Source organism: Actinomadura sp. WMMA1423 (genome assembly GCF_006547145.1).
GTDB lineage: Bacteria > Actinomycetota > Actinomycetes > Streptosporangiales > Streptosporangiaceae > Spirillospora.
This window is the reverse complement of sequence record NZ_CP041244.1, coordinates 2,807,584-3,031,770: the sequence shown is the minus strand read 5'-3', so window position 1 is coordinate 3,031,770 and position 224,187 is coordinate 2,807,584. Positions and strand designations below refer to the sequence as shown.

The following is a 224,187-nucleotide window of genomic DNA, read 5'->3' as shown; positions in this document are numbered from 1 at the left end:
CAGGAACGCGTCGTCAGGCCCGAGCGCCTCGTCCAGCCGCTCGCGGAGCAGCCGGTGCCCGGTGCGCCAGGGCAGCAGCCCCCGCTCCGCCAGGCCGAGGGCGGGCGCCGCGGCGCACAGGTGCAGCGTGATCGTGACGAAGACGCGGGCGAGGGCCTCGGGGTCGGACGTCGTCATCCGGCGGTCGACGAGGTCGCGGGGGTCCGTGCCAGCGGAGGGCGGGACGCGCTCCCGCAACCGGGACGGGTCGATGAGCGCGCCGTCGTTGTCCTTCACGAGGAGGCGAAGCGGGGCCTCGTCCAAGACGAGCGCCACGTTCTGCTGGTGCGCCTCAAGCGCGATGCCGTACCGGAACAGCGTGACGTTCCAGGAGAGCAGCGCCGACAGGTAGGCGCTGAAAAGCTCTTCGACGTCCCAGCGTTCGATGACGTAACCACCGTCCGGTGCCGCGGCGAGCAGGGCCGCTACGGGGACGACGTGCGCGCGCGCCACCTCCGGAGGGAAACGCCGCACCAGATAGCCGAGGAGCGGGTCGTCGGCGTGGCCGTAGGTCTGCTCGTCGGCGAGAAGGACCGGAAGCCCCGGCTCGTTCAAGAGCACCTGGCGCAGGATCCGTTCGACGAGCGCGCCGTCCGGAAGCGTGCCGGGCATGATGGTGCGCCGGTTGCGGAGGCCGAGGGTGCTCGTCGGCAGCGGCATCTTCAGATGGGCGAGGGGCGCCGCCGTGACCGTCCGCATGGAGAGGGTCGGTGCGACCTGGAGGTAGGGGTCGGGCGCGAGGAGGGCGCCGGGCTGGGACCGCACCTCCCGCACCGCCAGCGGGTGGACGGGGAACAGCGCCTCCGCCGGGGCCGCCTCCGTCACGCGCAGGCCCACGTCGGACGGAGCGGGCCACCACTCGGGAAGGGGCCCGGCCAGCGTCGCGTTCCGTACGGCCGCCCAGCGCAGCGGGAACGACGGAGCGAACTCGGGCGCGTAGCGGCTCAGGTCCGCCTGGGACAGCCCGGAGCGGCTCCGCCCGGTCGGGTGCACGGGATGGTCGTTGTAGGCCGCCAGCGCCTCGTAGAACGTGCCTGGGCCCGTTCGCAGCCCGGCCGGCAGGCGTCCCAGCCGCCGGTGGACGGCCGGGCGCGCGTCGTCGTGCAGCTTGATGGTCGCCAGGGCTTCACGGCACTCGCGCTCGAACGCCGCCGTGTCGTCGCGCGGGTCCGCCACCACATGGACGGCATGGAAGACGTCGCTCAACCGCAAACTCTGCCCAGGGTCCACGACGAGTTCTGAGAGAAAAGCGGGCCGGGCTTCCACGAGACGCACGGATCGGCCAGGAAGCTTCAGCGCGTGGCCGCGGATGAATCGCCTCAGGCCGCCGTAGTCCTCTCTCAGCAAAGCGTCCAGGACACGGGCCGCGAGCGGGCCTTCGACGTCGTCCCCCGTCACGCGATCGTCCAGTCGTGGGCCGCCCGGAACCGCGCCAGGGCGGCGTCCACCTCCTCGGGCCCGGGGCCGATGGCCCGCACGGTGCCCAGGTAGTCGCGGTTGGTGCGGGTGAGCGCGACGGTGTCGCCCACCTCCCGCTGCGGACGGTACGCCAGCCGCACGTCGCCGTCGTCCAGGCGCAGGGGGCCGGGAGCCGCCCTGAGCGTGCCTGAGCGCTCGGCGATGACCGGCTCGGCGACGGCATGGCGCGGACGGGGGACCTCCCACCCCGGCAGGGCCGCGCCGAGGTGGACCCGCAGGATCTCCTCGAAGAGCGGGAGGCCGAGCAGGTCGGCCAGCAGGAAGTCGCAGTGGTCGCCGATCAGCCGGTAGTTGACCTCGATGACCCGGGCGCGCCCCTCGTGGACCACGAACTCGGTGTGGCAGGCCCCGAAGCCGACGCCCAGCGCCTCCAGCTGGGCCAGGACCTGCGCCGTCTCCGGCGGCGGAGGCGCCCACTCGAGGCGCTCCTCGACGAAGAACGGCGGCGGCGAGAGCGTCGTGCGGAACGACCCCAGCACGCGCAGCTCCCTCCCGTCGCCCAGCGTCTCCAGCGTGTGGAGGCGCCCCGGCAGGTACTCCTCGGCCACCAGCGGATCGCCGCGGCGGGCTCCGACCTCCTCGACCCGGGCGGCGAGCTCCCCGGCGTCGCGGACCAGGAAGACGTCCTCGCTCGCCACGCCCTCGCGCGGCTTGAGGACGAGCGGGTACGGCGCGTCCGCCGGGACCCGCGCGGCGTCCGCCGAGAAGACCGGGTCGAGGGGCGCCAGGTGCCGCCGCATGAGCGCCTTGTTCTTCGCGCGGGTCGCCGCCCGCCAGTCCTTGGCGGGCAGCCCGAAGTACTCGGCCGCCAGCGCGGCGGGCGCCTGGAGGAAGTCGCTGTTGGAGAAGACGGCGGCGGGCCCGCGTCCCGTCCGTGCGGAGATGTCCGCGATGCACGCGATGACGTCGCGGAAGTCGGAGACGTCGCACTCGGCCACCGGCACGCCGGCGTCGTGGGCGGCGGGACGGTCGGTGAGGAGCACGACGTCGAGGCCCAGGCGCGCGGCGGCGGGCAGGAACCCGTGCGTCACCGAGTCGGTCGCCTTCCCGGCGATCAGGTAGACAGAGGCGGCCACGACCGGCCCTTCCAGTGAGTGAGGTAAGCCTTGCCTAACTCGCAGTGATCACCATAGTGGCCGGGGCGCCCTCCGCGCGCAAGAACGATGGCATCGCGTGTCCCGGTCCGTCCGCCGATCCGCCAGGATGGGTCCATGGACCTTGTCGACCGGTGGGTGGCTCTGGCGGGGCCCCACACCCGGCACATCGGGACCGAGCTCGACCAGCGCTACGGGGAGCCGCACCGCCGCTACCACACCCGCGCGCACCTGGTCGCGGTGCTCGACCTCGTGGACGAGCTGGCCGGGCACGCCGGCGACCCCGACGCCGTCCGCCTCGCCGCCTGGTTCCACGACGCCGTCTACGACCCCGAGCGCGCCGACAACGAGGAGCGCAGCGCCCGCCTGGCCGCGCGCATGCTCGCCGACACCGACCTCCCGGAGGCCGTCGTCGCGCGGGTCGTCCGGCTCGTCGAGCTGACCGCCGCGCACGCGCCGCAGGAGGACGACCTCGACGGGCAGGTCCTCTGCGACGCCGACCTCGCCGTCCTCGGCTCCGAGCCCGAGGAGTACGCCGCCTACGCCGCCGCCGTCCGCGAGGAGTACGCGTTCGTCCCCGACGAGTTCTTCCACGCCGGACGGGCCGAGGTCCTCAACGGGCTGCTGGCCCTGCCCAGCCTCTTCCACACGCCCCCCGCACGCGAGCGCTTCGAGGAGCGCGCCCGCAACAACATCCGGACGGAACTCCTGCTCCTCAACGCCTGACCGGACGTGAGCCCCCGGTCACCCGACCGTGCGGGGCTGGTACTCCTTGCGCCGGCGCAGCCCCGCCCTGGTGAGCCGCAGGAGCAGCTCCTGGCAGCCCACCGCCTCGGCGCCGTGCAGCAGCGCCGCCTCGTACAGCTCGGACGGGACGTCGTAGTGGTCGCGCTCGAACGCCCGCGGCGGCATCCCGAGCTCGGCGGCGAACGCGTGCAGCTCGTCGTACGACACGTCACTGACCATGTGCGACCACACGCGGCCCCGCGCGGGCCACAGCGGCGGGTCGATGAGGATCAAGGCCACTCCCGCGATCGAGGCAAGGGGATCCCTTACTGTGAGTCTCCCGTCTCGGAAGCCGAGGGGACCGGACGTCCGGAGACCCCGGACCACAGGACACTCGGCCCGACACTACGACATGCGAAGGGGCATGCAGGTGAACGACGTAGTCGCCTACATCCAGGCGGACCGCGACCGGTTCGTCGCCGACCTCAAGGAGTGGCTGGCGATCCCGTCCATCTCCGGGGACCCGGCCCACGCCGAGGATGTGCGCACCTCCGCCGGATGGCTCGCCGAGTACCTGCGCGGGCAGGGCTTCCCGACCGTCGAGGTCTGGGACACCCCCGGCCTGCCGGCGGTGTTCGCCGAATGGCCCGCCGAGGACCCGGACGCCCCCTCCGTCGTCGTCTACGGCCACCACGACGTCCAGCCGGTCGAGCCGCTGGAGGAGTGGGAGACCGACCCGTTCAAGCCCGTCGAGAAGGGCGACCGGCTCATCGGGCGCGGCGCGTCCGACGACAAGGGCCAGGTCTTCTTCCACACCCTCGGGATCCGCGCGGCGCTCGCCGCCTCCGGGCGGCAGGCCCCGCCCGTCACGATCAAGCTGCTGGTCGAGGGCGAGGAGGAGTCCGGCTCGGTGCACTTCGCCGACCTGCTCCGCACCCACCGCGACCGGCTCGCCTGCGACGCCGTCGTCATCAGCGACACCACGATGTGGTCGGCGGACGTGCCGTCCATGTGCACCGGCATGCGCGGCCTCGCCGAGGCGGAGGTCACGCTGCGCGGCCCGGACGGCGACCTGCACTCCGGCTCGTTCGGCGGCGCCGTCCCCAACCCGCTCCACGCGATGGCCTCGCTGCTCGCCGCCCTGCACGACGAGGACGGCCGCGTCGCCGTCCCCGGCTTCTACGACGACGTCGTCCCGCTGACCGACGAGGAGCGGGAGCTGTTCGCCCGGCTGCCCTTCGACGAGGGCGAGTGGCTGCGGACCGCCGGGAACAGCCGCGCCGCCCACGGCGAGAAGGGCTACACGACCCTCGAGCGCGTCTGGGCCCGGCCGACCGCCGAGATCAACGGCATGTGGGGCGGGCACACCGGGCCGGGCGGCAAGACGATCGTGCCCCGCGAGGCGCACGCCAAGATCTCGTTCAGGCTCGCCGCCGGCCAGGACCCCCGCAAGGTCCAGGAGCAGTTCAGGGCGTGGGTCGCCGAGCAGGCGCCGGCCGGCGTCGAGGCCGAGGTCCGCGTCCCGGGCGGCGGCGTCCGGCCCTGCTTCTCGCCGATCGACTCGCCGGGCGTCAAGGCCGCGCGGCGCGCCATGGAGCGGGCCTTCGGCGGCGACGTCCTGTTCACCCGCGAGGGCGGCAGCGGCCCCGAGGCCGACCTCGCCGACATCCTCGACGCGCCGCTGGTCTTCGTCGCGGTCGGCCTGGACGGCGACCGCATCCACGCCCCCAACGAGAAGGTCGAGATCCCACTGCTGCTCAAGGGCGCCGAGGCCGCCGCGTACCTGTGGGAAGAACTCGCCACCGCGCTGCGCTGAACACGCCGGAGAGGAGCACGATGACCGACGCCCCCCTGGAGACGCCGCGGGCCGCGCCCGAGGCGGCGCACGCCCCGCTGGAGTGGCTCGCGCTCGCGCGCGGCACGCTCGACCGCGTCGCGCTGAACCGCCGCGACGACGCCTGGCTCGACGCCGCCTGGGCGGACCCGAGGACGCGCGTCCTGGTCGTCCAGGAGGGGCGGTCGCTCGTGACCTACGAGCCCGTTCCCGCGCTCGTCCTCGTCCCGCCGGGCCGGGCTCCGGAGGGCGACCGGTGGCTCCTCGGCGTCGACGGCGACGGCGCCGCCTACTTCGGGGTGTCCGGCCCGCTTCCCGCCGTCGAGGGCGCGGAGCAGGCCGGGCTCCGCCGCGTCGGCGCGCTCCTCGGCGACCGCGACTCCGGGCTCCTCACCCACGCGGTCGCCCTGGAGCACTGGCACGCCACCCACCGGCACTGCCCGCGCTGCGGCGCCGAGACGCGCGTGGCCTCCGCCGGGCACGTGCGCGTCTGCCCCGAGGACGGCTCGCAGCACTTCCCGCGCGTCGACCCCGCCGTGATCATGCTGGTGACCGACGAGGCCGACCGCGTCCTGCTGGCCCGCGGCCCGCAGTGGCCCGCCGACCGCCGCTCGATCCTCGCCGGGTTCGTCGAGCCGGGCGAGTCCCTGGAGCAGGCCGTCGCGCGCGAGGTGGAGGAGGAGGTCGGGCTGCCCGTCCGGGACGTGCGCTACCTCGGCAGCCAGCCGTGGCCGCTCCCGCAGAGCCTCATGCTGGGGTTCACCGCGCGGGCGGACGGCGGCCTGCCGCTGCGCCCCGACCCGGAGGAGATCCTGGACGCCGCCTGGTACACCCGCGCCGAGCTGCGCGCCGCCATCGACGCGGGCGAGATCGTCGCCCCGGGCCCGCTGTCGATAGCCGCCCAGCTCATCATGCGCTGGTACGGCGCCGAACTCCCCAAGATGCCGTCGTTCTAGCCTGCAGTGCCCTCCTCCTTCGGGCCTGGCGGCCCTGCTGTGCCTATGGCAGTGCTCTCCTCCTTCGGGCCTTGGCGGCCCTCCATCGTCGGGCACTGCGGGCGATCGCTGGCATCGCTCCGTCTCGCCTTGACGGCTCGCTGCGCGATCAGATTCTTACTTCGCTCGAATCTGCCTTCGGACGCGATCGCAACCGTTGGGGTCGTCGCGTGGTTGCGGTGCGGGCTGGGGGGGGCGGCCTTCAGGCCCGGAGGGGGAGGGAAGCGCTAGGGGGCATCTGCGATTTCCGCTAGGCGGCGCTTTACTTCTTTGGCGCTGGGGTTGGTGGCGGCGGTGCCGTCGGGGAACACCAGCGTCGGCACCGTCTGGTTGCCTCCGTTGACGCTCATCACGAACTCGGCGGCCTCGGGGTCGCGCTCGATGTCGACCTCCACCATGTGGATGCCGTCGCGGGCCAGCTGGCTCTTCAGCCGCCGGCAGAACCCGCACCAGGACGTCGTGTACATGGTGAGCTGGCCGGCCGTGCCCTTGGTCCGGTCGGTCGTCGGCGTCGCCATCGGTTCCGCGTCTCCTCGCGCTCGGGGGTTTGTCCCCGCAAGAACATTCGGCGGCGCGATCTCATTCCGCTTTGTCCACAGGCGGCGGGGACGGCTGATACAGGTGGGGCGGGCTGCGAGTATGGGGGGATGTCAGCTGAGTCGGTGCTGGAGGGGCTCGACCCCGAGCAGCGGGCGGTCGCCGAGGCGGTGAAAGGCCCGGTGTGCGTGCTCGCGGGCGCCGGGACGGGCAAGACCAGGGCCATCACCCACCGGATCGCCTACGCCACCCTCACCGGCGTCGTGACGCCGCAGCGGGTCCTCGCCGTGACGTTCACCACACGCGCGGCGGGGGAGCTGCGCAGCCGGCTGCGCCAGCTCGGCGCGCCCGGCGTGCAGGCCCGCACCTTCCACGCGGCGGCGCTGCGGCAGCTCGGCTACTTCTGGCCGCGCGTCGTCGGCGGCGAGGCGCCCAAGATCGTCGACTCGAAGATCGGGCTGGTCGCCGACGCGGCGCGGGCGTGCCGGCTGTCCCTCGGCCGCACGGAGCTGCGCGACGTCGCGAGCGAGATCGAATGGGCGAAGGTCACCCAGAACCGCCCCGAGGACTACCCCGCCGCCGTCGTGAAGGCGGGCCGCCGGCCGCCCGCCGAGATCGTCGACGTGGCCCGCGTGTACGCGATGTACGAGCAGCTCAGGCGCGAGCGCAACCTGCTCGACTTCGAGGGCATGCTGGAGCTGACCGCCGCCGTCATCACCGAGCACCGCGAGGTCGCCAACCAGGTCCGCGAGCAGTACCGGTACTTCGTCGTCGACGAGTTCCAGGACGTCAACCCCCTGCAGAAGATGCTGCTCGACGCCTGGGTCGGCGACCGCGACGACCTGTGCGTCGTCGGCGACCCCAACCAGACGATCTACTCCTTCACCGGCGCGTCCCCCTCCCACCTGCTCGACTTCACCCGCGAGCACCCGGACGCCAAGGTCGTCAGGCTCGTGCGCGACTACCGCTCGACGCCGCAGGTCGTCCGGCTGGCCAACGGGGTGATCGGGCAGGCGCGGGGCGCGCGGCACAGGCTGGAGCTGGTCGCGCAGCGCGAGAACGGGCCCGAGCCCGTGTTCAACGAGTACGACGACGAGGTCGCCGAGGCCGACGACGCGGCGCGCCGCGCCCGCAAGCTCATCGAGGAGGGCGTCCCCGCGCGGGAGATCGCGATCCTGTACCGGATCAACGCGCAGTCCGAGACCTACGAGTCGGCCCTCGCGGCCGTGGGCGTCCCCTACGTCCTGCGCGGCGCGGAGCGCTTCTTCGAGCGGCCCGAGGTGCGCGAGGCCGTGGTCCGGCTGCGCGGCGCGGCGCGGGCGGGCGCCGACGCCGAGACCGAGGGGATGGGGCTGATCCAGACCGTCCGGCACGTCCTGAGCGGGGCGGGGTTCTCCGACCGGCCCCCCGAGGGCGCGGGCGCGGCCCGCGCGCGCTGGGAGTCCCTCGCCGCGCTGGCCCAGCTCGCCGAGGACATGGCCGCCGACAACCCCAGGGCCGGGCTCCCCGACTTCGTCGCCGAACTGGAGGAGCGCGCCGCCGCGCAGCACGCGCCCCCGCTGGAGGGCGTCACGCTCGCCTCGCTGCACGCCGCCAAGGGCCTGGAGTGGGACGCGGTCTTCCTCGTCGGGCTGGCCGAGGGCACGCTGCCCATCGTCTACGCCAAGACCCCCGAGCAGATCGAGGAGGAGCGCCGCCTCCTGTACGTCGGCGTGACGCGGGCGCGCGTCCACCTGAACCTGTCATGGGCGCTGGCGCGGTCGCCCGGCGGAACGCAGGCGCGCCGCCCGTCCCGCTTCCTGGACGGCCTGACCGGCAAGACCACCACGCACACCCCCGCGCGCGTCGACCGGTCGAAGCGGCGCCCCGCCAAGGGGCCGCAGCCGTGCCGGGTGTGCGGGCGCCCCCTGACCGCCGCCGTCGAACGCAAGCTCGGCCGCTGCGAAGACTGCCCCTCAGAGCTGAACGAGGAGCTCCTCCTCGCGCTCAAGGAGTGGCGCGCCCAGGTGTCGGCCGAGCAGAAGGTGCCCGCCTACGTGGTGTTCACCGACGCGACGCTCCAGGCGATCGCCGAGCACGCCCCAGACTCCATGGAGGACCTGGCCCGCATCCCGGGCGTCGGCAAGGTGAAGCTCGACCGGTACGGCGACGCCGTCCTCGGCCTCTGCCGACACTGACGGGCCCGGTGGGAGAGCCGCGGTCGCCAGGGAGAGCCCACGGCCGCGTGGGTGAGCCCGCCTGCGAAGGGTGAGAGCCGGCTCACTCGCCCCCATAGGGAACACTGGCCACCGTGAAGGAATCGCTGAAGGAACTGCTGGACCTGCTCGACCTGGAGCAGATCGAGAACGACATCTTCCGCGGCCGCAGCCCCGAGGAGCGGCGGCAGCGCGTCTTCGGGGGGCAGGTGGCGGGGCAGGCGCTCGTCGCCGCCGGGCGCACCGTCCCCGCGAACCGGCCCGTGCACTCGCTGCACGCCTACTTCATCCGGCCCGGTGATCCGCTCGTCCCGCTCGTCTACACCGTCGACCGGGTCCGCGACGGGCGGTCCTTCACCACCCGCCGCGTCACCGCCGTCCAGCACGGCAAGGCGATCTTCACGCTGTCGGCGTCGTTCCAGATCGTCGAGGACGGCCCGTCCCACCAGGCCCCGATGCCCGAGGCCCCCGCCCCCGAGTCGCTGCCGGACGGCCTGACCCGCCTCACGCCGCTGTTCGGCGAGGTCGGCGCCCGCGAGTTCGTCGACCGCCGCCCGTTCGACATCCGGCACGCGACCCCGCTGTCCTGGGAGGCGGCCAAGGACCCCTCCCTCGCCACCCCCGAGTCGAAGGTGTGGCTGAAGGTGGACGGCGAGCTGCCGCACGACCCCCTGCTCCACGTGTGCCTCATGACCTACGCCTCGGACATGACGCTGCTCGACACCGTCCTGCTCAACCACGGCCTGGCCTGGGGCGACAAGCGCACGATGGGCGCCAGCCTCGACCACGCGATGTGGTTCCACCGGCCGTTCCGCGCCGACGAATGGCTGCTGTACTACCAGGACACGCCGTTCGCCGGCGGCGCCCGCGGGCTCGCCCGCGGCCAGGTGTTCACCCGCGAGGGCGAGCTGGTCGTGTCCGTCATGCAGGAGGGGCTCATCCGCGTCTCCGGCACCGAACGCGGGCGGTCGGGCGAGCGCTCGTGAGATGATCGTTCCGTACGCGGCTCCCGGGAGTTTCGACGCTCGCGAGGCGCGCGGAGTTCTGCGGGACGCGGGTGAATTCGCCCACGAAACCGCAGGTCAAAAATATCTTGCTTGATTCGGCGCGATCCCCGTACGCTCGATGCGAGCAAACAACCGGCCGCCCGGTGTGGATCTTGGATCCGCCGGACCCGGCCCGAGGAGCCAGAGAGGTGGTGTGCAGTCCGGTGAGCAACACGTTGATCAAATCCGCGTCGTCCTGGACTGCGGCCTGCCCCGGCACCTCCGTGTCCCGCGCCCCGATGACCCGCCTCCGCAAGCCCGGCGAGCCCGCCGCGTATTCCGAGGCGTCCGTCTTCGAGGCGTCGGCCACGCGACAGCGTGAGCGCGGCATGCAGCGGCGCGACCTGCGCTGGCTGCGCGGCACGAATCTGTGCGATCTGCGCTTCGAGCAGCGAATCCAGGACGACCAGGGGCGCATTGTCTTCGAACACCTTCTCGAGGACATGAGCGCTCCGGCTCCGGCCACGGCCCACGTGGGCGTCACCTTCACGGGTGGCGTGTCGGGTCCGTACCCCTGGAGGCGACGACCGGTCTAGCACGAAGACCGGCAAGCCCCCAGGCCGCGGATCCAGAACCGGATCCGCGGCCTTCTTCTTTGTCCAGACCCACCGACACGCCCGTTGAGATCCAACGAGAGGAACAAGGGTGACTGTGATGCAGGGGGCTCTCGCAGTAAGCGAGGAGGACCTCACGCTTCCGTGCCGGACCGACCCGGAGCTGTTCTTCGCCGAGGCTCCCGCCGACGTCGAGCTCGCCAAGGCCCTGTGCCTTGAGTGCCCGCTCCGCAAGGAGTGCCTCGCCGGGGCGCTGGAGCGCAAGGAGCCCTGGGGCGTCTGGGGCGGCGAACTGTTCGTCCGCGGTGTGATCGTTCCGCGCAAGCGGCCCCGCGGCCGCCCGCGCAAGCACCCGCGGCCCGACGAAGTGGCGGTGTGAGGGCCGATGCCCACCACACCGGTGATCGGCCGAATCCACCCCGGAGGCGCGGCCCCCGCGAGGGGACCGCGCCTCCGGGCGACCGGGGAGAACGAGATGGCACCGCTCAGCGAGATGACGTTGCTCAGCCAGGACCTGTCGAGGGAGCGAATACCCGCGACCGTCCCCGACGAGCTGGCCGCCCGCGTGCTCGCGCTCCGGCGCGCCCGCCGCGAGGCGCGGACCAGGGCGTCGCGGGTGCGCCGCGTCCTGCTCGCACCCACCGGGACGGGCGAGACGTACGCCCACCCGCCCCAGCCGCGGCACTGACGACCGACGCACCCCGACGGGCGCGATCGGAGAAGGCCGTGACCGACGGCGGTCGCGATCGAAGGGGGCCGCGACCGAGGGAGGTCACGGCCGTGGGACGAAGGGCTCGCCGGTGGCAGGCCGCCGTCCGTTCTTTCTTGGATGGTTTGGCGGACGGCACGCCTCCCGGCGGGCGCGTGGAGCGCGTCCGGTGGCCCACTCACCGGGCGCGCGAACAGCGGGGCCCCGCGCACCTCATCAGCGCGCGGGGCCCCCGAGCCTGTCCGAGCGGGCGTCAGCCGGTGACCAGTTCGCCGTCCGCGTCGTCGGCGAAGCCGGGCACCCACTTCAGCGACTCGGCGCGGGCCGGGATCTCGCACTCCAGCTGGCACAGCACGCCGGTGCCCGCCGACAGCACCCGGTGGATGATCACGTACTCCGGCGGCAGGTTCAGCTGCCGGACGACGTTGGAGGGCCGCAGGTCGGTGACCTTCGCGGCCATGTCGCGCAGCCACTCGCGGTTGAACTTGAACGTCTCGGTGACGAACGGCTCGGTGATCGGAGCGAGGAACGCCTGGAGCGACTCGGCGTCGATCTCCACGCCCTCGCGGATGAAGTCCTCCCGGCGCAGGGCGTCCTCGACCTCGTCGATGTCGGCCATGGTGCCGATCCGCAGCAGCAGCCCGAGCCGCTTCTGGAACCCGCCGGGGATGCGGTCGACGGCGCCGAAGTCCAGGACGCCGAGCCGGCCGTCGGCCAGCAGCCGGAAGTTGCCGGGGTGCGGGTCGCCGTGCAGCATCCCCGAACGCTTCGGCCCCGACAGCAGGAACCGGCAGTACAGCAGGGCCGCGTGGTCGCGGGTCTCCTGGTCGCCCTCACTGATGATCTTCGAGAGGGCCGTGCCGTCCATCCACTCGGTGATCAGGATGTTCCCGGACTGCGCGATGACCTCGGGGATGTAGAAGTCGGGGTCGTCCAGGTAGGCCTCGCGGAACAGCGCCTGCGACTCCGCCTCGATCGTGTAGTCGAGCTCCTCGACCACCCGCTCCTTGAGCTCGGCCAGCATCGACTTGACGTCCAGGCCGGGCATCAGGACCCCGAACAGCCGGCCCAGCCGGGCGAGCTGGTTGAAGTCGCTGATCAGCGCCTTGCCCGCGCCCGGGTACTGCACCTTGACCGCGACGGCCCGGCCGTCGTGCCACACGGCGCGGTGCACCTGGCCGATCGACGCGGCGGCGGCCGGCCGGTCGTCGAACGACTCGAAGTAGTCCCGCCAGTCCTCGCCGAGGAACTCCTCCAGCACCTTGTGGACGGTCGCGACCGGCAGCGGGGGAGCGGCCTCCTGCAGCTTGGTCAGCGTGGCCCGGTACGGGCCGGCGATCTCCGGCGGGAGCGCCGCCTCGAAGATCGACAGCATCTGGCCGAGCTTCATCGCGCCGCCCTTGAGCTCGCCGAGCACCTTGAACAGCTGCTCGGCGGTCCGGGTCTGGATCTCCATCGCGACCGTCTCGGCCGGGCGGCCGATGGTCCGCTTTCCCACCCCGAGGGCGGTGCGTCCCGCGAAGCCGATGGGGAGGGACGCCAGCTTTGCTGACCGCGTCACCGCGCGGCGGGGGAGGTCGCTCACGCCGACCATTGTCGGTGATCGACTGTCGTTCACGCCACAACCATCCCGAACTCTCCCCGATGCCGGAACCGGTGCACCGGTCTGACCTGGGAAAACGCCGTAAGTGTGCGCTTTCTCACGCGGCGGAGGGGGCGGGCGGCGGGCGGTGCGGGCGGGCGCGGTACGGTGCCGGACATGTCCGCGGAGCCTGCCGATGTGCTGCTGATCGACCGCCGTCCGGGCGGTGTCGCCGTCCTCACCCTCAACGACCCCGGCCGCCGCAACGCGATGGCGGACGACCTCACGGCCGCGTGGAAGCGGGCGATCGAGGACCTGCGGGGCGACGCGGGGCTGCGCTGCGTCGTCGTGACCGGCGCGGGCACCGCGTTCAGCTCCGGCGGCGAGCTGTCCTGGCTGGCCGAGGCCGGCGACGTGGCCGTCCCGCCGCTGCGCGACCGGATGCTGGAGTTCTACCGGACGTGGCTCGCGATCCGCGACCTCGAGGTCCCGACGATCGCCGCGGTCAACGGGCACGCCGTCGGCGCGGGACTCTGCCTGGCGCTGGCCTGCGACCTGCGGTACGCGGCGGACGACGCCAAGCTCCTCGCCCCGTTCACCGCGCTCGGCCTGCATCCCGGCATGGCCGCCACCTGGCTGTTCCCCGAGGTCGCCGGGCTGCCGCTGGCCCGCGAGATGCTGCTGGCCGGACGGGTCCTCACCGGCGCCGAGGCCGCCGAGAACGGCCTGGTCAACCGGGCCTTGCCGCGTCCGGAAGTGCTGGAGGAGTCCCTCGCCGTCGCCGCGCGGATCGCCGCGCAGGCACCGATCGCGACCCGGCTCACCAAGGTCGCCCTGGCGAACGGAGGCCACCCCGACATGGAGTCGGCGCTGCGCTGGGAGTCGCTCGCCCAGCCGGTGACGATGGCGTCCGGGGACATGCGCGAGGGCCTCGCCGCTCAGCGCGAGAAGCGCAGCCCGCAATTCTCCGGCGAGTAAAGGGCGCGGGCGCACCGCCGAGACCTTCGCCCAGATTGGCGAAAGCATGGGAGAACCCTTCAAAACGTAGGGGTTGACCTGCGGTAACGTCAAACACCCCCTGTGGATTTCGCAAAAATTCGAGTACGGTTCTGACCGTGCCCCCTAACGTTGAGGTCCGCCGCAGCCCGAGGCGCAGGCGCACCGTGTCCGCCTACCGCGAGGGCGACAAGGTGGTGGTGATGGTTCCGTCCAGGCTGAGCAAGGCCGAAGAGGAACAGTGGATCGCCACCATCCTGGAACGGCTCGCGGAGAGGGAGCGCCGGCGGCGGCCCACCGACGCCGACCTCCAGACCCGCGCGCGCGAGCTGTCGCGCCGCTACCTGGCCGGCCGCGCCGACCCGGTCAGCGTCCGCTGGGTCGCCAACCAGCGCGCCCGCTGGGGATCGTGCACCCCCGACGACGGCACGATCCGGCTCTCCACGCGGCTGCGCGGCATGCCCGGCTGGGTCGTCGACTACGTCCTCGTCCACGAGCTGGCCCACCTGCTCATCCCGGGGCACGGCTCCGACTTCTGGGAGCTGGTCGGCAACTACCCGAAGGCCGACCGCGCCCGCGGCTACCTGGAGGGCGTCGCGGCCGCCGCGCACCTGCCGCTCGAAGCCGACGCCCCGGGCGAGGTGGCCGACATCCACCACGGCGACGGCCTGCACCCGAGCGAGGAGTTCCCGCACGAGGCCGCCGGGTGACCGACGCTTCGACCGACGGGACGACCGACCGCCCGGCGCGCTGCGCCGCCGTGCTCGCGTGGCCGCCCCGCGCCGCCGGCGCGCCGCCCGGCACCGACCCGGAGGACTTCCGGCTCGCGCTGCTCGAAGACACCTACGAGGTCGTCGCCGGACTCGAACTGGTGACGCCCGCGCTCGTCCTGGACCCGCCCGACCAGCCGGACGCCGAGGCCGTCACCTGGCCCGGCACGCCCATCGTCCGGGAACCCACCCTCGCCGGCGCCTTCGCCGCCCTGCACGCCCTCGGCGCCGAGACCGCCGCGCTCATCGCGCCGGACGCCCCCGACCTGCCGCCGCTGCTGATCGGCAAGCTCTTCCGCGCCCTCGGCACGGCCCCGGCCGCCGCCTGCCAGGCCGAGGGCGCCGCCGCCCACGGCAACGGCCTGGTCGCGCTCGCCGCCCGCCTCCCGCTGCCGGGCTGGCTGGCCGGCGCCCTGCGCGAGGTCGACCTCGACACCCCGGACGCCCTCGCCCGCCTCCGCGCCGCGGCGCCGCGCCCCGGGCTCGTGCCGCAGGGCCCCGGCTGGCACCGCCTGCGCACCCCGGACGACCTGCGGTTCCTCGACCCCGGCCTCGAAGGCTGGGAGAACACGCGCGCCCTGCTGGAGGGCCACCCGCTCGGCCGCTGACGGCCCCCCTCGGCGGCCCGCCCGCCGGGAGTCACGCGCTCGCGCCGACCGCCCGGGCCACCAGCCGCCGGACCGCGGCGTCGGCCGACTCCGGAAGATCGTCCACCGGGAACCAGCGGAGGTCGTCCGACTCGTCCGACACGGCGTGCCGTGCGCCCTCCGGGGCGATCGCGACGTACTGCACGTCGAGGTGCCAGCTGCCCTCCGGGTGGCAGCGGACCTCGTGCCGGTCGAGCTGGACGGGCTCGGGCACCAGCCGCAGGCCCGTGATGCCCGACTCCTCCGTCGCCTCCCGGAGCGCGGCGCCGGCGAGCGTGAGATCACCCGGCTCGCAGTGGCCGCCGAGCTGGAGCCATGCCTTGACCTTCGAGTGCAGCGTCAGCAGGACCCGGGTGCGGGACGCGTCGAGCACGGCGGTGCTCGCCGTGATGTGGCCGTCCGCGCACTCGCGCCACATGCCGTCCGCCGGGTGCGCCTCCAGGTGCCGCAGAAACTCCGTGCGCAGCCTGTCCTGCCTGGGATCGGGGGGCTGCCACGCCGACAGGACCCGCACCGCGTCCCCGTACAGGAACCCGGGCGTCAGCGATCGCGCGCCCGGCGGCCGTGCCCCCGGAGGCGCGCTGCCCGGCGTGACCGTGTCGGGCGGGACGCGGACGGCGCCCGCGCCGGGCCCGGAGGCATGGGACGGCGATTCCGCTTCAGGCTCCCCGGCCGCGGCGCCCACAGCGCCCGGCTCACCGGTCCGTCCGCGCGCATCGCGCGAGGAACCTCTCATGTACGGCCGACACGCGGGTAGCGGGAGTTGTCGAGGCGGCGGCGCCGCCGCTCCTGGTCGAGCGGCCGCTGCCAGCACAGGCCCGCCCGCGCGATCCGCCTGCGGATCACGTTGGTGGACGAACCGGGCTCGTACACGCAGCCGTTCACCCGCGACGGGCGCGCCCGGCTCATCCGCGCGGCCCCTCGTCGCCCGGCCCCCGCTCACCGCCGGGATCGCCGCCGGGCCCCTCGCCGTCAGGCTCCTCCCCGGAGCCCTTCGCGTCGCCGGACCCCTGGGCGTCAGCGTCCTCCCCGGCGTCGCCGGTGTCCTTCTCGTCGCCGGTGTCCTTCTCGTCGGGCTTCTCGCCCTCGTCAAGGCCCTTGGTCAGCTTGGACAGGTCGATGTCGGAGAGGCCCTCGATCTCGTCGCGGCCGTGGACGAAGCCGTGCGGGTCGTCGAGGTCGTCGGAGGTCGGCAGCAGGTCGGGGTGGTCCCAGACCGCGTCCCGGCCCTGGGTGCCGCGCGCCTCGGTCAGCGACCGCCACAGCGCCGCCGCCTCCCGCAGCCGGCGGGGCCGCAGCTCCAGGCCGACGAGCGTCGCGAACGTCCGCTCCGCCGGGCCGCCCGTCGCGCGGCGCCGCCGCACCGCCTCCGCCAGCTTCACCGAGCCGGGCAGGCGCCCCTCGGCGGCCTCATTGACGACGGTGTCGACCCAGCCCTCGACCAGGGCGAGCGCCGTCTCCAGCCGGGCCAGCGCCGCCTTCTGCCGCGGCGTCTCCTCGGGCTGGAGCTGGATCTCCCCGCCGAGCGCCTCCTGGATCGCCTCCGGGTTGCTCATGTCGAGCCCCTGCACGGCCTGCTCGATGCCCGACAGGTCGACGGTGATGCCGCGCGCGTACTCCTCGACGGCGCCCAGCAGATGCGAGCGCAGCCACGGCACGTGCGTGAACAGCCGCTGGTGCGCGGCCTCCCGCAGCGCCAGGTAGAGCCGGACCTCGTCGGAGGAGACCTCCAGGCCCTCACCGAACGCCTCGACGCCCGCGGGCAGCAGCGCGCCGACGCCGTCCGGCGCGAGCGGCAGCCCCACGTCGGCGGAGCCCGTCACCTCGCGGGCCAGCGCGCCGAGCGCCTGCCCGGCCTGGCCGCCGACCATCGCCCCGGCCATCTGCTTGACCATCCCGATCAGCGGACCCGCCATCGCCTGCACGTCGGCGGGGATCTCGCCGCCGCCGAGGGCCCCGCCCATGGAGTCGACCATGCGGGACGCGATCGGGTCGCACACCTTCGCCCACACCGGGAGCGTCTGCTCGATCCACTCCGACCGGCTCCACGCCTGCGGCGTCCGGATCCCGGCGGGCAGCGTCGTCCGCTCGTCGAGCCACAGCTCCGCCAGGCGCAGCGCCTCCTCGACCTGGCGGCGCTCGGTGTCGACGACCGAGGGATCGCCCTGCTCCACCACCGTGTGCCGGGCGATGTTCTTGGCCAGGTCCCAGTTCAGGGGGCCGCCGCCCCCGCCGCCCGCGCCCTGCGCACCGATCATGTCCGCGAACCGGTGCAGCATGTCGGCGAACTGGGCCATGTCGCCGCCCATGCCCTTGAACGGATCCTGGGGCCGGTCGTCGTCGTCGCCGTCCCCGGGACGGTTGAAGCCGAACGGAGTGTCACTCATCGGTTTGCCCCTGGGATGCATGATGGGCTCATATCCGCAACGTTAGCCGGTCCCGGCAAGGTCGCGTACTCAAGGAAGGGGGCACCCCCGTGGCAACGGGCAAGGTTCGCCCTCGGCGTAGCAAGGGCCCGGTCGTCGCCGTCACCGGCGCGGCCACCGGCGCGGGGCGGCTGCTGGCCGCCCGGCTCGCCGAACGGGAAGAGATCCGCAAGATCGTCGCCATCGACGGGCACCGCGGCGACGTGCCCGGGGTCACCTGGCGCGTGTTCGACATCAGGGACCCGCTCCTGTCGGGCCGGCTCTCCGACGTCGACGTGATCGTCAACCTGGACCTCGAACGGTCCCCGGACGTGGACCACCGCGAGCGCCGCACCCACAACGTCCGCGGCGCCCAGACCGTGGTCACCGCCGCCGCCGCGGCCCGCGTCCGGCGCGTGGTCCTCGTCACGTCCGCGATGGTGTACGGCGCCGGGCCCGGCAACGAGGTCCCGCTGAGCGAGGACGCCCCGCTGCTCGCCGAGGCCAGCACCTCCATCGCCGGCGACTTCCTGGAGATCGAGGACCTGGCCGCGACCGCGCACCTCACCCACCCCGGGGTCGAGGTCACCGTCGTCCGCCCCGCCGCGCTCGCCGGGCCCGGCGTGGACACCGTCGTCACCCGGCACTTCGAGGCGCCGCGGCTGCTGTCGGTCAAGGGCAGCACGCCCGGCTGGCAGTTCTGCCACATCGAGGACCTCGCGTCCGCCCTCGACGTCGTCGTCACCGAGAACGTGCCCGGGCCCGTCGCGGTCGGCTGCGAGGGGTGGCTCGGCCCCGAGGAGGTGGCCGAGATCACCGGCAAGCGCGCCTTCGAACTGCCCGCCTCCCTGACCTTCGGGATGGCGCAGCGCCTGCACCGGCTCGGCATGACCCCCGCGCCCGCCACCGACCTGCACTACGTCGCCTACCCGTGGGTCGTCGACTGCGCGCGGCTGCGCGCCGCGGGCTGGAAGCCGCTCTACGACAACGCCGCCGCCCTGCGGTCCGTGATGGAGGAGACCGCGGGACGGCACGCCGTCGTCGGCCGGCGCGTCGGCGGCAAGGAGGCCACCATAGCGACCGCCGCGGGCGCCACCGTCGCCGCGATCGGCGCCGCGGCCGCGATCCGCCGCGCCCGCAAGCGCCGTCGCTGAGCCCGCCCCCGTCAGCTCGACGGGGGCGTGGCGCTCGGTGAGGCGGACGGCGACGGGCTCGGCGAGGCCTTCGGCTCCTGCTTGCCCGCGGCGGACAGGGCCGTCTGCGCGTCCTTGATCCGCTTCCAGGCCTCGCCCATGCCCGGGTAGTCGCCCTTCTTCTGGGCGCTCTCGTAGTCGGCCACGGCGGCCTTCAGATCCTCGATCGCCTTCTTCGCCGGCGCGCTCAACTGCTCGCCCGGCGTGTCAGGCGGAGCCGGCGACCCCGGCTGCGCCGTCGCGCCCGATCCGCCCAGCACCTGCGTCAACGCCTGCTCGAGCGTGTCGGCCGCGGCGATGCTCTCGCCGAACCGCACCAGGATCTTGCCGCGGATCGGGTAGGGCTGCTGCTCCGAGCCGCCCGCCGCCTTCGTGTACATCGGCTCCACGTACAGCAGGCCGCCACCGAACGGGATCGTCAGCAGGTTGCCGGGGACGGTCTTCGTCCCGCCCTGCCGCAGCGCGAAGAGGTCGCCCTTCACCTTCGGATCGGTCTCGAACGAGTTCTGGACCTGGCCCGGCCCCGCCGGCTGCGCGTTGCGCGGCATCTGCAGGATCTGGATCTGCCCGTAGTCGCGGCCCGGCGTCGAGCCCACCGACATGAACGCGGCGAGCTGCGGGTTGCCGCGCGGGTTGAACACCGTGGTCAGCGAGAAGGACTGGCTGTCCTGGCCCGGCATCCGCAGGCTCTGGTAGTAGGGAGGCTGCCGCCTGCCCTTCGCGGACGGGTCCTCCGGCACCTCCCAGAAGCCCTCGCCGTTGTAGAAGGCCGAGGGGTCCGTCACGTGGTACTTCGTGAGGATCTTCCGCTGCACCTTGAACAGGTCCTGCGGGTAGCGGAAGTGCGACTCCAGCTCTGGGGGGATCGACGACCGCGGCTGGACCGTGCCGTCGAACACCTTCATCCACGTCTTGGTGATCGGGTCGTTCTCGTCCCACTGGTACAGGTGGACGGTGCCGTCGTAGGCGTCGACCGTCGCCTTCACCGAGTTGCGCAGGTAGTTGATGTGGTCGTTGGCCTGCCGCGCCACCGCCGACCGCGTGTCGGTGATCGTGTCGCGGGTGGCCTCCCCGAGGCTCGTCTGCTCCGAGTACGGGTAGCTGCCGGACGTCGTGTAGCCGTCGACGACCCACAGGATGCGGCCGTTCACCACCACCGGGTAGGGGTCGCCGTCCAGCGTCAGCCAGGGCGCCGCCTTCTGCACCATCTGCCGCGGCGACCGGTCGTACAGGATCTTCGCGTTCTTGTCGATCGCGCCGGACAGCAGGAGGTTCTTGTCCTGGAACTTCGCCGAGTACAGCAGCCGGTGCGCGAACGAGTCGACCGGCACGCCGCCCTGGCCGTCGTAGGTGCTGCTCTTCTGCCCGGAGGGGCTGTTGTCCGGGTAGTTCAGCTCCTGCTGGCCCCGCCCGCCGACCACCGAGTAGCGCGGCGAGCGCTCCCCGAAGTAGATCTCCGGCTGCGCCACCTTGATCTGCTGGGTCGGGGACGCCGGCATGTCCGGGGTGATGAAGGCCGGCTCCGTCGAGTCGAAGCGGTCGCCGTAGGCGGACACGAACCCGTAGCCGTGCGTGTAGACCATGTGGTCCTTCACCCAGCTGCGCTGCCCCACCGGCGCGCCGGACAGCTCGCGCAGCGCCACCACCGTGTCGGTGAGCTTGCCGTCCACCTGGTAGCGGTCCACGTCCAGCGTGTCGGGGAAGCGGTAGAACGGCCGGATGCGCTGCAACTGCTGGAACGTCTCGCCCACCACGTTCGGGTCGAGGACGCGCACCCCGCCCTGTTCGAGCTTGGCCGCCTCGTCCTGGAGCGCCTTCTTGTCGGCCACCGGCTGCGACCCGTACGGCGCGACCTTGGCCCCGTCCACGCCGTAGGCCTGGCGCGTGAACTGGATGTTGCGCTGGATGTACTGGCGCTCCTTGGCCAGCTCGTCGGGCTTCACCTGGAACTGCTGGATCAGCAGCGGGTACACCCCGCCCAGCAGGATCGCCGACAGCACCAGCAGCGTGAACCCGACGCCCGGCAGCATCATGCCGCGCCGCAGCAGGTTGCCGAAGAACATGGCGGCGCACAGCAGGGCGATCACGGCCAGGATCGTCTTCGCCGGGAGCAGCGCGTTCACGTCCGTGTAGGACGCGCCCGTCGCCGCCCCGCGCTCCGAATGCACCAGCCCGTACCGGTCGAACCAGTACGCGACCGCCTTCAGCAGGATGAACAGGCCGAACAGCACCGACAGGTGCGCCCGCGCGGGCGGGCTCGCCTTGTCGCCCGGCCCCTGCAGCCGCAGCCCGCCGTACAGGTAGTGCACCATCACCGCGGTCAGGATCGACAGGATCACCGTCGCGAAGATCACACCGATGACGAGGCGCAGGAACGGGTACGTGAAGACGTAGAACGACACGTCCTTGTGGAACTGCGGGTCGCGCACGCCGAACGGCGTCCGGTGCAGGAACGCCAGCCAGACGGGCCACTGGCCCGCCACCGACGACCCCGTCAGCACCCCCAGCACCCCGAGCATCGCCCACAGGATCAGGCGCCGCCGCGGATCGACCACCGCGCGGTACCGCTCCAGGCCCTGCTGCTCCACCGACAGCGGCCGGTACGCCGGGCGCAGCCGGTACGCCACCACGACGTTCGCGCCCACCACCAGCGCCATCAGCAGCCCCGCCCCGAAGAACAGGACCGCCTTCGCCTGCAGCTGCGTCGTGAAGACCGACGAGAAACCGATCGAGCGGTACCAGAGCAGGTCCGTGTACACGGCCGTGAAGACAAGGAACGCGACCAGCAGCGCGGCGAGCGCCACCAGCACCGGCAGCAGCAGCCGTGTCCGTCCGGTACCGAGCCGGCGCCCGAAACCGGGAGTCCGGAAGGTCAAGTGGCCCCTCCGATCGAGATCTCACCCACCGGCCGCCCGCCGGTGCTGTAGATGCAACTTACCGACTGGCAGCGGGGTTCCCGCATTTCCCCGTGCTGAATGGGGGAAAGATGGGCCCGTGAGTCTTCTGGAAGAAGTCGTGCTGGACCTCGAACGTCACTCGGCCCAGGAGGGCTGGGACAGCGCGCCCCGCATCTACGCCCTCGTCCGCAGCTCCGAACTGCGCCGCGCCGAGCCCGAACTCGCCGAGCAGCTCGGCCTGGACCCCGCCACCGACACCCTCGCCGCCCTCGAACAGCCCGCCCTGCCCGATCGGGCGGGCGTCGAGGACGCCCTCGCCACCATCGCCTGGCCTGACACCGTCGAGGGCTGCGCCCTGGTCATGGAGCGGATCGTCCTGCCCCCCGAGGCCGAGGACGAGCTCCCCGAGGACGAGGCCGCCGCCGCCGAGTACGCCGCCTCCCACCCCGGGTGCGAGGACGTCCGCATGATCGTCGGCGTCCTGCGCGACGGCGCCCGGCACTCCGCCCTCCGGCTGCGCCGCCACGACGCCGACGACGAGGTCCTCTCCGGGCCCGACCTCGTCCCCGCCCTCGCCGAGGCGCTCGCCGCCACCCTCGAACCCGACGAGCCCGGCACACCGGAGTAAAGGTGATCGCCCGGGCGAGGTAGCCTGCGGAACGTGAGCCACAGCGTTGCCGGCGAGGGCGTCATCCGGCTGATCGGCGTCCGCGACACGCCCCTGTCCGTCGACGAGGTGTACGCCGCCGTCGGCGCCCCCGGCGCCGGCGGCACCGCCGTCTTCGTCGGCACCGTCCGCGACACCGACCACGCCCGCGCCGTCACCGCCCTGTCCTACAGCGCCCACCCCACCGCCGAACGCGAGCTCCGCGCCGTCATGGAGAAGGTCGCCGCCGACCTCCCCGTCCTCGGCCTCGCCGCCCTCCACCGCGTCGGCGACCTGCGCATCGGCGACATCGCCGTCGTCGTCGCCGCGTCCTGCCCCCACCGCGACGAGGCCTTCACCGCCTGCCGCCGCCTCATCGACGACCTCAAGGCCACCGTCCCCATCTGGAAGCACCAGGCCTTCGCCGACGGAGGCGACGAGTGGGTCGGAGCCTGCTGAGCGCCCGAACCGCATAGAGTTTCGGGCATGTCTCGTCGTGCCGCCACGCTCAGTCTCGCGAGCGTGCTCGTCCTCGTGCTCGCCCTCGTCGGCTCCGTCATGCGCGTCCCCTACGTCGCGCTGATGCCCGGGCCCACGAGCAACACACTCGGCACGAACGACAAGGGCCAGCCCCTCATCCGGATCGACGGGCGCCAGACCTACCCCGACCAGGGCCACCTCAACTTCACCACCGTCACCTACCGCGGCGGCCCCGGCGGACGCATCGACCTGTTCACCGCCCTGCGCGGCTGGCTCGCCGGCGACACCGCCGTCGTCCCCGAAGAGACGATCTTCCCGAAGAACGAGTCGCCCAAGCAGGTCGACCAGGAGAACACCCGGGCGATGCAGGACTCCCAGCAGAACGCCGAGGCCGCCGCCCTCCACGAACTCGGCATCCCCGTCACGACCCGCGTCATCGTCGACGGCGTCCAGAAGGGCCGCCCCGCCGACGGCGTCCTGCGCCCCGGCGACGAGATCACCGCCCTCGACGGCGCCGCCGTCACCAGCGTCTCCCAGGTCACCGGCACCATGGCCAAGCGCGGGATCGGCGACCCCGTCGTCCTCACCTACAAGCGCGGCGGCAAGGAGAGCAAGGCCACCCTCAAGACCGTCGCCGATCCCGAGGGCAAGCGCGCCGTCGTCGGCATCGTGCTCTCCGACCAGTACAAGTTCCCCTTCAAGATCGACATCAGCATCGGCGACGTCGGCGGCCCCTCCGCCGGCCTCATGTTCTCCCTCGCCATCGTCGACAAGCTCACTCCGGGCCCCCTGACCCAGGGCAAGTTCATCGCCGGCACCGGCACCATCACCCCCGACGGCCAGGTCGGCCCCATCGGCGGCATCCAGCAGAAGATGATCGCCGCCCGCAACGCCGGCGCCACCGTCTTCATCACCCCCAAGGACAACTGCGCCGACGCCGCCGGCTCCCGCCCCGACGGCCTCCGCCTCATCCGCGCCGACACCCTCCACAGCACCGTCCAGGCGCTCGACGCCCTCGCGAGCGGCAAGGGCACCGTCCCCGCCTGCACCCGCTGACCCCGCCCGTACGAACCACTCCCTCCCATGCCATAGACTTGAGACACCACCGCGGGGTGGAGCAGTTCGGTAGCTCGCTGGGCTCATAACCCAGAGGTCGCAGGTTCAAATCCTGCCCCCGCTACGAATCCGGGATCCCCTGGTCGCCGCTTGCGGCTTCCGGGGGATTCTTCGCTTTTCGCCCGGGGGACGATCCCCCGGAGCCCCCTGGGTGCCTCCGCCATCCCCCACCCGCCCGCCCCTGGGGCTTCGCCCCTATCCCCCCTCGGGCTTCGCCCTTTGTTTCTCCTGTGGTTCTGGGGCTCGGTCTCCCCTCGGGGCTTCTTCCGCCCCTCGCCCTCGGGCTTCGCCCTCCGGCTCCTCTACTCATTTCGATTCGTGGGTTACCAGGCGTAGGCCTCGGGGGCGGGCTTCGGGCCGTTGGGGGCGGGGGGTGGGAAGATCTCGTTCAGGCTTGCCAGGGTGTCGGCTTCTAGGGTTGTCTCCAGGGCGTTTAGCGTGCCGTCCAGTTGGGCCACCGTTCGTGGGCCGGGTCCTCGCCCAGGTCGGCGCACAGCTTCTCGTACTCCTCGACGGAGGCTCGCCGCTCCTTCAACGCGGCCGCCCAGAGGCCCGTTCCGCTGCGGGTGGCGGTGCCCTCTTGCTGCTTGCGCAGGACGCCGCTCAGGACTCCGCCGTGCAGAGGGGACCACGGGATCACGCCCAGGCCGTAGTGCCGCACGGCGGGGAGCACCTCCAGTTCCGCCCAGCGCGACATCAGGTTGTAGATCGACTGCTCGCTGACCAGCCCCAGGAAGTGGCGGTTCCGTGCGGCCTCCTGCGCCTGCGCGATGTGCCAGCCGGCGAAGTTGGACGAGCCGAAGTACAGCACCTTGCCCTGCCGGTGCAGGACGCTGAACGCTTCCCAGATCTCGTCCCACGGCGTCTCACGGTCGATGTGATGCATCTGGTAGAGGTCGACGTAGTCGGTCTGCAAACGCTTCAGGGAGGCCTCGACCGCGCGCCGGATGTGCAGTGCGGACAGGCCCCTGTCGTTGGGGCCGTCGCCCATCGGGCCGTAGACCTTCGTCGCCAGGACGGTCCTGTCGCGGCGGCCGCCGCCGGTCGCGAACCAGCGGCCGATGATCTGCTCGGTGCGGCCCGCGCCGCCCGCGCCGTCCTCGCCGCCGTAGATGTCGGCGGTGTCGAAGAAGTTGATGGAGGCGGGCGTCCTCCGCGCCGACGTCGACATCCCCTGGACGCGCGGCGTCTACTACACGCTGATCCACGAGGCGGCCAAGAACCGGGACGGGGAGAACGCCGGCGCCCTCGCGACCCTCGTCGTCGACACCCTGCTCCGCGGCGCGGGCACCCCCCACCCCGACCGTCTGTGACCACCCGCTGCCCCCTTCCGGGGGTGGTGGGAGGCCGGGTTCGTGTGGTTATGATCGCCACTCTTGCTCTCACCTGGGGTTTTGTGGGGAAGGTGGCCTTGTGTCTGTTGTGGGGCGGGCTCGTCGGCACTCGGTGGGGGACCTGCTGCATCGGACGGCTCGGCGGGATCCGCGGAAGCTGGCCGTCGTCAACGGGGATCTGCGGGTCACGTACGCGGAGTTCGACGTCGCGGTGAACCGGGCCGCGCACGCGCTGGCGGCGCGGGGGCTCGGCAAGGGCGACCGGCTCGCGCTGCTCAGCCACAACTGCTGGCAGTACGCGTTGACGGTGTTCGCCGCGGCCCGGCTCGGCGTGGTGCTCGTGCCGATCAACTTCATGCTGAACGCCGAGGAGATCGCCTACATCCTCGGGCACTCGGGGGCGTCCGGGATCATCGCTGAGGACGCGCTCGCCGCGACCGCCGAGAAGGCGCTCGCCGCGGCCGGGGTCCAGGGCGGTGTGCGCGGGTGGATCCCGCTGTCGGGCGCCGCCCCCGGGGAGGGGTGGGAGGACGTCGACGCCTGGTGGCGCGAAGGGCCCGCGGCCGCGCCGGACGTGCCGGTGGAGGACGACGACCCGCTGCGCATCATGTACACCTCGGGGACCGAGTCGCGGCCCAAGGGAGTGGTGCTGACCAGCCGGTCCCTGATCAGCCAGTACGTGAGCTGCGTGATCGACGGCGAGATGGGCGGCGACGACGTCGAGGCGCACACGCTGCCGATGTACCACTGCGCCCAGCTCGACTGCTTCTTCTCCGTCGACGTCTACCTGGGCGCCACCAGCATCATCCTGCCGGGGCCCGACCCCGCGGCGCTGCTGGAGACGATCGAGCGGGAACGGGTGACCAAGCTCTTCTGCCCGCCCACCGTCTGGATCTCCCTGCTGCGCCACCCCGACTTCGACCGGCGCGACCTGTCCAGCCTGAAGAAGGGCTACTACGGAGCCTCGCCCATGCCCGTGGAGGTGCTGCGCGAGCTCATGCGGCGGCTGCCCGGCGTGCGGCTGTGGAACTTCTACGGGCAGACGGAGATGGCGCCGCTCGCCACCATCCTGAAGCCGCACGAGCAGCTCGACCGGGCCGGCAGCGCGGGGCGCGCGGCGATCAACGTCGAGACCATGCTCGTCGACGACGAGGGTGCGCCGGTGGGGCCCGGGGAGGTGGGGGAGATCGTCCACCGCAGCCCCCACGCCGCGCTCGGGTACTACCGCGACGAGGAGAAGACCGCCGAGGCGTTCCGGGACGGCTGGTTCCACTCCGGCGACCTCGGGATCATGACCGAGGACGGCTACCTGTCGGTGGTCGACCGCAAGAAGGACATGATCAAGACCGGTGGCGAGAACGTCGCCAGCCGCGAGGTCGAGGAGGCCGTCTACGAGCTGGACGGAGTCGCCGAGGTCGCCGTCTTCGGGATCAGCCACCCGCACTGGATCGAGGCGGTCACGGCGGTGGTCGTGCCGAAGCCGGGCGCCGCACTGACCGAGGACGACGTCCACGCGCACGCCCGCGAGCGCCTCGCCCCCTACAAGCGCCCCAAGTACGTCGTCCTCGCCGACGCCCTCCCCAAGAACCCCAGCGGCAAGATCCTCAAGCGAGACCTGCGGAACCGGCACGCCGGGCTTGCGGGGGCCTGAGGCGTCTTTCGTCAGCCCAGGTGGGGGGCGAGGGTCAGGGCCAGGTGGAGGGTCAGGCGGTCTTGGCCGTTGGTGAGGGTCAGGGCCGTCAGTTCTTCTATGCGGCGCAGGCGGTGGTAGAGGGTCTGGCGGTGGATGTTCAGGGTCTTCGCCGTCTGCTGGACGTTTCCTGCCAGGTCCAGGTAGGTGCGGGCCGTTCTTGCCAGGTCCTCGTGTTCCAGGAGGCGTTCGGTGCCTGGGGTCTGGGTCGTCTGGGCCAGGGCCTCGTCGCCTGCTGTGCGCAGTAGGCGCAGGACGCCCAGGGACGTCCAGTCGCGGGTTTCGCCTGGGGCGGCGGTGCGGGCCGCCACGCGGGCGCGGAGCCAGCCCTCGTGGACGTCGTCCAGGGTGGGGCAGGGGGAGTACACGCCCGTCTGGACAGGGGCGTTGCGTTCTTCCAGTAGGCGGCGCGCGCGGGCCAGGGCGGTGGGGGCGCTGCCCACGGGGAGGAGTAGGACGTGGTCGCGCTGCCACACCGTCGCCAGGACGGAGTGGGGGAGCAGCCACGGGTTGAGGGGCTCGGGGCTGGGGGTGCGCAGGACGGCCACCGTCAGGGGCGGGTCGGCCGCTCCGGCGTCGGTGAGGTCGTCGGCGGCCTGGGTCCGGACGTCGGGGTGCGTGGACAGGAGATCGGCGACCTTCCAGCCCAGGTCGTCGCGCTCGCGGGCCTGGCGTGCCATGAGCAGGCCGGCCCGCTCGCACAGGGGCATGGCCCTGGCCGCCTGGGCGTCCGTTATGTGCCCCTTGTCGTCCAGCAGCCAGAGGTAGCCGTAGGTGACGTTGTTCCAGCGGACGGGCAGGCACAGGCGGGCCAGCTGGCCGAGGGCGGCGTCGGCCGGGATGCGGACGGGGCCCGTCGCGCGGGCGATGCCGTGGCGCTCGAAGCGGGCGCGGACGGCCTCGGTGGCGCGGCGGTGCAGGATCGAGTTCATCCGTACCGGGTCGATCGTGTCGCCGTGCGCGGCGTAGGCGACCAGATGGAAGTCGCGGTCCTCCAGCGTCGCGGGAGCGCGCAGGAGGTCGGCCGCCTGTTCCACGATTTCCTGCAGATCGGGTGCCATCGCGATTCCTTCGTACATCTGTATGAGGACGGGCCGCCCTGAAAGTGGCGTTTGACTATAGGGGCCGGGAGGCGGTGCTCCTAACGTGCGAGGTGTTCCTTGACGTTGGAGGGTTCCATGCTCAGCCCGCTTCTTCTCGCCGCCGCGCGCAGCGGACGGATGCGCGACGTCATCACCTCCGTGCCGCTGACCAGGGGAGTCGTCGACCGGTTCGTGGCCGGGGACGATCTCGACGCCGCCCTTGGGGCCGTCGGCGAACTGCGGGGCGGCGGGCTGGAGGTCACCCTCGACCACCTCGGGGAGTACACCCGCGAACCCGCCCAGGCGCGGGCCACCCGGGACGCCTACCTGCGGCTGTTCGAGGCGCTGGAGGGGCGGGCGCTCGCCGCCGGCTCCGACGCCTCGGTGAAGCTGTCCGCGCTCGGGCAGGCGCTGCCCGGCGACCTCGCGCTCGACCACGCGCGGGAGATCTGCGCGGCGGCCGGGCGGGTCGGCATGACCGTGACCCTCGACATGGAGGACCACACGACCGTCGACTCCACGCTTGAGATCCTCGGGAAGCTGCGGGTCGACTTCCCGTGGGTCGGGGTCGCCGTCCAGGCCATGCTGCGGCGCACGGAGGCCGACCTCGACGGCCTCGTGGGCGAGGGGTCGCGCGTGCGGCTGGTCAAGGGCGCCTACGCCGAGCCCGCTTCGGTCGCCCACCAGGGCAGGCACGAGGTGGACCGCGCCTACGTGCGGGCGCTGCGGCGGCTCATGCGGGGCGACGGGTACCCGATGGTCGCCAGCCACGACCCGCGGATCATCGAGATCGCGCTCTCCCTGGCCGCCGACCGCTCGCCCGCCTCCTACGAGTTCCAGATGCTCTACGGGATCCGGGCCGCCGAGCAGCGGCGGCTCGCCGAGGCCCACCGGATGCGCGTCTACGTCCCGTACGGGGCCGACTGGTACGGCTACTTCATGCGGCGGCTCGCCGAGCGGCCCGCCAACCTCGCCTTCTTCCTCCGTTCGTTCGTCTCGCGCTAAGGAGTTCTCATGGACGCCGTCACCAACGTTCCGACGCCGGCGAACGAGCCGGTGCGCGGCTATGCGCCGGGCAGCCCCGAGCGGGTCCGGCTGGAGGCGAGGCTCGCCGAGCTGACCGCCGAGGCGCCGATCGACCTGCCCATGACCATCGGCGGGGAGCGGCGGCTCGGGGCGGGCGCCAAGGTCGCCGTCGTCCAGCCGCACCGGCACGCGTCGGTGCTCGGGACGTTCGGCACCGCCACCGAGGAGGACGCGCGGGACGCCATCGCCGCCGCCCTGGAGGCCGCCCCCGCCTGGCGGGCGATGGCCTTCGACGACCGGGCCGCGATCTTCCTGCGCGCCGCCGACCTGCTCGCCGGGCCGTGGCGCGAGACGCTGCTGGCCGCGACGATGCTCGGGCAGTCCAAGACCGTCCAGCAGGCGGAGATCGACAGCCCCTGCGAGCTCGTCGACTTCTGGCGCTTCAACGTGCACTTCGCCCGGCGGATCCTCGCCGAGCAGCCGATCAGCAGCCCCGGCGTGTGGAACCGGTCCGACCACCGGCCGCTCGAGGGCTTCGTCTACGCGATCACCCCGTTCAACTTCACCGCGATCGCCGCGAACCTGCCGACGGCGCCCGCCCTGATGGGCAACGTCGTGGTGTGGAAGCCGTCGCCCACCCAGACCTACTCCGCGGTCCTGCTCATGAGGCTCCTCGAGGAGGCCGGGCTCCCGGCCGGCGTCATCAACCTCGTGACCGGCGACGGGCTCGCCGTGTCGGACGTGGCGCTCCAGCACCCGGGCCTCGCCGGGATCCACTTCACCGGCTCCACCGCGACGTTCAAGCACCTGTGGAAGACGGTCGGCGCCAACATCGACAAGTACCGCGGCTACCCGCGGATCGTGGGGGAGACGGGCGGCAAGGACTTCGTCGTCGCGCACCCGTCCGCCGACCGGGCCGTCCTGCGGACCGCGCTCGTGCGCGGCGCCTTCGAGTACCAGGGGCAGAAGTGCTCCGCCGCCTCCCGCGCCTACGTCCCCCGCTCCATCTGGGAGGACGGGTTCAAGGAGGAGCTGGCCGCGGAGGTCGACGGGCTCACCATGGGCGACGTCGCCGACCTGTCCAACTTCATGGGCGCCGTGATCGACGAGCGGGCCTTCGCCAAGAGCAGGGCGGCGATCGAGCGCGCCGAGGCCGACCCCGAGGTCGAGATCGTCGCCGGCGGGACCTGCGACGACTCCGTCGGGTACTTCGTGCGGCCCACCGTGCTCGCGTCCGGCGACCCCGAGAACGAGATCTTCCGGACCGAGTACTTCGGGCCGATCCTCGGCGTCCACGTGTACGAGGACGAGCGGTACGACGAGATGCTCGCCCAGATGGAGTCGGTCGCCGACTACGCGCTCACCGGCGCCGTCATCGCCACCGACCGGGCCGCCGCGGCGCACACCGCCGAGGTGCTCCGGTACGCGGCCGGAAACTTCTACGTCAACGACAAGCCCACCGGCGCCGTCGTCGGCCAGCAGCCGTTCGGCGGCGCGCGGGCGTCCGGCACCAACGACAAGGCCGGCTCGGTGTTCAACCTCCTGCGCTGGACGTCCCCGCGCTCGATCAAGGAGACGTTCGTCCCGCCGACCGACTACCGGTACCCGCACATGCGGTAGGCGCCCGGTCAGTCCCGGAGACCCGTGGCCGGGAGCGACACCCAGCCACGGGTGAACGGTGACTGGATACGTTCCGCGCTCTCCAGGTCCACCCCGATGCGCGGGTGGGCCCGGAGGAGCTCCTCCAGCGCTACGCGGGCCTGGAGTTTGGCCAGGTGCGACCCGATGCAGAAGTGCACGCCGCTGGAGAAGCCCAGGTGGCGCGGGATCTCACGGGTGACGTCCAGCCCGCCCGCGGACGGGCCGAACTCGCGCTCGTCCCGGTTCGCCGACCCGAACAGCATCATCACCTTCTCGCCCTCGGGGATCTCCGTCCCGTGCAGGGTCACCGGGCGGGTGGTCGTCCGGGCCAGCGCCTGGACCGAGCTCTCCAGGCGCAGGAACTCCAGCAGCGCGTTCGGGATCAGCGACGGGTCGGCCGCCAGCCGCTCGCGCTGCCCGTGGTCGCCGTCCAGCAGCGCCACGCCGTGCGAGACGAGGTTCCCGGTCGTGTCGTTGCCGCCCGCCACCATGACGAAGCAGAAGCCGAGGACGTCCCAGTCGGTGAGGCGCTCCCCGTCCACCTCGGCCGCCGCCAGTGCGCTGATCAGATCCTCGGACGGATCGGCGCGGCGCGTGGCGATCACGTCGGTGAAGTAGCCGAACATCTCCGCGACCGCCTGCACCGCGCCGTCCCGCGCCGAGCTCAGGCCGAACCCCTCGTCCTGCAAGGTCGTGAGCGCGGACACCCACGGATCGAACTTCGCGCGGTCGGCCTCCGGGACGCCGAGCAGATGCGCGAGCGCGAACGTGGGCAGCGGTGAGGAGAAGTCCCGGTGCAGGTCGGGGGTCTCGCCGTCGGCCGCCCTGCGCTCCATCAGAGCTATCCGGGAGCGGGCGAACTCGCGCAGAAGCCCTTCCAGCGCCGCCGTCCTGCGCGGGGTGAAGCCGTGGCTGACCAGGCGCCGCAGGACGGTGTGGCGCGGCGGATCCAGCATGACGATCGTCGGGGCCAGGCCCAGCGTGCCGATCTCGTCCGGGTAGAACGTCAGGCCCTGCGCGGAGGAGAACGCGTCGGCGTTCCGCGTCGCCGCCCAGACGTCGCCGAAGCGGGACAGCGCCCAGAACGGGGGTTGCTCGTGGCGGTGCACCGGCTCCTCGTCCCGGAGCCGCCGGTACGCGGGGTAGGGGTCGGCCTGGAACCCGGGGTCGAAGGGGTCGTAGACGTCCGCCATGGCCGGCCTCCGGTAATAACAGGCGCCGTTATTAACGCCTCCTGTTAGTATCACCGGCGTGCCGAAGGACGCAAGCGCCACCCGCGACGCCCTCATCCGCGCCGGCGCCCGCCTCTTCGCCGCCCACGGCATCGACGCCGCCCGCACCCGCGACATCGTCGCCCTCGCCGGACAGGCCAACGACTCCGCCGTCACCTACCACTACGGCTCCCGCGACGGCCTCCTCGACGCCATCCTCCGCGCCGGCGTCGCCCGCATGGAACCCGCCCGCGCCGCCACCCTCCCCGGCCTCCGGCCAGACGACCTCCACGCCGTCGTCGGCGCCGTCGTCCACCCCACCGCCGCCGAACTCCGCACCCCCCACGGCCGCGACTTCCTCCGCATCACGGCCCAACTCGCCGGACGCGCCGGAATCCGCGACCACCGCCCCCCGCCCCTCCTGCACGGCACCGCCCTCCAGCAGCAGCTCCACCTCCTCGAAACCGCCTGCCGCGCCACCCTCCCCGAACCCCTCGCCCTCGAACGCATCTCGCTGTTCATCGCCTTCCTCACCGCCGCCCTCGCCGACCGCGCCACCCGCACCCACACGCCCGACACGCCCCCACCCGTCCCCGGCCACGACACCTTCACCACCGACCTCACCGCCATGCTGACGGCCGCCCTTCAGGCCCCCGCAACAATCCGTTTGCCTAAGCAACCCCCACCCCATACAGTTGACCCATCACCGCGGGGTGGAGCAGTTCGGTAGCTCGCTGGGCTCATAACCCAGAGGTCGCAGGTTCAAATCCTGCCCCCGCTACGAATCCGGGATCCCCTGGTCGCCGCTTGCGGCTTCCAGGGGATTCTTCGCTTTTCGCCCGGGGGACGATCCCCCGGAGCCCCCTGGGTGCCTCCGCCATCCCCCACCCGCCCGCCCCTGGGGCTTCGCCCCTATCCCCCCTCGGGCTCCGACCCTCGCCCCCTCGGGGTTCGCCTTTGCTTTTCTCGGTTTCCTGCTCTGGGGCTTCTCGCCTGTGTAGGTGGGCGAAACCGGCCACGCGCGGCACGCGCCGGGGTGACTCGGTGGACCGGGTTTATGGCGTTTCCTGCATGGTTCTCACTGGGCTGAGAACAAGATCACAATCGCTCGTTCGGCGCCGCTGGGACGCTCTCCCCGCGAAATGATCGGACGCAAGAAAGCGGGACAAACCACAGTTCCAAGGAGGACCGTCATGAAGGAATGCAACGTCTCGCAGGGGACCCACACGTGGGGTCCGGCTGACGCCAGCGGGGTGCAGCGGTGCACCAACACCAGCGCCACCGGCGCCTGGAAGTCGTGCCCTGCCACCAAGAGTTGAGCTTGCTCGCTCTCAACCACCGGTCCTCCGCGACATGCGGAGGACCGGTCCATCGAGGACCTCACCGTTGGAGTGTCCTGGTCAAACCCGCCTACGGGGATGGCCGAGACGACGCCTCCTCTTCCATGACGGCGCGGATCCGGCTCCACGCTTGCTCGGGGTCGGTGTCGGGGGCGGGTTCGAAGACGAGCACGCCGTCTCCCAGGTCGAGGGTCAGGACCGGGGTGCCCGTCTCGGTGAGCATCGGCTCGCTCGTCTCCACGCCGTACGGTGCCTCCAGGACGCTCATCTCGGCGTCTCCGTGCGGATCGAACATCAGCAGCCCCGGTGCCGCCCACAGGGCGCCGCGGAGCAGGGCCTTCTCGGGTACGGCGACTCGGTCGTACGGCAGGGGACCGCAGAATCGGCCGATCAGGCAGAGCCTGGGGCGGCGGCCCGCGGTCAGTTCGGCCACGATCTCGTCGGTGTCGCCGAGGGCGGGCGGGATCACGTAGAACGCCAGCCCGGGCCGTGGACCGTCCAGCTGGCGACGGTACGAGCGCAGCGACGGCCGGCGCCGGAACCTTCGATCGACGGCAGGGCGCAGGAACAGACCCGCGGTGAAGCCCAGCGCGCACGCGACGGCAACGGACAAGGCAAGAGACATTTCGGAATCCTAGCCATCTGCCTGGCACGCGCGCCGGTGCCGCAACCAGCGCGAGACCCGGGCCCAGGGAGTGCCGGCTCCTTGCACGCGTCTCGGCGTGATCACGATCGACTCCGGGTCCATCGGCCACCCGGCGGTGGTGAGGCTCAGCCGGTCGTCGAAGGGGACGCGCCCGCCCTCGTTCCGGGGGAGCGCGCTTCGGACGAAGCAGCGGTGCAGAAGTAGTTCGCGGCGCTGGTCCAGTGGATATTCCTCGTCTGGTGGGTCCCAGGCTTGCGGGGGGTCCTCGCCGATGTCCACTTCGCCGTCCCAGTTGAAGTGCAGGCCGTCCTCGTCGGCGTAGAAGCGCTGGAACGTCGTATGCCATTGTGAGTTCGAACCCCAGCCGTGTGAGAGGTCGAAAGTCGGCCGCGGTTCCCGGCAGTAGGTGAAGTACAGGGTCGAGGTCGTGGCCACCTCGGCGCCGATCAGGTGCCGTGGGGCCCGCACCCGGACCCCGGCTCGGCTGAACAGCAGGTCACCGAACCAGAAGCCCGGCCACAGCACCTCCTCGACGGTCACCTGCGTCGCGGTCTCGTCCTGCACCACGGCGAAGATCTCGTGGTGGAAGGGGGAGAACGCCTCGGCTCGCTCGAACGGGGTCAGGCCGATCTCGGTGAAGAACTCCGTGTGGACTGCCAGGGCGGACTCGTCCAGCCTGCGGGGGCCGTGCACGCCGGGGGTGGTGCTCGTCCGCCAGCCCCGGAGTTCGTCCCTGTGGGTGATGCTGCCCTCGATGACGGGGCGGCCCCCAGTGATCCCGAAACCGGGCGGCGGGTCCCCCTCGGGGCAGGAGAGTTCGAGCAGGTAGTCGCTGGTCCTGCTCAGCGCGTACAGCTTCGCGAGCCGCCACCACTGGTCGTCATCGATGGTGTACCCGCGGGCGGGAATCGGTTCCCGTTTGCGCAGTGGAGCCAGTTCGGCCAGATGGGCGGCCGCCGTCCGCCGGTGGCCCGCCAGGTACGCCCGGCGGGCGCCGGGGTCGTCGAGGTCCTCCAGATTTCGGAAGAGCTTGCGAAGGTAACCCAGGTCGCGGTCCATAGTGCGATTGTGACGCGGGCGATCACAGCGGGGCGACGGCTTATCCGGGGGCCCTTAGCCTGGGGGTGTGCGGAAACTCTTGGGTGGGGTCGTCGACTTCTGTTGCGTGCTCGTCTTCGTCGCCATCGGGCGGGCCTCGCATGAGGAGGCGGCCACTGTCAGTGGGTTCCTGTCCACCGCCTGGCCGTTCCTCGTGGGGCTCGGGGCCGGGTGGGCCCTTCTGCGGGCTTGGCGGCGGCCTGAGGAGGTCTGGCCGGTCGGTGTCGGGGTCTGGGTGTCGACCGTCGTCTTGGGGATGGTGCTCCGGGTCGTCGCGGGGCAGGGGACGGCGCTCGCGTTCGTGATCGTGGCCTCCGTCTTCCTCGGGGCGGCCCTGCTCGGGTGGCGCGCGGGGGCCCGGGTCGTCGCGGCTCGGAAGGTCTCCGCCGGGCATTGAGGCCGCTTGTGGGGCGCCTCCAAATGACCGGCCGGTCTCTTTGCTGATCGAACCGGTTGACGGGGTCGCGCCGCCCTGGTGAAGTTACCCGCGAGTTTATGTACGGGCGCGAGCCTTGCCTGTGAAGGGGACACGATGCCATCTGCGCTGCGCGACTGGCTGGACAAGCCGAACACCGGACGCGGCGTTCACCTTGCCGCCGACGACGGGGGCTGGGAGTTCCGCGACTACGGTGGGCTGGCGTCGGCCGCGCGACGCACCGCGGGGGCGATGATCGAGGAGGGCGTCCGGCCGGGCGACGTCGTGTGCCTCATCCTGCCCACCGACTTCACCTGCGTCGAGACGTACTACGCGGTCTGGGCCGCGGGGGCCACGGTGTGCCTGATCACTCCGCCGCTGTTCCAGGACGGAGACGACTACGTCGCCCATGTGGCGGCGATCCTGCGGCAGGCTTCGCCGGCGCTGGTCGTCGCGTCCGACGGGCTGGCCGACCACGCGCGGCGCGCCATGGCCGAGGCCGGGGTGGAGGGCGAGCCCTGGCTGCCGCGGCAGGCCGAGGAGGAGGCCGAGGTCCAGCCCGCGGGCGAGCTCGCACTGCTGCAGTTCACCTCCGGGTCCAGCGGCTCCCCGCGCGGGGTCATGGTCACCTGGGAGAACCTGGAGGCCAACAGCGAGCTGATCGCGCGGATGGCCGGCTACGAGGACGGCGACGTCGTGGCCTCCTGGCTGCCGCTCTACCACGACATGGGGCTGATCGGCTGCTTCCTCACGCCCATCGCGCGGCAGGGGACGCTCAAGCTGATGCGGCCCGACCACTTCATCCGCGACCCGGCACGGTGGCTGCGGTGCTTCGCGGAGGCGGCGCACACGGCGGCGCCGCCGTTCGCCTACGCCTACTGCGCGCGGCGGGTCAAGCCGGAGCAGCTCGAAGGGCTCGACGTGTCCGGCTGGAAGATGGCGCTGATCGGGGCCGAGCCCATCGACCCGCACGCGCTGGAGGTGTTCGCGCAGCTCCTGGAGCCGTTCGGGTTCTCCCGGACGATGTTCAAGCCGGCCTACGGGATGGCCGAGACGACGCTGCTCGTCACCATGGACGACGCCCCGCGCAACCCCCTGGCCGTCCGGCCCGACCCGGAGGCGCTGGCGTTCGGGCAGCCCGTCCGGATCCTCGACCAGCACCCGCTCGGGGCCGAGTCGCTCGGCGCCAAGGCCGGGTGGGTCGTCGGCTGCGGGACGCCCGAGGACGACGTGCCCGTCTCCATCGTCGACGACGACGGCAACGAGCTGGGGAGCGGGCTCCTCGGCGAGATCGTCGTGGGCGGTCCGTCGGCGTGCCCCGGCTACTACGCGGGGGCCGAGGCCAAGTCGACCCGGTTCATGGACGGGAAGGTCTACACCGGCGACGCCGGGTTCTTCCACGAGGGGCAGCTCTTCGTCCTCGGGCGGATGGGCGACAGCATCAAGGTGCGCGGCCGCTCGGTCTACGTCGAGGACCTCGAATCCAAGATCGCCGAGGTGAGCGGGCTCGGGAAGGGCCGCATCGTCGTGGTCGGCGTCCCCGGCGCCGGGCGCAAGGGCCTCGCGCTGTTCGCCGAGACGCAGGACGAGTCCTGGATCGGCGGGGTGCGCGAGATGCTGCGGCGGCGGCTCGGGGACGACGTGGAACTGACGATCGTCGTCGGCGCCGGGCTGATCCAGCGCACCTCCAGCGGCAAGCCCCGCCGCCGTTACATGTGGGAGAGGCTCCAGGGCGGCCACCTGGAGGGCGCGCGGACCATCGCCTGACTACGGCCCCGGGCGTAGCGGCGAAGCCTCCTCCCATACGACGACGCTGAGCACGGCCCTCTCTCACGATGGTGTCTCCCTTCACCCGTGAGAGAGGACCCCCATGTACGTACGTCCTGGCGCTGGCGCGGCGCGCCTTCGCCACGTGATTGCTAAAGCCGGTGATAACAGGACAACATGGCGTTGACGCTCTGAAAGGTCGACGATGCCGGCTGTTGCCAAGACGCTCCTGAAGTTGGGCTCCCGCCTGGGGTCAACCGCCCAGAATGCCCTAGAAGTCGCCCGTTTCGGAGGTTTCGATACCGACGAGGACGCCTCGCCGTGCGAGGTGGTGACCGAGCAGCGCGTCTACCGGCTGCGGCGCTACTTCCCGGACGCGGGCGGCGGGCCCGTCGTGCTGCTCGTCCCGCCGCTGATGATCACCGCGGAGGTCTACGACATCTCCTCGCGGGTCAGCGCCGTCCGGGTGCTGCGCGACCTCGGCGTCGACCCGTGGGTGGTGGACTTCGGGGCGCCCGAGCGCGAGCCCGGCGGGCTTGAGCGGACGGTCAGCGACCACGTCCTCGCGGTCAGCGACGCGGTCGACCGGATCCGCGACATGACCGGCCGGAACGTCCACCTCGCCGGGTACTCGCAGGGCGGCATGTTCGTCTACCAGGCCGCCGCGTACCGGCGCAGCGAGGGCATCGAGTCCGTGGTGACGTTCGGGAGCCCGGCCGACACCAGCGTCGGGCTCCCCTTCGGGCTGCCGAGCTGGCTCGCGTCCGAAGGGGTCGAGCGGATACCGGACGCCCTGCTCGGCGGGTTCGCGGTGCCGGGCTGGGTCACGCGCCTCGGGTTCCAGCTGCTCAGCCCCGTGAAGTCGGTGCGCTCGCGGGTCGACTTCATCATGCAGCTGCACGACCGGGAGCGGCTCGCGCCCCGGGAGCGGCAGCGCCGCTTCCTGGAGCGGGAGGGCTGGGTCTCGTGGCCCGGCCCCGCGCTGGCGGAGTTCATCCGCCAGTTCATCCAGCACAACCGCATGCTGACCGGCGGGTTCCTCATCGGGGACCGGCTCGTCACGCTCGCCGACATCACCTGCCCCGTCCTGACGTTCGTCGGGGAGGTGGACGAGATCGCGGCGCCGCCGATGGTGCGCGGGATCCGGCGGGCCGCGCCCCGCGCCCAGGTGTACGAGGCGTCCCTGCGCGCCGGGCACTTCGGGCTCGTCGTCGGCAGCCTCGCGATCGCCCGGACGTGGCCGGCCGTCGCCGGGTGGGCGCGGTGGCGGGAGGGCGAGCAGGAGCTGCCGGAGATCGTCGCACCCGTCGCCGGGGACGAGGAGGCCGCGTCCGCCGGGCTGCCGGGAGGCCCCGCCGGGTACGGGCTCCAGCTCGCCGTGGACATCGGGGCGAGCGCCGCGCGGTCGGCGTACCGGACCGCGTCGCGGGCCGTGCACGGGACGCGGCAGATCGGCGGGGAGGCCGCGCAGAACCTGCCGCGGCTGGCGCGGATGGAGCGCATCCAGTCCGACACCCGCATGTCCATGGGGCTCCTGCTGGACGAGCAGGCCCGCCGGATGCCGGACGAGGTCTTCTTCCTGTACCAGGGGCGCGGGCACACCCACGACGCCGCCAAGCGCCGCGTCGACGCCGTGGTCCGCGGCCTGGTCCACATCGGGGTGCGGCGCGGCGACGCCGTCGGGGTGCTGATGGGCACCCGGCCGACCGCGCTCGCGCTCGTCGCCGCGCTCAACCGGCTCGGCGCCGTCGCGGTGCTGCTGCGGCCGGACGGCGACCCGGCCGCCGAGGCGCGGCTCGGCCAGGTGACGCGGGTCATCGCCGACCCCGAGCACGCCGCGGCCGCCGCGAAGCTGGAGGACGTCTCCGGCTTCCTGCTGGGCGGCGCGGGCCGCGGCGAACGCGGTCCGCTGATGGACATGGAGGACATCGACCCCGACCAGGTCGAGCTCCCCGGCTGGTACCGGCCCAACCCGGGCCGCGCCGGCGACCTCGCGTTCGTGGTCTTCCGCGGCGACGGCGAGCAGCTGCGCGCCAGCCGCATCACCAACCGGCGGTGGGCCCTGTCGGCGTTCGGGACGGCGTCCTCGGCCTCCCTGTCCTCGTCCGACACGGTCTACAGCCTGACCCCGCTCCAGCATCCGTCCGGGCTGCTGATGAGCCTCGGAGGCGCCGTCGCGGGCGGGGCTCGCCTGGCGCTGGCCGGCGCCCACATGTACTCCGGGGGGCGTGGGGGGTCGGCCCCCCACAAGGAGTACGACCCGGAGACGTTCTGGGACGAGGCGCGCCGCTACGGCGTGACCGTCGCCTCCTACACCTGGACGCTGCTGCGCGACCTCGTGAACGCGCCGCCGAACCCGGCCGAGCGGCACCACGCCGTCCGGCTGTTCATCGGGTCGGGCATGCCCCGCAACCTGTGGCGGCGGGTGGAGGAGCGGTTCGCGCCCGCCCGGGTCCTGGAGTTCTACGCCTCGACCGAGGGCGAGTCGGTGCTGGTCAACCTCAGCGGCAAGAAGCCGGGGTCGCTCGGCCGGCCGCTGCCGGGCGGCGCCGAGGTGCGCCTGGCCCGCTACGACCTGGAGAGCGGCCGCCTGGCCGAGGGGCCGGACGGGTTCGCGATCGAGTGCGGGCCCGGCGAGATCGGCATGCTCCTCGCCCGGGTGCGGCTGTCGGCGATCGGGTCGGCGGCCCGCCCCGTGCGGGGCGTGTTCCGCCCCGAGGACGCCTGGACGATCACCGGGGACCTGTTCCGGCGGGACGCGGACGGCGACTTCTGGCTCGTCGGCCGGGAGACCGAGCTGATACGCACGGCCGACGGGATCGTCCCGCCCGGCCCGATCCGGGACGCGCTCGGCGACCTGCCCTACGTCGACGCCGTGGCCGTCTACGGGATCCCGGTGGGGGAGGCGGAGCTGGCCGCGGCGGCCGTGAGCCTGCGGACCGCGCCGGCGGTCGCGCGGGGAGGCTCCGCGGAGAACGCGGTCAAGCCGGTGGACCTGTCGGAGGCGCTGCTGCGGGTGGAGCCGGGGCTGCGTCCCGCGATCGTGCGGATCGTGGACCAGGTGCCCGTCACGGCGGGCCACCGGCTGTGGACGGCGCCGCTGCGCGACGAGGGCCTCCCCGCGGCGGGCGACGGGCGCGCCTTCTACCGGGACAAGGCGGGCGCGTACCGGCCGCTGACGGACGCGGCGCGGCGGCGGCTGCTCAAGGCGGCGCCCGCCCGCGAGGCCCGCTGACGCCCAAGTCACCGCGGATAAGTCTGGACTTACAGGCGGCCGTTGCGTTAGAACAAAGCGACAGATTTCGCTTATTTGTTGCATGTGTCCGGAGAGGTCATGACGAGCGTTCTCGCGCCGCCGCCGCAGGGCAGCGGGCTGAAACCGGTGCCCGGCGTGCCCGGCGTCCCCTATGTCGGCAACACGCTCGCGGTGATGCGCGACCCGATCGGGATGGCCCGAAAGCGGTACGCCGAGTACGGGCCGGTCTCCTGGGGATGGCTGCTCGGCCAGCGGATGGTCACCGTCCACGGCCCCGAGGCCGCCGAGGTCGTCCTCGTCAACCGGGACAAGGCGTTCGCGAACGGGCCCGCCTGGAGCTACTTCATCGGCCCGTTCTTCAATCGCGGCATCATGCTCCTGGACTTCGAGGAGCACCTGCACCACCGCCGCATCATGCAGCAGGCGTTCACCCGCCCCCGGCTGCACTCCTACATGGACGCCATGGCGCCCGGGATCATCAAGGGCGTCGAGTCGTGGGAGCCGGGGCAGGGCTTCAAGTTCTACGACCACATCAAGAAGCTCACGCTCGACCTCGCGGTGGACGTCTTCATGGGCGTCGAACTGGACGACGCCGAGCGCGCGCGGGTCAACGGCGCGTTCATCGACGCCGTCCGGGCGGGGACGGCCTACGTCCGCTTCCCGGTCCCCGGGCTGCGCTGGCAGAAGGGCCTCCAGGCCCGCAAGGTGCTGGAGGAGTTCTTCTACCGGCACCTGCCCGCCAAGCGGGAGGGCGGCGGGAGCGACCTTTTCGCCGCGCTCTGCCAGGCCGAGACCGACGAAGGCGAGCGGTTCAGCGACGCGGACGTGGTCAACCACATGATCTTCGCGCTGATGGCGGCGCACGACACCACCACCATCACGATGACGACCATGGCCTACTACCTGGCCAAGTACCCCGAGTGGCAGGAGCGGCTCCGCGAGCAGTCGCTGGGCCTCGGCAAGCCCCAGCCAGGCTTCGACGACCTGGACGACTTCACCGGCATCGACATGGTGATGAAGGAGTCGATGCGGCTGGTCACGCCCGTCCCCGCGCTGCCGCGCAAGGTCGTCAAGGACACCTCGATCCTCGGCTTCCACATCCCCGAGGGGACGACCGTCGTGGTGCCGATGCTCAGCAACCACCACATGGCCGACTGGTGGAGCGACCCCGACCGGTTCGACCCCGAGCGGTTCTCCCCGGAGCGCCGCGAGGACAAGGTCCACAAGTACGCGTGGGCGCCGTTCGGAGGCGGCGCGCACAAGTGCATCGGGCTGCACTTCGCCGGGATGCAGGTCAAGACGATCCTGCACCAGGTGCTCCAGCGGTACCGCTGGAGCGTTCCCGCCCGCTACGAATGGCCCCTGGACACCACGTCCCTCCCCTCGCCCAAGGACGGCCTGCCCGTCCGCCTCGACCCACTGGAGCAGTGAACATGAGCAAGGTCGTCGCCATCACCGGCGCCGCGCGGGGGATCGGTCTCGCCACCGCCCGCGCCCTGAAGGCCAAGGGCGCCACCGTCGTCATCGGCGACATCGACGAGACCGCCGTCAAGGAGGCCGCCGAGTCGCTCGGCGTCACCGGCCTCGTCGTCGACGTCACCTCCCGCGAGTCGTTCACCGCGTTCCTCGACCGGGCCGAGGAGGCCGCCGGGCCGCTCGACGTCGTCGTCAACAACGCGGGGATCATGCCGATCGGGCCGGTGACCGACGAGAGCGACGCCGACGCCCGCCGCTGCATCGACATCAACGTGCACGGCGTGATGCTCGGCACCAAGCTCGCCCTAGGCCGGATGCTGCCGCGCGGCGAGGGACACGTCATCAACATCGCCTCGCTCGCCGGCGTCATGTTCACCCCCGGCCTCGCGCTCTACAACGCCAGCAAGGCCGCCGTCGTCGGGTTCACCGAGGCCACCCGCCTGGAGGTGCAGGACCGCGGCGTGCACGTCAGCGCCGTCCTGCCCACCTTCACCAACACCGAGCTGACGGCCGGGACGCGCAGCCCGAAGGGGCAGAAGAACTGCGAGCCCGAGGACATCGCCGCCGCCGTCGTCGAGCTGATCGGCAAGCCGCGCCCGCAGGTCGCCGTGCCGAAGAAGCTCGGCACGCAGGTCCGGCTCGGCGCGCTGCTGCCCGAGCGGGTCCGGCAGGCGACCTCCCGGCGCCTCGGCCTGGACAAGATCTTCCTGGAGTACGACCCCGACGCCCGCAAGGGCTACGACGCGCGCATCCGCTCGGGGTCCTAGGCCGCGCGGGCCCGCCGCGCCCCGCGGAGGGCGCGGCGGGCCTGCGGCAGGTAGCGGACGGCCTCGGGCAGCAGCGGCCACACCCGCCCCGCCGCGCGGACCGCCGCCGCGAACCGCCGGTGGCGGCGCTCGTCGGCGGCGCTCCACGGCAGGTCGAGCAGCTCGCGCATCCGGGGGTGCAGGCCGCCGACCGTGATGAACCGGGCGACCGCGTTCAGCGGCGGCGACACCGCGCGCCACACCGGCGCCGGCACCTTCGGCGGCGCGGGCAGCCCCTTCTTCACGTAGCCGACGCCGTACCGGGCCGTCCTGTGCGGGACGATCTCCTCGTCCAGCATCCGCTTCCAGTAGGCCTGGAACGCCTCCCAGTCCTCCGGCACGGCCCGGTCGCTGACCCCGTACATCCGGAACCAGGTCTTGGACTCCTCGTAGATCCGGCGCTTCTCGTCCTCGCCAAGGGGCCGGATGAAGGTCTCGACGCCGTAGAGCATGGTGTCGAGGAAGGTGGCGTGCGCCCAGTAGTAGGTCTCGGGATCGAGGGCGTGGTAGCGGGAGCCGTCCGGCATCGTGCCCTTGATCCCGCGGTGGTAGTCGCGGACCTCGCGGCCCGTCTCGGCCGACCGCTCGCCGCCGTACACGGTGTCCAGGATGGGGCCGGCGGACCGCTTCAGCCGCGCGAACGTCTCGGAGAAGAACACCGAGTGGTCGAGGACGCCCTGGCCGAGCGCGGGGAGCATGTTCTGGAGCACCGCGGCCCGGGGGCCGACGAGGAGCATCCGGGTGTCGCCGAAGTAGCGCCAGGTCAGCGAGCCGGGCCCGAGGGGGGCCGGGGCCTGCGCGTCGGCCTCGTCCGTCATGTGCACCGCCGGGGGTCGGAACAGAAGTACAGAACGACGATTATTGTAACTGTGTCGCACCCGGCGACCGGGAGCCGGGTGCCCGGCGGTTAGGGTTTCGGTCATGACCACGGACGCGAGCATCGGGGAGGGGCTGCGGGCGCGGCTGGCGGCTCCGGAGACCGGGGCCGACGACCTCGACACCCGCATCCTGGACGCCGCGCTCGCGGAGTTCGAGACCTACGGGCTGCGCCGCGTCAGCGTCGAGGACGTCGCCAAGCGGGCCGGGGTCGCGCGCACCACCATCTACCGGCGCTTCACCAACAAGGAGCAGCTGCTCCAGGCCGTGATCCTGCGCGAGTGCCGCCGTTTCCTCACCGCGATAGCCGAGGCCACCGAGGACCTCGACTCCCCGGAGGACGCCGTCGTCGAGGGCTTCGTGGTCGGCCTGCGCAGCGCCCGCACGCACCCGCTGATGACACGCGTCCTGCAGAGCGAGCCCGAGGCGTTCCTGCCCCAGCTCAGCATGAACGGCGGCGCGGTGATGCTCGCCGCCCGCGACATCCTCGCCGACCGCCTGCGCCGCGCCCGCCCCGGCGACGCCGAGGACCACGACACCGTGGCCGAGGTGCTCCTGAGACTCGCGGTCTCTCTGCTCCTTATACCCGGCGGCGGCCTGGCACTCGGCGACGAAGACGCCATCCGCAAGTTCGCCCGCGACTACCTGACCCGCATGCTGCACCCGGGCAGGGGCTGAGCGTTCCCCGAGGCGGCCTCCTCCCGTACGCTCTGGCTGTCGAATCGTGTTCTAGAACCGGAGGCGCGGGATGGCGGTCGTTCAGACGTCCTACGGGAAGGTCCGAGGCAGGGTGCGGGACGGTGTCACCGCCTTTCTCGGGATCCCCTACGCGGCGCCGCCTTTCGGGGCCCACCGGTTCAAGGAGCCCCGCCCTCCGGAGCCCTGGGACGGTGTCCGCGACGCCTTCGAGTTCGGGCCGACCGCGCCCAAGCCCGGTTACCCGCGGGTGTTCGCCTCGCTCCTGCCCGACCCCGACATCCCGGGCGACGACTGCCTCAACCTGAACGTGTGGACCCCCCGCGTCCCGGACGCCTCGCCGGACGGTGAGGGCCTGCCGGTGATGGTGTGGATCCACGGCGGGGCGTTCCGGAACGGGTCGGGCGCCGTGCCCCTCTACAGCGGCCACACCTTCGCCCGGGACGGCGTCGTCTGCGTGACGATCAACTACCGGCTCGGCGTCGAGGGGTTCGCGAACCTGCCCGGCGCGCCCCTCAACCGGGGGCTCCTCGACCAGATCGCCGCGCTGGAGTGGGTCCGCGACAACATCGCGGCGTTCGGCGGCGATCCCGGGCGGGTCACCGTGTTCGGCGAGTCGGCCGGCGCGATGAGCGTCACCACCCTGCTCTCCCTCGACCTCGGCCTCTTCCACCGCGCCGTCGCCCAGAGCGGGGCGGGCAGCATCGCCCAGGACCCGGACGACGCCCTGCTGGTCACCAAGGAGATCGCCGCCCGGCTCGGTGCGGCGCCCACGGCCGAGGCGTTCGCCGCGCTCGACCCGGCCGCGATCATTCCCGTCCAGAACGCCGTCGCCGCCGAGGTCGCGGCGCTGCCCGACCCCGGCCGCTGGGGCGCCACCACCGCCGCGGGCGGCATGGCGCTGACGCCCGTCCTGGACGGCGAGCTGATCGCCCGGCGCCCCGAGGACGCGATCGCCGCCGGGGCCGGGCGGGACGTGGACCTGCTCATCGGCTACACCACCGAGGAGTTCCGGCTCTTCCTGATGCCGACCGGGATCGCCGACGCCCTCACGGACGAGCTGGTCGGCGCCGTCACCGCGGGCATGGGCGTCCCGGCGGACCTGCCCGCCGCCTACCGGGCCCACCACCCGGACATGGCGCCCGGCGAGCTGATGGCGGCGATCATCACCGACAGCCTGTTCCGCATCCCCGTCCACCGCACCGCCGCCGGGCACGCCGCGTCCGGCGGGCGCACCTGGATGTACGAGTTCGCGTGGCGCTCGCCGAACCAGGACCTCGGCGCCTGCCACGCCCTGGAGCTCGGCTTCGTGTTCGACAACCTCGTCGCGGAGGGGGAGGGGCTCACCGGGCCGAACCCGCCGCAGGGCCTCGCCGACCGGATGCACCGCGCCTGGACCCGCTTCGCCGTCGACGGCGACCCAGGCTGGGAGCGCTTCGACCCGGCGGCCCGCGCGGTGATGGTCTTCGACGACCCCGCCGACGAGATCGTCCGCGACCCCCACAGCCTCGACCGCAAACTCTGGGACTAGAGCACCCTGTCTGCGACGTACTCGGCTATGGCCAGTGAGGACGTGGCCGCCGGGGACGGGGCGTTGCGGATGGTCGTGACCGGGCCCAGCCGGCCGATGCGGAAGTCGTCCACGAGGGAGCCGTCGGGGTCCACCGCCTGCGCGCGGACCCCGGCGGGCGCCGGGACGACGTCCGCCGCCGCCAGCTCGGGGACGAAGCCGCGCGCCTCGGCGACGAACGCCCGCCTGACCGCCGACCCGTACAGCTCCCGCGCGCCCGTCCGCCAGTGGCGCCGGGCGAGGCGGCGGAAGCCGGGCCAGCGGACCGTCTCCCACAGATCCGCCGGACGGAGGTCCCGCCACCGGTAGCCCTCCCTGGCGAGGGCCAGGACGGCGTTCGGGCCGATGTCCACGCCGCCGTCGACGCGCCGGGTGAAGTGCACGCCGAGGAACGGGTAGCGCGGGTCGGGCACGGGGTAGATGAGGCCGCGGACGAGATCGGTCCGGGATGGGACGAGCCGGTAGTACTCCCCGCGGAACGGGATGATCGCCGGGGCCGGGGTGTCGCCCGCCAGGCGCGCCACCCGGTCGGACTGGAGGCCCGCGCAGACCACGAGCCGGTCGAAGGCCAGCTCCTCGTGCGGGGAGGCGACGGTGACGCGCTCGCCCGCCCTGCCGATGCGCACGACCTCGAAGCCGAGCCTGACCTCGCCGCCGCCCCGCGCCACGTCCGCGGCGAAGGCGCGGGCCACCGCGGGGAAGTCGACGATCGCCGTGGTGGGGGAGTGCAGGGCCGCCGCGCCCGCCGCGTGCGGCTCGACCTCGGCCAGCTCACCGCCGGCCAGCCGCCGCAGCCCGGGGACGCCGTTGGCCCTCGCCCGCCGCTCGATCTCCTCCAGCGCGGCCAGTTCCGAGGCGTCGCGCGCCACGACGAGCTTGCCGCACTCCTCGTAGGGCAGGCCCCGGTCCGCGCAGTACTCCTTGAGCAGGCCGATGCCGCGCCTGCACAGGGTCGCCTTCAGCGACCCCGGCGCGTAGTAGAGGCCCGCGTGGGCGACGCCGCTGTTGTGGCCCGTCTGGTGGGCCGCGACGCGGTCCTCCTTGTCCAGGACCGTCACCTTCAGCCCTGGACGCTCCCGCACCAGCCGGCGCGCGATCGCCAGCCCGAGAATGCCCGCGCCGACGACGCCGACCCGTGTCTCCGCCACACCCGCACCCTAACGGGGGCGGGCTCCGGCGCCTCCCGGCCCGTCAGCTCCCGAGGCGCTTGCGCCCCTGCGCCCGCACCCGCTTGCGCTGGGACGGGTCGAGCATCATGTACCCGACGAGCGGCGCGCCGAGGACGCCGAGGATGATCAGCGCGCTCAGCCACCACGGGAAGACGAACAGGGTCAGGAAGCCGACGACGACGCCGCCGATCACTAGCTTGGTCTGGGTCGACATCTGGTACCTCCGTTGACGGGCCGCCCTCATAGGTATGAACGGCCGTCCGGCGACCGCTGTTCCACGATATGTCGCGAGTCCGCCGGAACGCCATGGCCGGACGGCCCCGTCAGCCCCGGGGCGGTCAGATACGGAGGGTCGGATACGGGGGTCAGATGCGGAGGGAGAGCTGGCCGCCGCCCAGGGTGCGCAGGACCTCGGCGTGCAGCTTGCCGTTCGTGCAGACGACGCTGCCGCCGTCGGGGCCCGGCACGCCGGACAGGTCGGTGAACATGCCGCCGGCCTCCTCCACGATGACCTGGAGGGCGGCGAGGTCCCACAGCGAGACCTCGGGCTCGGTGGAGATGTCGACCGCGCCCTCGGCGACCATCATGTGCGACCAGAAGTCGCCGAACGCCCGCGTCCGCCACACCGAGCGGGTCAGCTCCAGGAACCGGGGGAGCCTGTCCTGCTCCTCCCAGCCGCTGAGGCTGGAGAACGACAGCGACGCGTCGGACAGCTCGCCCACCGACGAGACGCTCATGCGGGTCGCGCGGGTGAGGCTGCGGCCCGTCCAGGCGCCGCCGCCGCGGGCCGCCCACCAGCGGCGGTTCAGCGCGGGCGCCGACACCACCCCGACGACGACCTCGTCGTTCTCCATCAGCGCGATCAGCGTCGCCCACACCGGGACGCCCCGTACGAAGTTCTTCGTCGCGTCGATCGGGTCGATGATCCAGCAGCGGTTGCCGTACCCGGTCCTGCCGTACTCCTCGCCGATCACCGCGTCGCGCGGGCGGGCCCGCTTCAGCGTGCCGCGGATCTGCTCCTCCACGCTGCGGTCGGCGTCGCTGACCGGCGTCAGGTCCGGCTTGGTCTCGATGTCGAGATCGAGGGCGCGGAAACGCCTGGTCGTGATGTCGTCGGCCCCGTCCGCCAGCACGTGCGCGAGACGCAGGTCATCGGAATAGCCCGCCACGGCGTGCAACGCTACCCTGATCAACGCCTCTCCAGACACATCCACCCGGGCCGTTCCGGCATTTCGGGCGGCCAGGTGCGGCACACCGGGCGCGATGGCCCGCATGGCCCGGCGGGGACTGGCAGCATGGGGGCATGGCGCACGATCTTCCCCCGTGGGTGGCCGAGCTGACCGACCCGCGCAGGGCCGAGACGCTCGACGGGCTCGCCGACCGCCTCGTCCCCCTGGCCGAGCACGCCATCGACGTGTCCCGTCGGTTGCAGGCGCAGCTCAACGAGCTCAACGACCCGTTCAAGCGCGAGGCGCTCTACGGGCGGGTCGAACGCCTCAAGGCCCGCGTGGGCGAGGCCCTGGAGGAGATCACCGCGGAGATCGCCGCCTCCGGGGAGGAGCGCATCGAGCGGGTCTGGGCCGACTGGACCGGCCGCGCGGGCTCCGGCGGCGACGGCGCCCGGGAGCTCGAGATGCGGCGCCGGCTCGACCGCGACGTCGTCCCGGCGCTGTCCCGGCAGCAGCGGGACGTCGCCGAGCGGGTCGCCGCGCGCTCCTCCGAGGCCCTGGAGGAGGCGACGCAGCTGCTGCTCACGCGGGTCGAGGAGCTCGCCAGGGCGGTCACCGACCTGATCCACGAGGTGCTTCCGCTGGCCCGCGAGGGCCTGGAGCTCGCCGGCCGGATCTCGGCCCTGTCGGGCCAGGCGCGCAAGGCGGGGCGCGGTCCGATCCCCGGCGAGCTGAAGGACGCCGGGGCCGAGACGTCCCGGGCGTTCGACGAGGCCGTGGCGCGTCTCGAGCTGGAGTGGTCGGCTCTCGGCGCCCGGTCCGCGACCGTCCGGGCGGCGCTGCGGGGCGCGGAGGAGAGCGCGTTCAGCCAGGTGACCGAGGAGATGACCCGGTGCGTCGAGGAGCTCGCGCCCCGGCACGTCCAGGCGCTGAACGAGGCCGAGGCCAAGGCGCGCAGCCTCTTCGAGGAGACGCGCGGCTAGACGGCCTGCGGGAAGCGGAACAGCCGCCCCGGGTCGTGGGCGGCCTTCACCTTCCTGAGCCGGTCGAGGTTGGGGCCGTAGTAGGCGTGCGCCCAGTCCTTGAGGCCGGCGTCGACGTAGTTCACGTAGGCGGCGCCGCCCAGGTAGGGCTCCATGGCGCCGTGCGTGGCGGACAGCCAGTCCGCGTCGGGCGCGAGGTACTGGACGCAGAACAGCCCCTTCCGGTGCGGGAAGGCGGTGTCGCCCGGCCCCGTCCGCGCGATAGCGCCGCCCATCGCGTCCATGAGTACCGACCGGTTCCGGACGTCGTTGCCCTTGTCGAACCGGTCCAGCAGGGCACTGATCGCATCATCCGGAAGCGGCTTGTAGGCGATGTGGGACTTCCCCGCGTACTCGGTGCGGGGGAAGGCGCCGCCGGGGCGCTGCCCGGGAAGGTCGCCCTCCCCGTGGCACTGCTCGACCGTCTGCCCTGAGCAGCCGCCCATGAACTTCATCGCGTCCATGTAGGAGCGGCTCTGGGCGGTGGAGGAGACGGGGTCCACCCCGACCGCGGCCGTCAGCCGCTCCATGTGGCCGTCCGCGCCGGCGAGCGCGAGGCCCGCCACCTCGACGGCCGGGGTGCCGTCGTCGGGGCCGGTGTCGAGGTGCAGGCTCGTCCAGACCTTGCCGGGCGCCGCCGGTGCCCAGCGCTGCCAGCCGCGGAGCACGTCGGCGGCCTTCCGCCAGGGCCAGCGCATGCTGAACGGCGTCACGTCGCCGACCTCGTGCGTTCGGAACGTGAACGACACCGCCACGCCGAAGTTGCCGCCGCCCCCGCCTCGGCAGGCCCAGTAGAGGTCGGGATTCTGCCGCGCGTCGCAGGTGAGGACCCGCCCGTCCGCCGTGACGAGCCGGACTGCCTCCAGGACGTCGCATGACAGGCCGTACGCGCGGGACGTCACACCCAGCCCGCCGCCCAGCGTCAGCCCGGCCACGCCGACCGTGGGGCAGGTCCCGGACGGGACGCTCACGCCCTTCCCGGCGAGCTCGTCGTAGAGGTCGATCAGCCGTGTCCCGGCCCCCACGTCCGCGCGGTCGCCGTCGCGCTTGACGGCGTCCATGGGGGAGACGTCGATGACGAGGCCCGTGCCCGTCGACCAGCCCGCGTAGCTGTGCCCGCCGCATCGCACCGCGACCGGCATCCGTTTCACCGTGGCGAACGCCAAGCACTCCGAGACGTCCTGCGGGGTCTCGCAGTAGGCGATGCCCGCCGGGCGCACGCGGTCGTAACGCGGGATGTAGAGGCGCCTCGCCTCCTTGTAGGAGCCGTCGGACGGGCGGACGAGCCTGCCGTCCAAGCCGCGTTCCAGGGCGTTCCAGTCGGCGGGCCCGGTCGGCTGGGGCGCCGGGGGCGGTGCCGGACGCCTCGGCGGGGACGGCCGCTCCTCGGAGCACCCGGCGATGCCGAGTCCGCCGAGGGCCGCCGCCTTGAGCATCGCGCGCCGCTCCATGCCCCCATTGTGGCGCTTCACCCCACCCCCGCGGGCCGGGATCCGCAGCGCAGCGTGCGAGAGGGCCTGCCTCAAATTGGCCTCGGCCACGCACGCGAACGCGTGACCTGCCCGGTGGAGCGAAGCCGAAGGCGAGCGGAACCGGGCAGATCGCGAAGCGATGCCGCGTTCGCCCAGGCACGGTCACGCAGCGAGCCGCCAGGCGAGCGAAGTGGGCCGGGACTGTGTGAACACAGCCTACTCGGGCTCGCCCTCGCGGGCCGCGAGGAGGCGGCGCAGGGAGTCGAGGCGGGTCCGGCTGGCGTGGCCCTCCTCGACCCAGGAGTCGAGGCCGCAGTCCTCCTGGAGGTGGTCGCAGCGGGGCGGGCAGCGCTCCGCGGCGCCCTCGGCGAGGTCCTCGAACGCGCCGAGGACGTTCGCCGGGTCGACGTGCGCGAGGCCGAAGCTGCGCACGCCCGGGGTGTCGATGATCCAGCCGTCGCCGCCGGGCAGCTCCAGCGCGATCGCCGAGGAGGAGGTGTGGCGGCCCCGGCCGGTGACGGCGTTGACGTGGCTCACCGCGCGTTCGGCGTCCGGGACCAGCGCGTTCACCAGCGTCGACTTGCCGACGCCCGAGTGGCCGACGAGGACGCTGGTGCTGCCGGACAGGTACGCGCGCAGCTCGCCGATGTCGGCGCCGCGCTCGGTCACCACGTAGGGGACGCCGAGCGGCGCGTACTCGGCGACCAGGCCGTCCGGGGAGGCGAGGTCGGCCTTGGTGAGGCAGAGCAGGGGCGCCATGCCGGCGTCGTAGGCGGCGACGAGCTGCCGGTCGATCATGCGGGGGCGCGGCTCGGGGTCGGCCAGCGCCGTCACGATGACGAGGCGGTCGGCGTTCGCGACGATGATCCGCTCGAACGGGTCGGTGTCGTCGGCGGTGCGGCGCAGCGAGGAGGTGCGCGGCTCGACCCGCACGATCCGGGCCAGGGTGTCCGGCGCGCCGGACACGTCCCCGACCAGTGCCACGCGGTCGCCCACGACGACGCCCTTGCGGCCGAGCTCGCGGGCCCGCATCGCGATGACGGCGCGCTCGTCGCCGGTGCCGGGGTCGGCCAGGACCCGGTACCGGCCGCGGTCGACCGCGGTCACGAAACCGGCCGAGGCGTCCTCGTGCGCGGGGCGGCGGCGGGTGCGCGGGCGCGACCCGCGGCGCCCGGGCCGCACCCGGACGTCGTCCTCGTCGTAGTCGCTCGTTCGTCGTGCCAGTGGTCCGGTCCCTGCTGTCAGGCGGGCGCCAGCATCGACGCCCACTGCCGGGTGAAGTTCGGAAGAGTCTTGCCCACGGTGTCTGGATTCTCCACTTCTATGCCGGGAACGGCCAGCCCGAGGAGCGCCGCCGCCATCACCATCCGGTGGTCGTCGTAGGTGCGGAAGACGCCGCCGCGCAGCGGGCGCGGACGGATCTCCAGCCCGTCGGGCAGCTCCCGGACGTCGCCGCCCAGCCCGTTGATCTCGGTGACCAGGGCGGCGAGCCGGTCGGTCTCGTGGCCGCGCAGGTGCGCGACGCCCGTCAGCCGGGACGGCGAGCCCGCCAGCGCCGCGAGGGCCGCGAGCACGGGCGTCAGCTCCCCGACCTCGTGCAGGTCGGCCTCCAGGCCGCCGAACCCGTCCCCGCCGCGCACGGTCAGGCCGTCGGGCCCGCGGGCCACCTCGGCGCCCATCGCGGCGAGCAGCCCGCGCAGCGCGTCGCCCGGCTGGGTCGTGTCGGCCGGCCAGTCGGGCACCGTGACCCGGCCCCCGGTGACCAGCGCCGCGCCGAGGAACTGCGCCGCGTTGGACAGGTCGGGCTCGATCGCCCACTCGCCGCCGCGCAGCGGGCCGGGCGCGACGCGCCACACGTCGGGCCCCGTCTCCACCTCGGCGCCCGCCTGCCGCAGCATCCGGACGGTCATCGCCAGGTGCGGCGCGGACGGCACCGGCGGCCCCTCGTGCCTGACCTCCACGCCCTTGTCGAACCTCGGCGCGGCCAGCAGCAGCCCCGACACCAGCTGGGACGACGCCGAGGCGTCGATCACCACCTGGCCGCCGGGCACCGAGCCCGAGCCGCGGACGGTGAACGGGAGCGCGCCGCGGCCCCCGTCGTCGACCTCGGCGCCGAGGGCGCGCAGCGCGGTGATGATCGGGCCCATCGGCCGCTCGCGGGCGCGCGGGTCGCCGTCGACCGACACCTCGCCCGACGCCAGCGCGGCCACCGGCGGCAGGAACCGCATCACCGTCCCGGCCAGCCCCACGTCGACGCGCGCCGGGCCCTCCAGGCGACGCGGCAGCACCTGCCAGTCGTCGCCGTCCTCCCCGATGCCGGCGCCCAGCGCGCGCAGGGCGCCCGCCATGAGCTCGGTGTCGCGGCTGTGCAGGGGGCGGGTGATGCGCGCGGGCTCCTCCGCGAGCGCGGCCAGGATCAGCGCCCGGTTGGTCATCGACTTCGAGCCGGGCAGCGGCACGGTGGCGTCGACCGGGGCATGGGCGACCGGGGCGGACCAGTGCGGAGAGGACATGCCCCAAGGTTATCGGGACGGTGACGGCGGGCGCGGGGGATCGAGGCGGGCTTGACGATCAGGGCGCGCGGTCAGAGGGGGATCTTCAGCAGCGTCCCGCCGTCGTCCAGCCTGACCTCGAAGTGGTCGATCTGCTGGCGGGCGAGCCCGGTGCCGCCCTGCATCACGAGGGGCTTCGGCTGGCCCGGAACGCCGTAGCCCTTGTCGGGGACGCTCCACCCCGCGACGACGCTGCGCTCGCCGTCCCTGGACACCGCCTCCAGGTGGCACTTCAACGGGCCCCGGATGCCGCTCAGCTCCAGGCCGACCTGGGTGCCCCAGCCCTTGTCGACCAGCCCGACGGTGCCGGACGCGCCGTTGCCTGCGTTGGCCGCGTGGAACTTCTCGCCGGTGATGGCCTGCGTCACGGGCGGCTTGGGAGCGGGGCCCTCCTCGTTCACGGCGGCGCCGATGCCGATGCCCGCGGCGAGCGCCGCGGCCGCGGCGGCCGAGCCGGCGACGTAGGCGCCGCGCCGGAACCGCCGGTCGTCGCGCCGCCGGCGCCGCATCATGTCGATCACCGGTGCCGGGGGCACGGACGGATCGCCGCCGCGGTCCGCCCAGCCGGGCTCGGGGACGGGCCCGGCCGCGGCGGGCGAGAGCCCGGAAAGGGCGCCGGCCGCCCCGGACAGCTCCCTCAGCTCGACCTGGCACGAACCGCATCCGCGCAGGTGGGCCTCGAACGCCCGCCGATCGCCCTCTTCGAGAAGGCCCAGCGCGTAAGCGCCGACATCGGTGTGCTCGACCTGGGAACTCATGACGTCACCCCCCTCTCCTCCAAGGAGATCCGCAAGGCGCGCAGCGCGTAGTACACGCGGGACTTGACCGTCCCCACCGGGATCCCGAGGTGCTCGGCGGCCTGGTTCACCGTCCGGTCGCGCAGCACCGTCTCCGTCAGCGCCTGCCGGTGCGCGGGAGAGAGCGACTCCAGCGCCTCGGTCACCACGACCTTGCGCAGCAGCGCGTCCATCTCGTCCGCCATCGGGAGGTTCTCCAGGGGGCCGTCGCCGACTTCCGGCGGCCGGACCTCGCGCATCCGCCGGTTGTCGATCACGATACGCCGGGAGACCGTGGCCAGCCACGGCATCAGCGAGGACGTCCGGTCGTCGAGCCGGTCCGCGCTGCGCCATGCCCGGATCATGGTCTCCTGCACCACGTCCTCGGCCCACGGGCGGTCGCCGCCCGTCAGCCGCAGGACGAACGCGAGGAGGGGCCGATGGTACTCGCGGTACAGCTCGGCCACCATCTGCTCGTCGGCCGCGTCCTGCGCGGCGCGCGCCGCGCCCGGGCGGCGGAGCAGGCTCCGCAACCCGCCGCTCTGGCGGCCGGTCGATCCGGGAACTGCCATGGCCGGGGCGTCTCCGTCGTGATGGAAGGGCGGTCATCTGGCAGTACGGAACCGCCCCGGGCCATGGTTCAACGTATTTGAGCCTCTTTTAAGGTTCTCTTCGGGAAGTCAGCGCTTGACCGCGTGGAGGGCCTTGCCCGCGTGCGCGGCGGTCTCCGCCTTGACGGTCCGCCCGGCCTTGGCGGCCTTCGCCGCCTGCGCCGCGGTCCCGGCCTTGATGGTCCGGCCCGCCCGCGCGGCCTTGCTCGGCTTCGGCCGCCGCCCGAACCTGAGCGCGCCGCCCGCCGCCTTGGCGGCCTTCACGGCACCGCCCGCCTTGGCGCCCGTCTTCGCGGTCTTGAGCGTGCCGCCGGCCTTGCCCGCCTTGACCGCGGCACCCGCGCCCGCGGTCTTGAGCGCGCCGCCCGCCTTGCTTGCCGTGACCGCGGCGCCCGCCCCGGCCGTCTTGAGCACGTCGCCGGCCTTGACGCCCGCCTTGCCCCCGGCCTTGCCGCCCGCCTTGGCGGACTTGAGCACGCCGCTCGCCTTGCCGAGCCGGAACGCGCCGCCCGAACGCGCGCCCTTGCCCCTCCGCGAGGCCTTGGCGGCCTGCTTGGCGGCCTTGCGCCCGCCCTCGGCGCGGGCCACGCGCACCTGCTTGGCCGCCTCCCGGCGCGCCTCGCGCAGGGTCGCGGCGGCCTCGCGGCGCATCGCCTTGGTCTCCGCGCCGCTCCGGATCTTCGTCTCGCGCGCGATGCGGCGCAGCTCGGCCGTGCGGGGCGCGCGGCGCGGCTCGGTCGCCACCATCAGCAGCGCGCCGAACATGCCGGCGTTCTTCAGCAGGTGGGAGCGCTCGTTGGCGCGGCGCTCGGGGTCGTCCTCGGTCCAGTAGCGGTGCTCGGTCGCCAGCGCGGGGACGAGCTGGGCCGCGAGCAGCAGCGTGGTGAGCCGCCGGAACTTCCCCGTCAGCAGCAGCGCGCCGGTGCCGACGCTGAGGGCTCCCTGCATGCGGACGAGGGTCTCGGGGTCCTTCGGCAGCCAGTCGATCCGGTCGGCGACCGGCTTGACGGCCGGGCCCACCCGCTCGGCGCGCTCGCGCGGATTCCGGAGGGCCTCCATGCCGGTCATGATGTACGGCGCCGCCACGAACGGGCGGGCCATGGTCGTGAAGGGTCGCATGACCCGCTACATGCCCAGCGCGTCGCGCCTCAAGCGCGGCAGGATGGTACCCATGTGCGGACGCTACGCCACCACCCGCGCGCGGCAGGAGCTACTGGACGAGTTCCAGGTGCAGCTCGACGCCGTCGACGGGGACATCCAGCCCGACTACAACGTCGCCCCCACGAAACAGGTCCCTGTCGTGCTCGACAGGCGGCCGAAGGACGAGCCCGACGAGGCGCCCGCGGTGCGCCAGCTGCGGACCGTGCGGTGGGGGCTCGTGCCGTCCTGGGCGAAGGACCTGTCCATCGGTTCCCGCATGATCAACGCGCGGGTCGAGACGGTGCACGAGAAGCCGTCCTACCGCCGGGCCTTCGCCAGGCGCCGCTGCCTGCTGCCCGCCGACGGCTACTTCGAGTGGTACACGCTCCAGGACCAGGACGGCTCGGCCGACCCGGCCGAAGGCGAGAAGAAGGCCAAGAAGAAGCCGCAGAAGCAGCCGTACTTCATCCGCCCCAAGGACGGCGCCGTCATGGCGATGGCCGGTCTGTACGAGTTGTGGAAGTCGCCCGAGGACGAGTGGGTCTGGACCTGCACCGTCATCACCACGAACGCGCCGGACGACCTGGGCCGGATCCACGACCGGATGCCGATGATCGTCGAGCCGGACCGGTGGGACGCCTGGCTCGACCCGGAGCTCACCGACCCCGAGCGGGTGCGCGGCCTCCTCGTTCCCGCCATGGCCGGGACAATGGACGCCTATCCGGTGTCGAAGGCCGTCAACAACGTGCGGAACAACGGCCCGGAACTCATAGAGGCGGCCAATTCCGGGGATGCCTCGGGAAACCATTCCGAGGGGCTCTTCTGACGCGAGGGCCTTCATCCGGGGAGCGCGGCAATCGCCCGCCCCGCGAGAACGGCCGCTCGGCCACGCGCGACGCGCGCCGGATCACCGCCGCCGGGCACTCGCCAGAAGGTGGATGCCGAGCGACTCGTCGGTCTGGCGCGCGCCCAGTTCCGTGCGGACGAGGCGCTCCAGCGCCCGGGGCGACTCGCCGAGGACGTGCTCGACCGTCGACGGCGACAGCACCGTCCGAGGCCTGATCCACTCGACCTCCAGCCCGGCGTCGGCCAGCAGCTCGCGGAGCTGGTGCGAGGAGAACGAGCGGGTGATCGTCCCGTCCGGCCAGGGCACGAGGACGACCTCGGCGCTTGGGACGTCCGACAGGTGCGCCCAGTAGTTGCGCTCGGCCAGCAGCGCCATGCCGAGCGTGAGGGAGTCGACGCAGAGCAGGACCCGGCCGCCGGGGCGCAGCACCCGGGCGATCTCGGCGATCGTGGCCTCGGTGGCGAGGTGCCGGGACAGCACCCGGTTCTCGGCGATCACGGCGTCCACGCAGGCGTCGGCGAGGTAGGAGAGCGTGCCCGAGTCGGCGACCAGCGGGACCGTGCGCGCGGCGGGGTGCCCGGTGCCGGCGCCGGGCCGGGCCGGCGCCGTGCCGCCCGGCGCCGGGCGGCGGTGGCGCTCGGGGTCGCGCACCTCCAGCACCGTGTGGCCCGCCGCGGCCGCCCGGGCCGCGCTGTGTCCCTGGCCTCCCGAGATGTCCAGCACCCGGGACGGCCTGCGCGGCAGCCACCGGGTGAGCTGTGCGTCCGCCACCGCCCCGTAGAACGTCCAGTAGCGCGCGAGGGAGTCCCCTGACCCGTCACCGGAGGTGTCCCGCAGGCTGGCGATGGTGGGCTCGGAAGGTCGCGCCGAAGGCACCGAGTGCACCAATTGCTCCTGTTCTAGCCGTGTATGTCACATCTTTCCCCGCCCGGGCCCGGTCATCACCCTGAGTGAGGGACGGGGCCCGGCGACCCGGATCCGGCGCACCGCCCCCGGCGGGGAATCGGCGGGGGCGTTCCGGTGTTGCACCCTCTCACAGAGCCCTGGAAATGGGAGGTGCGAGCCGGATGACCACAGCCGTCGCCGAAGAGCAGCGGAGAGCCGGCACGGCGGCGCCCCGCGGCGACGCGAGGGCCCCCGCCCGCGTCGGCAGGCCGCGCGGACCGATATCGTCTGGAGGGTCGATATCGTCTGAGAGGTACGGCGCCGCCCGGCCGGTCGAGGCCACGGGCGCCAGAGCCGAGGGGGTGGGTCAGGTACCGGGCACCGCGGAGACCGTGGAGCAGCGCCAGGAGCGCTTCCAGCGCGACGTGCTCCCGTTCTTGGACCAGATGTATTCGGCCGCGCTGCGCATGACGCGCAACCCGGCCGACGCCGAGGACCTCGTCCAGGAGACGTTCGCCAAGGCTTTCGCGTCCTTCCACCAGTTCAAGGAGGGGACGAACCTCAAGGCCTGGCTCTACCGCATCCTGACCAACACGTTCATCAACTCCTACCGCAAGCGCCAGCGGCAGCCGCAGCAGGCCGCCACCGACGACATCGAGGACTGGCAGATCGCGCGTGCCGAGTCGCACACCTCGAGCGGTCTGAAGTCGGCCGAGGCCGAGGCGCTTGAGCACCTGCCCGACTCCGACGTGAAGCGGGCGCTGCAGGAACTGCCGGAGGAGTTCCGCATCGCCGTCTACCTCGCCGACGTCGAGGGCTTCGCCTACAAGGAGATCGCCGAGATCATGGGCACGCCCATCGGCACGGTGATGTCCCGGTTGCACCGCGGCCGGCGCCAGCTGCGCGGCATGCTTGAGGACTACGCCGACGAGCGCGGTCTCACCCGCGCGAGCAGGGGGTCGACATGAGCTGCGGCAACCACCACGAGACGCCCTGCGACGAGGTTCTCGCCCGCGTCTACACCTACCTCGACGGCGAGCTCGACCAGGGCGGCTGCGGCGAGGTGCGCCAGCACCTCGACGAGTGCGGGCCGTGCCTGCGCGAGTACGGCCTCGAGGAGGCCGTCAAGAAGCTCGTGAACAAGTCGTGCGGGTGCGAGCAGGCCCCGACCGACCTGCGCGCCAAGGTGCTCGGCCGCATCGAGGAGATCTGCGGCGAGATCCAGGCGACGGGGGACGCCGGCAAGACCGAGAGCGTCTGAGCACCGGTATCTTGCGGGTGTGCGCACCCTCGTCACCGGCGCGGCCGGATTCATCGGATCCCATCTCGTCGACAGGCTCCTCGCCGACGGCCACGAGGTCGTCGGCGTGGACGACATGTCGTCGGGCGCGAACATCCGGCGCGGCGTCGAGATGTGGGAGATGGACGTCGCCGACCCGGCCCTCGCCGAGCGGGCGGCGGGCCATCGCCCAGAGGTGTTCTTCCACCTTGCCGCGCAGGTCAGCGTCCGGGTCAGCGTGGGCGACCCGCTGGGCGACGCCCGAGTCAACGCGCTCGGGACTGCCAACGTGCTGGAGGCCGCGCGCGCCGCGGGCGCGCGCAAGGTCGTGTTCACCTCCAGTTGCGCCGTCTACGGGGTGCCGGACGCGCTGCCCGTCCCGCCGGACGCCGAGCTGCGGCCCGCGTCCCCCTACGCGGCCTCGAAGGTCGCGGGCGAGGTGTACGCCGGGATGTACCGGCGGCTGCACGGGATCGACTTCACGACGCTGACGCTGGCGAACGTCTACGGGCCCCGGCAGACGCCGGAGGGCGAGGCGGGCGTCGTCTCGATCTTCACTGACGCGCTGCTGGCGGGCCGCCCGACCAAGGTCTTCGGCGACGGCACCCAGACCCGCGACTACGTCTACGTGGGGGACGTGGTGGACGCCTTCGCCCGTGCCGGCGGGACGGATGGCGGCGGGCTGCGCCTCAACGTGGGCACCGGCGAGCAGACGACCGACCGCGACCTGCACTCCCTCGTGGCGGAGGCGGCGGGCGCGCCCGACGAGCCGGATTTCGCGCCGCCCCGGCTGGGCGACCTGCCCGCCATGGCCGTCGACCCGGCGCGCACGCGCGAGGCGCTCGGCTGGGAGCCGGCGACGGGGCTGCGCGAAGGGCTGGCGGAGACGGTCGCCTGGGCGCGGGACCGTAACCCCGTGCGCCCCTGACCGCCCGCACGCCCAATCCCCGGGCGATTGCTTTCTCGACTTCGCCGTTTTATGTCGTGCATTCGCCGATGCACGTGCATTCAGATTGTGCACCGGCCTTGTGCGGCGTTGATTGCAATTTCAATCAGGAAAATGATCACCTAAGGTGACGATTGGTTCACGCTTTGCTCACGTTTTCCTGCACGCCTGTGTGACCTGGGCGGTTCGCGTTAGGCTTAGGCCGAAATCAGCGACTGAGCGCGTGCGGTCCGAGGAATTCGGGGTACGTGCTCGCCCGGGAGACGACCTGGACCGCTCCGGTCCCGGTGGCCGGCCGCGAGGCCGGCGGCCCGGTTCGGCTGGGGGGAGGCAAGGAGCCATGCTCAAGCGCGTGACACCGCACGGAGACGGGCGGGGCCCGGGCGCCCCGACGCCGTGGTCGCTGGTGATGACCAAGGGCGTGTCCTGGGTCTAGGTGCCGGCCGGCACGTGTGAGCCCGGTGGCGGCCCGCCATCTCGTCACTCCCCGAGGGGCGGCAATGCGTGGACTACCTCTCGCTGCCTGGGCGTACGTATGCGGTGTCGTCGCTCTCGCGGCGGGCCTCATCGCGACGTCGTCCTTCGCGGACCTCGACTGGTCGAAACTGGCCGTCCTGGCCCTGCTGTTCCTGATCTGCGACTCGGCGCCCGCGCGGCTCAACATCACGCGGGCCAGGGTGTCGCTGAGCTTCGCCGCGAGCCTGGCCTCGGTGGTGCTGCTCGGCCCGGTCGGCGCCGCGCTGCTCGGCCTGTGCGCCCTGGTCACCGGGCAGCGGTTCTTCGCCCCGGTCAAACGGCTCTTCAACGGCGCCCAGTTCGCGCTCAGCGGCTACATCGCGGGCACGGTCTTCAACCTCCTGGACGGTGACCGCTTCCATCCGGAGCAGGCCCGCTGGGTGGAGAACGTCATCGGGCCCTTCTTCGGCGCGCTGGTCGCGTTCGTCGTGGTCAACCTGGCGCTGATGGGCGGGGTGCTGCTCCTCAGCCGGCAGGCCACCGCGCGCGAGCTGCTGCGCGAGAGCGGCCAGGTCGCCGTCGGCTGCCTCGGCTACGGCATGGTCGGCCTGCTCATCGCCGGGCTGTGGCCGCGGGTCGGGATGATCGCGGCGATCCTCGTCCTGCTCCCGCTGTTCATCGCCCGCTGGGCGATGGACCAGGCCTACGCGCAGCAGCAGGCGCACGCCGCGACGCTCGCCGCGCTCTGCCAGGCGGTCGAGACCAAGGACTTCTACACCCGCGGCCACTCCGAGCGCGTCTCCCGCGGCTCGGTGATGATCGCCCAGGAGATCGGGATGCGCGCGGACCGGGTCGAGGCGATCCGGTACGCGGGGATGCTGCACGACGTCGGCAAGCTCGGCGTCCCGACCAAGGTGCTGCAGAAGTCCGGCTCGCTCACCGAGGAGGAGTTCGCCGCGATCCAGCTGCACCCGATGCGCGGCCTGGAGATCGTCCGGGAGATCGGCTTCCTGGACGAGGCGCTCGCCGGCATCATGCACCACCACGAGAAGATGAACGGCCGCGGCTACCCGATGGGCCTGGCGGGCGACGAGATCCCCGAGTTCGCCCGGGTCATCTCGGTCGCCGACGCGTTCGACTCCATGACCTCGAACCGCTCCTACCGCGCCGCGCGCACCAAGGAGGAGGCCGTCGAGGAGCTGCGCCGCGGGATGGACGACCACTTCGACCCCGCGATGGTGGAGGCGTTCCTGCGGGCGCTGGAGCGCGAGGGCTGGGAGCCCCCGCGGCCGGTCGTGCTGCCGGACGACGACGTCGTCGAGACCACCCAGCAGGACCACGACGACCCGAGCGCGCCCCTGCGGGTCGCCGGCGGCGACGGGGTGCGCCAGTGACGGGACGGCCATGAGCGGCGAGACGCGGGCCCGCGAGCGGGCGGCGTGGCAGACCATCGACTCCGGCCAGCTCCTGCTGATCGCCACGGCCGGGCTGTTCGTCATCGTCGCGGTCACCGAGGTCGCGGCGGTCGGGCTCCGCCAGCCCGACGTCGCGCTCGTCTTCGGCGTGCTGATCGCGCTGGGCGAGCTGTTCCGCATGGTGATGCCGGGCAACCGGGAGGTCGCGCCGATCGCCAGCGCCGGCGCGATGGGCTACGCGATGCTCGTCGGCGTCGGCCCGGAGGGCGCCCCGCCGGGCGCGCGGCTCGGCATCGTGGCCGCCGAGCACTCCGCGCTCCAGGTCGTGGCCGTCACCGCGGCCGGGATGCTGGTCGGCTCGCTGCCGCACATCGCGGTCGGCCGGTCGGCGCGGCCCGACGCGATGGCGCGGCGGCTCTTCACGGTCGCGGTCGTCGCGCTGTGCTTCCGGCCGCTGATGCCCCTCGACCTGCCCTGGCAGCTGCTGCTGGCCGTCATGTGCTTCGTCGTGGTGCTGGCCTGCTTCACCGACATGCTGATCGCCGCGATGATCCGCGCGGAGGCCGTGCGGGCGCGGTTCGGCATCGCGCTGCGCGACGAGATCGACGCGAAGATGGCGCTCTGCGCGGCGACCAGCGCGACCGCCATGCTGATCGCGGTCGCGACGACGGCGATGGGCGAGGCCGCGCTGCTGATCTTCACGGTGCCGATCCTGGTGACGCAGTTCGCGTTCCGCCGCTACGCCGGGATCCGCGCCACCTACCTGCAGACCGTCCGGGCGCTGTCGCGCGTCACCGAGGTCGGCGGCTACGTGGAGGCGGGGCACTCGCGCCGGGTGTCCAAGCTCGCGGTGGCGATGGGGCGCGAGCTCGGGATGTCGGAGGCGGAGCTCCTCGAACTGGAGTACGCCGCCCTCATGCACGACATCGGGCAGCTCTCGCTCGGCGACCCGATCCCGGGCGGAGCGACGGTGCTGGCGTCCCCGGCCGAGCAGCGCCGCATCGCCGAGCTCGGCGCCGAGGTGATCAAGCAGACCGGCGTGCTGGACCGGGTCGCGCACATCGTCCAGCTCTCGTCGCACCCCTACCGGACGGGGCGCGAGCCGTCCGGCGACCCGGGGGAGCGGCCGATCCCGCCGCCGCTCGCCGGCCGCATCATCAAGGTCGCCAACGCCTACGACGACCTGGTCGGCGACTCCGGCGACCGCGACCGGGGCGCGGCCGTGCTGGAGAGGCTGCGGCTCGACTCGGCCTCCGAGTACGACCCGACGGTGGTCGAGGCGCTCAGCCGCGTCGTGGACCGGGTGCCCCGCCCGTAGAGCCCGCGGGCCGCCGCGACGGCGAGCGTGACGGCGGCGGCCCCCGTCCACAGCAGCAGCGCGCCGAGGTGCTGGTCGTCGAGCGGTGACGCGCCCCAGCGGCGCTCCAGGTGCTCGTACCAGCCGCCGAGGACGGTGCCGCCCCGCATCAGGGCGATCCCGGCGATCGCGTGGAGCGGCAGGAGGGCGAACGGCATCAGCGTCCCGGCCGTCCCGTGGAAGTACGCCAGGCCGACGAGCAGGAAGACCAGCAGCGCCAGCGAGTGCAGGGCGTGGTTGGCGAGGGACGCCCCGAACAGCGGCGACAGGTAGAACGCGTAGAGGCTGAGCAGGAGCAGTGCGGACGAGACGGCCGGGTCCGTGAGCACCCGGGCGCCGCGGCTCCCCGCGGCTGCGGCGAGCAGCGCGCCGCCCTCGCCGCGCATCGCCGTCGAGGCCAGCCGGAGCGGCGCCCCGTACAGCAGCAGTACCGGCGCCACCGCGCCGACGAGGACGTGCTGGACGGCGTGGGCGCTGAACAGGACCATGCTGTACCGGGAGAACCCGCCGCAGGTCGCCACCAGCACGACGAGCAGCCCGGCGGCCCACGACAGGCTCCGCCGCCACGGCCAGTCGCGCACCCGCGCGGCGCCCGTCCCGTACAGGACGGCGCCCGCGGCGACGAGCACGAGGAACAGCGGGTCGATCCACCAGTCGAGCAGGAGCGGCCCGGCCCCGACCGGACCGGGCAGCGGGAAGCCGAGCCGCAGCGCGACGGCGTCCAGCGTGCCCGGCGCGACCTCCGGCGGCGGCGTGCGCGACAGCCCGGTCGCGAGCGCCATCGTCGCCGCCATCACGAGGATCTCGACGGCGCCGAGCCGCAGGAAGGGCCGCGCGCCCCTGCCGCCGCGCAGGGCGGGGAGGGTGGCGCGGCGGTGCCACCAGCCGATCGCGCCGAGGACGGCGAGCGCGGCGGCCTTCGCGACGACCAGGGCCCCGTACCGCGACCCGAGGTGGACGCCGCCGAGCCGCACCCAGGCGTTCACCGCGCCGCTGGCGCCGTCGACCGCGAACGAGACGAGCGCCAGCCCGCTGTACCGGCCGACGACGCGGGGGAGCCGGTCGCCGACGGCGGGGGCGGCGGTGACCAGGGCGACCAGCCCGCCGACCCACAGGGCGACGCCGAGGATGTGGGCGACGAGGCTGTAGACGGCGAGCGAGTGGTTCGCGCCGCTCGCGGCGTGCCCGGTGAACAGCGGCGGCAGCATCCCGGCGAGCGCGACCGCCAGCGGGTACCCGGCGCCGCTCCCGGCGCGGGGCAGGCCCGCCGCGACCGACACGGCGACCGCGGCGGCGAGGACGAGCAGCAGCGCCCGCCCCTGCGGCAGCTCGAGGAGGAACATCCGCATCATGTCGCCGGTGACCTTGGTGACGCCCACCCCGAACAGGTCGAGGACGGTGAAGACGATCAGCGCGAGCGTGCACGCCGCCCAGGCCGTCGCGGCGAGGGACGCGGCGCGCAGGCACCGGCGCCCGGCGGGGGTCCCCGGCACGAAGACGGCCGCGACCAGCAGCCACCCGACCGTGAGGACGGCGGCCGCGTCGCCGCCGAGCCGCGCGGCCGACAGCCCGGCCTTGGTCAGCGCCCCCGCCTGGGAGAGCCCCGGCGCCGCGGTCTCGCTGAACGCGCCGCCGAGCCGCACGGCGAGGGCGAGGACGACCAGCGCCACCGCCACGGCCCCGATCGCCAGCATCGGCGTGTCGGTCGCCGCCCCCGGCCGTTCTCTTTCGCGTGCCGCCGTCGCCTCGTGTGTCGCCACGCTTTACAAATACGCACGCATCCCAACAAAAGGTTCATTAATGTAGCGGCCACACCGATTTCCGGGGGAGCGAGATGAGCGCTTCAGGCCAGGGCAACAGTTATCTGGACCAGGTGGTCGCCCAGCAGGCGGTGCTGGAGGACGACCTGAAGGCCAGGCGCTCCCCGCCGCCGCCCCCAGGCGTGGCGGGCGCGGCCCCGCCACCGGGCCCGCTGGCCAAGCGCGACCGCGCCCTCGGCGGCGCGGGCCCCGCCGACCGTCCCGGCCCGGGGCCCGTGGACGTGCGGATCAGCGGGTTCTGGCGGTGGAAGAACGTGCTCGTCCCGCCGAACGCGTTCGTCGTGCACACCCGGCGCGGTCGCGCCGAGCCGCTGCACATCGGCCTCGGGGTGTCGTTCCGGTTCAACCCGGCCACCGACTCCTTCCTCGTGGTGCCGGGCGCGACGCAGACGATCCTGATCAACGCGTACTGCATCTGCCGCGAGCTGCAGGGCGTGCTCGTCCAGGGCTACGTGCAGTGGATCATCCAGGACTTCGGCACCGCCTACCGCAAGCTCGACTTCGGCGGCGACGACCCGATGCGGCTGGTGAACCTCCAGCTCCGCGAGCAGGCCGAGGCGGCGATCAAGGACAAGGTCGCCACGATGGGGGTGCGCGACGTCCTCAGCGACAAGCAGCCGATCATCGAGGAGCTGACGGCCCGGCTGCGCGCGGTCGCCGAGGGCGAGGACAACAGCGACCAGGGGCTCGGCCTGCGGATCGTCACGGTTCAGATCAAGGAGGCCGTGGTCAGCTCGTCCCGGCTCTGGGAGAACCTCCAGAAGCCCTACCGGGCCGAGCAGGGGCAGATCGCGCGGCTGGCCGAGCTGGAGGCCGAGGAGGCCGTCGCGCAGCGGGAGATGGCCGCCGCGCGGGTCAAGGAGACGCAGCGGCTGGAGCACGAGCGCGAGCTCGCCGAGCTGCGGGCCCGCAACGAGTCGCAGCTGTTCGACACCGAGGCGGGCGAGAGGCTGCGCCGCACCCGGCGCGAGCACGACGACTCCCGCGAGGTCGCCGAGCTCCAGACCGAGACGACGCGGCACGCGCTGCGGATGGAGCGCGAGCGGCACGAGGAGGAGGCCGAGACGGGACGGCTGCGCATCGAGCGCGACCAGGAGCTGGCCCGCATGCGCACCGAGGGCGAGCTGGCCCTCGCCGGCCTGCGCGCCCGGTCGCGGCACGAGCAGGAGCTGCTCGACCTGGAGCGGGACGCCGCCCGCGCCGCGCTGGAGAACGAGCGGACGCCCGCGGCCGTCCAGGCGCGGCTCATCGCGGCGCTGCCGGAGATCATGGCCAGGCTGCCCAAGCCCGACGAGCTGCGCACCGTCACCGTGGGCGGCGCCGACCAGACCAGCGTGGCCGGCCTTCTCACGCAGCTCGCCGCCATCATCGGCGCGTTGCGCGCCGCTACGGACGGACCTGATCGGGCGGGAAGCTGACCGGGAGGGCGGTGAGGGCCCGGTGGAACGGGCCCGGCCGCCACTCCAGGTGCTCCACCGGAACGGCCAGCTCGACGTCCGGCAGCCGGTCGAGGAGCTTCTCGATCGCGACGGACGCGATGAGCCGGGAGTGGCTCTTGGCCGGGCAGGTGTGCGGGCCGCCCGCGTAGGACAGGTGGGCGCGGTTGCCCTTGCGGTCGGCCGACGCCCGGGACGGGTCGGTGTTCGCGGCGGCGTAGCTGACCAGCACGGGCTGGTGGGCGGGCAGCCGGTACCCGTGGAAGTCGATGTCCTGGCGGGGGAAGGTGGTCCCGTAGTTGGCCATCGGGGGGTCGGTCCACAGGATCTCGTCGAGCGCGTCCTCGACGGGCAGGGCTCCGCCGGACAGGTCGCCGCCGAACCGGTCGTCGGAGAGCAGCAGCAGGATGCCGTTGGCGACGAGGTTCTGCTCGGGCTCGGTGCCGGCCCCGACCAGCAGGATGAGCTGGTGGGCCATCTCCAGGTCGTCGAGCCCGGCCGGGTGGCTCATCATCCAGGACGTCACGTCCGCGCCCGGCTTGGCGCGCTTGTACGCCACCAGCTCGCCGGTCGCCTCCGCTAGCAGCGCGTTGCCCTCCTCGGCGGAGACGGTGTCGAAGATGGCGCTCATGCCGCGCACGAGCTTGTCGCCGATCTCGCGGGGGCAGCCGAACATCGCGTTGAACACCAGCAGCGGCAGCGTGCGGGCGTACTGGCCGATGAGGTCGGCCTTGCCGTCGGCGGCGAACCGGTCGATGAGGCTGTCGGCGCCGCGCCCGACGTTCTCGCGCAGCGACACCGGGTCGACCCGGTCCAGGCTGTCGACGATCACCGATCGCAGCCGGGCGTGCACGCCGCCGTTGGTGAACAGCGCGTTGGGCCGCGACATCATCATCGGCAGCACCGGGCACTCGGGCCCGACCCGCTCCTCCCACACCTCGCTGCACCGCGGGAACGTGGCGGGGTCGCGGAGGATCTCCAGCGCGGCGTCGTAGCCGAGGACGAGCGTCGCGGGCACGCCCGGCGACAGCTCGACCGGCGCGAAGTCGCCGTGCTCGCGCATCCGGGCGTAGGCGCTCTGCGGGTCCTTGGCGAACTCCGGGCCGTACAGCGCGATGCGCTCCGGCTCGCCGTACGGACGTCCCGCGTGCTGCTGGTCGGTGGTCATGGCTTCTCCCCGTCCAGGGTGAGGAGGTGGTCGACGAGCGAGATGAGCGCCTCGGTGGAGGACGTGCGGTCGCGGGCGTCGCAGCTGACGAGCGGCGTCGCCGGCGTCAGGTCGAGGGCCTCGCGCACCTCGGCGTCGGGGAACCGCGGCGCGCCCTCGAAGTGGTTGACGGCCACCGCGTACGGCAGGCCCTGCTTCTCCACGATGTCCATGACGGCGAAGGACTCCTGGAGGCGGGCGGTGTCCACCAGGATCAGCGCGCCGAGTGCGCCGCGCGCCAGGTCGTCCCACAGCCGGGTGAAGCGCTGCTGCCCCGGCGCGCCGAACAGGTAGAGGACGAGGTCGTCGCTGAGGGTGAGGCGCCCGAAGTCCATCGCGACGGTCGTGGTCGTCTTGTCCCTGATGCCGGCGAGGTCGTCCACGGCCGCCCCGGCCTGCGTCATCCGCTCCTCGGTGCGCAGCGGGCGGATCTCCGAGAGCGTCCCGACGTAGGTGGTCTTGCCGACGGCGAAGTGCCCCACGACGAGGATCTTCACCGCGGTCCGGACGCTCTCGCGCAGGTAGGGGGTGTCAGAGGCGAGCGCGGAGTCCATCGAGCACCTCCTGAAGGAGCCGGGCCTTGGACTGCTGGGCGGCGGGCGCGGCGGCCCGGGTGGTGAGGTGCCCGCCGTCGACGAGGTCGGACAGCAGCACCTTGACGAGCCCGACGGGCAGGTTCAGATGGCCGGCGATCTCGACGACCGACAGGGCGCCGCCGCGGCACAGCTCGACGATGCGCGCCTTCTCGGGGGACAGCCCGGCGCGCGGCGGGTCGCCGACCGCGGTCACGAGGGTGACCAGGTCGAACACGTTGCGGGTGGGGTGCGCCCGGCCGCCGGTGACGACGTGCGGGCGGACCAGGGCCCGCCTGCTGCGGCGCGGGGTCATGCGGGACGGCCCGCGCCCGGCCGCGGCGGGGTGGTCATCTCCTTGCCCAGCCGCTGGACGAGTTCCTGGAGCCGGAACGACACGGTCTCCATGTCGACGTGCTGCGTCGCCGACACCGCCAGGTACGCGCCGGGGCCGGCGGCGACGAGGAACACGTACCCGTCGTCGAACTCGTTGACCGTCTGCCGCCAGGTCGTGCCCGCGTCCCCGCAGAACTCGGCGGTGCTGCGGGCGAGCGACTGCAGGCCCGCCATGCCCGCGGCCTGCCGCTCCGCCTCGTCCCTGCTGATCCGCGCGGAGTGCGCCATGAGCAGCCCGTCCGCCGACAGCAGGATCGCGTAGCGGGTCTCCGGCATCCGCAGCGCGTCGTCCAGCATCCAGCCGAGCCGGTTCGTACCGTCGTCCATCGCGCCGTTCCACCCCTCGTTCATGGCCGCAGGTCCTTGCTCTCGATGCCGGGGCCCTCGGCGTCGGACGGCGCCGAGGCGCGGCCGGACCGCGTGCCGCGCTGCCATGCGCCGAGGCCCGCGGCGGTCTCCCGGGCCGGCCTGGCGGGCGGCCGCGCCCCCGGGTCCGGCGCGGCGGGCGCCTCCTCGTCCCCGGCGTCCGCGGCGGCCCCGGCGGGGCGTTCGGCGACCGCGACGCGGGTGCGCTTGGGCAGCCCGCCCGGGGTGGCGGGGGCGCCGGCCTCGGCGGCGGGCGCGGGGCCCTGCGCGGCCGGGCGGGACGCGGCGGCCGGCTCGGGCGCCCGCTCGCCCGGGACGTCGGTGAGCAGCGCGGCCGGCACGAACACGACGGCGCGCACGCCCCCGTAGGGGGAGCGGGTGTCGACCGAGACCCGGAACCCGTACCGGGCGGCGAGGACGCCCGCCACCGCGAACCCGACGCGGGGCGGGTCGCCGAGCCGGTGGATGTCGACCGACGCGTCGCCCGACAGCAGGTCGGCGGCGCGCCCGAGCTCCTCGGCGTCCATCGCCACGCCCGCGTCGTCGATCATGATGGCGACGCCGTTGTGCGTGGACTGGAAGTTGACCTCGACGGTGGTGTCGGGGCGCGAGTGCCGCGCCGCGTTGTCGAGCAGCTCGGCCAGGGTCAGCACGATCGGCTCCACGGCCCGGCTGGTCACCGCGGTGTTCACCGGGCCCTGGATGTTGACGCGCAGGTAGTCGCGGATACGGGACGTCGCGCCGCGCACCACGTCGCTCATCGAGGAGGCCGAGCGCTGCTGGCCCGGCCACGACCCGCACAGCACGGCGGTGGCCTGGGCGCGCCGCCCGAGCTGGGCGTTCATGTGGTCGACGCGGAGCAGCCCCTCCAGCACGTCGGGGTCGTCGTGGCGCTCCTGCATCTCGGAGATGGCGAGCTGCTGCTCGTTGGCGAGGCTCTGCACGGCGCGCATCATCGCCCGCAGGGTCGACTTGGCCGACAGGTCGGCCCGCTCCCGCACGCGCGCGGCGGACCCGGCGAACAGCTCGGTGACGGTCCGCATCGCCTGCCCGTAGGCGGGCGCCTCCCGGTCGAGGTCGTGCAGCGGGTCGGTGACGCGCAGGCCGGGGTTGTGCAGGGACTCCATGAGCTCCGGCAGCCGGACGTCCGCGAGGTGCCGCAGCTCCTTCTCGCGCAGGTCGAGCCCGCGGGCCAGGGCGGCGTTCTGCGCGCGGAGTCCGGCCGTCTCCCGCCGCTGGCGGACCAGCAGGACGGCGGCCGCGATCCCGGCGCCCGCCACGACGACGAGCGCCGCCGCCAAGAGGAATAGCTCCATCAGATCCTCGGTGCAGGGGTTTTCGGCGAGGTGGGCCCGGCCGTGTCCACGGCGGACCGCCTCATGGCTGGTGGGGGACGGCGCGGTTACGCCGCGGTTTCGGCACCGTAGGACGGGTGCGCCGGGATGCGCTTGTGCTCGCGCGCAGAGAAGTTGCCACGGGGCGCATCGCGGGGTCACCCACCGTCTGAATAAGGTTACTTTCCGATGGATTCGACTGATTCTCTGGCGACGGCCGTACTACGCTCGCCCGCGAATGATCTACGGCGGCGGGGGTGGAGGGGCCTGCGGTGGAGGACGTGCTCGGCGGGCCGGTCCGGCAGAGCGGCGCCGAGTACCGGCTCGTGCTCTACCTGTCGGACCGGGCCGAGTACGTCCGGACCCCGGGGCAGGCGCGCCGCGACCGGGGCTACCGGTTCCTGCTGCCGCTGCACGGCGAGATGCTCATGGTGGAGGACGACCGGGAGGCGCGGCTCCGCCCGGGCACCGGCGGCCTCATCGCGCCCGCGGCCCCGTTCCGGGTCCTCCAGCCGCGTCCGGCCCGCGCGCTCGTCATGACGATCCCGGCCCCCGAGATGGACGGCCGGCTGAGCGGCCCGCCCCGCCCGGTGACCGGCCTGGACCTGTCCGCCGGCCTCGGCCGGGTCGTCGCCGACATGGTGCGGGCCGTCGGCGAGGAGCGCCGCAGCCTCACCGGGCGGCAGTTCGACGCCGCGTGCGAGCGGATCACCGAGCTGCTGTGCCTGCTGCTCGCCGGGGAGGAGCACCCGCCCGCGCCCGGCCACCTCGCCGAGGTGGAGGCGGTCGTGCGGCGCTACGTCCGCGAGCACGCCACCGACTCCGGGCTCACCGGCGCCGCGATGGCGCAGGACCTCGGCTGGTCGCTGCGGCAGGTGCAGCTCGCGCTCCAGCGCGCCGGGACCACGCCCCGCGAGCTGATCCGCGAGGAGCGGCTCCGGCTCGTCCGCGACCGGCTGCGCAACCCCCTCGACCGGCACGTCACCATCACCGACCTCGCGCACGCCACCGGGTTCTCCTCCGCCAGCGCGCTCAGCCACGCGTTCCGGCAGCGCTTCGGCGTGAGCCCGCGCGAGCTGCGCCGCCCGGGCGCACGCTGACCCGGGTCGCGGGCAGGGCTAGGAGCGGGCGGCGGATCTCGCGCGGGCGCCGCGTCCCGCCGGGAGGTCGCGCGGCGCGCTCGTGCGGGCGGCGGGCAGGGCGCCGGCGTGCTCCGGTTCCGCGGACGGCAGGGCGACGGTGACGGTGAGGCCGCCTCCGGAGCGGGGCACGGCCCTCACCGTTCCGTTGTGGGCCCGGACGATGGACTGGACGATCGACAGGCCGAGACCGGCGCCCTTCGCGGTGACGAGGCGGTCGTTGTCGAGGCGGCGGAACGGCTCGAACAGCGCGGGTATCTCGTAGGGCGGGACGGACGGGCCCGAGTTGGCGACCTCCAGGACGGCGTGCCCGTCCTCCGTCCGGCAGGAGACGGTGACCCAGCCGGACTCGGTGTTGTGGCGCAGCCCGTTCTCCAGCAGGTTCTGCACGACGCGTTCGAGCAGGAGCGCGTCGCCCGACGTCATGGCCTCGGCGGTGTCGGTCTCGACGGTGACGCCGGCGCCGCCGGCTTCGAGCGCCGTCTGGGCGCCGACGTGGGCGACGACGTCGGCGAGGTCGACCGGCGCCCGGGTGGTGACCTCGTTCTCCGAGCGGGCGAGCAGCAGCAGGCCGGTGATGAGGCGCTCGTGCCGCGAGTTGATCTGCAGGAGTGTCTCGCCGAGCTGCCGGACGTCCGGGGACGCCGACTCGCGGTGCATCGCCACCTCGACCAGCGCGCGGCCGAGGGCGAGCGGGGTGCGCAGCTCGTGGGAGGCGTTCGCGACGAAGCGGCGCTGGCCGTCGAACGAGCGGTCGAGGCGCTCGACCATCGTGTCGAAGGTGTCGGCGAGCTCCTTGACCTCGTCGCGGGGCCCCCGCAGGGCGATGCGCTCGTGCAGGCCGCGGTCGGCGGCGGGGGAGCCGGCGATGCGGCGGGCGGTCTCGGTGACGCGGTGCAGCGGCGACAGGACCTGGCCCGCGATGAGCCAGCCGAAGCCAGCCGCCGCGCCGCCGACGACCAGCAGCGCGATCGACCCCTGGGTGACCAGCGAGGTGACGGCGGCGTCGTGCAGCTCGTCGCGCTGGTCGCGCATCCACCGGTCGGTGTCGGCCGCCATCCGGGCCTCCGCCAGGGCCCTCGCCTCGACGGCCTGCCGCGAGTTCTGGGCCGGGGACGCCGGGCCGGGACCGGGGACGGGGCTCAGCCGCGTCGCGAGCACCTTCGTGCCGGACCGCGAGAGCTGCTGGTCGAACAGTGCGTAGGTCGCGCCGAGCAGCACCACGCCGGCGACGAGGAACAGCCCGCCGTAGGTGATGGTGAGCCGGGCGCGCAGCGACAGCCTCATGGGATCCGGTACCCCGCTCCCTTGACGGTCTCCACGACGGGCGGTTCGGCGAGCTTGCGGCGCAGCTTGAGGACGGTCAGCCGGACGGCGCCGGTGAACGGGTCGGCGTGCTCGTCCCACGCCTTCTCCAGGAGCTGCTCGGCGGACACCACGGCGCCGTCGGCGCGCAGCAGTTCGGCGAGGACGGCGAACTCCTTGCGGGCGAGGGGCACGTAGCGGCCGTCCCGGAACACCTCGCGCCGCGCCGGGTCCAGCGTGATGCCGGCGCGGTGCAGCCGCGGCGGCGCGGCCGGGCGGCTGCGGCGGCCGAGCGCGTGGACGCGGGCGGCGAGCTCGGGGAACGCGAACGGCTTGGTCAGGTAGTCGTCGGCGCCGAGGCCGAGCCCGTCGACCCGGTCGGTGACCTCGGCGGCGGCGGTGAGCATCAGGACGCGGGCAGCGGTCTCGCCCCGGACGATCTCGCGGCACACGTCGTCGCCGTGGACGAGCGGCAGGTCGCGGTCCAGCACGACCACGTCGTAGTCGTTGACGGTGACGCGCTCCAGGGCGGCCGCGCCGTCATAGGCCAGGTCGACGGCGTGCGCGTCGTCGCGCAGCCACTCGGCGATCGCGTCGGCCAGGAGCCGCTCGTCCTCTGCCACCAGCACTCTCATGAAGCCTCCTCCGGAGCAGATGGTGCCGGAGCCCGTGTTTCGTTTCCGTTAGGAACCGGCTCCCCGGCGCGGAAACGCGGGAGAAACGCTCCGCCGGGTTGCATCGCTCTCCGTCGGCCGGAACGGCTCCGGCCGAGAAGGAGGAGAAATGCGACTGCGGATCCTGGCCGCGCTGCCCCTCGCGGCGGCGCTGGTGCTGACCGGGTGCGGCTCGGACGACAAGGGCGACACCGTGGCCTCGGCGAACGGGGGCGCGAAGCAGGGCGACGCGAAGCCAGGCGGCGACCAGCTCAGCCCGGAGGAGCGCGGCGTCAAGTTCGCCCAGTGCATGCGCGAGCACGGCGTCGACATGGAGGACCCGAAGCCCGGCGAGGGCGCCCGGATCAAGGTCAAGGGCAACAAGGCCGTCGTGGACAAGGCCATGGAGGCGTGCCGGCAGTACAGCCCCATGGAGAACCGCACGGGCGCGCCCGATCCGAAGATGCAGGAGCGGGCCCGCGAGTTCGCCAAGTGCATGCGCGAGAACGGCGTGGAGAACTTCCCGGACCCCGACCCGAACCAGCCCGGCATCCGGATCGACAAGAAGACCGTCGGCGACGACCCGGACCTCGAGACCGCGCAGCAGAAGTGCGAGAAGGTCTTGCAGGGCGGCAGGAAGTGATGGGAGAGACCACCGCGGAGCGCGCGCCGGCGAAGCGGGAGGGGCGCCGCGGCCGCCGCCGCCGGCCGCGCTGGAAGATCGCCCTGGCCGTCGCCGCCGTGCTCGCGGCGGGCGGCGTCGCCACCGCGGCGGCGCTGCGGTCCGGCGGGGACGGGGGCGGCGGCCGGGCCGCGGGCCTGCCGCCCGGCACGGCGAAGGTGGCCAGGGAGACGCTGAGCGACACCCAGACCGAGGACGGGCGGCTCGGCTACGGCCCGACGATGACCGCGACGAACCAGACCAGGGGCACGATCACCTGGCTGCCCGAGAGCGGGGACCAGATCACCCGGGGCCACCGGCTCTACGAGGTCGACGGCGACCCGGTCGTGCTGATGTACGGGTCGAAGCCGTCCTACCGGCCCCTGCGGATCGGGACCGAGGGCTCCGACGTGGAGCGGTTCGAGAAGAACCTCAGCGCGCTCGGCTACGGCGGATTCACCGTGGACGACGAGTACACCTCGGGCACCGCCGAGGCCGTCCAGGAGTGGCAGGACGACATCGGGGCGCCGGAGACCGGGACCGTCGACGTCGGACGGGTCGCGTTCGCGGACGGGCCCGTCCGCGTGGAGACGGTCGCGGCGCACCCGGGCGAGCCCGCCGCTCCCGGCAAGAAGGTCCTCGACTACACCGGGACCACCCAGGCCGTCACGGTCGAGCTCGACACCGCCGACCAGCGGCTGGCCAAGAAGGGCGCCCGCGTCGAGGTGACGCTGCCGGAGGGCGCCCCGGTCGCGGCGAAGATCGACGAGGTCACCACGGTGATCGAGCCGGGCGCCCAGGGGGAGGAGCCGACGACGAAGGTGGAGGTCACCATCTGGCTGGCCTCGGCGAAGGCGAAGAAGGCCGCCGCCCGGTTCGCGCTGGCGTCGGCCGACGTCGAGTTCACCGCGGGGCAGCGCGAGAACGTCCTGACGGTGCCGGTGTCCGCGCTGGTCGCGCTGCGGGAGGGAGGCTTCGGCGTCGAGGTCGTCAAGGGCGCCGCGTCGTCCTACGTCCCGGTCGAGACCGGGATGTTCGCCGGCGGGAAGGTCGAGGTCTCCGGGCCGGGGATCGCCGAGGGCACGCTCGTGGGGGTTCCGAAATGATCACGCTGCGGGACGTGGTGAAGTCCTACCCGGGCGGCGTGCACGCCCTCGCCGGGGTGTCGCTGCACGTCGGGGCGGGCGAGCTGGTCGCGATCGTCGGCCCGTCCGGCTCGGGGAAGACGACCATGCTGAACATGCTCGGCACCCTGGACCGCCCCACCTCCGGCGACATCCTCATCGACGGGCACGACGTGGGGAGGCTCCCGGACGCGAAGCTGTCCGCGCTGCGCGCGAGCCGCATCGGGTTCGTCTTCCAGCACTTCCACCTGGCGGCCGGGACCCGGGCGATCGACAACGTCGCCGACGGCCTGCTGTACTCCGGGCTGCGCCCGGCGGCGCGGCGGCGGCTGGCGGCGGCGGCGCTGGAGCGGGTCGGGCTCGGCCACCGGCTGGACCACGAGCCGCACGAGCTGTCGGGCGGTGAGCGGCAGCGGGTCGCGATCGCACGGGCCGTGGCCGGGGAGCCCGCGCTGCTGCTCGCCGACGAGCCGACCGGCGCGCTCGACTCGGCGTCCGGCGAGGGGGTCATGGCGCTGCTGCGCGAGCTGCACGCCGCCGGCACCACCGTCGTGATCATCACGCACGACCGGGAGATCGCGGCGGGCCTGCCCCGGCGCGTCCGGATGCGCGACGGACTCGTGGTCGACGACTCCGCGGTGGACGACTCGGCGGACGGCTCGGCCCCGGCCGTCCCGGTGGCGGGCGGCTCGCGCCTCACGGGGGCGGAGCGATGACGGCCGGGACGCTCCAGCCGGCCCGGATGTGGCCGGGCGACGTGCTCAGGGTCGGCGCCGTCGGCCTGCGGACCCGGCCGCTGCGGGCGTTCCTGTCCGCGCTCGGCATCGCGATCGGGATCGCCGCGATGGTCGCGGTCGTCGGGGTGTCGTCCTCCTCCCGCGCCGACCTCGACCGGGCCCTCGCCGCGCTCGGCACCAACCTGCTGACCGTCTCGCCCGGCAACACCCTGACCGGGGACAAGGCGGAGCTGCCGCTCGAATCGGAGGCCATGGTGGCCCGGATCGCCCCCGTCCAGGAGGTGTCGGCGACCGGCCTGGTGGACGACGCGAAGGTCTACCGGACGGGCAAGGTCCCCGAGACCGAGACCAACGGGATCGCGGTCTACGCCGCCCGCACCGACCTGCGCGCCGCGACGGGGGCGAGGCTGCGCGCGGGCGTCTGGCTGAACACCGCGACCGGCGGGTTCCCCGCGACCGTCCTCGGGTCGACCGCCGCGCGGCGCCTCGGGATCGGGCACGCGGCGCCGGACGTCCAGGTGCTCGTCGGCGGGCGCTGGTTCACCGTGATCGGCATCCTGGAGCCGGCGGAGCTGGCCCCCGAGCTGGACAGCGCCGCGCTGGTCGGCTGGGGCGCCGCGCAGTCCCGGCTCGGGTTCGACGGCCATCCGACGACCATCTACACCCGGTCGGCGGAGGCGAGCGTCGAGGACGTCCGGGACGTGCTGGGCGCGACCGCGAACCCCGAGGCGCCGAACGAGGTGGAGGTGTCGCGGCCGTCGGACGCCCTGGCGGCGAAGAAGGCCGCGGGCGAGGCGTTCACCGGGCTGCTGCTCGGCCTCGGCGCGGTCGCGCTGCTGGTCGGCGGGGTGGGGGTCGCCAACACCATGGTCATCTCGGTGCTGGAGCGGCGGTCGGAGATCGGGCTGCGCCGCTCCCTCGGCGCGACCCGGGGCCAGATCCGCACGCAGTTCCTCTCCGAGTCGCTGCTGCTGTCGGCGCTCGGCGGCGTCGGCGGGGCGGTCATCGGCGCGCTCGTGACGGCCGTCTACGCCGTCTACCAGGGGTGGCCGGTCGTCATCCCCGCCTGGGCGGTGCTGGGCGGCGTCGCCGCGACCCTGCTCATCGGCGCGGTCGCGGGCCTCTACCCGGCGATCAGGGCGTCGCGCCTGAGCCCCACCGAGGCGCTCGCCACCACCTGATCCGCCCATGCGCGAATGGAACGGACAGGACGGGTGAGACCTCTGGCATGGCCGCAACCGACACCGAGCCTGTCACGAGCGTGTTCACCTGGGACGTCAAGCCCGGCCGGGAGCGCGACTTCGAGGAGTGGGCCGAGGGGCTCCACGAGGTCGCGACCCGGTTCCCCGGGCACCGGGGCGCGACCTGGCTGCGCGCGGAGGGCTCGCGGCACCGGTACTACACCGTCGTGAACTTCGCCGACCAGGAGCGGCTCGACCGCTGGCTGGCCTCCGACGAGCGTGCCGAGTGGATCGACCGGGTCAGCGGGATCGCCGATGAGCACCGCCAGGACACCACGGGGTTGGAGACCTGGTTCAGCCTGCCCGGCGAGTCCGTCCCGCCCCCCTCCAAGCTCAAGATGATCGTGGTCACGTTCTGCGCGGTGTACCCGATCGCCCTGCTGCTCCAGGCCTTCGTCACCCCGCTGACGCAGGCCTGGCCGCTGCCGGTCCGGGCGCTGACGTTCCCGGTCCTGGTGATCCCGGTGCTCACCCTGGTCGTCATGCCCGCGCTCAGCCGGGCGTTCCGGAACTGGCTCTACCCGGTCGGGCGGACCCACCGGCCCGCGAAGCCCGGCCGGTGATCAGGCGAGCAGCTCCCGCAGCTCCCGGACCGCCTCCCGGAGCCGGACCGCGAACTCCCGCATCGCGTCCTCGACGGGCCGCGGGGTGCTCAGGTAGAGGTTGAAGCGGTCCGGCAGCAGGACGTAGGCGACGCCGATGCACTGCTCGCTGGTCGACCCGAACCCGAAGTACCGGATGTTGACCGACGGCGCCGAGCTGGTGCTCAGGTAGTCGTCCCGCATGACGAGCCAGCCGGGGGAGTCGAACAGCGGGAGCGGCTCGGTGACGCCCAGCTCGGCGCCGCGCCGCTTCCGGATGAGCTGGAGCTCCCACAGGTGCTGCTCGGGAGCCTGCCCCGCCTGGCACTCCTTCGCCCGGCGGACGTGGGCGTCGGCGGCGGCGCGGAACGCGTCCCGGCGGAGCGCGGGCCCGGCGGACGGGTCGTCCATGGCCTCGACGAAGCGGAGCACCTCCGGGGTCACGACGCGCATCGCCTCGGTGCGCCCGTTCCGGTACTGGCGGGTGGCGATCGACTCGTACGTGGCGCCGATGCGACCCTTCGCGCGCTTGTGGGCGAGCTGGTAGGCCATCTGGACGAATGCGTCGGGGGACATCTTCAGCCGTTTAATATCATCTGTGCCGAAGTTGTCGAATGAAACGGCCGTCGTGGCCGTGGCCGCCGCGTAGCCGGCGAACGCCGACGCGGCGTCGCGGATGTCGCTCCGCAGGGCGTCGTCCAGGGTGAACTCGATCGCCTCGGTGACCGGGAGGCCCTGCGCCCGCGCACCCGAGCGCTCCGACAGCTTCTCCGGGGCCTCGCTCAGCAGCGCGTCGACGAAGCTGAGGATGGTCGTGCCGTCCAGGCCGCAGTGCTCCACGTTGATGCCCGCGGTGCCGTCGGCGAACACGATGAACGAGACGGCCTTGTCGAACCAGCGGTTCGCGCTGTCGCCATGGAGGAGGTGGTCGCAGGCGTCGAGATCGTCGGCGGGGACGAAGTCCTCCAGGCAGACGCAGAACAGCGCCGTCTCGATGTCGTCCAGCGCCTCGGCGTTGCCGAGGGCCAGTAGCGCCTCGCGGCTCGCCGCCCACTCCGCGCGGGCCTTGGTGGTCAGGTGCCCGGCGGACGGCTCCGGCGCGGACTCCGCCTTCATGACGGCGGCGAGGCCCGCTCGCAGCTCGTCCAGCGTGTGGGGGGCGCCGTCCGGCCCCAGCACGTCCATCCGGACCATGTTGCCGCGGTAGAACACCACGATGTGGCGGGCGCCGGACGGCCCCGGCCACTCGGCGCCGTAGGGGGCGCGGACCGTGTCCTGCTCGGCGCCCGGGATCCGCGTCGTGGAGAACAGGAACCGGTTCTGCGCCATCGACAGCGGCCGGCCGCGCTGCACGACCGGCGGGATCTCCTCCCGGTCCAGGCGGAGCTTGTAGTCCAGCGCCCCGGCGATGAGCCCGGCCGCGCGCTCGGCCTGCCCCTCCGGCGACTCCTTGAACAGGAAGAAGAAGTTGGCGTTCAGCGCGATCCGGTCGCGGCGGCCGAGGTAGCGGTAGGGCCAGAACGTGTCCAGCCAGCTCCGCACCCCCTCGCTCGCCTCGTAGCGCTCCAGTTCCGCGTGCAGGGCGCGGCCCGGGCCGTCCGGGCGGGCGAAGGAGGCCAGCGCCGACTCCGTCCCGGCCAGCTCGTCCGCGGTCAGCAGCGGCGCGCACCACTCCAGGAACCGCTCGCAGGTCGCGTCGAGCGCGGGCAGCGGCACCCGCGGCAGCCGCTCCTCATTGCCGAAGGTGCGGGACGAGAGTTCTTCGCCGGCGTTCACATCGATCCTCTTGTTCCATGGTCGGTCACTGGACGGGACGGTCAAGCGGGCGGGGGCGATCGACCGCGGGTCAGTCGCGGGGGCGGGAGACGTAGAGCTGCGCGTAGAACCAGCCGTCGGCCTCCAGGCCGCTCGGGTCGACCCCTGCCCCGGCGAGGCGGTCCAGGACGAGCGCCTGCTCCTGCGGCGTCGCGAACCGCCGCTGGCGGAACAGGCCGTCGTGGCGGACGGTCGCGTACCCGGCGGCGGCGAGGGTCTCGGCGATCGGGTCGAACGGGAACATCCGCAGGATGAAGTGCGCCATCCACGGCCTGCGGTCCCCGTGCGCCTCCACGACGCGGGAGACGGTGCGCTCGGTGACGTAGCCGAGGCAGCCGGTCGAGATCACCAGATCCGTCTCGGCGAGCTGGGCGCGCTGCTCGGCCGTAGGGTCGCCGCTCTCCAGGTCCGCGTGGACGGCGCCGTCGAGGAACCCGGTTTCGAGGGCGTAGGAGAGGGCGTTCGCGGAGGCGTCCAGGCCGAGGAAGCGCAGCCGGTCAGCGGCCCCCCGGGAGCGGATGAGCTCCCGGTCCCCGGCCAGCAGCGCGGCGCGGGTGAGCCCGGCTGCGCCTGGGCCGCCGTAGCGCTCGTACAGCTCGCCCATCGTCACGCCGTACTTCAGCAGGGCCGCGTTGATCCCGTAGGAGCAGCCGATGTCGAGGACGGTGGGGACCGGGACGCCGCGCGCCTCCCGGTACTCGGCGATCAGCCGCTGGAAGTGCGGTTTGGCCAGTTCCGGGATGTCGTAGCCGAGTCCGCGCAGCGTGCCGAAGTAGGCGCGGGGGTCGGGGCTGGTGTAGATGTGGTCGAGCGAGATCTTCCCTGTGGTGTCCGTGCGCACGGGCGGGTGCCTCCTAGTCCAGCAGCCGGTCGACCCGGACGGCGCGTCCCTCCGCCGCCAGGTGCTCGGGCAGGACGCGGCCGAAGAGCTGCCTCGTGCGCGCGACGCTGCCGATGACCCCCGGGCGCTCGCTGTAGGCGAAGATCGCCGTGTGCCGCGCCGTGTCCCCCCGGACCTCGGCCACCCGGTGCAGCGAGTACCGTCCCTTGAACAGCTGCAGGTCGCCCGGGCGGAGCGTGAGCCGGCGGACGAGGTCGCCGCCGTGCCCGGTCAGCACGCGGCGCACGTCCCCGAAGTTCTCCGCCGCCGCCGACCTGATGTTGGGGCAGTACTCGAACGCGCCCCCGTCCTCGGGCTCCTGCGTCAGCAGGCTGACCGTGAACTCGTTGGTGTCGAAGTGCCAGGGGTGCCCCATCCCCGGCTCGACGACGTTGAGGACCAGCCCCGACAGCGGGTCGGCCAGCTCGTGCACCCGCGGCAGCCCGAAGCAGGCCGCCACGAACCGCTGGAAGTGCCCGCTGCCGTAGAGCCGCTGGACGACGGAGCCGGCGGGGATGCGGTCGCGGGCGACGAACGCGTTGCCCCGGTCGACGGTGATCCGCCCGGGATGGCCCTCCGGCAATGGCGTGTTCACGTCGATGTTGTAGGCGTTCACCGTTTCGACGTCGTAATGCGCGTGCGGGGCGATCGCCGCGCATTCCGCGCGCAGCGCGTCCCGCAATGCGGGGCGAATGAAGTCGGGCAGCACGCAGCAGCCCGTTTTCGCCAGCTCGTCCCCGGTGCTGGAAACGAGGGCGTCCCACCCGGCGCCGCCCGGTGCGGCCAGCGGATAGCGCTCCGTGTCGACGACCTCTGCGAGAGCCTCCGCTGCGCCCATGAAGATCCTTTCGCGGTCGGCGAACCCAACCGGGGTTCTAGCACATTGCTTCCGCGAATTCATGGCCGCGCTTTTTCCTCGCGCTTTGTCACCAAATGATAAGCCCGGCCCGTGACCTGTGCCTTCGACCGTTCCCGGGCGCGCGGCCGCGGCGCGGGCGGTGTGTCCCATATCACCGGGCCCCGGTCCCGGCCCGGCTCCGGCCGTGGCGCCGGTGCCGACTTTCCGCGAACCTTTCCTCACGCGGTGGCGTCAACGGCCTGTGAAGCATGATCGGAAGAGCGGCGGGAGCGGCGATGGACTGGCGGCTGGCGGGGTTCACCGAGGACCGTGAACTCGGACGGGGGGCGCAGGGGCGGGTCGTCCTCGCCCGCCATGCCGGGTCCGGCACCCCGGTGGCGATCAAGTACCTGGAGGGCGCGGACCCCGCGGCGATCGCCGGGCTGCGCGCCGAGGCGCAGATGCTGGGCCGCCTGACCAGCCCTTACGTCGCCCGCCTCTACCAGTTCGTGGAGGGCGAGCAGGGCGCGGCGATCGTGATGGAGGCGGTGAACGGCGCGTCGCTGAAGGAGGTGCTGCGCGAGCACGGGGCGCTGGCCCCGGAGGCGGCGCTGCTCGTGCTGAAGGGCTCGCTGCTCGGGCTCGCGGCGGCCCACGCCGTCGGGGTCGTGCACCGCGACTACAAGCCGGCGAACGTCGTGGTGCGGGCCGACGGCCTGAGCAAGCTCGTGGACTTCGGCATCGCCGTCCTGTCCGGCGGCGGGTCGTTCGCGGGGACGCCGGTCTACATGGCGCCGGAGCAGTGGCGCGGCGATCCCGCCACCCCCGCCACCGACGTGTACGCCGCGACCTGCGTGTTCATGGAGTGCGTCACCGGGCGTCGCCCGTTCGCGGCGGCCGAGCGCGCGGCCCTGATGAACCAGCACCTCACCGCGCAGGTCGACGTCCGGGACGTCCCCGAGCCGCTGCGCCCGCTCGTCCTGCACGGGATGGCGAAGGAGCCGGGGGAGCGGCCCCCGGGCGCGGCGGAGTTCGTGGCGTGGCTGGAGGGCGTCGCCGTCGCCGCCTACGGGGGCGACTGGGAGCAGCGGGGCGTCCGGGCCTTGGCCGCCGCCGCGGTCGCCCTGGCCGCGCTGTTCCCGCTCGGGGCCCTCGCCCTCACGCCGGGGGCGTCCGCCGCGGCCGGGGCGACCACCGCGGGCGCGGCGGGCACCGCGGGCACCGCGGGGGCGGGCGGCGCGAGCGGCGCCGGGACGGCGGGCGCCGCCGTGAGCAAGGGCTTCCTCGCCACCGCGGCGGGCAAGGGCACGCTGGCGGCCGCGGGCGCCGCCGTGGCCGCCGCGACGGCGGGCGGCGTCGTCTACGCGGTGCGGGACCACAAGCCCGCGCCGCCGCCCGCGCCCGCCGCCGTCGTGACGCTCGTCGCCGACAGCCGGCGGCTGGCGAACCCGGCGATCGAGGTCCAGAACGCGCGGTACCCGAAGGTGACCGGATTGAAGGACCCCGCGCTCGAACGCCGGGTCAACGCCGAGCTCCGCGGCCCGGTGGACCGGCTGATCGCCGACGCGCGAAGGACCGCCGCCACGATCGACTGCAAGGGCAAGCCCGTGAAGCTGGGCACCGAGACGAGGCTCGGGCTGCACGGCCCGGGCCTGGTGTCGGTCCGCTACTTCATGCTGTCGGACCACTGCGAGCAGGCGGACGGGTCCCCGGGCGGCGAGGTCGTCACCGTCGACCTGCGCACCGGCCGCAGGCTGACCGCCGCCGACGTCTTCCAGCCCTCGACCCTCACCCCGGACGGCGTGCGGCGGCTCCAGACGCTCGTCCGGCAGACTCCGGGCACCAGGGAGCGCCGATGGGAGGAGTGCAACACCGCCGACGGCGCGTTCAAGGTCGCCGACTTCTCGCCGCACAAGCTCCCGGGCTCGACGGGTGACGAGCCCAGCCCGCCGCTCCTGAGCCCTTTCCTCACCCCCGGCGGGTTCGAGCTCTCCTACCTCAACGGGGGCAGCGACGGCTGCGGCAACCTGAACTTCCGCGCCCCCTACGCGACGGTCCGCGCCCTGCTGAAGCCCGGCATCGCCGCGATGCTGCCCGCCGGTCCGTCCCCGGCGCGGTCCTGACGCCCGGCCCGGCGCTCACCTGGGGCTTTCCCGGGTCATGCCCCACCTGGGCGGCGCTGGAGAGGTTCTCGGGAGGGTAGGGTCTGGTAAAGGGGCGATGCTGTCCTGGACAACGGTGGTCCGCCCGCGGGACGGCGGAGTGCACGAGCCCCGAACAGCCGAGAGCGCAGGGCGGCGAACCGATGCTGAGAGCACTGCTGGCGGCCAGCCATCTGATGTCGATGGAGCAACTGCCGGGCGCGGTGGCCCGGCACGCCGCCGACCACGGCCTCCGCGACGCGATCATCTACGTCGTGGACCTCCAGCAGACGGTGCTGCGCCTGCTGACCGGCGAGGGGCCGGACGCCGGGCAGGACCCGGGGGCCGAGCCCCCGGAGCTGAGGATCGACGGCACGGTCGCGGGCCGGGCCTTCCAGACGATGGAACCGGCGGCCGGGCAGCTCCTCGACGACGGCGACCGCCAGTACTGGGTGCCGATCCTCGACGGGGCCGAGCGGCTCGGCGTGCTGCGCGTGACCTTCCGCGACGACGACGACCGGGCCCAGGAGGAGGCCGAGTCCCTGGCCGGCCTGGTCGCGCTGATCATCGTCAGCAAGGGCCCGTACAGCGACTCCTACGCCCGGCTGGTGCGGACCAGGGACATGACGGTCTCGGCGGAGATGCAGTGGCGGCTGCTGCCCCCGATGACCTTCGCCAACGACCAGGTCGTCATCGGCGCCGCGCTGGAGCCCGCCTACATGCTGGGCGGCGACACCTTCGACTACGCGCTCGCGGGCGAGACCGTCCACCTCACGATCTTCGACGCCATGGGCCACGACACCACCGCCGGGCTGACCTCCAACCTCGCCGTAGCGGCCTGCCGCAACAGCCGCATCGAGGGGGCCGGGCTCGTCGAGACCGGAGAGGCGATCGAGGCGGCGCTGCTGGAGCAGAACCCGACCGGCCGGTTCGTCACGGGAGTGCTCGCCGAGCTCGACCTGCCGACGGGCCGGCTCTCGTGGGTCTCCTACGGGCACCCCGCGCCCGTCGTCATCCGCGGGTCGCGGTGGGTCACGACGCTGGAGTGCCCGCCCGGCGCACCGCTCGGCACCGGCCTCGGCGTCCGCCCGGAGGTGTGCGAGGAGCAGCTGGAGCCCGGCGACCGGATCCTGTTCTACAGCGACGGGATCGTGGAGGCCCGCGACCCCGAAAAGCACGAGTTCGGGCTGGACCGGTTCGTCGACTTCATCATCCGGCGCGAGGCCGACGGGCTCTCGGTCCCCGAGACGCTGCGCCGCCTCGTCCACAGCATCCTGGAGCACCACGCGGGGCGGCTGGACGACGACGCCACCGTCCTGCTCCTCGAATGGCACGGGCCGCTCGGCGCGGACGACGCGACGGAGCGCCTCAAGAACGACTGAGCCCGGATGCGGGCGCGAGGCCCAGGGCGTCCATGAGCATCGGGTACGCCTCGTGCAGGTCGCGCTGCCAGTAGGGCCAGTCGTGCTGCCCGTCGAAGAAGCGGGCGGTGACCGGGATGCCGAGGCCGTGCAACCGGTCCGCGAACGAGTGCGCGTGCTCGTTCGCGGCGGCCTCCACCGGATCGGTGAACGGCAGCCCGCCGAGGGAGCCGGCCTTGCCGTTGCCGCACGCCACCCAGAGCCGGACGCCGCGCAGCCGCCCCGCGAGGTCGGTCGGGTTGTGGGCGTGCCAGATCGCGGCCTGGTCGTCGGGGTCGCCCCACACCCGCCGCCAGTCGGTTCCGGGGCAGGCCACGGCGGGGCCCCAGCCCGTCGAGTCGTCCCCCGGTTTGTGGCCGTACAGGGTGTCCAGGTAGCCGCTGAACGCCGCCGCGGCTGAGAACATGCCCGGGAACCGGGCCGCGTACAGCATGGCGCCGAGGCCGCCCATGGAATTGCCGGCGATCACGCGCTCCGGCCCGGCGCGGTAGTCCCGTTCGAGAATCCCGCGGAGCTCGGTCATGTGGAAGGTCTCCCAGCGCGGTGGGCCGCCCTTCCCGTAGTTCCACCAGTCCGAGTAATTGCCGCAGCGGCCGCCGTCCGGCATGACGACGATGACGCCGGTGCGGGCGGTGAGTTCGGCGACGTCGGTGTCGCGCGTCCAGGCGGTGTAGTCGTCGACGCCGCCGTGCAGCAGCCACAGCGTGGGCCAGGTGCGCGCCGCGCGCCGCGACCAGCCGGGAGGGAGCAGGAGCCGCGCCTTCTGGCGGCCGTCCATGGCGGGCGAGGCGATGGTCAGGTCCAGGGTGCGGGGCGCGACGGCCGTCTCGGCGACGACCTCGGCGCGGGGCGGCGCGGCCGCGATGGACCGGTCCACGAACGTGAGGGGCAGGAGCAGTGCGAAGGCCCCCAGCCATGCGGCGGGGGCGGGACGACGGAACAACTCGGGGCCTTCCGGAAAACACCGGCCGCGCGGACGGGCCGGCCTTTGAAAAGGGAGAGGAGATCTTTATGCCGAGCCTTCTCCCCGGGTCTCGAGGATTCCCTTGCCCTGACGCTTCGAAGCGCAATTTGAAAAGCTTATAAAATGCATTTACCTGGAAGCGGCGAACGCGCCGGGCGCCCGACTGGGGGCGCCCGGCGCGTTCACCGGCGAGCCGCTCAGGCCCCCGACGCGGCCTTGGTGACGGGCGCGTTCACGTAGCGGACGGCCCACCGCACCAACCCGCGGGCGAAGCCGTACAGGATGAACGCCAGACCGACCAGCGGCAGGACCAGCAGGAAGATCTGCAGGCCCGAGGTGACCAGCGTGAGCGGGTCCGCGCCGTCGGCCGCGGCGGACGCGAGCTTGCGCATCATCCCCCAGTCCTTGACCACCAGCGCGGGGATCTGAGTACTGATCAGCGCGAGCTGGATCGCCAGCGTGGGGATCACCGTCAGCACCCACACCGTGACGAAGACCTGGGGCCAGCGCTTGAGGTCGGCGAGCCTGGGGTCCGGGCGCCGCAGCAGCGCCCGGCGCAGGATCGGCCCGATGTACCGGAACAGGTCGGGGATTCCGATGAGGTCGGACATGATGTAGTACCCGTCGAAGCGCAGCGTCGGCAGCAGCTGCTGCACCATCTCCAGGTTGACGTAGACGACCGCGAGGATCAGCGGCGCGAACCCCGTCTGCAGGTACAGCAGTGTCAACCCGACGACGAAGATGCCGTTGAAGTAGACGCCCGCGAGGTCGGCGCGGAGCCGGCCCGCGCGGCCGAGCCGGTACGACTCGGTGATGTCGGTGTAGAACGCGGGCCACACTATGTAGATGCCGCAGCCCATGGCGCCCGGTCGGACGCCGCCGTACCGGCACGCCGAAGCGTGCCCCACCTCGTGGAAAGCGCACGAGGCGATCCCCAGCACCATCACCAGCAGGATGCTGACAGGGTTGAGGATCGCGAACGACAGGGCGTCGGAGATCGACCGGGCCGTGAGCACCCAGACCTCGCTGGCCGCGAACGCGCCGAGCACGAGCGCCATGACCGCGGGGCGGAAGAGCCAGGCGAACAGGCCGCCGACGAACCAGGTGACCGACTCGGGGAAGACCGCGATCCTGAAGCGCAGCGCCAGGAACGGGTCGGACCGGACGACCGGCGGCGCGGTGCCGTCGCTGTAGGTGGTGACGCCGAGCGGAGCGAGCTTGTTGTCGACGAGGTAGACGACCTGCTCGCCGGTGAGCCGGGCGCCGGCCGCCTCGGAGACCGTCTCGGCGACGCGGGCGAGCGCCGTCTCGACGTCGGTGGTGCCGGCGAGGGCGTGGTGCCGGTGCAGCGCCCCGGCGACCTGGTACAGCAGCGGCGGCAGCCGGACGAGCTGCCCGTTCGGCAACCGGACGAGCTGGGGCGTGTCGCGGTAGCCGGAGTTCTTGAACTCGCCGATGAGTTCGGCGCCGTCCGCGAGCGCGGGCAGGACGAGGGTGCCCGCCGTGCCCGCTCCGCCACCGTCCTTCGTCGCCGGGCCGCTCATTTGCCGTCGTGGTACAGGATGGGCACGCAGGTCTTCGCCGTGTGCTCGGGCTCGGCGAGCAGGCCCGTGCCGAGGAGGCCCGCCGTCCCCATGTAGTGCTCGTACCGGCAGGCCTCCGCGGTCTTGGTGCCGGATCGGCCGCCGGCGGTCGACAGCAGCATCCGCTCCGGCAGGAGTTCACCCGACAGCCGCTCGAGGTCGGCGTAGCGGACGGTTGGAGAGTTCTTCTGGGGCATTTGTCGTAGCTTTCGCGTCGGTTCTGGAAGGGAGGAAGGGCCGGCGCTGTACGCCGGCCCTTCTCATGCGGGCGAGGCCCGCGTTCACGTTCGCTCGGCTCAGTGACCCGAGACCACGGCGGCGCTGGAGCACACGAAGTGCGACTCGTTGTCGGCGTTGAGGACGCCGAGGATGCCCTCGTGGCTGGACACGGTGCTCTGGCACAGCGGGACGACCGCGGTGGTGCCGGTGCTGCCGCCGCCGTGGTTGAGGTTGAAGTTGCCGTTCTCGTTGCCGTTGCTGTTGCCGCCGCCACCGGCGAGAAGGGTGGACAGCACGGCGCGCTCCGGCAGGACCTCGCCGGTGAGCTTGTCGAGGTCGCTGTAGCTGAAGGACTTCATCTGGTTCTTTCTCCTTGTCGCGCCCGGATCTCGAGGTGGAGACCGGATGTCCTTTCCCTCACTCCGGACCGAAGTGAGGTGACTCTACGTATAGCACGGGTGACGTTGAGTATCCAAACAGGGGCTGACCGGCGGATTCGCCGTGTCGCGACGGGGGGCCGCGATGCTCGCGCGCGTGCTCCGAAAGGGGAGAAAGGGCCGGCGGTGTGCGCCGGCCCTTCTCGTGCGGGCGTGGCCCGCGTTCACGTTCGCTCGGCTCAGCCGCGCGAGACCACCACGGCGCTGGCGCACACGAAGCTGGACTCGTTGTTCGCGTTGAGCAGGCCCAGGAGGCCCTCGTGGCTGCTCACGGTGCTCTGGCACAGCGGGACGACCGCGGTGAAGCCGCCTCCGCCTCCGCCGTGGCCGTGGCCGTGGCCGCCACCGGCGAGAAGGGTGGACAGCACGGCGCGCTCCGGCAGGAGTTCGCCGGTGAGCTCGTCGAGGTCGCTGTAGCTGTAGGACTTCATGTGGTTCCTTTTCTCCTTGTCACGCCCGGATCTCAAGGTGGATACCGGATGTCCCCTCCTCATTCCCGGCCGGGAGTGAGGTCGCTCTACGTATAACACACATGACTATCTGTAACGCAAGAGGTGCTGATCGGCGGTTTTGTCGTGCGTGGCGGGATGGTCCGGGAATTCGAGATGGACGGTAAAGAGCTCGCCCGGAAATCTTTGTCATGGCTTTCACCGAGCATTTTGAAAAAAGAGGAAGGGCCGGCGGTGGCCGGCCCTTCCCGTGCGGGCGAGGCCCGCGTTCACGTTCGCTCGGCTCAGTGCCCCGAGACCACCGCGGCGCCGGCGCAGGTGAAGGAGGACTCGTTGTCGGCGTTGAGGACGCCGAGGATGCCCTCGTGGCTGGACACGGTGCTCTGGCACAGCGGCACGACCGCGGTGGTGCCGGTGCTGCCGCCGCCGCCGAGGTTCAGGTTGTGGTTCTCGTTGCCGTTGCTGTTGCCGCCGCCACCGGCGAGAAGGGTGGACAGCACGGCGCGCTCCGGCAGGACCTCGCCGGTGAGCTTGTCGAGGTCGCTGTAGCTGAAGGACTTCATGTGCTTCTTTCTCCTTGATGCGCCCGGATCTCGAGGTGGAGACCGGAAATGTCTTCCCCCCGCCCCCCTTTGAGGCGATGTAGCTCTACGTCTATCACTGACTACGCAGAGTGTCCAACCTGCGCGCCGGTCACTCGGAGACCGTGCGCTCACGCAGGCATGAGCGGCCCCCGCTGGGTAGGAGAGCCCACGTCCGTGCTGATCAGGAGGGGGAACATGGCCGAGAGCAGCTTCAGCCTCGACGTCGCGGCGATCCGCGAACGCGCGCGCGCCAAGATGGCCGACGGCCCGGTGACCGACGGCTACGGCCGCAGGACCGAGGAGGTCATCGGCGTCCTCAACGACGTCCTCGCCACCGAGATCGTCTGCTGGATGCGCTACGCGCAGCACGCGATCAGCGCGACGGGCATCGACCGGGCGCAGGTGGCCGCGGAGTTCAACGAGCACGCCGACGAGGAGCGCGACCACGCGATGCGCGCCGCGGAGCGCATCAGCCAACTCGGCGGGCAGCCCGACTTCGACCCGAAGACCCTGGCCGAGCGCTCCCACACGACCTACAGGACGTTCGACGAGAATGACCTCAAGAGCATGCTGGAGGAGAACCTCGTCGCCGAGCGGATCGTCATCGAGTCCTACCAGGAGATCATCCGGTGGCTCGGCGACGGCGACGTCACCACCCGGAGGCTGATGGAGCACATCCTCGCCGAGGAAGAGGAGCACGCCGACGACATCATGGACCTCCTGGGGATGTGACATGGAATTCGGATACACGCTGCTCTGCGAGCAGACACCGGCCAAGCAGCTCGTGACCGACCTCGTCGAGGCGGAGGAGGCGGGCTTCGCCTACTCGGTCATCTCCGACCACTACTTCCCGTGGCTGGAGAGCCAGGGCCACTCCGCCTACGCCTGGTCGGTGCTCGGGGCGCTCGCCCAGGCCACCGACCGCATCCCGCTGATGACGTTCGTGACCTGCCCCATCATGCGCTACCACCCGGCCGTGGTCGCGCAGAAGGCCGCCACGATGGGCGTCCTGTCCGACGGCCGGTTCTCGCTCGGCCTCGGCGCGGGGGAGAACCTGAACGAGCACGTCGTCGGGCGCGGCTGGCCGTCGGCGGACGTCCGGCACGAGATGTTCGCCGAGGCCGTCGAGATCATCCGGGCCCTGTTCGGCGGCGACTACGTCAACTACCGCGGCCGGCACTTCAGCGTCGACTCCGCGAAGCTGTACGACCTGCCCGACGAGCCTGTCCGGATCGGCATGGCGGCGTCCGGCGGGCGGGCGGGCCGGCTCGCCGCCGAGCAGGCGGACCTGCTCATCTCCGACCAGCCCCTCCCGGAGGTCGTCGAGCTCTTCCGCGACGGCGGCGGTGCCGACAAGCCCGTCTACGGGCAGATCCCGGTCGCCTTCGGGCAGGACTACGAGGAGTGCAAGGAGCGCGCCCACCGGACCTGGAAGTTCTCCGCTCCGGGGTGGAAGGTGATGGCCGAGCTGCCGGGTCCGGTGAACTTCGAGGCCGCGACGGAGACCGTCCGGCCGGAGGACGTCGTGGAGTCCGTCCCCTGCGGCGACAACGTGGACGACTACGTCGAGGCCGTCCAGCAGTGGGCCGACGCGGGCTTCACCCACATCTCGTTCTGCCAGTCAGGGCCCGAGCACCAGAAGGACTTCCGCACCTGGGCGGAGGCCGACCTCCTCCCGGCCCTCCGCGAACGCTTCGGCTGACGCCCCGTCCCGGCACGCCTCGGCCTGCACACCGGCCCGGCCCGCCGCGGGCCGGGCCGGACCGGCGTCCGCGGATCCCTACGCGCAGTACTGGCCCTGCTTGCCGATCGCCCGGTACGGGCAGTCCGCGTAGCCGGTCAGCCGCAGCAGGGCCTCGCGGCTGCGCTGGACCTCACCGGCGATCGCGGACGGCGGCGGGTAGAAGCTGCCTCCGGCCAGTTCGAACGTGAACGAGAAGATGCGCTGCTGCCCCCACGTGTAGTCGTCGGTCGTCCCGTCGGTGATGTACAGGTCGCTGGACTGCTCGGGGTCGAAGCCGTTCGTCCCGGCCAGCTCCCGGCCGATGGTGCGGTGGGCGGCCTCCTCGTCGGCGGACATCGCGCCGGGGACGGTGTTGCTGTAGGTGTAGCCGAACGGCCAGAGCACCAGCTCCGCGTCCGAGTGGATGTCCAGGAACATCCCGAGCTGCTGCTTGCCGCCCACGACCCGGCTCCGCACGAAGTCGGCGAGGACCTTCGTCTCGACGGCGGACTCCGGACCGGTACCCCGGTAGGTCTCGCTGGAGCCGTTGCCGGACGACCCGCCGCAGCAGCCCCACTTGTAGGCGAAGTTGCGGTTCAGGTCCGTGCCGGTGGACGTCGGGTTGGGCTGGCGGTTCTTGCGCCACATCCGTCCCGGCTGGGTGTCGCTGGTCATGTCGTAGACCTGGCCGTCCGGGTTGACCATGGGCATGACGTAGATCTCGCGCGTGTTCACCAGGTTCGTGATCCGGCTGTCGGACCCGTAGCCGGCGGTGAGCTGCCCGATGTAGTCGAGCGCCTGCTCGGCGGTGAGCCGCTCGCGCGCGTGGATGTTGGCGATGATCATGACTTCGGGCTCGTTCTCGTCGGTCGCCACGTTGTCGCTGATCTTCACGCCGACGATGTCGCGTCCCTGGTAGGACCTGCCGACCACGAACTGCCGGGCGATCTGCGGGTGGGCGGCGACGACGGAGTCGACCTCCGAGCGCATCTCGGCGAAGGTGTGGTACGAGGTCGCCGCCGTGCTCGGCGCCGCGCTCGGGTTCGCGGCCTGCGGGGGAGCGGCCTGGACGGCGAAACCGAGCCGCCGGATCGCCGCGACCTCCGAGGGGATGGCGCTGACCTCCACGGCGCCCGCCCGGACGGCGTTGACCGCCGCCCCGGTCCGGGCGACCCGGCTGCGCTCCTGGACGGTCCGGGGACCGGTGACGACGTACTGCCCGGCGGTCTCGGGGCCCGGCGCCGCCGCGGCGGGCGCCGCGAGCCCGGCCAGGGCCAGCGTGAGCACCGCCGGAACGGCGAGCAGGGAACGGAATCGGCGGGATCTTCTCATGACGGGGTACCTGCCGTTCGGCTGTGGGCGCCCGCTCGCCGCGCCGCGGGGGTCTCCCGCCGGCGCTCGCGGACGCTCGCGGTCCCGCCACGATGGACCGGAACCGCCCGCCTGACAATGGCCGCCCGCCGGACCAACCGATCATTCCGGGAATCGGGACCTCCTGGCGAAAGACCAGTTCAGCGATGCCCCGCCGCAGGCGCCGAAGCGCGTTTCCAATGCCGATCAGACCGAATGTGAAATTTCACAGCCGTCCAGGTCCCCTCCCGTACACCCGCTGCGATGCTGGCTCTGTGTAACGGGTTCTCACTACCCTCGCGCCCCCTCTGATCTTCCCGCAGAACAGGCCGGTGGCCCCCGAGTCGAGAGGGACTCTTGTTTCTCAATACGTCTGTATCCTGCACAGATAGCCACTTACGGACGTTCGAAAGGGCATTTTATGAACAGGGTCATCTTCAGATAACAAGAGAGTGCGGTTCGGGTGTTGACCACTCAAGTACCTTTGTCTATGTTCTCTGTTAGAACGCGTTCTACTCCGGATGGAACCCGTGTCGAGGACGACACGGCGGTTCCCCGGACCGGTCCCTGATTCGCGGCGGCTTTCCCCACCGGCCATGGGCGGAGCCGCGCATGTCTCAGTGGACCTCCCACCCCACCCCTCGGGTGCAGGCGCGACGCCCACCGTTCGAAATGAGGCCCCCCTTGTCTCGCACCACGAAGTTCGCCGCGATCGCCACCGCCGCGGCAGCGGCCACCGCGACCGTCGCCCTGTCGGCCTCCCCCGCCCTGGCCGTGACGCCCGGGACGTTCACCGCCAACCTCAACGGCACCATGACGATCAACGCGGGAGTCACGGCCACCTGCACCAGCTCCACGCTGAAGGGCAGCGTCGCCTCGAACGGCACCTCCGCCTCCTACACCTCCGCCACCGCCGGCGGCTGCGGTGTCACCGTCACCCCCAGCGGCCTTCCCTGGAGCGGCAGCTTCAGCGGGGGCGTCGCCAAGATCAACAGCTTCAAGATGAGCGCGATCGGCTGCACCTACAGCGGGAACCTCACCGGCAGCTACACGGGCACGAACTTCCCGCTCACCGTCAGCTTCGTGAACCAGACCGTCACCAAGACGAGCGGCCTGCTCTGCCCCTCCTCGGCGACCGTCACCGCCAAGTACAACTACACCCAGCCCTAGCCCGCGCGGGGGCGGCACACGGCCCTGACGTCAACCGCCCCGCCCCCCGCACCGCCGTGGCCCCGCTCAGGGGCCACGGCGCCCGGCTGCGCGCCCCTCTCACCGGACCCGGTCCCCGCAGACCGCGCACCAGCCGCCCCTTCGCCGCGTCGTCGCCCGCGTTGGCGAGGCTCCGCGAATGCAGGCCGTCTCAGCCCTGAACCGCGACATCCCGATCAGCGGTTCGTGGCCGCCCGAGACCTGAACCTCGCCGAACCCCCGGCCGCCGCGCAGCGCCTCAGCGACCATGCCCCGGCCCCGGCCGGGCGCCATCGCGAGGCCGTGGTCGAGCCCGGCGAGCCGTCTCGCCGCCAAGGGCCCGCAGGCTGACCGACCGGCAGGATGTCCCGATAGTCGACCAGACGTTGCCGCATCAACCGGTGCACTGCCGCTGGAGCGCAGACGAGACGCCGACCCCCGCGTGCCGGAACACGAGACTGAACGCATACGCCGCGCGGAACACATCCGCGCCGAAGGCCCCCTCGCGCGTCCCGCACCTCGGAGCAGACGATCCGTCTCACCAAGCCCGAGCCCCCAACGGTAGACGCGGCTTTGTGTTCCTCGGTCTCGGCGAACGCGCCGAAGCGCAGTTCACAAGCTGGTACATCCTGATCAACCCACGCCATGGGCCCGCACTGGGCCGGGCACTCGGCCGAAGCCGTCCTTGTCCTCCAGAACCGCGAGCTCAACGCGCGTTGAAGAGGTCAGTGAGCGGCTGATGGGAAGCGAACTCGCGCTGTCGGCTTATGGGTGCGCAAGGGAGATCTCGCCGAGTGGAGTTGCCTCCTCCGACGATCTCCGAACAGTCCTCACCAAGACGGCGTCCGCAAGGCAAGCCGTACAAACAGAGGAAAGGCGCAACCGATGGACGACAAGCGAGCAAAGTGGGGCAAGACCAAGGCCCACCAGTCGGACGCCAACGAGAAGGTCGGCATCCCCGAGGACTCGGAGGACGCCTACCGCTCCGGCCCCCAGCAGGGGCGGGAGGAAGAGAACAAGGACAAGAAGGGCCAGTAGGTCCAGGAGGTCCAAGGGTCGGTTGACAAGTAGACCGGCCCGCACCATCAAACGGTGGGGATAAGTGATTCCCCATCAGTTCGAAGTGAGGGCCGGCGTCTGCCGGTCCTCACTTCGAACCCTTCAGCGCGACGGGGCCTCATGGGACCCCTTCGCCTGGGGTACGTGATCAGAGTATGAACGCGGGCCGTGCGGCGGGCTCTGAAACGTGAGAATGCCCGGGTAGGACGGGTGACCCCGCACAACCTTCCGCCATCCAGAGGTATCTCATGCCTTGTCAAGTGGCTGGAACCGGCCAGCATCGGGCGGAGCCTGGCGGTCGAGCGCGAGAACGCGCTTTCGATACCGACCCGCCTGGCCGAACGCCTTCACCGCCGTACCGAAGAGCCGCTCGGCGTCGGCGTGCTTTCCCTGGCTGAAAAGGCGCTCCGCAAGGTCGGGCCGGGTTCGGGCAGGCTCGTGCCCGGTGGGTGCGCGCAGTGGAGATCGCGACGGCTGAGGCCTCCACGGCGCGAGCAAGACTCTCGGAGGCCACACTGCTGCCGGACTCCGAACGGGAACAGGGTCGAGAGCTTTCCTGCGCCATCGCGTTCGTCCAGCCGACGGGCCGCCTCCAGGCCGTATGCGGACGCCGCCTCGGCCATCGCCCCCATGGCGCGGTACCGGGCGATGGCGATCGCAGCCGGCCGAGGAGTCCCTCCGCGTCCGCCTCTGTCCATCGTCGCGAGCAGCTCGATTCCGAAGGGGGCTGGGGGTAGCGGCCAGGAAGCGGAACAGCCGTGCCGCATCGCTCGGGAGGTCCCGGCACAAGCTCCAGGGTGGCTCGCAGGTCCAGATCGCCGATGCGCAGTTAGCGGAGGCGGCGCCGGGGGACGCAGCCGGGCTCCGGGCAGCGAGCACCGGCCACGCGACACCGTCTGGTGCGAGGAGGACCAGCAGGCATACCCGGTAGCGGTCACCGCGCCACGCCCTGCCTCCGCAACATGGCTTTCGCCTATTCGGCGCGGCATCACCAGGGTCGAGGAAACCGGGGAGGACAGTGGCCGCCGTTTCGCATGTGCGGCTCCGCTGATCAGGGAGTGGTGCGGACAACCATTCGCCGCCGATTTTGACATCCCGTGGGTGCCGGGGATGTCGGGCCGGCTCTTGGGCCTGCGGAACCGCGGTCCGTATTGGCGGGTGCGTCAGGTCCGGCCGTTGCCCCGGACCATGCGGCTCATCCAGTGGTGCCCCGCGTGTTCCGGTTGAACTGTGCGGTGAATTCGGTGTGCATGTCGCGGCCGTGAGCGGGTGGTCCGGCTGATGCGCACTGCCTGGCTGGGGGATACGTCGGCGGTGTGAGCCGGCTCCGTTGTGACCCGGTGGTCGCCAGTTGATGATCTGGTGAACCGCGACCTCGGCGCGGGTCAGGACCGGCGGTATTGCTGCGTCCGCATTGGTGAAGGCGGCTGTATCCGGCGGTGGGGGGGCGGCCCCCGACTCTCTCTGGGGCCGGTGGAGTCAGGGATGTGGCAAGAGGTCGGATTCCCCGCGCGGCGCTGCCCGCCGGCCGCGATGGCACCGGCTTCGGTTCGTTTTTCCAAGCCCGGGCCGCGAGGGAAAGGTGCCGCACTTCGACCGTTATCCGCGCCAATGCTCAATGAGATCCAAGTCTCACGGCAGGCACTTGCCCGCCGGCTGATCACCCGGACGGTGGGTGATGGCACTGCCGTCTTCGGGATCACAGCTCCCTGAGGCGTCAGACCCTGCGCATCGCTAGGCGTGCGCAGCACAACAAACGAAAGAAGGTGTCATCAAAGTGAACTCTGGAAAAAGAAAAAGGTTCACTTCGCCGGAGTGGCTCTTCAGCCGCCTCGGCCGGTTCTACGGACTGCTGATCCGTGACCCGCACACCGTCGTGCGGTGGCTCGTCGGCCACCCCCGGCGTGCCATGGCGTGGCTCGCCACGACCGTGATCGGTTCCCTCTGGCTGCTCGCGGCCGCGGGGGCGCACGTCGGAGGAGCGATCCTCCAGCGCTCGGTGACCGCCGTCATGCAGCCGCTGACCGTGGATCACGAGGTGACGGCCCTCCAGGCCACCACCATCACCTACCTGTTCGGCGCCCCGATCTATGTGGCGCTGCTCATCGGCGCGCGGCGGCGGCTGAAGGAGAGTCGTCTCCGCAACGCCGTGCCGCACACCCAGAGGCGCGACCGGATCCTGTCCGGCCTCTCGCTCGCGGTCCAGAGGTTCTCCCCGGCGCACAGGCTCCTGTCCCGTTTCATCGAGATGGAGCAGGAGCACCGGTGGGTGCTGACGGCCCTGCCGTTCCTGATCGGCTTCGTCAGCGCCAACCTCCTGTCGCAGTTCTACGCGGCGAGGCTGCCGTTCTCGGCCGGCAACGCGATCACGACCCTCGGCCCGATCACCATGGCGATGGTGATCGCGTGGAGGGAGGACAGGAAGGGGCTTCCCCTGCTCCTGCCGCTGATGTCGGCGGTCGGGGCGGCCCTGATGATCCCCTGGGGGCAGCGCATCGACGGCCTCGGGGTGCTGGCCGCCCTCGGCGGCGCGGTGTCCTCCGCCGTGATGGTGTCGGGTGGAAAGGCGATGGCCCACGCGGGGATCCTGCTCAAGGGAACGGGCCTGTCCATGATGGCCGGCCTGCTCCTCGGAGCGCCGTCCCTGCTCCTGGTCCACTGGACCGGGGAGATCGCCGTCCGCGGGATCGTCGCCGGCCTCCTCGGGATCGCCGGAAGCGTCTTCTACTGGGTCGCCCAGGCGACGCTTCACCTTCCGAAGAGGCTGGCCGGTGCGCTGACGGCCAACGGGCCGGCATTGAGCGGCCTGGTGGGGCTCGGCATTCTCCACCAGGGCCTCGGCATGGTCAGTGTGATCGGGATCGCCACGATCCTGACCGCCTCGGTGCTCAACGCCGCACTGACCGGCACCAAGGACGAGAAGGCCGCGGAGGTCGCGAAGTACAACTACTAGGCTCCGCCGGGATGCCGTGTGCAAGGGTGCATTAACGGTGCGCCCAAGCGCAGAGCGGTATTTCTCGGCGTGGGCAGAAACAACCCTCTCGCAGGCATGACGCCGAGCGAGAAGGTGAAAGTGGGCGCTCCCTTCGGGATCGCCCGCATGCAGCCCCGGGGGATACCTCGGGGCTGCGTTCGTGGAAGGTGCCGAAAGGGGAGTCGGTTCCCCCGCATCTCGCCGGGGTGCCGGTGCTCGCTCCGGGCCGGAGATCAGCATCGCTCGGTGCCCTTCGCCACGTCGGGCGAGCGGGTGTCGCAGGCGACCGCGCAGGTGCCGGGACGCCGGGCGGGGCCCGCCTGACCAGACGGCTGGCGGGCGCATTTCCATATGTACGAGAAAAGCGGCCCCTAAAGGCCGCTCTGGCTCGGGCCAGGGCCGTGCCGGCCCCGGTGACTGTCACTTGGTGGCGCGAAAATCGGGCCCCCAACGCTTGATGATGAGCCACCCTCCCAGCAGCAGCATGGTTCCGCTGAAGCCCGTCGCGAAATCGCACACGACGTACTTGCCGTTGCTGATGAGGAAGGCGATGAGCGTCGTGACCGCGAGGCAGACGCTTGCGGCGATGGGGCGCTTCGGGGACTTTCCCTTGAGGTAGTTGTCCCAGGAACGCTGGTTGGACAGGTACGCGACGGAGGCCGTGGCGCACCCGATGAAGATGGCGATGAAGTTGCCCTCGCTGGCGATGAAGACAACGAGGGAGAAGAGCAGAACGTTGATGAAGATGATCAAGCGTCGCATAATTAATGTCTCCTTTGTGGGATCCGCGCTGAGCGCGGCCGTGGAATATTGATTGTCCGGATGTTTCGTACTGTGCACGCCGTCTTCGTTGACCGTCCCGGAAGACGCGTGTCATGCAAGCGTCCGGCGGTGTTCGCGACGGGTGAGAGGCGGCCGGTCGGGGTTAAGGGGGCCGGTGGCCGGAGTGAGCCGCAACACCGTCCGCCGGTTCGCCGACCCGAGCGACGACGATTATCTCGAAGCTCACTTCATGACCCTCTTGGACGTCTACCGAAGGGCGGCCGAAGCAGGTGCGGGTATGAAGATCATGGCCTGGTAGCGGCTGAACCATGCGGTGCGTGCGCGATCGAGCACCCGAGGTGCCGTCCAGCGCCGAGCAGCGCAACGGCTCGGCGGGCAGCCGTGCGCCTGCCACGCCCACCGCACGATCGGTGCCGCCGTGGCTCGGAAGGCGCAGGGCCCGGCGGTGCCGGGCCCTGCGGATCGAGTCGTTCGATCGCTACCTCCGGTGGGCGGTGGCGATCGTCAGTTGTGGATGCCGCCGGGGCCCATGAAGCACAGATTCTCCGGGGCGTAGGGGCCGTTGATCCAGGGCCCGCCGGGGGCGGTGGTCTGGATGGACAGCAGGGTCGGGTTGTGGGGCTCCACGAAGACCGTGCCGTTCAACGCGATGAAATCGGCGACGCCGGTGACGTCCGACGCGTAGATGTCCCCGGCACGGGCCACGGCCTTGAGCACGCCGCTGGTGCCGCTGACGGTGAGGAAGCCGCGACCCATCGTGAGCATGGTGACTCCCTCAACGCGGTCGACCTTGAGGTGACCGCCGTCGGTGTGCAGCCTGGCGTTGACCAGCCGGCCCGCGGTGGTGATGCCCCCGCTGGTCCTCGCGATGACCTGGAGGCCCTCGGGGATCAGGACGGTGACCGTCAGGAAGTCCCCTTCGGTGGCGGCGTCGCTCCCACCGGGGACGGTCAGGGTGTCGGCGTCCAGAGTGGCCTTCGAGGCGGCCGCCGCGGACTGGGAGCCGTTAGAGGTGAGAATGACCTCGATCCCCTTGTGGTCTCGGTCGACGACGATCAACAAGTGGACCAAACCGGCCGTGATGTTGAGGGGGCCGCTGTCCGCTGGGCGGGCCGCGGTGAGAACGCGTTCCATTCGAAGCTCCTTCGCTCGGTTTGTCTTGCACCCCGTTCAGTCGCAGGTGCCAAGAAAGACCGTGCGGAGCAACGTGCGGCACGCCACCGCTGGACCGCATGACGGCGGCGCACTTCATGAGGGAAGGTGATCACCTTGCGCCCTCGTGACATGCCCGATGCCTGAACGGCGGAAAGCCGTTCGGCGCCACGAACGCCCCCGTGCGTCCGGCTGAAGCCTGCACGACGGGATGCGGTTCCGGACGCTATGGGTCGCGCCTCCGGTCAGCGTTGTCGACCCGCCGTTCGGAATTACCTCGCCCGGGCATGGGACGAGCCCCCGGCCTGGTCGAAGGCGAGGGCTCGCAGGGTTGAGCGGGGGAGTCAGGCGAGGTCGTGCTCGTTGTCCTTGACCGATCGGGTGAAGGCGGCCCAGGCGGCAACGCTGAACGTCAGTTTCGGCCCCTCCGGATCCTTCGAGTCCCGAACCCCGACCACAGGCGGCAGGTCCGCCACCTCCACACACTCGCCACCAGAATGATCGCTGTAGCTGCTCCTGCGCCACAGTTCCGCTACTTCGATACAGTCGCCGCCCTCATGGCCACTGTGGCTGCTCTTGCGCCAGTGAAAGCTGGGCATGTTCGTCATAGGCTCTCCATCACCGTCTTGATCAAGACTCGCGACTCTGGGACTGGAAGCGCGTAGCCTCTGAGTAGATCCCAGCGTACGAGTTTGTCTCTGATCCGTGCAGGGCGCTCGATCAAGAGCCCCTCTCCTGCCGACTCAGTGTAAGCAAGGTCGGGTTCATCTTCGAAGCCCAAGATGGTGAAGCTCCCTCCGAGTCCGGCGTGATACCCGGCGCTCATAGGCACGATCTGAAGCATGGTGTTGACCCGCTCGGAGACTTCAAGTAGGTAAGTGAGCTGCTCGCGCATAATTTCTGGGCCTCCAACTGTGCGTCGAAGTACGGTCTCGTCTAGGACGACCCAGGTATGTGGGGCAATTGCGCGCTCCAGTACAGCCTTCCTTTCCATGCGATTCGCGACGAGTTCCGCGAGGTTCGTTCCATCGTTGGCCGCGAGGATGGAGCGGGTGTAGTCCTCTGTCTGGAAGAGGCCGCTGACGAGGAGCACACTGAAGATGCGGTACGACGTCGCCTTTCTCTCGTATTGCAGGTATTCAGGGAAGCCCGGCGGTAGGACAAAGTGGACCTCGATGTCCTTGGCGAGTTTCCACAGGCGGTAGAAGTGGCCGCCCGTCTCAAAGTAGGTGTCGAGGTCGTGGGCGCTCTGCTCGGAGACCTTGCGTCCACTCTCCATGGTGCTGATCCACTGGGGGTGCACCCGAGCGCGTCCGCTAGTTGCTTGCCTGTAAGTCCCGCCTGCTCGCGCATGCGGCGGAGTTCGCTGCCGAAGAAGATGCGGGCCCGATTGTCGCTCATGGGAAGCCTCCGGGGAGTTAATCAGGGGCGGGGGTTGAGTTGATCTCGATCGGGATTGATCGGGGGTGCGGTGAGGTCGCTACCGCACTTTTACCCGCCCTGTGAGTCTGGTCGCAAGTGTTTTCGACGCGGAAACGGGCGGGGAGGATTCGAGATGTCCAGGTCGTCGGAATCGAATGGCTTTGCGGCCGGGTTAATACCCCTAATGTCTGATTGGCGGCCCGAGTTTTCGCTGGACGGGCTGGTCGCGCGGCGACACGCCAAGCTGAGCCCTTACCAGCTCCTTAACGGGTGCATAGGGGAGGTCCAAGCGCGGGACGAGGGCGAACTGTGGTTGCTCTGCGACGCCCAGACGCGCCTCTTGGAACGAATCGCACTCGCGGAGGTCCTGAGGGGGCGGACGTGAGCGTTCCAGAGCACGAGTCCCCGGCAGTCGAGTCGTACGTGCGTCTGCAAGTCCTGGGGATGCACCTCAGGGCGCATGGCTTCACGGTCCATCACGTGGCGGGCGGGCTGGTCGTCCGCAATATGGCGTCCGGTGCGCGAAGCGGCTGCGGGGCCAGAGGGGAGTCCGGCGACACGATCACCTGCCGGCCGCGCGAGGAGGACGAGGGCCGCTACTGGTACTTCACGTCCTGGCGGCAGCCCATCGCCGAGTGCGAGCGCATCACGGACGCCCTCGTAATGATCAAGGGCTACCTGGGAGCGCCGGCGTGAGGGCGGCCGGCGGCGGGCCCCGCCACGACGACACTGCCGCCTACCTCGCCGCGTTGAGGCGTGAGTTCCCGACGTTCGGCATCGTCGCCGACCCGGAGCGTCCCATCTGGATGGCGGTCCGGGGCGACGATCTCTTCATCCGGGCCACCGACGGCCACGTGCTCCGCCAGAGACTCCTGGAGATCGCGAACCGGTGAACCCCGCCCGCGCGCCGTCGGCGCGTTGAGGCCGCTCGCACCCGACCGAGAGCCGCCGCCGCACCCAGCGGCGGCAGCTCCATAGTTTATCGACCAGTTTTGTTGATTATTTGGCGGCGCTCCGTACGGTCCCTCTTGCCGGTTCGCGGAACCGGTGGCCGAACGCTCTCAGAGCTCGGGCCACCGGTTCGTGGAACCGGTGGCCCGTCGCTCGCGGAGCGGTCGGCCTCTCGCAAACAGAGGGGCACGACCATGTCCTTTTCACCCGACCTTTCCCGGCGGCTCAGCGGGGGAGGGTTCATCCTGGCCGGCGTCACGCTGGTCGCCATCGGCTACGGTTTCACGACCGGCCGGAACGCGCTGGAGGTGGGGGCCCCGCTGCAGGCGGTCGGTTCCATCGCCTTCTGCGTGATCACGCTGCTCACCAAGCGGAACCCGTTCAGGCGCTACCCCCGCGTCATGTGGCTGTGGATCTCCCTCCTCGCGGTGGGGAACGCGGCCGTCGCGTGCCTCTACCCGTTCGCCGTCGACCGGCTGACGCTGGGGACCGTGGCCGCCGTCGTCCAGATCGGCTACTACTCGGTGGGCCTCAGGGAGATCTGGCGCCTGAGGGCCACCTCGTGGGGATTCCAGAACCTGACCGGGCGCCTGCTCCTGGTCGGCGGAGTCGTCATGCTCAACCGGCCCTCGCCGGGTGAACTCGTGGGGATGCTGGGCGCTCTGCTCTGCGCGCTCGGCGTCTGGAACACGCTCACCATGCTGGGGCAGATGAGGAAGCACGCCCTGGAGGACCAGGGCGCCGCGGTCGCCAACCTGCTCGCGACGCTGCTGCTCTTCCCGGTGGTGTTCGCGGTTCGGGGACGCGGATGGATGTCCTGGGACCTCCTCTCCGTCGCCGCTCCGGCGGGCCTGCTCACGCTGGCGGTGCCGATCCTGCTCACCAACGCCGCGCTTCGCCGTACCTCGAAGAGCGACGTGGGGATCGCGCAGTCCTTCTCGGCGCCGATCAACGCCCTGGTGGCGCTGGCCGGCAGCACGCTGGGGCTGCTCGACTCCGACCAGCGGCTCCACCTCTTCCCGGGGTGGGCCGCCATCGCCCTGATCACCTTCGTCGCGATCAGGATGTCCTTGCTCCGCAAGCCCGCCGACGGCGAGGTTCGGGCCAGGGCGCAGTCGAGCGGCGCCTGACAGCGCCGCTGAACCCGCAACGGCGGAAAGGGGCCGACCCTTTCCGCCGTTGTATCCCTGCCCGCGGGCAGGCGGCGAAGACGGCGGCGCGGTACCATCTCGCCTTTATTGCATTCGCTGCCAATACTTGCGGGTGTGACGGCGGGGACAGTAGTTTCGTCGGGCGAGCGGAGCCTTGGGCCGGGCGTGGCCCGAGAGCGGCTGGGGAGTCATGAAGAAGCGTACCGACAGGAAGATCGCCATCGCGGGCACCGCGGCGGCGGCCGTGCTGCTGCCCGCCGTCATGGTCGGCCTCGCGCAGGCCGGCGTGGGGGTCCCGAAGAGCAGGTCGGAGGCCAGCGGGAACTCCAAGCCGATCCCCTCGTTCGGTCCCCCGACGCAGCAGTCGGCCCCCGGCGCGACGTCCGCGTCCCCGAAGAAGTCGCCGGGTGCGTCGAAGCTGCCCAGCATCCCGCTGAACAGCAACCCGTTCGGCACCGGCGGGGGGACGCCGAGCCCGAGCGACCCCGACAGCAACACCGGCAACCACGGCAAGAAGCCGCAGATGCCCTCGGGTGCCGCGTCGGGCAAGTACGCCAAGGCCCCCGACGGGGCCGCCATCACCGGCGTGAAGAAGGTCAGCTCGCGGATCTTCGACGTCTCGATCGCCTCCCCGGCGCTGGGCGCCGAGGTGAAGACCCGCGTGATGGTCCCGAAGAGCTGGAAGGCCGGAGCCACCAAGACGTGGCCGGTCGTGTACGCCTACCACGGCGGCCAGAACAACTACCAGTCCTGGACCAAGGACTCCAACATCGAGCAGATCATCGGTCCGTACGACGCGATGGTCGTCATGCCCGAGGGCGGCTGGAACGGGTCCTACACCAACTGGTACAACGGCGGGAAGGGCGGCATCCCCGAGTGGGAGACCTTCCACATCGGCGAGGTCATCCCGCTGATGGAGCGCAACTTCCACGCCGGGTCGATGCGCGCCGCGATCGGCCTGTCGTCCGGCGGGCAGGGCGCCATCACCTACGCCGAGCGGCACCGCCTGTTCAAGTTCGCCGCCTCCTACAGCGGCGCCCTCAACATCACCGCGCCCGGCATGCCGGTCATCCTGACGTCCATGAACCGGGAGGCGGGCACCGCGATCTGGGGCGACCCGGTCACCGCGCGGGCGAACTGGCGGGCGCACGACGCGACCGTCATGGTGTCCAAGCTGAAGGGCGTCGGCGTCTACGTCTCGTCCGGCAACGGGCAGCCCGGCCCCTACGACAAGGCCGACACCCCGCCCCACGACGCGGGCCGGATCGGCGAGCAGCTCGCCGGCACGATGAACGAGAACTTCGTCGCCGCCGCGAAGAAGGCCGGCGTGCCGGTCCACGCCAACCTGTACGGGCCCGGCATGCACAACTGGAAGTACTGGCGCGTCGAGCTGACCCGCAGCTGGCCGACCATCGCCAACTCCATCGGCGCCCGCAAGTCCTGACCGCGCGCCCGGCGGCCCCGGTGACCGCGCCGTGAAGGGGTTCGCCCGGCGGGAGTTCCAGCTCGTCCTGCTGCGCCGGATGGCCGACTACCAGCCCGGCCTGGTCGAGGACGCGGTGCGCTCGCTCGGCGCGTCCCGCACCGAGATGCGCGAGGTCAACGCCCGGTGGCAGCGCATCCTGCGGTCCCGGACGTTCCCGCGCGGGCGCCGCCGGTACGAGGCCGTCCTCGGCCCGCCCGCCGCCGTCGAGGAGCGCCCCGTCGGCGACGTCTCCTGCGAGGTGGCGTGGTGGCCGCCGCTCTCCCTGTGGCCCGGCCTGCGCTTCGAGATCATGATGGGGCCGGACGGCTCGGTCATGCAGGAGTGGCTCGTCCGCGACGACGGGGTGCCGGTGCCGCCGCTGGAGACCGTCGACGACCTCGTCCCGTGGTCGTGCGTCGTCGGCGACGTGGACGAGCGCTTCGGCGCGGTGGCGCACCAGGACGGCGAGGTACCGAGCCGCTGGCACGCGACGTTCGAGGGGCCGGACGGCACCGCCTACGCGGCGCACTTCGTCTGGGGCCTCCTCCAGACCGTCGAGAGCGTCTGAATCGGATCAGGGCGCCGGGCGCTTTGCCGACATTGTGTTGATTTGGGGTTTTATGCCCCAGGACATTGCCTGCCCGTCCCTACGGTGGGGGTCATGCGTGCTTCGAATGGTCTGCTATGCCCGAGGTGACCGCATACGCCCCCGGATTTCCGACTTGGGCCGAACTGGCCACCCCGGACGTACGCGCGTCCCAGCGGTTCTACACCGAGTTGTTCGGCTGGTATGCCTACTCTCTCGCGGGTGGCCTCGGGGGCTACCACATCTTCACCCTGGGCGACGTCCAGGGACCGGAGGTCGCGGGCATGCAGCAGCTCGAGGACGACTCGATCGAGCCGACCTGGACGTGCTACTTCCGGACCGACGACATCCGGGCCACCCTGGACACCGTGCGCGCCATGGGCGGGCACGAGCTGAGCGAGCCCACCGACATCGCCAACCTCGGGCGGATGGCCCACTGCGCCGACCCCGAGGGCGCCGACTTCGCCCTGTGGTCCCCGTACGACTTCGAGGGCGCGGGCGTCGTGGACGAGCCGTCCGCGATGTGCTGGATGGAGCTGGCCAGCCGCGACACCGACGGCGCCCGCCGCTTCTACGGGGAGGTCTTCGGCTGGACGGCCGTCGACCGCTCCTACTACGCGCCCGACTACACCAACTGGAAGGTCGGCGACTGGTCCGTGGCGGGCATGGTGCCGCTGGGGGAGTGGTGGCCGGCCGAGTTCGAACCCCACTGGATCCCCTACTTCTGGGTCTCCGACTGCGACGCCACCGCCGCGCGGGCGGCCGAGCTGGGGGCGGTCGTCCACGTGCCGCCGATCGACATCAAGCCCGGCCGCTTCGCCGTCATGACCGATCCGTGCGGGGCGCGCCTGGCCGTCCTCACCCCGGCCGGCGGCTCGCGGGGCGGCAGCCGCCCCCACGGGTGACGCGGCGCCGGGGGTGGCGAGGCCCGGCGGGCGCGGTCCCGAGGAGCCCGGGTCCCGCCGCCTGCGGGTGAGACGCGAGTCTTGGGGTGCTATTGGGGTTTCGCGTCATCGGGGGTTGCGCGCGCGTTCCTAGCGTGGAGGCATGCGAGCTGCAAGGATCCGGCGATGCTCGAGGTGATCTGATGCCCGAGAAGAACGGGATCGCCCCCGGCCATCCGTCGTGGGCCGAACTCGCGAGCCCGGATCCGGAGGTGTCCAAGCGGTTCTACGAGGGGCTGTTCGGCTGGTCCTCCTACACGCTGACCACCGACATCGGCGACTACGAGGTCTTCACCCTGGGCGGCGTCCAGGGACCAGAGGCCGCCGGGATGCAGACGCTCCTCGACGACACCGAACGCGGATCCTGGACGTGCTACTTCCGCAGCGACGACATCGATTCCACCGTCGCCGCCGTGCGCGAGGCGGGGGGCCTGGAAGTGGTGGAGCCGACCGAGGTCGCCGACCTCGGCCGGATGGCCCTGTGCTCGGACCCGGAGGGCGCCGAATTCGCGCTCTGGTACCCCTACAACCTCAAGGGCGTCGGGGTCGTGGACGAGCCGGCCGCGATGTGCTGGGTCGAGCTGGCCTGCCACGACACCGAGGGCGCCCGCCGCTTCTACGGGCACGTCTTCGGCTGGCGGCCCGTCGACCGCGACTTCTACTACGAGTCCGTCTACACGCAGTGGAAGGTCGGCGAGTCGTCGGTGGCGGGCATGGTCTCGATCGACGAGCTGGGGCCGCCCGGGCTCCGCGCGCGGTGGACCCCGTACTTCTACGTCTCCGACTGCGACGCGGCCGCGGCCAGGGCCACCGAGCTGGGCGCCCGCGTCCACATCGCGCCGACCGACATCAAGCCCGGCCGCTTCGCCATCCTCAGCGACCCGACCGGCGCCTGCGTGGCCCTCTTCGCCCCAACGGTCGACCTTCAGGCCGAGCGCGTGCGCCCCTGACGTCCTCCGGCGCGGTCAGCGGCCGAGGGACTCGGGACCGGGGGAGCCGGGACGGGGCGTGGACAGCACGTCGCTGGAGTGGAGGCGGCCCATGAGCATCAGGACGAGTTCGTCGATGACCTCGTCGAGGGTGGCGTCGACCCAGCCGGCGCTCCAGTCGTGCAGGAGGCCGTTGACGCTGCCGATGAAGGCGGTCGCGGCGATCCGGTAGTCCCGGTCGGCGATCTCGCCGCGCTCGGCCGCGGCGGCGGCCTCGGCGCAGATGTAGTCGACCCAGCGGGCGCGGCGGGTGAGCCGCTGGCGGTCCAGCCGGGGGCTCACGCCGATGATCTCGACGAACGCGATCCGGATGCGGGCCCGGTCGCCGGTGATGCTGGCCGCGTACGCGCGGAACAGCCGGGCCGTGCGCTCGGGGAGCCGGAGGCCCTCCACGGACGGCAGGGCGGCGAGGACGTCCCGCTCGGCCAGGTCGTTGACCTCCAGGTGCAGTTCGGCGAGGAGGTCCTCCAGCGTGCTGAACTCCTCGTAGAACTGGCGGGTGGACAGCCCGGCGGCCTCGCTGAGCGCCGCCACCGTGGTGCCGCGGTAGCCGGGGCCGCGGCCGAACATCTCCAGCCCCGCGTCGAGGAACCGGCGGCGCCGCTCCGCGCGCCGCTCGGCCGCCGTCCGGCCCCCGTACCTGCCGGTCGGTGTCGCGCGCCTGCCCGCCACGTGGCTCCCTCCCTACGTTCGGACGGCATTTTCCCGCAATCCAGTCTTGTGTCACACATCACCCCCCTCCGTCTCACTCACCGGGACGGGCGGAGGCGGGCGGCGCGCCCGGCCTCCCCGCCACCTCGGCCGTGATTCGAAGTGCGGAGGACGGGAACCGCGACCCGGTGCGGTTTGGTGGCCTACACGCTGCCGCGCCTCGCCGACGTCGCGCTCGGCCTCGTCGTCGGCCTCGGCGTGAACGCGGTGGTCTTCCCGCCCCTGTACCTGCGACCCCAGAAGGAGCTGCTGCGCCTGAGCCGCCTCCTCCTGGACGACCTCCGCGCCCGCCGTGCCTAGCGCCCGCCGGCTCGCCCCGGCCGGCCGCCGCGGCGGGTCGCGGCTCCCGGCCGTAAAACCCTTCGCGCCGGCCCTCCCGCGGCGGTTACGGTCGGCAGGCCGCGCGGCACGATCATGTCCGGCGGCGGTCGTCATCTTCAGAGAACGGGAGGATTCCCGATGACCACCACAGCCCTTGCTCTGACCAAGGTCCGCAACATCGGGATCATGGCGCACATCGACGCCGGTAAGACGACGACCGCCGAGCGGATCCTCTTCTACACCGGTGTCTCGCACCGGATCGGCGAGGTGCACGACGGCGACACCGCGCTCGACTTCACCAAACAGGAGCGCGACCGGGGCATCACGATCACGTCCGCGGCGACGACCTGCCGCTGGACCGTCGAGGACGCCGCGGGCGGCGAGCACACGATCAACCTGATCGACACGCCGGGGCACGTCGACTTCACCATCGAGGTCGAACGCTGCCTGCGCGTGCTCGACGGCGCCGTGGCCGTGTTCGACGGCGTGGCGGGGGTCGAGCCGCAGTCGGAGACGGTGTGGCGCCAGGCCGACCGCTACGGCGTGCCGCGGATCTGCTTCGTCAACAAGCTCGACCGCGCGGGCGCCGACTTCGCGCGCTGCGTGGAGATGATCCGCGAGCGGCTCGGCGCCGTCCCGCTGGTCGTGCAGCTGCCCATCGGCACCGAGGCCGGGTTCGAGGGCGTCGTCGACCTCGTGTCCGGGCGGGCGCACGTCTGGCCCGAGGGCCGGCACGCCGTCGTGGACGTCCCGTCCGGCATGGCCGAGGACGTCCGGCGATGGCGCGGCAGGCTCATCGAGGCGGTCGCCGAGCACGACGAGGAGGTCATGGCGCTGTACGTGGGCGGTGCGGAGCCGTCGCAGGAGCGCCTGCACGCGGCGATCCGCCGGCTCACGGTCGCTTCCGCGGCGACGCCGGTGCTGTGCGGCAGCGCGTTCCGCAACAAGGGCGTCGAGCCCCTGCTGGACGCGGTGGTGCGGTACCTGCCGTCGCCGCTCGACGCCGCGCCGCAGGTCGGCGACGCGCCGGAAGCGGCACTGGAGGAGGCGCCGCTCTCCGCCCTCGCGTTCAAGATCATGAGCGACCGGCACCTCGGCCGGCTCACCTTCGTCCGGATCTACACCGGGCGGCTGGCGGCGGGCGCGAGCGTGTTCAACAGCGTCAAGGAGCGCAAGGAGCGGATCGGCAAGGTCTACCGCGTGCACGCCGACCGGCGCGAGGAGATCGCGTCGGCGGGCGCGGGCGACATCGTCGCGGTGATGGGGCTGAAGCAGACCACCACCGGCGAGACGCTCTGCGACGCCGCGCACCCGGTGGTCCTGGAGTCCATGGACTTCCCGGACCCGGTCATCGAGGTCGCGATCGAGCCGCGGTCCAAGGCCGACCGGGAGAGGCTGAGCACCGCGATCCAGCGGCTCTCGGAGGAGGATCCGTCCTTCCAGGTCCACGACGAGGACGGGCAGACCGTCATCGGCGGCATGGGCGAGCTCCACCTGGAGATCCTCGTCGACCGCATGAGGGAGGTGTTCGATGTCGAGGCCAACGTCGGGCGGCCGCGCGTGGCCTACCGCGAGACGATCCGCGCGGCGGTGGAGAGGGTCGAGCTCACGCACCGCAAGCAGTCGGGAGGCAAGGGCCAGTTCGCGAAGGTCCTGATCTCCGTCGAGCCCATCGAGGACGGGTACGAGTTCGTCAACCGGGTCACCGGCGGGCGGATCCCGAAGGAGTTCATCCCCTCGGTGGACGCGGGCTGCCAGGACGCGATGAGCACCGGCGTCCTCGCCGGGTACGAGATGACGGGCGTGCGGGTCACGCTGCTGGACGGCGACTTCCATCCCGTCGACTCGTCCGAGCTCGCCTTCAGGATCGCCGGTTCGCTGGCGTTCGGGGAGGCCGTGCGGCGCGCGTCCCCGGTGCTGCTCGAACCGGTGATGACCGTCGAGGCCACCGCCCCCGAGGAGCACCTGGGCGCGGTGATCGGCGACCTCAACGCACGCCGCGGCCGGATCGAGGGGACGGGCGAGCGCGCCGGGGCCCGGGTGGTGCACGCGCTCGTCCCGCTGTCGGAGATGTTCGGCTATGTCGGGCATCTGCGCGGCATGACGTCGGGCCGCGGCGTGTTCACCATGCAGTTCGCCGCGTACGCGGAGGTCCCGGCCTCCGTCGCCCGGACCCTCGTCCCGGGCTGACATGACGTGAAGGGGCCCGGCTCTCGCCGGGCCCCTTCACCCTCTCTCAGGAGCCCGAAGCGGCCGCCGCCGGCTCGCGGCGGCGGCTCGCCAGCACCGCGTCCAGCGACCAGGCGCCCGGCCCGAGCACCGCGACCAGCAGGAACGCCCAGCAGAACATCGCCGCGCTCTCGCCGCCGTTGCGCAGCGGCAGCAGCGCGTGCGGCTGGTGGACGGTGAAGTACGCGTACGCCATCGAACCGGACGCGAGGACGGCCGCCGGCCGCGTGCACAGCCCCGCCAGCACCAGCGCGCCGCAGACGAGCTGGATGAGCGCGGCCCACCAGCCCGGCCAGGCGGCGAGCTCGACCGCGTGCCCGCTGCCCCGGTTCCCGCCGAGCACCCCGAACAGCGACGCCGCGCCATGGCACAGGAACAGCAGGCCCACGACCGCGCGGAACAGCGAGAGCACCGGTTCGGCCAGTCGGTCCACGGGGATCATCCTGCGGTCACCCAGGCGTGCATGATGCCCATGACGTCCTCGAAGCCCTCGTCGGACGCCCTGTACGACGCGGTGATCTTCAACGTGTCACCGAGTTCGATGCGGTCGATGGGGGAGCCGCCGCACGACGGCATGTCCGACACCTCGGTCATGCCGTGGTGGTCGACGAACTCCGGCGTGCCGCCCTCCTCGGCCTCGCTGCGGCACAGCAGCCGCCCGGTGGTGACGTCCTCTGTCTGCACGGCGATTCCGCCGTGGTGCAGGTGCCCGCGGATGTGCACGACGTCGCCGGACACGGTGGAGCGCCACGTCCTGGACTTCTCGCTCTGCCGACCGGCCGGGGCGTCCCAGGTGGAGTCGGCGCAGCCGCCGGCGTCCAGCCACAGCGGGACGACCGGCCTGATGTGCGAGCCGAGCACCGGCTGGTAGGTGAAGGTGAACTGGACGTAGACCGTCTTCTCCTCGTGCGCGTGGTTCATCAGGTCGGCGAGGAGCGTCCAGCGGTCGAGGGGCGCCATCCGGAACCCGTAGCCGGCCGGGAAGACGCTCTCCATCCGCTCGTTGCCCGAGGCGAGGACGCGCCGGGGCCCGCCGCAGACGGTGTCCCACGCCGCCGAATTGAAGATCACCGCGTGGTGCAGCATCGGCCCGGTGTTGATGTTGGCGTTGCTTCCGTCGGCGTAGACGAGATTCGGCTTGAATCCCGTGACGAAGCAGCTCCCGCACGGCTTCGCCACGTCCAGGGCGACCTGGTTCGGCAGTTCGCCGTGCTCGCCGTTCGCTGCTTTGGGAATGGTGTAGGGGCCGTACCGCAGGGTGACGGTCTGCGGCTGCGCGACCTGTTCGGGCGGTGCCGCCTGCGCGGAGGCGGGGAGCAGCAGGGCGCCGGTGAGCAGCGCGAGGGCGCCGAGAAGCGCGAGGAGCGTTCTTCGGGACAAGGCGTGTCCTCCTTGGGGAGCAGCGCCGAGCGGGAACTGCGGCGCATTTTCTGCATGCGGCGGCCGACCGGTGATGGAATGGATTCCGCGTCCTTGCGGGAAAGACCGTCCGCGACGCCCACACAGTGAACTCCGCCCCGTGCGAAGTCAATTGTGCCGGGACACAGGGGCTCCGATCATCGAGATGAGCAGTGATTTCGCGGAACGGTGGGGACGGAGACCGGCGATTTCGCCGATCCCCTCGCCGACCCTCCCGCCGATGTGCGCCGCGCGGGTGTGGAGACCGCGAACCCGGGCATGTGGCCGAGGCCCGCACGCGGGACCGCCCGCCCCACTAGTCTCAGCCGGGGCGGGACGCCGGGTCCCGCCGTCCATGAGGAGGAGTCCGCAAGGTGTTCGAGTCGGTGCTCGTGGCGAACCGCGGCGAGATCGCCGGGCGGATCGTGCACACCGCCCGCGCGATGGGGCTCAAGGCCATCGCGGTGTACTCCGAGGCCGACGAGGGGCTGCCCTTCGTCGCCGAGGCGGACGAGGCCGTCCTGATCGGGCCCGCCGAGCCGGCGGGCAGCTACCTGAACGCCGCCGCGATCCTGGAGGCCGCCCAGCGGACCAACGCGCAGGCCGTCCACCCCGGCTGCGGGTTCCTCGCCGACGACGCCGCGTTCGCCCGCCGGGTCGCCGAGCACGACCTGGTCTGGGTCGGCGCGCCGCCGATGGCCATCGCCCGGACGGGCGACAAGATCAACTCCCGGAACCTGATGAAGGAGGCGGGCGTGCCCGTCGCCCCCGGCGCGTGGGAGCCCGTCCCCGACGCGGCCACGGCGGTCGAGGAGGCCGAGCGCATCGGCTACCCCGTCATGGTGAAGCCCGCCGCGGGCGGCGGCGGCATCGGCATGGCGGCGGTCCACGACGAGACGTCGCTGCGCAAGGCGTACGAGGAGGCCCGCGGCGCCGCCGAACGCGTCTTCGGCCGGGGCGACATCCTGCTGGAGCGGTACGTGGAGGGCGCCCGCCACGTCGAGGTGCAGATCCTCGGCCTCGCCGACGGCACGGTGATCGCGCTGGGCGAGCGCGACTGCTCTGTCCAGCGCCGCTACCAGAAGGTCGTGGAGGAGTCCCCGTCCCCGGGCGTCACCCCGGCGCTGCGCGAGCGGATGCTGGCCGCCGCCGTCAGCGCGGGCGATGCCGTCGGGCTCCGGGGCGCGGGCACCGTCGAGTTCATGGTCGACCCCGGCGCGCGGGAGTTCTACTTCCTGGAACTGGACACCCGCCTCCAGGTCGAGCACCTGGTCACCGAGATGGTCACCGGCATCGACCTCGTCGAGCAGCAGTTCAGGATCGCCGCCGGCGCGCCCGTCTCGTTCACCCCGGCCTCGACCACCGGCGCCGCACCGCGAGGGCACGCCATCGAGTTCGGCGTCCACGCCGAGGACCCGTGGCGCTTCATGCCCGGCACCGGCGAGATCACCGTGTGGGAGGAGCCCGTCGGCGACGGCATCCGCATCGACGCGGGGTACGCCGAGGGCAACACCGTCACCCGCCACTACGACCCGCTGCTGGCCAAGCTGTGCGTCCACGGCGACGACCGGGGCCACGCGCTGGCCCGCGCCCGCGCCGCCCTCGACGCGTTCCACATCGAGGGCCCCCCGACGAACCTGCCCTTCCTGCGCGAGCTGCTCGACCGTCCGGAGTTCGCGGACGGCACCTACGACACCGGGCTGGTCGCGCGCATGCGCCGCCCGCAGACCCCCTGAGCGCCCGCCCCCGGCGCCCGTCGTAGAGTGACGCCGTGTACTGCGACCGCTGCGGCGAGCCCGCCGAGGGCGACCACGCCTCCTGCCGGACCGCCCGCCGGATGGAACCGCCCCGCTACTGCGCCCACTGCCGCCGCCGCCTGATCGTCCAGGTGACCCCCACCGGCTGGACCGCCCACTGCTCCCAACACGGCCCCCTGCAACCCGCGTCCTAGAAGGCCAGGGCGTAGGTGAGCAGGGTCATGCCGGGGGCCGGGGCCCAGTCATGGTCGGGGGTGCGGGTGAAGCCCATTTTCTCGTACATGCGCTGGGCGGGCTCCATGTTGGGCTGCGTCGACAGGCGCAGGCCCGAGAGGCCGGACGCGCGGGCGCGGCCGACGCAGGCGCGGACCATGGCGGGGCCGGCGCCCCTGCCGCGGGCCTTCTCCAGGACGGCGAGCATGCGGATCTCGGCCTCGCCGGGTCCGGCCAGCTCCGCGTAGGGGCTGCCGGGCGGGCAGTACGCGACGGCGCCGGCGATCTCCCCGGCGTCCTCGGCGACGAGGAGCACGGCCTTCGCGGCCCGGTCGGCGGCGTCGCGCAGCTTCTTCACGTACGAGGACTCAGGGCTGACCAGGCCGCCGCGCACGTAGACCTCCACGGTCAGCTCGCCGACGAGGTCGTACTCGTCCGGGCGGGCCGTCCGCACGATCACCTGACGTCCCGGCAGGCCGACTCGTCGGGGAGGAGGGGGCGCAGGCGGACCGAGTAGGTCTGGCCGCCGCTGCGCCACGCGGTGTCGGGGCTCATGGCGGGGACCTTACCGGCCGGGGCCTCGGTGCAGACCGCCCCGCCCACCTCGACGCCCTTGCCGAGCGGTTCCAGCGGCCACGTCTTGACGGCGCCTCCGGCCGGTGGCCCGGCGAGCACGGCCGTCCTCTCCGGCTTGTACGGCCCGGGCTTCCCGGCCAGGTCGGACGCGGGCCAGGTCGCGGGGTCGAGCCGCTTCAGGAACCGCCCCTCCGGGCCCGCCTGCGCCTCGGGCCGGACGATCCGGGTCGTCGCGCCGTCCATGGTGACGGTGATCGTGAACGCGTCCGCGACGCCGTCGTCGGAGCCGACCGTGTGCGAGCGGGCGAGGCCTGCCGCGCGGGCGTCGCCCAGGAGGCGCCGCAGCGCCTCGGGCCTCAGGCGGTACTCGGTCGGCACGCCCTGGGCCGGGGCCACGGCGCGGCCCGAGGCGTAGAGGGAGAGGTCGGGGAGGCTTCCGGGGCCGCCGAGACCGGCGACGCCGCCGGTCTTGCGCCAGCGCAGGACGAGCTTCTCGCTCCCCGGGGTGCCGTTGACCGGGGACGAGGACGTGGAGGGCGCGGGGGAGGGCGCGGTGGTGCTGGAGCCGTCGCCGCAGGCGGCCAGGGCGGTGCAGGCGGTCAGGGCCGCGCACGCGAGTGCCGGCGCCCGGTGGGAGCGTGTGTACGGACCGGCCATGACGGTGGGACGCTCGGCGGCCCGCCCCGGTTCCGGCCGATACAAGAACTTCCGCCGGAAGTCTGTGGGGTCCGGCGACGGGCCGGATCCGTGCCCGCGCTAGTGTGCCGAACTGTGAGTGTGCTCGTAGTGACCGGGACCTGCACGGGCGTGGGAAAGACCGTCGTCACCGCGGCCCTGGCCGCGGTCGCCGCCGCCCGCGGCGCGTCGGTCGCCGTCGTCAAACCCGGCCAGACCGGCGTCGGCGCCGGGGAGCCCGGCGACCTCGACGAGGTCCGCCGCCTCGCCGGGATCGACGACGTGCACGAGTGCGCCCGGTTCCCCGACCCGCTGTCGCCCGCCGCCGCGGCCCGCCGCGCGGGGCTGCCGCCCGTGCGCATGCCGGACGTCGCCGAGCGCGTCCGCGACCTGGCCGCCGACCGGCGGCTCGTGCTGGTCGAGGGGGCGGGCGGGCTGCTCGTCCGCTTCGACGAGGAGGGCAGCACCATCGCCGACTTCGCGCGCTGGCTCGGCGCCGCCGTCGTGGTCGTCGCGCGGCCCGACCTCGGCACGCTCAACCACACCGCGCTCACCCTGGAGGCGATGGCGCACCGCGGGGTGCAGCTCGCCGGGGTGGTGATCGGCGCGTGGCCGGACGACCCCGACCTCGCCATGCGCAGCAACATCCGCGACCTGGAGACCATCGCGGCCCGTCCGCTGTCGGGCGCGCTGCCCGCCGGCGCCGGCGCCCTGGACCCGGCGGAGTTCCTCGTGGCCGCGCACCGCGGCCTGGCCCCCGCCTTCGGGGGCGGATTCGACGCCGCCGCCTTCCGCGCCGCCAACGGCCTCGACAAGGAGAACACGTGACGGACATCCTCGACACCGCCCGCCGCCAGGTACTGGACGAGGGCCAAGGCCTGTCCGCCGAGCAGGTCCTGGAGGTGCTGAACCTGCCGGACGACCGGCTCCAGGACCTGCTCGCGCTCGCCCACGACGTCCGGATGCGGTGGTGCGGGCCGGAGGTCGAGGTCGAGGGGATCATCTCGCTGAAGACCGGCGGCTGCCCGGAGGACTGCCACTTCTGCTCGCAGTCCGGCAAGTTCGAGTCGCCCGTCCGGTCGGTGTGGCTGAACATCCCCGAGCTGGTCGAGGCGGCGAAGGAGACCGCCGCGACCGGCGCCACCGAGTTCTGCATCGTGGCCGCCGTGCGCGGGCCGGACGAGCGGCTGATCTCGCAGGTCCGCGAGGGCGTCAAGGCCATCAACGACGCCGTCGAGATCAACATCGCGTGCTCGCTCGGCATGCTCACCCAGGAGCAGGTGGACGAGCTGGCCGCGATGGGCGTCCACCGCTACAACCACAACCTGGAGACGGCCCGCTCCCACTTCCCGAACGTGGTCACCACGCACTCGTGGGAGGAGCGCTGGGAGACCCTCCGCATGGTCAAGGAAGCCGGCATGGAGGTGTGCTGCGGCGGCATCGTCGGCATGGGGGAGAGCGCCGAGCAGCGCGCCGAGTTCGCCGGCCAGCTCGCGGAGCTGGAGCCCGACGAGGTCCCGCTGAACTTCCTCGCGCCGCGCCCCGGCACCCCGTTCGCCGACTACCCGCTGGTCGAGGGCACCGAGGCGCTGAAGACGATCGCCGCGTTCCGCCTGGCCCTGCCCCGCACCATCCTGCGCTACGCCGGCGGCCGGGAGCTGACCCTCGGCGACCTCGGCACCCGCGAGGGCATGCTCGGCGGCATCAACGCCGTCATCGTCGGCAACTACCTCACGACCCTGGGCCGTCCGGCCAGGCAGGACCTGGACCTGCTCACCGAGCTCCAGATGCCGATCAAGGCCCTCAGCAAGACGCTCTGAGGCGCGCGGCGGGTCAGCGGCGCAGGCGGGTGATGAACTTGTACCGGTCGCCCCGGTACAGGGACTGCGCCCACTCGACCGGCTGGCCCGTCGTGTCGAAGGCGTGGCGGGACAGCAGCAGCATCGGCAGGCCGACGTCCACGCCCAGGATCTGGGCGTCGTGCGGGGTGGCGAGGACGGTCTCGATCGTCTCCTCGGCCTCGGTCAGGTGGACGTCGTAGGCGGTGGCGAGCGTCTCGTACAGGGAGTGGTGGCGCGGCAGCTCGCGGCGCAGGCCGGGGAAGCGGCGGGCCGGCAGGTGGGAGGTGTCGATGGACATCGGCTCGCCGTCGGCCAGCCGGAGGCGGTGGATCCGCAGCACCCGGCCGCCGGGGCGGATGCAGAGGAGGTTGGCGAGCCGCTCGTCGGCGCTGACGTAGCCGGCCTCCAGGATGCGGGTCTCAGGGCGCAGGCCGTGGTGCCGCATGTCCTCGGTGTAGCTGACGAGCTGGAGCTCCTGGGCGACCTTCGGCTTGGCGACGAAGGTGCCCTTGCCCTGGATGCGCTGGAGGCGCCCCTCGACCACCAGCTCGGCGAGGGCCTGCCGGACGGTGGTGCGGGACGTCTCGTACTTCTCGGCGAGGGTCCGCTCGGGCGGCAGGGGGCTGCCCGCCGGAAGCGACTGGATCAGCTCGACCAGCAGCTCCTTGAGCTTGTAGTACTTGGGGATCCGGGGCGCCTGGTTCGGGTGGCGCTTACCGATGTCGCCGAGGGAGACCCGGTCGAAGCCGTGCTCGAACCCGCCCCCGTGCCGGGGCCCGCCCCTGACCTCCGTCACGGCATCTCCTCACGTTCATCACCGGTTTCCCCGATGTTATGGGTGAAGACTACGACCGGTAGAAGATGCGATTTCCGCCAGGGCCGCCCGCAATCGTGTGAGGTCCGACTCGTCCAGCGTGGCGCGTGCGGTGAGGCGCAGGCACGCGCGGCCCTTGGGGACCGAGGGCGGGCGGAAGCAGCCGACGCGGAGGCCGTGCTCAGCGCAGATCTCGGCGGCCCGCACCGCGGCGCGCGGCTCGCCGAGGAACACCGGGACCACGGCGGCCGCGGGCTCGGCCGTTTCCAGGCCGGAACCGGCCGCCAGGTTTGAGATCGCGAGCGCCCGTTCGCGGGCGCGGCCGGGCAGGCCGGGATCGGATCCGAGGACGTCCAGCGCGGCGAGGGCGGCGCCCACGGCAGGCGGGTTCAGGCCGGTGTCGAAGATGAACGACCTTCCGGTGTCGACCAGCGTGTCGATCACCTCCGGGGCGCCGAGGACCGCCCCGCCCTGCGACGCCAGGGACTTCGACAGCGTGAGGGTGAGGACCACGTCGGGCTCGCCCGCGAGTCCGGCGGCGTGCGCGGCGCCCCGGCCCCCGTCGCCGACGACGCCGAGCGCGTGCGCCTCGTCGATCACCAGCAGCGCGCCGTGCGCCCGGGCGGCGGCGTGCAGCGCGCCCAGCGGCGCGAGGTCGCCGTCCACGGAGAACACCGCGTCGGTGACGACGACGGCGTGGTCCTCCTCGCGCTCGGCGAGGGCCTGCTCGGCGGCGGCCGCGTCCCGGTGCGGGACGATCACGACGCGGGACCGCGACAGCCGGCACGCGTCCACGATGGAGGCGTGGTTGACCTGGTCGGACACCACGAGCGTGTCGGGCCCGGCGAGCGCGGTGACGGCGCCGAGGTTGGCGAGGAAGCCGGAGGAGAACACCAGCCCGGCGGCGCTGCCGGTGAACGCGGCGAGCCGCCGGTCCAGCTCGGCGTGCAGCTCCGTCGTCCCGGTGACCAGGCGCGAGCCGGTGGAGCCCGTGCCCCACTCCCGCGCCGCGGCGACGGCGCCCTCGACGAGGCGCGGGTCGCCGGACAGCCCGAGGTAGTCGTTGGAGGCCAGGTCGGTGAGCCCGCCCTGACGGGGGCGCAGCGATCGGCGCAGCCCGGCGGCGGCGCGCCGTCCGGCCGCGTCCCGGAGCCTCGCGAGGGGGTCTCGTACTGCGGTCATGCCGGGCATACTGCCAGGTGGCCCAGGGGGCGGGACCACCTGCCCCGGCACAGAAGACCATCGGCGATGATGGTCGTGTGCCTACCTTGACCGACCTGGTCCGCGATCACACCGACCTCACCGACACCGATCTGGAGTGGCTCCACGCGCTGGTCTCCGACTGGCAGCTCCTGGCCGACCTGTCGTTCGCGGACCTGCTGCTGTGGGTGCCGCTGCGGTCGGCGGAGGCGCTTCCCGCCGACGGGCCGTCCCGCGCGGGCCGGGGCAGGCCGGGCGCGCTCGACACCGGCGCGGCCGTCCCCGGCTGGGTCGCGATCGCGCAGATGCGGCCGACGACGGGGCCGACCGCCTACCCCGAGGACCTCGTCGGCAAGGTCGTCCGGACGGGACGGCGCGGGCTGATCGACGTGGCGTGGCGGGAGCGCCGGATCGTCCGCGAGGGCGACCCGGAGTGGGGGAGCGGCATCCCCGTCCGGGAGGAGTCGATCCCGGTGCGCCGCGGCGCCAAGATCCTCGGGGTGATCCAGCGCAGCACGAACCTGAGCTCGGCGCGGACCCCGTCCCGGCTGGAGCTGACCTACCTGCAGAGCGCCAGCGACCTCGCCACCATGATCTCCGAGGGCCGGTTCCCGGTGCCGGGCGAGGAGCCGAACATGGTCCGCTCGCCGCGCGTCGGCGACGGCCTGATGCGGCTGGACCGCTCCGGCAAGGTCACCTACGCCAGCCCGAACGCCCAGTCGGCCTACCGGCGGCTCGGCTACCCGACCGACCTGGTCGGCGAGGCGCTCGGGCAGGTCACCGCGGACCTGTGCGACACCGGCGAGCCGATGGAGGAGGCGCTGAGCGTCGTGCTGTCGGGCCGCGCGCCCCGCGAGGTCGAGGTCGAGTCACGCGGGTCGATCATGCAGCTGCGCACGATCCCGCTCGTCGTCGGCGGGACGCGGATCGGCGCCGTCGTGCTGTGCCGGGACGTGACCGAGCTGCGCTGGCGCGACCGGGAGCTGATGACCAAGGACGCCACCATCCGGGAGATCCACCACCGGGTGAAGAACAACCTGCAGACGGTCGCGGCGCTGCTGCGGCTCCAGGCGCGGCGGCTGCGGATCCCGGAGGGCCGGGCCGCGCTGGACGAGGCCGTCCGGCGCGTCGGGTCGATCGCGATCGTCCACGAGACGCTCTCGCACACCCCCGACGAGCTGATCGACTTCGACGACATCGCCGACCGGGTGATCACGATGGCGGGGGAGGTGTCCACCCCGGAGACCAAGGTCACGCCCAAGCGGACGGGCAGCTTCGGTGTCCTGCCCGCCGAGATCGCGACGCCGCTGGCGATGGCGCTCACCGAGCTCCTGCAGAACGCCCTGGAGCACGGCCTGGCGAACCGCTTCGGGACCCTGGAGGTCGTCGCGCACCGCTACGGGGAGGGCGAGGTCGCCCGCGACCAGGGCCGCGTCGCCCTCTGGGGCGAGTGGACCGCGCCCGGCGCGAACGAGCCCCGCGACGCCGGCGAGCCGGCCGAGCCCCCGCCCGGCCGCCGCCTCGTGACGGTCGTCGCGGACGACGGAGTCGGCCTGCCCCCCGACTTCGACATGGAGAGCAGCGACAGCCTCGGCCTCCAGATCGTCCGCACCCTCATCGTCGGCGAACTGGGCGGCCGCCTGGACTTCCGCCCAAGAGAAGGCGGAGGCACCGAAGTAGTAGTGGACATCCCCTTGGACCATCCCCACGGCCCGCGGGCTTGATTGCCCTTCTCTCCTCCGTCGGGCGCATCGCTCCGGCTCGCCTTGGCGGCTCGCTGCGCGATCAGATTCTCGCTTCGCTCGAATCCGCCTTCGGACGCGATCGCGTTCCTTCAGGTCTCCGATGGCTGAGGCGCCGGTTCCGCAAAGTGCAGTAGGTGCCTCAGGGCACCCGAACAGATTGGGTGGTTCGACTTCTGTTAGCGCCTGACGCTGAGGGGGCTGCGGTTGACACGCGCGCGGCGACGCAAGGCGCGGCGCTCGTCTTCGCCCATGCCGCCCCAGACGCCCGATTCCTGGCCGGACTCCAGGGCCCAGCGCAGGCAGGCGTCGCTGACGTCGCAGCGGCGGCATACCTGCTTGGCCTCCTCGATCTGCAGGATCGCGGGGCCGGTGTTGCCGATGGGGAAGAAGAGTTCGGGGTCCACGTCACGGCAGGCTGCGCGGTCGCGCCAGTCCATGCGGTCTCCTTCGTCGGGTGGTGGAGTGACTCCACGCTTGTGAACGGGTTCACATGTTGCGGACGTCCGGGATGGCGATGGCCAGGTCCAGGGGTCGTTGCTCGGCGGCGCCGCGAGCAGGTGACCGGCGGCGTTGGGGTCCCTGTCAGCAGGCGCACTTTGAGCGTTTCAGGAGGGTGCGGGCAGACGCAAGACCTTTGAGAAAGGATTCTCAAAGTATGGGTGTCGCATGTGTCACACCCATCGGTCGGGCGTGTTACGTGGCTCTCACATGTGGGCGGCGGGGTTTAAATGACGATGCGTATCGCCTTCGGGACGGAGCGGAACGTGACCTCCCGCTGCTCCCCGAGGTAGTCGCCGTCCAACTGGAACGCCACGGGGCGGTCGGCGCGCACCGTGACCTCTCCCTCGTCATGCAGGTTGAGGACGTGGCGCCCCTGAACGGGATGGGCGCGCTTGCTCAGCATCTGCGCCAGCGCCCCGAGCGTCGGGGCCAGTTCCAGGGAACGCATCCCGAACACGTCCAGACCGCGCGCGAAGTTCGCCTTCGGACTCGGATTCATCGGCAGCCTGCCCATGAAAGTCCACGGGGACGTATTGGAGATGAACGCCAGGAACAGCCCCGATTTCGGCGGGCGTCCGGGCCTCTCCAAAGTGAGCGCCGGATGGCGCCGATCGGTGCCGGCGAAGAAATGCCGTATCGCGGTCCGCGCGTACAGCGACGGGTCGGCCCGGAAGCCGGCCGCGCGCCGCCGCTCCACCTCGCGGACGACCTCCGCGTCCAGCCCGACCCCCGCGCAGAAGGTGAAGTAGCGCTCGGGGGCGCCGGGATGGCTCGCCGTGCCGAGGCCCACCGTGCGGTGCCGGCCCGCACGCAGCGCCTCCAGGACCGACCGCGTGGCCCCGATCGGGTCGTTCGGCAGGCCGAGGGCGCGGGCGAAAACGTTCGCGCTCCCGCACGGCAGCACCGCGAGCGCGGGCAGGTCGGGGGACGGGCCGTCCGCGAGCACGCCGTTCACGGCCTCGTTCACCGTGCCGTCCCCGCCCAGGGCGATCACGACGTCGTAGCCCTCGACGGCCGCCTGCCGGGCCAGCTCGGTCGCGTGGCCGCGGTGGCCCGTCTCGGCGAGGACGAGGTCGAGGTCACCGGAGAAGGCCCGCACGAGGATGCCGCGGGCCCGCCGGGAGGTGGAGGTCGCCTTGGGGTTGGCGATCAGCATGGCGCGCACGGCGTCAGGGTACCGATCGCTTACGGATGCGTTCACCCGCGGTTTCCCCCGGGGACGAGCCGCGGCACGGGGCGAGTAGGGTTTCGGGGTGTGACCAAGCGTCCCTTCACCGTGCAGGCCGCCGCCGCTCTCGAGGCCGTGGAGGGCGCCGCCGCCGTCGGGTTCGGCGTCTTCACCGGAGTCGAGACCGCCGCGGGCGCCGCCGTCGACCCGGCCAGCGGGATCGGGGTCACCGTCCTCGCCCTCGCCGGCGGCCTCGGCATGCTGGGCTGCGCCCGCGGGCTGCTGCTCGCCGCCCAGTGGAGCCGCGCCCCCGCCGTGCTGACCCAGCTGTTCGCCCTGCCGATCACCTGGTCGCTGTGGCAGAGCGACCGCCTCGAGATCGCCGTCCCGCTGGGCGTGGTCGCGGTCCTCGCGCTGATCGCCGTCCTCAGCCCGCCGAGCACCGCCTGGCTCATCGAGGACCACGACGAGGACGAGGAGCGGCCGGGGGACGACGGGGAACCGCGCGAGGACCCCGGACCCGCGAAGACGACCGGCTCCCCGCACGCGGGCGAGCCGCGCTCCCTCGGGCAGCGCCTCAAGGACCGCCTCAAGGAGCAGCCCACCAAGAACACCCCGAGCTGAGCCGACGCCGAAAGGGCCCTGAGGAACCGTCCTCGGGGCCCTTTCGGCTGTTCACCCGCTACTCGTCCGCGGTCAGACCGTCGCGGAGCTGCGCGAGGGTCCGGGCCAGCAGCCGGGACACGTGCATCTGGGAGATCCCGAGCTCCGCCGCGATCTGCGACTGCGTCATGTTGCCGAAGAAGCGCAGCAGCAGGATCTTCTTCTCGCGGGCCGGGAGCTTCTCCAGCAGCGGCTTGAGGGACTCGCGGTACTCCACGCCCTCCAGCGACTCGTCCACCATGCCGAGCGAGTCGGCCACCGCGGGGGCGTCCTCGTCGCCGGAGTCGGGGGCGTCCAGGGAGACCGTCGAGTAGGCGTTCGCCGACTCCAGGCCCTCCAGCACCTCCTCCTCGCTCATCTGCAGGTGGGCGGCCAGCTCGCTGACGGTCGGGGCGCGGCCCTCCCGCTGGGCGAGATCGCTGATCGCCTTCGTCAGCGACAGCTTCAGCTCCTGGAGCCGCCGCGGCACGCGGACCGCCCAGCCCTTGTCGCGGAAGTGCCGCTTGATCTCACCGACGATCGTCGGGGTGGCGTAGGTGGAGAACTCCACCCCGCGTTCCAGGTCGAACCGGTCGATCGACTTGATCAGCCCGATCGTGGCGACCTGGATCAGATCGTCCAGCCACTCGCCGCGGTTGCGGAAGCGGCGGGCGAGATACTCCACCAGCGGCAGGTGCAGCTCCACGAGCTGGTCGCGGATGCGCTGGCGCTCCGGGTCGCCCTCCGGCAGCTGGGCGAGGCGCTCGAACAGCGCCCGCGCCCTGGCGCGGTCGGGCACGGCGCTCTCCGACCGCTCGGTCGCCGCACCGGCGACCGCGGTCTGCTCCGTCGTCGTCTTCTCCGTCACGGGGCCCCCGCCGCACCGCGCCGCTTCTGCAGCGTCACGATGACACGGTCGTCGGCGCCCACCCTGGCGTCGACCTCGCCCGCCAGGGACGACAGCACCGTCCAGGCGAACGTGTCGCGGTTCGGCTCCTCGCCGTCCACCGTGAGGACCGACACGGAGATGCGCATGGCGTCCCCCGTCAGCTCGAACTCGCACGTCAGGTCGGTGCCGGGCACCGCCTGGGCGAGCAGCATCGCGCACGCCTCGTCTACGGCGATGCGCAGGTCTTCTATCTCGTCCAGCGTGAAGTCCAACCTGGCCGCCAGGCCCGCGGTGGCGGTCCGCAGCACGGACAGGTAGGCACTCGCGGCAGGCAGCTTCACCGTGACCACGTCACGGACGGACAACTTCGTACTGGCCGGCATTGCAGCGGTTTCCTCGGTCACGTCACTCCCTCGCAGGATGGTCCCGCTGACATCGAAACTACCGCCTGTGAGCCGTGCTGCGAGACTTCGGCGCGCTGTGTTTATTTGCGTTGCGTTGGTCGGGGCGCCTGGGGGCGCCCCGACCAACGCAACGCGGGCGATCGCTGGCATCGCTCCGGCTCGCCTTGGCGGCTCGCTTCGCGATCAGATTCTTGCTTCGCTCGAATCTGCCTTCGGACGCGATCGCGGTGCTTGAGGCCGGCGCGTGGTTGCTGAGGTGGCGGGCGATGTGTGCGGAGCGGGGGGTGCGGTCGGCGCGGGTGTTACGGGGGTCTACAGCGGCTTGTGGGGGGTGCTGGGGCGCTTCGGCTCGCCTTGCGGCTCGCTTCGCGGGGTGGCCCTCGCTTCGCTCGTGCCGCGCTTGGGGAGGTGGTACGGGTTTGTGGGGGTGCGGGGCGCTTCGGCTCGCCTTGCGGCTCGCTTCGCGGGTGGCCCTCGCTTCGCTCGTGCCGCGCTTGGTGGGGGTGCGGCTCTAATAGCCTGTTCTTGTGATTCGTTACGCGACATCCGCTGACGTTCCGGACATCTTGCGGCTGGTCCGTGAGTTGGCGGAGTACGAGCGGGCCCTGCATGAGGTGAAGGCGACCGAGGAGCAGCTGCGGGAGCGGTTGTTCGGCGACGATCCCAAGGCCTTTGCCCATGTCGTCGAGCACGAGGGCCGGGTCGTCGGGTTCGCCGTGTGGTTTCTGACGTTCTCCACGTGGAACGGCACGCACGGGATCTACCTGGAGGACCTGTTCGTCGAGCCGGAGTACCGCGGGCACGGCTACGGGAAGACGCTCCTCACCGAGCTGGCCCGCATCGCCGACGAGCGCGGGTACGGGCGCGTCGAATGGGCCGTCCTGAACTGGAACGAGCCGGCGATCGGGTTCTACGAGGCCCTCGGCGCGCGGCCCCAGGACGAGTGGGCGGTCTACCGCCTCACCGGCGACGCCCTCACCCGGGCCGCGCGCGGCTGAGGGGTTGCGTCCGGTACCGGGGTACGGACTTACCTTCGGGTCATGGAACTTCAGCAGGTACCGGACGACCAGGGATGGGCGCCGCAGGCGTGCACGCTGCCGACGGCCGAGCGGCCGCTGCGGGTGGCCGAGTTCGACGCGTTCTTCGCCGAGGCGGTGACCGCGGTGCGGTCCGCGGGGGCGGGGCGGGCGCGGATGGAGCTGCGGCCGGAGCCTCGGGTGGCGGCGCGTGCCGCGGGGCTCGCCGCGCGGGAGACGGGGTGCTGCTCGTTCTTCACCTTCACCGTGACCGCCGGCGGTGGCGCGCTGGCCCTGGAGATCAGCGTCGACGACCGCCACACCGAGGTGCTGGACGCCCTGACCGCCCGCGCCGCCCGGCTGATCGGCCCCTGACATGCCGCGAGGGCCGTCCGGAGGCGGACGGCCCTCGCTGGTGACCTGGAGGCGGTCAGGCCTGCTTGGTCTCCCAGAAGATCTTGTCGATCTCGGCGATCTTCGCGAGCAGGTCGTCGGCCGCCTTCGCGTCCATGCCGCCCTTGGTGCCTGCGGCACCGGCGAGCTTGGTGGCCTCGTTGAACAGCTGGTGCAGCTGCGGGTACTTCTCGAAGTGCGGCGGCTTGAAGTAGTCGGTCCACAGCACCCACAGGTGCTCCTTGACCAGCTGCGAGCGCTGCTCCTTGATCAGGATCGCCCGGGCGCGGAACTCCGGGTCCTCGTTGGCGGCGTACTTCTCGATGATCGCCTTCACGGACTCGGCCTCGATCCGGGCCTGCGCCGGGTCGTAGACGCCGCACGGCAGGTCGCAGTGCGCAGACACCGTGGTCTTCGGGCGCAGAAGCTTGAGCAACACCTGCGATTCCCTTCCCTCGTTGCGGATCATGCTCAGGTCACCGACATTACCCTTGTGGCCCAGGCCCCGTCCGGGCAGGGCGCTCGGTAATTCGGCCTAAGACCCGGGCCGCTGCGGCCCGGAACCTCTCCAGCAGTGTTGTGACCGCCGCCCACCGAAGTATGCGGGCCGACGAGGAGGAGCATGCGGATCCGGACCCCCCGCCGCCGGACGCCGTGGGCCCTCGCCTGCGCGGCGGCGCTGGCGCTGGCCGCGGCGCGCAGGCTGGCCACCGTGGAGGTCACCGGCGACTCGATGCTCCCGGGCCTGCGCCCGGGGGACTGGCTCGTCGTCCGCACCGGGGCGCGCCCCGCCCCCGGCGACGTGGTCGTGGCCGAGCACCCCGAGCGGCCCGGGCTGCTCATCGTCAAACGCGTCTCGCACCGCTCCGGGGACGGGTGGTGGCTGGAGAGCGACAACCAGCGCGCCCGAGGCCGCCGCGACAGCTGGGACTTCGGCGCCGTCCCGGACCCCCTCCTGAAGGGCCGCGTCATGGCCCGCTACTGGCCCCGCCCCCGCCTGCTCCTGGCGCGGCGACCCCGTCCCCCGCGGTCGAACCGGCCGAAAGTACGACCGCCGAGGGCGTGAACCGTCCTTTGGGCCGGTGATCCGAGGCGGCGGCGCCGCCGACGATGCCGTCATGCCACTTGAAGATCCGGTCCCGATGCTGCACGCCGAGGGACTGACGAAGAGGTACGGGCGCAAAGAGGCGCTGAGCGACGTCGATCTGCGGGTTCCGGCCGGTCGCGTCGTCGGCCTGGTGGGTCCGAACGGGGCCGGCAAGTCGACGCTGCTGAATCTGGCCTGCGGGCTGTTGGAGCCGACGTCGGGCTCGCTGCGCGTCCTCGGGTCCCGGCCCGCGGCGAGCGCCGCGCACCTGGCCAGGGTCGGGTTCGTGGCGCAGAACACTCCGGTGTACCCGTCGTTCAGCGTGGCCGACCACCTGCGCATGGGGGCGCGCCTGAACCCGTCCTGGGACCAGGGGCTGGCCGAACGGCGCATCGGGCAGGTCGGGCTGAACCCGCGGCAGAAGGCGGGGCGGCTGTCGGGCGGTCAGCGCGCGCAGCTGGCGCTGACCGTCGCCGCCGCCAAGCGGCCCGAACTGCTGATCTTCGACGAGCCCGCCGCCGCGCTGGACCCCCTGGCGCGCCAGGGGTTCCTGGCGAACCTGATGGAGTTCGTCGCGGAGCTCGGCGCCGGTGCCGTGCTGTCGTCGCACCTGCTCGGCGACATCGAGCAGGTCTGCGACTTCCTCATCGTGCTGTGCGACTCGCGGGTCCAGGTGGCCGGCGACGTCCGGGAACTGCTGGCCGGCCATCGCAGGCTGATCGCGCCCGGCGGCGTCGGCCCGCTGCCCGCGGGTGTCGAGGTCGTCCGGGTGGAGCCCGGCGGCGCGGTGGTGCGCACCGGCCTCCCGCCGTCGGAGCTCGCGCATCGGACCGAGCCCGTCGGGCTCGAAGAGCTGGTGCTCGCGTACATGTCGCGGGCGGGCGCCCCCGCCGCCCGGGAACGGGAGGGGGCGCGATGATCTGGTTGAACTGGCGGCAGTTCCGCGTCCAGGCGATCGCCGGTGCGGCCGTGCTCGCCCTGGTCGCCGCCTACCTGCTGCACCTGGGCATGGACATCCGGGACGCGCACGACGCCTACCGGTCGCGGTGCGCCGACGCCGCCGGCTGCGCACAGGCCGCCGCCCAGTTCCAGGGCGCCTACCGGAACACGCTGCTGTTCCTTGCCGCCGGGCTCCAGCTGGTCGCCGTCGTCATCGGCGCGTTCTGGGGGGCACCGCTGATCGCCAGGGAGCTGGAACTCGGCACCCACCGGCTGGTCTGGAACCAGAGCGTGACGCGGCGCCGCTGGCTGATCGGCAGGATGGCGTTCGTCGGCCTGGCCGCGGTGATCGTGACGGGGGCGGCCGCCCTGCTGCTCACCTGGGCCGCCGCACCCTACGACGAGGTCGCCGGCGACCGGTTCGGGACGATCGAGTTCGGCGCCCGCAACATCGCCCCGGTCGGCTACGCGCTCCTCTCCTTCGCCCTCGGCACCACCGTCGGCCTGTTCGTCCGCCGGACGCTCCCGGCGATGGCCGTCACGGGCGCCGTCTTCCTGGCCGTCCAGTTCGCGGTGCCGAACCTGGTGCGTCCGCACCTCATGCCGTCCGAGAGGACGGCCCTGCCGATGACCGCGCAGGCCATCAACGAGGCCAGGAGCCTGGGCAGCATCACCGGCGCGCCCGTCGTCGGCGGCCTGCGGGTGCCCGGGGCCCCGGACGCGTGGATCAGCGAGACCAGCCCGCTGCGCACCCGTGACGGGCGGACGCTCAGCGGGAGCAGGTTCAACGGGTGTCTCGACTCCCCGCCGAAGACCGGCGCCGGCGGCACGTTCGGCGACGCGGCCGTGTGCCTGGCTGCGCTCGACCTGCACGTCGACGTCGAGTACCAGCCCAGCGCCCGCTACTGGGCCTTCCAGTTGGCCGAGACCGGGTTGTACCTGCTGGCCGGCGCGCTCCTCACGGCGGTCGCTCTGCGGCGCGTCCGCCGCGCGTGAAGCCACCGGTCCCGACAGCGAAACCAGGTGTCCCATGTCGCTTGCGAACGATCATCAAGAGGGTGCCGGCGGACGACCGGAGAAACCGGACGTGCTGGCCAACGCGGGGCTGGCCGTGGTGTCCGCCCTGGGCATCGCCTTCACGGCGTACATGCTCATCCGCAGCTGGGGCGGCGCCTACTGGCTCTACAGCACCGCCGTCGCGGTGGTGATGTGCGGTCTGGCGCTGGTGCGCGGACGGCGAAGGGCGTGGCCCCCGGTCGCGGGCCTGGCCGTGGCGGCCGGTGCGGTGGGGACGTCCCTGGCGGCGGACCTGCCGCGGGAGCCCTCGCCCGTGACGGCCCTGGCCCTCGCCGTGCTCGTCGGCTCCTCGGTCAGGTCGCTGCCGGTGCCTTCGGCGGTCGCCGTCGCCGCGGGCGGCGCCGCGGTGACCGCCCTCGGCTGGTCCGCCGGGCCCACCGCCCCGATCACCTTGGCCGCACTGCTGGTGGCCGGGGGGCTCGTCGCGGGGGTGCTGCTCCGCGCGGCCGACCTCGTCCGGCGGCCCCGGTGGTAACGGAGCGGCGCGCCCGGGGCACGGATAGCCTCGTCGGCGTGACCGATCCGCGCAGCCGGGGCCGGGGCGCCGCCGTGGCCGGGTCGGCCCTCGTGTTCCTCGCGGCGATCATCGTGCAGGCCGCCGCCATCGCGCAGAGCTGGGGCTCCTGGTACTGGGTGCCGGGCAGCGCCACCGCGGCGGTGGTGTGCGTCCCGGCGCTGCTGGGGCTGCGCCGGCCGCTCTGGCCGGCGGTCGCCGGGTTCGGCCTCGCGGCGGCGGCGATCGCCGGCGCCCGCGTCGCGGGGCCCGACCTTCCCGCCGAGCCCAGCCCGGCGATGACCCTGGGGCTGGGCGTGCTGACCGGGTCCGCGCTCCGGGTCCTCGCGCCGGTGCCGGCCGCCGCCGTCACGGCCGCCGGACCGGTGGTGATCATCGCCGGCCAGGTCGCCGCCGGACCGCCGTCCGGCGGCCTCGCGGCGCTGACGGCGCTGGACGGCCTGGTCTGGCTGGCCGCCGTCGCCGTGGGGCTCTCGCTGCGGCTCCTGGACGCGCGGGCGCGAGGGGCGGCCGAGCGGGTCCGCCGGGACGAGCGGCTGGAGCTGGCCCGGGAGCTGCACGACGTCGTGGCGCACCACATCACGGGCATGGTGCTCCAGGCGCAGGGCGCCCAGGTGGTCGCGCGCCGGAACCCCGAGCAGGTGAGCGAGTACCTAGGCGAGATGGAGGCGGCGGGCACCGACGCCCTGGCGGCGATGCGGCGGGTCGTCGGCCTGCTGCGCGACGCCGACGACGCGGCCCCGGCGTCGCCGGGGCCGGAGCACCTCGGCGCGCTGGTGGAGCGCTTCCGCCGGCAGGGCCCCGATGTGCGGCTGAACATGCCGGACGGGGCGGCGTCCGCGCAGTGGCCGCCGGAGGTGACCACCACCGTCTACCGCGTCGCCAGGGAGGCGCTGACGAACGTGCTGCGGCACGCGCCCGGGGCCCGGTCCGTCACGGTCACCGTCGAACATGCCCCGGGAGGCGTCACCGTCGAGGTCGCCGACGACGCCCCGGCGGGCTCGTCCCGGCACCCCCATCGCGGCGGTTACGGACTGGTCGGCATGCGCGAACGCGTCGAGTCGCTCGGCGGTTCGCTGCGCGCCGGACCGCGGCCCGGCGGCGGCTGGTCCGTGCAGGCGGACCTGCCCGTCCCGGCGGGGGAGCCGAAGTGACGATCTCGGTCCTGATCGCCGACGACCAGGCGATGGTCCGCCGGGGGCTGCGGCTGATCCTCGAGGACCAGCCCGACATCGGCGTCGTCGGGGAGGCGGCCGACGGGGCCGAGGCGGTCGGCCTGGCGCGGCGGCTGCGCCCCGACGTGTGCCTGGTGGACATCAGGATGCCCCGGCTGGACGGCATCGCGGTGACCCGCGCCCTGGCCGGCCCGCGGGTGCCCGACCCGTTGCGGGTCGTCGTGGTCACCACCTTCGACCTGGACGAGTACGTGTACGGGGCGCTGCGCGGCGGTGCGGTCGGATTCGTCCTCAAGGACGCCGGGCCCGCGCTGCTCGTGGAGGCGGTCCGTGCCGCCCACAACGGCGAGGCGCTGGTCTCGCCCGCCGTCACCGTCCGGCTGCTGCGGCACCTGGCGGCCGCTTCGGCCCCGCCCCGCGCCGCGCCGCCCCCGCCCCTGTCGGACCGCGAACTCGAAGTCGTCCGGGCCCTGGCGCATGGCCGTACCAACCAGGAGATCGCCGCCGAACTGTTCATCTCGCTCAGCACCGTCAAGAGCCACCTGTCGGGCATCCAGGGCAAACTGGGGGTGCGCAACCGGGTCGGAATCGTCACCTGGGCCTGGGAGAACCACCACGTCAAACCCCCCTGACTCGCCCCCCTGCCTCGGCGCCGCGCCGCGGACGGCTGCGCCGCCGTGCCGTTGAGCGGGCGGGGTCGAGCGGCGGCTCACCGCGCAGACCCGCCGGATAGACCGCGAAATGCGTTTTCGGGACCAGCCTCGTGGGACGAAACCTCGGTGTGAGCAGGGGGAGGCACCCGTATGCTGGGACTAATGGCCGGCTCCCGTCCCTGGTGGAGGTCCTGATGAGTACCCCCGCACCTGACGACTTCAGGCAACCTACGGCGCGGCCACGCCTGTCGGTCGAGGATCTGCTGGCGGCGAAGAACACCCAACCGATCCGTTCCTTGGACGATCTCGCCGCTGAAACATTCGAGTCGGAAGAGGAACTGGAGGAGTTCCTCGCCTTCACGTACGCCGAGCGCCACCGAGACATCGCCTGAGACCATGCAGCCCGCCGTCCTCGACACCGACGTCGCCTCGCTGGCCCACAAGCGCAAGCTCGACGGACCGCTCGCCACCCGGCTCATCGGCCGCAAGCCGCTGATCACTTTCGTGACCTACGGCGAACTCGCGAAGTGGATGGAGATCCGCCACTGGGGCGCCCGCCGGCGCCAAGAGCTCGCTGACTGGCTCGCCGACATCCCGGTTCTGCCCGGTGACGAGTCGGTCGCCGCGACCTGGGGGATGCTCTCGGCCGCCGGGATACAGCGCGGCCGTCCTCGTCCGACCAACGACATGTGGATCGCCGCCTGCGCTCTCACGTACGACCTGCCGCTGGCCACCCTCAACTTCAAGGATTACGAGGACTTCCGCCTCCACCACGGCCTCCGCGTCCTCGGCGCCGAGTAGCGGCCGCGTCTGACGGGCCGCGGCCCGTGCTCCGGGTGGAGCACGGGCCGGGTGGTCAGATGCGGGCGACGCCCTCCTCGCGGGCCTTCGCGGCGACCGCGGCGGTGACGGCGGGGGCCACTCGGTCGTCGAAGGGGCCGGGGACGACGTAGTCGGCGGTCAGGTCGTCGCCGACGATTCCGGCCAGGGCGTTCGCCGCGGCCAGCTTCATCCCCTCGGTGATCGTGTGGGCCCGGACGTCCAGCGCGCCGCGGAAGATGCCGGGGAACGCCAGGACGTTGTTGATCTGGTTCGGGAAGTCGCTGCGGCCGGTCGCGACGACCTTGGCGTGCCGCCGGGCGACGTCGGGGTGGACCTCGGGGGTCGGGTTGGAGAGCGCGAAGACGATCGAGTTCTCCGACATCGTGGCGACGCACGACTCGTGGACGGTGCTGCCGGACAGGCCGATGAACACGTCGGCGCCGCGCAGCGCCTCCTCCGTGGAGCCCTTCAGGTGCGACCGGTTGGTGATCGCGGCGATGCGCTCCTTGACGGGGTTCAGGCCGTCGCGCCCCTCGTGGATGATGCCCTTGCTGTCGGACAGGGCGATGTCGCCGATGCCCGCCTCGATCAGGATCTGCGAGACCGCGATGCCGGACGCGCCCGCGCCCGCCACGACCGCGCGCAGCTCCGACAGCGGCTTGCCGACGAAGCGCGCCGCGTTGGTCAGGGCGGCGAGGACGACGATCGCGGTGCCGTGCTGGTCGTCGTGGAAGACCGGGATGTCGAGGGCGGCGCGCAGTCGGTCCTCGATCTCGAAGCAGCGGGGGGCGCTGATGTCCTCCAGGTTGATGCCGCCGAAGCTCGGCGCCATCCGGACCACGGTGTCGACGATCTCGTCCACGTCCGTGCAGTTCAGCGCGATCGGCACGGAGTCGACGTTGGCGAACTCCTTGAACAGCAGGGACTTGCCCTCCATGACGGGCATGGAGGCGGCCGGGCCGATGTCGCCGAGGCCGAGCACGGCGGTGCCGTCGGTCACGACCGCGACGACCTTGGAGGTCCACGTGTAGTCGTAGGCAAGCTCGGGGTTGTCGGCGATCGCGGTGCACACGCGGGCGACGCCCGGCGTGTAGGCGAGCGAGAGGTCGTCCTTGTTGCGGACGGGGATGGTCGAGCGCATCTCCAGCTTGCCGCCGCGGTGCAGCGGGAACGCCGGATCGTCGTCCAGTGAGGGTGGTTCGGTGGGAATGGGCTCAGCAGCCACAGCGACCCCTGTCAGTGAAAGTTGGCTTTCTTGCGATGCCGCCACGGTGCTGGTGGTCTGGTGGCCGGTCACCCGGCGGTCATCTCGCGGCGTACGGGGGTCACCCGTTGTCTGATTGTGCCACACGGGCCGGCGGCGGCCCGGCGGCCGGGGTGGTGGTGACCGTCACGTGACCGTGCCCACACCGTGCCCGTTCCGTCGCGTTGCGTTGCGCATACCCCGGTGAACGCATATTGATCTGGGGCTGCCTCGTTGCGTGATTGTTTCGCACCCTTTATCCAGATCAGGGACGTTGTACGCCAAACTGTGCACCTGACCTTCGGATCTACGCGGATCCGACGAAACCACCTGGAGGGGGACCAGTGATCACCGGTTCTCTGCGCCGCCGCGCCGTCGCGGCGAGCGCGCTCGTACTGACGGGCGCGCTCGCGCTGTCCGCATGCGGCGACAGCAACGACTCGGGCGACTCGGGCTCCGCGGCCCCGAAGACGAGCGTGGACAGCAAGCTCGCGGCGATGGTCCCGGCCGCCATCAAGAGCGACGGGAAGCTCTCGATCGGCACCGACGCCTCGTACCCGCCCAACGAGTCCGTCGATCCGGCCTCCCAGAAGATCGTCGGATGGGACGTCGACCTCTTCAACGCCGTCGCGGCCAAGCTCGGCCTGAAGACCGAGTACAGCAACGCGGGCTTCGACACGATCATCCCCGGCGTCCAGTCCGGCAAGTACGAGGTCGGCGTCTCCTCCTTCACCGACACCAAGGAGCGGGAGCAGGCCGTCGACTTCGTCACCTACTACTCGGCCGGCACCACCTGGGCCGTGCTGAAGGGCAACCCGAAGGGCGTCAACCCTGAGGACGCCTGCGGCAAGTCCATCGGCGTCCAGCAGGGCACCGTGCAGGTGGACGACCTCGCCGCGCGCAGCAAGAAGTGCACCGACGCCGGCAAGCCGGCCATCAAGAGCGTCGTCCGCAAGCAGCAGACCGAGGTCAACAACGACCTCGTGGCGGGCAAGGTCGACGGCATGGCCGCCGACTCGCCCATCGTCGGCGACGCGGTGAAGAAGACCGGCGGCAAGCTGGAGATCCTCGGCCAGACCTACGACACCGCCCCCTACGGCTACGCGGTCGGCAAGAACTCCGGCCAGCTCAAGGAGGCCATCCAGGGCGCGCTGAAGGCGCTGGTCGCGGACGGCACCTACAAGAAGATCCTCAACGACGCCGGCGTGGAGACCGGTGCGATCACCGAACCGAAGATCAACGGGGCGCAGAGCTGATCGCATGACGGTCGACAACGACGCCGGCAAGGGGCGGCCTGAGGCGATCAAGGCCGTCCCGGTCCGGCATCCGGGGCGCTGGCTCGGGGCGGCGGTCGTCCTCGTGCTGGTCGCCATGTTCATCCACTTCCTGCTGACCAGCAAGGCGCTCGACTGGCCCGAGCAGGGGAAGTACCTGTTCAAGGAGCCGGTGCTCAAGGGCGTCCTGAACACCGTCTGGCTCACCCTGGCCGCCATGGTCGGCGGCGTCGTGCTCGGCATCCTGCTCGCCCTGATGCGGCTGTCGGCCAACCCGCTGCTGAGCGGCGCGGCCTGGGTGTACCTGTGGTTCTTCCGCGGCACGCCGCTCTACACGCAGCTGCTCATCTGGGGCGCGATCGGCACGCTGTTCCCGACGGTCGGGATCGGCATCCCGTTCGGCCCCGAGTTCGAGACGTGGAAGACGCAGGAGCTGGTCAACGCCGCGATCGCGGCGGCGCTCGGGCTGATCCTCAACGAGGCCGCCTACATGGCCGAGATCGTCCGGGCCGGCATCCTGTCGGTGGACGAGGGCCAGCAGGAGGCCGCGAGCGCGCTCGGGATGTCCCGGACGCAGACGATGCGGCGGATCGTGCTCCCGCAGGCGATGCGCGTCATCGTCCCGCCGACGGGCAACGAGGCGATCTCGATGCTGAAGAACACCTCGCTCGTCGCGGCGATCCCGTACTCGGAGCTGACCTTCACCGCGCAGACCATCTACGCCACCACCTACAAGATCATCCCGATGCTGGTGATGGCCTGCCTGTGGTACCTGCTCATCTCCTCGGTCATGATGATCGGGCAGTTCTACCTGGAGCGGTACTACAGCAGGGGCACCAGCAAGGGGGCGGAGGCCAGGCAGCGGCTCCGCTTCCGCGGCGGAGGAGGCGGCCAGTGAGCGCAGGCGAGGACATCGCGGGCGGCGCCCCCGGCATCCCGGAGCCCGCGGCCGCGAGCGGCGGGCTGATGGTCAAGGCCGAGGCCGTGCACAAGTCCTTCGGGCGGCTGGAGGTGCTGAAGGGCATCGACCTGGAGGTCAGGCCCGGAGAGGTGATGTGCGTCGTCGGGCCGTCCGGATCGGGCAAGTCGACGTTCCTGCGCTGCATCAACCACCTGGAGAAGATCAACGCCGGGCGGCTGTGGGTGAACGGCCACCTCGTCGGCTACCGAGAGTCGGGCGGCAAGCTCTACGAGCTGCGCGACAGGGAGGTCGCCGCGCAGCGCCGCGAGATCGGCATGGTGTTCCAGCGGTTCAACCTGTTCCCGCACATGACGGCGCTGGACAACGTCATGGAGGCGCCCTGCCGCGTCAAGCGGCAGCCGAAGGGCGAGGTGCGGGAGCGGGCCGTCGCCCTGCTCACGCGGGTCGGGCTCAGCGACAAGGTGAACAGCTACCCGGCGCAGCTGTCCGGCGGGCAGCAGCAGCGGGTCGCGATCGCGCGGGCCCTCGCCATGGAGCCCGCGCTGATGCTGTTCGACGAGCCGACCTCCGCGCTGGACCCCGAGCTCGTCGGCGAGGTCCTGGAGGTCATGAAGCAGCTCGCCCTCGACGGCATGACCATGGTCGTGGTCACCCACGAGATGGGCTTCGCCCGGGAGGTCGGCGACTCGCTGGTCTTCATGGACGGCGGCGTCGTGGTCGAGAAGGGCACCCCCCGGGAGGTCCTGGCCAACCCGCAACACCGCCGCACGCAGGACTTCCTGTCCAAGGTCCTGTGACACGCGAGCACGCGGCCCGTCCCCGACACGCCGGGGGCGGGCCGTTCGCGCCGCCGGACGGCGGTTAGTGTGCGTCCATGTTCGCTGTCACGGCCACACAGATCGACGCAGACAATCCGCTGAACGGGCTCACGCTGGGGGAGCGGCCCGATCCCGAGGTACCGGACGGCTGGACGACCGTCACGGTGAAGGCCGCCGCGCTCAACCACCACGACCTGTGGTCGCTGAAGGGCGTCGGCCTGCCCGCCGACCGGCTCCCCATGATCCTCGGCTGCGACGCGGCCGGGGTGGACGAGGACGGCAACGAGGTCATCGTCCACTCGGTGATCGGCGACCCGGCCCGGGGCGGCGGCGACGAGACCCTCGACCCGAAGCGCTCGCTGCTGTCGGAGACCCATCCCGGGACGCTCGCGGAGAAGGTCGCGGTGCCGCGCCGCAACCTCGTCCCCAAGCCCGCGGAGCTGACGTTCGAGGAGGCGGCCTGCCTGCCGACCGCCTGGCTCACCGCGTACCGGATGCTGTTCGACAAGGCCGGGCTCCAGCCCGGCGCGTCCGTGCTGGTGCAGGGCGCGGGCGGCGGCGTCGCGACCGCGGCGATCGCGCTGGCGGCCGCCGCCGGCTACCGCGTCTACGCGACCAGCCGCAGCGAGGCCAAGCGCGAGCGGGCGCAGGAGCTCGGCGCGGACGCCGCGTTCGAGACGGGCGCGCGGCTGCCCGAGCGCGTCGACGCCGTGATCGAGACGGTCGGCGAGGCGACCTGGTCGCACTCGCTGAAGTCGCTGCGGCCCGGCGGCCGGATCGTGGTGTCCGGCGCGACCAGCGGGCAGGTGCCGCCCGCCGAGCTGAACCGCGTGTTCTTCCTCCAGTTGCAGGTGGTCGGCTCCACCATGGGCACCCGCGACCAGCTGGAGCGGCTCGCCCGGTTCCTGGTCAAGACCGGTGTGCGGCCGCACGTCGACCGGACCCTGCCGCTCAGCCGCGCGAAGGAGGGCTTCGCCGCGATGGCGGAGGGCGACCTCTTCGGCAAGATCGTTTTCACCCCGTGACGCCGTGACGGGCCGGGCGGGCTGTGGCCGGTGCGCCGGTCACGGCTCGCGGCTCACGGCTCGCGGTGGAAGACCTCTCACCGCTCGCGTCGGAAGACCTCGTCGCGCAGCCGCTCGCGCGCCTCGTCGAGGACGGCCTGCGCGGCGGCGAGGCCGTCCTCGTCCAGCCGCGCCGTCTTCGCCGACTTGCGGACGTCCTCGACGAACCGGCGGAGCAGGCGCTCCAGCTTGAGGCGGGCGACGTCCTCGCGGGTGCCGGTCGCCGTCTTCCAGGCGTCGTCCCAGTTCTGCCGCCACTCCTCCTTCCACGCCTGCTTCTGCTCCCGCCAGTGGTCCTTCTGCCGGCGCCACTCGTCCTTCTGGCGCTCGGTGGTCTCCTTCCACGCGTCCTTGGACGTGGTCTTGCCCTGGTCGCGCATCGTCCGGGCGGCCTGGGTCAGCTCCTCGCGCAGCGTCCGGACGGTCTGCCGCACGTCCTCCTGCACGCCGCGCGCGAACTCCTGCGCGGAGGCGGCGATCTCCTCCTCCAGGTCGGCCAGCTCGTCCATCCGGCGCTCCAGCTCCTCGCGGCCCTTGTCGGTCAGCGAGTACACCTTCTTGCCCTTGACCACCTCGTGGGTGACCAGGCCCTCGGCCTCCAGCCGGGCCAGCCGCGGATAGATCGTGCCGGGGGAGGGCGAGTAGACGCCGAGGAACCGGTCCTCCAGGAGCCGGATCACCTCGTAGCCGTGCCGCGGGCTCTCCTCCAGCAGCTTGAGCAGGTACAGCCGCAGGCGACCGTGGCCGAAGACGGGGCTCACGTGGTCACTTCTCCATTCGGGGTGTGGTGATCTCCGGTGCGTCGTCGTCGCGGCCGAGCAGGGCGATCGCGCCGGACACCGTGTTGACCGCGACCCGGCCCGAGCCGTCCCCCGTCTTGCCCGTGACGGTGCGCGAGACGGTGCGCTCCTGCCGGTCGAGGGGGAAGGACGTCTCGATCCGCCCGGCGGCCGAGTTCAGCGAGACCCGCGCGCCGGTGGACGCCGGAACGCGCAGCGCCACCTCGCCCGAGACCGTGTTCACCTCGACGCCGCCGCTCCCGGCCAGGTCGACGTCGGCGGCGATGCGGCCGCTGACGGTGCGGGCCGCCAGGCGCTCGACGGACGCGCCCGCCAGGGTCAGGTCGCCGGACACGGAGGTGAACGACACCGTCCCGTCCAGCCCCTGCGCCTCGATCGCGCCGGAGACCGTGTTGGCGTCGATCGCGCCCGCCACCCCGTCGAGCACCACGTCGCCCGAGGCGCTCTTGATGGACGTGCGGGCCGTCGTGCCGGTCACCACCGCGTCCGCCGACACCAGGTTGAGGCTGACGGGGCAGTCGCGCGGGACGGTCACGGTGATCGCGGCGCGGACCTTCTGGTTGCGCAGCCAGCCGAGCACGCCCTCCCAGAGCTTCTCGTGGGTGACGGTCAGCATCCCCGCCTCGTGCGTGACCACCAGCGGCGGGCCCTCGACGCTCCCGACCATGATGGACGGGCGCTCGTCGGAGGCGAGCACCGACACACTGCCCGCGATCAGCGTGACCCTTAGCGCGACCACGCCGTCGAAGTCGAGGGTGGTCGGTTCGTCGATCGTCCAGCGCGACATCGCGATGTGCCCTTCGTCCGAGGCCTGCGTCCAGTAAACACGATATGTCGCGTTCCTTGAAAGTCAAGACATATCGCGTTCAACCGGGTCAGTCCTCTTCGTCGTCCAGGCGCGCGAGCCAGGTCGCGAGGCGGTCGACGGGGGTCTCGAACTCGGGGTTCAGGTCGACGAACTCGCGCAGCCGGCCGGCCAGCCACTCCAGGCTGACCTCCTCCGCGCCGCGCCGGTCCACCAGCTCCTCGATGCCCCGGTCGGTGAAGTACATCGCGTCTCTCCCGTTGCAAGCCCGAGGGCCCCGGCGCGCCGCACCGGAGCCCTCGGGTCGAATCCGTACCGCTCTACTTCCGCTCGCCGAACAGGCGCGCGAGAAGGGCGTCCTGCTCGGCCTGGTGCAGCTTCGCCGACCCCACCGCCGGGGACGAGGACGCCGGGCGCGACACCCGCGACATCTTCAGCCCCTCGATGTGGCGCGGCAGCTTCAGCGCCATGAACGGCCAGGCGCCCATGTTGGCGGGCTCGTCCTGCACGAACACGACCTCCGCGCCGGCCGGGTACTTGGCCAGCTCCGCCTTGATCTCGTCGACGGGCGGCGGGTAGAGCCGCTCGACCCGCACGACCGCGGTGTCGTTCGCGCCCGCCGCCTGCCGGGCCTTCACCACGTCGTAGTAGATCTTGCCGGTGGTGAGCAGCACCCGCCGCACGCCCGCCGGGTCGATCGCCGGGTCGCTCTCCGGGATGACCGGCTGGAACGCGCCGCCGGTGATCTGCTCGACCGGGGACGTGGCCGCCTTCAGCCGCAGCAGCGACTTCGGCGTGAACACGACCAGCGGCTTGTGCCGGTTCGACAGCACCTGCCAGCGCAGCAGGTGGAAGTAGTTCGCCGGCGTGGTCGGGTAGACGACCGTCATGTTGTCCTGAGCGCACAGCTGCAGGTACCGCTCGATCCGCGCGGACGAGTGGTCGGGACCCTGGCCCTCGTAGCCGTGCGGCAGCAGCAGCACGACGCCCGAGTGCTGGCCCCACTTCTGCTCGCCGGAGGAGATGTACTCGTCGACGATCGACTGGGCGCCGTTGGCGAAGTCGCCGAACTGGGCCTCCCAGCAGACGAGCGCGTCGGGCCGCGTCATCGAGTAGCCGTACTCGAAGCCCATCGCCGCGTACTCGCTGAGCAGCGAGTCGTGCACGTAGAACTTCGACACGCCCTGCCCGAACTGCTTGAGCGGCGTGTACTCCTCGCCCGTCCGGCGGTCGACGAGCACCGCGTGCCGCTGGCCGAACGTGCCGCGCCGGGTGTCCTGCCCGACGAGCCGCACCGGGTGGCCGTCGATCAGCAGCGAGCCCATCGCCAGCAGCTCGCCGGTCGCCCAGTCGATCGCGTCGTCCTCGATCATCTGGGCGCGGCGCTGGAGGATCGGCTGGAGCCGCGGGTGCGGGGTGAAGCCCTCGGGCAGGCTGACCTGCGACTCGATGATCCGCTTCACGGTCTCCTGCGGGATCGCCGAGCCGGCCCTGCCGTGGTCGATCGGGATGCGCTCCTCGACGTCGGGCTTCACGACCGAGCCCGGTTCGAGGGGCTTCTTCACGGCCTCGCGGGTCTCGGTGAAGGCCCGCTCCAGCTGCTCCTGGTAGTCGCGGAGGGCCTGCTCGGCCTCCTCCACCGTGATGTCGCCGCGGCCGATCAGCGCCTCGGTGTAGAGCTTGCGGACGGACCGCTTGGCGTCGATCAGGTCGTACATGAGCGGCTGCGTGAACGAGGGGTTCTCGCCCTCGTTGTGGCCGCGCCGCCGGTAGCAGACCATGTCGATGACGACGTCCTTCTTGAACGTCTGCCGGTACTCGAATGCCAGCCGCGCCACCCGCGCGCACATCTCGGGGTCGTCGCCGTTCACGTGGAAGATCGGCGCCTGGATCATCCGCGCGACGTCGGTGGCGTAGACGCTGGAGCGCGAGTATTCCGGCGCCGTGGTGAAGCCCACCTGGTTGTTGATGACCACGTGCACCGAGCCGCCGGTGCGGTACCCGCGCAGCTGCGACAGGTTCAGCGTCTCGGCCACCACGCCCTGGCCGGCGAACGCCGCGTCGCCGTGGATCAGGATCGGCAGGACGGTGAAGCCGGCCTCGCCGACGTCGAGGAGGTCCTGCTTGGCGCGGACGACGCCCTCCAGCACCGGGTCGACGGTCTCCAGGTGGGAGGGGTTCGCGACCAGCTCGGTGTGGATCTTGGAGCCGTCGCTCGCGACGAAGTCGCCGGACGCCCCGAGGTGGTACTTCACGTCGCCCGAGCCCTGGGCGCTGCGCGGGTCGAGGTTGCCCTCGAACTCGCCGAAGATCTGCCCGTAGGACTTGCCGACGATGTTGGCGAGGACGTTCAGCCGGCCGCGGTGCGCCATGCCGATCACGACCTCGTCCAGGCTGGCCTTCGCCGCCGCCGAGATCACCGAGTCGAGCAGCGGGATGACCGACTCGCCGCCCTCCAGCGAGAACCGCTTCTGCCCGACGAACTTCGTCTGCAGGAACGTCTCGAAGGCCTCGGCGCTGTTCAGCCGCCGCAGCACGTGCAGCTGCTCCTCGCGCGAGGGCTTCTCGTGCGGGACCTCCACGCGCTCCTGGATCCAGGCGCGCTCCTCCGGGTCCTGGATGTGCATGTACTCGATGCCGACCGTGCGGCAGTACGCCATCCGCAGCACGCCGAGGATCTCGCGCAGCCTCATGGTCGGCTTGCCGCCGAACCCGCCGGTCGCGAACTCGCGCTCCAGGTCCCACAGGGTGAGGCCGTGCTTGAGGATGTCGAGGTCGGGGTGGCGGCGCTGCTTGTACTCCAGCGGGTCGGTGTCGGCCATCAGGTGGCCGCGGACCCGGTAGGCGTGGATCAGCTCGTGGACGCGGGCGACCTTGGCGACGTCGTCCTCGTGGGTGGCGGAGATGTCCTTGACCCAGCGCACCGGCTCGTACGGGATGCGCAGCGCCTCGAAGATCTCGTCGTAGAAGCCGTCCTCGCCCAGCAGGAGCTGGTGGATGCGGCGCAGGAAGTCGCCGGACTGCGCGCCCTGGATGATCCGGTGGTCGTAGGTGGAGGTCAGCGTCATCACCTTGCTGATCCCCATGCGGGCCAGGGTGTCGCTGGACGCGCCCGCGAACTCGGCCGGGTACTCCATGGCGCCGACGCCGATGATCGTGCCCTGGCCCGGCATCAGCCGCGGCACCGAGTGGACGGTGCCGATCGTGCCGGGGTTCGTCAGGCTGATCGTGGTGCCCTGGAAGTCGTCGAGGGTGAGCTTGCCGCCGCGGGCCTTGCGGACGATCTCCTCGTAGGAGGCCCAGAACTGGCGGAAGTCCAGCGTCTCGGCGGCCTTGATGCTCGGCACGACGAGCTGCCGGGAGCCGTCGTCCTTCTGCAGGTCGATGGCCAGCCCGAAGTTGACGTGCTCGGGCCTGATCAGCACCGGCTTGCCGTCGACCTCGGTGAACGCGGCGTTCATCTCGGGCATCGCGGCCAGCGCCCTGACGATCGCGTACCCGATGAGGTGCGTGAAGGAGACCTTGCCGCCGCGCCCGCGCTTGAGGTGGTTGTTGATGACGATGCGGTTGTCGATCAGCAGCTTGGCCGGGACGGCGCGCACGCTCGTCGCCGTCGGCACCGCCAGGCTGGCCTCCATGTTGGTGGCCGTCCGGGCGGCGACGCCGCGCAGCCGGACCTCCTCGGCCCCCGCCGGCACCGGCGGAGGCGCCGGCTTGTCCGCCTTCGGGGCCGGGGCCTTGGCCTTCGCGGCCGGGGCCTTCGCGGCCGGCTTGTCCGCCTTCGGCGGCGCGGCGGGCGGCTGCGGTGTCGGCGGAGCGGCCGCGGTGCCGTTGGCCCCCTTCGGGACCGCGCCGTCGGCGGGGGCCTGGGGGGTCGCGGACGCGGGCCGGCTGTCCGGCTGGTAGTCCGCGAAGAAGTTCCACCAGGCTTCGTCAACGGAGTTGGGGTCGTCGAGGTACTTCTGGTACAGCTCGTCGACCAGCCACTCGTTGGCGCCGAAATCGGTCATGTTCGGGTCGGCACTTGTTTGCGACGACTCTGTCGACACGGCGGAGATCGCCCTCTTCCGCAGCTCGCAGGTAAGTTCTGAGACGCATCAAGGCTACTCGCACTTGCCCCCGCACTACGCCAGCGTGTCGCAACCCCGCCCCCGCGCAACCCCCGCGTCGGCAGAACCAGCCGAAGGCAGGGCCGTGCCTCCGGCAAGATCTACGAACGTGCCCACCCTCCTCGGCCATCGCCGCAACCACGCGACCACCTCAATGGTTGCGATCGCGTCCGAAGGCAGATTCGAGCGAAGCAAGAATCTGATCGCGCAGCGAGCCGTCAAGGCGAGACGGAGCGATGCCAGCGATCGCCCGCGTTTCTCGACGATGGAGGGCCGCCAGGCCCGAAGGAGGAGAGAAACGCCATAAAACTCAGTGGGTGTGCGGGGCGACCGTGGGGCCTTCGGAAGCCTGGATCAGGACGAAGCCCTGGCCCTGGTAGGCCAGCTGCATCGCCTCGCCGCTGCCGCGGCCGATGAGGGCGCTCGCCTTGAAGGTGCGGTTGACGCCGACCTGGAGGCTGGTGCTCCACGCGACCGCGGACTGGCCGTCGGCGAACGTGGGGGCGCGGCCGCAGTCGAGCATCACGGGCGTCCCGTGCGTGGTGAGCGCCACCCAGCCGGTGCCCTGGAGGGTGGTGTTGAACAGGCCGCCCGCGGCGATGCCCGCGCCCTGGACGCGCTGGATGTCGGACTGCAGGTGCGAGTCGTAGGCGAGGATGTTCTTGCCGTTGACGGTGATCCCCTCGTTCTCCAGGTAGAAGAGGTGGATGTCGTCGGCGTCGTTGGCGACGAACAGCAGGCCCTGGCCCTTGACGCGCATGAGGGGGACGCCCTCACCGGTCAGGGCCTTCTTCATGAACTTGCCGATGCCGCCCGCGCCCTCGTAGTCGAACTCCATCTGGCCCTGGAAGGCGACCATGGACCCCTGCCGGGCGAGCACGTCGCCGTTCAGGTGGATCCGGAGCATCTTGGAGTTCTGGAGGGCGAAGTGGCCGGGGAGCTGCTGGCCCTGCTCGAGGTTGCCGAAGAACTGGCTGCGCATGGTGGGGTCGTGCCTCTCGTGCGGTTTAACGGAGGTGCGCCAGCATAACGAGGGAGAAGCCGTCATCGTCCCCGGTCGTGCGGGGACGTCCAGTCCACGAGCGGGCCCTTGGCGACGACGCCCGACGGGTTGATGTTGCGCTGCGTCACGTAGTAGTGCCGCTTGATGTGGTCGAAGTTCGTGGTCTCGCCGAACGCCGGGATCGAGTACAGGTCGCGGGCGTAGCCCCAGAGGTTCTCGTAGTCGGCGAGGCGCCGCAGGTTGCACTTGAAGTGGCCGTGGTAGACGGCGTCGAAGCGGGCGAGCGTCGGGTAGAGCCGGACGTCAGCCTCGGTGATCTCGTCCCCGAGGAGGTAACGCCGGGTGGACAGGCGCTCCTCCAGCCGGTCGAGGGTGTCGAAGAGGGCGTCGAAGGCCTCCTCGTAGACGCCCTGCGAGGTGGCGAAGCCCGCCTTGTACACCCCGTTGTTGACCGTGTGGTAGACGAGGTCGTTCAGCTCGTCGATCTCCGGGCGCAGCGCCTCGGGGTACAGGTCGGGCGCGCCGGGCCGGTGGTGGGCGGTGAACTCGGTCTCGAACATCGTGGTGATGTTCGGGAAGTCGTTGGTGACCAGGCGCTCGGTCTCGGTGTCCCAGACGCAGGGCACGGTGTAGCGGCCCTGGAACGCCGGGTCGGTGGACAGGTACAGCTCCGAGAGGAAGACCGCGCCGGTCACGGGGTCGCGGTCGGGGAACCGCCAGCCCTTCTCGTCCCGGATGGGGTCGACCACGCCGACGCCGATCGCGTCCTCCAGGCCGAGCAGCCGCCGCACGATCAGGGTCCGGTGCGCCCACGGGCAGGCGTAGGAGACGAAGAGCCGGTACCTGCCGGGCTCGGCGGGCAGGCCGCTCGCCCCGTCCGCCGTGATCCGCTCGGTGAACCGGTTCGCCTGCCGGACGAAACGGCCTCCCTCGACCTCCTGCACGCTCATGCCCGTCTCCCTCTGAAGTAGGTGAGGACGACCCGGAGGTCGACCCCTGCGGGTGATCCGGGTCCGGGAACCTCGCGGCTACCATAACCGTCGGTATCCATTGTGAAACGGCCGCGACGGCCGGACCGGCGGATCGACGAGGTGGCGGGGGTCCATGCTCGAGCAATTCAACGCCCTGGTGGACGGCCTGCCGCCGGCGACGATCTACCTGATCATCGCGGCGCTGGTGTTCGCCGAGGCCGCGCTGTTCGTCGGGTTCGTGTTCCCGGGCGAGACCGCGATCGTGGTCGGCGGCGTCCTCGCCAGCCAGCACGTGCTGTCACTGCCGCTGCTGCTGGTCATTGCGGTGGTCGCCGCCGTGGCGGGCGACTCGGTCGGCTACGAGATCGGCCGCAAGTACGGGCCGCGGCTGCTCGACGTCAAGATGATGCGAAGACACCGCGCGAAGGTCGCGGCCGCGCAGGACCTGATCCGCCGCCGCGGCGCGTTCGCGGTGTTCATCGGACGGTTCACGGCGCTGCTGCGGGCCCTCATGCCCGCCCTCGCGGGCAGCTCGCGGCTGCCGTATCCGAAGTTCCTGCTCTTCAACGTCATCGGCGGCGTCGTCTGGGTCGTCACGTTCACGCTCGGCGGCTTCTTCGCGGGCACGGCGTTCGAGCACGCGGCCAAGCTCGCGGGGCGGGGCCTGGCGATCGGGCTGGCGGCCGCGGCCGTCGTCGCGCTGGTGGTGTGGAGCGTCCGCAAGCACCGCCGGGAGGCCCGCGAGGAGGCCGAGGCCCAGGCCGCCGAGGACGCGGACGACAACGACGACGCCGACGAGTCGGCCTCGACGCTGCCGTCCTGACCGCGCGGGGCGCTCACAGGTGCATCCGGCCGCCGATCATCGGCAGGTCGAGGTAGGTGCGGATGCCGGGCTCGGCGGCGCACACGGCCGGGACGGAGTTCAGCGCGTGCGCGGCCGCCGCGGAGATCGCGTCGGAGACCCACTCCTCGCCCGCCGACAGCTGGAGCGGGGGGCGGCCGTCCACGCGCAGCGAGTATCCGGGCCGGCCCCACTCGTCCGGCATCCGCGCGGCGTCCGCCTTGTGCACGACCTCCACGGTGATGACGGGCCGGCCGGCGGCGATGCCGCTGAACGTCCAGCGGGCGGCGGCGACCGTGCCGCGCGGGATCGGCCCCGCGGCCGTCGACAGGTCGGCGCCGGCCAGCCGGTGGTCCACGTCCACGTCGATCTCGTCGAGCTCGACGCCGAGCCCGGCGGCGATCAGGTGCAGGCTCTCGGAGAACAGCGTCCGCATCGCGGCGCGGTTGGGCCGCAGCGCGCGCAGGTACGCCTCCTCGTCCTTGCCGAACCCGAGCATGTGGTGGACCATCCGCCAGGACGGGTGCCGGGCGAAGTCGGTGCACTCGCGGGCGTAGACGTGGGTGATCCGGCGGGACAGCCGCGACAGCACCAGCGGCATCACGTCGGCCATGAAGCCCTGGCTGACGCCGCTGCCGTGCACCGAGACGCCGCCCCGCTTGCAGGCCTGCTCCAGCTCGTTCACGAAGAACGGGCCGAGCGCGCGCGGGTACACGAGGCCGGTGAGGGAGATGAGGTTCTTGCCGGACGCCAGCAGCGCGCAGATGGTCTCCAGCTCGGCGAACCGGTCGTGCACGGGGCTCGGGGCCCAGACGACGCAGTCGGCGTCCAGGTCGAGGACCGCGCCGAGGTCGCCGGTCGCGGTGACCCCGACGGGGTCGCGGCCCGCGAGCGTCCCGGCGTCGGCGCCCGCCTTGGCCGGGGAGTGCGCCCACACGCCGACGAGCTCCATGTCGTCCCGGTCGAGGACGCCCCGGATCGCGCTGCGGCCGAGCGCGCCCGTCGCCCACTGGACCACGCGGTAGGGGCGGGCGGGCGTGGACGCGGCGGCGGGGCTCATCGAGGCGGGACCTCCGTTGCTCCTCGGGACGTCGATGGGTGAGGAGACTACGCGTCGGGCGCGAGGGAATTGCGGCGATCTGTGCAACTTCCTCCCACGTCCCATCGTACGCGGGACTGCTCCGGCGCACGGGCGGGAACGAACCCCGGGGGCCGCGGCCGAGCGCGATTCGGTTCAGTGGTACCACTGGTAACCCCCCGGTGATTACCTGGGGGCGTAGTCGGTGCGATGTGAGGAGACACGAGATGTCGGAACTGCGCTACGACGGCCGCGTGGCGGTCGTGACCGGGGCTGGCCACGGCCTCGGCCGGCAGCACGCGCTGGAGCTCGCCGCGCGCGGCGCCAAGGTCGTCGTCAACGACCTCGGCGGCGACCGGTCCGGTACCGGGGCCTCCGCCGGCCCCGCCCAGGAGGTCGTGGACGAGATCAAGAAGAACGGCGGCGAGGCCGTCGCGAACCCCGACAACGTCGCCACCCCCGAGGGTGCGCAGGCGATCGTCAAGACCGCGCTCGACACGTTCGGCAAGGTCGACATCGTCGTCAACAACGCGGGCATCCTGCGCGACAAGTCGTTCAAGAACATGTCGGTCGAGGAGTTCGACGCCGTCATCGCCGTCCACCTGCGCGGCTCGTTCCTGGTCTCCAGCGCCGCCTGGCCGCACCTGCGCGAGCAGGGCTACGGCCGGATCGTGAACACCTCGTCGCCCGCGGGCCTGTTCGGCAACTTCGGCCAGGCCAACTACTCCACGGCCAAGATGGGCCTCGTCGGGTTCACCAAGACCCTCGCCCAGGAGGGCGCGAAGTACAACATCAAGGCCAACGCCATCGCGCCGGTCGCGTGGACCCGCATGACCGAGGACCTGCTGCCCGCCGACTTCGCCGACAAGCTCGGCGTCGAGCAGGTCACGCCGCTCGTCGCCTACCTCGTCCACGACTCGGTCGAGGACTCCGGGCAGGTCTACACGGTCGGCGGCGGCCGGATCGCGAAGATCTTCGTGGCGGAGGGCCCCGGCTTCGGGCAGAAGGCGACGCTCTCGGTCGAGGACGTCCGGGACAACTGGGCCGCCATCAGCGCGAACGAGCCGCTCACCGTGTTCGGCAACGTGGGCGAGCAGATGGGCCCGCTGATCCAGCAGCTCACCTCCTGAGCCGTTGGCCGGGATCGAGCTCGACCGGCGGGACGGGGTGCTCACGATCACCCTGTCCCGGCCGGAGCGCCTGAACGCGGTCGACGGCGCGCTGACCGAGGAGATGCTGGACGTCCTCCACGGGCTGGCGCGCGACCCGTCCACCCGCGTGGTCGTGCTCACCGGCGCGGGCCGCGGGTTCTGCTCGGGGATGGACATCCAGGGCGGCGACCCGGGCGAACCGACCGGTGAGGGCCGCGTCCAGCGGCTCTACCGGGGCATCGCCCGCGGCGGCGAGGTCACCGCGCGGCTGCGGGAGATCCCGCAGCCGGTGATCGCGGCGCTGCACGGCCCCGTCGCCGGCATGGGCGTGTCCTGGGCGCTGGCCTGCGACCTGCGGGTGGCCGACCCGACGACCCGCTTCGTCGTGCCGTTCCTCGACCTCGGGCTGTCGGCCGGCGACTGCGGCCTGTCCTGGCTGCTGCCGCGCCTGGTGGGGCCGGCGAAGGCCGCGGAGATCGCCTACCGGGCGCAGCGCCTGGACGCGGCCCGCGCCGACGCCCTCGGCCTCATCACCGAGATCGCCCCCGAGGGCGGGGACCTGGCGGCCGCCCAGGCCCTCGCCGACGAGCTGCTCGCCAGGTCGCCCTACGGCCTGAGCCGCACCAAGGAACTGCTCAACGCGTCCCTGGACGTCCCCGGCCTGCGCCAGCAGCTCATGACGGAGACGGCCGTCCAGACCCTCGCCTTCTTCACCGAGGACCTCGCCGAGGGCATGACCGCCACGATGGAGAAACGCCGCCCCGACTTCAAGAACCGCTGACGCCGGTCAGCGCCTCACCGGGGGGTTTGGGGGGTCGTGCCCTAGAGGGATACTGCGGACGTCGACCGCCCAAGGGGGGCGAGCCCCCCTTGGGCCACGGCCTTCCCCGAAGTGGCCTCGGCCACGCGCGCTAACGCGTGACCTGCCCGGTGCGGCGAAGCCGGAGGCGAGCCGCACCGGGCAGATCGCGAAGCGATGCCGCGTTCGCCCCAGACCCGGTCACGTAGCGAGCCGCTAGGCGAGCGAAGTGGGCCGGGCCTGTGTAAACACGGGTCAGTCGGCCAGGGCGGTGGAGAGTGCTTCGACGTAGCGGAGGGCGGCCAGGCGGGCGAGGGCCGGGTGGGCGCCGAGGGGTGCGGAGTGCGCGGAGCCCACGGTGGCGGCGGCGGTGGCGACCAGCGCCGCCTCCGGCTCGGGTCCGATCAGGTGCGGGGCGACGGCGATGGACGCGGCTCCGGCCGCGCGCAGCTGCTCGTAGGCGGCCTTCACCGACGCCTCGTCGTTCAGCGAGGCGGTGAAGACGGGGGCCGCGAGCCGGGAGGCGAGGAGCACTCCGGTGACCTCGGCCTGCCGGACGGCCGCCGCGTCGCCGGGAGTGGCGACGATCACACCGGACGCTGCCGTCACCATGGTCATCAGCCTGATCCGGTCGGCGCGGGCGAGCCCGGCGTCGGCGAGCCGGTCGTGCAGCGCCTCGGCGATGAGCGGGTGCGGGCCGAGCGGCTCGGCGGCCACGGTGCGCACGGGCGCGGCCGCCACGGCGGCGCGCACGGCGGCGTCGAGCGCCGGGTCGGGCCCGGTGGACAGCGGCACCACCACGGCGGCGAGCTCGTCGTCCTGCTGCCGGAGCCCGGCGAGCACGGCGTGCAGGCTCGCCTCGCCGCCTTCCAGGTGCCCGACGTAAGCGGGCTGCCCGGTGTGCTCGAGCTCGACGAGCCGGGCGAGCTCGACGGCGATGTCGGTACCGGCCCGCCGGGCGGGTCCGGGGACGGCGAGGACGAGCGTGGGGGATCCGGGGGGCAGCAGGAAGGACTCGTCGCCGCGGTGCCGGCCGCCGCGGGGTGTGCGGCGCCGTCGCGACGGCAATGCCTCGGATGCCTGGCTTTCGGGACTCACGGCGGGCATCGTAACGCCCTCCGGCCCGGGAGCCGTCCTCCCGGCCCGGCCGTCGTCGTTGCCTGTAGGAATCGTGGGTCTCCTTCCCGGACCGGCCGCGGTGCGGGCGGTGGATGAAGAAGCAGAGTATGGCGCAATGTCCCGAAGCAACAGGGGGAAATGAAGCAAATTGTCCGGATTTGCCGCTATCCTCTTCCGGCGGGACCCGGCAAGATCGTCTTGCCCCCGCGCATTGCCGCAGGTAGCAAGGAATGGCGGCAATACGGCCGAATGCCGTCAAAGGGGTTGCGGGGGCGTCGCGGACGGCCTTTATGATCCAGGGACCCTCCGCGCCGGAACGTTCGAGGTCACATGAAATCCCCCCGTAGGCGGTCGATCCGCACGAAGGTCACCGCGCTGCTGCTCGTGCCGCTGCTCTCACTCGTCGCGCTCTGGGGATACGCCGCGATCGTCACCGGCCGCGACGCGCTCGCCCAGCGCCGGTACCACACGCTCGACCGCGAGTTCGCGCCGAGCGGCCAGGGCGTCCTGGTCGAGCTGGGCAAGGAGCGCCTGGCCTCGGCGGTGTTCCTCAGCACCCCGCGCTCGGCCGCGGGCGGCACCCCCGCCGCCCTGCTCTCCCAGCGCTCGCGCGTCGACGCGGCCGTCGAGTTCTTCCGCCGCGAGGCCACCTCCGCCGACGCGCGCAGCGCCACCAACGCCCAGATGGACTCGCGCGTCGACGAGGTCCTGCGGGCGCTCGGTGGGCTCGGCGGGCTGCGCGCCGCGGTCGACTCCCGGTCCGTGGACCGGTTGGCCGCGGTCAACGGCTACGGCACGATGGTCGACGACATGCACCGGCTCTACGACAGCCTCGTGGTCATCGACGACTCCGGGCTCTACAACTGGACGCTCTCCACCCGGCACGCCGGGCGCGCCATGGAACTGATCCAGCGCGAGAACGCGCTGGTCGCCGGGGCCTTCATCACCAGGGGCCGGATGACCGCGGCCGAGCACCGGATGTTCGTGGAGATGGTCGGCGAGCAGCGCTGGCAGTGGGTCAAGCAGCGCTCGCTGCTCGACCCGGTGGTCTACCGGTCCGGCACCGCGCAGGTCTTCGCCTCCCCGCAGTACCAGACGTTCAAGGCGATGGAGGACCGGATCGCCGACGCCGACCCGCGCCGGCCGCTGCCCGTCCAGCCCGGCGAGTGGCAGCGGACGGCGCAGCCGCTGGTGCTGTCGGTCAACGCGATGGTGCTCGGCAACTCCAAGCGCGCCGGCGAGCACGCCGACGACCTCGGCCGGGAGGCCTACCTGCGGCTCGGCGCCGTCGGAGGCCTCGGCCTGCTGGCGATCCTGCTGTCGGTGCTGCTGTCGCTGCGGTTCGCCCGCGGGTTCGTCCGCGAGCTGGTCGGGCTGCGCGGCTCCGCCGAGGAGATGGCCGAGCAGCGGCTGCCGGGCATCGTCGCGCGGCTCAGCCGCAACGAGAGCGTCGACGTCGCCGCGGAGGCCCCGCCCCTGAGCGCCGGGAACACCGCTGAGGTCGCCCGGCTCGCCGAGGCGTTCGCCAAGGTGCAGCGGACCGCCGTCGACGCCGCCGTGGGCCAGGCCGAGCTGCGCGCCGGCGTCAGCCGCATCTTCCTCAACATCGCCCGCCGCAACCAGTCGCTCCTGCACCGCCAGCTCACGCTGCTGGACGGCCTGGAGAGCCGCGCCGAGGCCGACGACCTGGAAGACCTGTTCCGCATCGACCACCTCACGACCCGCATGCGGCGGCACGCCGAGAGCCTCATCATCCTGTCCGGCGCGACGCCGGGGCGCGGGTGGCGGCGGCCGGTGCGCTTCGCCGACGTGCTGCGCGCCGCCGTGTCGGAGATCGAGGACTACACCCGCGCGACGGTGCTGACCGACTCCGAGGACGGCCTGGTCGGCGCGGCCGTCACCGACGTCGTGCACCTGCTGGCCGAACTGATCGAGAACGCGGCGTCGTTCTCCCCGCCCAACACCGAGGTGCGGGTGATGGCCGAGCGGGTCGGCACCGGGTTCGCGGTCGAGATCGAGGACCGCGGCCTCGGCGTGAACCCGGAGCTGCTCGCCGAGGCCAACCGGCGGCTGGCCGAGCCGCCCGAGTACGACCTGGTCGACACCGACCAGCTCGGGCTGTTCGTCGTCGCGCGGCTGGCCGCCCGCCACGACATCTCCGTGACGCTCCAGCGGTCCCCGTACGGCGGCGTCACCGCGATCGCCCTGTTCCCGCACGAGCTGGTGGTCCCGGCCGAGAAGATGGCCGCCGGGATGCTCCCGCCCGCCGACGGCGAAGGGGACGGCTCGGACGAGGACGGCGCGAGCGTCGGCGCACCCCGGTGGGAGGCGACGGTCCTGCCCGCGCCGGTCCCCGACGCGGTGGTCCCGCTGCGCGACGCCGCGACCTCCGGGGAGTTCTCCGCACTCCCGGCGGAGGAGCCGCACCTGCGGCGCCAGCGGAACGCTCCAGGACACCTGGAGGGCGCGGGCGGCCGCCTGGAGGCGCCGCCCGCGCTGCCCGAGCTCACCGCGCCCCCCGCGCCCGCACCGGTCCCGTCCCCGGCTCCCGCCGAGCCCGCCCACCCGGCACCCGCCACGCCCTGGGGCGTCCCGGACGGGCCCGCGCCCGCCGCGGCGCCGCGTCCCGCCCCGAACCCGTGGTCGGACGACGCCCTCGAACCCCGGGACGAACGGCCCGCCGGAACCGGGGGGCCGTCGGGCGCGCAGGACCCCGCCGACGGCGCGCCGGCCGAGGAGGACGAGGACTGGGAGCCCGCGGGCACCCACGCCGGCCTGCCCCGCCGCGTCCGGCAGAAGAACCTGGCCCCGCAACTGCGCAAGAGGCCCCCGTCACCGCCCGGGGCCGGCGGAGTCACGACCGGGGCCGTCGCACGCTCGCCCGAGGAGGCACGCTCGCTGATGGCATCGATACAGCAGGGATGGCGGCGCGGACGCGCATCCGACATGGGGGATGAGGAAAACCGATGATGCACAACACCGTGTCCGGTGAGCTGAACTGGCTGCTCAACGACTTCGCCCAGCGGGTCACGACGGTGCGGCAGGCGGTGATCCTGTCGCGCGACGGGCTGGCCGTGGCCGCCTCCAACGAGCTCGCCCGGGAGGACGCCGAGCATCTGTCGGCGCTGGCGTCCGGCGTGCAGAGCCTCGCGCGCGGGGCCGGCCGGCACTTCGCGGGCGGCAACGTCCGGCAGACCATCATCGAGATGGACGCGCTGCTGCTGTTCGTGACGGCTGCGGGCGACGGCACCTGCCTGGCGGTGCTGGCCGAGGCCGACGCCGACGCCGGCCTCGTCGCCTACGAGATGGCGGTGCTGGTCAAGCGGGTCGGCCAGCACCTGCAGGCGAGCCCGAGGTTCGGGGCGGAGCAGGGCGGCCAGGGCTTCGGAGGCGCCGGGGGGTCCGCGCCGCGGGGCTTTTGACCGATGACCCCGCCCGGAGAGCGCTGGCTGGACCGCGAGGCCGGTCCGCTCGTGCGCCCCTACGCGCTGACCCGGGGGCGGACCCGCCCCGAGGGCGCGGGCTTCGCGCTGATCGCGGTGGTCGCGGCCACCGGCGCCCCGCCGGGCGACCGGCTGCGCTACAGCCCCGACCACGCGCGGGTGCTGCGCGGCTGTTCGCGACCGGTGGCGGTCGTCGACCTCGCGGCCGACCTCGGCCTGCCCCTCGGCGTCGTGCGGGTGCTGCTCGGGGACCTGCGGGACGAGGGCCTGGTCGCGGTGGTCGAGGAGGCGCGCCCGGCCGAGGGCAGGCGGCCCCCGTCCGGCGTGCTGAGGGAGGTGCTCAATGGACTCCGCGCGCTCTGAGCGGCCGCTCGTCACCACCAAGATCCTGGTCGCGGGCGGTTTCGGCGCGGGCAAGACCACCATGGTCGGCTCGGTCAGCGAGATCCGCCCGCTGCACACCGAGGAGCCCCTGACCGACCGCGGCGTCGGGGTGGACGACGTGTCCGGCGTCGCCGCCAAGGCGACCACGACCGTCGCCATGGACTTCGGCCGGATCACGCTGTCGGACCAGCTGCTGCTCTACCTGTTCGGCACGCCCGGCCAGGAGCGGTTCTGGTTCATGTGGGACGAGCTGGCGGCCGGCGCGATCGGCGCCGTCGTGCTCGCCGACACGCGCCGCCTGACCGGCTGCTTCCCGGCGATCGACTACTTCGAGCGCCGCGGCGTCCCGTTCGTGGTGGCCGTGAACTGCTTCGACGGCGAGCGCACGCACCGGCCGCGCGACATCGCCATCGCCCTCGACCTCGATCCCGGCGTCCCGGTGGTGCTGTGCGACGCGCGCCGCCGCGAGTCGTCCAAGGCGGTCCTCATCGCGCTGATGGAGCACGTCCTGACCTGGCCGGAGGAGCGGGAGGAGGCGCCCGGCGGCCCGATGTCCGATCATCGTGAACCCGCGACGTAGTAGGCTCCCGCACACCTCCGTACTCCACGCATCGGGAGGTTTCCCCCGCATGTTCCGCCCCCCAATGCCGATCGCGACACGCGTGAGCAGGGTCCGCCAGCCGTGATGGGCCCGCGCTTCTCCTCCATCCGGGCGAGGACCACGCTGCTGGTCCTGGTCCCTCTGCTGGCGCTCGCCTCCCTGTGGGTGTTCCTCACCGGCTTCACCTACGGCGACGCGCACGAGCTGCTGCGGAGCCGCGACTTCCAGGAGAAGACCGTGCTGCCCACGCAGCACCTCATCGACGCGCTGCAGAAGGAGCGGCGGCTGTCGATGGCCGAGCTCGGCGGGGCGCGCTCGGAGTCCGGCGTCATGCTGACGCAGCGGCAGACCACCGACGAGGCGGCCGAGCAGGTCCGGGCGGGCGCCCGCGACCGGGGGCTGCGGGACGCGATCCAGCCGCAGATCGTCGACCGGATCGACGCGCTCGTGGAGCGGATCGACACGCTGCGCTCCGTCCGCCGCGGCGTGGACCAGCGCGTCGCGGACCGCGCGCGGGTGCTGCGCGAGTACAGCGACATCATCGACGCGGGCTTCGCCCTCTACAACGCGACCACGCCGGGGGACGGGTCCATCACCGCGCACGCCCGCACGCTCAGCTCGTTCGGACGTGCCCGCGAGTTCATGTCGCGCGAGGACGCCCTGCTGACCGGAGCCCTCGCCGCCGGGCACATCACGGCCGCCGAACGCGGCCAGTTCGCCCAGCTCGTCGGCGCCCAGCGGATGCTGTACGCCGACACCGCGCCCAACCTGCCGCACGACGACCACGAACGCTACGAGCGGCTCGCGGCGTCCCCGCCGTTCGTCCAGCTGCGGTCGCTGGAGGACCAGGTCATCCGCGGCGCCGAACCGCCCCCCGCGGCCGTCCGCAAGACCCGCGAGCCCGGCGCTCGGCCCGGTGCCCGGCCCGGCGCGGCCGACCGCCCCGCGCAGCGCGCCGCGCGCGGCCCGGTCATCGAGCCGGACATCTGGCGTTCCCTCGCCGACACCGCCAACGGCCGGCTGTACCAGCTGGAGAACGTGGTCCTCGACGACGTCGCCGCGCACGGGCAGCACATCGCGATCGGCGCCTTCACCCGGCTCGGCCTCGCCGGCGGCGTCGGCCTGCTCGCGATCGTGCTGTCGGCGCTGATCGCGGTCCGGGTCTCCCGGCGGCTGCTCCAGGAGTGCCGCACGCTCGCGGCCGGCGTCATGGACTTCACCCGCCAGCGGCTGCCGCTGCTCGCCGAGCAGGTCCGCGCCGGCAGTCCCGTCGAACCCGAGCCCGCCCCCGAGGTCGACTACCGCATCACCGAGATCCGGCAGATCGCCGAGTCGTTCGACCGCGCCCGCGAGGCCGTGCTCGTCGCCGCCGAGGGCGAGGTCGCGGCCCGCCGCGGCATCAGCGAGGTGTTCGTGAACCTCGCGCGCCGCAACCAGGCGCTGCTGCACCGCCAGCTCAGCCTGCTCGACACCATGGAGCGCCGCACCGAGGACCCCTCGGAGCTGTCGGACCTGTTCCGCCTCGACCACCTCGCGACGCGCATGCGCCGGCACGCCGAGGGCCTGGTCATCCTGGCCGGCAAGAGCGCGGGGCGCGGCTGGCGCCGTCCCGTCCCGCTGGTGGACGTGGTGCGCGGCGCCGTCGCCGAGGTCGAGGACTACCCGCGCGTCCGGGTGCAGCCGCTGCCGCGCGTCGCGCTGCTCGGCTCCGCCGTGGCCGACGTCATCCACCTGCTCGCCGAGGTGGTGGAGAACGCCACCACGTTCTCGCCGCCGCAGTCGCCGGTGCGGGTCAGCGGCCACGCCGTCGCCAGCGGTTTCGCGATCGAGGTCGAGGACCGCGGGCTCGGGATGACCGAGGAGGCGCTGCGCAGGGCCAACGAGCGGCTCGCCCATCCGCCGGAGTTCGACCCGTCCGACAGCGCGCAGCTCGGCCTGTTCGTCGTGGCCCGGCTCGCCGAGCGGCACGACATCACCGTCACCCTGCGCCCGTCGCCGTACGGGGGGACGACGGCGATCGCGCTGATCCCGAGCGAGCTCGTCGTGGAGAGCGCCGAGCCGGAGCCGGCCCCGCCGCGCCGCACCACCGGACCCATCCAGGCGCTGCCGGCCGCGCGCCCGGTGGCCGATACCGGACGGAGCGAGTCCGGCGGTGTCGTCCGGCTGGTGGCCGAGGCCGAGCCCTTCCGGCCCGAGCCCCTCCCGTCCGGGACCCTTCCGCCGGGGGCCCTTCCGCCCGAGCCGGCCCGTCCGGCCGAGGAGCCCGAGCGTGCGGCCCCGCAGCCCGCGGCCCCGCCACGGGCCGAGCCGCCGCCCGAGCCCGCTCCGCCCCTGCGGGAGGGGGAGCTGCCCAAGCGCCGGCGGCAGACGCACCTGGCGCCCCAGCTCAAGGAACGGGTGGACGCGCACCTCGCCGAGCGGGGACAGGCCCCGCCGCCCGACCCGGCGCCCGCCCCGCCCCCGGCTCCGCCGGAGCCGGCCGGGATGCCGCTCGCCGCGCCCGTCCCCATGGACGTCCCGGCGGACGTGGCCGGGCACGACCCGGCCGGGACCGTCCCCACCGGACAGGAACCGGACGACGGCACCGCCCGCTCGCCCGACACGATGCGATCGATGATGTCCGCGATGCAGCGCGGCTGGCAGCGCGGCAGGCAGGACGCGGCCGACGCGCAGGCCGCGGGCAACGAAGGCGACCAGGAGGACGACGCCCCATGACACAGCCCCAGCACTCCGGCGCGGAGGTCCCGGGCGGAGCCGGAGGTGAGCTCAACTGGCTGCTGGACAGCCTCGTCCAGCGGGTCGCCCCGGTGCAGAACGCGGTGGTGCTGTCCAGCGACGGGCTCCGGATCGCCGCCTCCAGCGGGCTGGCCCGCGAGGAGTCCGACCACCTGGCCGCCGTGGCCGCCAGCTTCCAGAGCCTCGCGCGCGGGGCGGGGGAGTCGTTCGGCGGCGGGCCCGTCCGGCAGACGATCGTGGAGATGGAGTCGTCGTTCCTGTTCGTCACCGCCGCCGGCCGCGGCGCCTGCCTCGCCGTCCTCGCCGACGCCGAGGCCGACCTCGGGATCATCGCCTACGAGATGGCCATGCTGGTCACGCGGGTCGGCCAGCACCTGTCGGCCAACCCGCGGGTCGCCGCGGCCGACTCCGGCGGCGTGTGAGATGGGGGGCACGGCCTGGTACGACGACGCGGCGGGCCCCGTCGTGCGCCCGTACGCCCTGACCCGGGGCAGGACGCACTACGAGGGCGTCGAGTTCGACCTCGTCGCGCTGATCGTCGCGGCCGGGCCGCCCGAGCCCGCCGACGACGCCCACGCACTCCCGGCCGCCCCGTGGGCGCCGGAGCCGGAACATGACATGATCCTGGAGCTTTGCCGCACCCCGTTGTCGGTCGCCGAGATAGCGTCGGATCTGGAACTTCCCCTCGGGGTCGTCCGTGTCCTGCTCGGCGATCTGCTCGACCACTCGCTGATACAGGTCCGGCGCCCCGCGCCGGTGGCGCAGTTCCCCAGCGAGCGCGTACTCAAGGAAGTGATCGATGGAATCCGTGCGCTCTGACGCGGCCGCCCAGCAGGGCGACTCGGCGCTGACGGTCAAGATCCTCGTGGCCGGCGGCTTCGGCGTCGGCAAGACGACCCTGGTCAGCGCGGTCAGCGAGATCCGCCCGCTGCGCACCGAGGAGGCGCTGACCGAGAAGAGCATCGGGATCGACGACACCACCGCCGTCGCGTCCAAGACCACGACCACCGTGGCGATGGACTTCGGGCGCATCACCCTGCCCAACGGCCTGGTGCTGTTCGTGTTCGGCACGCCCGGCCAGGACCGGTTCTGGTTCATGTGGGACGAACTGGCCAAGGGCGCGCTCGGGGCGGTGGTCCTCGTCGACACCCGCCGCCTCGCCGACTGCTTCGCCTCGGTCGACTACTTCGAACGCCGCGGCGTCCCGTTCATCATCGGGGTCAACCGCTTCGACGGCGCCGGCCAGCACTCGGCCGACCAGGTCCGCGACGCCCTCGACCTGTCCCCGGACATCCCGGTGATCTCCTGCGACGTCCGCGACCGCGAGGACGCCAAGCGCGTCCTCATCAGCCTCGTCGAACACATCATGCGAACCATGAGCTCGGGCCGCCAGACGGTGTCCTATTAGCGTTTTTCTCCTCCTTCGGGCCTGGCGGCCCTCCATCGTCGAGAAACGCGGGCGATCGCTGGCATCGCTCCGTCTCGCCTTGGCGGCTCGCTGCGCGATCAGGTTCTTGCTTCGCTCGAACCTGCCTTCGGACGCGATCGCGGCAGTGAGGTCGGCGCGGGGTTGCGATGGGGGCTGAGGTAGGCGACTAGGCGGGCTATGGCCCCGCTCGGTGTGCGTGTGCGCGCTGGGCGGGGCCGTTCTGTGTGCGTGGCTTTGTCCTCTGAGTGGGGAAAGTTCGGATGATCTAGTGAAAAGGTCTTCTCAAAGCGGCGAAAGCGGGTTACGGTCTCGGCCATGAGACCGGCGTCACACGTCGCCGGGACCGTGTTCCCGAGAGGACGGCGTGATGCGCATGTCGGCTCGTCCGCAGAACGTGCATCAGGCACGCCTGCTGCGGCTGCTGCGTGACGAGGGGCCGCGCTCGCGCGCCGAGCTGGGCGACGTCGTCCGGCTCTCGCGGTCGAAGCTCGCCGTCGAGCTGGACCGGCTCGTCGAGCTGGGCCTCGTGGAGGGCGCCGGGCTGGCGGCCTCGCGGGGCGGGCGGCGGTCCGGGATCGTCCGGCTGTCGCCGAGCCTGCGGTTCGTCGCCTTCGACATCGGCGCGACCTCGATCGACGTCGCGGTGACCGACGGCACGCTGGAGGTCCTCGGCCACGTCAGCGAGCGGTGCGACGTCCGGCAGGGCGCCACCGCGGTGCTGGACCGGGCGCTGGACCTGCTCGGCAAGCTGCGCGACGAGGGCCTGATCCCGCAGGTGCACGGGACGGGCATCGGGGTGCCGGGGCCGGTCAGCTTCCGGGACGGCATGCCGGTCGTCCCGCCGATCATGCCGGGCTGGGACCGGTTCCCGGTGCGGGACGCGATCGGCCAGGAGCTCGGCTGCCCGGTGCTCGTCGACAACGACGTGAACCTCATGGCGCTGGGCGAGCTGCACGCCGGGCTCGCCCGGTCGGTGGACGACTTCCTGCTCGTGAAGATCGGCACCGGGATCGGCTGCGGCATCGTGGTCGACGGCGCCATCTACCGCGGCGTGTCCGGCAGCGCGGGCGACATCGGCCACATCCGGGTCGACGACGACGGCCCGACGTGCGCCTGCGGCAACGCCGGGTGCCTGGAGGCCTTCTTCGGCGGCGCGGCACTCGCGCGGGACGCGGAGGCGGCGGCGCGGTCCGGGCGCTCGCCCGCGCTCGCGGCGCTGCTGGAGGCCCACGGGGAGCTGACCGCCGAGCACGTCGGCGAGGCGGCCGCCGCGGGCGACCCGGCCGCCGTGCAGATCATCCGGGAGGGCGGCCGGCACGTCGGCCAGGTCCTCGCCGGGCTCGTCAGCTTCTTCAACCCCGGCCTCGTCATCATCGCGGGCGGCGTCGCGGGCCTCGGCCACGCGCTGCTCGCCGAGATCCGCAGCGTCGTGTACCGGCGGTCCGCGCCGCTCGCGACCGGCAACCTGCCGATCGTGCTGTCCGAACTCGCCGGCGCCGCCGGGGTGGTCGGCGGCGCCCGGCTCATCAGCGACCACGTCTTCTCCGCGTCCTGACCCCTGGCCCCGAGGAGGCCCGATGGGCTCGACCGAACCAGAACCGCTGCTGCGGATGCGCGGCATCGTCAAGCAGTTCCCCGGCGTCCGCGCCCTGGACGGCGTCGACCTCGACGTCCGGCCCGGCGAGGTGCACTGCCTGCTCGGCCAGAACGGCGCGGGCAAGTCCACGCTCATCAAGGTGCTCGCCGGTGCGCACCAGCCCGACCAGGGCGAGATCGTGTTCGCCGGGTCGCCGGTGCGGCTCGCCGGGCCCACCGCCGCGATGCGGGCCGGGATCGCCACCATCTACCAGGAGCTCGACCTCGTGGACGGCCTCTCGGTCGCCGAGAACGTCTTCCTCGGCCACGAGCGGGCCCGGCTGGGCTTCACGCGCCGCGGCGAGGCGGAGCAGGCGGCGCGGGAGCTGCTCGGCCGGCTCGGGCACGGGGAGATCCCGCCGCGCCGGGAGGTCGGCCGGCTGCCGGCGGCGGGCAAGCAGGTCGTCAGCATGGCCCGCGCCCTGTCGCACGACGCCCGCCTCATCGTGATGGACGAGCCGTCCGCCGCGCTCGCCCACGACGAGGTCGGCAACCTGTTCCGCATCATCCGGGAGCTGACCGCCGCAGGCGTCGCGGTCGTCTACATCTCGCACCGGCTGGAGGAGATCCGCGAGATCGGCGACCGGGTGACCGTGCTCAAGGACGGCCGGTCGGTCGCGGGCGGACTGCCCGCGCGGACCACCTCCACCGCCGACATCGTGTCGCTGATGACGGGGCGCGACGTGGAGTACGTGTTCCCCGAGCGGCCCGAGCCCGAGGACGGCCGCCCCGAGGTGCTGCGGGTCGAGGGCCTCACGCTCCCCGGAGCGTTCGAGGACGTCTCGCTCACCGTCCGCGCGGGCGAGATCGTCGGGCTGGCCGGGCTCGTCGGGTCCGGCCGCTCGGAGATCCTGGAGACCGTCTACGGGGCGCGGCGCCCCGCGCGGGGCCGGGTGCTCGTGGACGGCCGCCCGGTCCGCCCCGGCGACACCGGCGCGGCGGTCCGGCGCGGCATGGGCATGGCGCCGGAGGAGCGCAAGAGCCAGGCGCTGCTGCTGAACGAGACGGTCGCCGCGAACGTCAGCGTCGCCTCGCTGCCGCGCTACGCATCCTTCGGCTGGATCAGCCGCCGCCGCGAACTCGCCGACGTGCGGCGCCAGATCGAGGCGCTCGACATCCGCCCGCCCGACCCGCGCCGCCCGGTCGTGACGCTGTCGGGCGGCAACCAGCAGAAGGTCGTGCTGGCCCGCTGGCTGCTCGGCACGGCCGGCCTGCGGCTGCTGATCCTCGACGAGCCCACCCGCGGCGTGGACGTCGGCGCCCGCGCCGAGCTGTACGCGGTGATCCGCGAGCTGGCCGGGCGGGGGATCGGGGTGCTGCTGGTGTCCAGCGAGGTACCCGAGGTGCTCGGGCTCGCCGACCGCGTCCTCGTCGTCCGGGAGGGGCGCGTCGTGCACACCGGCGACGCCCGCGACCTGGACGAGGGCGCCGTGCTCAACATGATCATGGAGGGGAGTGCCCTGTGACGGACACCTTTCATTCTGGAGGGTCGGCCCCCGGGACCGATAAGGACGCGGGCGGGCGCGGCGGGGCGCCCGCCCGTCCGGCCGGCGGGAACGGCGGGGGGCCGCTGCGGCCGCTGCGCCGGGGCGGCGCCGCGGAGAGCCGCGAGATCCACCATCTCGGGCTGGTCGCCGCGCTGGTGCTGCTGTGCGCCGTCGGCCTGGTGACCGAGCCGGGCAACTTCGCGACGTCGGGGAACATCGTCGGCATCCTCGCGCTCGCCGCCACCATCGGCGTGATCACCGTCGGCCAGACGTTCGTGATCATCGGCGGCGGGATCGACCTGTCCGTGGGCGCGGTGATGGCGCTGGCGTCGGTCTGGGCGACGACCGTGGCGACCCAGTCCTACGGTCCGGCGGTGATGGCGCTGTGCGCGATCCTGGTCGGGACCGGCGCGGGCGTCGCCAGCGGGCTGCTGATCTCCTACGGGCGGCTGGTCCCGTTCATCGCCACCCTCGCGATGCTCGTCGCGGCGCGGGGGCTGGCGCAGCGGATGTCGGACCGCAGGACCCAGCTCGTCCGGCCGGAGAACGACGCGATCGAGGCGCTGTCCACCACCAAGGTGCTCGGGCTGCCGCTCGTCGTGTACATCTTCGCCGCGGTCGCGGCCGCCGGATGGCTGCTGCTGAACCGCACCACGTTCGGCCGCCGCACGTTCGCGGTGGGCGGCAACCCCGAGGCGGCGCGCCTCGCCGGCATCGACGTCCGCCGCCACACCCTGATGCTGTACGCGCTGTCCGGGTTCTGCTGCGGCATCGCCGCGATCATCATCATGGCGCGGACCACCACCGGCTCCAGCACCCACGGCGACCTCTACGAACTGGACGCGATCGCCGCCGTCATCATCGGCGGGACGCTGCTCACCGGCGGGCGCGGCACCGTCGTCGGGTCGATCCTCGGCGTGCTGGTGTTCACGCTCATCACCAACCTGTTCATCCTCAACGGCCTGGAGACCAGCGACCAGCTGATCGCCAAGGGCGCGATCATCGTGATCGCCGTGCTGCTCCAGCGCCGCGGGCTCCGCTCGCCCACCTGACCGCCTGCCCACCCGCACCTCTCGCCCGACCCAGCACACCCCACCCCCCACGTCCGGCGCCGCGCACCCCGGGGAACGCGCGGCGGGGGACGCCCCATCCCTTCATCAGGAGCACGTCATGCGTGATCAGAGCCCTCGTCCCAGCCGCAGAGGCGTCCTGTTCGGCGGCGCCGTCGTCGCCGCGGGCAGCCTCGCCGCCGCCTGCACCAGCAACAGCGAGAAGGACGACCCGAGCCCGGCGGCGCAGGCCGGGTCGCTCGGCGGGGACAACGACAAGCCGGGCAAGCAGGTGACCATCGGCTTCTCCGCGCCCGCCGCGGACCACGGCTGGATCGCGGCGATCGCCAAGAACGCCGAGGGGCAGGCCAAGAAGTACAAGGACGTGACGTTCAAGCCCGTCGAGCCGACCAACGACATCAACCAGCAGATCTCCGCCGTCGAGTCGCTGATCCGGGCGAAGGTCGACGTGCTGGTCATCCTGCCGAACGACGGCGAGCAGCTGAACCAGGTCGCCCGCAAGGCGATGGACGCCGGGATCCCCGTCGTCAACCTCGACCGCGTCTTCCCCGACAAGCTGTCGTACCGGACGTGGGTCGGCGGCGACAACTACGGCATGGGCGTCTCCGCGGGCCACTACATCGGCAAGAAGCTGAAGGACAAGGGCGTCGCCAGCCCCGTCATCGTGGAGATCCAGGGCATCGCGACGCTGCCGCTGACGCAGGAGCGCAGCAAGGGCTTCGCGGACGCGCTGAAGTCCTACGGCTTCTCCGTCACCGCCAAGCAGGACGCGAAGTTCACCGTGGAGTCCGGCAACCAGGTCGCGAGCAACCTGCTCCAGGCGCACAAGAAGATCGACGCGATGTGGAACCACGACGACGACCAGGGCGTCGGCGTGCTCGCCGCGATCAAGCAGTCCGGCCGCAAGGAGTTCTTCATGGTCGGCGGCGCGGGCTCGGCCAACGCGATGCGCGACATCAAGTCGGGCGGCGGCGTCCTGGAGGCGACCGTCACCTACCCGCCGACGATGGCCGCGTCCGCGATCAAGCTCGGCCGGCTCATCGCGCAGGGCAAGGGCATGGCCGACCTGGTCGAGCTCCAGGTGCCCCAGTCGATCACGCTCTCCTCGGAGACGGTCGCCAAGAACAACGTCGACACGTACATGCCGCTCGGCTTCGAGTCCTGAGCGACGGGGGCGCCGGCGCCCCCGCCGTCCCGCCGGAGGGCGGGGGCGCCGGCTCGGGGGGCTTCGGGCCCGCCCTCGCAAGACGACACAGAGAGGTGAGCTGAAATGACGACCGTCGGAGTCGGGATGGTCGGGCACGCGTTCATGGGACGCGCCCACTCCCAGGCGTGGCGCAGCGTCGGGCCGTTCTTCGGGCCGCCGCTGACGCCGGTCATGACCGCCCTGGCGGGGCGTTCCGCCGAGCGCGCCCGCGCCGCCGCCGACGCGCTCGGCTGGGCGTCGGTGGAGACGGACTGGAAGGAGCTGCTCCGCCGCGACGACGTCCAGCTCGTCGACATCTGCACGCCGGGCGACAGCCACGCCGAGATCGCGGTCGCCGCGCTCGACGCGGGCAAGCACGTGCTGTGCGAGAAGCCGCTCGCCAACTCCGTCGCCGAGGCCGAGGCGATGGCCGCCGCCGCGGAGCGGGCGCGGGAGCGGGGCGTCCGGTCGATGGTCGGGTTCAACTACCGGCGCGTCCCGGCCGTCACCCTCGCCCGCAGGCTGGTGGCCGACGGGCGCATCGGCGCCGTCCGGCACGTCCGGGCCCAGTACCTGCAGGACTGGCTGGCCGACCCGCAGGCGCCGTTCACCTGGCGCATGGACCGCGACAGGGCCGGGACGGGCGCGCTCGGCGACATCGGCGCGCACATCATCGACACCGCGCAGTTCATCACCGGCCAGAACCTCGTCGGGGTCTCGGCGCTGCTGGACACGTTCGTCCCGGAACGCCCGGCGCCAGGCGGCGGGACGGCGCAGGTCACCGTGGACGACGCGGCCCTGTTCGTCGGGCGCACCGACGGCGGCGCGCTCGCCTCGTTCGAGGCCACCCGGTTCGCCACCGGCCGCAAGAACGCGCTGCGGATCGAGGTCAGCGGCTCCTCCGGTGCCCTGGCGTTCGACCTGGAGTCGCTGAACGAGCTGTGGTTCTACGACCGGCACGAGGACGACGCCACCGCCGGCTTCCGCCGGGTCGTCGTCACCGAGCCCGTCCACCCGTACGCCGACCGGTGGTGGCCGCCCGGTCACATGCTGGGCTACGAGCACACGTTCACCCACCAGGCCGCCGACCTGCTCACCGCCATCGCGGAGGGCGCCGACCCGCGCCCGTCGTTCGAGGACGGCCTGCGGGTGCAGCGCGTCCTCGCCGCGGTCGCCGCGAGCGCGGCCTCCCGGTGCTGGGTCGATGTAGAAGGGAGCGAATGATGGCACGACCGGTAACGCTCTTCACCGGCCAGTGGGCCGACCTACCGTTCGAGGAGGTCTGCCGGCTGGCGTCGGGCTGGGGCTACGAGGGCCTCGAGATCGCCTGCTGGGGCGACCACTTCGAGGTCGACAAGGCCCTGGCCGACGACGACTACGTCCCGCGCAAGCTTGAGACGCTCGCCAAGCACGACCTCAAGGTGTGGGCCATCTCCAACCACCTCGTCGGGCAGGCCGTCTGCGACAACCCCGACGAGCGCCACAAGGCGATCCTGCCCGGGCGGATCTGGGGCGACGGCGAGCCCGAGGGCGTCCGGGGCCGCGCCGCCGAAGAGATCAAGGACACCGCCAGGGCCGCCGCGCGGCTCGGCGTCGACACGGTGATCGGGTTCACCGGCTCCTCGATCTGGCACACGGTGGCGATGTTCCCGCCCACCCCGGAGGAGATGGTCGAGCGCGGCTACGCCGACTTCGCCGATCGCTGGAACCCGATCCTGGACGTGTTCGACGAGGTCGGCGTCCGGTTCGCGCACGAGGTGCACCCGAGCGAGATCGCCTACGACTACTGGACGACCGTCCGGGCCCTGGAGGCGATCGGGCACCGCCCCGCGTTCGGGCTGAACTTCGACCCCTCGCACTTCGTGTGGCAGGAGCTCGACCCGGTCGGCTTCCTGTTCGACTTCCGCGACCGGATCTACCACGTCGACTGCAAGGACACGAAGGTCCGCACGGGCGACGGCCGCCGCGGCCGCCTGTCGTCCCACCTGCCGTGGGCGGACCTGCGGCGCGGCTGGGACTTCATCTCCACCGGCCGAGGCGACGTCCCGTGGGAGGACGTCTTCCGCGCGCTCAACGCGATCGGCTACGCGGGCCCGATCTCGGTGGAGTGGGAGGACGCCGGGATGGACCGCCTCCAGGGCGCCCCCGAGGCCCTGGAGTTCGTCCGGGGCCTCAACGCCATGGAGCTCTCGACGTCCTCGTTCGACTCGGCGTTCTCCTCCGAGTGAGCCCGCGGTGCGCCGCCCCGGCGAGGCCACGCGCCGGGGCGGCGCACCGCTCTGTCAGGTCGCGGACCGAGCGCCGAGCCTGTCGGGGGCGTGGTCGGCGACGAACCGCTCCAGATCCGACGCCGAGATCCCCAGGGGCGGGACGACGATGAGCCGGTCCACCCCCAGCTCCGCGTAGTCCCGGACGAACGCGGCGTCCGGCGGGCGGGGCGGGCTGATCGAGATGTGCAGGGGGCCTCGCTCCGCCTCCTCGGTGAGGGAGCGCAGCCGTCCGATCGTCTCCGCGGCGGCGCGGCGCCCGAGCATCCACCCGTACCAGCCGTCCGCGTGCCGGGCGGCCCGGCGCAGCGCGGCGGGGCTGTGGCCGCCCGCCACGACGGGGATCGGCCGCTGCACGGGCCGTGGATGGGCGTCCACGCCCGCGAAGTCGGCGTGGTCGCCGTGGAAGGCCGGCTCGTCGTCGTACCAGAGGGAGCGCATCGCCGCGAGGTACTCGTCGGCGCGGGCGCCGCGCCCTTCCGGGGAGACGCCGACCGCGCGCATCTCCGGTTCCAGGTATCCGGCGGCCATGCCGAAGACGAGCCTGCCCCGGCTGAGCACGTCGAGGCTGGCGAGCTGCTTGGCGAGGACGAGCGGGTTGCGCTGCGGCAGGACGACGACCCCGGTCCCGAGCGCGATCCGCTCCGTGCGTCCGGCGAGGTGGGCGAGGGCGACCAGCGGGTCCAGGAACGGCGTGTCCGGCTCCGCGGGGGACGGCGCGACGCGCGGGCGCGGCAGCACGACATGATCGCCGGCCCACACCGAGTCGTATCCGAGTTCCTCGGCCAGAGCCGCGACACGTGCGGCGACCTGCGGATCCGCGCAGGCCTCCATGTTGATGGCGAAGAGCCCGAGAGTAGGTGGCATCCGTCGATTATCGGCCCCGGCCGTGAGCGGCGGGGCTCAGGGGAGGGCGCGGAAGTCCACGAAGTCGAAGCCGGGGGAGACGACGCAGCTGACGAGGACCTCCTCGTCTCCCGCAGGGCGCGCGGCCTGCCATACGCCGGGCGGGACGACGGCCTGCGGCACCTGGCCGGCCGCCACGTCCGCACCGAGCGCGATCAGCTCGGGCGTCTCGGCGGGCCGGTCGCCGTCCCCGCCGAGGAGCAGGGTCAGCGGCCCGCCGCCGTGCCACAGCCACAGCTCCGCGGAGCGGACGGTGTGCCAGATCGACTCCTCGCCGGGCGGCAGCAGGAAGTAGATGGCGGTGGCGGAGGCCCGTTCGCCCGGGTATCCGTCCGGCGTGAACGACACGCCCGAGCGCCACGTCTCGCGGTACCAGCCCCCCTCGGGATGCGGCAGGAGGTCGAGCGCCTCGGCGGTCGCCGGGCGGTCCAGGGCGGCGACGTGCCGGCCGGCGGGGCTCCGCCGCAGGTAGCGGACGCGCGACGCGGTCGTGCGGTCGATCACCCCGCGCGCCGGCACCGCGCCGGGCGCGGGGTCCAGCGTGACGGCGACGAGCTGGCCCCCGGTGAACACGTCGTCGGCGACGGCCAGCAGCCCGGGCTCGTCGTCCGGGGCCCACACGGCCCCCGCCTCCCGCAGGACGAAGCGGGGACCGGGCTGGGCCCGCCAGCCGTCGAGCGTCGTGAGCAGCAGCACCCCCCGAGCTTAAGGGGTCAGGACGATCTTGCCGGTGACGTGGCCGGTCTCGCCGCGCTCGTGCGCCTTCGCGGCCTCCTCCAGCGGGAACACCGAGTCGATCTCGGCGCGGAGCCGCCCGGCCTCGGCGAGCGCGGCGATCTGAGCCAGCGCGTGGTGGTCGGGCTCGACGAGCAGGGTCTCCGCGCGGACGGCCGCGGGGTCGAAGTCGGCGAGCCTGCTGAGCACCAGCGACACCAGCGTCCCGCCCGGCCGCAGCACCCGGAGCGAGCGCGGCCCGTAGTCGCCGCCGATGGTGTCGAGCACGACGTCGACGTCCTTGACGACGTCCGCGAAGTCGACGCTCCGGTAGTCGATCGCCTCGTCCACGCCGATGCCGCGCAGGAAGTCGTGTTTGCCCGCGCCGGCCGTCCCGATCACGTGGGCGCCGCGCGCCTTGGCGATCTGCACCGCCAGATGCCCCACCCCGCCCGCCGCCGCGTGGATCAGCACTCGCGTGCCCTCCCGCACGTCCGCCGTGTCGACCAGCGCCTGCCACGCGGTCAGCGCGGCCAGCGGCAGGGCCCCCGCATGGACGTGGTCGATGGCGGCCGGCTTGGCGACGAACGTCCGGGACGGCGCCGTGACGTACTCGGCGTGGGACCCGGCCCCGAACGGGTACCGGAGCATCCCGAAGACCTCGTCGCCGGGCTTGTGCAGCGTCACGCCCACGCCGACCTTCTCCACCACGCCGGAGACGTCCCAGCCGAGGGTGAACGGGGGCTCGCCGAGGAAGCCGCCGCCCGCCCGGTGCTTCCAGTCGGTCGGGTTCACCCCCGCCGCCCGCACCCGGACGAGCACCTCCGTGGGCCCCGGCTCGGGCCGCTCGACCTCGACCACACCGAGCACCTCCGGGCCGCCGAGCACGTCCTGCCGTACCGCGCGCATCGTTTCGGGGCGCATCTTCTCAGTCATGCGACGTAGAACCGCATGGCGCGCTAGTCCATTTCGGATAGGCGTGTCGGGTCGAAGGCGATCGGGTAGGGGCGGTCCAGGACGACCGTCTCGCCGGAGCGCGCCTTGCGGGCCAGCTCGTAGCGGCCGTCGCGGAGCTCCAGCATGGTGACGGCGGGGCGCGGCTCCAGGTCGACGAGCCAGTAGTGCGGGATGCCGGTCGCGGCGTACTCGTCCACTTTGCGAACCCGGTCGATCTGCTCGTTGACGGTGCGCGGCGTGACGACCTCGGCGACCAGCAGGAGGTCGGGGCCGTAGTAGGTGCGGGTCTGGCGTTCGAGCGCCGCTCGGGCCACGTCGCGGGTCACGACGAACACGTCCGGCTTGCGGACGCCCGCCGGGGTCGTGACGTCCTGCGTGGCGCCGGCGACGTGCACGTCGGCGTCGGCCTCGCGGGCCGCCTCCTTCAGGACGGTCTTGAGCCGCTCGGCGGCGTGGTCGTGCCAGAGGTCGCCGGGCAGCTCGTTCAGCCAGCCGTCAGCGAGCTCATACCGGCGGCCCTCCTCGGGCAGCGCGTCGAGGTCGTACAACGTGTACGGACCGTGCGCACGGCCGAGCGTCCCGCCCATGGACCTTCCCCCCTCACCTCGATGAACGGGCTGATCCGAATCTACTGGACGGGCGTCCGGAAAGGGTGCACCCATGATCGCGCGGCGGGATGCGGCCGAATGTCTCGAAAGCCGAGCGGCGAAGAGTTACGATACATCGCGTCTTGACCCTCCAGCCGCTGGAGGGAGCAGGCTGCGGAGGCGGACCGCCCCGAAGGAGAGATGCGATGAGCGTCGAGCAAGACCGGGCCGCGCCCGCCGTGCGCGCCTCGGACCGCGACCGCGACGAGATGCTCGTCCGGCTCCACACGGCCTTCGCCGAGGGGCGGCTGAGCGAGTCGGAGCTGGACGAGCGCAGCGACCTGGCCCTCGCCGCACGCACCCACGACGACCTTGACGCGCTGGCCGCCGACCTGCCGTCCGGGCGGGCCGCCAAGGAAGGGGCCGGGAACGCGCCCGCGGGCCGGTTCCAGGTCGCCTACAAGGGATCGGTCACCCGGGCCGGCCGCTGGCGGCTGCCCGAACGGTTCACGACCGTCGTCTACAAGGGGACGGGCCTGCTGGACCTCCGCGATGCCGACCTGGACGCCGCGGTCACCACCCTGTGGGTGCTCGCCTACAAGTCAACCGTGCAGATCGTGGTGCCACCGGGCGTCCGCGTGGAGACCGACGGCCTGGGCGTGTCCGCCGAGGTCCACGGCGAGCCGCGGGCCGGGGCGCCGGTCCTGCGCGTCCGGGGCTATGCCTACAAGGGAGCGATCGAAGCGAAAGATCGGATATCTCGGGCGTGAGGTGATAGAACGCTCCAGCGGCCCCCATCGGCCGCCGTTCACGCGGATGTCAGTACAAGACCTCCCGTGGCGCGATTTGATGGTGACTCGACTGGGACCGTGAAGGAGCGCGTGTGACGGCGAGGACCCCGGAGCAGCACGAGGCCCGGCGGACGGCCGAGGAGGGCCCGGCGGACTCCCGCCACGTCCGGCGGCGTCTCACCTTCGGTGTCGCGGGAGACCTCGCCGACATGCCCGGCAGGCTGTCGCCCTGGCAGCGCGCCTATGAGGCGTGGCGGGCCGCCGGGCTGGAGTGGGGCCACGGCGCCCCGCCCCGGGAGGCCGGGCAGCGGCCCGCGAGCCGCGACGCCGCCCGTCCCGACACCGCCCGTACCGACGGCTCCGGCGCGGGGCGTTCCGCGAAGTCTCCTTCGCGTCCTAAGCCCGCCATGGCGGTGGCCGCGAGCACCCCGTCCGCGCCGGCGAAGCCCGACCCCCATGACGTCCTGGTCGCCGGTCCGCCCAGGCCGGAGCCACTGCCGGTGATGAGGTCGGGGCCGACCCGGCGGCTGCGCGCGCGGGCGGCGGTCGCGGCCGGGCTCGCCGCGGTCGCCGGAGGTGCGATCTTCGCGGTGTCCCGGGGCGACGACAGCTCGGCCGCGCCGGGCGTCCCCGGCCCGGTGGCCGCCGAGGGGCTCTTCGCCCCCGACCCGTCCGCCACCGGCGACGGCCTCGTCCAGGACCTCACGACCATCGCCGCGGCGGGCGGGACCGTCGTCGCGGCGGGCACCGAGGGCGACGGCGTGCCCGGCCGCGAACGGGCCCGCTTCCTCGTGTCCGCCGACGCGGGCCACGCCTGGTCGCTCGCCCGGCTGCGCACGCCGGACGGCTCCGCCGTGCCTCCCGGCGACACCCCGCGCCTCGTCGACGGCGGCGCCGGCCGCTGGGCCGCGCTCGGCCGGACGTCCGCCGGCGCCGTGACGGCGTGGACGAGCGAGGACGCCGCGACCTGGACGCGCCGCTCGCCCGCCGCGGGCTTCGCGCCGTCCGACCAGGTGAACGACCTGGCCCGGACCGGCCAGGGCTTCCTCGCCGTGGGCGCGTCCGGCGGCCGCGCGGTCGTCTGGAGCTCGCCGGACGGGCGGGCGTGGCAGCGCGCCGCCGCCGGCACGGGGATCATCGCCTTCGACCGCGTGGCGGCGTCCGGGAACGTGGCCGTGGCCCACGGCACGTACGGCAAGAAGGTCACCCAGCGGCGCGGCAAGAGGAGGGTCACGCGGACCGTGCGCGCCGACGGCCTCTGGCGCTCCGCCGACGGCGGCCGTACGTGGGCGATCACCGGTGTCCCGCAGGCGCAGGGCTCCTACGGCCCGACGAAGGGCCTGGCGGTCGGGCCGGGCGGGTTCGCGACCGTCCGCGAGGGCAGGCAGACCACCGGCCGCAGGAAGCACCGCAGGACGACGAACTTCGGCGTTCTGTTCACCTCGGCGGACGGCTCCAGGTGGCAGGCCGCGAGCCGGTTCGGCGGCACGGGCATCGACCGCTTCGGCGGCACTCCGACGGGTCTCGCCGTGATCGTCCGGGGCGCGAAGGGCGCGCACGCCGTCCTGCGCAGCACCGACGGCCGCACCTGGCAGCCGGGCGGCACGATACCGGCGCCGGTGCGCGGCAGCGGACTGACGGTCGCGAACGGCCAGATCGCCGTCTCCGGGCGGCAGGGCGACGACGCCTACCTGTTCGGCGTGGACCTCCGCACCGTCCCGGGCGCCGTCCACCCGGAGCGCGCGGTCAGGGCGCTGGCGTCGGGGCCCGGCCCGTCCGTCGCGGTGGGCAGCACCAACGGCAACGCGGCGATCTGGACGGCCCCGGACGGCCGCGCGTGGAAGCGCGCCGGGTTCCCCGCGACGGCGGGCGCGCTGTCCGACGCCGTCCACGGCGGGCGCGGCTGGCTGGCCGTCGGCCGGGTGGCGGGCACGTCCGCCGGCCCCCTGGCGATGACCTCGCAGGACGGGCTCACCTGGCAGAAGCCCGAGTTCCCGGCGGGCCCGCCGCCGGTGGCCGCCGCCGCCGGCCCCTCCGGCTACGTCGCGGTCGGGACCGGCGCCGCGTGGCGCTCGGCCGACCTGCGCACCTGGACCCGGGGGAGCCTCGACGGCGCCCCGTCCGACGTGGCCGCGACCGGCAGGTCCTACGTCGCGGTCGGCGGGCGCGGCAGGGCGCCCGCGGCCTGGACGTCCCCGGACGGCCTCAGGTGGACCGCCGCCAAGCTCCCGCCCGGCCTCACCGCGCCGCTCACCCAGGTCGCCGCCAAGGGCGGCACCCTCGTCGCGATCGCCGGCGACGCGGCCGCGCTGGTGTCCACCGACGCGGGCGCGACGTGGACGCGGCGCGAGCTGGGCCCGGGCCTGGCCGCCTCCGCCGTCGCGGCGACCCCCTCCGGCTTCGTCGCGGCGGCCGCCGCGAAGGACGACGCGGCGGTCCTGGCGTCCCGCGACGGCACCGCCTGGCGGCGCCTCGCCGTCCCCGGGCTCACCGGACCCGGCGACCAGCGCCTCACCGCCCTGACCGCGGCGGGGTCCACGATCCTGGCGACCGGCACCGACGGCGACTCGCCGATCCTCTGGCGCGCCCCGGCCCCCGAGTGAGGAGTCTGTCAGCCTGGGCTGACAAATCGCGGATGTCAGCCTAAGCTGACGAACATGACGTCCGTGAGGGACCTGGCGGAGGCCGCCGACGGCGCGGACCCCGCGACCGGGCTCGCCGCCGTGGCCGCGCTGCGCAGGCTCGCCGACGAGCTGGAGGCGCTGCACGTCGGCAACGCGCGGGCGCGGGGGTGGTCCTGGCAGGCGATCGCCGACGCGCTCGGGGTGCGGCGCCAGTCCGTCCACAAGAAGCACGCGGCGCGGTCGGCCGAGGAGGGGCGATGAGGATCGGGAGGGCGCTGTGACGATGCTCGGCAGGTTCACGCCGGAGGCGCGGCGGACGATCGTGCGGGCCGGGCGGCTGGCCGCGGAGGCGGGGCGGCCCGCGCTCGGCGACGCCTTCCTCCTGCTCGCGCTGGCCGAGGCCCGGCCGGTCGGCGCCTCCGCCGGTGACCTGCGGCGCGAGGTCGGGGCCCCGGAGGGCCGGGACCGGGCGCTGCTCGCGGTGCTCGGCATCGACGCCGACGAGGTGCGTCGGCGGGCGCGCGAGGCGACGGCGACGCGGCCGGACGATCCCGCGCTGTGGACGCTGCGGCGCTCACCGCTGCGGCCGCTGAGGGTCACGCTGTCGGGGCCGGGTGCCGCGATGGTGCTGGACGGGAGCGGGCGGAAGGCCGTCGAGGTCGCGCTGTGGACCTGCCGCCGCTCCCGCCGGGCGCGGGCCGGTCATGACGACCTGCTGCGGGGCCTCCTCGCGGACGGGGCCGGCGAGGCGGTGGGGGTCCTCAGGAGGCTCGGGGTCGACGTCGGGGAACTGTGGGCGGGGTCGCGCGGGGCGGCGTGACGGTCAGCCGTTGCAGCCGCAGGAGCAGCCCTTCGCGCACGAGCATCCGCCGCCATGTCCGCAACTACAGTCTTTTTTGGTCATGAGCGGAAAGTAACGTTTGGTGCACTGCGCGGTCTATGGCCGGAGCGGCGACGTGCACCTGTCGTGCTGGACACAGGCCGCCCCGCGGCGGGGGAGCGGGGCGGCCCGTGCCCGGTTCGGGGGGATCAGAATTCGATGTGGAAGTCCACGCCGAGCAGCACGAGGACCCACAGGAAGATCGCCAGCAGCGCGCTGATGATCTTCGCTACCAGGCCCTCGTCGATGTAGCCGCGGTCCCAGGCGATGAACACGCCGATGATCAGGTAGATGAGGCCGAACAGGCTGATGTGCGGCCGATATCGGGTCGCCATGGAAGGCGTCTCCTCCCGGTGGGGGGTTGTGCCGATCGGACGCTGCCCCGCCGGTCGAGGAAAAAACCTCGGAGGTGTTCCGGACGTTACCGGGCCGTACTTTTTGGCAGCGCCCAAAATCGGGGCCGCTATCCGCGGGCCGGCGCGAAGCGCACGACCGTGGGGTCGCGGTCGCTCGCGCGGTCGGCGAACTCCGCGTTGCGGTGCACGATGTCGAACTCGTGCCGCGCCCTGCGCAGCGACGGGCTCAGCAGGATGTGGTCGAGATCCTCGGCGTTGCCGCCGGTGATCGCCGTGTAGCGGTCGCGCGCGGGCAGTTCGGCGGGCAGGTCGGTGAGGCCCGCGCCCGCGGCGAGGGTGCGGACCGGCGCGGACTCCGCGCGGTCGCCGAGGTCGCCCGCCACGATCACGCGGGCCCGCGCGTCCACCTTCCGGACGGAGTTCACGAAACCCGCGACCACGCGGGCCTGCGCGTCCCTGCGCCACTGGGTGGGCTGTTCGGGCGGCTGCCGGCGGCCGAAGAGCGGCTGGTCGTCGCCGGTGCGGGGGAACCACTGGTTCACCACGACGATGATGCGGTTGCCCCGCCAGGTCAGCTCCCCGGCGACGGGCTTGCGGGTGCCGGCCCACGCGGCGTCGCCCGGGGAGATCCGCCCGGGGCTCAGCGTGAGCCCGGCCGTGCCGCCGCGCGGCACGGCCCTGACCGGGGTGACGGCCGGATCCGGCCGCGCGGGCGGTTCGTCCGGGACGGGCTCCGACAGCGACGGGCGGTCCACGAACGCGAGACCGCGGTCGGTGCGGAACAGGAACCCCACCCGGTCGTTGGCGCCCTTGCGGCCGCCGTCGGCGTTGTCGCGCGGGTCGACCGAGCGCCAGTCGTAGGCGGGGCCGCCCGCCGCGCTGATCGCCGTGATCAGCTGCGCGACGCTCTGGTCGTCGGCCACGGTGCCGTCGTCGTCCGCGCCGCTGTTGTCGCCGAGCCCGCTCACCGCGACGAGGTCGGGGGAGCGCAGGCCGTCCACGATGTCGCGCGCCGCGGCGTCGAACCGCGCGGCCGGGGCGTCGGGGTTCAGCCCGTCGAGCCCCGCGGTGGCGACGGCCAGCTCGCCGGGACGCTGCGCCCGGGTCGTCTCGCGGGCGAGCCCGCCGGCGGCGCGCCGCGGCGTCGCGGTCAGCAGCAGCTTGTAGTCGCCGAAGGAGTAGTCGAGGACGCCGCCGTTCGCGCCGGGCAGCCGGTCGCCGACGTCCATGCCGGGCAGCGGGGCGAGCGCGTCGTCGAGGACGACCCGCTCGGGGTTGGCGTCGCCGTCGCGCAGCAGGACGCCGCCGCGGGCCGTCCGCGGCCCGGCGCCCGCGCCGCGCGAGGGCAGCACGGGCAGCTCGCCGTAGCGGGACGGGCCCGCCGCGACGGCGTCGCGGAGTTCGAGCCGCATGCCTTCGAGCGACTCGTAGAAGTCCAGGGCGTCGCGGCGGGGGTCGAACGCGCCGCCGCGCTCCACGTCTCCGCGCCCGTGGTCGACCACGCCGGGGGCCCTGCGCCCGCCCGGCCCGAGCACGGTGGCCGGCGGCGGCGGCGCGCCGTGCGCGTCGACCGCGGTGGCGGTCGCGTCGATCTCCGTCCGGGTGAGGCCGCCGGACGAGCGGCCGTCCGGCCGGAACTCGCTGACCCTGCCGTCCACCCGGACCGCGTCGCCGACCGCCGCCTGCGGCCTGGTCCGGGTGAAGACGAAGACGCCCTCCGACGTCGCCGGATTCCTGTCGGGGCGCAGGTCCTGCATCCAGAACCCGTTGGTGGTCACCGCCGTCACGACCCCCGGCACCCGGGCGACCGCGGCCCCGTTCAGGGGTGAGATGTGCGCGGCGCCCTGGATGTCATGGATCCGCACGGCCCGGGACGCGGCCTGCGCCGCGGCGGCCGGGACGAGGGGAGCGAGGAGCCCCACAGTGATCGCCGCCGTGGCCGGGAGCCTCCGCAGACCGTGCACCAACGCGCTCCATGACCGACTAGCCGCCCGACCGAACAGACATGGATCATACGCGTGCGGCGGGGCCGCGGAGGCGGTACCGGAAGGCTCAGCCGGTCGCGGCGATGGTCGTGGTGGTGATCACCGCGACCATCGCCGCTTCGGCGCCGTCCACGGCGCGCCGGACCGCCGGGGAGACCCACTGCCCCTCGGCGATCTCCTTCATGCGCGTCTCGGTCCGGCGGCGGTCGCCGCCGCCGAACGCCAGCTTCCGCAACCGCGCTCCGTGCAGCAGCGCGACCAGCGCGGCGGTCCGCTCGTCGGGGGACCGCCCGTGCTCCACCACGGCCTCCAGCCTGTCCCGCAGCTCCCGCTCCGCGGCGCCGTCGGCCTCCGGGTAGCGGCTGACGGAGAAGATCCCGAGGACCTTCTTCTTCTCCTCGCGCACCAGCCCGCGGTCGATGAGGGACTGCCGCGCACCCTTCACGCCGGTCTTGCGCGCGTGCTCGATCACCTTCTTGACCTTCGGCGCCTCGCCCCGCTCCGCGAGGTCGGCCAGTTCGGCGTCCAGGTACGGCACCCCCACCGGGCTCGGATCCCGCACGTGGACGCGCTCGTCCTCGACGTCGATCCGCCCGGCGAGCGCCAGGTCCACGACCATGGCGCCCGCCACCGCCCACTGCACACGGGACGGCTCCTTGGCGTCGCCCTTCTCGTCGTCCAGCGAGAGCAGCATGACTTCTTCGGCGAGCGTCATCGGGGGAGTCATGCAAATGATCTCCCCCGACACCCCCAGGTCAAACGACCACCACCAGCCCGAGCCCATCTCAGCACTAACCTCAGCCCCCGCCGCAACGCCCCAACGGCCTCAATGGTCGCGATCGCGTCCGAAGGCAGATTCGAGCGAAGCAAGAATCTGATCGCGCAGCGAGCCTTTAGGCGAGCCGGAGCGATGCTAGCGATCGCCCGCAGTGCCCGACGATGGAGGGCCGCCAGGCCCGAAGGAGGAGGGCACTGCCATGAACACAGCAGGGCCGCCAGGCCCGAAGGAGGAGAGAAGGGCAATTAAAACAACACCACTTGGCGGATGACTTCGCCGTTGGTGAGGGCGCGGACGGCGTCGTTCAGGTCCTCGAAGGCGATCCGGCGGCTGATGAGGCCGTCGATGTCGAGCTTGCCGGCGCGCCAGAGGTCGACGAAGAGCGGGATGTCGCGCTTGAGGTCGCAGCCGCCGTACAGGGACGCCTTCAGGCTCTTGCCGTCGAACAGCAGCGCGAACGCGTTCTGGCTCCAGTCGTCGTCGGCGGCGCCGGCGCCGACCACGATGACGTCGCCGCCGCGCCGGGTGGCGTTCCACGCCGTGGTGATCGCCACCGACCTGCCGACGACCTCGAAGGTGTAGTCGAAGCCCGCGCCGCCGGTGAGCAGGCCCTTGGCCTCGTCCAGGTCGTCCAGCGTGGCGGTGTGGGTCGCGCCGAACTGCTTGGCGGCGGAGTGCTTGGCCTCGTTCGGGTCGATCGCGAGGATGGTCGAGGCGCCCGCGATCCTCGCGCCCTGGATGACCGAGAGGCCGACGCCGCCCGCGCCGACCACCGCGACCTTGGAGCCCGGCGCGACCTTCGCCGTGTTGAACACGGCGCCGACGCCGGTGGGGATGCCGCAGCCGAGCAGGGCCGCGTACTCGAACGGGATGTCCTCCGCGATCTTGATCACGCCGCGGCGGGGCAGCACGATCTCCTCCGCCCAGGTGCCGGTGCCCGCCATGCCGAAGGCGGGGCTGCCGTCACCGAGCTTGAAGCCCGGCTCGGAGAACGACTGCGCGAGGTAGGTCATGCACAGGTACGGCTCGCCGCGCAGGCACTCGGCGCACTCCCCGCAGTCGGGGGTCCAGTTGACGACGACGTGGTCGCCCGGCTGGACGCCGGTCACCCGGTCGCCGACCTCCGCCACGACCCCGGCCCCCTCGTGGCCGATGACCGTCGGCATCGCCGACGGCAGCACGCCGGTCATGGTGGACAGGTCGGAATGGCAGACCCCGGTCGCCTTGATCCTGACCTTCACCTGGTCGGGGCCAGGATCGATCGTCGAGACGTCGTCGCGCAGGTCGAGTTCCTTGTCGCCGACCGCATGCAGTACCGCGGCGCGTGCCATGGCTGCCTCCTGAGCTGTTACCGGTGGTTCTGGGGCGGGTTGAACGGGGGGCGGGGCAGCCGTCCGGCTACTCCTCCAGCGTCAGCGCGGCCTTCGGGCACGACCGCACCGCGTGCCGGACGCGGTCCTGCTCCTCGGGCGGGACGTCCGGGCGCAGGATCTGCAGCTCGTCGTCGTCGGTGAGGTCGAACACCTCGGGTGCGAGTCCGACGCACACGGCGTTCGCCTCGCACACCAGCGGGTCGACTCGTACTCTCATCGTCTGCTCCGTTCGAGGGGACACACCCGTCAACCTACCGAATATCGTTCGGAAACGGGTGGCTCACCTCGAAAGTAGAACACGTTCCACTCTGGTCCGGCAAGACTCGGTGTGAGACTCGCGTCTCACCCACCCGATGTCGGATATGGTGCCCCGACGGAGGAGATCGATGACCCACACCAAGGCGTCCACCGGACCGGGGACGACCAGCGACGACGCGGCCCCGGCGCCGATGCCCGCCGAGTTGCTGCGCGCGGCGCGCGGAGCCAAGGGCTTCATGCCGGAGGACGAGGGCCTCGCCCTCTACGAGACGGCCCTGGAGTACGGCGGCCGCCTGGCCGCGACCGGGCCCATGCTGGAGGTCGGCACCTACTGCGGCAAGTCCGCCGTGTACCTCGGGACCGCCGCCAGGATGGCGGGCACCGTCCTGGTCACCGTCGACCACCACCACGGCTCGGAGGAGAACCAGGCGGGCTGGGAGCACCACGACCCGTCCCTGGTCGACCCGAGCACCGGCCGGATGGACACCCTCCCCAAGTTCCGCAAGACGATCTGCGCCGCCGGGCTGGAGGACGAGGTCGTCGCCATCGTCGGGCAGTCCCGCACCGTCTCGGCGTTCTGGCGGACGCCCCTGGCGCTGCTGTTCATCGACGGCGGCCACGCCGAGGAGCACGCGCGGGGCGACTACGAGGGCTGGGCGCCGCACGTCGCCGTCGGCGGGGTCCTCGTGATCCACGACGTCTTCCCCGACCCCAGGGACGGCGGTCAGGCGCCCTACCGCCTCTACCAGCGGGCGCTGGCCAGCGGCGCGTTCGAGGAGCGCCGCGCGGAGGGCTCGCTGCGCGTCCTGGAACGCGTCAGCGACACCGACCCCGTCTCACCCGCCCGGACCGAGACCGCCTGAGCGAGCACGTCCGCGCTGTGAACCTCACCGGACCCGCCTGACCGCGTCCCCGACCGGGGGCCGGTCAGGCGCGGTTGGCGGCCGCGACGAGCGCGCAGCCGCACGCCAGCGGGTCGGACGCCTCGGAGGGCCCGAGCGGCCGCCCCGCGATCTCCTTGAACAGCCGCGCGCCGGGCGAGGCGTCCGCCAGGGCGTCCGCCGCCAGGATCACCGCCGCCGCGGTGTAGGTGGAGCGGTCCCCGGGGAAGTGGCGCTCGTTCTCGAACTGCCAGCCCGTCCAGTACGAACCGTCCTCGTGCCGGAGGTGCTGGATGGTGGTGAACAGCTCCAGCGCGCGGTCGCGGTCGCCCGCGGCGTCCAGCGCCAGCACCAGCTCGCAGCTCTCCGCCGCGGTCACCCACGGCTGGTCCGACACGCAGCGGCAGCCGAGGCCCGGCACCACGAAGGCGTCCCAGCCCTCGGCGAAGCGGCGCGCCGCGTCCGCGCCGCGGACGGGCCCGCCGAGCACCGGGTAGTACCAGTCCATCGACCAGCGGCTCTTGTCGGCGAACGCCTCCGGGTGCGCGGCCACCACGTGCCCGAGCTGGTCGGCGGCGAGCTCCCAGTCCGGCTGGTGCTCGCCGAGCCGCTCGGCCAGCGCGACCGCGCAGCGCAGCGACTGGTAGATGGACGAGCAGCCGGTCAGCAGGGCGTGGTCGGACGGCTCGCCGTCCTCGTGCCGGATCCAGATGATCTCGCCGCGCCCGGTCTGGAGCCCGAGCGTGAAGTCGATCGCCCGCCGGACCGCCGGCCACATGTGCCGGGCGAAGTCCTCGTCGCCGGTCGCCAGCAGCTCGTGCCAGACGCCCACCGCGACGTAGGCGGCGTGGTTGGACTCGCCGCCCGGCTCGGTGACCTCGCCCAGCACCCACTTCGCGGGCCACGACCCGTCCGGGCGCTGGACGCCGCGCAGCCACTCGTAGGCCCGCCTGGCCTCCGCGCCGAGCCCGGCGACCGAGAGGGCCATCGCCGCCTCGACGTGGTTCCAGGCGTCCACGTGGCCGGGGACGCCGTGCGTCGGCGAGAACCACGGGATCGCGCCGGACGGCTCCTGCTGGGCCGCGATGCTCCGCGCGGTGGCGACGAGGTCGTCCGCCGTCAGGACGCCGGGAACGGAGGGCGGCGCGGTCTCAGACCGCATCCGCCGTCTCCCTGGCCGGGGCCGCCGGCGCGTCCGGCGCCGCGGGCTTGGCGAAGTAGACGACGACGCTCTTGCCGATCAGCGGGTTCATCACGCGCTCGGCCAGCCGGGTCGCGAGCGGCCGCTTCATGATGTCCCAGACGAGGATCTGGTGGTAGGCCTTGGCGAGCGGGTTGCCGTCGTTGTCCACCCCCACCGCGCACTTGATCCACCAGTAGGGGGCGTGCAGCCCGTGCGCGTGGTGGTGGGGGCCGACCCTGAAGCCGACCGACTTCAGCTTGGCCTCCAGCTCGGCGCGGGTGTAGATCCGCACGTGCCCGCCGGGGGCGGTGTGGTAGTCCTCCGACAGGGCCCAGCAGACCCGCTCGGGCAGCCAGCTCGGCACGGTCACCGCGAGCCTGCCGCCCGGCTTGAGGACGCGCAGCAGCTCCCGCATCGCCCGCATGTCGTCGGGGATGTGCTCCAGCACCTCGGACGCGACGATCGCGTCGAAGTGGTCGTCGGGGAACGGCAGGTCGAGCGCGTCGCCCTGCACGGTCTCGGCGGTCGCGTCCTCGGGCACCTGGCCTTCGAGGCGCATGGCCCCGAACATCTTGTCGACGCCGGACAGCTCACCGGCGTCCTGGTCGAAGGCCACGACGTGCGCACCCCGCCGGTACAGCTCGAAGGCGTGCCGTCCGGCGCCGCATCCCATGTCGAGGACGCGGTCTCCAGGGGAGACGCGGAACCGCTGGAAATCCACGGTCAGCAGGGTCGTGCTCCTTCCGATCAGAGGGCGTCAGAGCGACGCTCTCACTTGCCCTTGCGCGCGGCCAGGCGCCGGTAGTTCTGCTGGGTGATGGCCGCGCGGTAGTGCTCCACGGTGGCCTGCGCCACGGCGGGCCAGGCGAACCGCTCCTGGACGCGCGCGAGGCCGGCGGCTCCCGCCCGCGCACGCTCCTCGGGGGAGTCGTGCAGGCGGTGCAGGGTCGCGGCCAGTTCCTCCACGTCGCCCGGCTCGACCAGGATCCCGGCGTCGCCGACGACCTCGGGCAGCGCGCCGGCGCGGCTCGCCACCAGCGGCGTCCCGGACGCCATGTGCTCGACGGCCGGCAGCGAGAAGCCCTCGTAGCGCGACGGCACGACGGCGGTCTCCGCGGACGCCAGCAGCTCGCCCAGCTCGCCGTCGCTGATGCCGCTGACGAAGCGGACCCGCTCGCCGAGCGCCAGGTCGCGGACGAGTCGCTCGGTCGGGCCGTCCTTGCGCGGCCGGCTGACCACGATGACGTGGACGTCCCGCTCGGTGGCGAGCTTGGCGACCGCGCGCAGCAGCACGTCCACGCCCTTGATCGGGGCGTCGGCGCTCGCCATCGCGACGATCCGGCCGGGGACGCGCTCGCCGCGCGGGTGGAAGATCCGGGTGTCGACGCCGAGGGGCAGGATCTCGATGTCGCGAGGGTCGACCTTGAAGTCCTTGACGATGTCGACCTTGGAGGACTCCGACACCGTCAGCACCGGGCCGATCCGCCGCGACACCTGCGACTGCATCCCCACGAACCCGTACCAGCGGCGCTTGCCCAGCTTCTGCTTGAGGCCGCGGGCGGCCTCAATGTCGATCCGCCGGTCGACGCTGATCGGGTGGTGGATGCTCGTGACCAGCGGCAGCCCCAGCCGGGTGATGCCGAGGTTGCCGAGGCCGAGGACCTGGTTGTCGTGCACGACGTCGAAGTCGCGGCGCCGCCGCCGCAGCAGCCGCAGGGCGCGCAGGCTGAAGGTCAGCGGCTCGGGGAAGCCGCCGGTCCTCATGTGCGCGAACTCCAGGACGTCCAGCCAGTCGCGGAACTCGCCGAGGGCCGGGGTGCGGAAGGGGTCCTCGTCCCGGTACAGGTCCAGGCTCGGGAGCTTGGTGAGGGTGATCTCCTCGCGGTCGAGCTCCGGATACGGCTGGCCGGAGACGACCTCCACGGTGTGCCCGAGGTCGACCAGCTCCCGGCTCAGGTGCCGGAGGTAGACGCCCTGCCCGCCGCAGTGCGGCTTGCTGCGGTACGAGAGCAGGGCCACCCGCAACGGACCGCCCGCCTCGCCTGCCTCACCCACGCCATCCCCTGCCCACGCACCACTCCCGTCAGTCGAGGGACGCCGGACGCACCCGTACCGGCATCTCCTTTACACCATTGATGAAACTAGACCTTAGCCTGCGAACGTTACCGCTGAGTTCAATATTGGGCATGGCGTCCAAGAGTGTTTCGAAAAGCACACTCAGCTCAAGCCGGGCGAGATGGGACCCGAGGCAGAAGTGCGGGCCGCCGCCCCCGAACCCGATGTGCGGGTTCGGGTCCCGTCCCACGTCGAAGCGGTACGGGTCGGCGAACACGGCCTCGTCGCGGTTCGCGGAGGAGTAGAACACCACCACCTTGTCGCCCTCGGCGATCTTCCGGCCGCGGATCTCGGTGTCCCGGACGGCCGTCCGCCGGAACATGTTGACCGGGGTGACCCAGCGGACGATCTCGTCCGCCGCGGTCCGGACGAGGGACGGGTCGGCCTTCATCCGCTCCCACTGGAGCGGGTGCTCCAGCAGCGCGTGCATGCCGCCGGACGCCGCGTTGCGGGTGGTCTCGTTCCCGGCCACCGACAGCAGCATCACGAACAGCTCGAACTCGTCCCCGGTGAGGACCTCGCCGCCCGCGTCCGGCTGGAGCAGCCTGGTGACGATGTCCTCGCGCGGGTTCTCCCTCCGGTCGGCGGCCAGCTCGTTGGCGTAGGCGTACAGCTCGGTGGCCGCCTGCTGGCCCTCCTCCGGCGTCCGCTGGAACTCCGGGTCGTCCCCGCCGATCAGCGTGTTCGACCAGTGGAAGATCTTCTCCCGGTCCTCGGGCGGCGCCCCGAGCAGCTCGCAGATCACGTACAGCGGCAGCGGCGCCGCCAGGTCGCGGACGAAGTCGGCCTCCTCCCCCCGTTCGGCGGTCTCGGCCACGAGCAGCCGGCAGATGTCGCGGATGTGCTGCTCCAGGGCGCCGATCGCGCGGGGCGTGAAGCCCCGGTTGACGATGCTCCGCTTGCGCGAGTGCTCCGGCGGGTCCTGGTTGAGCATCATCATCCGCTGCAGGACGAGGTGCTCCTCGGTCGTCTCGTCGAACAGCGCCAGCCGCCGCCACGACGAGAAGACCTCCGGATGCCGCGACACGTGCACGACGTCCTCGTGCCGGGTGATCGCCCAGAACGGGGGGTAGCCCCGCTCCGGGTCGCCGTGGTGGCGGAACACCGGCTCGTGCTCGCGCAGCCACGCCAGCTGCCCGTGCGGGACGCCGCTGTGCTCGTACGGGCCGGGGTCGACCAGTTCGATGTCGGGGGTGGCGGTCATCTGGTCATCGCCTCGAACCTCCTCGTCCGCAGGGGATGGGCGCCGTCAGCCTCCGAGCGGGGCCGAGGGCGTGAAGCTCACCGGGATCTCCTTGTAGCCGTTGACGAAGTTGGACCGCAAGCGGCGCGGCGTGCCGGCGAGACGGATGTCGGGCATGCGGTCCAGGATCGTCTCGAAGATGATCCGCAGGTTCATGCGCGCGAGGTGCGTGCCGAGGCAGTAGTGCGGGCCGCCGCCGCCGAAGCCGATGTGCGGGTTCGGGTCGCGCCCCACGTCGAAGGCGAAGGGGTTGTCGAAGGCGCGCTCGTCGCGGTTGGCGGAGCCGTAGAACATCACGACCTTGTCCCCGGCCTTGATCTGCTGGCCGCCGATCTCGGTGTCGACCAGGGCCGTCCGGCGGAACTGGTTGATCGGGCTGACCCAGCGGACGATCTCCTCGACCGCCTTCGGCAGCAGGCTGCGGTCCTCCTGCAGCCGGGCCCACTGGTCCGGCCGCTCGAAGAAGGCGATCATGCCGCCGGCGGTGGCGGTCCGGGTGGTCTCGTTCCCGGCGATCGACAGCATGATCACGAACAGCTGGAACTCCTCCGGGCTGATCCGGTTGCCGTCGGCGTCGGGCGTCAGCAGCTTGGTCACGATGTCGTCGCGCGGCGTGGACTCGCGCGCGGCGGCCAGCTGCCCGCCCCACTCGGCGAACTCGGCGGCGCACAGGGTCGACTCCTCGCGGCCGCCGATGAACTCGGGGTCGTTGAACGCGACGAGCTTGTTCGACCAGTGGAAGATCTTCTCGCGGTCCTCCAGCGGGGCGCCGAGCAGCTCGCAGATCGTGTACAGCGGCAGCGGCGCCGCGAACCGCTCGACGAAGTCGCACTCGCCGAGCGGGGCGGCCTCGTCGATCAGCTCGTTGCAGATCCCCCGGATGTGCTGCTCCAGCCGCCCGATCATCCGGGGGGTGAAGCCCTTGTTGACCAGGGAGCGCAGCCGGGTGTGGCTCGGCGGGTCCTGGAACAGCATCATCTGCCCGTACATGGCGATGTCGTCGCTGGAGAACTCCTCGAACATCGAGGTCCGCTCGTGCGAGGAGTAGGGGTCGGCGCGGCGCGAGACCGAGACGACGTCCTCGTGCCGCGTGATGGCCCAGAAGCCGGGGACGCCGTCGTTGGGGTCCGGGTGCCAGTGGACGGGGTCGTTGTCGCGCAGCCACTGGAACTGGCGGTGCGGGATCCCGCCGCGCTCGTAGACGCCCGGATCGATGATGTCGATCTCGGGGGCCCGGAAGGCCCGGGTGGCGGAGTCGGGGGACGTCGCGAGTGCCATGGAAGATCCTTCGTGCCGGGGTGGAGACCACACGAGGCGAGCAGGCCGTTTGAGCGCTTGCTTGGTGCACGCACCTAGAACAGGTTCTAACATGAGACTCCAGTCTCATCAAGAGTCCAGTCCATCAGAGTGACCCACACCGCACCCCGCCGAGGGGGCCTGCGCGGGGTCAGCGGAGCCTGTAGCGCAGAGGGTCGTCGGTGCCCTCGCGGCGGGCGACGCCCCGGGTCTCCAGGGTGCGCAGGTGGGCGGCGGCCTCGGCGGCGGCCATCCGGCGGGCCTGCTGGGCCATCTCCGCCCAGGGGTGGCGCCAGGTGAGGCCGGCGGTGAGGTCCCAGAGGGTGATGGGGCGCGGCGACAGCAGCGCCGCCACCTCCGCGAGGCGCTCCTCGTGGTGGGCGATGATCTCGCGGGCGCGCTCCCCGAGGCCGCGGAAGCGGAACTGGTGGGCGGGCAGGACCTCCTCCACGCCCATGGCCGACACCTTGTCGAGGGAGCCGAGGAAGTCGCTCAGCGGGTCCACGTCCGGGGTGTCGTAGGGGTAGAGGCCGATGTGCGGGGTGATGCGCGGCAGGACGTGGTCGCCGGTGAAGATGCGGTCGCCGTCCTCCAGGTGCAGGCAGATGTGCCCGGGGGAGTGGCCGGGGGTCCAGATGGCGCGCAGCCTGCGGCCCGGCACGTCGACCAGGTCGCCGTCGGACAGCTCGCGGTCGGGGATCGCGGGCGGCGAGACCCGGGCCGGCTGGGTCGGCCCGGTCAGGTCCGACTCGGCCGCGCCGGCGCGGCGCAGCGCGGTCAGCTCGAACGCGCGGCGCCCGCCGTGGCCGACCTCGTTGAAGAGCCGGACGATCCCGGCGTCGGCGTGGTGCATGGCGATCCAGGCGCCGGACGCCTCGCGCACGCGGCCCGCGAGGCCCGAGTGGTCGGGGTGGAAGTGGGTGACGACCACGCCGTGCACGTCGGCGACGTCGATCCCGAACGTGCCGAGCCCGTCGCGCAGGGACGCCCAGGCGTCCTCGTGCTGCCAGCCCGCGTCGATCAGGACGGGCCCCCGGGGGCTCTCCACCGCGTACACCAGCGTGTAGGCGAGGGGGTTGTCCGGGATGGGGACGGGAACGCTCCACAGCCCGCCGCCGAGGTCCTCAGGTTCCGGCTGCACCGAGACCGCCTTTCGCGCCTGTCGCGGTCCGGCCCGTCACGGGGCGGACCTGCCGTGGTCGAAGGCCCCGGCCGCTGCGACCGGGGCCCGTGGTCCCGCCCTCGCGGGCCGCCGTGCCTCCAGGATGCCCTCTCCGGGACGCCCCGCAGGTCAGGACGCCTGCCAGAGCCGCTCCGGTCAGAGCCGCTCCAGGATCGTGGCGGTGGACAGGGCGCCGCCCGCGCACATCGTGACGAGGGCCGTGCCCGCGTCGCGGCGCTCCAGTTCGTGCAGCGCGGTGGTGATCAGCCGCGCGCCGGTGGCGCCCACCGGGTGCCCGATCGCGATGGCACCGCCGTTGACGTTGACCCGGTCCATGTCGGGCTTGTGCACCGCCGCCCAGGACAGCACGATCGACGCGAAGGCCTCGTTGATCTCGGTGATGTCGATGTCGCCCATCGTCATGCCGGACCGCTGGAGGACGCGCTCGGTCGACTGCACCGGGCCGTCCAGGTGGTAGTACGGCTCGCCGCCGACGAGGGCCTGCGTCCGGATGCGGGCGCGCGGCCGCAGGCCGAGGGCCCGCGCCTTCTCCTCCGACATCAGCAGGACGGCGGCGGCGCCGTCGGAGATCTGCGAGGAGGTGCCCGCCGTGTGCAGGCCCTCGGGGCCGAGGACGGGCTTGAGCCTGGCGAGCCCGTCGGCGGTCGTCTCGCGCAGGCCCTGGTCGCGGGTGACCTCGCGGGTCTCGCCCGTGACGTTGCCCTCGGCGTCCAGGACGGGGGCGGTGACGGGGGCGATCTCGCGGTCGAAGCGGCCGTCGGCCCAGGCCTTGGCGGCGAGCTGCTGCGAGCGGGCGCCGAACGCGTCGAGGTCGGCCCGGGTGATGCCGCGGCGGGCGGCGATCCGCTCGGCGGCCTCGAACTGGTTCGGCAAGTCGAGCGACCAGTCGTCCGGCCGCGGGTTGGCGGGCAGGACGTTGCTGCCGAGCGGGGCGCGGCTCATGACCTCGACGCCGCAGCCGATCGCGACGTCCACGACTCCGGCGGCGATCTGGGACGCGGCGAGGTGGACGCCCTGCTGCGAGGAGCCGCACTGCGCGTCGATCGTGGTGACGCCTGCCTGCCACGGCAGCCCGGCGTACAGCCAGGAGTAGCGGCCGACGTGCCCGCCCTGCTCGCCGGCCTGCGTGACGCAGCCCGCGAAGACCTGCTCCACCTCGGCGGCGTCGATGCCGGAGCGTTCGACGGCGGCGTTCAGGGCGTGCGCGAGGACGGCCATCGGCTTCAGGCCCGCGAGCCAGCCGCCACGCTTGCCGAGCGGCGTGCGCACCGCCTCGACGATCACCGGGGTACCCATGCGGTCTCCTTCTAGAACACGATTCGCCTTTGACTGTAACGTGTTCTAACTTTTCGGGGAAAGGGTGGTCCCGGTGAGAGGGATCCGGCACCGGCCACCCGGTTCCCCTGCGCCTCCCGGCCGGGCCGGTGGCGGGGACGGCGCCCCGGACGGCGCTCCGCCGGGACGCGGGCGCGGGGCGGCGTCGGCCGCGTCGACTAGCCTGGGGCACGACGATCCCCCCGGCGCCGGAGAGCCCATGGCCGCAGATTTCGACGAGCCCGTGTTCGACGAGGACTTCGTCAGGAGCGCCGTGTTCACCGAACCTTCCGCGCGCGAGCGCGCCCGGCCGCCGAGCCGGCGCGAGCGGCGGCGGGCGCACCGGGCCGCACGGCGCGCCCGTGGCCGGGGCCCCCTGCTGCGCCGGCGGGGCGGCGATCCGAGCCACCGGAGCGCGGTGCTCCAGGTCATCGGCGGCGTGCTGGTGCTGTTCGCGATCTCCTTCGCGCTCTGGTGGTGGAACTCCGCCCCGCGCGACGAGGAGCCGGCGCGGCCGGTCGGCCCGACGATCACGAACTCGCCGACGCCCGCCCCGACCCCGACCGCCCCGGACAGGAGCGCCCCGCCGACCGAGATCCCCGAGGTCTAACCTCCGCGAAGGCCCGGAGGGGGCTGGGCGAGGCGCACCCGCAGTTCGGCGTACGACGGGACGAGCACGCGGCGGGCCGGGCGGCGGGACACCACCCGGTACGGGCGGCCGGAGGCGAGCAGGGTCTCCAGCATCCGGGCCACCTGGACGCGCGCGACGGCGGCGCCGAGGCACAGGTGGCGGCCGCCGCCGAACCACAGCTGCCGCGTCTCGGGCACGTACTCGCGGCGGACGTCGAACGGCCCGGCGGCGCCGGCCGCCCGGTAGGTCAGCAGCAGGACCCGCTCGCCCGCGCGCAGCCGCCGCCCCCCGACCTCCGCGTCGCGGGTGACGTGCCGCCCGATCACCGGCGCCGGGGCCGCGACGCGCAGCCCCTCGCGCACCGCGCCGCCGGTCAGCGACGGGTCGTCCAGCAGTGCCCGCTGCCCCCCGCTGTCGTGCAGCAGCGCGGCGGTGCGGACGGTCCCCGACGCCCCGGTCTCCGTCCCGGCGATCACGAGCAGGGTGGCCAGGCCGCGGCCGAGCGGCAGGCCGAGGCCCATCTCGCGGCAGCGGCCGAGCAGGGTGTCGGGCCCGGCCGTCCGGTAGGCGTGCGGGACGCCGGCGGTGATCTCGTCCACGATCGCGCGGGCCCGCGCGAGGACCGCCGGGTCGAGGTCGGTGGAGGCGGTCGTGCCGAGCGCCAGCCGGGCGAGGCGCTCCCCGGCGGCGAAGAGCCCCCGGTAGGCGGTGTCCGCCCGGCCGGCGGGCAGGCCCAGCAGGTCGGCGACCATGCGCCCGGCCAGGACGCGGGCCGCGTCGGCGACGTCCACGGCCGCCCCGGAGGCGAGGCGGGAGGCGAGCGCGGCGTGCGTCCGCCCTTGGGAACGCTCCACCAGGGCCCGCGCGGCGTCCTCGGTGAACAGGTCCCGGGCGCGGGTGCGGACCTCGGCGTGCGTGGCCCCGCCGAAGAACCGGCCCATCTCGTCCCCGAACAGCTGCGTCCAGAGGTGGCCGACGCCGCCCTCGCCGTTCATGCCGAAGCGCGCGTGGTCGTTGAGGACCTGCCGCGCGAGGACGGGGTCGGTCACCACCCATCCGAGCCTCGGCACGCGGACGATGGGGCCCGTGTGGCGCGCCGCCTCCAGGAGGGCGAAGAGGCCGGGGTTCGCCGCCCACAGCAGCCGTGCCTCGTTGCGTGCCGCGATCGCGGTCTTCGTGCTGGTCACCCGCCGATTGTGGCGGTAGGTGGAACCGGGCGGAAACGCGGTATCCCCCAAATAGGGCTAAGTGGCAGTACTCACGGCGAACCGGGTACAACGCCCGGTCGGGGATGCGTAGGGTGCCTCTCACCGGGAGCGCCCGCGGCCCGCGAGGCTGGCCGGACACCGAGCACCAGGAACCGGGGGACCCGAGCCCATGAGAGCCCGCATCACCGCCGTCGCCGCGCACCTGCCCGACCGGACGGTCAGCAGCGCCGAGGTCGAGGCCCGCGTCGCGGCCGAGAGCGACGGGTACCGGCCGCACCCGACGATCGTCGAGCGGATGACCGGCATCCGCGCCCGGCACGTCATGGAGGACGGCGAGCAGGCGTCCGACCTCGCTGTGGCCGCGGCCCGCCGCGTCCTCGCCGAACGCGCGCTCGAACCGGCCGGCCTCGACCTGCTGGTCTTCGGGTCGGCGTCGCAGGACGTCGTGGAGCCCGCCACCGCGCACATCGTCGCCGCCAAACTCGGCGCGACCTGCCCCGTCTTCGACGTCAAGAACGCCTGCAACAGCTTCCTCAACGGTCTCCAGACGGCGGACGCGCTGATCCGCACCGGGCAGCACGAGCGCGTGCTCGTCTGCACGGGGGAGAGCCCGTCCCGCGCGATCCGCTGGAAGGTGCGCGACCGCGCCCAGTTCGTCGACGCGTTCGCCGGCTACACCCTCTCCGACGGCGGCGCCGCCATGCTCGTGGAGGCCGCCCCGGACGGGGGGATCTTCTACCGCGACTTCGCCGCCGTCTCCAGCGCCTGGGAGGTCGGGACGCTCCCGGGCGGCGGCTCGATGCACCCGCGCGACCCCGAGTTCACCTACTTCAGCGGGGACGGGCGGCGGCTGAAGGACGCCTTCCTTTCGACCGGCCCGGAGATCTTCACCACCGCGCTCGCCAAGACCGGCCTGACCTGGGCGGACTTCGCGGTCGTCGGCGTCCACCAGGTGACGCTGCCGTACCTGGAGACGCTGCGCTCGATCCTCGGCGTCCCGCCGGACCGCCTCGTCGTCACGCTGCCCGAGCACGGCAACGTCGCGTCCGCGAGCCTGCCGCTGCAGATCGCCACCGCGCTCGCCGAGGGGCGCTGCGGCCCCGGCGACAGGATCGCGCTGGTCGGGCTCGCCGGCGGTGTCAGCCTCGGCGTCATGTTCGCGGAGCTGTGACGATGACGTCGAACCCGGAGAGACCGGACCCGGCGAACCTCTGGATCGTCGTCCCCGCCTTCAACGAGGAGCGCTCGATCGGCGCGACCCTGCGCCGGCTCGCCGAGCAGACCGACACCGGCTTCACGCTCGCCGTGGTCGACAACGGCAGCACGGACGCCACCGCCACCGTCGTCAAGCAGTTCGCGGCGGACGCCGCGGCGTTCGACGTCCGGATCGTCCACGAGCCCGAGAAGGGGACCGGCGCCGCGGCCGACACCGGCGTCCGGCACGCGATCAGCGCCGGGGCCACCCACGTCGCCCGCACCGACGCCGACTGCCTGCCGCACCCCGGCTGGGTCGCGGCGGTGAAGCGGGCGTTCGGCGACGGCCTGGAGATGGTGTCCGGGCCGCTGCTGCCGCGCACCGACGAGTTCCCCCTGAAGTTCTGGGAGCGCCGCCTGCTGCCCGCCGTCATCGACGTCGCGGCCCTCTTCGGGCGCCTGCGCCCCGGCAACCAGGACCCGTTCTACCTCGGCCCCTACGTGATGATGCCGGGCTGCAACCTCGCGATCACGGCCGACCTGTACGAGCGGGCGGGCGGCTTCCCCCGCACCCGCATCGAGGACGTCCACGAGGACCGCGCGCTGGTCAACCGCGTCCGCTACGTGACCGACGCCTACGGGCTGCGCGACGACGTCGTCGTCTACGGGTCCGTGCGCCGGCTCCGCGCGTTCGGCCTCGTCAGGACGCTCGGCTGGTACGCCGACCACCGGTACCGCCCCGACGTCGTCGACATCCGTTGAGCAGGGGGGACATCCGATGAACTGGGAGGAGCGGCTCTACCTGACCGCGCACCCGGTCGCCTACCCGTTCCTGCGCGGGCTCGCCCGGCGCGGACCGGTCGTGCGGGTGCCCGGGGTCGGGGTGGTCGTGAACGACGCCGTCGCCGCCCGCGAGGTCCTCCTGGACGGCGAGACGTTCCGCAAGGACGGCCCCGGCTCGCCCGGCGACCTGTGGACGCCGGTCCTCGGGCCGTCCGTCCTGCTCAACATGGAGGGCGAGGCGCACCGCGCCCTCCGCCGCCGCCTGACCGACCTGTTCGTCCCGTCCTACACCGAGGCGCTGTGCGCCCGGGTCCTCGCCGGACCCCTGGCCGACCTGGCGGACCGCCTGCGGCGCGGCGCGGCCGTCGACCTGGTGGACGCCGCGCGGACCATGGCCGGGACGGTGATCGGCGAGGTCATCGGGCTGGAGGGCGGCACCGAGGCCGCCTACCGGGACCTCTTCGAGCAGGGCGAGCGGATCGTCTCGATGGTGTCGCTGCGCACCCGGCGGCTCTCCCCCGCCCGGGTCCGGCGCGCCCGCGCGGTGCTCGACCCGCTCGGCGACATCGCGGCGAAGTCCTACGCGGCGGGGGACGAGTCCACGGTGATGGGCCGGATGCGGGCCCTCGGGCTGTCGGAGGACGAGGCCCGCGGCGCCGCCGGCGCGTTCTTCCTGACCGGCACCGAGACCGTCGCCACGCTGCTGCCGCGCCTGATCGCCCTGCTCGCCGACCACGGGCAACTCGACCGCGTCGCGCGGGACGGCGCCCTGCTCGACCGGGCCGTCGAGGAGGCGATGCGGGTCGCGACGCCGACGCCCGTCATGCTGCGCAGCGTGCACCGTGCGGCCGAGGTCGGGGGCGTCGCGATCCGCCCCGGCGACCGGGTGCTCATCGCCACCCACAACTGCTGCCGCGCCTACGGCCCGTTCGACCTGGACCGCCCGCACCCGCCCGAACTGCGCCGCCTGTGGTTCGGGGCCGGGCCGCACTTCTGCATCGGCTACCCGCTGGCCATGGCGCAGATCCGCCTGGTCGCCCGGACGCTGCTGGACGCCGCGCCGCTCGGGGTCACCCGCCGGGCCGCCGCCCGGAACGTCCTGATCCCGACCTACCGTCAGCTGATCGTCCGATCCGAGCGCCTCCCGGAAGGCTCCGAACAACCCCGGAAAGGCAGGGCGGCGGCATGACGCTCGTCCGGCGGCTCCTCGACCAGGCGGCGCGCACCCCCGGCGCCGTGGCCCTGATCTCCGGGGACGGCACGGAACTGACCTACGGGGAGCTGCGGCGGCAGGTGCTGGCCGTCCGGCACGGCCTGCTGTCCGGCGGGCTCGCCGCGGGCGACGGCGTGCTGTTCTCGGTGCGCCCCTCGCCGGAGTCGCTCGTCCTCGCGCTCGGCGTGGTCGCGGCCGGGGGAGTGGTCGTGTTCGCCGACCCGGGCGCCGGGCCCGAGATGTTCACCGCGCGGCTGCGGCTGGCGCGTCCCCGCTGGTCGGCGGCGGAGTCGGTGCTGTACGCGGGCAGCCGGCTGCGACCCGTCCGGGCGTACGCGCGGCGGCGCGGGCTGCTCCTGCCGAACCTCGCCGACCTGCGGGTCCCCGGCGAGGGCCCGATGCGCCACATCCGCGTCGGGCGGCGGCTGCCGGGCGTGCCCCGGGACGCGCTGCCGTTCGCGCGCCTGGCGCGGGGCGAGGCGCCCGAGCCGGACCGCGAACCCGACCCGGACGCGCCCGCCGCCGTGATCTTCACCTCGGGGACGACGGCGGCCCCGCGCGCGGTCGTCCACACGCAGGCGTCGCTGGCGGCGGCGCTCGAGCTGTTCCGCTCCCGGCTCCCGCTCGGCCCGGGGGACGTCGTCCACACCGACCAGCTCATGCTCGGCCTGCCGACGCTGATCGCTGGCGCCCGCTGGTCGATGCCGCCGCTGTTCTGCGCTCCCGCCGACTTCGCGCGGCTGATGCGCGAGCGGGGGGCCACGCACACGTTCTGCGTCCCCGTCCACCTGGCCGAGGTCCTGGACGCGAGCGGTGAGCTGCCGCCCTCCGTCCGGTACGTGCTGCTCGGCGCGGCGCCCGCGCCCCCGGCCGTCCTCCGGCAGGCGATCGAGGCCGCCCCCTCCGCGGAGGTCCTGTCGGTGTACGCGATGACGGAGATCCTGCCCGTGGCGATCGCGTCCGCGCGCGAGAAGCTCGCCCACGCCGGGCCGGGCGACCTGCTCGGCGCTCCGCTGCCGGGCGTCGGCGCCCGCCTGGCCGAGGACGGGGAGCTGCTGCTCTCCGGCCCCAACCTCTGCCGCGGATACCTCGGCGCGGAACCCCTCTCCGAGCTGCCGACCGGCGACCTCGCGCGGCTGGACGGCGGCGGGCTCGTCCTGACGGGACGCAAGAAGGACATGCTGATCCGCGGGAAGTTCAACCTCTACCCGGGCCTGTACGAGCCGTCGATCGCCGCGCTGCCGGACGTCTCCGAGGCCGCCATCGTCGGCGTCCCGGATCCCCGGACCGGTGACGAGGAGGTCGTCCTCGCGGTGGTCGGCCCGGGCGACCTCCCCGCCCGGCTGAGCCGCGCCCTCCCGGACGTCATCGACCACGACGCCCTCCCGGACCGCATCGTCGTCCTGGACGAACTGCCCCGTTCCGGCCGCACCCGCAAGCTCGACCGCGACCGGCTCCGGGAACTGGTGGGGCCATGAGGGCGGTGGCATCGTGAGGATCGCGGTCACGGGCGCCTCGGGGTTCGTCGGCGGTGCGGTGTGCCGGGCGCTCGCGTCCGAGGGGGCCACCGTGCTCGCCTTCGGGCGCCGCCCGGCGGTGGACTCCGCCCACGTGGGCGGTGCCGACTACCGGTCATGGGACCTGACGCGAGGCCCCCTGCCGGACACCCCAGCGGTGGACGCGGTCGTCCACTGCGCGGGCAGCGTCACCGACTGGGGGCGCGCGGCCGACCTGTTCGCCGCCAACCTCACCGGCACCCGCAACGCCTTGGCGGGCTTCCCGGGCGCCCGGTTCGTGCATGTCAGCACGGCCAGCGTGTACGACCCGTTCCGTCCGAGCGCCATGGCCCGCGAGGACGAGGCCCCGGTGCGCCGCTACATGAACGCCTACGGCGCCTCCAAGGCCGCCGCCGAGCGGGCCGCCGTCGCCGGCGGCGCGGTCGTCCTGCGACCCCACGCGGTCTACGGGCCCGGCGACACGACGCTCCTGCCGCGCGTCCTGTCCGCCGTGCGGGGCCCGGTCCTGCCCGCCGTCGGGACCGGCCGCCAGCGGGTCAGCCTGACCTCGGTGGGCAACCTCGCGCGCGCCTGCGTCCTGGCCGCGACGGGCCCGGTGGCCTCGGGTGTCTTCAACATCGCGGACGCGGAACCGGTCGCGATCGACGACGCGTTCCGCGCGATCCTGCGCGAGCGCGGCGTCCGGGCCCGGCCCGTCTACGTCCCGGCCCGCGCCGCCCGCCCGCTCGCCGCCGCGGCCGAGGGGGCGTTCCTGCTGGCCCGGCGGCCCGAACCGCCGCGGCTCACCCGCTACGCCATCAGCCATCTCGCCCTGGAGCGCACCCTCGACATCGCCGCCGCACGGGAGGTCCTCGGCTACGACCCCGGCCCGACGTCCTTCGCCGGGGCCGCCGCCTGGTGAGCGTCAACCCGGGGTTGACGATCCAGGGTCGTCAACCTATGGTTGACGCATGACCGAGCCCGAGCTCCCGCCCGTCCAGATCCGACTCGACGACCTGATCAACGGCATCAAGAAGGCCCATCCCGACGCGCTCGAACAGCTGACCAGCGCGGTCCTCGCCGCCGAGCACCTCGGCGACGTCGCCGACCACCTCATCGGCCACTTCGTCGACCAGGCCCGCCGCTCCGGCGCGTCCTGGACGGAGATCGGCAAGAGCATGGGGGTGAGCAAGCAGGCGGCGCAGAAGCGCTTCGTCGCCAAGGGGCAGAGCTCCGACCTCGACTCCTCGCAGGGCTTCTCCCGCTACACCGAGCGCGCCCGCGCCGTCGTCGTGGCCTCGATGCGCGAGGCGCGCGCCGCCGGCAACGCCGAGATCACCCCGGCCCACCTCGCCCTGGCCCTGCTCACCGAGCCCGAGGCGCTCGCCGCCAGGGCGATCCTGGCCCAGGGCGTCCTGCTGGACACCGTCCGGCAGACCGCCACCGCGGCGCTGCCCCCGGGCGGCGAGGAGGTCCCCGAGCTCATCCCCTTCGACCAGGACGTCAAGAAGGTCTTCGAACTGACGTTCCGCGAGGCGCTGCGCCTCGGCCACAACTACATCGGCACCGAGCACCTCCTCCTGGCGCTGCTGGAGTTCGAGGACGGCACGGGCGTCCTGTCCGAGGCGGGCGTGGACAAGGCGGCCGCCGAGGCGAGCGTCACCGAGGCGCTGGAGGCCATAGCCGCCAAGATGAACACGCCGTGAAGCGATGAGTTCCGGCTCCGCGCGCGGTCCAACCCCTCATGGAGAAGCTCATCAAGGCCAACGGGGTGGAACTGTGCGCGGAGGCGTTCGGTGATCCGTCCGACCCGGCGATCCTGCTGATCGGCAACACGATGCTCACCTGGCCGGACGACCTGTGCGGGCGCCTCGCCGCGCTGCGCAGGTTCGCCGTCCGCTACGACCTGCGCGACACCGGACGCTCGGAGTCCGCCGACCCGGAGGCCCCCCGCTACACGCTGCGCGACCTCGTCGCCGACGCCGCCGGCGTCCTCGACGCGTTCGGCCTGCCGGCCGCGCACGTCGCCGGGTTCGGCGCGGGCGGCTGGATCGCCCAGCTCCTCGCCCTGGACCACCCGTCCCGCGTCACCACCCTCACCCTCATCGCCACCAGGCCCACCGCGCCGGGGCCGGCCGACGCCGACCTGCCCGACCACGCCCCGGAGCTGATGGCCCGGTTCATGAAGCGGCCGGTGGTCGACTGGACGGACCGCGAGTCGGTGGTCGGCTTCCAGGTCGAGAACGCCCGCCACACGGCGGGACCGGCCTTCGACGAGGACGAGGCCCGCGCGGACATCGAGCGGATCTACGACCGCACGGTTCCGTCCGGAGCCGACTCCGGCAAGGCGCACCGGGCGAACCAGATGGGCACCGTCTTCGCGGCCCTCGACTCCGGCGACCGCTGGCGCGAACGCCTCCCCGAGATCACTGCGCCGACCCTCGTCGTCCACGGGGAGGACGACCCCTTCTTCCCGCTGGGCAACGGCCGGGCGCTGGCCGCCGAGATCCCGTCCGCCGAACTCCTCGTCCTCCCGGGCACGGGCAACGAGCTCCCGCGGCGGACCTGGGACACGGTCGTCCCTGCCCTGCTCCGCCACACCTCCTGACCGCGAGAGCGTCACGGTGGTGGGTCACGGCACCTTCTCGGCTACCGATTCGGCCAGCTTCGCCGCCATCCAGCACATGTCCGAGGCGTCCCCCGACTGTCCGGTGGCGACCGTGCTCACCTGCGTGGACGATCCCTCGTTCTCCCAAGTGACCTGGCAGGCGCCCTCGTCGTCGCTGCCGTACGCCCGGATGCCGGGGAGCCCTTTCAGCTTGTCGTGCTCGGCGTCGGTCACGTCGGTCTGGAAGAGCCGCACGGGCTCCGGGGAGTACATCAGGGTCAGCCGGAAGTCCTTGTCGGCCCCGTACTGGGCGGTCTGCCACTCGCAGGTGCGGACGTCCGCCGCGGCGTTCTCGTACCCGCCCCGCACGCCGGTGGAGATGAGCTGGTTCTCCCGGATGACGCCCTGGTCGATCACGTCGCAGGGGTCCCCGGACGCGCGGCCCGTCTTCGACGTCCCTCCGGCGGCCCGGGCGCCCGGCCCGTCGTCGCCGGTCAGGGCGATCGCCCCCCAGGTGAGGGCGGCGGTGAGGACCACGGTGCCCACGGCGGCGGGGAGCAGGACCCGGGGCCGCGTCCACGCGGAGGTCCGGGGGCCGACGGGCAGGGTCTCGACGCGCGTGCGGGCGGTGACCGGGGGCGGCGGAGCGGGGGCCCACGGGCCGGGCGGCCGGTCGCCGGGCGGCGGCACCGCGGCCTTGCGCTCGCTGATCATCGCGCTGACCCGCTCGGGCAGCCAGTGCCCCTCGTCGGCGGACGGCGCGAACCGCGCGAGGACGTCGCCGACCGAGGGCCGGGCGGCGGGGTCCCTGGCCAGGCAGGCGGCGACGAACGGCCGGAGCCGGTCCGGCAGCCCGGACAGGTCCGGCTCCTCGTGGACGATCCGGTAGACGACGACCGCGGGACGCCCCCTGCCGTAGGGGCCCTCCCCGGTGGCGGCGTAGGCGAGCACGCAGCCGAGCGAGAAGACGTCGGACTCCGGCCCGGCCGCGCGGCCCCGCGCCTGCTCGGGGGACATGAACCCGGGCGTGCCGATGACCGCGGTGGACTTCTGCGCGGCGTCCAGCGCGCGGGCGATGCCGAAGTCGATGACGCGGGGTCCGTCGTCGGCGAGCAGGACGTTGCCGGGTTTGAGGTCGCGGTGCACCAGGCCGGCGCGGTGCACCGCCAGCAGCCCTTCGGCGAGCCCGGAGCCGAGGACCTCGACCGCCTGGTAGGGCAGCGGGCCGTTCTCCGCCACGGCCTGCTGGAGCGACGGGCCGGGGATGTAGGCCGTGACCAGCCAGGGGCGTCCGGCGTCCGGGTCGGCGTCGACGACCTCCGCGGTGTAGAAGCCGCCGACCTTGCGCGCGGCCTCGACCTCCTCGACGAACCGGCGCCGGAAGTCGGCGTCGGACGCGAGGTCGAGCGCCACGACCTTGACCGCGACGAGCCGCCCGCCGGGGGAGCGGCCGAGGAAGACCTCGCCCATGCCGCCGCGGCCGAGCCGGCCGAGCAGCCGGTAGGGGCCGACCTGCGCCGGGTCTCCGGGGTCCAGGGGCTTCACCGGTGAAGCTTCCAGATCTTGATGACGTCCTTCAGCCGCGCGTCGTCGGTGGCGGTGGCGAGCGTGGCGCCGTCCTTGGCGAAGGCCACGCCGCCCACGCCGCCGCGACCCATGTCCACCGACAGGAGCCGTTTCTTGGAGGACATATCCCACAGGGTGACCCCGCCGCCGCCCTCGCGGGCGCCACGCCCCGCGGCCAGGGTCGTGCCGTCGGGGCTGAGGGCCATCGACTGGAAGCCGGACTCGGCGCCCGCGAGGGCGGGGCCCGCCTTCCTGGCCGCGACGTCCCAGACGCCGACGCCGCCGAAGGACCCGGTGAGGGTCCCGCCGTCCGGGGTGAAGCCGAGACCGCCGACGCCGAAGGCGTCGGCCTTGTCGAGCGGCAGGGTGCCCGCAGGGGACCGGGACGCGACGTCGAAGAGGGCGACGCCGCCGCCGAGGTCGCCGTCTCCGTAGCCCGCCGCGAGGGTCTTCCCGTCCGGGCTGAAGGCGACGCTCTGCACCGCGGCGGTCGTGCCCGCGTTCGGCCCGTCGAGGACGAAGGTCTTCAGCAGCTTCCCCGCCTTGACGTCCCACAGGGGCACCTTGCCGAAGCCCTCTCCCCGCCCCGACCCGGAGCCCGCCAGGTAGCGGCCGTCGGGGCTGAACGCCAGGCCCTCCATGACGAACAGGTCGGTGCGGTCGGAGGACTTGAACGTGAGGTCGGCGACCGTGCGGCCCGAGCGCAGGTCCCACACCTTGGCCCCGCCGCGGCCGGTCTCAAGGCCGTGCGACGTCATCTGCATCGGCACCATGTACCCCATGGCGACCAGGCCGTTCCCGCTGACGGCGACGCTCTTCGGGAGCACGCCCTCGCCGGCGCTCAGGGTGGTCACCTGTGCGCGCGTGTTCGCGTCCCACACCACCAGGCCCCGCTCCCTGAACACGCCCACGAGGTAGGCGCCGTCCGGGCTGTAGGCGACGTCCCGGAGGCTCTCCGCCGTGCCCGTCTCGATGCTCGCGACCGGGTCGAGCCGTGCGCCGTTCTTCGCGCCGCCCGCGGCGGCCGCGGCCGGGTCGTCGCCGGAGCCGGACGAGAGCACCACCGCGGTGGCCGCCGCGACCGCCACCACCGCGGCCGCGCCGACGGCGGCCAGCAGGCCCCGGCGGCGCCACAGGCGCGTCCCGCCGCCCGCGGCGAGCGGGCGCTCGCGCTGCTCGGCCATCGCGGCGACGGCGGGCGGGAGCCACGGCACCGGCGCGGGCGCCGCCTGCAGGAGCGCCGCCGGCGCCGGACGGCCGGCGGGGTCCTTGGCCAGGCACGCCCGGATCGTGCCGGCGAGCGGCTCGGGGACGCCGGCGAGATCGGGTTCGCCGTGCGCCATGCGGTGGACGACCTCGGTGGGCGTCCCCACCCCGAACGGGTGGCGGCCGGTGGCCGCGTAGGCGAGGACGCAGCCGAGGGAGAACACGTCGGCGGCGGGGCCGGGCTCCTCGCCGCGGATCTGCTCCGGCGCGGTGAACCCGGGATCGCCGATCCGCACGGACGCGAGGGTGCCGGCGTCCTCGATCGCGCGGGCGATGCCGAAGTCGACGATGTGCGGCCCGCCGGAGGCCAGCAGGACGTTGCCCGGCTTGACGTCGCCGTGCACCAGGCCGGCGCGGTGCACGGCCGACAGGCCCTCGGCGAGCCCGGCGCAGAGGGCGGCGACCGTTCCGGCGGGCAGCGGGCCGTGCGCGGACACGGCCTCCCGCAGGGACGGGCCCGGGACGTAGGCGGTGGCCAGCCACGGGCGGGCGGCGTCCAGGTCGGCGTCCACCACGGGCGCCGTGTGCAGGCCCTGCACGCGGCGGGCGGCGTCCACCTCCGCGCGGAATCGGCGGCGGAACGTCGCGTCGCCGGCCGGTCCGGGGAGCACGACCTTGACCGCGACCGGACGGCCGCCGGGGGAGCGGCCCAGGAAGACCTCTCCCACGCTTCCCCGTCCCAGCCGTCCCAGGATCCGGAAGGGGCCCACCTGCCGGGGGTCGTCCGCGCCCAAGGCCTCCACGCCGTTCCTCGCCTTCTCGCACCGATCGTGACGGAGGGGTCCGCCTCCGCGCACAGTCTTACATAGACACGAGTGTTCCGTGGAGGATCCGGGCCGGGCGCCGGTCAGACGAGGAGGGCGAGGAAGAAGTCGACGCGGTCCTCCATCCGGGACAGGTCCCGCCCGGTCAGGTCCTGGATGCGCTGGACGCGGTAGCGGACCGAGTTGACGTGCAGGTGGAGCTCCTCGGCGCAGCGCGTCCAGGAACCGGAGTTGCGCAGGAACGTCTCCAGCGTCCGGACGAGGTCGGCGCCGTGGACCTTGTCGTAGGAGTGCAGCGGATCCAGGAGGCGCACCCGGAACATCTGGCGGACGTCGTCGGGCACGCTCGCCAGCAGCAGCACGTGGGTGGCGAGCTCGTCGTGCCGGACGACGCACACCGGGGACGGCCGGGTGGCGGCGAGGCGGCGGGCGTGTCGGGCCTCCTCGACGGCGCCCCGCAGGTCCGCCGGCCCGGCGGGGCCGCTGACCCCGACCGCCACCCGGGCGCCCGCCAGGCCGGGTTCCAGGCGGCCGAGGGCGTCCTGGACGGCTGCGGCGACGTCCTGGCCGGTGGACGGGACGAGCGCGACGGCCTCCCCGTCCAGCAGCCCGGCCACCGGGCGCGCCGCGGGCACGACCTCGGAGAGGACGGTGCGCAGCTCGCCCGGCCGCAGCGGGCCGTGCGCGGACGCGGCGACGGCCACGACCGGGAACGGGAGTTCCGCCCCGGGAAGGTCCTCCCCGGCGAACGCGGCGGTCACGAGCTCCTGGGACGCGCGGTCGTCGGCGCGCAACCGCGCCCGTTCCAGGGCCACGATCGCCGCGAGCTCGCCCGCCAGCGTGTGGCGCTCGGGCGGCCACTCGGCGAAGTCGCCCTCCAGCGCGACGAACCAGTCCGCGACCCGGGGCGTGTCGGCGGGGGAGACCGGGAGGACCGACACGTCCTGGCCGGGGACGTGGTGCGGCAGCCGGGGCGCGCCGAGGAAGGCGGCGGCCAGGGCGGCGGGGTCGGCCGGAGGCGGGCCGGCGACGACGCGCCCGGTCGGGGTGAGGACGGGGCAGTGGCCGACGAGGTCGAGGACGGCGTCGAGGCCGGTCCCCTCGACCAGGCGGCGGTGCCGGTCCAGCAGGGCGGCGAGGTCGGCCGCGCGGGCGCTCGACAGGTGCCGTACGACCTCCTCGGTCACGGTCGCGAACGCCACGTCCTCCGGGACCTTGAACAGCGGCAGCCGGTGCCTGCGGCAGGCCTCCACGAGGTCGCCCGGGATGGCGCCGAGCGTGAGGTCCCACGCGGCCAGCCCCGACACGCCCGCGCCCGCGAGGGCGGCGACGAACGCCTCGGAGTCGGCCGGCCCGGTCCGCCAGACGAGACCGGTGAGCACGAGCTCGCGCCCCCGCAGGTAGCGGCCCGGATCGATCAGGTCGGTGGTGACGACCCAGCGGATCGGCCGGTCCAGCTCGTCCTCCCCGGTGACGACCTCCAGCCGCAACCCGGCCATCCCGAGCAGCGAACGCAGCTTCATGTGTAGCAACCTACAAAAGACCGTCCGCGACCGGCGCCTTAGTTCGGAGGTCCTGTGCCTCGACCGGGGGCGGGGCGGGCTTGTGTACTGCAAGCGTGGTGGAACCGAGTGCCGAGGAGCTGGCGGCCTGCTGCGCGTCCCGCCGGTGGGTCGCGGCGGTCGCCGGGCGGTCCTATGCCGATCTCGGGGCGCTGCGCGCGGCGTCGAGGCGCGCGCTGGACGGGCTGGACTGGCCGGACGTCGAGGAGGCGCTCGCGGCCCATCCGCGCATCGGGGACCGGGTGGGCGGCGGCACGCGGGAGGCCCGCTGGTCCAGGGGCGAGCAGGCGGGCGCGGCCGATGCGGCGGGCGATGTTCAGGACGCCCTCACCGCGGGAAACCGGGCCTACGAGGAGCGCTTCGGCCACGTGTTCCTCGTCCGCGCGTCCGGGCGCTCGGCCACGGAGATGCTCGGCGCGCTGCGGGAGCGGCTCTGCAACGACCCCGCCGCGGAGCGGGAGGTCGTCCGCCGGGAGCTCGCGGAGATCGTCGATCTGCGGCTGGCCAGGCTGGTGGAGGAGGACGCGTGAGCCTTTCGACGCACGTACTGGACGCGGCGAAGGGACTGCCCGCCGCGGGTGTGGCGGTCCGGCTGGACCGGCGCGACGCGGGCGGCGGCTGGACGGCGGTCGCCGAGGCCCGCACGGACGCCGACGGACGCGTCCGGGAGTGGGGGGCCGAGCCCGGCGCGGGCGTGCACCGGCTGACGTTCGCCACCGAGGGGCTGTCGGACTTCTATCCCGAGGTGACGGTCGCGTTCACGATCGACGACCCGGGACGGCACTACCACGTCCCGCTGCTGATCAGCCCGTTCGCGTACTCGACCTACCGGGGGAGCTAGTGGCGATCGTCCTCGGACCCAACCGCTACGGCAAGGCGGAGACCCGCGTCGTCCGCGTCGCGCGGGACGGCGGCACGCACCGGATCAAGGACCTGAACGTCAGCGTGGCCCTGTCCGGAGCGATGGACGAGGTGCACCTGACCGGCGACAACTCGGCCGTCCTGCCCACCGACACCCAGAAGAACACGGTGTTCGCGTTCGCCCGCGAGCACGGCATCGACGCGATCGAGGACTTCGGGCTGCTGCTCGCGCGGCACTTCACCGGCTCCCAGCCGGCGATCACCCATGCCCGGGTGGAGATCCACGAGTACGGCTGGCGGCGCATCGCCGGCGGGCACTCCTTCGTCCGGGACGGCGGCGAGGTGCGCACGGCCCTGGTCCATCGCGGCGACGGGGGCGAGTCGGTCGTCTCCGGCCTCACCGACCTGGTCGTCCTCAACTCCACCGGCAGCGAGTTCCACGGCTTCGCCAGGGACGAGTACACGACGCTCGAACCGACCGGCGACCGGATCCTCGCCACGGCGGTGACCGCCCAGTGGCGCCACCGGAGCACGACCGGCGCCTGGGAGGAGTCCTACGCCGCCGCCCGCGACGGCCTCCTGCGCGCGTTCGCCGAGACGCACAGCCTGTCGCTCCAGCAGACGCTCTACCAGATGGGACGCCGCGTCCTGGACGAGCGCCCGGAGCTCTGCGAGGTCAGGCTGTCGCTTCCGAACAAGCACCACTTCCTGGTCGACCTGGAGCCGTTCGGCATGGACAACGACAACGAGGTCTACTTCGCGGCGGACCGCCCGTACGGGCTCATCGAGGGCACGGTGCTCACCGACGACGCGCCGCCCGCCCCCGGGGCCTTCGAATGAGGGCGACGGGGGGAACGCCGCCCATGGAGGAATACTGAGACATGGACTTCCTGCGACCGGTGACCTGGGAGGACGCGCTCGCCGCCAAGGCCGCGCGGCCGGGCGCGCTGCCCGTCCAGGGCGGCACCGACGTGATGGTCGAGATCAACTTCGACGCGGGGCGGCCCGAGGCGCTGCTCGACCTGACCCGGATCCGCGCCCTCACCGAATGGGACGAGTCGGACGGCCGGCTCCGCGTCGGCGCCGGGGTCCCCTACGCGCGGCTGATCAGTGAGCTCGGCGGGCGGCTGCCCGGGCTCGCCCAGGCGTCCCGCACGGTCGGGTCGCCGCAGATCCGCAACCGCGGCACGGTCGGCGGCAACCTCGGCGCGGCGTCGCCCGCCGGGGACGGCCACCCGCCGCTGCTGGCGGGGGACGCGGTCATCGAGGCCGAGTCGGCCGAGCGCGGCGTCCGGATGATCCCGGTCGCGGAGTTCTTCACCGGAGTGAAGCGCAACGCGCTCGCGCCGGACGAGCTGATCCGCGCGTTCTGGACGGCGCCCGCGCCCGGCCCGCAGTACTTCTCCAAGATCGGCACCCGGAACGCGATGGTGATCGCGGTCTGCTCGTTCGCGATCGCGCTGCACCCGGCGGAGCGGCGCGTCGGCACGGGCCTCGGCTCGGCCGCCCCCACCCCGCGGCGGGCGGGCGAGGCCGAGGCGTTCATCTCCGCCGAGCTGGACTGGGAGGGGCTGCGCCCCCTCGCCGAGGCGGCCGCGCGGCGTTTCGGCGAGCTGGTGCGGGACGCGGCGTCGCCGATCGACGACGTCCGCGGGACCGGCGACTACCGCAGGCACGCCCTGGCGGTGCTGGCGCGCCGGACGCTCACCTGGGCGTGGGACGACCACCGGACGGGGACCGCGGGAAAGGCGGCATCGTGATGCGCGTGAACCTGACCGTCAACGGGGCGGCGGAGGCCGTGGACGACGTGTGGGAGGGCGAGAGCCTGCTCTACATGCTCCGCGAGCGGATGGGCCTGCCCGGCTCCAAGAACGCCTGCGAGCAGGGCGAATGCGGCTCGTGCACCGTCTACCTGGACGGCGCGCCGGTGTGCGCCTGCCTGGTCGCGGCGGGCCAGGCGGAGGGCCGCGAGGTCGTCACCGTGGAGGGGCTGGCGCAGGGGCCGCCCGGCGAGGAGCGGCTCGACCCCGTCCAGGAGGCGTTCGTCGAGGCGGGCGCGGTCCAGTGCGGGTTCTGCACGCCCGGCCTGATCGTCCAGACGCACGACCTCGTCGAGCGGAACCCGGCGCCGTCGGACGCGGAGATCCGCGAGGCGCTGGCCGGGAACCTGTGCCGCTGCACCGGCTACGAGAAGATCCTCGACGCGGTGCGCCTGGCGGCCGAGCGGAAGGCGGGCGCCCGATGAGACGCCTCATCATAGAGAACGCGCACGTCGCCACCGTGTCCGGAGCCGAGTACCCGGGCGGCCACATCGTCGTCGAAGGCGACCGGATCACGGCCGTGGGCCCCGGCCCCGCGCCCGGGACCGGCGCGGGCGAGGCCGAACGGATCGACGGCACGGGCTGCCTCGCCACCCCCGGCCTGGTCAACTCCCACCACCACCTCTACCAGTGGGCGAGCCAGGGCATGGCCGTCGACGGCACCCTGTTCGAGTGGTTGACCACCCTCTACAAGCCGTGGTCGAAGATGGACGCGGAGGTCGTCGCCGGCGCCGCCACCGCCGGGCTCGGTTGGCTCGCCAAGTCGGGCTGCACGACATCCACCGACCACCACTACCTGTTCCCCAAGGGGCGCGGGGACCTGTTCGCCGCCGAGATCGAGGCCGCCCGGGAGATCGGCGTCCGGTTCCATCCGTGCCGGGGGTCGATGGACCGGGGCGAGTCGCAGGGCGGGCTGCCCCCGGACGAGGTCGTCGAGGACATCGACACGATCCTCGCCGAGACCGAGGCCGCGATCGACCGCCACCACGACCCCTCGCCCGGCTCCATGCTGCGCGTCGCGGTCGCGCCGTGCTCCCCGTTCTCCGTCACGCGGGACCTGCTGGTCGAGTCGGCCCGCCTGGCGCGGGACAAGGGCGTGCGGCTGCACACCCACCTCGCCGAGACGCTCGACGAGGAGGAGCACACGCGCGAGCAGTTCGGCATGACGCCGACCGAGTACATGGACTCGATCGGCTGGCTGGGGCCCGACGTGTGGCTCGCGCACTGCGTCCACCTGCACGACACCGACGTCAAGCGGCTCGCCGAGACCCGCACCGGCACCGCGCACTGCCCGAGTTCCAACGCCCGCCTCGGCGCCGGGATCGCCCGCGTGGCGCACCTGCTGGAGGCCGGCGCGGCGGTCGGGCTCGGCGTGGACGGGGCGGCGTCGGCGGAACTCGTCCCGCTGGCGGGGGAGCTCCGGCAGGCGATCTACATGCAGCGCGCCCGGTACGGGCCGACCGCGCTGAACGCCCGGCAGGCCCTGGAGATCGCGACCCTCGGCGGCGCCCGCTGCCTCGGCCGCGAGGACGAGATCGGCTCCCTCGCGCCCGGCATGCTCGCCGACGTCGCGCTGTGGCGGGTCGACGGGTTCCGCGAGGCGGTCGACGATCCCGTGGTCGCGCTGGCGTTCGGGCCGGTGCCGCCGCTGGAGCGCCTGCTCGTCGGCGGGCGGACCGTCGTGGACGGCGACACGCTCGTCACCGTCCCGCAGGACGAGGCCGGGCGGCGCGGCGCGCGGGCCCACCGCCGCCTGATGCGCCTCGCGGAGGAGGTGCTCCGATGACGTTCCCGATCGAGACCCCGCTCGCCGACGCGGCCCCGGCGGCCGCTCCGGGCACCGGCGGGGTCGGGGAGAGCCCCCTGCGGCCGGACGGCACGCTCAAGGTCGCCGGAGAGTTCGCCTACGCCTCCGACCTGTGGATGGAGGGGATGGTGTGGGGCGCGACGCTCCGGAGCCCCCACCCCCGCGCCCGGATCCGGTCGCTCGACATCGGGCCCGCGCTGGCGATGCCCGGCGTCCGCGCCGTCCTCACCCATGAGGACGTGCCGGGCCGCAGGACGTTCGGCATCGACCACCCCGACGACCAGCCCGTCCTCGCGATCGACCAGGTCAGGTACCAGGGCGAGCCGGTCGCGCTGGTCGCCGCCGACCACCCCGAGACGGCGCGGCGCGCCATGGACCGGATAGCCGTCGAGTACGAGGTGCTGGAGCCGGTCACCGACCCGCGCGCCGTGCTCGCCGACCCGGAGGGACTGAAGGTCCAGGACCGCGGTGGCATCACCCGGTACCAGCCGGTCCGGGTCGGGGACGTGGACGCCGCGAAGGCCGGGGCGGAGGTCGTGGTGTCGGGCGAGTACGAGGTCGGCATCCAGGACCAGGCGTTCCTCGGACCGGAGGCGGGCCTGGCGATCCCCACCGAGGACGGCGGCGTCGACCTGCACGTCTCCACCCAGTGGATCCACAACGACCTCAAGCAGATCGCGCCCTGCCTCGCGCTGCGCGAGGACCAGATCCACATGACGCTCGCCGGCGTCGGCGGCGCGTTCGGCGGGCGCGAGGACCTGTCGATGCAGATCCACGCGGCGATGCTGGCGCTGCACACCGGCAGGCCCGTCAAGATGTCGTACAACCGGTACGAGTCGTTCTTCGGGCACGTCCACCGGCATCCCGCGCAGATGCGGTACGAGTTCGGCGCCACGCGGGACGGAAGGCTCCTCTACGCCGACGTCGAGATCGTCCTGGACGGCGGCGCGTACACCTCGTCCACGATGAACGTCGTCGGGAACGCGGCCTCGCTGGGCGTCGGTCCCTACGAGATACCCAACATCCGGATCGACGGGTACGGCGTCTATACCAACAACCCGCCGTGCGGCGCGATGCGCGGCTTCGGCGCCGTCCAGGCGTGCTTCGCCTACGAGTCGATGATGGACAGGCTCGGCGCGGCCTGCGGCCTCGACCCGGTCGAGGTGCGCCGCCGCAACGCCGTCACCCAGGGCTCCAGGCTGGCGACCGGGCAGGTCATCGAGTCGCCCGCGCCCCTCGCGGAGATGCTGACCCGGCTGGAGGCCATGCCGCTGCCTCCCGAACCCGACCGTTCCGACCTGCGCGACCTGCCGGGCGGCGTCTCCCAGACGACCCACGGCGAGGGCGTCGTGCGGGGCGTCGGCTACGGCGTCGGGCTCAAGAACATCTGCTTCTCCGAGGGCTTCGACGACCTGTCCACGGCCCGCGTCCGGCTGGAGGTCGTCGGCGGGGAGGCCGCCGCGCTCGTGCACACCGCGGCGGCCGAGGTCGGGCAGGGCCTCGTCACGGTCCAGGAGCAGATCGCGCGGACGGAGCTGGGCGTCCAGAAGGTCACGATCGCCCCGGCGGACAACCGGGTCGGCGACGCCGGCTCCTCCAGCGCGTCCCGCCAGTCGTACATGACGGGCGGGGCGGTCAAGACGGCCTGCGAGGCGGTCCGCGCCGAGCTGCTCGCGCTCGCCGGGCGCCGCTTCGGCCGCACCGACCTGTCGGTCTCCGGCGGGAAGATCGTGTCGCGGGCGGACGGCGCGCTCGGCACGATCGAGGACGTCCTCGGCGACACCGCCATCGAGGAGACCCGCGAGTACCACCACCGGCGCACGACGCCCATGGACCCCCTCACCGGCCAGGGGCGCACCCACACCCAGCTCGCGCTCTGCGTGCACCGGGCCGTCGTCGACGTGGACGTGGAGCTCGGCCTCGTCAAGGTCGTCGAGCTGGCCGCCGTCCAGGACGTCGGCAAGATCATCAACCGGACGGGCGTGGAGGGCCAGATCCACGGCGGGACCGCGCAGGGCCTCGGCCTCGCGCTGATGGAGGAGATCGTCGTGACGGACGGCCTCGTCCGCAACCCGTCCTTCACCGACTACCTGATCCCCACCATCCTCGACATGCCGCCGATGCGGCTGGAGATCCTGGAGAACCCCGACCCGGAGGCGCCCTACGGCCTGCGCGGCGCGGGGGAGCCGCCGACCCTGTCGTCCACGCCCGCCGTCGTCGCGGCGGTCAGGGACGCGACGGGCCGGGCCCTGACGAGGGTCCCCGTCCGGCCGGAGCACATCGTGGCCGGCCCATGACGCGGGACGCCCTCGTCATCCGGTCCCGCCGGACCGTCCTGCCGGAAGGGGAGCGGCCCGCCGCCGTCTCGGTCCGCGGCGGCCGCATCGCCGCGGTCACGCCCTACGACACCCCCGCCTCGGTGGACCTCGGCGACGTCGCGCTACTGCCCGGGCTCGTCGACACCCACGTCCACATCAACGAGCCGGGCCGCACCGAGTGGGAGGGCTTCGCCACCGCGACCCGCGCCGCCGCCGCGGGCGGCGTGACCACGCTCGTCGACATGCCGCTCAACTCGCTGCCCCCGACCGTCGACCCGGCGGCCCTCGCGGCCAAGCGCGCCGCCGCCGAGGGCGCGTGCGCCGTGGACGTCGGCTTCTGGGGCGGCGCGATCCCCGGCAACGCGGCCTCGCTGCGCCCGCTGCACGACCTCGGCGTCTTCGGGTTCAAGTGCTTCGCCTCCGACTCGGGCGTCCCCGAGTTCCCGCCCCTCGCGCCCGCCGAGATGGAGGCGGCGTTCCGGGAGATCGCCTCGTTCGGCGGCCTGGTCATCGTGCACGCCGAGGACCCGGCGTCGCTGTCGTCTCCCTCGTCCGGCGACTACGCCGCGTTCCTCACCTCGCGCCCGCCCTCGGCCGAGCGCCGGGCCGTCGAACAGGTCGTCCGGCTGGCGGAGGAGACCGGGGTGCGCGCCCACATCCTGCACCTCTCGGCGGCCGACTGCCTGGACGTCCTCGCCAAGGCCCAGGCGGACGGCCTGCCGGTGACCGCCGAGACCTGCCCGCACTACCTGACCCTCTGCGACGGCGACGCCGGCACCGCCGCGTTCAAGTGCTGCCCGCCCATCCGCGACGCGGCCAACCGCGACCGGCTCTGGCAGGGCCTCGCCTCCGGCGTGATCTCCTGCGTGGTCACCGACCACTCGCCCTGCACGCCCGAACTGAAACGCGGCGACTTCGCCACCGCGTGGGGCGGCGTCTCGTCCCTGCAACTCGGGCTGCCCGCCGTGTGGACGGCCGCCCGCGACCGCGGCCACGACCTGGCCTCGGTCGCCCGCTGGATGTCGCAGGCCCCCGCCGCGCTCGCCGCCGTCCCCGGCAAGGGCGGCATAGTCCCCGGCAACGACGCCGACCTGGTCGCCTTCGCCCCCGACGAGACGTTCACCGTCACCCCTTCGGCCCTGCACCACCGCCACCCCGTCACCCCCTACGAGGGCAGGACGCTGACGGGGGTCGTCCAGACGACATGGCTGCGCGGGGAACGCGTCGCCGACACCCCCGCCGGACGCCTGCTCACCCGCTCGGAGGCACGATGACCGACTTCACCTCCCTGCCGGACCTGGCCCTCCGCCCGCTCGGCGGCTCGGTCATCGCCGCGAGCGACGAGTCCTTCGCGGAGAAGGAGAACCTGCTCAACCCGTGGAAGCCTGCCTTCCGGCCGGAGACCTTCGGCCCGAAGGGCCAGCTCTACGACGGCTGGGAGACCGCCCGCCGCCGCACCCCCGGCCACGACTGGGCCCTGGTCCGCCTGGGTCTGCCCGGCCAGATCCACGGCGTCGTCATCGACACGGCCTGGTTCAAGGGCAACTACCCCCCGCACGCCTCGGTGGAGGCCTGTTTCGTCGCCGGTCACCCCACCCCGTCCGAACTGGAGGCCGCCGACTGGGTGGAGATCGTCCCGAGAACCCCCCTCAAGGGCGACACCGTTCACGCGCTCCCCACCACCGGGCCAGATCGCGTCTTCACCCACGTGCGCCTCAACATGTTCCCGGACGGCGGCATCGCGCGCCTCCGCGTCCACGGCAGGGTCGTCCCCGACCCCGCCTTCCTGACGGGCCTGACCGTAGACCTGGCCGCCTTGGAGAACGGCGCCCGCGTCCTCGACTGCTCCGACCGCTTCTACTCGTCCCCCGACAACATGCTGTTCCCCGGCCTGGCCCGCACCCAGGCCGAAGGCTGGGAGACGGCCCGCCGCCGCGACGACGCCAACGACTGGGCCGAGATAGCCCTGGCCGCCCCCGGCACGATCGCCCTGGCCGAGATCGACACCACGAACCTGAAGTTCAACGCCCCCGCCGAAGCACAACTGACGGCCACCACAAGCGACGGCGAACAGACCACGATCCTCCCGCGCACCCGCCTGCAACCCGACACCCGCCACCGCTACCGCCTGAAGACCGAGCCGGTCTCAAGGGTCCGCCTGGACATCTACCCGGACGGCGGCATAGCCCGCCTACGCCTCTGGGGCGCCCTGACCCCCAAATCCGAAAATGACCTGACAAATTACTGGAGTATCCACACTCACCAATAGTGAGGGCGACTCCGGTAGCCCGAGCATGGCCGTCGTCGTCGAGGTCCAGCAGCGCCAGGATCCGGCGAAGCGTCGCTCGTGGCCTGTCTACCTCACCACCCTCAAGGCCAGGACGCGCTGCCCGTGCTACCTGCTCGTCATCTGCCCCGAAAGCCCGGTAGCCGCCTGGGCCCGCGAGCCGATCAAGATCGGCCATCCGGGCTTCGACCTGCGGCCGCTCGTGGTCGGTCCCGGTGTCGGCCCACTCGTCACCAGCACCGAGCAGGCGGCCAAGGCCCCCGAGATGGCGATCGTGGGCACTCTGGCCAACGTCACCACTCCCGACCAGGAGGCAATGGAGATCACTCATGCCGCCCTCGTCGCCATCGAGAACGCGGGCCATGAGAACGCTGACCTATACACTGACCTTGTGCTCAACGCGCTGCCGAAGGCCGCGCGTCGCATCCTGGAGGAACTTGTGAACACCGGCATCGTCGAATACGAGTTCAAGAGCGACCTGTTCCTGCGCTCCCAGGCCAAGGGCGAGGTCAGGGGTGAGGCGAAATCGGTCCTGAAGGTCCTCGACGCGCGGGGGCTGTCGGTGTCGAACGAGGTGCGCGAGCAGATCCTGGCCTGCACTGACCAGGAGCGGCTGGATCAGTGGCTTGTTCGGGCGGCCACGGCCGAGAGCGTCGACGATCTGCTCGGCTGAGGCAGTCTCGCGATCGGTATTCGAGAACGCCCCCCGGTGGCCACCGGGGGGCGTTTCTCGTTCAGGAGGCTTCGGTGGGGTCTTCCAGGAGGTCGTCGAACTCGCCGTCCTTGACGCCGGCGATGAAGGCGTCCCACTCGGCCTCGGTGAAGTAGAGGATCGGGCCCTCGGGGTTCTTGGCGTCGCGCATGACGACCGCCCGCTCACCGAAGTCCTTGTGCTGGACGGGGACGTCCTTGCCATCGATGAACTCGATGATGACCCCGTCGCTGAGGATCGGTTCCTGTCCGGTCACTGGCACCCCTTGCTCGTCCTGGCTCCTGTCGGATCCAAGGCTAATGGGGAAGACATGGGCGACACGTGGGAATGCGTTGGGGAGGTGACTCTCCGTCTTCGCCCGGCGCTCAGTCGATGAGGAGGCGGGAGGCGGTGATCTCCAGGCGGGCCTGGATCTCCTCGGCGGTGGCGTTGCCGCGCAGCATCTCGATCATCTCCATGGTCCAGATGCCGGACAGGGCGCGGGAGGCGAGGCGGCGGGGGTCCTCGGCGGGGATGTCCTCGGGCGGGCCGGACGCGGCGCGCAGCAGCAGCTCGCTCATGCGGTCGCCGAAGTCGGTCTTGACGTCGGACAGCAGGAGGGAGCGGATCAGCGCCTCGGCCAGCTCCGGCTCGCGCATCAGGCCGCGGGTGGCGCGCATCAGCACCTCGACGGCGCGGTCCGGGGCGGCGCCCGCGCGGGGCGGGCGGCGCTCGATGCTGCCTTCGAGGAGGTCGATCTCCTCGCTGACGACGGCGACGACCAGGTCCATCTTGGACGGGAAGTAGCGGTAGAGGGTGCCGAGGGCGACGCCGGCGCGCTCGGACACGGTGCGCATCTGCATCGCCTCGATGCCGCCGCGCGAGGCGAGCGCCGCGGCCGCCTGGACGATACGCTTGCGCCGCTGGTGCTGGCTGCGGGAGCGCACGCCCTGGCCGCCCGGCTGACCCCGGGTCTCTTCCCCGGTCACTGTCGGCTCTGCGGTCACGGTCGCCTTCCCTTCTGTGCGGGCTCGGCCGCCCGACGGTCCCCCCAAGCGTACCGCTCTTGCGAGAACCTGTTATCTGATCAGCCCATCGCGATCTCGTCCCGGCCGCCCATACCTGGGCGGTTGCCCATGACACCCAGGGGAACCGGGTTGCGGGCGGGGGAGATCGATCCTCTGGACAGTTAGTAGAATCTGTTCTACTTTTTCGCCGTGGGACGGAGCGGGGAGGTGGGCCGGTGAGCGTCGCGGCGCTGCTGGAGGCGCGGGCGGACGACGACCGCCCCGGGCTGCGCTCCGCCGACGACGGCCGTGCCTGGACGTGGCTGGAGGTCGTCGCCGAGTGCGCGTCCCGCGCCGCCTGGATGGGCGGCCAGGCGCGCCCCGACCGTCCGGTCCATGTCGGTGTGCTGCTCGACAACCTTCCCGAGGTGGTGTTCCTCCTCTGCGGCGCGGCGCTGTCCGGCGCGGTGGTGGTGGCGCTGAACCCGACGCGAAGCGCGGCCGAACTCGCGGGCGACGCCGGGCGCGCCGACTGCGACCTCGTCGTCACCCAGCCCCGGTACGCGGCGAAGGCCGCCGCCCTCGGGCTCCCGGTCCTGGACGTGGACGCCCTCGGGGAGACGGTCGCGCCGTTCGCGGGCTCCCCGCCCCCGGGCGCGCCGGCGATCGGGAGCGGCACCCTGCTCATGCTGATCTTCACCTCCGGGACGTCGGGACGGCCGCGCGCCGTCCGCGTCACCCACCGCAAGGTGGTCGTGCCGGGCGAGATGCTCGCCGAGCGCATGCTGTCGCCGGAGGCGGTCGTCTACTGCCCGATGCCGCTGTTCCACTCGGGCGCGGTCATGGCGGCCTACGCCCCCGCGCTGGCGGCGGGGGCCGAACTCGTGCTGCGCGCCCGGTTCTCGGCGTCGGCCGTCCTGCCGGACGTGCGCGCGCACGGCTGCACCTACCTGCACTACGTCGGCAAGGCCCTGTCGTACGTGCTGGCCACCCCGGCCAAGGCCGACGACACAGATAATCCGGTGCAGTTCGCCTTCGGGAACGAGGCTGCGCCGGTGGAGCAGAAGGCGTTCGGCGAGCGTTTCGGGTGCTTCGTCATCGACGGGTACGGCTCGACGGAGACCGCGATCGCGCTGTCGCCCGACCCGTTCGGCCCGGAGGGCGCGCTCGGGAAGCGGGCCGACGGCGTCGCGATCCTCGACCCGGCGACCGGGCGGCCCTGCCCGCCCGCTGTGTTCGACGAGGCCGGACGCCTGGTGAACGGCGACGAGGCCGTGGGGGAGCTGGTCAAGACCGGCGACCTCGGCCTGTTCGACGGGTACTACAAGGAGGACGCCCCCGACCGGCTTCGCGACGGCGTCTACTGGAGCGGCGACCTCGCCTACGCCGACGCGGACGGCTACGTCTTCTTCGCCGGGCGCAGCGGCGACAGGCTCCGCGTGGACGGCGAGAACTTCGGCGCCGTCCAGGTGGAGCGCGCCCTGGCGGAGCTGCCCGGAGTCCGGCAGCTCGCGGTGTACGGGGTACCGGACGCGGCGTCCGGCGACCAGGTGATGCTGGCCGTCGCCGCCGACGCCTTCGACCCCGCCGCGTTCGCGGCCTACGTGCGCGGGCGCGCCGATCTGAGCCCGAAGTGGATCCCGCGCTACGTCCGGGTGGCGCGGGAACTGCCCGCGACCGCCTCCAACAAGATCCTCAAGCGCCGGCTGGCCCGGGACGCCTGGCGCACCGACGACCCGGTGTGGTGGCGGCCCGGCCGCGACCTCGACTACCGCCCGCTGACCGCGCCGGACGCGCGGGCGCTGCGGGCCGAGTTCGAGCGCCGCGGCCGGCTGCACCTGCTGGAAGGGAGCGGATGAGTGGACTTCAACCTCGACGAGACCCAGCAAGAGATCAAGGGGCTCGCGGCGGACGTGCTCGCGCGGGAGGCCGCGCAGGAACGGCTGGAGGCGTTCGAGAAGAGCGGGGCGCCCTATGACGACGTGACGTGGAAGGCGCTCGCGCAGGCGGGGCTGCTCGGCATCGTCCTGCCCGAGGAGGCCGGCGGCGCCGGGCTGGGGCAGGTCGAGCTGGCGGTCGTCCTGCGGGAGGTCGGCGCCCACGTCGCGCCCGTCCCGGCGTACGCCTCGCTGGCCCTGGCGGCGGTGCCGATCGCGGCGCACGGGACGGCGGAGCAGCGCGCCCTGCTGGCCCCGCTCACCGAGGGCGCGGCAGTGCTGACGGGCGCGTACCGGGAGGTCGGCCCGACCGGAGAGGTCGCCGCGACGGCGCGCGAGGACGCCGGCGGCTACGTGCTGGACGGCGTGAAGACGTTCGTCCCGTACGCGCGGGAGGCGTCCCGCATCCTGGTCCCGGCGCGTGTCGAAGGGGCGGGCATCGGGGTCTTCCTCGTCGAGCCCGCCGCCGTGACGATCACCGAGCAGCCGTCGGCGACCGGCGAGCCGCTGTCGCGGATCGCCCTGGACGGGGTCCGGGTCGGCGCGGACGCCCTGCTCGGCGGGACGGCGGACGGCGCCGCCTGGGACACCCTGCGCCGCACGGCCGTCGCGGGCGCGGTCGCCGTCGCGTCCGGCGTCATCGACGGCGCGCTGGAGCTGACCAAGGAGTACACCAAGACCCGCGAGCAGTTCGGCCGGGCGCTCGCGCAGTTCCAGGCGGTCACGATGCAGATCGGGGACGTCTACATCGCCAAGCGCGCGCTGGACGTGGCCGTCTGGGCGGGCGTCTGGCGCCTCGCGCAGGGCGCGGACGACGCCGAGGAGGTCCTCGAAGTCGCCGCCTACAACGCGTGCGATCCCGTGGTGAAGGCGCTCTACACCTGCCAGCACCTGCACGGCGGCATCGGCCTCGACATCACCTACCCGCTGCACCGGTACTTCGCCTGGGGCAAGCAGTGCGGGCAGCTGCTCGGCGGCGGCGAGGACCGGCTCGACGCGCTCGGCGCCCTCATCGCCCAGGAGGCCTGAATGTTCATCGACCTGACCGACGAGCAGAAGCGGCTGCGGGCCGAGCTGCGCGAGTACTTCGAGAACTGCCTGACCGCGGAGCAGCGCGCCGCCATCCGCGCCGATCCGTTCGGCCCGGCCTACCTGGAGCACTGCCGGCGCCTCGGCCGCGACGGGATGCTCGGCGTCGCGCTCCCGAAGGAGTACGGCGGCCGGGGCTACGGCCCGGTCGAGCAGACGATCTTCGCCACCGAGATCGCCCGCGCCGAGGTCACCTACCCGCTGATCACGCTGAACTCCGTGGCGCCGACGATCCTGCAGTACGGGTCGGACGCGCACAAGGAGTACTTCATCCCGCGCATCCTCGCGGGCGAGTGCCACTTCGCGATCGGCTACAGCGAGCCGGGCGCCGGCACCGACCTCGCGGCGCTGCGCACCACCGCCGTGCGCGACGGCGACCACTACGTCGTCAACGGCCAGAAGATCTTCACCTCCGGTGCCCACCACGCCGACTACGTGTGGCTCGCGGCCCGCACCGACCCGGAGGCCAAGAAGCACAAGGGCATCTCGATGCTCATCGTGGACTGCGAGGACCCGGGCTTCTCCTGGACGCCGATCATCACGATGGACGGCGCGCACCACACGAACTCGACGTACTTCCAGGACGTCCGCGTCCCGGCCGACATGCTGATCGGCGAGGAGAACAAGGGCTGGGACCTCATCGTCAACCAGCTCAACCACGAGCGGGTCACGCTCGGGCCGGCCGGGAACATCGGGCACACCCACGTCCGGTTCGCGCGCTGGGCCCGCACGACCCCCGGACCGGGCGGCCGCCCGCTGATCGAGGAGCCGGCCGTGCGCCGCGCCGTCGCGCAGGTCTACGCCTACCTGCGCGCCAACGAGCTCCTCAACTGGCAGGTCGCGGCGAACCAGGACCTCGGCTGGCTCGGGGCGGCCGACGCGTCCGCCACCAAGATCTACGCCTCGGAGCGGATGCAGGAGGTCGGCCGGATCGTCGGGGACGTCCTCGCCCGCTACGGCGATCCGGGCGATCCGGAGACGGCGGACTTCATGGCCTCCCAGGACCGGCTCGCCAAGGGCGCGCTCGTGCTGACCTTCGGCGGCGGCGTCAACGAGATCCAGCGCGAGCTGATCGCGATGATAGGCCTCGGCCTGCCCCGGGCGCCCCGCTGATGCCCCGGCAGGGGGTCAGCTGGGTGTGACGCGGCGGTCCGCCGCCCTCAGACCTTCCTGGCCCGGACCTTCTTGGGTTCGGCGCCGTGGGCGAAGCCGCTGGCCTGCCGCGGGTCGCGGTGGGGCTGCTTCTGGGAGCGGAGCCGGAGCGTGGCGCGGCGCAGGTCGTCCATGAACAGGTCGGCGAGGTCGTGCCCGAACCCGTTGCGCACCACGACGCGCAGGACGTCGAGGTCGGTGCGGTTCTCGGGGAAGCTGTAGGCGGGCACGAGCCAGCCGGACTCGCGCAGCGCGGCGGAGACGTCGTAGACGGTGAAGCCGTCGAAGTCCTCCCGGATCCGGAAGGCGAAGACCGGGAGGTCGCCGCCGCCGGTGAGCGTGGAGTAGGGGTAGGTCCCGTCGATCTCGGCGGCCAGCCGGGTGGCGACGTCCCGGCACGTCTGCTGGACGCGGCGGTACCCGTCGAAGCCGAGCCGCAGGAAGTTGTAGTACTGGGCGACGACCTGCGCGCCGGGGCGCGAGAAGTTCAGCGCGAACGTCGGCATGTCGCCGCCGAGGTAGTTGACATGGAAGACGAGGTCGTCCGGCAGGGCCTCCTCGTCCCGCCACAGCGCCCACCCGACGCCCGGCATGACCAGCCCGTACTTGTGGCCGGAGGTGTTGATGGAGGCGACCCGCGGCAGCCGGAAGTCCCAGAGCAGCTGAGGGTCGAGGAACGGCGCGATCATCGCGCCGGACGCCCCGTCCACATGGACGGGGACGTCGGGCCCGCCGCCCGCCTGGAGGTCGTCGAGCGCCGAGGCGATGTCGGCCACCGGCTCGTAGCTCCCGTCGAACGTGGACCCGAGGACGGCGACGACGCCGATGGTGTTCTCGTCGCACAGCTCCACCGCCTCGTGCGCGCCGAGGTGGAAGCGGTCGCCCTCCATCGGCGCGTAGCGGGGCTCGACCTCGAAGTAGTTCGCGAACTTCTCCCAGCAGATCTGCACGTTGACGCCCATGACGAGGTTGGGCCGGTCGGCCGGCTCGCCCGCGGCCCGCCGCCGCTCCCGCCAGCGGCGCTTGAGCGCGAGCCCGCCGAGCATCGCGGCCTCGCTCGACCCGGTGGTGGAGCAGCCCACCGCCCGGTGCGGGTGCTCGGCGTGCCACAGCTGGGCGAGCATGCGCACGCACCGGGTCTCCAGCTCGGCGGTGCGCGGGTACTCGTCCTTGTCGATCATGTTCTTCGCTTCGCACTCGGCCATCAGCATCCGCGCCTCCGGCTCGGCCCACGTCGACACGAACGTCGCCAGGTTGAGCCGGGCGTTGCCGTCCAGCATCAGCTCGTCGTGGACCACCTGGTAGGCGGTGGACGGTTCCATCTCCCCGGCGGGCAGCCGGTACCGCGGGATCGTCATCGGCTCCCGGCTGAAGATCGGGTTGACCTCCAGGTCGCGGCCGCCGCGCCCGGCGCGGGGCGGGTCGTTCGGAGCCATGTCGCCCACCTCCTCCGTGCGGGGACGGGGCGTCCCCCGGTTCGCACGGCAAGTACCCCCGGCGCGCCCGCGCACACCCCGCGCGACCACGTCGCCGCAGGTCAGTCGCCGTCCACGCGGCTCAAGCGCCCGTCCGGACGGGGCGTTCGCCGGATCGGGCGCCGGGCCCGGCCGGGCGAGTCAGTCGCGGGGCGGGGCGGGGTCGTTCAGGCCGCCTTCGAGGATGGCGAAGGCCTGGTCGACGGTCTCCGAGAGCGTGGCGAACGTCCCGCCGATGCGGTTGACGGCGTCTGCGGAGGCCTGGAAGGCGCAGGTGGTGGCGGCGGCGACGACGAGCGGGCGCAGGTCGGCGGCGGGATCGAGCCCCATCCGCTCGGCGATGGCCTCGGTCAGCAGCGCCTGCTTGCGCTGCGCGTGCTCCAGGCTGCCCGCCATCAGCGTCGGGCTGTCGCTCATCATCGTCAGCATGCACTCGAAGCGCCCGGGCTCGAACCCGAGCTCGCCGGCCTCGCAGGCACGCGCGATCTCCACCACGGTGCGCCGCAGCGCGGTCATGATCGGCTCGTCCGGGGGGCGCTCGGCGAACTTCGCCAGGACGGCGCGGGTCTGCTCCTCCTGGAAGGTGAGGGCGACGTCCTCCTTCGAGGCGAAGTAGCGGAAGAACGTGCGGGACGAGACGTCCACGGCGTCGGCGATCTCCTCGACGGTGGTGGCGTCGAACCCCTTCTCGGCGAAGAGGGTGAACGCCGCGTCGACGAGCGCCTCCCGGGTGCGCTGCTTCTTGCGTTCGCGCCTGCCCGGGGGCTGGGAACCGGGGCCGGGCGCGCCGGTCTCGGGGGCGGTCGCGGTCATGCGCGCATTGTAATCGCCCGGCACTCCGCCGTCGACCATTGGGTGTCGTGATGTGAAACATGTCGTGCCCACACCAAGGGCAGTTGACGACAAGTGTCACGTCATGACAGTTTTGGTCCCGCCAACGTGAAGCATGCCGGAGGTCGACGATGACTCAATCCCAAGGCGCCGAGATCCTCGAACCGGGCGCCGCCCACGCGACGCCGCGCGGCCAGGCGCGCGGCCGCCCCGCCAGAGCCGGGCACGGGCATCCATGGCTCACGCTCGTCGCGGTCGCGCTGGGCGTGATGATGGTGGGCCTGGACGCGACCGTCGTGTCGATCGCCAACCCCGCGATCGCCAGGGACCTCGGGGCGAGCCTGTCCGGCCTGCAGTGGGTCACCAACGCCTACCTGCTGGCGCTCGCCGTCTCGCTGATCCCGGCCGGGAAGATCGCCGACCGGTTCGGCCGCAAGCGCACCTTCCTCGCGGGCGTGATCGGGTTCGCCGTGTCGTCGCTGCTGATCGGGCTCTCCGGCGGTCTCGGCATGGTGATCTTCTGGCGGGTCGTGCAGGGGTTCGCGGGGGCGCTGCTGCAGCCCGCGAGCCTCGCCCTGCTGCGCAACACGTTCCCGGCCGAGCGGCTCAACGCCGCGATCGGCATCTGGGGGTCCACGGTCGGCATCTCCATCGCGGGCGGTCCGATCGTCGCGGGGCTGCTGGTGGAGAACGTCAACTGGGAGTCGGTGTTCTTCCTGAACGCCCCGCTCGGGCTGGTCGCGCTGCTCGTCGGCCTCTGGGTGATCCGCGAGTCGCGGGACGAGGAGGCCGCGGGCTCGTTCGACCTGCCCGGCGTCGCGCTGCTCAGCGGCGCGCTGTTCGCCCTGGTCTGGGGGCTCATCAAGGCGGGCGAGAACGGGTTCGGCGACGCGGTGCCGCTCGTGTCCTTCGCCGCGTCCGTGGTGCTGTTCGCCGCGTTCGTGTGGAACGAGCTGAGGGTGGAGCGCCCGCTGCTGCCGCTCGGGCTGTTCCGGTCGGTGTCGCTGTCGGCGGCGACCGGCCTCATCGTCCTCGGCTTCTTCGGGATGTTCGGGACGATCTTCTTCATCACCCTGTACCTGCAGCAGGTGCACGGCATGAGCCCGGTGGACGCGGGCGTGCGGATGCTGCCGATGACCGGCGTGTTCATCGTCGCCTCCCCGGTGGCGGGCGCGCTGACCAGCCGGTTCGGGCCCCGGGTGCCGCTCGTCCTCGGGATGGCGTTCACCGCGGCCGCGATGTTCGGCCTGTCGCGCATCGGGGTGGACGCCCCGTACGTGCAGCTGTGGCCGTGGTTCGTCCTGGTCGGCCTGGCCTTCGGGATGGTCATCGTCGCCGGGACCGAGGCCATCGTCGGCAACGCGCCCGCCCACCTCGCGGGCGTCGCGGGCGGCCTCCAGCAGACCGCCGCGCAGGTCGGCGGCGTCCTCGGCACGTCGGTGCTCGGAGTGCTCCTGTCCACCAAGGTCGGGGACGTGCTGTTCGGGCGGCTGACCGGCGCGGGGCTTCCCGGCGCGGCGGCGCGGCAGCTGGAAGGGCAGGGCGGGCTCGTCTCGCAGGGTGTCGCGCCCGTTCCGCCCGGCACGCCGGAGCCGGCGGCCGACGCCATCACGACCGGGAGCCACCTCGCGTTCATGGACGGCTTCCAGACGTCCCTGACCGTGGCGGGGGCCGTCGCGCTCGTCGCGATCCTCGCCGCGCTCCTCGTGCGGCGCGGGACCTCTCCGGTCGAAGGCGCGGTGGCCGCGTAGGTCCCCGGTCTAGGCTGCCGGTGTGATGGGTTTCGCGAGGCTTGGCCGGATCCTCAGGTCCTATCCGATGCCGGTGACCTTCCTCGGGCTGTTCGCGGCCATGTGGATGGTGCAGGCACTGGTCCTGCCGCCGGGAGCGCGGCAGGCCGTCATCGCCTGGGCCAGCACCAACCTGGCCAACCTCGCGGTCAACCCGGTGGGGACGCTGGTCGTCTCGGCGTTCGTCGCCGAGGGGGCGCAGGGCGTGCTGCTCGTCGCGGCGGCGATCGGGCTGTTCCCCATCACCCGGCGGTTCGGAAACCTGCGGGCCGTCGTCCTCATCAGCGCATCGCACGTCCTCGGCACGCTCATCAGCCAAGGCGTCGCGCTGGTGCGGCTGGAGGCGGGCCTGCTCTCGGACTCCGTCCGCACGATCCCCGACGTCGGGCCGTCCTACGTGCTGTGCGCGGCGCTCGTCGCGGCCTTCCTGTACGGGCACGGGCGCTTCCGCCGGCTGCTCGCGCTGGCCGGCTGGTGCGCGCTCGTGCCCGTGCTGCTGGACGGCCTGCTCTCGCTGGAGGTCGCCGCCGTCGGCCACGTGGTGGCCATGCTCACCGGCGCGCTCGTCGGATGGCTCCTCCTGGCGCTGGAACGCCGGCGCAAGCGGACGCCGCTCGGCCCGGTGCCCGCCACCGGCGCCCCGGTCGCGGGCACCGCGCAGACCTGACCTCGCGCGGAGGCGTCCCGGTCAGCCCTCGCCCGGCTGCGGGGCCGGGTTCGACGTCGGGCTCGGGCTCGGGCCGCCCGGGTCCGACGGCGGGTCGGTCGGGGTGTCGGTCGGCGGCGTCGTCGGGTCGGTGGACCCGTCGTCCGGCGGGGTCGCCGGGTCGGACGGCGAGTCCGGGGGAGTGGTCGGCGTCGGGTCGTCCGGAGGCGTGGACGGCTGCTCCGGCTCGGAGGGCGTGCCGGACGCGGGCGGCTTCCCGCTCGCCGGCTCGTTCGACGGAGAGGTCGCGGGCGGGGCGGGCGCCGAGCCGCCGCCGGGGCCGCCCGGAGCGCCCTGGGTGCCGCCCGCCTGCTGGGGCGGCGTGCCGTACGCGCTCGTCACCGGGTTCCGCGACCTGCCGTCCGCGCGCTCGGTGCCGGTCAGGCCGGGCGGCGGGTTCTGCGGGACGCCGCCGGTCGCCGTGGAGGCCGGGTGCGTCTGCCCCTTGCTCGCCGTCGGGAGGAGCGAGGCGGCGCTGCCGCCCTTGGCCGTGGGCCAGGACACCAGCAGACCGACGACGGCGGCGGCCGACGCGGCGACCCCCGCGGCCGCGCCGAGGCCCTTGGACAGGACGCCGGAGTTCGCGCGCCGGCGGCGGTCCGCCCGCTCCGGGCCGATCACGACGAGCGGGCTCGGCGAGATGACGCTCGGCAGCGGCCGGGTGGCCTCCTCCTCGCACGCGGCGAGGACCCGGTCGCGCAGCCAGCCGGGCGCGTGCGCGGGGGCCCGCCGGGCGAGCAGCTGCGGCAGCCGACCCTTCTCGAACGCGGAGATGAGGTCGAGCCGGGACTCGGCGGTACCGCGCATGAGGATGTCGAGGACGGCCCGCTCCAGGCGCGTCCGGGCCGCGTTGAGCAGTTGCACGACGGTGTCCGGCGCGATGCCGAGGACGCGGGCGATGTCGTGCGGTTCGAGCCATTCGCCCGCCGACAGCAGCAGCACCTCGCGGTGGTCGGAGCGCAGGGCCGCGGCGGCGCGCAGCAGCGGGTCGGGATCGGCGAACAGCGGGCCGCGCGTGCCCGGGGCGCCGGCGCCCGGCCGTCCGCTGAACGCGCCGCGCTCGGCGCACGCCGTCCGGGAGAGCGAGTAGAGCCAGAGCACGCTGTCGCCGCGCGGCGGCTGGTGCACGGCCGCACTGAACGTGTCGCCCACGGCCGCCGCCGCGAGCTGGTCGCCGACGAGCGACCAGCAGTAGGCGTACAGGCGGTCGGCGTGCGCGTCGTAGAGCGAGCCCAGGTCTCCGCCCATGTGAGCCCCCGTCTCCGTCCGGTTCCACTTCCGACAAAACGTGCATATCGCTGGTCAGGGGGACTCTAGCGCCTCCGGTCAACCGGTGAGAACCCAGGGATCGGACGTTATGTCGAATAGCACGGAAGGTAGCAGTTAGGGCTGCGGACAGTGACGTTCACGGAGATTTAAGAAAGTTCCTGAAAAACCGCTGATTCCTGATCCGGTTCAGCAGGGAAGGTTCGAACTCGTTGTCGAACCACCTGAGGATCGCATGAGGAGTCAACGGTGACCCGGCTCACAGTGGACGGCGTCTACCAGCACATCCGCGGTGTCTGCTTCAAGACCGGCCCGCCCGGCACGGTCGGCGCGGAGACCGAGTGGATCGTCGTCGACGCCGCCGACCCGGCCGCGCACGTGCCCGCCGCGCGGGTGCGCGCGCTCGTGGACGGGGCCGGCCCGCTGGCCGGCGGCAGCAAGGTCACCTACGAGCCCGGCGGGCAGCTCGAACTCAGCTCCGCCCCGTTCGGGACGCTGGACGACCTGACCGCCGCGCTCGGCGGCGACATCGCGCACGTGCGGGACGCGCTCGCGCCGGACGGGCTCGCCCTCGCCGGGCACGGCGTCGACCCCGTCCGCACGCCGCGGTTCCAGGCCGACCACCCGCGCTACGCGTGCATGCGGGACTACTTCCAGGCCGGCGGCTTCCGCGACGCGGGCATGGCGATGATGTGCTCGACCGCCTCCGTCCAGGTGAACCTGGACATCGGCGCCGACGGCCGGGACGCCTCCCGCCGCTGGCGGCTCGTGCACGCGCTCGGGCCGGTGCTGGTCGCCGCGTTCGCGAACTCGCCGCTGCGGGCCGGCCGCCGCACCGGGATGCGCTCGTCCCGCCAGGCCATCTGGACCGAGCTCGACCCGTGCCGGACCCTGCCCGTGCTGCGGGACGGGGCGGACGGCGACCCCGCCGAGGCGTGGACGCGGTACGCGCTCGACGCCCAGGTGATGCTCGTCCACACCCCGGACGGCAGGTGGGTGTCGGCGCCCGGGATGTCGTTCCGGGAGTGGCTGGACAAGGGCGAGCCCGGCGAGCAGGACCTCGCCTACCACCTGTCCACGCTGTTCCCCCCGGTGCGGCCGCGCGGGTGGCTGGAACTGCGCATGATCGACGCGCTGCCCGGCCCGTACTGGCCGGTCCCCGTCGCCGTCGCCACCGCCCTGCTGGACGACCCGGCCGCCGCGCGCGCCGCCGAGGCCGCGACCGAGCCGGTGGCGGACCGGTGGGCGCGGGCGGCCCGCCACGGCCTGTCCGACCCGCCGCTGGCCAGGGCCGCGCGGGCGTGCTTCGAGGCGGCGCTGGACGCGCTGCCGCGGCTCGGCGCGTCCGGGCTCGCGCCGCTGGTCGAGGAGTACGCCGAGCGGTACGTCCTGCGAGGCCGGTGCCCCGCCGACGACCATCCGGGCGACTCCCGTCCCGACGACCACCCTTCCGACCCCCGTCCCGCCGACCACCGCGGCGCCGACGTCCCGGCGGCCGACGGCCACCGGACATCTCCGGGCGACCGCAGGAGAATTCCGATGGAGGATGCGACATGAGCGCCCCTGGCCCGTCCGCCGACGAGGCCGCTCTGAAGGAACTGATCGCCGACGAGCTCGGCGCCGTGCGCGACCGCAGCTTGCGCCTCACCACCGACGTCCTCGCCGAGGACGAGCTCACCGCGCAGGTGTCGCCGCTGATGTCCCCGCTCGTGTGGGACCTCGCGCACGTCGGCAACTACGAGGAGCTGTGGCTGCTGCGCGCGGCCGCCGGGCGGGAGGCGATGCGCCCCGAGATCGACGACCTGTACGACGCGTTCGAGCATCCGCGGTCGGA

The 224,187-nt window shown here is 72.9% G+C and carries 218 protein-coding genes, 2 tRNA genes and 2 pseudogenes (2 of these 222 cut by a window edge); 128 read left to right on the top strand and 94 right to left on the bottom strand.

Going from position 1 to position 224,187, the window contains the following annotated elements; genetic code table 11:
• Both FKD65_RS14090 and FKD65_RS14085 read right to left on the bottom strand, forming a co-directional pair.
• Positions 1-1,245, bottom strand: partial view of an IucA/IucC family protein gene (locus FKD65_RS14090; protein WP_240810134.1) — the 5' portion only. It extends 153 nt beyond the left edge of the window; 1,245 of the gene's 1,398 nt are visible here — the first part of the coding sequence; the start codon lies at positions 1,243-1,245; the stop codon falls past the left edge of the window.
• 188 nt (positions 1,246-1,433) lie between these two features.
• A complete protein-coding gene (locus FKD65_RS14085) occupies positions 1,434-2,594 on the bottom strand; it encodes an ATP-grasp domain-containing protein (protein WP_141577932.1) in 1,161 nt (386 codons plus the stop codon).
• Positions 2,595-2,729: 135 nt separating this feature from the next.
• Between FKD65_RS14085 and FKD65_RS14080 the strand changes: the two genes are divergently transcribed.
• Entirely contained in the window at positions 2,730-3,338 is a 609-nt protein-coding gene (locus tag FKD65_RS14080) for an HD domain-containing protein (protein ID WP_141577931.1), read from the top strand.
• Positions 3,339-3,356: 18 nt separating this feature from the next.
• Here the strand turns inward: FKD65_RS14080 and FKD65_RS14075 are convergent, their stop codons facing one another.
• Complete coding sequence (locus tag FKD65_RS14075) at positions 3,357-3,632, bottom strand: DUF4031 domain-containing protein (protein ID WP_141577930.1); 276 nt, start codon at positions 3,630-3,632, stop codon at positions 3,357-3,359.
• A gap of 136 nt (positions 3,633-3,768) precedes the next feature.
• Here FKD65_RS14075 and FKD65_RS14070 point away from each other — a divergent pair, with 136 nt between their 5' ends.
• Together FKD65_RS14070 and nudC are read left to right on the top strand one after the other, a co-directional pair.
• The gene (locus FKD65_RS14070; protein WP_240810133.1) at positions 3,769-5,154 is read left to right on the top strand and encodes a dipeptidase; all 1,386 of its coding nucleotides are present in this window, start codon (positions 3,769-3,771) and stop codon (positions 5,152-5,154) included.
• Between the two features lie 20 nt (positions 5,155-5,174).
• Positions 5,175-6,128, top strand: a complete 954-nt coding sequence (gene nudC, locus FKD65_RS14065) for an NAD(+) diphosphatase (protein ID WP_141577928.1) — start codon at positions 5,175-5,177, stop codon at positions 6,126-6,128.
• A gap of 266 nt (positions 6,129-6,394) precedes the next feature.
• Here nudC and FKD65_RS14060 read toward each other — a convergent pair whose 3' ends face one another.
• Complete coding sequence (locus FKD65_RS14060) at positions 6,395-6,685, bottom strand: mycoredoxin (protein WP_141577927.1); 291 nt, start codon at positions 6,683-6,685, stop codon at positions 6,395-6,397.
• 129 nt (positions 6,686-6,814) lie between these two features.
• On the opposite strand from FKD65_RS14060, the gene FKD65_RS14055 reads away from it, so the two are divergent.
• From FKD65_RS14055 to FKD65_RS14035, 5 genes are all read left to right on the top strand, one after another.
• On the top strand, positions 6,815-8,881 hold the full coding sequence (locus tag FKD65_RS14055) for an ATP-dependent DNA helicase UvrD2 (RefSeq protein WP_141577926.1): 2,067 nt from the start codon (positions 6,815-6,817) through the stop codon (positions 8,879-8,881).
• A 113-nt stretch (positions 8,882-8,994) separates the two neighbouring features.
• Positions 8,995-9,885 (top strand): acyl-CoA thioesterase II, encoded by an 891-nt coding sequence (gene tesB / locus FKD65_RS14050; RefSeq protein ID WP_141577925.1) that lies wholly within the window; start codon positions 8,995-8,997, stop codon positions 9,883-9,885.
• 224 nt (positions 9,886-10,109) lie between these two features.
• Positions 10,110-10,481, top strand: coding sequence for a hypothetical protein (locus FKD65_RS14045; protein ID WP_141577924.1), 372 nt, complete (start codon positions 10,110-10,112; stop codon positions 10,479-10,481).
• Positions 10,482-10,599: 118 nt separating this feature from the next.
• Positions 10,600-10,878, top strand: a complete 279-nt coding sequence (locus FKD65_RS14040) for a WhiB family transcriptional regulator (RefSeq protein ID WP_052357680.1) — start codon at positions 10,600-10,602, stop codon at positions 10,876-10,878.
• Positions 10,879-10,974: 96 nt separating this feature from the next.
• Positions 10,975-11,187: a hypothetical protein gene (locus FKD65_RS14035; protein ID WP_141577923.1), complete on the top strand. Its 213-nt coding sequence runs from the start codon at positions 10,975-10,977 to the stop codon at positions 11,185-11,187.
• A 274-nt stretch (positions 11,188-11,461) separates the two neighbouring features.
• Here FKD65_RS14035 and FKD65_RS14030 read toward each other — a convergent pair whose 3' ends face one another.
• The gene (locus FKD65_RS14030; protein ID WP_141577922.1) at positions 11,462-12,793 is read right to left on the bottom strand and encodes an AarF/ABC1/UbiB kinase family protein; all 1,332 of its coding nucleotides are present in this window, start codon (positions 12,791-12,793) and stop codon (positions 11,462-11,464) included.
• A 174-nt stretch (positions 12,794-12,967) separates the two neighbouring features.
• On the opposite strand from FKD65_RS14030, the gene FKD65_RS14025 reads away from it, so the two are divergent.
• The 3 genes from FKD65_RS14025 (at position 12,968) to FKD65_RS14015 (ending at position 15,164) form a co-directional block, all read left to right on the top strand.
• Positions 12,968-13,768, top strand: coding sequence for an enoyl-CoA hydratase/isomerase family protein (locus FKD65_RS14025; RefSeq protein WP_141577921.1), 801 nt, complete (start codon positions 12,968-12,970; stop codon positions 13,766-13,768).
• 137 nt (positions 13,769-13,905) lie between these two features.
• A complete protein-coding gene (locus tag FKD65_RS14020) occupies positions 13,906-14,496 on the top strand; it encodes a M48 family metallopeptidase (RefSeq protein ID WP_240810132.1) in 591 nt (196 codons plus the stop codon).
• Positions 14,493-15,164, top strand: a complete 672-nt coding sequence (locus tag FKD65_RS14015; protein ID WP_240810430.1) for a hypothetical protein — start codon at positions 14,493-14,495, stop codon at positions 15,162-15,164. The genes FKD65_RS14020 and FKD65_RS14015 overlap by 4 nt, the downstream gene beginning before the upstream one ends.
• 31 nt (positions 15,165-15,195) lie before the next feature.
• On the opposite strand, the gene FKD65_RS14010 is transcribed toward FKD65_RS14015, so the two are convergent.
• From FKD65_RS14010 to FKD65_RS14005, 3 genes are all read right to left on the bottom strand, one after another.
• Positions 15,196-15,717, bottom strand: coding sequence for an NUDIX hydrolase (locus FKD65_RS14010; RefSeq protein ID WP_240810323.1), 522 nt, complete (start codon positions 15,715-15,717; stop codon positions 15,196-15,198).
• 218 nt (positions 15,718-15,935) lie between these two features.
• Positions 15,936-16,112, bottom strand: a complete 177-nt coding sequence (locus tag FKD65_RS44190) for a hypothetical protein (protein WP_168221034.1) — start codon at positions 16,110-16,112, stop codon at positions 15,936-15,938.
• Positions 16,109-17,590, bottom strand: a complete 1,482-nt coding sequence (locus FKD65_RS14005; protein ID WP_141577919.1) for a zinc-dependent metalloprotease — start codon at positions 17,588-17,590, stop codon at positions 16,109-16,111. Before FKD65_RS14005 ends, FKD65_RS44190 begins: the two co-directional genes overlap by 4 nt.
• Positions 17,591-17,679: 89 nt before the next feature.
• Here FKD65_RS14005 and FKD65_RS14000 point away from each other — a divergent pair, with 89 nt between their 5' ends.
• Positions 17,680-18,762 (top strand): NAD-dependent epimerase/dehydratase family protein, encoded by a 1,083-nt coding sequence (locus FKD65_RS14000; RefSeq protein ID WP_141577918.1) that lies wholly within the window; start codon positions 17,680-17,682, stop codon positions 18,760-18,762.
• An 11-nt stretch (positions 18,763-18,773) separates the two neighbouring features.
• Here FKD65_RS14000 and FKD65_RS13995 read toward each other — a convergent pair whose 3' ends face one another.
• Complete coding sequence (locus tag FKD65_RS13995; RefSeq protein ID WP_141577917.1) at positions 18,774-21,677, bottom strand: UPF0182 family protein; 2,904 nt, start codon at positions 21,675-21,677, stop codon at positions 18,774-18,776.
• A gap of 118 nt (positions 21,678-21,795) precedes the next feature.
• Between FKD65_RS13995 and FKD65_RS13990 the strand changes: the two genes are divergently transcribed.
• The 4 genes from FKD65_RS13990 (at position 21,796) to FKD65_RS13975 (ending at position 24,004) form a co-directional block, all read left to right on the top strand.
• Complete coding sequence (locus tag FKD65_RS13990; protein WP_205718659.1) at positions 21,796-22,326, top strand: PPA1309 family protein; 531 nt, start codon at positions 21,796-21,798, stop codon at positions 22,324-22,326.
• A gap of 33 nt (positions 22,327-22,359) precedes the next feature.
• Entirely contained in the window at positions 22,360-22,803 is a 444-nt protein-coding gene (locus tag FKD65_RS13985; protein ID WP_141577916.1) for a molybdenum cofactor biosynthesis protein MoaE, read from the top strand.
• A gap of 27 nt (positions 22,804-22,830) precedes the next feature.
• Complete coding sequence (locus tag FKD65_RS13980) at positions 22,831-23,880, top strand: PDZ domain-containing protein (RefSeq protein ID WP_141577915.1); 1,050 nt, start codon at positions 22,831-22,833, stop codon at positions 23,878-23,880.
• Between the two features lie 50 nt (positions 23,881-23,930).
• Positions 23,931-24,004, top strand: a tRNA-Met gene (locus FKD65_RS13975).
• A 369-nt stretch (positions 24,005-24,373) separates the two neighbouring features.
• On the opposite strand, the gene FKD65_RS13970 is transcribed toward FKD65_RS13975, so the two are convergent.
• Complete coding sequence (locus tag FKD65_RS13970) at positions 24,374-25,111, bottom strand: aldo/keto reductase (protein ID WP_240810131.1); 738 nt, start codon at positions 25,109-25,111, stop codon at positions 24,374-24,376.
• On the opposite strand from FKD65_RS13970, the gene FKD65_RS13965 reads away from it, so the two are divergent.
• Together FKD65_RS13965 and FKD65_RS13960 are read left to right on the top strand one after the other, a co-directional pair.
• Positions 25,077-25,253: a hypothetical protein gene (locus tag FKD65_RS13965; protein WP_205718658.1), complete on the top strand. Its 177-nt coding sequence runs from the start codon at positions 25,077-25,079 to the stop codon at positions 25,251-25,253. The two genes, FKD65_RS13970 and FKD65_RS13965, sit on opposite strands and share 35 nt — an antisense overlap.
• 100 nt (positions 25,254-25,353) lie before the next feature.
• Complete coding sequence (locus tag FKD65_RS13960; protein ID WP_205718657.1) at positions 25,354-26,925, top strand: acyl-CoA synthetase; 1,572 nt, start codon at positions 25,354-25,356, stop codon at positions 26,923-26,925.
• An 11-nt stretch (positions 26,926-26,936) separates the two neighbouring features.
• Here the strand turns inward: FKD65_RS13960 and FKD65_RS13955 are convergent, their stop codons facing one another.
• Complete coding sequence (locus FKD65_RS13955) at positions 26,937-28,025, bottom strand: CdaR family transcriptional regulator (protein ID WP_168221033.1); 1,089 nt, start codon at positions 28,023-28,025, stop codon at positions 26,937-26,939.
• Positions 28,026-28,142: 117 nt separating this feature from the next.
• Between FKD65_RS13955 and FKD65_RS13950 the strand changes: the two genes are divergently transcribed.
• Both FKD65_RS13950 and pruA read left to right on the top strand, forming a co-directional pair.
• Positions 28,143-29,051, top strand: coding sequence for a proline dehydrogenase family protein (locus tag FKD65_RS13950; protein WP_141577912.1), 909 nt, complete (start codon positions 28,143-28,145; stop codon positions 29,049-29,051).
• A gap of 9 nt (positions 29,052-29,060) precedes the next feature.
• On the top strand, positions 29,061-30,692 hold the full coding sequence (pruA, locus tag FKD65_RS13945) for an L-glutamate gamma-semialdehyde dehydrogenase (RefSeq protein WP_141577911.1): 1,632 nt from the start codon (positions 29,061-29,063) through the stop codon (positions 30,690-30,692).
• Between the two features lie 8 nt (positions 30,693-30,700).
• Here pruA and FKD65_RS13940 read toward each other — a convergent pair whose 3' ends face one another.
• Positions 30,701-31,906 carry a cytochrome P450 gene (locus tag FKD65_RS13940; RefSeq protein ID WP_141577910.1) on the bottom strand — a complete coding sequence of 402 codons (1,206 nt, stop codon included), beginning with the start codon at positions 31,904-31,906 and terminating at the stop codon, positions 30,701-30,703.
• A 58-nt stretch (positions 31,907-31,964) separates the two neighbouring features.
• On the opposite strand from FKD65_RS13940, the gene FKD65_RS13935 reads away from it, so the two are divergent.
• Positions 31,965-32,654: a TetR/AcrR family transcriptional regulator gene (locus tag FKD65_RS13935; RefSeq protein ID WP_141577909.1), complete on the top strand. Its 690-nt coding sequence runs from the start codon at positions 31,965-31,967 to the stop codon at positions 32,652-32,654.
• A tRNA-Met gene (locus FKD65_RS13930) sits at positions 32,632-32,705 on the top strand. Before FKD65_RS13935 ends, FKD65_RS13930 begins: the two co-directional genes overlap by 23 nt.
• A 629-nt stretch (positions 32,706-33,334) precedes the next feature.
• On the opposite strand, the gene FKD65_RS13925 is transcribed toward FKD65_RS13930, so the two are convergent.
• Together FKD65_RS13925 and FKD65_RS13920 are read right to left on the bottom strand one after the other, a co-directional pair.
• Entirely contained in the window at positions 33,335-33,889 is a 555-nt protein-coding gene (locus FKD65_RS13925; RefSeq protein ID WP_141577908.1) for a hypothetical protein, read from the bottom strand.
• Positions 33,890-33,898: 9 nt separating this feature from the next.
• The gene (locus FKD65_RS13920) at positions 33,899-34,969 is read right to left on the bottom strand and encodes a hypothetical protein (protein ID WP_141577907.1); all 1,071 of its coding nucleotides are present in this window, start codon (positions 34,967-34,969) and stop codon (positions 33,899-33,901) included.
• Positions 34,970-35,036: 67 nt separating this feature from the next.
• On the opposite strand from FKD65_RS13920, the gene FKD65_RS13915 reads away from it, so the two are divergent.
• The 5 genes from FKD65_RS13915 (at position 35,037) to FKD65_RS13895 (ending at position 42,689) form a co-directional block, all read left to right on the top strand.
• On the top strand, positions 35,037-35,405 hold the full coding sequence (locus FKD65_RS13915; protein ID WP_141577906.1) for a DUF3054 domain-containing protein: 369 nt from the start codon (positions 35,037-35,039) through the stop codon (positions 35,403-35,405).
• Between the two features lie 135 nt (positions 35,406-35,540).
• Positions 35,541-37,190, top strand: coding sequence for an AMP-binding protein (locus FKD65_RS13910; RefSeq protein ID WP_141577905.1), 1,650 nt, complete (start codon positions 35,541-35,543; stop codon positions 37,188-37,190).
• Between the two features lie 205 nt (positions 37,191-37,395).
• Positions 37,396-40,425 (top strand): AMP-binding protein, encoded by a 3,030-nt coding sequence (locus tag FKD65_RS13905; RefSeq protein ID WP_141577904.1) that lies wholly within the window; start codon positions 37,396-37,398, stop codon positions 40,423-40,425.
• 99 nt (positions 40,426-40,524) lie between these two features.
• A complete protein-coding gene (locus FKD65_RS13900) occupies positions 40,525-41,877 on the top strand; it encodes a cytochrome P450 (RefSeq protein ID WP_141577903.1) in 1,353 nt (450 codons plus the stop codon).
• Between the two features lie 2 nt (positions 41,878-41,879).
• A complete protein-coding gene (locus tag FKD65_RS13895; RefSeq protein ID WP_141577902.1) occupies positions 41,880-42,689 on the top strand; it encodes an SDR family oxidoreductase in 810 nt (269 codons plus the stop codon).
• Here the strand turns inward: FKD65_RS13895 and FKD65_RS13890 are convergent.
• Positions 42,686-43,546: an oxygenase MpaB family protein gene (locus FKD65_RS13890; RefSeq protein ID WP_141577901.1), complete on the bottom strand. Its 861-nt coding sequence runs from the start codon at positions 43,544-43,546 to the stop codon at positions 42,686-42,688. The two genes, FKD65_RS13895 and FKD65_RS13890, sit on opposite strands and share 4 nt — an antisense overlap.
• Before the next feature lie 103 nt (positions 43,547-43,649).
• On the opposite strand from FKD65_RS13890, the gene FKD65_RS13885 reads away from it, so the two are divergent.
• Both FKD65_RS13885 and FKD65_RS13880 read left to right on the top strand, forming a co-directional pair.
• Positions 43,650-44,282, top strand: a complete 633-nt coding sequence (locus FKD65_RS13885) for a TetR/AcrR family transcriptional regulator (RefSeq protein ID WP_141577900.1) — start codon at positions 43,650-43,652, stop codon at positions 44,280-44,282.
• Between the two features lie 70 nt (positions 44,283-44,352).
• Positions 44,353-45,831: a carboxylesterase/lipase family protein gene (locus FKD65_RS13880; protein WP_141577899.1), complete on the top strand. Its 1,479-nt coding sequence runs from the start codon at positions 44,353-44,355 to the stop codon at positions 45,829-45,831.
• Here the strand turns inward: FKD65_RS13880 and lhgO are convergent.
• The 3 genes from lhgO to hisN form a co-directional block, all read right to left on the bottom strand.
• Positions 45,828-47,018 (bottom strand): L-2-hydroxyglutarate oxidase, encoded by a 1,191-nt coding sequence (gene lhgO / locus FKD65_RS13875; protein WP_141577898.1) that lies wholly within the window; start codon positions 47,016-47,018, stop codon positions 45,828-45,830. The genes FKD65_RS13880 and lhgO overlap by 4 nt on opposite strands.
• A 43-nt stretch (positions 47,019-47,061) precedes the next feature.
• Positions 47,062-47,253 (bottom strand): hypothetical protein, encoded by a 192-nt coding sequence (locus FKD65_RS13870; RefSeq protein WP_141577897.1) that lies wholly within the window; start codon positions 47,251-47,253, stop codon positions 47,062-47,064.
• Positions 47,254-47,404: 151 nt separating this feature from the next.
• Positions 47,405-48,208 carry a histidinol-phosphatase gene (hisN, locus tag FKD65_RS13865; protein WP_141577896.1) on the bottom strand — a complete coding sequence of 268 codons (804 nt, stop codon included), beginning with the start codon at positions 48,206-48,208 and terminating at the stop codon, positions 47,405-47,407.
• 134 nt (positions 48,209-48,342) lie between these two features.
• On the opposite strand from hisN, the gene FKD65_RS13860 reads away from it, so the two are divergent.
• Complete coding sequence (locus FKD65_RS13860) at positions 48,343-49,191, top strand: hypothetical protein (RefSeq protein ID WP_141577895.1); 849 nt, start codon at positions 48,343-48,345, stop codon at positions 49,189-49,191.
• On the opposite strand, the gene FKD65_RS13855 is transcribed toward FKD65_RS13860, so the two are convergent.
• The 6 genes from FKD65_RS13855 to FKD65_RS44895 form a co-directional block, all read right to left on the bottom strand.
• Positions 49,188-50,681: an FAD-binding oxidoreductase gene (locus tag FKD65_RS13855; RefSeq protein WP_141577894.1), complete on the bottom strand. Its 1,494-nt coding sequence runs from the start codon at positions 50,679-50,681 to the stop codon at positions 49,188-49,190. The two genes, FKD65_RS13860 and FKD65_RS13855, sit on opposite strands and share 4 nt — an antisense overlap.
• A 237-nt stretch (positions 50,682-50,918) precedes the next feature.
• Positions 50,919-51,926, bottom strand: a complete 1,008-nt coding sequence (gene rsgA, locus FKD65_RS13850) for a ribosome small subunit-dependent GTPase A (protein WP_141586813.1) — start codon at positions 51,924-51,926, stop codon at positions 50,919-50,921.
• Between the two features lie 17 nt (positions 51,927-51,943).
• Complete coding sequence (aroA, locus tag FKD65_RS13845) at positions 51,944-53,215, bottom strand: 3-phosphoshikimate 1-carboxyvinyltransferase (RefSeq protein WP_141577893.1); 1,272 nt, start codon at positions 53,213-53,215, stop codon at positions 51,944-51,946.
• A gap of 71 nt (positions 53,216-53,286) precedes the next feature.
• On the bottom strand, positions 53,287-54,012 hold the full coding sequence (locus FKD65_RS13840) for an anti-sigma factor (RefSeq protein ID WP_141577892.1): 726 nt from the start codon (positions 54,010-54,012) through the stop codon (positions 53,287-53,289).
• Positions 54,009-54,602, bottom strand: a complete 594-nt coding sequence (locus FKD65_RS13835; RefSeq protein ID WP_141577891.1) for a sigma-70 family RNA polymerase sigma factor — start codon at positions 54,600-54,602, stop codon at positions 54,009-54,011. The genes FKD65_RS13840 and FKD65_RS13835 overlap by 4 nt, the downstream gene beginning before the upstream one ends.
• 108 nt (positions 54,603-54,710) lie before the next feature.
• Positions 54,711-55,760, bottom strand: coding sequence for a DoxX family membrane protein (locus FKD65_RS44895; RefSeq protein ID WP_205718656.1), 1,050 nt, complete (start codon positions 55,758-55,760; stop codon positions 54,711-54,713).
• A 52-nt stretch (positions 55,761-55,812) separates the two neighbouring features.
• Here FKD65_RS44895 and FKD65_RS13825 point away from each other — a divergent pair, with 52 nt between their 5' ends.
• Positions 55,813-56,607, top strand: coding sequence for an SOS response-associated peptidase (locus FKD65_RS13825; RefSeq protein ID WP_168221032.1), 795 nt, complete (start codon positions 55,813-55,815; stop codon positions 56,605-56,607).
• An 81-nt stretch (positions 56,608-56,688) separates the two neighbouring features.
• Here FKD65_RS13825 and FKD65_RS13820 read toward each other — a convergent pair whose 3' ends face one another.
• Positions 56,689-57,513 (bottom strand): methyltransferase domain-containing protein, encoded by an 825-nt coding sequence (locus tag FKD65_RS13820; protein WP_368367245.1) that lies wholly within the window; start codon positions 57,511-57,513, stop codon positions 56,689-56,691.
• A gap of 362 nt (positions 57,514-57,875) precedes the next feature.
• On the opposite strand from FKD65_RS13820, the gene FKD65_RS13815 reads away from it, so the two are divergent.
• From FKD65_RS13815 to FKD65_RS45505, 5 genes are all read left to right on the top strand, one after another.
• On the top strand, positions 57,876-58,481 hold the full coding sequence (locus FKD65_RS13815) for a sigma-70 family RNA polymerase sigma factor (RefSeq protein ID WP_141577890.1): 606 nt from the start codon (positions 57,876-57,878) through the stop codon (positions 58,479-58,481).
• Positions 58,478-58,774: a mycothiol system anti-sigma-R factor gene (gene rsrA, locus FKD65_RS13810; RefSeq protein WP_141577889.1), complete on the top strand. Its 297-nt coding sequence runs from the start codon at positions 58,478-58,480 to the stop codon at positions 58,772-58,774. Before FKD65_RS13815 ends, rsrA begins: the two co-directional genes overlap by 4 nt.
• A gap of 19 nt (positions 58,775-58,793) precedes the next feature.
• Positions 58,794-59,720 (top strand): NAD-dependent epimerase/dehydratase family protein, encoded by a 927-nt coding sequence (locus FKD65_RS13805; protein WP_141577888.1) that lies wholly within the window; start codon positions 58,794-58,796, stop codon positions 59,718-59,720.
• Positions 59,721-60,238: 518 nt separating this feature from the next.
• The gene (locus tag FKD65_RS13800; protein WP_141577887.1) at positions 60,239-61,588 is read left to right on the top strand and encodes an HD-GYP domain-containing protein; all 1,350 of its coding nucleotides are present in this window, start codon (positions 60,239-60,241) and stop codon (positions 61,586-61,588) included.
• A 10-nt stretch (positions 61,589-61,598) separates the two neighbouring features.
• Positions 61,599-62,927, top strand: coding sequence for an HD-GYP domain-containing protein (locus FKD65_RS45505; RefSeq protein WP_141577886.1), 1,329 nt, complete (start codon positions 61,599-61,601; stop codon positions 62,925-62,927).
• A 20-nt stretch (positions 62,928-62,947) separates the two neighbouring features.
• Here FKD65_RS45505 and FKD65_RS45500 read toward each other — a convergent pair.
• A pseudogene (locus FKD65_RS45500) lies at positions 62,948-64,174 on the bottom strand (cytochrome c oxidase assembly protein); the annotation flags it as partial.
• Positions 64,175-64,800: 626 nt separating this feature from the next.
• Between FKD65_RS45500 and FKD65_RS13785 the strand changes: the two are divergent.
• On the top strand, positions 64,801-66,204 hold the full coding sequence (locus FKD65_RS13785) for an SPFH domain-containing protein (protein ID WP_141577884.1): 1,404 nt from the start codon (positions 64,801-64,803) through the stop codon (positions 66,202-66,204).
• Here the strand turns inward: FKD65_RS13785 and FKD65_RS13780 are convergent.
• Genes FKD65_RS13780 through FKD65_RS13760 form a run of 5 tightly spaced genes read right to left on the bottom strand, consistent with a single transcriptional unit; the run spans position 66,173 to position 70,079 of the window.
• A complete protein-coding gene (locus FKD65_RS13780) occupies positions 66,173-67,390 on the bottom strand; it encodes a cytochrome P450 (RefSeq protein ID WP_141577883.1) in 1,218 nt (405 codons plus the stop codon). The genes FKD65_RS13785 and FKD65_RS13780 overlap by 32 nt on opposite strands.
• Positions 67,387-67,983: an ATP/GTP-binding protein gene (locus FKD65_RS13775; RefSeq protein ID WP_141577882.1), complete on the bottom strand. Its 597-nt coding sequence runs from the start codon at positions 67,981-67,983 to the stop codon at positions 67,387-67,389. Before FKD65_RS13775 ends, FKD65_RS13780 begins: the two co-directional genes overlap by 4 nt.
• Entirely contained in the window at positions 67,961-68,317 is a 357-nt protein-coding gene (locus FKD65_RS13770) for a DUF742 domain-containing protein (RefSeq protein ID WP_141577881.1), read from the bottom strand. The genes FKD65_RS13775 and FKD65_RS13770 overlap by 23 nt, the downstream gene beginning before the upstream one ends.
• Positions 68,314-68,748 (bottom strand): roadblock/LC7 domain-containing protein, encoded by a 435-nt coding sequence (locus FKD65_RS13765; protein ID WP_235037444.1) that lies wholly within the window; start codon positions 68,746-68,748, stop codon positions 68,314-68,316. The genes FKD65_RS13770 and FKD65_RS13765 overlap by 4 nt, the downstream gene beginning before the upstream one ends.
• Complete coding sequence (locus FKD65_RS13760; protein ID WP_141577880.1) at positions 68,745-70,079, bottom strand: ATP-binding protein; 1,335 nt, start codon at positions 70,077-70,079, stop codon at positions 68,745-68,747. Before FKD65_RS13760 ends, FKD65_RS13765 begins: the two co-directional genes overlap by 4 nt.
• Before the next feature lie 290 nt (positions 70,080-70,369).
• On the opposite strand from FKD65_RS13760, the gene FKD65_RS13755 reads away from it, so the two are divergent.
• Positions 70,370-71,197: a helix-turn-helix domain-containing protein gene (locus FKD65_RS13755; protein ID WP_240810129.1), complete on the top strand. Its 828-nt coding sequence runs from the start codon at positions 70,370-70,372 to the stop codon at positions 71,195-71,197.
• Positions 71,198-71,215: 18 nt separating this feature from the next.
• On the opposite strand, the gene FKD65_RS13750 is transcribed toward FKD65_RS13755, so the two are convergent.
• Both FKD65_RS13750 and FKD65_RS13745 read right to left on the bottom strand, forming a co-directional pair.
• Positions 71,216-72,523: a cell wall metabolism sensor histidine kinase WalK gene (locus FKD65_RS13750; RefSeq protein ID WP_141577878.1), complete on the bottom strand. Its 1,308-nt coding sequence runs from the start codon at positions 72,521-72,523 to the stop codon at positions 71,216-71,218.
• On the bottom strand, positions 72,520-73,176 hold the full coding sequence (locus tag FKD65_RS13745) for a response regulator transcription factor (RefSeq protein WP_141577877.1): 657 nt from the start codon (positions 73,174-73,176) through the stop codon (positions 72,520-72,522). The genes FKD65_RS13750 and FKD65_RS13745 overlap by 4 nt, the downstream gene beginning before the upstream one ends.
• Before the next feature lie 148 nt (positions 73,177-73,324).
• Here FKD65_RS13745 and FKD65_RS13740 point away from each other — a divergent pair, with 148 nt between their 5' ends.
• From FKD65_RS13740 to FKD65_RS13720, 5 genes are read left to right on the top strand one after another with little or no spacing between them, the layout of a single operon-like run.
• Entirely contained in the window at positions 73,325-73,837 is a 513-nt protein-coding gene (locus tag FKD65_RS13740) for a hypothetical protein (RefSeq protein WP_141577876.1), read from the top strand.
• Positions 73,837-74,961 carry a peptidoglycan-binding protein gene (locus FKD65_RS13735; protein ID WP_141577875.1) on the top strand — a complete coding sequence of 375 codons (1,125 nt, stop codon included), beginning with the start codon at positions 73,837-73,839 and terminating at the stop codon, positions 74,959-74,961. The genes FKD65_RS13740 and FKD65_RS13735 overlap by 1 nt, the downstream gene beginning before the upstream one ends.
• Positions 74,958-75,695, top strand: coding sequence for an ABC transporter ATP-binding protein (locus tag FKD65_RS13730; RefSeq protein ID WP_141577874.1), 738 nt, complete (start codon positions 74,958-74,960; stop codon positions 75,693-75,695). Before FKD65_RS13735 ends, FKD65_RS13730 begins: the two co-directional genes overlap by 4 nt.
• On the top strand, positions 75,692-76,897 hold the full coding sequence (locus FKD65_RS13725) for an ABC transporter permease (protein WP_141577873.1): 1,206 nt from the start codon (positions 75,692-75,694) through the stop codon (positions 76,895-76,897). Before FKD65_RS13730 ends, FKD65_RS13725 begins: the two co-directional genes overlap by 4 nt.
• A 47-nt stretch (positions 76,898-76,944) precedes the next feature.
• Positions 76,945-77,520 (top strand): antibiotic biosynthesis monooxygenase, encoded by a 576-nt coding sequence (locus FKD65_RS13720; RefSeq protein WP_141577872.1) that lies wholly within the window; start codon positions 76,945-76,947, stop codon positions 77,518-77,520.
• Here FKD65_RS13720 and FKD65_RS13715 read toward each other — a convergent pair whose 3' ends face one another.
• The 3 genes from FKD65_RS13715 to FKD65_RS13705 all read right to left on the bottom strand — a co-directional run bounded on the left by FKD65_RS13715 (position 77,521) and on the right by FKD65_RS13705 (position 81,071).
• Positions 77,521-79,314 carry a choline/carnitine O-acyltransferase gene (locus FKD65_RS13715; RefSeq protein WP_141577871.1) on the bottom strand — a complete coding sequence of 598 codons (1,794 nt, stop codon included), beginning with the start codon at positions 79,312-79,314 and terminating at the stop codon, positions 77,521-77,523.
• Positions 79,315-79,384: 70 nt separating this feature from the next.
• Entirely contained in the window at positions 79,385-80,194 is an 810-nt protein-coding gene (locus FKD65_RS13710; RefSeq protein WP_141577870.1) for a class I SAM-dependent methyltransferase, read from the bottom strand.
• A 13-nt stretch (positions 80,195-80,207) separates the two neighbouring features.
• Positions 80,208-81,071: an arpA protein gene (locus tag FKD65_RS13705; RefSeq protein WP_141577869.1), complete on the bottom strand. Its 864-nt coding sequence runs from the start codon at positions 81,069-81,071 to the stop codon at positions 80,208-80,210.
• Positions 81,072-81,340: 269 nt separating this feature from the next.
• Here FKD65_RS13705 and FKD65_RS13700 point away from each other — a divergent pair, with 269 nt between their 5' ends.
• Positions 81,341-83,194, top strand: a complete 1,854-nt coding sequence (locus FKD65_RS13700; protein WP_240810128.1) for a serine/threonine-protein kinase — start codon at positions 81,341-81,343, stop codon at positions 83,192-83,194.
• A gap of 182 nt (positions 83,195-83,376) precedes the next feature.
• The gene (locus FKD65_RS13695; protein ID WP_141577868.1) at positions 83,377-84,594 is read left to right on the top strand and encodes a PP2C family protein-serine/threonine phosphatase; all 1,218 of its coding nucleotides are present in this window, start codon (positions 83,377-83,379) and stop codon (positions 84,592-84,594) included.
• Here FKD65_RS13695 and FKD65_RS13690 read toward each other — a convergent pair.
• The 6 genes from FKD65_RS13690 to FKD65_RS13665 all read right to left on the bottom strand — a co-directional run bounded on the left by FKD65_RS13690 (position 84,581) and on the right by FKD65_RS13665 (position 88,848).
• A complete protein-coding gene (locus FKD65_RS13690) occupies positions 84,581-85,576 on the bottom strand; it encodes an alpha/beta hydrolase family protein (protein ID WP_141577867.1) in 996 nt (331 codons plus the stop codon). The two genes, FKD65_RS13695 and FKD65_RS13690, sit on opposite strands and share 14 nt — an antisense overlap.
• A 218-nt stretch (positions 85,577-85,794) precedes the next feature.
• Positions 85,795-87,141, bottom strand: coding sequence for a hypothetical protein (locus FKD65_RS13685; RefSeq protein WP_141577866.1), 1,347 nt, complete (start codon positions 87,139-87,141; stop codon positions 85,795-85,797).
• Complete coding sequence (locus FKD65_RS13680; protein WP_141577865.1) at positions 87,138-87,377, bottom strand: hypothetical protein; 240 nt, start codon at positions 87,375-87,377, stop codon at positions 87,138-87,140. The genes FKD65_RS13685 and FKD65_RS13680 overlap by 4 nt, the downstream gene beginning before the upstream one ends.
• 99 nt (positions 87,378-87,476) lie before the next feature.
• Positions 87,477-87,758 carry a hypothetical protein gene (locus FKD65_RS13675; RefSeq protein WP_141577864.1) on the bottom strand — a complete coding sequence of 94 codons (282 nt, stop codon included), beginning with the start codon at positions 87,756-87,758 and terminating at the stop codon, positions 87,477-87,479.
• A 257-nt stretch (positions 87,759-88,015) separates the two neighbouring features.
• Positions 88,016-88,267: a hypothetical protein gene (locus FKD65_RS13670; protein WP_141577863.1), complete on the bottom strand. Its 252-nt coding sequence runs from the start codon at positions 88,265-88,267 to the stop codon at positions 88,016-88,018.
• Between the two features lie 302 nt (positions 88,268-88,569).
• Positions 88,570-88,848, bottom strand: coding sequence for a hypothetical protein (locus tag FKD65_RS13665; RefSeq protein WP_141577862.1), 279 nt, complete (start codon positions 88,846-88,848; stop codon positions 88,570-88,572).
• Positions 88,849-89,064: 216 nt separating this feature from the next.
• Here FKD65_RS13665 and FKD65_RS13660 point away from each other — a divergent pair, with 216 nt between their 5' ends.
• Positions 89,065-89,601 (top strand): bacterioferritin, encoded by a 537-nt coding sequence (locus FKD65_RS13660; RefSeq protein ID WP_141577861.1) that lies wholly within the window; start codon positions 89,065-89,067, stop codon positions 89,599-89,601.
• A gap of 1 nt (position 89,602) precedes the next feature.
• A complete protein-coding gene (locus FKD65_RS13655) occupies positions 89,603-90,571 on the top strand; it encodes a TIGR03557 family F420-dependent LLM class oxidoreductase (RefSeq protein ID WP_141577860.1) in 969 nt (322 codons plus the stop codon).
• Between the two features lie 78 nt (positions 90,572-90,649).
• Here the strand turns inward: FKD65_RS13655 and FKD65_RS13650 are convergent, their stop codons facing one another.
• Entirely contained in the window at positions 90,650-91,924 is a 1,275-nt protein-coding gene (locus FKD65_RS13650; protein ID WP_141577859.1) for a M14 family metallopeptidase, read from the bottom strand.
• 702 nt (positions 91,925-92,626) lie between these two features.
• On the opposite strand from FKD65_RS13650, the gene FKD65_RS13645 reads away from it, so the two are divergent.
• From FKD65_RS13645 to FKD65_RS13640, 4 genes are all read left to right on the top strand, one after another.
• Positions 92,627-93,112: a hypothetical protein gene (locus FKD65_RS13645; protein ID WP_141577858.1), complete on the top strand. Its 486-nt coding sequence runs from the start codon at positions 92,627-92,629 to the stop codon at positions 93,110-93,112.
• Between the two features lie 225 nt (positions 93,113-93,337).
• Positions 93,338-93,481 (top strand): hypothetical protein, encoded by a 144-nt coding sequence (locus FKD65_RS44185; RefSeq protein WP_168221031.1) that lies wholly within the window; start codon positions 93,338-93,340, stop codon positions 93,479-93,481.
• A 534-nt stretch (positions 93,482-94,015) separates the two neighbouring features.
• Positions 94,016-94,168, top strand: coding sequence for a hypothetical protein (locus tag FKD65_RS44180; protein WP_168221030.1), 153 nt, complete (start codon positions 94,016-94,018; stop codon positions 94,166-94,168).
• Positions 94,169-95,966: 1,798 nt separating this feature from the next.
• Entirely contained in the window at positions 95,967-97,142 is a 1,176-nt protein-coding gene (locus FKD65_RS13640; protein ID WP_141577857.1) for a hypothetical protein, read from the top strand.
• A gap of 441 nt (positions 97,143-97,583) precedes the next feature.
• On the opposite strand, the gene FKD65_RS13635 is transcribed toward FKD65_RS13640, so the two are convergent.
• Complete coding sequence (locus FKD65_RS13635) at positions 97,584-97,916, bottom strand: hypothetical protein (protein ID WP_141577856.1); 333 nt, start codon at positions 97,914-97,916, stop codon at positions 97,584-97,586.
• A gap of 184 nt (positions 97,917-98,100) precedes the next feature.
• Here FKD65_RS13635 and FKD65_RS44175 point away from each other — a divergent pair, with 184 nt between their 5' ends.
• On the top strand, positions 98,101-98,244 hold the full coding sequence (locus FKD65_RS44175; protein WP_168221029.1) for a hypothetical protein: 144 nt from the start codon (positions 98,101-98,103) through the stop codon (positions 98,242-98,244).
• A 206-nt stretch (positions 98,245-98,450) separates the two neighbouring features.
• On the opposite strand, the gene FKD65_RS13630 is transcribed toward FKD65_RS44175, so the two are convergent.
• From FKD65_RS13630 to FKD65_RS46595, 4 genes and pseudogenes are all read right to left on the bottom strand, one after another.
• Complete coding sequence (locus FKD65_RS13630; protein WP_141577855.1) at positions 98,451-99,080, bottom strand: hypothetical protein; 630 nt, start codon at positions 99,078-99,080, stop codon at positions 98,451-98,453.
• Positions 99,081-99,442: 362 nt separating this feature from the next.
• Entirely contained in the window at positions 99,443-99,706 is a 264-nt protein-coding gene (locus FKD65_RS13625; protein WP_205718655.1) for a DUF397 domain-containing protein, read from the bottom strand.
• The gene (locus FKD65_RS13620) at positions 99,703-100,377 is read right to left on the bottom strand and encodes a DUF5753 domain-containing protein (protein WP_141577854.1); all 675 of its coding nucleotides are present in this window, start codon (positions 100,375-100,377) and stop codon (positions 99,703-99,705) included. The genes FKD65_RS13625 and FKD65_RS13620 overlap by 4 nt, the downstream gene beginning before the upstream one ends.
• 23 nt (positions 100,378-100,400) lie before the next feature.
• Positions 100,401-100,499, bottom strand: a pseudogene (locus FKD65_RS46595) (hypothetical protein); the annotation flags it as partial.
• 402 nt (positions 100,500-100,901) lie between these two features.
• Between FKD65_RS46595 and FKD65_RS13615 the strand changes: the two are divergent.
• The 7 genes from FKD65_RS13615 (at position 100,902) to FKD65_RS13585 (ending at position 106,567) form a co-directional block, all read left to right on the top strand.
• A complete protein-coding gene (locus FKD65_RS13615) occupies positions 100,902-101,216 on the top strand; it encodes a hypothetical protein (protein WP_141577853.1) in 315 nt (104 codons plus the stop codon).
• Entirely contained in the window at positions 101,213-101,413 is a 201-nt protein-coding gene (locus FKD65_RS13610; RefSeq protein WP_141577852.1) for a hypothetical protein, read from the top strand. The genes FKD65_RS13615 and FKD65_RS13610 overlap by 4 nt, the downstream gene beginning before the upstream one ends.
• Before the next feature lie 252 nt (positions 101,414-101,665).
• Positions 101,666-102,601: a hypothetical protein gene (locus FKD65_RS13605; protein WP_141577851.1), complete on the top strand. Its 936-nt coding sequence runs from the start codon at positions 101,666-101,668 to the stop codon at positions 102,599-102,601.
• A 211-nt stretch (positions 102,602-102,812) separates the two neighbouring features.
• The gene (locus FKD65_RS13600) at positions 102,813-104,066 is read left to right on the top strand and encodes an alpha/beta hydrolase-fold protein (RefSeq protein WP_141577850.1); all 1,254 of its coding nucleotides are present in this window, start codon (positions 102,813-102,815) and stop codon (positions 104,064-104,066) included.
• 31 nt (positions 104,067-104,097) lie between these two features.
• Complete coding sequence (locus FKD65_RS13595) at positions 104,098-104,655, top strand: hypothetical protein (protein ID WP_205718654.1); 558 nt, start codon at positions 104,098-104,100, stop codon at positions 104,653-104,655.
• A 116-nt stretch (positions 104,656-104,771) separates the two neighbouring features.
• A complete protein-coding gene (locus tag FKD65_RS13590) occupies positions 104,772-105,578 on the top strand; it encodes a VOC family protein (RefSeq protein WP_141577849.1) in 807 nt (268 codons plus the stop codon).
• A 182-nt stretch (positions 105,579-105,760) separates the two neighbouring features.
• Positions 105,761-106,567: a VOC family protein gene (locus tag FKD65_RS13585; RefSeq protein WP_141577848.1), complete on the top strand. Its 807-nt coding sequence runs from the start codon at positions 105,761-105,763 to the stop codon at positions 106,565-106,567.
• A 15-nt stretch (positions 106,568-106,582) separates the two neighbouring features.
• Here the strand turns inward: FKD65_RS13585 and FKD65_RS13580 are convergent, their stop codons facing one another.
• Positions 106,583-107,278: a TetR/AcrR family transcriptional regulator gene (locus tag FKD65_RS13580; RefSeq protein WP_141577847.1), complete on the bottom strand. Its 696-nt coding sequence runs from the start codon at positions 107,276-107,278 to the stop codon at positions 106,583-106,585.
• 177 nt (positions 107,279-107,455) lie between these two features.
• Between FKD65_RS13580 and FKD65_RS44170 the strand changes: the two genes are divergently transcribed.
• Together FKD65_RS44170 and fusA are read left to right on the top strand one after the other, a co-directional pair.
• Positions 107,456-107,617 carry a hypothetical protein gene (locus FKD65_RS44170; RefSeq protein ID WP_168221028.1) on the top strand — a complete coding sequence of 54 codons (162 nt, stop codon included), beginning with the start codon at positions 107,456-107,458 and terminating at the stop codon, positions 107,615-107,617.
• 159 nt (positions 107,618-107,776) lie between these two features.
• The gene (gene fusA, locus FKD65_RS13575) at positions 107,777-109,828 is read left to right on the top strand and encodes an elongation factor G (RefSeq protein ID WP_141577846.1); all 2,052 of its coding nucleotides are present in this window, start codon (positions 107,777-107,779) and stop codon (positions 109,826-109,828) included.
• A gap of 46 nt (positions 109,829-109,874) precedes the next feature.
• On the opposite strand, the gene FKD65_RS13570 is transcribed toward fusA, so the two are convergent.
• Positions 109,875-110,309 carry a DoxX family protein gene (locus FKD65_RS13570; RefSeq protein ID WP_168221027.1) on the bottom strand — a complete coding sequence of 145 codons (435 nt, stop codon included), beginning with the start codon at positions 110,307-110,309 and terminating at the stop codon, positions 109,875-109,877.
• Positions 110,306-111,247: a hypothetical protein gene (locus FKD65_RS13565; protein WP_141577845.1), complete on the bottom strand. Its 942-nt coding sequence runs from the start codon at positions 111,245-111,247 to the stop codon at positions 110,306-110,308. Before FKD65_RS13565 ends, FKD65_RS13570 begins: the two co-directional genes overlap by 4 nt.
• A 392-nt stretch (positions 111,248-111,639) precedes the next feature.
• Between FKD65_RS13565 and FKD65_RS13560 the strand changes: the two genes are divergently transcribed.
• Positions 111,640-113,001 (top strand): acetyl/propionyl/methylcrotonyl-CoA carboxylase subunit alpha, encoded by a 1,362-nt coding sequence (locus tag FKD65_RS13560; RefSeq protein WP_141577844.1) that lies wholly within the window; start codon positions 111,640-111,642, stop codon positions 112,999-113,001.
• Positions 113,002-113,036: 35 nt separating this feature from the next.
• The gene (locus FKD65_RS13555; RefSeq protein ID WP_141577843.1) at positions 113,037-113,216 is read left to right on the top strand and encodes a hypothetical protein; all 180 of its coding nucleotides are present in this window, start codon (positions 113,037-113,039) and stop codon (positions 113,214-113,216) included.
• Here FKD65_RS13555 and FKD65_RS13550 read toward each other — a convergent pair.
• Together FKD65_RS13550 and FKD65_RS13545 are read right to left on the bottom strand one after the other, a co-directional pair.
• On the bottom strand, positions 113,213-113,695 hold the full coding sequence (locus tag FKD65_RS13550; protein ID WP_141577842.1) for a GNAT family N-acetyltransferase: 483 nt from the start codon (positions 113,693-113,695) through the stop codon (positions 113,213-113,215). The two genes, FKD65_RS13555 and FKD65_RS13550, sit on opposite strands and share 4 nt — an antisense overlap.
• Positions 113,692-114,468 (bottom strand): hypothetical protein, encoded by a 777-nt coding sequence (locus tag FKD65_RS13545; RefSeq protein WP_141577841.1) that lies wholly within the window; start codon positions 114,466-114,468, stop codon positions 113,692-113,694. The genes FKD65_RS13550 and FKD65_RS13545 overlap by 4 nt, the downstream gene beginning before the upstream one ends.
• Before the next feature lie 114 nt (positions 114,469-114,582).
• On the opposite strand from FKD65_RS13545, the gene bioD reads away from it, so the two are divergent.
• A complete protein-coding gene (gene bioD / locus FKD65_RS13540) occupies positions 114,583-115,314 on the top strand; it encodes a dethiobiotin synthase (protein ID WP_141577840.1) in 732 nt (243 codons plus the stop codon).
• Positions 115,311-116,306 (top strand): biotin synthase BioB, encoded by a 996-nt coding sequence (gene bioB / locus FKD65_RS13535; protein WP_141577839.1) that lies wholly within the window; start codon positions 115,311-115,313, stop codon positions 116,304-116,306. Before bioD ends, bioB begins: the two co-directional genes overlap by 4 nt.
• Before the next feature lie 13 nt (positions 116,307-116,319).
• On the opposite strand, the gene FKD65_RS13530 is transcribed toward bioB, so the two are convergent.
• Complete coding sequence (locus FKD65_RS13530) at positions 116,320-117,123, bottom strand: GntR family transcriptional regulator (RefSeq protein ID WP_240810127.1); 804 nt, start codon at positions 117,121-117,123, stop codon at positions 116,320-116,322.
• Between the two features lie 36 nt (positions 117,124-117,159).
• The gene (locus FKD65_RS13525) at positions 117,160-118,323 is read right to left on the bottom strand and encodes an 8-amino-7-oxononanoate synthase (protein ID WP_141577838.1); all 1,164 of its coding nucleotides are present in this window, start codon (positions 118,321-118,323) and stop codon (positions 117,160-117,162) included.
• A gap of 77 nt (positions 118,324-118,400) precedes the next feature.
• Between FKD65_RS13525 and FKD65_RS13520 the strand changes: the two genes are divergently transcribed.
• On the top strand, positions 118,401-120,065 hold the full coding sequence (locus FKD65_RS13520) for a PAS domain-containing sensor histidine kinase (protein WP_141577837.1): 1,665 nt from the start codon (positions 118,401-118,403) through the stop codon (positions 120,063-120,065).
• 197 nt (positions 120,066-120,262) lie between these two features.
• Here the strand turns inward: FKD65_RS13520 and FKD65_RS13515 are convergent, their stop codons facing one another.
• Positions 120,263-120,523, bottom strand: coding sequence for a WhiB family transcriptional regulator (locus tag FKD65_RS13515; protein WP_141577836.1), 261 nt, complete (start codon positions 120,521-120,523; stop codon positions 120,263-120,265).
• A 287-nt stretch (positions 120,524-120,810) separates the two neighbouring features.
• Entirely contained in the window at positions 120,811-121,752 is a 942-nt protein-coding gene (locus FKD65_RS13510) for a diacylglycerol kinase family protein (protein WP_205718653.1), read from the bottom strand.
• 90 nt (positions 121,753-121,842) lie between these two features.
• Between FKD65_RS13510 and FKD65_RS13505 the strand changes: the two genes are divergently transcribed.
• Positions 121,843-122,379: a hypothetical protein gene (locus FKD65_RS13505; protein WP_205718652.1), complete on the top strand. Its 537-nt coding sequence runs from the start codon at positions 121,843-121,845 to the stop codon at positions 122,377-122,379.
• A gap of 58 nt (positions 122,380-122,437) precedes the next feature.
• Here FKD65_RS13505 and FKD65_RS13500 read toward each other — a convergent pair whose 3' ends face one another.
• Both FKD65_RS13500 and FKD65_RS13495 read right to left on the bottom strand, forming a co-directional pair.
• Positions 122,438-123,196, bottom strand: coding sequence for an RNA polymerase sigma factor SigF (locus FKD65_RS13500; protein ID WP_141586803.1), 759 nt, complete (start codon positions 123,194-123,196; stop codon positions 122,438-122,440).
• A 65-nt stretch (positions 123,197-123,261) separates the two neighbouring features.
• On the bottom strand, positions 123,262-123,690 hold the full coding sequence (locus FKD65_RS13495; protein WP_141577835.1) for an anti-sigma factor: 429 nt from the start codon (positions 123,688-123,690) through the stop codon (positions 123,262-123,264).
• A 527-nt stretch (positions 123,691-124,217) separates the two neighbouring features.
• Between FKD65_RS13495 and FKD65_RS13490 the strand changes: the two genes are divergently transcribed.
• Both FKD65_RS13490 and FKD65_RS13485 read left to right on the top strand, forming a co-directional pair.
• Positions 124,218-124,688 carry a GNAT family N-acetyltransferase gene (locus FKD65_RS13490; RefSeq protein WP_141577834.1) on the top strand — a complete coding sequence of 157 codons (471 nt, stop codon included), beginning with the start codon at positions 124,218-124,220 and terminating at the stop codon, positions 124,686-124,688.
• A gap of 42 nt (positions 124,689-124,730) precedes the next feature.
• Entirely contained in the window at positions 124,731-125,081 is a 351-nt protein-coding gene (locus tag FKD65_RS13485; RefSeq protein ID WP_141577833.1) for a hypothetical protein, read from the top strand.
• Between the two features lie 55 nt (positions 125,082-125,136).
• Here FKD65_RS13485 and sodN read toward each other — a convergent pair whose 3' ends face one another.
• Positions 125,137-125,538: a superoxide dismutase, Ni gene (gene sodN, locus FKD65_RS13480; RefSeq protein ID WP_205718651.1), complete on the bottom strand. Its 402-nt coding sequence runs from the start codon at positions 125,536-125,538 to the stop codon at positions 125,137-125,139.
• A 183-nt stretch (positions 125,539-125,721) separates the two neighbouring features.
• On the opposite strand from sodN, the gene sodX reads away from it, so the two are divergent.
• The 8 genes from sodX (at position 125,722) to FKD65_RS13440 (ending at position 131,345) form a co-directional block, all read left to right on the top strand.
• Positions 125,722-126,165 carry a nickel-type superoxide dismutase maturation protease gene (gene sodX, locus FKD65_RS13475; protein ID WP_141577831.1) on the top strand — a complete coding sequence of 148 codons (444 nt, stop codon included), beginning with the start codon at positions 125,722-125,724 and terminating at the stop codon, positions 126,163-126,165.
• Between the two features lie 52 nt (positions 126,166-126,217).
• Entirely contained in the window at positions 126,218-127,105 is an 888-nt protein-coding gene (locus tag FKD65_RS13470; RefSeq protein ID WP_141577830.1) for an ABC transporter ATP-binding protein, read from the top strand.
• Positions 127,102-128,121, top strand: a complete 1,020-nt coding sequence (locus FKD65_RS13465) for an ABC transporter permease subunit (protein ID WP_141577829.1) — start codon at positions 127,102-127,104, stop codon at positions 128,119-128,121. The genes FKD65_RS13470 and FKD65_RS13465 overlap by 4 nt, the downstream gene beginning before the upstream one ends.
• A 91-nt stretch (positions 128,122-128,212) precedes the next feature.
• Entirely contained in the window at positions 128,213-128,677 is a 465-nt protein-coding gene (locus tag FKD65_RS13460) for a hypothetical protein (RefSeq protein WP_205718650.1), read from the top strand.
• 38 nt (positions 128,678-128,715) lie between these two features.
• Complete coding sequence (locus FKD65_RS13455; protein WP_141577827.1) at positions 128,716-129,870, top strand: sensor histidine kinase; 1,155 nt, start codon at positions 128,716-128,718, stop codon at positions 129,868-129,870.
• Positions 129,867-130,523, top strand: coding sequence for a response regulator transcription factor (locus FKD65_RS13450; RefSeq protein ID WP_141577826.1), 657 nt, complete (start codon positions 129,867-129,869; stop codon positions 130,521-130,523). The genes FKD65_RS13455 and FKD65_RS13450 overlap by 4 nt, the downstream gene beginning before the upstream one ends.
• Before the next feature lie 215 nt (positions 130,524-130,738).
• Positions 130,739-130,936, top strand: coding sequence for a hypothetical protein (locus tag FKD65_RS13445; RefSeq protein ID WP_141577825.1), 198 nt, complete (start codon positions 130,739-130,741; stop codon positions 130,934-130,936).
• Between the two features lie 4 nt (positions 130,937-130,940).
• Entirely contained in the window at positions 130,941-131,345 is a 405-nt protein-coding gene (locus FKD65_RS13440) for a type II toxin-antitoxin system VapC family toxin (protein ID WP_141577824.1), read from the top strand.
• A 55-nt stretch (positions 131,346-131,400) separates the two neighbouring features.
• Here FKD65_RS13440 and FKD65_RS13435 read toward each other — a convergent pair whose 3' ends face one another.
• Positions 131,401-132,591: an NADP-dependent malic enzyme gene (locus tag FKD65_RS13435; protein WP_141577823.1), complete on the bottom strand. Its 1,191-nt coding sequence runs from the start codon at positions 132,589-132,591 to the stop codon at positions 131,401-131,403.
• A 362-nt stretch (positions 132,592-132,953) separates the two neighbouring features.
• Between FKD65_RS13435 and FKD65_RS13430 the strand changes: the two genes are divergently transcribed.
• From FKD65_RS13430 to FKD65_RS13415, 4 genes are all read left to right on the top strand, one after another.
• Positions 132,954-133,865 carry an ABC transporter substrate-binding protein gene (locus tag FKD65_RS13430; RefSeq protein ID WP_141577822.1) on the top strand — a complete coding sequence of 304 codons (912 nt, stop codon included), beginning with the start codon at positions 132,954-132,956 and terminating at the stop codon, positions 133,863-133,865.
• A 4-nt stretch (positions 133,866-133,869) separates the two neighbouring features.
• The gene (locus tag FKD65_RS13425; RefSeq protein WP_141577821.1) at positions 133,870-134,781 is read left to right on the top strand and encodes an amino acid ABC transporter permease; all 912 of its coding nucleotides are present in this window, start codon (positions 133,870-133,872) and stop codon (positions 134,779-134,781) included.
• Positions 134,782-134,849: 68 nt separating this feature from the next.
• The gene (locus tag FKD65_RS13420; protein ID WP_141586802.1) at positions 134,850-135,602 is read left to right on the top strand and encodes an amino acid ABC transporter ATP-binding protein; all 753 of its coding nucleotides are present in this window, start codon (positions 134,850-134,852) and stop codon (positions 135,600-135,602) included.
• A gap of 77 nt (positions 135,603-135,679) precedes the next feature.
• Positions 135,680-136,648, top strand: coding sequence for a zinc-binding dehydrogenase (locus tag FKD65_RS13415; RefSeq protein ID WP_141577820.1), 969 nt, complete (start codon positions 135,680-135,682; stop codon positions 136,646-136,648).
• Positions 136,649-136,725: 77 nt separating this feature from the next.
• Here FKD65_RS13415 and FKD65_RS13410 read toward each other — a convergent pair whose 3' ends face one another.
• From FKD65_RS13410 to FKD65_RS13390, 6 genes are all read right to left on the bottom strand, one after another.
• Positions 136,726-137,448 carry a PadR family transcriptional regulator gene (locus FKD65_RS13410; RefSeq protein WP_141577819.1) on the bottom strand — a complete coding sequence of 241 codons (723 nt, stop codon included), beginning with the start codon at positions 137,446-137,448 and terminating at the stop codon, positions 136,726-136,728.
• Between the two features lie 4 nt (positions 137,449-137,452).
• Positions 137,453-138,274 carry a DUF4097 family beta strand repeat-containing protein gene (locus FKD65_RS13405; RefSeq protein ID WP_141577818.1) on the bottom strand — a complete coding sequence of 274 codons (822 nt, stop codon included), beginning with the start codon at positions 138,272-138,274 and terminating at the stop codon, positions 137,453-137,455.
• An 88-nt stretch (positions 138,275-138,362) separates the two neighbouring features.
• Positions 138,363-138,539: a DUF6104 family protein gene (locus FKD65_RS44165; protein ID WP_168221026.1), complete on the bottom strand. Its 177-nt coding sequence runs from the start codon at positions 138,537-138,539 to the stop codon at positions 138,363-138,365.
• A gap of 73 nt (positions 138,540-138,612) precedes the next feature.
• Positions 138,613-142,341, bottom strand: coding sequence for a multifunctional oxoglutarate decarboxylase/oxoglutarate dehydrogenase thiamine pyrophosphate-binding subunit/dihydrolipoyllysine-residue succinyltransferase subunit (locus FKD65_RS13400; protein WP_141577817.1), 3,729 nt, complete (start codon positions 142,339-142,341; stop codon positions 138,613-138,615).
• A gap of 370 nt (positions 142,342-142,711) precedes the next feature.
• The gene (locus FKD65_RS13395) at positions 142,712-143,383 is read right to left on the bottom strand and encodes an AIM24 family protein (RefSeq protein ID WP_141577816.1); all 672 of its coding nucleotides are present in this window, start codon (positions 143,381-143,383) and stop codon (positions 142,712-142,714) included.
• Positions 143,384-143,445: 62 nt separating this feature from the next.
• Positions 143,446-144,354 carry a glutathione S-transferase family protein gene (locus tag FKD65_RS13390; protein ID WP_141577815.1) on the bottom strand — a complete coding sequence of 303 codons (909 nt, stop codon included), beginning with the start codon at positions 144,352-144,354 and terminating at the stop codon, positions 143,446-143,448.
• 154 nt (positions 144,355-144,508) lie between these two features.
• Here FKD65_RS13390 and FKD65_RS13385 point away from each other — a divergent pair, with 154 nt between their 5' ends.
• Positions 144,509-145,198, top strand: coding sequence for a DedA family protein (locus FKD65_RS13385; RefSeq protein WP_141577814.1), 690 nt, complete (start codon positions 144,509-144,511; stop codon positions 145,196-145,198).
• Between the two features lie 13 nt (positions 145,199-145,211).
• Here FKD65_RS13385 and FKD65_RS13380 read toward each other — a convergent pair whose 3' ends face one another.
• Positions 145,212-146,276: a dihydrodipicolinate reductase gene (locus tag FKD65_RS13380; RefSeq protein ID WP_141577813.1), complete on the bottom strand. Its 1,065-nt coding sequence runs from the start codon at positions 146,274-146,276 to the stop codon at positions 145,212-145,214.
• Between the two features lie 245 nt (positions 146,277-146,521).
• Here FKD65_RS13380 and FKD65_RS13375 point away from each other — a divergent pair, with 245 nt between their 5' ends.
• Both FKD65_RS13375 and FKD65_RS13370 read left to right on the top strand, forming a co-directional pair.
• Complete coding sequence (locus FKD65_RS13375) at positions 146,522-147,424, top strand: SDR family oxidoreductase (RefSeq protein WP_141577812.1); 903 nt, start codon at positions 146,522-146,524, stop codon at positions 147,422-147,424.
• 4 nt (positions 147,425-147,428) lie between these two features.
• Positions 147,429-148,226, top strand: a complete 798-nt coding sequence (locus FKD65_RS13370; RefSeq protein ID WP_141577811.1) for an enoyl-CoA hydratase/isomerase family protein — start codon at positions 147,429-147,431, stop codon at positions 148,224-148,226.
• Between the two features lie 273 nt (positions 148,227-148,499).
• Here FKD65_RS13370 and FKD65_RS13365 read toward each other — a convergent pair whose 3' ends face one another.
• Positions 148,500-149,342, bottom strand: a complete 843-nt coding sequence (locus tag FKD65_RS13365; RefSeq protein ID WP_141577810.1) for a sirohydrochlorin chelatase — start codon at positions 149,340-149,342, stop codon at positions 148,500-148,502.
• A 351-nt stretch (positions 149,343-149,693) separates the two neighbouring features.
• Between FKD65_RS13365 and FKD65_RS46245 the strand changes: the two genes are divergently transcribed.
• From FKD65_RS46245 to FKD65_RS13295, 14 genes are all read left to right on the top strand, one after another.
• Positions 149,694-152,333 carry a nitrate- and nitrite sensing domain-containing protein gene (locus FKD65_RS46245; RefSeq protein ID WP_141577809.1) on the top strand — a complete coding sequence of 880 codons (2,640 nt, stop codon included), beginning with the start codon at positions 149,694-149,696 and terminating at the stop codon, positions 152,331-152,333.
• Positions 152,333-152,785 (top strand): roadblock/LC7 domain-containing protein, encoded by a 453-nt coding sequence (locus FKD65_RS13355; RefSeq protein WP_141586801.1) that lies wholly within the window; start codon positions 152,333-152,335, stop codon positions 152,783-152,785. Before FKD65_RS46245 ends, FKD65_RS13355 begins: the two co-directional genes overlap by 1 nt.
• A gap of 3 nt (positions 152,786-152,788) precedes the next feature.
• Positions 152,789-153,169 (top strand): DUF742 domain-containing protein, encoded by a 381-nt coding sequence (locus FKD65_RS13350; protein WP_141577808.1) that lies wholly within the window; start codon positions 152,789-152,791, stop codon positions 153,167-153,169.
• Positions 153,150-153,770, top strand: a complete 621-nt coding sequence (locus tag FKD65_RS13345) for an ATP/GTP-binding protein (RefSeq protein ID WP_141577807.1) — start codon at positions 153,150-153,152, stop codon at positions 153,768-153,770. Before FKD65_RS13350 ends, FKD65_RS13345 begins: the two co-directional genes overlap by 20 nt.
• Before the next feature lie 105 nt (positions 153,771-153,875).
• Positions 153,876-156,506, top strand: a complete 2,631-nt coding sequence (locus tag FKD65_RS13340) for a nitrate- and nitrite sensing domain-containing protein (RefSeq protein WP_141586800.1) — start codon at positions 153,876-153,878, stop codon at positions 156,504-156,506.
• Complete coding sequence (locus FKD65_RS13335) at positions 156,503-156,949, top strand: roadblock/LC7 domain-containing protein (protein WP_141577806.1); 447 nt, start codon at positions 156,503-156,505, stop codon at positions 156,947-156,949. Before FKD65_RS13340 ends, FKD65_RS13335 begins: the two co-directional genes overlap by 4 nt.
• A gap of 1 nt (position 156,950) precedes the next feature.
• Positions 156,951-157,346 (top strand): DUF742 domain-containing protein, encoded by a 396-nt coding sequence (locus FKD65_RS13330; RefSeq protein ID WP_141577805.1) that lies wholly within the window; start codon positions 156,951-156,953, stop codon positions 157,344-157,346.
• On the top strand, positions 157,327-157,935 hold the full coding sequence (locus FKD65_RS13325) for an ATP/GTP-binding protein (RefSeq protein ID WP_141577804.1): 609 nt from the start codon (positions 157,327-157,329) through the stop codon (positions 157,933-157,935). Before FKD65_RS13330 ends, FKD65_RS13325 begins: the two co-directional genes overlap by 20 nt.
• Positions 157,936-158,323: 388 nt before the next feature.
• On the top strand, positions 158,324-159,511 hold the full coding sequence (locus FKD65_RS13320) for an ROK family transcriptional regulator (protein WP_205718649.1): 1,188 nt from the start codon (positions 158,324-158,326) through the stop codon (positions 159,509-159,511).
• 22 nt (positions 159,512-159,533) lie between these two features.
• The gene (locus FKD65_RS13315) at positions 159,534-161,057 is read left to right on the top strand and encodes a sugar ABC transporter ATP-binding protein (protein WP_141577803.1); all 1,524 of its coding nucleotides are present in this window, start codon (positions 159,534-159,536) and stop codon (positions 161,055-161,057) included.
• A complete protein-coding gene (locus FKD65_RS13310; RefSeq protein ID WP_240810126.1) occupies positions 161,054-162,130 on the top strand; it encodes an ABC transporter permease in 1,077 nt (358 codons plus the stop codon). The genes FKD65_RS13315 and FKD65_RS13310 overlap by 4 nt, the downstream gene beginning before the upstream one ends.
• Positions 162,131-162,248: 118 nt before the next feature.
• Complete coding sequence (locus FKD65_RS13305) at positions 162,249-163,313, top strand: ABC transporter substrate-binding protein (RefSeq protein ID WP_141577802.1); 1,065 nt, start codon at positions 162,249-162,251, stop codon at positions 163,311-163,313.
• A gap of 105 nt (positions 163,314-163,418) precedes the next feature.
• On the top strand, positions 163,419-164,558 hold the full coding sequence (locus FKD65_RS13300) for a Gfo/Idh/MocA family protein (RefSeq protein WP_141577801.1): 1,140 nt from the start codon (positions 163,419-163,421) through the stop codon (positions 164,556-164,558).
• A complete protein-coding gene (locus tag FKD65_RS13295) occupies positions 164,558-165,562 on the top strand; it encodes a sugar phosphate isomerase/epimerase (protein ID WP_141577800.1) in 1,005 nt (334 codons plus the stop codon). Before FKD65_RS13300 ends, FKD65_RS13295 begins: the two co-directional genes overlap by 1 nt.
• A 54-nt stretch (positions 165,563-165,616) precedes the next feature.
• Here the strand turns inward: FKD65_RS13295 and FKD65_RS13290 are convergent, their stop codons facing one another.
• Genes FKD65_RS13290 through FKD65_RS13275 form a run of 4 tightly spaced genes read right to left on the bottom strand, consistent with a single transcriptional unit; the run spans position 165,617 to position 168,765 of the window.
• Positions 165,617-166,468 (bottom strand): LLM class F420-dependent oxidoreductase, encoded by an 852-nt coding sequence (locus tag FKD65_RS13290; RefSeq protein WP_141577799.1) that lies wholly within the window; start codon positions 166,466-166,468, stop codon positions 165,617-165,619.
• 36 nt (positions 166,469-166,504) lie between these two features.
• Positions 166,505-167,203, bottom strand: a complete 699-nt coding sequence (locus FKD65_RS13285; protein ID WP_240810125.1) for a cupin domain-containing protein — start codon at positions 167,201-167,203, stop codon at positions 166,505-166,507.
• Between the two features lie 9 nt (positions 167,204-167,212).
• Positions 167,213-168,157: an NADP-dependent oxidoreductase gene (locus tag FKD65_RS13280; RefSeq protein WP_240810124.1), complete on the bottom strand. Its 945-nt coding sequence runs from the start codon at positions 168,155-168,157 to the stop codon at positions 167,213-167,215.
• A 23-nt stretch (positions 168,158-168,180) separates the two neighbouring features.
• Positions 168,181-168,765: a Uma2 family endonuclease gene (locus FKD65_RS13275; RefSeq protein ID WP_141577798.1), complete on the bottom strand. Its 585-nt coding sequence runs from the start codon at positions 168,763-168,765 to the stop codon at positions 168,181-168,183.
• Positions 168,766-168,971: 206 nt separating this feature from the next.
• Here FKD65_RS13275 and FKD65_RS13270 point away from each other — a divergent pair, with 206 nt between their 5' ends.
• The 4 genes from FKD65_RS13270 to FKD65_RS13255 all read left to right on the top strand — a co-directional run bounded on the left by FKD65_RS13270 (position 168,972) and on the right by FKD65_RS13255 (position 173,000).
• Positions 168,972-169,535 (top strand): DUF1707 domain-containing protein, encoded by a 564-nt coding sequence (locus FKD65_RS13270; RefSeq protein ID WP_141577797.1) that lies wholly within the window; start codon positions 168,972-168,974, stop codon positions 169,533-169,535.
• Between the two features lie 113 nt (positions 169,536-169,648).
• Positions 169,649-172,159, top strand: a complete 2,511-nt coding sequence (locus FKD65_RS13265; RefSeq protein ID WP_141577796.1) for a hypothetical protein — start codon at positions 169,649-169,651, stop codon at positions 172,157-172,159.
• A gap of 54 nt (positions 172,160-172,213) precedes the next feature.
• Complete coding sequence (locus FKD65_RS13260) at positions 172,214-172,441, top strand: hypothetical protein (RefSeq protein ID WP_141577795.1); 228 nt, start codon at positions 172,214-172,216, stop codon at positions 172,439-172,441.
• A 16-nt stretch (positions 172,442-172,457) separates the two neighbouring features.
• A complete protein-coding gene (locus FKD65_RS13255; protein WP_141577794.1) occupies positions 172,458-173,000 on the top strand; it encodes a hypothetical protein in 543 nt (180 codons plus the stop codon).
• A 209-nt stretch (positions 173,001-173,209) separates the two neighbouring features.
• Here the strand turns inward: FKD65_RS13255 and FKD65_RS13250 are convergent, their stop codons facing one another.
• The 5 genes from FKD65_RS13250 to FKD65_RS13230 form a co-directional block, all read right to left on the bottom strand.
• Complete coding sequence (locus FKD65_RS13250; protein ID WP_141577793.1) at positions 173,210-173,395, bottom strand: hypothetical protein; 186 nt, start codon at positions 173,393-173,395, stop codon at positions 173,210-173,212.
• Between the two features lie 128 nt (positions 173,396-173,523).
• Entirely contained in the window at positions 173,524-175,380 is a 1,857-nt protein-coding gene (locus tag FKD65_RS13245; RefSeq protein ID WP_240810123.1) for an endonuclease/exonuclease/phosphatase, read from the bottom strand.
• A gap of 88 nt (positions 175,381-175,468) precedes the next feature.
• Entirely contained in the window at positions 175,469-176,128 is a 660-nt protein-coding gene (locus tag FKD65_RS13240; RefSeq protein WP_141577792.1) for a GPP34 family phosphoprotein, read from the bottom strand.
• Between the two features lie 296 nt (positions 176,129-176,424).
• Positions 176,425-177,510 (bottom strand): Zn-dependent alcohol dehydrogenase, encoded by a 1,086-nt coding sequence (locus FKD65_RS13235; RefSeq protein WP_141577791.1) that lies wholly within the window; start codon positions 177,508-177,510, stop codon positions 176,425-176,427.
• Between the two features lie 67 nt (positions 177,511-177,577).
• Entirely contained in the window at positions 177,578-177,769 is a 192-nt protein-coding gene (locus FKD65_RS13230; RefSeq protein WP_141577790.1) for a ferredoxin, read from the bottom strand.
• Positions 177,770-178,001: 232 nt separating this feature from the next.
• On the opposite strand from FKD65_RS13230, the gene FKD65_RS13225 reads away from it, so the two are divergent.
• Positions 178,002-178,673, top strand: a complete 672-nt coding sequence (locus FKD65_RS13225) for a class I SAM-dependent methyltransferase (RefSeq protein WP_141586794.1) — start codon at positions 178,002-178,004, stop codon at positions 178,671-178,673.
• Positions 178,674-178,737: 64 nt separating this feature from the next.
• Here FKD65_RS13225 and FKD65_RS13220 read toward each other — a convergent pair whose 3' ends face one another.
• From FKD65_RS13220 to FKD65_RS13190, 7 genes are all read right to left on the bottom strand, one after another.
• Positions 178,738-179,853, bottom strand: a complete 1,116-nt coding sequence (locus tag FKD65_RS13220) for a prenyltransferase (RefSeq protein ID WP_141577789.1) — start codon at positions 179,851-179,853, stop codon at positions 178,738-178,740.
• Positions 179,843-180,604: a class I SAM-dependent methyltransferase gene (locus FKD65_RS13215; protein WP_205718831.1), complete on the bottom strand. Its 762-nt coding sequence runs from the start codon at positions 180,602-180,604 to the stop codon at positions 179,843-179,845. The genes FKD65_RS13220 and FKD65_RS13215 overlap by 11 nt, the downstream gene beginning before the upstream one ends.
• A gap of 41 nt (positions 180,605-180,645) precedes the next feature.
• Positions 180,646-181,929, bottom strand: coding sequence for a glycosyltransferase family 4 protein (locus FKD65_RS13210; protein WP_141577787.1), 1,284 nt, complete (start codon positions 181,927-181,929; stop codon positions 180,646-180,648).
• Between the two features lie 28 nt (positions 181,930-181,957).
• Positions 181,958-183,193 carry a cytochrome P450 gene (locus FKD65_RS13205; protein ID WP_141577786.1) on the bottom strand — a complete coding sequence of 412 codons (1,236 nt, stop codon included), beginning with the start codon at positions 183,191-183,193 and terminating at the stop codon, positions 181,958-181,960.
• 45 nt (positions 183,194-183,238) lie between these two features.
• Complete coding sequence (locus FKD65_RS13200) at positions 183,239-184,510, bottom strand: cytochrome P450 (RefSeq protein ID WP_141577785.1); 1,272 nt, start codon at positions 184,508-184,510, stop codon at positions 183,239-183,241.
• Between the two features lie 169 nt (positions 184,511-184,679).
• On the bottom strand, positions 184,680-185,669 hold the full coding sequence (locus FKD65_RS13195) for an MBL fold metallo-hydrolase (RefSeq protein WP_141577784.1): 990 nt from the start codon (positions 185,667-185,669) through the stop codon (positions 184,680-184,682).
• A gap of 177 nt (positions 185,670-185,846) precedes the next feature.
• On the bottom strand, positions 185,847-187,007 hold the full coding sequence (locus tag FKD65_RS13190) for a steroid 3-ketoacyl-CoA thiolase (RefSeq protein ID WP_141577783.1): 1,161 nt from the start codon (positions 187,005-187,007) through the stop codon (positions 185,847-185,849).
• A gap of 238 nt (positions 187,008-187,245) precedes the next feature.
• Between FKD65_RS13190 and FKD65_RS13185 the strand changes: the two genes are divergently transcribed.
• The gene (locus FKD65_RS13185) at positions 187,246-187,635 is read left to right on the top strand and encodes a hypothetical protein (protein ID WP_141577782.1); all 390 of its coding nucleotides are present in this window, start codon (positions 187,246-187,248) and stop codon (positions 187,633-187,635) included.
• Here FKD65_RS13185 and FKD65_RS13180 read toward each other — a convergent pair.
• Positions 187,632-188,843: a cytochrome P450 gene (locus tag FKD65_RS13180; RefSeq protein ID WP_240810122.1), complete on the bottom strand. Its 1,212-nt coding sequence runs from the start codon at positions 188,841-188,843 to the stop codon at positions 187,632-187,634. The two genes, FKD65_RS13185 and FKD65_RS13180, sit on opposite strands and share 4 nt — an antisense overlap.
• 190 nt (positions 188,844-189,033) lie before the next feature.
• On the opposite strand from FKD65_RS13180, the gene FKD65_RS13175 reads away from it, so the two are divergent.
• From FKD65_RS13175 to FKD65_RS13145, 7 genes are read left to right on the top strand one after another with little or no spacing between them, the layout of a single operon-like run.
• Entirely contained in the window at positions 189,034-190,035 is a 1,002-nt protein-coding gene (locus tag FKD65_RS13175) for a 3-oxoacyl-ACP synthase III family protein (protein ID WP_141577781.1), read from the top strand.
• A gap of 2 nt (positions 190,036-190,037) precedes the next feature.
• Positions 190,038-190,820 (top strand): glycosyltransferase family 2 protein, encoded by a 783-nt coding sequence (locus FKD65_RS13170; RefSeq protein ID WP_141577780.1) that lies wholly within the window; start codon positions 190,038-190,040, stop codon positions 190,818-190,820.
• Positions 190,821-190,836: 16 nt separating this feature from the next.
• Entirely contained in the window at positions 190,837-192,030 is a 1,194-nt protein-coding gene (locus FKD65_RS13165; RefSeq protein WP_141577779.1) for a cytochrome P450, read from the top strand.
• Positions 192,027-193,532 (top strand): class I adenylate-forming enzyme family protein, encoded by a 1,506-nt coding sequence (locus tag FKD65_RS13160; protein ID WP_141577778.1) that lies wholly within the window; start codon positions 192,027-192,029, stop codon positions 193,530-193,532. Before FKD65_RS13165 ends, FKD65_RS13160 begins: the two co-directional genes overlap by 4 nt.
• Before the next feature lie 13 nt (positions 193,533-193,545).
• Positions 193,546-194,472, top strand: coding sequence for an NAD(P)-dependent oxidoreductase (locus FKD65_RS13155; protein ID WP_141577777.1), 927 nt, complete (start codon positions 193,546-193,548; stop codon positions 194,470-194,472).
• Between the two features lie 49 nt (positions 194,473-194,521).
• A complete protein-coding gene (locus FKD65_RS13150) occupies positions 194,522-195,256 on the top strand; it encodes a Clp protease N-terminal domain-containing protein (protein ID WP_141577776.1) in 735 nt (244 codons plus the stop codon).
• A gap of 38 nt (positions 195,257-195,294) precedes the next feature.
• Positions 195,295-196,158: an alpha/beta fold hydrolase gene (locus tag FKD65_RS13145; RefSeq protein ID WP_141577775.1), complete on the top strand. Its 864-nt coding sequence runs from the start codon at positions 195,295-195,297 to the stop codon at positions 196,156-196,158.
• 24 nt (positions 196,159-196,182) lie between these two features.
• Here the strand turns inward: FKD65_RS13145 and FKD65_RS13140 are convergent, their stop codons facing one another.
• The 3 genes from FKD65_RS13140 to FKD65_RS13130 form a co-directional block, all read right to left on the bottom strand.
• Entirely contained in the window at positions 196,183-197,703 is a 1,521-nt protein-coding gene (locus FKD65_RS13140; RefSeq protein WP_141577774.1) for a serine/threonine-protein kinase, read from the bottom strand.
• Complete coding sequence (locus FKD65_RS13135; protein ID WP_168221025.1) at positions 197,700-199,733, bottom strand: WD40 repeat domain-containing serine/threonine protein kinase; 2,034 nt, start codon at positions 199,731-199,733, stop codon at positions 197,700-197,702. The genes FKD65_RS13140 and FKD65_RS13135 overlap by 4 nt, the downstream gene beginning before the upstream one ends.
• 104 nt (positions 199,734-199,837) lie before the next feature.
• Entirely contained in the window at positions 199,838-201,277 is a 1,440-nt protein-coding gene (locus FKD65_RS13130) for a PucR family transcriptional regulator (protein WP_141577772.1), read from the bottom strand.
• Between the two features lie 95 nt (positions 201,278-201,372).
• Between FKD65_RS13130 and uraD the strand changes: the two genes are divergently transcribed.
• The 10 genes from uraD to FKD65_RS13080 are packed head-to-tail and all read left to right on the top strand — an operon-like array spanning position 201,373 to position 211,082.
• A complete protein-coding gene (gene uraD, locus FKD65_RS13125; RefSeq protein WP_240810121.1) occupies positions 201,373-201,846 on the top strand; it encodes a 2-oxo-4-hydroxy-4-carboxy-5-ureidoimidazoline decarboxylase in 474 nt (157 codons plus the stop codon).
• Positions 201,843-202,157 (top strand): hydroxyisourate hydrolase, encoded by a 315-nt coding sequence (gene uraH / locus FKD65_RS13120; RefSeq protein WP_141577770.1) that lies wholly within the window; start codon positions 201,843-201,845, stop codon positions 202,155-202,157. The genes uraD and uraH overlap by 4 nt, the downstream gene beginning before the upstream one ends.
• Entirely contained in the window at positions 202,157-203,017 is an 861-nt protein-coding gene (gene pucL, locus FKD65_RS13115) for a factor-independent urate hydroxylase (protein WP_141577769.1), read from the top strand. The genes uraH and pucL overlap by 1 nt, the downstream gene beginning before the upstream one ends.
• Before the next feature lie 41 nt (positions 203,018-203,058).
• On the top strand, positions 203,059-203,937 hold the full coding sequence (locus FKD65_RS13110) for a xanthine dehydrogenase family protein subunit M (protein ID WP_141577768.1): 879 nt from the start codon (positions 203,059-203,061) through the stop codon (positions 203,935-203,937).
• On the top strand, positions 203,937-204,422 hold the full coding sequence (locus tag FKD65_RS13105) for a (2Fe-2S)-binding protein (RefSeq protein ID WP_141586792.1): 486 nt from the start codon (positions 203,937-203,939) through the stop codon (positions 204,420-204,422). The genes FKD65_RS13110 and FKD65_RS13105 overlap by 1 nt, the downstream gene beginning before the upstream one ends.
• Positions 204,419-205,783 (top strand): 8-oxoguanine deaminase, encoded by a 1,365-nt coding sequence (locus tag FKD65_RS13100; RefSeq protein WP_205718648.1) that lies wholly within the window; start codon positions 204,419-204,421, stop codon positions 205,781-205,783. The genes FKD65_RS13105 and FKD65_RS13100 overlap by 4 nt, the downstream gene beginning before the upstream one ends.
• Positions 205,780-208,101: a xanthine dehydrogenase subunit D gene (gene pucD / locus FKD65_RS13095; protein ID WP_205718647.1), complete on the top strand. Its 2,322-nt coding sequence runs from the start codon at positions 205,780-205,782 to the stop codon at positions 208,099-208,101. Before FKD65_RS13100 ends, pucD begins: the two co-directional genes overlap by 4 nt.
• Complete coding sequence (allB, locus tag FKD65_RS13090; RefSeq protein ID WP_141577767.1) at positions 208,098-209,396, top strand: allantoinase AllB; 1,299 nt, start codon at positions 208,098-208,100, stop codon at positions 209,394-209,396. Before pucD ends, allB begins: the two co-directional genes overlap by 4 nt.
• Entirely contained in the window at positions 209,393-210,391 is a 999-nt protein-coding gene (gene alc / locus FKD65_RS13085; RefSeq protein WP_141577766.1) for an allantoicase, read from the top strand. Before allB ends, alc begins: the two co-directional genes overlap by 4 nt.
• 25 nt (positions 210,392-210,416) lie before the next feature.
• The gene (locus tag FKD65_RS13080; RefSeq protein ID WP_141577765.1) at positions 210,417-211,082 is read left to right on the top strand and encodes a hypothetical protein; all 666 of its coding nucleotides are present in this window, start codon (positions 210,417-210,419) and stop codon (positions 211,080-211,082) included.
• 61 nt (positions 211,083-211,143) lie between these two features.
• On the opposite strand, the gene FKD65_RS13075 is transcribed toward FKD65_RS13080, so the two are convergent.
• Together FKD65_RS13075 and FKD65_RS13070 are read right to left on the bottom strand one after the other, a co-directional pair.
• Positions 211,144-211,377: a DUF397 domain-containing protein gene (locus tag FKD65_RS13075; RefSeq protein ID WP_141577764.1), complete on the bottom strand. Its 234-nt coding sequence runs from the start codon at positions 211,375-211,377 to the stop codon at positions 211,144-211,146.
• Positions 211,378-211,486: 109 nt separating this feature from the next.
• A complete protein-coding gene (locus FKD65_RS13070) occupies positions 211,487-212,107 on the bottom strand; it encodes a TetR family transcriptional regulator (RefSeq protein ID WP_141577763.1) in 621 nt (206 codons plus the stop codon).
• A gap of 236 nt (positions 212,108-212,343) precedes the next feature.
• Here FKD65_RS13070 and FKD65_RS13065 point away from each other — a divergent pair, with 236 nt between their 5' ends.
• From FKD65_RS13065 to FKD65_RS13055, 3 genes are read left to right on the top strand one after another with little or no spacing between them, the layout of a single operon-like run.
• Entirely contained in the window at positions 212,344-213,966 is a 1,623-nt protein-coding gene (locus FKD65_RS13065) for an AMP-binding protein (protein WP_141577762.1), read from the top strand.
• Positions 213,967-215,073: an acyl-CoA dehydrogenase family protein gene (locus tag FKD65_RS13060; protein ID WP_141577761.1), complete on the top strand. Its 1,107-nt coding sequence runs from the start codon at positions 213,967-213,969 to the stop codon at positions 215,071-215,073.
• Positions 215,074-216,246, top strand: coding sequence for an acyl-CoA dehydrogenase family protein (locus FKD65_RS13055; protein ID WP_141577760.1), 1,173 nt, complete (start codon positions 215,074-215,076; stop codon positions 216,244-216,246).
• A 47-nt stretch (positions 216,247-216,293) separates the two neighbouring features.
• Here FKD65_RS13055 and FKD65_RS13050 read toward each other — a convergent pair whose 3' ends face one another.
• Both FKD65_RS13050 and FKD65_RS13045 read right to left on the bottom strand, forming a co-directional pair.
• Positions 216,294-217,721, bottom strand: coding sequence for a glutamate decarboxylase (locus FKD65_RS13050; RefSeq protein WP_141577759.1), 1,428 nt, complete (start codon positions 217,719-217,721; stop codon positions 216,294-216,296).
• Between the two features lie 180 nt (positions 217,722-217,901).
• On the bottom strand, positions 217,902-218,573 hold the full coding sequence (locus tag FKD65_RS13045; RefSeq protein ID WP_141577758.1) for a TetR family transcriptional regulator: 672 nt from the start codon (positions 218,571-218,573) through the stop codon (positions 217,902-217,904).
• A 149-nt stretch (positions 218,574-218,722) separates the two neighbouring features.
• On the opposite strand from FKD65_RS13045, the gene FKD65_RS13040 reads away from it, so the two are divergent.
• The gene (locus FKD65_RS13040) at positions 218,723-220,342 is read left to right on the top strand and encodes an MFS transporter (protein ID WP_141577757.1); all 1,620 of its coding nucleotides are present in this window, start codon (positions 218,723-218,725) and stop codon (positions 220,340-220,342) included.
• A 67-nt stretch (positions 220,343-220,409) separates the two neighbouring features.
• Positions 220,410-221,048 (top strand): rhomboid-like protein, encoded by a 639-nt coding sequence (locus FKD65_RS13035; protein WP_141577756.1) that lies wholly within the window; start codon positions 220,410-220,412, stop codon positions 221,046-221,048.
• Between the two features lie 21 nt (positions 221,049-221,069).
• Here the strand turns inward: FKD65_RS13035 and FKD65_RS13030 are convergent, their stop codons facing one another.
• Positions 221,070-222,335 (bottom strand): RNA polymerase sigma factor, encoded by a 1,266-nt coding sequence (locus tag FKD65_RS13030; RefSeq protein ID WP_141577755.1) that lies wholly within the window; start codon positions 222,333-222,335, stop codon positions 221,070-221,072.
• Between the two features lie 267 nt (positions 222,336-222,602).
• Here FKD65_RS13030 and egtA point away from each other — a divergent pair, with 267 nt between their 5' ends.
• Both egtA and egtB read left to right on the top strand, forming a co-directional pair.
• Positions 222,603-223,910, top strand: a complete 1,308-nt coding sequence (gene egtA / locus FKD65_RS13025; protein WP_141577754.1) for an ergothioneine biosynthesis glutamate--cysteine ligase EgtA — start codon at positions 222,603-222,605, stop codon at positions 223,908-223,910.
• On the top strand, positions 223,907-224,187 hold the beginning of the coding sequence (egtB, locus tag FKD65_RS13020; RefSeq protein WP_141577753.1) for an ergothioneine biosynthesis protein EgtB. The gene runs 1,081 nt beyond the window's last position; only the first 281 of its 1,362 coding nucleotides appear in the window; the start codon lies at positions 223,907-223,909; the stop codon falls past the right edge of the window. Before egtA ends, egtB begins: the two co-directional genes overlap by 4 nt.

Bases quoted from the DNA above. Each gene is read 5' to 3' on its own strand.
- FKD65_RS14080 (WP_141577931.1), top strand. From the start codon at position 2,730: ATGGACCTTGTCGACCGGTGGGTGGCTCTGGCGGGGCCCCACACCCGG.
- nudC (WP_141577928.1), top strand. From the start codon at position 5,175: ATGACCGACGCCCCCCTGGAGACGCCGCGGGCCGCGCCCGAGGCGGCG.
- FKD65_RS14060 (WP_141577927.1), bottom strand. From the start codon at position 6,685: ATGGCGACGCCGACGACCGACCGGACCAAGGGCACGGCCGGCCAGCTC.
- FKD65_RS14055 (WP_141577926.1), top strand. From the start codon at position 6,815: ATGTCAGCTGAGTCGGTGCTGGAGGGGCTCGACCCCGAGCAGCGGGCG.
- FKD65_RS14040 (WP_052357680.1), top strand. From the start codon at position 10,600: ATGCAGGGGGCTCTCGCAGTAAGCGAGGAGGACCTCACGCTTCCGTGC.
- FKD65_RS14035 (WP_141577923.1), top strand. From the start codon at position 10,975: ATGGCACCGCTCAGCGAGATGACGTTGCTCAGCCAGGACCTGTCGAGG.
- FKD65_RS14025 (WP_141577921.1), top strand. From the start codon at position 12,968: ATGTCCGCGGAGCCTGCCGATGTGCTGCTGATCGACCGCCGTCCGGGC.
- FKD65_RS44190 (WP_168221034.1), bottom strand. From the start codon at position 16,112: ATGAGCCGGGCGCGCCCGTCGCGGGTGAACGGCTGCGTGTACGAGCCC.
- FKD65_RS14005 (WP_141577919.1), bottom strand. From the start codon at position 17,590: ATGAGTGACACTCCGTTCGGCTTCAACCGTCCCGGGGACGGCGACGAC.
- FKD65_RS13980 (WP_141577915.1), top strand. From the start codon at position 22,831: ATGTCTCGTCGTGCCGCCACGCTCAGTCTCGCGAGCGTGCTCGTCCTC.
- FKD65_RS13965 (WP_205718658.1), top strand. From the start codon at position 25,077: ATGGAGGCGGGCGTCCTCCGCGCCGACGTCGACATCCCCTGGACGCGC.
- FKD65_RS13970 (WP_240810131.1), bottom strand. From the start codon at position 25,111: ATGTCGACGTCGGCGCGGAGGACGCCCGCCTCCATCAACTTCTTCGAC.
- FKD65_RS13955 (WP_168221033.1), bottom strand. From the start codon at position 28,025: ATGGCACCCGATCTGCAGGAAATCGTGGAACAGGCGGCCGACCTCCTG.
- FKD65_RS13950 (WP_141577912.1), top strand. From the start codon at position 28,143: ATGCTCAGCCCGCTTCTTCTCGCCGCCGCGCGCAGCGGACGGATGCGC.
- pruA (WP_141577911.1), top strand. From the start codon at position 29,061: ATGGACGCCGTCACCAACGTTCCGACGCCGGCGAACGAGCCGGTGCGC.
- FKD65_RS13940 (WP_141577910.1), bottom strand. From the start codon at position 31,906: ATGGCGGACGTCTACGACCCCTTCGACCCCGGGTTCCAGGCCGACCCC.
- FKD65_RS13925 (WP_141577908.1), bottom strand. From the start codon at position 33,889: ATGTCTCTTGCCTTGTCCGTTGCCGTCGCGTGCGCGCTGGGCTTCACC.
- FKD65_RS13920 (WP_141577907.1), bottom strand. From the start codon at position 34,969: ATGGACCGCGACCTGGGTTACCTTCGCAAGCTCTTCCGAAATCTGGAG.
- FKD65_RS13910 (WP_141577905.1), top strand. From the start codon at position 35,541: ATGCCATCTGCGCTGCGCGACTGGCTGGACAAGCCGAACACCGGACGC.
- FKD65_RS13905 (WP_141577904.1), top strand. From the start codon at position 37,396: ATGCCGGCTGTTGCCAAGACGCTCCTGAAGTTGGGCTCCCGCCTGGGG.
- FKD65_RS13900 (WP_141577903.1), top strand. From the start codon at position 40,525: ATGACGAGCGTTCTCGCGCCGCCGCCGCAGGGCAGCGGGCTGAAACCG.
- FKD65_RS13895 (WP_141577902.1), top strand. From the start codon at position 41,880: ATGAGCAAGGTCGTCGCCATCACCGGCGCCGCGCGGGGGATCGGTCTC.
- FKD65_RS13890 (WP_141577901.1), bottom strand. From the start codon at position 43,546: ATGACGGACGAGGCCGACGCGCAGGCCCCGGCCCCCCTCGGGCCCGGC.
- FKD65_RS13885 (WP_141577900.1), top strand. From the start codon at position 43,650: ATGACCACGGACGCGAGCATCGGGGAGGGGCTGCGGGCGCGGCTGGCG.
- FKD65_RS13880 (WP_141577899.1), top strand. From the start codon at position 44,353: ATGGCGGTCGTTCAGACGTCCTACGGGAAGGTCCGAGGCAGGGTGCGG.
- FKD65_RS13870 (WP_141577897.1), bottom strand. From the start codon at position 47,253: ATGTCGACCCAGACCAAGCTAGTGATCGGCGGCGTCGTCGTCGGCTTC.
- FKD65_RS13860 (WP_141577895.1), top strand. From the start codon at position 48,343: ATGGCGCACGATCTTCCCCCGTGGGTGGCCGAGCTGACCGACCCGCGC.
- FKD65_RS13855 (WP_141577894.1), bottom strand. From the start codon at position 50,681: ATGGAGCGGCGCGCGATGCTCAAGGCGGCGGCCCTCGGCGGACTCGGC.
- aroA (WP_141577893.1), bottom strand. From the start codon at position 53,215: ATGTCCTCTCCGCACTGGTCCGCCCCGGTCGCCCATGCCCCGGTCGAC.
- FKD65_RS13840 (WP_141577892.1), bottom strand. From the start codon at position 54,012: ATGAGTTCCCAGGTCGAGCACACCGATGTCGGCGCTTACGCGCTGGGC.
- FKD65_RS13835 (WP_141577891.1), bottom strand. From the start codon at position 54,602: ATGGCAGTTCCCGGATCGACCGGCCGCCAGAGCGGCGGGTTGCGGAGC.
- FKD65_RS44895 (WP_205718656.1), bottom strand. From the start codon at position 55,760: ATGCGACCCTTCACGACCATGGCCCGCCCGTTCGTGGCGGCGCCGTAC.
- FKD65_RS13825 (WP_168221032.1), top strand. From the start codon at position 55,813: ATGTGCGGACGCTACGCCACCACCCGCGCGCGGCAGGAGCTACTGGAC.
- rsrA (WP_141577889.1), top strand. From the start codon at position 58,478: ATGAGCTGCGGCAACCACCACGAGACGCCCTGCGACGAGGTTCTCGCC.
- FKD65_RS13800 (WP_141577887.1), top strand. From the start codon at position 60,239: ATGCGTGGACTACCTCTCGCTGCCTGGGCGTACGTATGCGGTGTCGTC.
- FKD65_RS45505 (WP_141577886.1), top strand. From the start codon at position 61,599: ATGAGCGGCGAGACGCGGGCCCGCGAGCGGGCGGCGTGGCAGACCATC.
- FKD65_RS13785 (WP_141577884.1), top strand. From the start codon at position 64,801: ATGAGCGCTTCAGGCCAGGGCAACAGTTATCTGGACCAGGTGGTCGCC.
- FKD65_RS13780 (WP_141577883.1), bottom strand. From the start codon at position 67,390: ATGACCACCGACCAGCAGCACGCGGGACGTCCGTACGGCGAGCCGGAG.
- FKD65_RS13775 (WP_141577882.1), bottom strand. From the start codon at position 67,983: ATGGACTCCGCGCTCGCCTCTGACACCCCCTACCTGCGCGAGAGCGTC.
- FKD65_RS13770 (WP_141577881.1), bottom strand. From the start codon at position 68,317: ATGACCCCGCGCCGCAGCAGGCGGGCCCTGGTCCGCCCGCACGTCGTC.
- FKD65_RS13765 (WP_235037444.1), bottom strand. From the start codon at position 68,748: ATGAACGAGGGGTGGAACGGCGCGATGGACGACGGTACGAACCGGCTC.
- FKD65_RS13760 (WP_141577880.1), bottom strand. From the start codon at position 70,079: ATGGAGCTATTCCTCTTGGCGGCGGCGCTCGTCGTCGTGGCGGGCGCC.
- FKD65_RS13750 (WP_141577878.1), bottom strand. From the start codon at position 72,523: ATGAGGCTGTCGCTGCGCGCCCGGCTCACCATCACCTACGGCGGGCTG.
- FKD65_RS13745 (WP_141577877.1), bottom strand. From the start codon at position 73,176: ATGAGAGTGCTGGTGGCAGAGGACGAGCGGCTCCTGGCCGACGCGATC.
- FKD65_RS13740 (WP_141577876.1), top strand. From the start codon at position 73,325: ATGCGACTGCGGATCCTGGCCGCGCTGCCCCTCGCGGCGGCGCTGGTG.
- FKD65_RS13735 (WP_141577875.1), top strand. From the start codon at position 73,837: ATGGGAGAGACCACCGCGGAGCGCGCGCCGGCGAAGCGGGAGGGGCGC.
- FKD65_RS13730 (WP_141577874.1), top strand. From the start codon at position 74,958: ATGATCACGCTGCGGGACGTGGTGAAGTCCTACCCGGGCGGCGTGCAC.
- FKD65_RS13725 (WP_141577873.1), top strand. From the start codon at position 75,692: ATGACGGCCGGGACGCTCCAGCCGGCCCGGATGTGGCCGGGCGACGTG.
- FKD65_RS13720 (WP_141577872.1), top strand. From the start codon at position 76,945: ATGGCCGCAACCGACACCGAGCCTGTCACGAGCGTGTTCACCTGGGAC.
- FKD65_RS13705 (WP_141577869.1), bottom strand. From the start codon at position 81,071: ATGGGCGCAGCGGAGGCTCTCGCAGAGGTCGTCGACACGGAGCGCTAT.
- FKD65_RS13700 (WP_240810128.1), top strand. From the start codon at position 81,341: ATGATCGGAAGAGCGGCGGGAGCGGCGATGGACTGGCGGCTGGCGGGG.
- FKD65_RS13695 (WP_141577868.1), top strand. From the start codon at position 83,377: ATGCTGAGAGCACTGCTGGCGGCCAGCCATCTGATGTCGATGGAGCAA.
- FKD65_RS13685 (WP_141577866.1), bottom strand. From the start codon at position 87,141: ATGAGCGGCCCGGCGACGAAGGACGGTGGCGGAGCGGGCACGGCGGGC.
- FKD65_RS13680 (WP_141577865.1), bottom strand. From the start codon at position 87,377: ATGCCCCAGAAGAACTCTCCAACCGTCCGCTACGCCGACCTCGAGCGG.
- FKD65_RS13675 (WP_141577864.1), bottom strand. From the start codon at position 87,758: ATGAAGTCCTTCAGCTACAGCGACCTCGACAAGCTCACCGGCGAGGTC.
- FKD65_RS13670 (WP_141577863.1), bottom strand. From the start codon at position 88,267: ATGAAGTCCTACAGCTACAGCGACCTCGACGAGCTCACCGGCGAACTC.
- FKD65_RS13665 (WP_141577862.1), bottom strand. From the start codon at position 88,848: ATGAAGTCCTTCAGCTACAGCGACCTCGACAAGCTCACCGGCGAGGTC.
- FKD65_RS13660 (WP_141577861.1), top strand. From the start codon at position 89,065: ATGGCCGAGAGCAGCTTCAGCCTCGACGTCGCGGCGATCCGCGAACGC.
- FKD65_RS13655 (WP_141577860.1), top strand. From the start codon at position 89,603: ATGGAATTCGGATACACGCTGCTCTGCGAGCAGACACCGGCCAAGCAG.
- FKD65_RS13650 (WP_141577859.1), bottom strand. From the start codon at position 91,924: ATGAGAAGATCCCGCCGATTCCGTTCCCTGCTCGCCGTTCCGGCGGTG.
- FKD65_RS44180 (WP_168221030.1), top strand. From the start codon at position 94,016: ATGGACGACAAGCGAGCAAAGTGGGGCAAGACCAAGGCCCACCAGTCG.
- FKD65_RS13630 (WP_141577855.1), bottom strand. From the start codon at position 99,080: ATGGAACGCGTTCTCACCGCGGCCCGCCCAGCGGACAGCGGCCCCCTC.
- FKD65_RS13625 (WP_205718655.1), bottom strand. From the start codon at position 99,706: ATGACGAACATGCCCAGCTTTCACTGGCGCAAGAGCAGCCACAGTGGC.
- FKD65_RS13620 (WP_141577854.1), bottom strand. From the start codon at position 100,377: ATGGAGAGTGGACGCAAGGTCTCCGAGCAGAGCGCCCACGACCTCGAC.
- FKD65_RS13605 (WP_141577851.1), top strand. From the start codon at position 101,666: ATGTCCTTTTCACCCGACCTTTCCCGGCGGCTCAGCGGGGGAGGGTTC.
- FKD65_RS13600 (WP_141577850.1), top strand. From the start codon at position 102,813: ATGAAGAAGCGTACCGACAGGAAGATCGCCATCGCGGGCACCGCGGCG.
- FKD65_RS13590 (WP_141577849.1), top strand. From the start codon at position 104,772: ATGCCCGAGGTGACCGCATACGCCCCCGGATTTCCGACTTGGGCCGAA.
- FKD65_RS13585 (WP_141577848.1), top strand. From the start codon at position 105,761: ATGCCCGAGAAGAACGGGATCGCCCCCGGCCATCCGTCGTGGGCCGAA.
- fusA (WP_141577846.1), top strand. From the start codon at position 107,777: ATGACCACCACAGCCCTTGCTCTGACCAAGGTCCGCAACATCGGGATC.
- FKD65_RS13570 (WP_168221027.1), bottom strand. From the start codon at position 110,309: ATGATCCCCGTGGACCGACTGGCCGAACCGGTGCTCTCGCTGTTCCGC.
- FKD65_RS13545 (WP_141577841.1), bottom strand. From the start codon at position 114,468: ATGGCCGGTCCGTACACACGCTCCCACCGGGCGCCGGCACTCGCGTGC.
- FKD65_RS13525 (WP_141577838.1), bottom strand. From the start codon at position 118,323: ATGACCGCAGTACGAGACCCCCTCGCGAGGCTCCGGGACGCGGCCGGA.
- FKD65_RS13515 (WP_141577836.1), bottom strand. From the start codon at position 120,523: ATGGACTGGCGCGACCGCGCAGCCTGCCGTGACGTGGACCCCGAACTC.
- FKD65_RS13485 (WP_141577833.1), top strand. From the start codon at position 124,731: ATGGAACTTCAGCAGGTACCGGACGACCAGGGATGGGCGCCGCAGGCG.
- sodX (WP_141577831.1), top strand. From the start codon at position 125,722: ATGCGGATCCGGACCCCCCGCCGCCGGACGCCGTGGGCCCTCGCCTGC.
- FKD65_RS13470 (WP_141577830.1), top strand. From the start codon at position 126,218: ATGCCACTTGAAGATCCGGTCCCGATGCTGCACGCCGAGGGACTGACG.
- FKD65_RS13465 (WP_141577829.1), top strand. From the start codon at position 127,102: ATGATCTGGTTGAACTGGCGGCAGTTCCGCGTCCAGGCGATCGCCGGT.
- FKD65_RS13445 (WP_141577825.1), top strand. From the start codon at position 130,739: ATGAGTACCCCCGCACCTGACGACTTCAGGCAACCTACGGCGCGGCCA.
- FKD65_RS13440 (WP_141577824.1), top strand. From the start codon at position 130,941: ATGCAGCCCGCCGTCCTCGACACCGACGTCGCCTCGCTGGCCCACAAG.
- FKD65_RS13425 (WP_141577821.1), top strand. From the start codon at position 133,870: ATGACGGTCGACAACGACGCCGGCAAGGGGCGGCCTGAGGCGATCAAG.
- FKD65_RS13420 (WP_141586802.1), top strand. From the start codon at position 134,850: ATGGTCAAGGCCGAGGCCGTGCACAAGTCCTTCGGGCGGCTGGAGGTG.
- FKD65_RS13415 (WP_141577820.1), top strand. From the start codon at position 135,680: ATGTTCGCTGTCACGGCCACACAGATCGACGCAGACAATCCGCTGAAC.
- FKD65_RS13405 (WP_141577818.1), bottom strand. From the start codon at position 138,274: ATGTCGCGCTGGACGATCGACGAACCGACCACCCTCGACTTCGACGGC.
- FKD65_RS44165 (WP_168221026.1), bottom strand. From the start codon at position 138,539: ATGTACTTCACCGACCGGGGCATCGAGGAGCTGGTGGACCGGCGCGGC.
- FKD65_RS13395 (WP_141577816.1), bottom strand. From the start codon at position 143,383: ATGCGCAGCCAGTTCTTCGGCAACCTCGAGCAGGGCCAGCAGCTCCCC.
- FKD65_RS13390 (WP_141577815.1), bottom strand. From the start codon at position 144,354: ATGAGCGTGCAGGAGGTCGAGGGAGGCCGTTTCGTCCGGCAGGCGAAC.
- FKD65_RS13385 (WP_141577814.1), top strand. From the start codon at position 144,509: ATGCTCGAGCAATTCAACGCCCTGGTGGACGGCCTGCCGCCGGCGACG.
- FKD65_RS13380 (WP_141577813.1), bottom strand. From the start codon at position 146,276: ATGAGCCCCGCCGCCGCGTCCACGCCCGCCCGCCCCTACCGCGTGGTC.
- FKD65_RS13375 (WP_141577812.1), top strand. From the start codon at position 146,522: ATGTCGGAACTGCGCTACGACGGCCGCGTGGCGGTCGTGACCGGGGCT.
- FKD65_RS46245 (WP_141577809.1), top strand. From the start codon at position 149,694: ATGAAATCCCCCCGTAGGCGGTCGATCCGCACGAAGGTCACCGCGCTG.
- FKD65_RS13355 (WP_141586801.1), top strand. From the start codon at position 152,333: ATGCACAACACCGTGTCCGGTGAGCTGAACTGGCTGCTCAACGACTTC.
- FKD65_RS13350 (WP_141577808.1), top strand. From the start codon at position 152,789: ATGACCCCGCCCGGAGAGCGCTGGCTGGACCGCGAGGCCGGTCCGCTC.
- FKD65_RS13345 (WP_141577807.1), top strand. From the start codon at position 153,150: ATGGACTCCGCGCGCTCTGAGCGGCCGCTCGTCACCACCAAGATCCTG.
- FKD65_RS13340 (WP_141586800.1), top strand. From the start codon at position 153,876: ATGGGCCCGCGCTTCTCCTCCATCCGGGCGAGGACCACGCTGCTGGTC.
- FKD65_RS13335 (WP_141577806.1), top strand. From the start codon at position 156,503: ATGACACAGCCCCAGCACTCCGGCGCGGAGGTCCCGGGCGGAGCCGGA.
- FKD65_RS13330 (WP_141577805.1), top strand. From the start codon at position 156,951: ATGGGGGGCACGGCCTGGTACGACGACGCGGCGGGCCCCGTCGTGCGC.
- FKD65_RS13325 (WP_141577804.1), top strand. From the start codon at position 157,327: ATGGAATCCGTGCGCTCTGACGCGGCCGCCCAGCAGGGCGACTCGGCG.
- FKD65_RS13320 (WP_205718649.1), top strand. From the start codon at position 158,324: ATGCGCATGTCGGCTCGTCCGCAGAACGTGCATCAGGCACGCCTGCTG.
- FKD65_RS13315 (WP_141577803.1), top strand. From the start codon at position 159,534: ATGGGCTCGACCGAACCAGAACCGCTGCTGCGGATGCGCGGCATCGTC.
- FKD65_RS13305 (WP_141577802.1), top strand. From the start codon at position 162,249: ATGCGTGATCAGAGCCCTCGTCCCAGCCGCAGAGGCGTCCTGTTCGGC.
- FKD65_RS13300 (WP_141577801.1), top strand. From the start codon at position 163,419: ATGACGACCGTCGGAGTCGGGATGGTCGGGCACGCGTTCATGGGACGC.
- FKD65_RS13295 (WP_141577800.1), top strand. From the start codon at position 164,558: ATGGCACGACCGGTAACGCTCTTCACCGGCCAGTGGGCCGACCTACCG.
- FKD65_RS13290 (WP_141577799.1), bottom strand. From the start codon at position 166,468: ATGCCACCTACTCTCGGGCTCTTCGCCATCAACATGGAGGCCTGCGCG.
- FKD65_RS13280 (WP_240810124.1), bottom strand. From the start codon at position 168,157: ATGACTGAGAAGATGCGCCCCGAAACGATGCGCGCGGTACGGCAGGAC.
- FKD65_RS13275 (WP_141577798.1), bottom strand. From the start codon at position 168,765: ATGGGCGGGACGCTCGGCCGTGCGCACGGTCCGTACACGTTGTACGAC.
- FKD65_RS13270 (WP_141577797.1), top strand. From the start codon at position 168,972: ATGAGCGTCGAGCAAGACCGGGCCGCGCCCGCCGTGCGCGCCTCGGAC.
- FKD65_RS13260 (WP_141577795.1), top strand. From the start codon at position 172,214: ATGACGTCCGTGAGGGACCTGGCGGAGGCCGCCGACGGCGCGGACCCC.
- FKD65_RS13250 (WP_141577793.1), bottom strand. From the start codon at position 173,395: ATGGCGACCCGATATCGGCCGCACATCAGCCTGTTCGGCCTCATCTAC.
- FKD65_RS13240 (WP_141577792.1), bottom strand. From the start codon at position 176,128: ATGACTCCCCCGATGACGCTCGCCGAAGAAGTCATGCTGCTCTCGCTG.
- FKD65_RS13235 (WP_141577791.1), bottom strand. From the start codon at position 177,510: ATGGCACGCGCCGCGGTACTGCATGCGGTCGGCGACAAGGAACTCGAC.
- FKD65_RS13230 (WP_141577790.1), bottom strand. From the start codon at position 177,769: ATGAGAGTACGAGTCGACCCGCTGGTGTGCGAGGCGAACGCCGTGTGC.
- FKD65_RS13225 (WP_141586794.1), top strand. From the start codon at position 178,002: ATGCCCGCCGAGTTGCTGCGCGCGGCGCGCGGAGCCAAGGGCTTCATG.
- FKD65_RS13220 (WP_141577789.1), bottom strand. From the start codon at position 179,853: ATGCGGTCTGAGACCGCGCCGCCCTCCGTTCCCGGCGTCCTGACGGCG.
- FKD65_RS13205 (WP_141577786.1), bottom strand. From the start codon at position 183,193: ATGACCGCCACCCCCGACATCGAACTGGTCGACCCCGGCCCGTACGAG.
- FKD65_RS13200 (WP_141577785.1), bottom strand. From the start codon at position 184,510: ATGGCACTCGCGACGTCCCCCGACTCCGCCACCCGGGCCTTCCGGGCC.
- FKD65_RS13190 (WP_141577783.1), bottom strand. From the start codon at position 187,007: ATGGGTACCCCGGTGATCGTCGAGGCGGTGCGCACGCCGCTCGGCAAG.
- FKD65_RS13185 (WP_141577782.1), top strand. From the start codon at position 187,246: ATGGCCGCAGATTTCGACGAGCCCGTGTTCGACGAGGACTTCGTCAGG.
- FKD65_RS13175 (WP_141577781.1), top strand. From the start codon at position 189,034: ATGAGAGCCCGCATCACCGCCGTCGCCGCGCACCTGCCCGACCGGACG.
- FKD65_RS13170 (WP_141577780.1), top strand. From the start codon at position 190,038: ATGACGTCGAACCCGGAGAGACCGGACCCGGCGAACCTCTGGATCGTC.
- FKD65_RS13165 (WP_141577779.1), top strand. From the start codon at position 190,837: ATGAACTGGGAGGAGCGGCTCTACCTGACCGCGCACCCGGTCGCCTAC.
- FKD65_RS13160 (WP_141577778.1), top strand. From the start codon at position 192,027: ATGACGCTCGTCCGGCGGCTCCTCGACCAGGCGGCGCGCACCCCCGGC.
- FKD65_RS13150 (WP_141577776.1), top strand. From the start codon at position 194,522: ATGACCGAGCCCGAGCTCCCGCCCGTCCAGATCCGACTCGACGACCTG.
- FKD65_RS13145 (WP_141577775.1), top strand. From the start codon at position 195,295: ATGGAGAAGCTCATCAAGGCCAACGGGGTGGAACTGTGCGCGGAGGCG.
- FKD65_RS13130 (WP_141577772.1), bottom strand. From the start codon at position 201,277: ATGAAGCTGCGTTCGCTGCTCGGGATGGCCGGGTTGCGGCTGGAGGTC.
- FKD65_RS13110 (WP_141577768.1), top strand. From the start codon at position 203,059: ATGGACTTCCTGCGACCGGTGACCTGGGAGGACGCGCTCGCCGCCAAG.
- FKD65_RS13105 (WP_141586792.1), top strand. From the start codon at position 203,937: ATGCGCGTGAACCTGACCGTCAACGGGGCGGCGGAGGCCGTGGACGAC.
- FKD65_RS13100 (WP_205718648.1), top strand. From the start codon at position 204,419: ATGAGACGCCTCATCATAGAGAACGCGCACGTCGCCACCGTGTCCGGA.
- pucD (WP_205718647.1), top strand. From the start codon at position 205,780: ATGACGTTCCCGATCGAGACCCCGCTCGCCGACGCGGCCCCGGCGGCC.
- allB (WP_141577767.1), top strand. From the start codon at position 208,098: ATGACGCGGGACGCCCTCGTCATCCGGTCCCGCCGGACCGTCCTGCCG.
- alc (WP_141577766.1), top strand. From the start codon at position 209,393: ATGACCGACTTCACCTCCCTGCCGGACCTGGCCCTCCGCCCGCTCGGC.
- FKD65_RS13080 (WP_141577765.1), top strand. From the start codon at position 210,417: ATGGCCGTCGTCGTCGAGGTCCAGCAGCGCCAGGATCCGGCGAAGCGT.
- FKD65_RS13055 (WP_141577760.1), top strand. From the start codon at position 215,074: ATGTTCATCGACCTGACCGACGAGCAGAAGCGGCTGCGGGCCGAGCTG.
- FKD65_RS13050 (WP_141577759.1), bottom strand. From the start codon at position 217,721: ATGGCTCCGAACGACCCGCCCCGCGCCGGGCGCGGCGGCCGCGACCTG.
- FKD65_RS13045 (WP_141577758.1), bottom strand. From the start codon at position 218,573: ATGACCGCGACCGCCCCCGAGACCGGCGCGCCCGGCCCCGGTTCCCAG.
- FKD65_RS13040 (WP_141577757.1), top strand. From the start codon at position 218,723: ATGACTCAATCCCAAGGCGCCGAGATCCTCGAACCGGGCGCCGCCCAC.
- FKD65_RS13035 (WP_141577756.1), top strand. From the start codon at position 220,410: ATGCCGGTGACCTTCCTCGGGCTGTTCGCGGCCATGTGGATGGTGCAG.
- FKD65_RS13030 (WP_141577755.1), bottom strand. From the start codon at position 222,335: ATGGGCGGAGACCTGGGCTCGCTCTACGACGCGCACGCCGACCGCCTG.